Annotated in this window: 138 protein-coding genes, 1 tRNA gene, 1 pseudogene and 1 other annotated feature; of the genes and pseudogenes, 78 read left to right on the top strand and 62 right to left on the bottom strand. The window is 44.7% G+C overall.

Going from position 1 to position 163720, the window contains the following annotated elements; translation table 11 throughout:
- From oppB to R7Q47_RS12760, 5 genes are all read left to right on the top strand, one after another.
- On the top strand, positions 1-885 hold an 885-nt coding region (oppB, locus tag R7Q47_RS12780), incomplete at its 5' end, for an oligopeptide ABC transporter permease OppB (protein ID WP_318072996.1).
- Positions 886-900: 15 nt separating this feature from the next.
- Positions 901-1803, top strand: a complete 903-nt coding sequence (gene oppC, locus R7Q47_RS12775; RefSeq protein ID WP_017633861.1) for an oligopeptide ABC transporter permease OppC — start codon at positions 901-903, stop codon at positions 1801-1803.
- Between the two features lie 27 nt (positions 1804-1830).
- Positions 1831-2802, top strand: coding sequence for an ABC transporter ATP-binding protein (locus tag R7Q47_RS12770; protein WP_005380792.1), 972 nt, complete (start codon positions 1831-1833; stop codon positions 2800-2802).
- Positions 2781-3794, top strand: a complete 1014-nt coding sequence (gene oppF / locus R7Q47_RS12765) for a murein tripeptide/oligopeptide ABC transporter ATP binding protein OppF (protein WP_275124873.1) — start codon at positions 2781-2783, stop codon at positions 3792-3794. The genes R7Q47_RS12770 and oppF overlap by 22 nt, the downstream gene beginning before the upstream one ends.
- 167 nt (positions 3795-3961) lie before the next feature.
- Entirely contained in the window at positions 3962-4909 is a 948-nt protein-coding gene (locus R7Q47_RS12760; RefSeq protein ID WP_005387267.1) for a glutathione S-transferase family protein, read from the top strand.
- Between the two features lie 114 nt (positions 4910-5023).
- Here the strand turns inward: R7Q47_RS12760 and R7Q47_RS12755 are convergent, their stop codons facing one another.
- The 3 genes from R7Q47_RS12755 to R7Q47_RS12745 all read right to left on the bottom strand — a co-directional run bounded on the left by R7Q47_RS12755 (position 5024) and on the right by R7Q47_RS12745 (position 9265).
- Positions 5024-5446, bottom strand: a complete 423-nt coding sequence (locus tag R7Q47_RS12755) for a hypothetical protein (RefSeq protein ID WP_005380804.1) — start codon at positions 5444-5446, stop codon at positions 5024-5026.
- A gap of 341 nt (positions 5447-5787) precedes the next feature.
- The gene (pta, locus tag R7Q47_RS12750; RefSeq protein ID WP_005380805.1) at positions 5788-7932 is read right to left on the bottom strand and encodes a phosphate acetyltransferase; all 2145 of its coding nucleotides are present in this window, start codon (positions 7930-7932) and stop codon (positions 5788-5790) included.
- Positions 7933-8068: 136 nt separating this feature from the next.
- Positions 8069-9265, bottom strand: a complete 1197-nt coding sequence (locus tag R7Q47_RS12745; RefSeq protein WP_005380807.1) for an acetate kinase — start codon at positions 9263-9265, stop codon at positions 8069-8071.
- Between the two features lie 346 nt (positions 9266-9611).
- Here R7Q47_RS12745 and yfbV point away from each other — a divergent pair, with 346 nt between their 5' ends.
- The 6 genes from yfbV (at position 9612) to R7Q47_RS12715 (ending at position 16864) form a co-directional block, all read left to right on the top strand.
- Positions 9612-10064, top strand: a complete 453-nt coding sequence (yfbV, locus tag R7Q47_RS12740) for a terminus macrodomain insulation protein YfbV (protein WP_005380809.1) — start codon at positions 9612-9614, stop codon at positions 10062-10064.
- A gap of 330 nt (positions 10065-10394) precedes the next feature.
- On the top strand, positions 10395-11360 hold the full coding sequence (locus R7Q47_RS12735; RefSeq protein WP_017633858.1) for an ABC transporter substrate-binding protein: 966 nt from the start codon (positions 10395-10397) through the stop codon (positions 11358-11360).
- Positions 11361-11534: 174 nt separating this feature from the next.
- Positions 11535-12470: an ABC transporter permease gene (locus R7Q47_RS12730; RefSeq protein WP_012841584.1), complete on the top strand. Its 936-nt coding sequence runs from the start codon at positions 11535-11537 to the stop codon at positions 12468-12470.
- Positions 12467-13261, top strand: a complete 795-nt coding sequence (locus R7Q47_RS12725; RefSeq protein ID WP_042523106.1) for an ABC transporter ATP-binding protein — start codon at positions 12467-12469, stop codon at positions 13259-13261. Before R7Q47_RS12730 ends, R7Q47_RS12725 begins: the two co-directional genes overlap by 4 nt.
- 141 nt (positions 13262-13402) lie before the next feature.
- The gene (gene malZ / locus R7Q47_RS12720) at positions 13403-15229 is read left to right on the top strand and encodes a maltodextrin glucosidase (RefSeq protein ID WP_248486878.1); all 1827 of its coding nucleotides are present in this window, start codon (positions 13403-13405) and stop codon (positions 15227-15229) included.
- 174 nt (positions 15230-15403) lie between these two features.
- Positions 15404-16864, top strand: a complete 1461-nt coding sequence (locus R7Q47_RS12715; protein WP_005380815.1) for a sensor domain-containing diguanylate cyclase — start codon at positions 15404-15406, stop codon at positions 16862-16864.
- Positions 16865-16915: 51 nt separating this feature from the next.
- Here the strand turns inward: R7Q47_RS12715 and dusC are convergent, their stop codons facing one another.
- On the bottom strand, positions 16916-17875 hold the full coding sequence (dusC, locus tag R7Q47_RS12710; protein WP_005380816.1) for a tRNA dihydrouridine(16) synthase DusC: 960 nt from the start codon (positions 17873-17875) through the stop codon (positions 16916-16918).
- 170 nt (positions 17876-18045) lie between these two features.
- Between dusC and R7Q47_RS12705 the strand changes: the two genes are divergently transcribed.
- Positions 18046-18663 (top strand): YecA family protein, encoded by a 618-nt coding sequence (locus R7Q47_RS12705; protein WP_005380818.1) that lies wholly within the window; start codon positions 18046-18048, stop codon positions 18661-18663.
- A gap of 79 nt (positions 18664-18742) precedes the next feature.
- On the opposite strand, the gene dsbB is transcribed toward R7Q47_RS12705, so the two are convergent.
- Together dsbB and nhaB are read right to left on the bottom strand one after the other, a co-directional pair.
- Positions 18743-19279, bottom strand: coding sequence for a disulfide bond formation protein DsbB (gene dsbB / locus R7Q47_RS12700; protein ID WP_031779052.1), 537 nt, complete (start codon positions 19277-19279; stop codon positions 18743-18745).
- Between the two features lie 83 nt (positions 19280-19362).
- The gene (gene nhaB, locus R7Q47_RS12695) at positions 19363-20949 is read right to left on the bottom strand and encodes a Na(+)/H(+) antiporter NhaB (RefSeq protein WP_154205151.1); all 1587 of its coding nucleotides are present in this window, start codon (positions 20947-20949) and stop codon (positions 19363-19365) included.
- 639 nt (positions 20950-21588) lie between these two features.
- On the opposite strand from nhaB, the gene fadR reads away from it, so the two are divergent.
- Positions 21589-22428: a fatty acid metabolism transcriptional regulator FadR gene (gene fadR, locus R7Q47_RS12690; protein ID WP_005380824.1), complete on the top strand. Its 840-nt coding sequence runs from the start codon at positions 21589-21591 to the stop codon at positions 22426-22428.
- Between the two features lie 110 nt (positions 22429-22538).
- Here the strand turns inward: fadR and R7Q47_RS12685 are convergent, their stop codons facing one another.
- Both R7Q47_RS12685 and metG read right to left on the bottom strand, forming a co-directional pair.
- The gene (locus tag R7Q47_RS12685) at positions 22539-23348 is read right to left on the bottom strand and encodes a hypothetical protein (protein WP_154205152.1); all 810 of its coding nucleotides are present in this window, start codon (positions 23346-23348) and stop codon (positions 22539-22541) included.
- Between the two features lie 210 nt (positions 23349-23558).
- Positions 23559-25634 (bottom strand): methionine--tRNA ligase, encoded by a 2076-nt coding sequence (metG, locus tag R7Q47_RS12680; protein WP_005387290.1) that lies wholly within the window; start codon positions 25632-25634, stop codon positions 23559-23561.
- 162 nt (positions 25635-25796) lie between these two features.
- Here metG and apbC point away from each other — a divergent pair, with 162 nt between their 5' ends.
- The 3 genes from apbC (at position 25797) to R7Q47_RS12665 (ending at position 29971) form a co-directional block, all read left to right on the top strand.
- On the top strand, positions 25797-26873 hold the full coding sequence (apbC, locus tag R7Q47_RS12675; protein ID WP_054574796.1) for an iron-sulfur cluster carrier protein ApbC: 1077 nt from the start codon (positions 25797-25799) through the stop codon (positions 26871-26873).
- Positions 26874-27053: 180 nt separating this feature from the next.
- A complete protein-coding gene (gene udk / locus R7Q47_RS12670; protein WP_005380833.1) occupies positions 27054-27695 on the top strand; it encodes a uridine kinase in 642 nt (213 codons plus the stop codon).
- Between the two features lie 188 nt (positions 27696-27883).
- Positions 27884-29971: an AsmA family protein gene (locus R7Q47_RS12665; RefSeq protein ID WP_154205153.1), complete on the top strand. Its 2088-nt coding sequence runs from the start codon at positions 27884-27886 to the stop codon at positions 29969-29971.
- A gap of 62 nt (positions 29972-30033) precedes the next feature.
- Here R7Q47_RS12665 and cobO read toward each other — a convergent pair whose 3' ends face one another.
- A complete protein-coding gene (cobO, locus tag R7Q47_RS12660; RefSeq protein ID WP_005380837.1) occupies positions 30034-30639 on the bottom strand; it encodes a cob(I)yrinic acid a,c-diamide adenosyltransferase in 606 nt (201 codons plus the stop codon).
- Between the two features lie 117 nt (positions 30640-30756).
- Between cobO and R7Q47_RS12655 the strand changes: the two genes are divergently transcribed.
- Positions 30757-31206: a low molecular weight protein-tyrosine-phosphatase gene (locus R7Q47_RS12655; protein ID WP_031781115.1), complete on the top strand. Its 450-nt coding sequence runs from the start codon at positions 30757-30759 to the stop codon at positions 31204-31206.
- A 60-nt stretch (positions 31207-31266) separates the two neighbouring features.
- On the opposite strand, the gene R7Q47_RS12650 is transcribed toward R7Q47_RS12655, so the two are convergent.
- The gene (locus R7Q47_RS12650) at positions 31267-32826 is read right to left on the bottom strand and encodes a SulP family inorganic anion transporter (RefSeq protein WP_005396973.1); all 1560 of its coding nucleotides are present in this window, start codon (positions 32824-32826) and stop codon (positions 31267-31269) included.
- Between the two features lie 332 nt (positions 32827-33158).
- On the bottom strand, positions 33159-36242 hold the full coding sequence (gene rne, locus R7Q47_RS12645; protein ID WP_213897723.1) for a ribonuclease E: 3084 nt from the start codon (positions 36240-36242) through the stop codon (positions 33159-33161).
- Between the two features lie 639 nt (positions 36243-36881).
- Between rne and rluC the strand changes: the two genes are divergently transcribed.
- The gene (rluC, locus tag R7Q47_RS12640) at positions 36882-37826 is read left to right on the top strand and encodes a 23S rRNA pseudouridine(955/2504/2580) synthase RluC (RefSeq protein WP_021033985.1); all 945 of its coding nucleotides are present in this window, start codon (positions 36882-36884) and stop codon (positions 37824-37826) included.
- A gap of 58 nt (positions 37827-37884) precedes the next feature.
- On the opposite strand, the gene R7Q47_RS12635 is transcribed toward rluC, so the two are convergent.
- Positions 37885-38466 (bottom strand): Maf family protein, encoded by a 582-nt coding sequence (locus tag R7Q47_RS12635; RefSeq protein ID WP_005380845.1) that lies wholly within the window; start codon positions 38464-38466, stop codon positions 37885-37887.
- A 149-nt stretch (positions 38467-38615) separates the two neighbouring features.
- Here R7Q47_RS12635 and yceD point away from each other — a divergent pair, with 149 nt between their 5' ends.
- The 15 genes from yceD to R7Q47_RS12560 all read left to right on the top strand — a co-directional run bounded on the left by yceD (position 38616) and on the right by R7Q47_RS12560 (position 51764).
- Positions 38616-39140 carry a 23S rRNA accumulation protein YceD gene (gene yceD, locus R7Q47_RS12630; RefSeq protein ID WP_005387307.1) on the top strand — a complete coding sequence of 175 codons (525 nt, stop codon included), beginning with the start codon at positions 38616-38618 and terminating at the stop codon, positions 39138-39140.
- A gap of 59 nt (positions 39141-39199) precedes the next feature.
- Positions 39200-39370 (top strand): 50S ribosomal protein L32, encoded by a 171-nt coding sequence (gene rpmF, locus R7Q47_RS12625; protein ID WP_005396978.1) that lies wholly within the window; start codon positions 39200-39202, stop codon positions 39368-39370.
- A gap of 10 nt (positions 39371-39380) precedes the next feature.
- Entirely contained in the window at positions 39381-40406 is a 1026-nt protein-coding gene (gene plsX / locus R7Q47_RS12620) for a phosphate acyltransferase PlsX (protein ID WP_017633846.1), read from the top strand.
- A gap of 5 nt (positions 40407-40411) precedes the next feature.
- Positions 40412-41362 (top strand): beta-ketoacyl-ACP synthase III, encoded by a 951-nt coding sequence (locus tag R7Q47_RS12615; protein ID WP_017821385.1) that lies wholly within the window; start codon positions 40412-40414, stop codon positions 41360-41362.
- A gap of 75 nt (positions 41363-41437) precedes the next feature.
- Positions 41438-42361: an ACP S-malonyltransferase gene (gene fabD, locus R7Q47_RS12610; RefSeq protein ID WP_005387313.1), complete on the top strand. Its 924-nt coding sequence runs from the start codon at positions 41438-41440 to the stop codon at positions 42359-42361.
- Positions 42362-42406: 45 nt separating this feature from the next.
- A complete protein-coding gene (fabG, locus tag R7Q47_RS12605) occupies positions 42407-43141 on the top strand; it encodes a 3-oxoacyl-ACP reductase FabG (RefSeq protein WP_031781117.1) in 735 nt (244 codons plus the stop codon).
- Positions 43142-43387: 246 nt separating this feature from the next.
- Positions 43388-43621 carry an acyl carrier protein gene (gene acpP / locus R7Q47_RS12600; RefSeq protein WP_004406112.1) on the top strand — a complete coding sequence of 78 codons (234 nt, stop codon included), beginning with the start codon at positions 43388-43390 and terminating at the stop codon, positions 43619-43621.
- A gap of 93 nt (positions 43622-43714) precedes the next feature.
- Positions 43715-44965 (top strand): beta-ketoacyl-ACP synthase II, encoded by a 1251-nt coding sequence (gene fabF / locus R7Q47_RS12595; protein WP_033905745.1) that lies wholly within the window; start codon positions 43715-43717, stop codon positions 44963-44965.
- 107 nt (positions 44966-45072) lie between these two features.
- Complete coding sequence (pabC, locus tag R7Q47_RS12590) at positions 45073-45888, top strand: aminodeoxychorismate lyase (RefSeq protein ID WP_167415352.1); 816 nt, start codon at positions 45073-45075, stop codon at positions 45886-45888.
- Positions 45885-46901, top strand: coding sequence for an endolytic transglycosylase MltG (gene mltG, locus R7Q47_RS12585; protein ID WP_025767224.1), 1017 nt, complete (start codon positions 45885-45887; stop codon positions 46899-46901). The genes pabC and mltG overlap by 4 nt, the downstream gene beginning before the upstream one ends.
- Complete coding sequence (gene tmk / locus R7Q47_RS12580; protein ID WP_172563541.1) at positions 46898-47530, top strand: dTMP kinase; 633 nt, start codon at positions 46898-46900, stop codon at positions 47528-47530. The genes mltG and tmk overlap by 4 nt, the downstream gene beginning before the upstream one ends.
- A 24-nt stretch (positions 47531-47554) precedes the next feature.
- Positions 47555-48517, top strand: a complete 963-nt coding sequence (locus R7Q47_RS12575; RefSeq protein WP_213874800.1) for a DNA polymerase III subunit delta' — start codon at positions 47555-47557, stop codon at positions 48515-48517.
- Positions 48508-49275 (top strand): TatD family hydrolase, encoded by a 768-nt coding sequence (locus tag R7Q47_RS12570; RefSeq protein WP_005372957.1) that lies wholly within the window; start codon positions 48508-48510, stop codon positions 49273-49275. Before R7Q47_RS12575 ends, R7Q47_RS12570 begins: the two co-directional genes overlap by 10 nt.
- A gap of 444 nt (positions 49276-49719) precedes the next feature.
- Entirely contained in the window at positions 49720-51150 is a 1431-nt protein-coding gene (gene ptsG / locus R7Q47_RS12565) for a PTS glucose transporter subunit IIBC (RefSeq protein WP_005372959.1), read from the top strand.
- Positions 51151-51362: 212 nt separating this feature from the next.
- Entirely contained in the window at positions 51363-51764 is a 402-nt protein-coding gene (locus R7Q47_RS12560; RefSeq protein ID WP_005372960.1) for a hypothetical protein, read from the top strand.
- 69 nt (positions 51765-51833) lie between these two features.
- On the opposite strand, the gene R7Q47_RS12555 is transcribed toward R7Q47_RS12560, so the two are convergent.
- The 3 genes from R7Q47_RS12555 to R7Q47_RS12545 all read right to left on the bottom strand — a co-directional run bounded on the left by R7Q47_RS12555 (position 51834) and on the right by R7Q47_RS12545 (position 54552).
- The gene (locus R7Q47_RS12555) at positions 51834-51929 is read right to left on the bottom strand and encodes a MetS family NSS transporter small subunit (RefSeq protein ID WP_005372963.1); all 96 of its coding nucleotides are present in this window, start codon (positions 51927-51929) and stop codon (positions 51834-51836) included.
- On the bottom strand, positions 51926-53392 hold the full coding sequence (locus tag R7Q47_RS12550) for a sodium-dependent transporter (protein WP_054574792.1): 1467 nt from the start codon (positions 53390-53392) through the stop codon (positions 51926-51928). The genes R7Q47_RS12555 and R7Q47_RS12550 overlap by 4 nt, the downstream gene beginning before the upstream one ends.
- 569 nt (positions 53393-53961) lie before the next feature.
- A complete protein-coding gene (locus R7Q47_RS12545) occupies positions 53962-54552 on the bottom strand; it encodes an outer membrane protein (protein WP_053306612.1) in 591 nt (196 codons plus the stop codon).
- Between the two features lie 127 nt (positions 54553-54679).
- On the opposite strand from R7Q47_RS12545, the gene R7Q47_RS12540 reads away from it, so the two are divergent.
- Positions 54680-54772 (top strand): YnhF family membrane protein, encoded by a 93-nt coding sequence (locus R7Q47_RS12540; RefSeq protein WP_005372970.1) that lies wholly within the window; start codon positions 54680-54682, stop codon positions 54770-54772.
- Positions 54773-54816: 44 nt separating this feature from the next.
- Entirely contained in the window at positions 54817-55968 is a 1152-nt protein-coding gene (locus R7Q47_RS12535) for a patatin family protein (protein WP_318089090.1), read from the top strand.
- 108 nt (positions 55969-56076) lie between these two features.
- On the opposite strand, the gene pyk is transcribed toward R7Q47_RS12535, so the two are convergent.
- On the bottom strand, positions 56077-57519 hold the full coding sequence (pyk, locus tag R7Q47_RS12530; protein ID WP_318089088.1) for a pyruvate kinase: 1443 nt from the start codon (positions 57517-57519) through the stop codon (positions 56077-56079).
- A gap of 410 nt (positions 57520-57929) precedes the next feature.
- On the opposite strand from pyk, the gene R7Q47_RS12525 reads away from it, so the two are divergent.
- Together R7Q47_RS12525 and R7Q47_RS12520 are read left to right on the top strand one after the other, a co-directional pair.
- Complete coding sequence (locus R7Q47_RS12525) at positions 57930-59147, top strand: ROK family protein (RefSeq protein ID WP_005385828.1); 1218 nt, start codon at positions 57930-57932, stop codon at positions 59145-59147.
- A gap of 363 nt (positions 59148-59510) precedes the next feature.
- Positions 59511-60464 (top strand): chemotaxis protein CheV, encoded by a 954-nt coding sequence (locus R7Q47_RS12520; RefSeq protein ID WP_005372976.1) that lies wholly within the window; start codon positions 59511-59513, stop codon positions 60462-60464.
- A gap of 72 nt (positions 60465-60536) precedes the next feature.
- Here the strand turns inward: R7Q47_RS12520 and R7Q47_RS12515 are convergent, their stop codons facing one another.
- The 4 genes from R7Q47_RS12515 to R7Q47_RS12500 form a co-directional block, all read right to left on the bottom strand.
- Positions 60537-63611, bottom strand: a complete 3075-nt coding sequence (locus R7Q47_RS12515) for an error-prone DNA polymerase (protein WP_248486870.1) — start codon at positions 63609-63611, stop codon at positions 60537-60539.
- Positions 63612-63638: 27 nt separating this feature from the next.
- A complete protein-coding gene (locus tag R7Q47_RS12510; RefSeq protein ID WP_248486868.1) occupies positions 63639-65042 on the bottom strand; it encodes a Y-family DNA polymerase in 1404 nt (467 codons plus the stop codon).
- Positions 65043-65046: 4 nt separating this feature from the next.
- Complete coding sequence (gene imuA, locus R7Q47_RS12505) at positions 65047-65739, bottom strand: translesion DNA synthesis-associated protein ImuA (protein ID WP_017821660.1); 693 nt, start codon at positions 65737-65739, stop codon at positions 65047-65049.
- Between the two features lie 129 nt (positions 65740-65868).
- Entirely contained in the window at positions 65869-66615 is a 747-nt protein-coding gene (locus R7Q47_RS12500; protein WP_005372980.1) for a YciK family oxidoreductase, read from the bottom strand.
- Between the two features lie 253 nt (positions 66616-66868).
- Here R7Q47_RS12500 and sohB point away from each other — a divergent pair, with 253 nt between their 5' ends.
- The 8 genes from sohB (at position 66869) to R7Q47_RS12460 (ending at position 75979) form a co-directional block, all read left to right on the top strand.
- Positions 66869-67930, top strand: coding sequence for a protease SohB (sohB, locus tag R7Q47_RS12495; protein WP_213912335.1), 1062 nt, complete (start codon positions 66869-66871; stop codon positions 67928-67930).
- Positions 67931-68138: 208 nt separating this feature from the next.
- Entirely contained in the window at positions 68139-68819 is a 681-nt protein-coding gene (gene cmk, locus R7Q47_RS12490; RefSeq protein ID WP_053306696.1) for a (d)CMP kinase, read from the top strand.
- A 110-nt stretch (positions 68820-68929) separates the two neighbouring features.
- Positions 68930-70600 (top strand): 30S ribosomal protein S1, encoded by a 1671-nt coding sequence (gene rpsA, locus R7Q47_RS12485; protein WP_005385817.1) that lies wholly within the window; start codon positions 68930-68932, stop codon positions 70598-70600.
- A gap of 213 nt (positions 70601-70813) precedes the next feature.
- Complete coding sequence (gene ihfB, locus R7Q47_RS12480) at positions 70814-71095, top strand: integration host factor subunit beta (RefSeq protein WP_005385816.1); 282 nt, start codon at positions 70814-70816, stop codon at positions 71093-71095.
- Between the two features lie 269 nt (positions 71096-71364).
- Positions 71365-71661: a LapA family protein gene (locus R7Q47_RS12475; RefSeq protein ID WP_005376663.1), complete on the top strand. Its 297-nt coding sequence runs from the start codon at positions 71365-71367 to the stop codon at positions 71659-71661.
- An 18-nt stretch (positions 71662-71679) separates the two neighbouring features.
- The gene (lapB, locus tag R7Q47_RS12470; RefSeq protein ID WP_005376665.1) at positions 71680-72855 is read left to right on the top strand and encodes a lipopolysaccharide assembly protein LapB; all 1176 of its coding nucleotides are present in this window, start codon (positions 71680-71682) and stop codon (positions 72853-72855) included.
- Positions 72856-72939: 84 nt separating this feature from the next.
- Positions 72940-73641 carry an orotidine-5'-phosphate decarboxylase gene (gene pyrF, locus R7Q47_RS12465; protein WP_017821659.1) on the top strand — a complete coding sequence of 234 codons (702 nt, stop codon included), beginning with the start codon at positions 72940-72942 and terminating at the stop codon, positions 73639-73641.
- A 499-nt stretch (positions 73642-74140) separates the two neighbouring features.
- Entirely contained in the window at positions 74141-75979 is a 1839-nt protein-coding gene (locus R7Q47_RS12460) for an extracellular solute-binding protein (RefSeq protein ID WP_318089083.1), read from the top strand.
- 60 nt (positions 75980-76039) lie between these two features.
- Here the strand turns inward: R7Q47_RS12460 and R7Q47_RS12455 are convergent, their stop codons facing one another.
- The 10 genes from R7Q47_RS12455 to dsrO form a co-directional block, all read right to left on the bottom strand.
- Entirely contained in the window at positions 76040-76279 is a 240-nt protein-coding gene (locus R7Q47_RS12455; protein ID WP_005376679.1) for a hypothetical protein, read from the bottom strand.
- 206 nt (positions 76280-76485) lie between these two features.
- Positions 76486-77259 carry a hypothetical protein gene (locus R7Q47_RS12450; RefSeq protein ID WP_031778929.1) on the bottom strand — a complete coding sequence of 258 codons (774 nt, stop codon included), beginning with the start codon at positions 77257-77259 and terminating at the stop codon, positions 76486-76488.
- Positions 77260-77361: 102 nt separating this feature from the next.
- The gene (locus tag R7Q47_RS12445) at positions 77362-77940 is read right to left on the bottom strand and encodes a membrane integrity-associated transporter subunit PqiC (protein ID WP_017821657.1); all 579 of its coding nucleotides are present in this window, start codon (positions 77938-77940) and stop codon (positions 77362-77364) included.
- Positions 77940-79586, bottom strand: a complete 1647-nt coding sequence (pqiB, locus tag R7Q47_RS12440) for an intermembrane transport protein PqiB (RefSeq protein ID WP_017821656.1) — start codon at positions 79584-79586, stop codon at positions 77940-77942. The genes R7Q47_RS12445 and pqiB overlap by 1 nt, the downstream gene beginning before the upstream one ends.
- Positions 79579-80910, bottom strand: a complete 1332-nt coding sequence (locus R7Q47_RS12435; protein ID WP_213962771.1) for a paraquat-inducible protein A — start codon at positions 80908-80910, stop codon at positions 79579-79581. Before R7Q47_RS12435 ends, pqiB begins: the two co-directional genes overlap by 8 nt.
- A 303-nt stretch (positions 80911-81213) precedes the next feature.
- Positions 81214-82266 (bottom strand): c-type cytochrome, encoded by a 1053-nt coding sequence (locus R7Q47_RS12430; protein WP_248486866.1) that lies wholly within the window; start codon positions 82264-82266, stop codon positions 81214-81216.
- A gap of 8 nt (positions 82267-82274) precedes the next feature.
- A complete protein-coding gene (locus tag R7Q47_RS12425) occupies positions 82275-82838 on the bottom strand; it encodes a c-type cytochrome (RefSeq protein ID WP_395221151.1) in 564 nt (187 codons plus the stop codon).
- 277 nt (positions 82839-83115) lie between these two features.
- Positions 83116-86208: a tetrathionate reductase subunit A gene (locus R7Q47_RS12420; RefSeq protein WP_248486862.1), complete on the bottom strand. Its 3093-nt coding sequence runs from the start codon at positions 86206-86208 to the stop codon at positions 83116-83118.
- 17 nt (positions 86209-86225) lie between these two features.
- Positions 86226-87356 carry an NrfD/PsrC family molybdoenzyme membrane anchor subunit gene (gene nrfD, locus R7Q47_RS12415; RefSeq protein WP_154205163.1) on the bottom strand — a complete coding sequence of 377 codons (1131 nt, stop codon included), beginning with the start codon at positions 87354-87356 and terminating at the stop codon, positions 86226-86228.
- Positions 87353-88120, bottom strand: coding sequence for a sulfate reduction electron transfer complex DsrMKJOP subunit DsrO (gene dsrO, locus R7Q47_RS12410; protein WP_005376699.1), 768 nt, complete (start codon positions 88118-88120; stop codon positions 87353-87355). The genes nrfD and dsrO overlap by 4 nt, the downstream gene beginning before the upstream one ends.
- A gap of 178 nt (positions 88121-88298) precedes the next feature.
- Here dsrO and R7Q47_RS12405 point away from each other — a divergent pair, with 178 nt between their 5' ends.
- From R7Q47_RS12405 to R7Q47_RS12385, 5 genes are all read left to right on the top strand, one after another.
- Entirely contained in the window at positions 88299-90131 is a 1833-nt protein-coding gene (locus R7Q47_RS12405; protein WP_248486860.1) for a sensor histidine kinase, read from the top strand.
- Between the two features lie 25 nt (positions 90132-90156).
- Positions 90157-90759, top strand: a complete 603-nt coding sequence (locus tag R7Q47_RS12400) for a response regulator transcription factor (protein ID WP_025767241.1) — start codon at positions 90157-90159, stop codon at positions 90757-90759.
- 102 nt (positions 90760-90861) lie between these two features.
- On the top strand, positions 90862-91260 hold the full coding sequence (locus R7Q47_RS12395; protein WP_005376702.1) for a hypothetical protein: 399 nt from the start codon (positions 90862-90864) through the stop codon (positions 91258-91260).
- A gap of 64 nt (positions 91261-91324) precedes the next feature.
- Positions 91325-93436 (top strand): protein-disulfide reductase DsbD family protein, encoded by a 2112-nt coding sequence (locus R7Q47_RS12390; protein WP_248486858.1) that lies wholly within the window; start codon positions 91325-91327, stop codon positions 93434-93436.
- A complete protein-coding gene (locus tag R7Q47_RS12385) occupies positions 93433-93948 on the top strand; it encodes a protein disulfide oxidoreductase (RefSeq protein ID WP_213874789.1) in 516 nt (171 codons plus the stop codon). The genes R7Q47_RS12390 and R7Q47_RS12385 overlap by 4 nt, the downstream gene beginning before the upstream one ends.
- A 50-nt stretch (positions 93949-93998) precedes the next feature.
- On the opposite strand, the gene R7Q47_RS12380 is transcribed toward R7Q47_RS12385, so the two are convergent.
- On the bottom strand, positions 93999-94220 hold the full coding sequence (locus R7Q47_RS12380; RefSeq protein WP_025767245.1) for a hypothetical protein: 222 nt from the start codon (positions 94218-94220) through the stop codon (positions 93999-94001).
- Positions 94221-94645: 425 nt separating this feature from the next.
- Between R7Q47_RS12380 and R7Q47_RS12375 the strand changes: the two genes are divergently transcribed.
- The 7 genes from R7Q47_RS12375 (at position 94646) to R7Q47_RS12345 (ending at position 101765) form a co-directional block, all read left to right on the top strand.
- Positions 94646-95458, top strand: a complete 813-nt coding sequence (locus R7Q47_RS12375) for a TIGR02594 family protein (RefSeq protein WP_115386178.1) — start codon at positions 94646-94648, stop codon at positions 95456-95458.
- Positions 95459-95460: 2 nt separating this feature from the next.
- A complete protein-coding gene (locus tag R7Q47_RS12370) occupies positions 95461-95895 on the top strand; it encodes a hypothetical protein (protein ID WP_248486856.1) in 435 nt (144 codons plus the stop codon).
- A gap of 227 nt (positions 95896-96122) precedes the next feature.
- Positions 96123-97256 carry an efflux RND transporter periplasmic adaptor subunit gene (locus R7Q47_RS12365; RefSeq protein WP_005457947.1) on the top strand — a complete coding sequence of 378 codons (1134 nt, stop codon included), beginning with the start codon at positions 96123-96125 and terminating at the stop codon, positions 97254-97256.
- Complete coding sequence (locus R7Q47_RS12360; RefSeq protein ID WP_151514994.1) at positions 97249-98520, top strand: TolC family protein; 1272 nt, start codon at positions 97249-97251, stop codon at positions 98518-98520. The genes R7Q47_RS12365 and R7Q47_RS12360 overlap by 8 nt, the downstream gene beginning before the upstream one ends.
- Positions 98517-99731, top strand: a complete 1215-nt coding sequence (locus R7Q47_RS12355) for an ABC transporter permease (RefSeq protein WP_151514993.1) — start codon at positions 98517-98519, stop codon at positions 99729-99731. The genes R7Q47_RS12360 and R7Q47_RS12355 overlap by 4 nt, the downstream gene beginning before the upstream one ends.
- 2 nt (positions 99732-99733) lie before the next feature.
- Positions 99734-101017 (top strand): ABC transporter permease, encoded by a 1284-nt coding sequence (locus R7Q47_RS12350; RefSeq protein WP_318089075.1) that lies wholly within the window; start codon positions 99734-99736, stop codon positions 101015-101017.
- A 22-nt stretch (positions 101018-101039) separates the two neighbouring features.
- Positions 101040-101765: an ABC transporter ATP-binding protein gene (locus R7Q47_RS12345; protein WP_248487639.1), complete on the top strand. Its 726-nt coding sequence runs from the start codon at positions 101040-101042 to the stop codon at positions 101763-101765.
- A 44-nt stretch (positions 101766-101809) separates the two neighbouring features.
- Here the strand turns inward: R7Q47_RS12345 and R7Q47_RS12340 are convergent, their stop codons facing one another.
- On the bottom strand, positions 101810-102493 hold the full coding sequence (locus tag R7Q47_RS12340) for a topoisomerase I (protein WP_248486852.1): 684 nt from the start codon (positions 102491-102493) through the stop codon (positions 101810-101812).
- Positions 102494-102568: 75 nt separating this feature from the next.
- On the bottom strand, positions 102569-103486 hold the full coding sequence (locus R7Q47_RS12335; RefSeq protein ID WP_005376731.1) for a leukocidin family pore-forming toxin: 918 nt from the start codon (positions 103484-103486) through the stop codon (positions 102569-102571).
- A 1100-nt stretch (positions 103487-104586) separates the two neighbouring features.
- On the opposite strand from R7Q47_RS12335, the gene R7Q47_RS12330 reads away from it, so the two are divergent.
- Both R7Q47_RS12330 and R7Q47_RS12325 read left to right on the top strand, forming a co-directional pair.
- On the top strand, positions 104587-105561 hold the full coding sequence (locus R7Q47_RS12330; RefSeq protein ID WP_017636059.1) for a DUF1852 domain-containing protein: 975 nt from the start codon (positions 104587-104589) through the stop codon (positions 105559-105561).
- A 30-nt stretch (positions 105562-105591) separates the two neighbouring features.
- Entirely contained in the window at positions 105592-106620 is a 1029-nt protein-coding gene (locus R7Q47_RS12325) for a methionine synthase (protein ID WP_031780992.1), read from the top strand.
- Positions 106621-107437: 817 nt separating this feature from the next.
- Here R7Q47_RS12325 and R7Q47_RS12320 read toward each other — a convergent pair.
- Both R7Q47_RS12320 and R7Q47_RS12315 read right to left on the bottom strand, forming a co-directional pair.
- A complete protein-coding gene (locus R7Q47_RS12320) occupies positions 107438-108457 on the bottom strand; it encodes a DUF2955 domain-containing protein (RefSeq protein ID WP_248486850.1) in 1020 nt (339 codons plus the stop codon).
- Positions 108458-108466: 9 nt separating this feature from the next.
- A complete protein-coding gene (locus tag R7Q47_RS12315; protein ID WP_017448397.1) occupies positions 108467-109531 on the bottom strand; it encodes an HlyD family secretion protein in 1065 nt (354 codons plus the stop codon).
- A gap of 99 nt (positions 109532-109630) precedes the next feature.
- Here R7Q47_RS12315 and R7Q47_RS12310 point away from each other — a divergent pair, with 99 nt between their 5' ends.
- Positions 109631-110491 carry a LysR family transcriptional regulator gene (locus tag R7Q47_RS12310; RefSeq protein WP_064354154.1) on the top strand — a complete coding sequence of 287 codons (861 nt, stop codon included), beginning with the start codon at positions 109631-109633 and terminating at the stop codon, positions 110489-110491.
- Positions 110492-110641: 150 nt separating this feature from the next.
- Positions 110642-111184, top strand: coding sequence for an isochorismatase family protein (locus R7Q47_RS12305; protein ID WP_213903932.1), 543 nt, complete (start codon positions 110642-110644; stop codon positions 111182-111184).
- A gap of 39 nt (positions 111185-111223) precedes the next feature.
- Here R7Q47_RS12305 and R7Q47_RS12300 read toward each other — a convergent pair whose 3' ends face one another.
- A complete protein-coding gene (locus tag R7Q47_RS12300; RefSeq protein ID WP_213903931.1) occupies positions 111224-112120 on the bottom strand; it encodes a 1-aminocyclopropane-1-carboxylate deaminase/D-cysteine desulfhydrase in 897 nt (298 codons plus the stop codon).
- Between the two features lie 223 nt (positions 112121-112343).
- Between R7Q47_RS12300 and R7Q47_RS12295 the strand changes: the two genes are divergently transcribed.
- Positions 112344-113582 carry a leucine-rich repeat-containing protein kinase family protein gene (locus R7Q47_RS12295; protein WP_213903930.1) on the top strand — a complete coding sequence of 413 codons (1239 nt, stop codon included), beginning with the start codon at positions 112344-112346 and terminating at the stop codon, positions 113580-113582.
- Between the two features lie 96 nt (positions 113583-113678).
- Here R7Q47_RS12295 and R7Q47_RS12290 read toward each other — a convergent pair whose 3' ends face one another.
- Together R7Q47_RS12290 and R7Q47_RS12285 are read right to left on the bottom strand one after the other, a co-directional pair.
- Complete coding sequence (locus R7Q47_RS12290; RefSeq protein WP_041058243.1) at positions 113679-114977, bottom strand: sensor histidine kinase; 1299 nt, start codon at positions 114975-114977, stop codon at positions 113679-113681.
- Entirely contained in the window at positions 114974-115651 is a 678-nt protein-coding gene (locus R7Q47_RS12285; protein ID WP_005389368.1) for a response regulator transcription factor, read from the bottom strand. Before R7Q47_RS12285 ends, R7Q47_RS12290 begins: the two co-directional genes overlap by 4 nt.
- A gap of 152 nt (positions 115652-115803) precedes the next feature.
- Between R7Q47_RS12285 and R7Q47_RS12280 the strand changes: the two genes are divergently transcribed.
- From R7Q47_RS12280 to R7Q47_RS12270, 3 genes are read left to right on the top strand one after another with little or no spacing between them, the layout of a single operon-like run.
- Positions 115804-116844 carry a glycosyltransferase family 2 protein gene (locus R7Q47_RS12280; RefSeq protein WP_082240157.1) on the top strand — a complete coding sequence of 347 codons (1041 nt, stop codon included), beginning with the start codon at positions 115804-115806 and terminating at the stop codon, positions 116842-116844.
- 2 nt (positions 116845-116846) lie between these two features.
- Positions 116847-118253, top strand: coding sequence for an ArnT family glycosyltransferase (locus tag R7Q47_RS12275; protein ID WP_045412049.1), 1407 nt, complete (start codon positions 116847-116849; stop codon positions 118251-118253).
- Between the two features lie 4 nt (positions 118254-118257).
- Complete coding sequence (locus tag R7Q47_RS12270; protein WP_248486846.1) at positions 118258-118656, top strand: GtrA family protein; 399 nt, start codon at positions 118258-118260, stop codon at positions 118654-118656.
- 133 nt (positions 118657-118789) lie between these two features.
- On the opposite strand, the gene R7Q47_RS12265 is transcribed toward R7Q47_RS12270, so the two are convergent.
- The 3 genes from R7Q47_RS12265 to R7Q47_RS12255 form a co-directional block, all read right to left on the bottom strand.
- The gene (locus R7Q47_RS12265; RefSeq protein WP_213970700.1) at positions 118790-119734 is read right to left on the bottom strand and encodes a hypothetical protein; all 945 of its coding nucleotides are present in this window, start codon (positions 119732-119734) and stop codon (positions 118790-118792) included.
- Between the two features lie 3 nt (positions 119735-119737).
- Positions 119738-123235, bottom strand: coding sequence for a T6SS effector BTH_I2691 family protein (locus R7Q47_RS12260; protein ID WP_318089068.1), 3498 nt, complete (start codon positions 123233-123235; stop codon positions 119738-119740).
- 262 nt (positions 123236-123497) lie between these two features.
- Positions 123498-125831, bottom strand: coding sequence for a YgiQ family radical SAM protein (locus R7Q47_RS12255; RefSeq protein ID WP_248486837.1), 2334 nt, complete (start codon positions 125829-125831; stop codon positions 123498-123500).
- Positions 125832-126256: 425 nt separating this feature from the next.
- On the opposite strand from R7Q47_RS12255, the gene R7Q47_RS12250 reads away from it, so the two are divergent.
- The 3 genes from R7Q47_RS12250 to R7Q47_RS12240 all read left to right on the top strand — a co-directional run bounded on the left by R7Q47_RS12250 (position 126257) and on the right by R7Q47_RS12240 (position 129863).
- Entirely contained in the window at positions 126257-128713 is a 2457-nt protein-coding gene (locus R7Q47_RS12250) for an EAL domain-containing protein (protein WP_042522833.1), read from the top strand.
- A gap of 86 nt (positions 128714-128799) precedes the next feature.
- Entirely contained in the window at positions 128800-129510 is a 711-nt protein-coding gene (locus tag R7Q47_RS12245) for a hypothetical protein (protein ID WP_195723078.1), read from the top strand.
- Positions 129511-129662: 152 nt separating this feature from the next.
- Positions 129663-129863 carry a DUF4250 domain-containing protein gene (locus R7Q47_RS12240; protein ID WP_005376762.1) on the top strand — a complete coding sequence of 67 codons (201 nt, stop codon included), beginning with the start codon at positions 129663-129665 and terminating at the stop codon, positions 129861-129863.
- Between the two features lie 21 nt (positions 129864-129884).
- Here the strand turns inward: R7Q47_RS12240 and R7Q47_RS12235 are convergent, their stop codons facing one another.
- On the bottom strand, positions 129885-130796 hold the full coding sequence (locus R7Q47_RS12235; RefSeq protein WP_248486835.1) for a LysR substrate-binding domain-containing protein: 912 nt from the start codon (positions 130794-130796) through the stop codon (positions 129885-129887).
- 281 nt (positions 130797-131077) lie between these two features.
- On the opposite strand from R7Q47_RS12235, the gene metE reads away from it, so the two are divergent.
- Complete coding sequence (metE, locus tag R7Q47_RS12230) at positions 131078-133360, top strand: 5-methyltetrahydropteroyltriglutamate--homocysteine S-methyltransferase (RefSeq protein WP_248486833.1); 2283 nt, start codon at positions 131078-131080, stop codon at positions 133358-133360.
- Positions 133361-133493: 133 nt separating this feature from the next.
- Here metE and R7Q47_RS12225 read toward each other — a convergent pair whose 3' ends face one another.
- From R7Q47_RS12225 to R7Q47_RS12190, 8 genes and pseudogenes are all read right to left on the bottom strand, one after another.
- Positions 133494-133886, bottom strand: coding sequence for a GspS/AspS pilotin family protein (locus R7Q47_RS12225; RefSeq protein ID WP_005386726.1), 393 nt, complete (start codon positions 133884-133886; stop codon positions 133494-133496).
- A 3-nt stretch (positions 133887-133889) separates the two neighbouring features.
- Positions 133890-134186, bottom strand: coding sequence for a YciI family protein (locus R7Q47_RS12220; RefSeq protein ID WP_005376766.1), 297 nt, complete (start codon positions 134184-134186; stop codon positions 133890-133892).
- Positions 134187-134301: 115 nt separating this feature from the next.
- Entirely contained in the window at positions 134302-134697 is a 396-nt protein-coding gene (yciA, locus tag R7Q47_RS12215) for an acyl-CoA thioester hydrolase YciA (protein ID WP_005376768.1), read from the bottom strand.
- Positions 134698-134922: 225 nt separating this feature from the next.
- A pseudogene (locus R7Q47_RS12210) lies at positions 134923-135487 on the bottom strand (septation protein A).
- A 199-nt stretch (positions 135488-135686) separates the two neighbouring features.
- On the bottom strand, positions 135687-135929 hold the full coding sequence (locus tag R7Q47_RS12205) for a hypothetical protein (protein WP_005376770.1): 243 nt from the start codon (positions 135927-135929) through the stop codon (positions 135687-135689).
- 111 nt (positions 135930-136040) lie between these two features.
- Complete coding sequence (locus tag R7Q47_RS12200; RefSeq protein ID WP_318089062.1) at positions 136041-138581, bottom strand: response regulator; 2541 nt, start codon at positions 138579-138581, stop codon at positions 136041-136043.
- Positions 138574-139758, bottom strand: coding sequence for an acyl-homoserine-lactone synthase (locus tag R7Q47_RS12195; RefSeq protein WP_248486824.1), 1185 nt, complete (start codon positions 139756-139758; stop codon positions 138574-138576). The genes R7Q47_RS12200 and R7Q47_RS12195 overlap by 8 nt, the downstream gene beginning before the upstream one ends.
- A gap of 156 nt (positions 139759-139914) precedes the next feature.
- Positions 139915-141174 carry a dicarboxylate/amino acid:cation symporter gene (locus tag R7Q47_RS12190; RefSeq protein WP_005376774.1) on the bottom strand — a complete coding sequence of 420 codons (1260 nt, stop codon included), beginning with the start codon at positions 141172-141174 and terminating at the stop codon, positions 139915-139917.
- Positions 141175-141717: 543 nt separating this feature from the next.
- Here R7Q47_RS12190 and R7Q47_RS12185 point away from each other — a divergent pair.
- Positions 141718-143259, top strand: a complete 1542-nt coding sequence (locus tag R7Q47_RS12185; protein ID WP_213871704.1) for a long-chain-fatty-acid--CoA ligase — start codon at positions 141718-141720, stop codon at positions 143257-143259.
- 126 nt (positions 143260-143385) lie between these two features.
- On the opposite strand, the gene R7Q47_RS12180 is transcribed toward R7Q47_RS12185, so the two are convergent.
- From R7Q47_RS12180 to R7Q47_RS12145, 8 genes are all read right to left on the bottom strand, one after another.
- Positions 143386-144081 (bottom strand): Crp/Fnr family transcriptional regulator, encoded by a 696-nt coding sequence (locus tag R7Q47_RS12180; protein WP_213871703.1) that lies wholly within the window; start codon positions 144079-144081, stop codon positions 143386-143388.
- A gap of 196 nt (positions 144082-144277) precedes the next feature.
- A complete protein-coding gene (gene trpA, locus R7Q47_RS12175; RefSeq protein WP_005386769.1) occupies positions 144278-145084 on the bottom strand; it encodes a tryptophan synthase subunit alpha in 807 nt (268 codons plus the stop codon).
- On the bottom strand, positions 145084-146274 hold the full coding sequence (gene trpB, locus R7Q47_RS12170; protein WP_151514973.1) for a tryptophan synthase subunit beta: 1191 nt from the start codon (positions 146272-146274) through the stop codon (positions 145084-145086). Before trpB ends, trpA begins: the two co-directional genes overlap by 1 nt.
- A 64-nt stretch (positions 146275-146338) precedes the next feature.
- Positions 146339-147778, bottom strand: coding sequence for a bifunctional indole-3-glycerol-phosphate synthase TrpC/phosphoribosylanthranilate isomerase TrpF (trpCF, locus tag R7Q47_RS12165; protein ID WP_248486822.1), 1440 nt, complete (start codon positions 147776-147778; stop codon positions 146339-146341).
- A gap of 13 nt (positions 147779-147791) precedes the next feature.
- Positions 147792-148802 (bottom strand): anthranilate phosphoribosyltransferase, encoded by a 1011-nt coding sequence (gene trpD / locus R7Q47_RS12160; RefSeq protein ID WP_041058298.1) that lies wholly within the window; start codon positions 148800-148802, stop codon positions 147792-147794.
- A 37-nt stretch (positions 148803-148839) separates the two neighbouring features.
- Positions 148840-149448 (bottom strand): aminodeoxychorismate/anthranilate synthase component II, encoded by a 609-nt coding sequence (locus R7Q47_RS12155; RefSeq protein ID WP_248486812.1) that lies wholly within the window; start codon positions 149446-149448, stop codon positions 148840-148842.
- 16 nt (positions 149449-149464) lie between these two features.
- Positions 149465-151030: an anthranilate synthase component 1 gene (locus R7Q47_RS12150; RefSeq protein ID WP_025767265.1), complete on the bottom strand. Its 1566-nt coding sequence runs from the start codon at positions 151028-151030 to the stop codon at positions 149465-149467.
- Positions 151031-151156: 126 nt separating this feature from the next.
- Positions 151157-151260 (bottom strand) — a sequence feature (Trp leader region).
- Complete coding sequence (locus tag R7Q47_RS12145; RefSeq protein ID WP_005376787.1) at positions 151207-151332, bottom strand: trp operon leader peptide; 126 nt, start codon at positions 151330-151332, stop codon at positions 151207-151209. (Overlaps the previous feature by 54 nt.)
- Positions 151333-151427: 95 nt before the next feature.
- On the opposite strand from R7Q47_RS12145, the gene rnm reads away from it, so the two are divergent.
- Together rnm and R7Q47_RS12135 are read left to right on the top strand one after the other, a co-directional pair.
- Entirely contained in the window at positions 151428-152285 is an 858-nt protein-coding gene (gene rnm / locus R7Q47_RS12140; RefSeq protein WP_005386777.1) for an RNase RNM, read from the top strand.
- 59 nt (positions 152286-152344) lie between these two features.
- Entirely contained in the window at positions 152345-152965 is a 621-nt protein-coding gene (locus R7Q47_RS12135; protein ID WP_005376791.1) for an L-threonylcarbamoyladenylate synthase, read from the top strand.
- A 93-nt stretch (positions 152966-153058) separates the two neighbouring features.
- On the opposite strand, the gene R7Q47_RS12130 is transcribed toward R7Q47_RS12135, so the two are convergent.
- Positions 153059-153769, bottom strand: coding sequence for a calcium-binding protein (locus R7Q47_RS12130; RefSeq protein WP_005376796.1), 711 nt, complete (start codon positions 153767-153769; stop codon positions 153059-153061).
- A 565-nt stretch (positions 153770-154334) separates the two neighbouring features.
- On the opposite strand from R7Q47_RS12130, the gene rluB reads away from it, so the two are divergent.
- Positions 154335-155273, top strand: a complete 939-nt coding sequence (gene rluB, locus R7Q47_RS12125; RefSeq protein WP_054701249.1) for a 23S rRNA pseudouridine(2605) synthase RluB — start codon at positions 154335-154337, stop codon at positions 155271-155273.
- Positions 155274-155460: 187 nt separating this feature from the next.
- Here the strand turns inward: rluB and R7Q47_RS12120 are convergent, their stop codons facing one another.
- Together R7Q47_RS12120 and yeiP are read right to left on the bottom strand one after the other, a co-directional pair.
- Positions 155461-155781: an HI1450 family dsDNA-mimic protein gene (locus tag R7Q47_RS12120; protein WP_005376800.1), complete on the bottom strand. Its 321-nt coding sequence runs from the start codon at positions 155779-155781 to the stop codon at positions 155461-155463.
- A gap of 2 nt (positions 155782-155783) precedes the next feature.
- Entirely contained in the window at positions 155784-156350 is a 567-nt protein-coding gene (gene yeiP, locus R7Q47_RS12115) for an elongation factor P-like protein YeiP (RefSeq protein WP_005376801.1), read from the bottom strand.
- 194 nt (positions 156351-156544) lie between these two features.
- Between yeiP and R7Q47_RS12110 the strand changes: the two genes are divergently transcribed.
- Positions 156545-157312 carry a nucleotidyltransferase domain-containing protein gene (locus R7Q47_RS12110; RefSeq protein WP_213960497.1) on the top strand — a complete coding sequence of 256 codons (768 nt, stop codon included), beginning with the start codon at positions 156545-156547 and terminating at the stop codon, positions 157310-157312.
- Here the strand turns inward: R7Q47_RS12110 and R7Q47_RS12105 are convergent.
- On the bottom strand, positions 157309-159672 hold the full coding sequence (locus R7Q47_RS12105) for a DNA polymerase II (RefSeq protein WP_042522809.1): 2364 nt from the start codon (positions 159670-159672) through the stop codon (positions 157309-157311). The genes R7Q47_RS12110 and R7Q47_RS12105 overlap by 4 nt on opposite strands.
- A gap of 427 nt (positions 159673-160099) precedes the next feature.
- Here R7Q47_RS12105 and uvrY point away from each other — a divergent pair, with 427 nt between their 5' ends.
- The 4 genes from uvrY to R7Q47_RS12085 all read left to right on the top strand — a co-directional run bounded on the left by uvrY (position 160100) and on the right by R7Q47_RS12085 (position 163718).
- Positions 160100-160744, top strand: a complete 645-nt coding sequence (gene uvrY, locus R7Q47_RS12100) for a UvrY/SirA/GacA family response regulator transcription factor (protein WP_005386783.1) — start codon at positions 160100-160102, stop codon at positions 160742-160744.
- A gap of 1 nt (position 160745) precedes the next feature.
- Positions 160746-162578, top strand: coding sequence for an excinuclease ABC subunit UvrC (uvrC, locus tag R7Q47_RS12095; RefSeq protein ID WP_213970691.1), 1833 nt, complete (start codon positions 160746-160748; stop codon positions 162576-162578).
- 46 nt (positions 162579-162624) lie between these two features.
- A complete protein-coding gene (pgsA, locus tag R7Q47_RS12090; protein ID WP_005394805.1) occupies positions 162625-163182 on the top strand; it encodes a CDP-diacylglycerol--glycerol-3-phosphate 3-phosphatidyltransferase in 558 nt (185 codons plus the stop codon).
- 462 nt (positions 163183-163644) lie between these two features.
- A tRNA-Cys gene (locus R7Q47_RS12085) sits at positions 163645-163718 on the top strand.
- The last annotated feature ends 2 nt before the right edge of the window (positions 163719-163720 follow it).

Below are 163720 nucleotides of genomic sequence, written 5' to 3'. Positions count from 1 at the left end.
ATCCCAACAATGTTGGTTTTGATCACCGTATCTTTCTTTCTTATGCGCTTTGCACCGGGAAACCCTTTCTCGACAGAGCGTCCATTGCCACCCGAAGTAATGGCAAATATCGAAGCTAAATATGGCTTGGATAAACCTGTATTTGAACAATACACCACGTATTTGACCAATGTTATCCAAGGTGATTTCGGACCGTCATTTAAATACCTTGATTACTCAGTAAACGAGCTGATCGCGGTTGCCTTACCTGTTTCGGCTAAAGTGGGCTTCATCGCCTTTATCTTTACTTTGATAATGGGGGTTACCGTCGGTACCATTGCTGCGCTCAAGCAAAATACTTGGATTGATTACACCATTATGTCGACTGCGATGCTTGGTGTCGTAATGCCATCCTTTGTATTAGCGCCTGCGCTTATCTACATATTCTCGCTTCATTGGAATATCTTCCCTGCGGGCGGTTGGCAAGATGGTAGCTGGCAGTATTTAGTGCTTCCTGTTATTGGTATGTCGCTACTGTATGTTGCTACCTTTGCTCGTATCACACGTGGTTCGATGATCGAAACCCTAAACAGTAACTTTATTCGTACGGCACGTGCTAAAGGTCTAAGTTACCGTTATATCATTATCAAACACGCTCTTAAGCCGGCACTTCTCCCTGTTGTTTCTTACATGGGCCCAGCTTTCGTAGGTATCATCACCGGTTCCGTTGTTATCGAAACCATTTTTGGTCTGCCTGGTATTGGTAAACTATTCGTTAACGCTGCGTTTAACCGTGACTACTCGCTAGTAATGGGGGTAACCATTCTGATTGGTTTCCTATTCATTCTATTCAACGCGATTGTAGATATTTTACTTGCAATGATTGACCCGAAAATTCGCTACTAACAGGGACGTTTGGTTATGTTAACGAAAAAAGAAAACCTAGAAGCGATTGAGAAATTCTCCGAAAACTTGGAGATTGAAGGTCGCAGTCTTTGGCAAGATGCTCGTATCCGTTTCATGCGCAACAAAGCGGCGATGGTGAGCTTATTCCTTCTTGTTCTAATGACGTTGGCGGTTATTATCCTGCCAATGATCGCACCGTACACATTTGATGATACTGACTGGTACGCGATGCACGTTGCACCGAATGCTGACCATTGGTTTGGTACTGACAGCTTAGGCCGTGATTTATACGTGCGTACGCTAATTGGAGGTCGTATTTCGTTGATGGTAGGTGTTATGGGTGCATTTGTAGCGGTACTGATTGGTACGCTCTACGGCGCAGCATCTGGTTTCATCGGCGGTAAAGTTGACCGCGTAATGATGCGTATTCTAGAAATTTTATACGCGGTACCGTTTATGTTCCTGGTGATTGTACTGGTAACATTCTTCGGTCGTAACATCATGCTGATCTTCGTTGCGATTGGTGCTATCGCATGGCTAGATATGGCGCGTATCGTACGTGGCCAGACTCTTAGTCTACGTAGCAAGGAGTTTATCGAAGCGGCACATGTGTGTGGTGTAAGCAACTGGAAAATCATTACTCGTCATATCGTACCGAACGTACTGGGTATTGTAGCGGTATACTCTACGCTGCTTATCCCAAGTATGATTCTAACGGAATCATTCCTATCATTCCTTGGTCTTGGTGTTCAGGAACCAATGACAAGTTGGGGCGCTCTTCTACAAGAAGGTGCACAGACAATGGAAGTAGCAATCTGGCAGCTGGCATTCCCAGCAGTGTTCATGGTTGTGACGCTATTCTGCTTCAACTACGTTGGTGACGGCCTGCGCGATGCGCTGGATCCAAAAGACAGATAATTAAAAGATAAGATTAAGGAAGCAATGATGAGCTTATTAGATGTCAAAGATCTGCGCGTCGAATTCACCACGCAAGATGGTATCGTAACCGCAGTAAACGATTTGAACTTCTCTCTCAACCAAGGCGAAACCTTAGGTATCGTTGGAGAGTCGGGATCAGGTAAATCTCAAACCGTATTCGCAATCATGGGCCTTTTGGCTAAGAACGGTATTATTTCTGGTAGCGCAAAGTTTGAAGGCAAAGAAATCCTAAACTTACCAGAAAAAGAACTGAACAAAGTGCGTGCGGAACAGATCGCAATGATCTTCCAAGACCCAATGACATCACTGAACCCTTACATGAAAGTGAGTGATCAGTTGATGGAAGTGCTTATGCTGCACAAAGGCATGGGCAAAGCGGAAGCATTTGAAGAATCAGTACGCATGCTGGAAGCGGTAAAAATCCCTGAAGCGCGTAAGCGTATCACGATGTACCCGCATGAGTTTTCAGGCGGTATGCGTCAGCGTGTAATGATCGCGATGGCGTTGTTATGTCGTCCTAAACTGCTTATTGCCGATGAGCCAACAACAGCACTTGATGTGACGGTACAAGCACAGATCATGGACTTGTTGAATGAGCTGAAATCTGAGTTCAACACAGCGATCATCATGATCACGCACGACCTTGGTGTGGTTGCAGGTTCGTGTGACAAGGTGCTGGTGATGTATGCAGGCCGTACTATGGAGTACGGCAACGTAAACGAAATTTTCTACAATCCAAGCCATCCTTATGCGGAGGGGCTGCTGAAGGCGATTCCTCGCCTCGATACTGAGGGTGAAATTCTGCCGACCATTCCTGGTAATCCACCAAACTTGCTTCGTCTACCGCCGGGCTGCCCTTATCAAGAGCGCTGTCACCGTGTGATGGATCGTTGTAAGCGCGAGGCGCCAATTCTGACACCATTTGGTGATGGTCGTCAGCGTGCATGTTTTTCTGAATGGGAGGCTTGGAACAAATGAACGCAGTAGACAAAAAACTAATTCTGGACATTTCTGAGCTGAAAGTTCACTTCAGCATTGCCTCAAAGTCGGCATGGCCGTGGTCAAAGCCTTCGAGCCTGAAAGCGGTAGATGGCGTGAACGTTCGACTATACGAAGGGGAAACGCTTGGTGTAGTAGGTGAATCAGGTTGTGGTAAATCGACGTTTGCTCGTGCCATCATTGGTCTGGTTGAAGCTACTGACGGCCAAGTAGTTTGGTTGGGTCAAGACCTTACTAAAATGAAAAGCGTTCAGCGCCGTGAGACGCGTAAAGAAATTCAGATGATTTTCCAAGACCCATTGGCATCGCTGAATCCGCGTATGACTGTTGGTGATATCATTGCTGAACCTCTTGAGACATTCTATCCAGAACTGTCTAAGCAGGAAGTGAAAGATCGCGTTAAAGAGATGATGGCGAAAGTTGGCCTATTACCTAACGTGATTAACCGTTACCCACACGAGTTCTCGGGTGGTCAGTGTCAGCGTATCGGGATAGCGCGTGCGCTTATCCTTAAGCCTAAGATGATCATTTGTGACGAGCCAGTATCGGCGCTTGATGTATCTATTCAAGCTCAGGTGGTTAACCTACTTAAAGAGATTCAAAAAGAGTTAGGGCTTTCTCTGGTATTCATTGCGCATGACTTGTCTGTCGTTAAACACATTTCAGATCGCGTTTTAGTTATGTATTTAGGTAATGCCGTGGAACTTGGCGAGGCCGAGGCTCTGTTTGCTGAGCCTAAGCACCCATATACGCGTGCGCTGATGTCTGCGGTTCCGATCCCGGACCCGGATATTGAGCGCAATAAGAAAATCCAAATGCTAGAGGGTGATCTTCCTTCACCTATCAACCCACCGTCGGGTTGTGTATTCCGCACTCGTTGCCCACAAGCAACCGAAGAGTGTGCGAAGACAAAGCCAACCATTTTAGGTAATGACGTTCACGCGGTATCTTGTTTACACGTTAGTGTATAAATTCAGCCTGTGACGGGCTTAAGCGCGACACCTTCATCGGGTCGCGCTTTTTTTATGTGTCTGATTTATACATTCGAATTTCTTGAACATGATGTCCTAAGTTCGATGATTCTCTGTTTGATAGGAAACGCTAATATAGACACAAACAGAACGAGAGGAGAGCAATCATGGGTAAGTTGGTTGAAGGTGTTTGGCAAGATGTCTGGTATGACACAAAATCAAATGGTGGCAAATTTGTGCGCGAAGATGCCGGATTCCGTAACTGGGTTAAAAACGACCCTGATGCGGAGTTTACACCAGAGTCCGGTCGATACCATTTGTATGTCTCTCTTGCTTGTCCGTGGGCACATCGAACCCTCATTTTCCGCAAGCTGAAAGGTTTAGAACCACATATTGATGTCACGGTCGTTTGCCCTGATATGCTCAGCCAAGGTTGGCAAATGGGGCTTCCTGAGCCATTGTTTGGTCACACGCGCATGTATCAAATTTACACGCAGGCCAAACCCGATTACACGGGCCGCGTAACCGTGCCTGTACTTTGGGATAAAAAGACCAATACTATTGTGTCAAACGAGTCGTCAGAGATCATTCGCATGTTCAATTCGGAATTCAATGCGTTAACAGGGAATCACGACGACTACTATCCAGATCATCTAAAACATGTTATTGATGAGTGGAACGATTTTGTTTATCCAAATGTCAACAACGGAGTGTATCGTTGTGGCTTCGCGACTACACAAGAGGCGTATGAAGAAGCGTTTGATTCTTTGTTTAATGCGTTAGATAAAATCGATGCTCACTTAGCGACGCATCGTTACTTAGCAGGGAACACAATTACTGAGGCTGATTGGCGTTTGTTTACGACTCTTATTCGTTTTGATGCGGTGTATGTGGGGCATTTCAAGTGTAACAAGCAGCGCATCGCAGACTACGAAAATATACAAGGCTACTTAAAAGAGTTATATCAAGTCGAAGGCGTCGAAGAAACGACGGATTTCTATCACATTAAACGCCACTACTACTTCAGCCACACTGGGATTAATCCGACGCAAGTTGTACCAAAAGGGCCTGATTTAGACCTAAATACTCCTCATGGAAGAGAAAGGATTGGCTAGTTTGCTGCTTCCATCGCAAATGAAAAAGTACTTAACGGTTAGCAATGCCGTTAAGTACTTTTGTGTCATCTAAATACCGGGAGTAGGAAGTTTACTTTTTCATTCATCGCCACCTTACTTAGCGCGTACGATGTCCATCACTAGCTTTCCGTCCACTTTTACAGGACCGTCCTCTTTAGCGCCGAGCGTATACTCAAACACACCAGTCTTCATGCCACCTTTCTCTCCGTGGACCATTAACATCAGCATATCGCCTGATTCTACTGGTTCCATCAAAATTGCATTTACGTTTTCATTCTTTCCCATTTTTAACGGAGCGTAGCCGATAACAGGACCAGGCTTCATTGATTCGTCTGTTCGGTGGACAACCATCCACCCATTGTCATCAGCATGAGCCATTTCAGCGGTCACCGTTCCTCCGGACATATCTTGATCGACGCCTTTAATACTCGGGGCGGAAAAGCTGAATGAAGAAAAACTAATCAGAAACGCAGCTAAACCAAACTTTATCAGTGATGTATTGATGAAATCCTTCATATATATTCCTTAGCAGTCAATGAGTTTGTGCATTGCAGTAGCTTTTACGTATTTCCTAGCAAAAAAGTTTAGCTAAAACGTAAATAATGTCGATAAATTGAACAGGGACCGTGCTGCTTTGGAGCCAATGCATTTTTGGGAGTGGGTCAATCGGTGTAAGAACAAGCACGAGCAATGTCGATTAGGTATGGGGGCGATAGGGAGAAAAGCTTTGTGCACCAGTAATTATAGGTTGTGCAGTGATTGGTATAAAAAACAAATAAGTGTTCTGGCCAGCAATAGAAAAAGCCCTCGACGAATCGAGGGCTTTGTATCTATATCCAACTAGATGTCAGAAGCGATTATTTAGCTTCTTGGTCTGCTTGGATAGCTGTTAGAGCGATGGTGTACACGATGTCGTCTACTAGCGCGCCACGAGATAAGTCGTTTACAGGCTTGCGCATACCTTGCAGCATTGGACCGATAGATACTAGGTCTGCTGAACGTTGTACCGCTTTGTAAGTCGTGTTACCAGTGTTTAGGTCTGGGAACACGAATACTGTCGCTTTACCTGCAACTGGAGAGTTTGGTGCTTTAGAAGCAGCAACGTTTTCCATGATCGCAGCGTCGTACTGTAGAGGACCGTCGATGATAAGATCAGGACGTTTCTCTTGAGCCAGTTTTGTTGCTTCACGTACTTTATCAACGTCTGCACCCTTACCAGATTCACCAGTAGAGTAAGAGATCATTGCAACGCGTGGTTCGATACCGAATGCTGCTGCAGAGTCAGCAGATTGGATAGCGATTTCAGCAAGCTGTTCAGCTGTTGGATCTGGGTTGATCGCACAGTCACCGTATACCAGTACTTGATCAGGCAGAAGCATGAAGAATACTGAAGATACGATAGACGCGTTTGGTGCAGTCTTGATGATTTGGAACGGAGGAACGATAGTGTTCGCCGTAGTGTGAACAGCACCAGAAACTAGGCCGTCAACTTCGTCGTTCTCAAGCATCATTGTGCCTAGGAATACTGAATCTTGTAGCTTCTCACGAGCCACAACTTCAGTCATGCCTTTCGCACCGCGCAACTCAACTAGGCGAGCAACGTAGTTTTCACGAACAGCATCTGCATCGATGATGGTTACACCAGTACCTAGCTCAACGCCTTGTTGAGCCGCTACGCGACGGATTTCATCTGGGTTACCTAGAAGTACACAGTCTGCAATGCCGCGTTCAGCACAGATTGCCGCTGCTTTAACTGTGCGTGGTTCGTCACCTTCTGGAAGAACGATACGCTTACCTGCTTTACGAGCAAGTTCAGTTAGCTGGTAACGGAACGCTGGTGGGCTTAGACGACGAGACTTCTGAGTGCCTTCAGTCATAGACTCGATCCAGTTACCGTCGATGTGGCCAGCAACGTGTTCGTTGATGAACTCGATACGCTCTTTATCGTCTGCAGGTACTTCGATGCTGAAACTCTGTAGGTTTAGAGACGTTTGCCAAGTGTTACCTTGTGCTTTGAAGATAGGTAGACCAGTGTCGAATGCTGGTTTACATAGGCCTTCGATTTCGCTAGGGATATCGTAACCGCCAGTTAGCAGTACTGCACCAATATCCACACCGTTCATTGCAGCAAGAGAAGCAGCAACGATAACATCAGGACGGTCTGCAGAAGTAACAAGTAGAGAACCCGGTTTGAAGTGCTCAATCATGTTTGGCAGAGAACGTGCACAGAAAGTGATGCTCTTGATGCGACGAGTGTTGATGTCACCTTCGTTGATGATATCTGCTTTCAGGTGTTTAGCCATGTCGATTGCACGAGTCGCAATCAGATCAATGCTCCATGGCACACAACCTAGTACACGAATTGGAGAAGTGTTGAAAATTTCCATCACTTTCAATTCGTTTTGTTTCGCGCTGTCTGCATCGTCAAAGATTTCAGATAGGTCAGGGCGAGTACGGCCAGCTTCGTCAACAGGAGCGTTTAGCTTGTTGATGATAACACCAGAGATGTTTTTGTTTTTAGTGCCGCCGAAGTTAGAACATGCTACTTCGATACGCTCTTTCAGTTGCGCAGGGTTATCAGTACCTGGAGTCGCAACTAGCACGATTTCTGCACCAAGTGTTGCCGCGATTTCCGCGTTTACTTGGTTTGCAAATGGGTGCTTACGAGTAGGTACAAGACCTTCGATTAGCGTAACGTCTGCGTCTTTGTTGATTTGGTTGTAACGTTCAACAACGGTTTCTAGCAGCTCGTCCATGTTGTCGTTACCGATTAGGCTTTCAGCAACAGACATCGCCATTGGTTCACCGATCTTCATATCGCTGTTACGACCAACGATAGTTGAAGTCAGATCTGGCTGATCACCACCTGAACGTGGCTGACAGATTGGCTTGTAGAAAGAAACTTTAACGCCTTTACGCTCCATAGCGCGAAGAACACCCATGCTAACGCTTGTTAGGCCAACGCCTGCGCTAGTAGGGATAAGCATAATAGTACGAGACATTCGTAGAGTACCTTTAGCTATTTGGGGGATAAAAGCTCAACTCTTATTCCATGAAGCTCGAAGAATAGGAGTTGAGCCCCTAAGAAATTCGTTTGAATGAAAATCTGGCTAGCCGAGTGGCTAGCCAGGAATTCAATTAAAGACCTGTCAGGCGAGCAGTGTCTTCAGCGATGACTAGCTCTTCGTTAGTAGAGATAACCATTGCAGGGATACGGCTGTTTTCAGTCGTGATAACGCCTTCGCCGCCGAAGCGAGCTTTAAGGTTAGCTTCGCTATCTACTTCGATACCGAAGATGCCAAGACGGTTTAGAACCATTTCACGGATAGGGCCAGAGTTCTCGCCGATACCGCCAGTGAAAGTGATTGCGTCTAGACGGCCTTCCATTGAAGCAGTGTAGCCAGCAACGTATTTAGCTAGACGGTGGCAGAACACGTCCATTGCGCGTGTTGCTTCTTCTTTTTGACCGTAGTTGTCTTCAACGAAACGACAGTCAGAAGTCACTTCAGTTAGACCTTGAAGACCAGACTCTTTAGTTAGCATCGTGTTGATTTGATCAACAGAGTAACCTAGAGCGTCGTGTAGGTGGAAGACGATAGCAGGGTCGATGTCGCCACAGCGAGTACCCATTACCAGACCTTCAAGTGGAGTAAGACCCATAGAAGTGTCTACAGATTGACCGTTCTTGATCGCACATACAGATGCGCCGTTACCTAGGTGACAGTTGATGATGTTTACTTCTTCAACTGGTTTGTTTAGTAGGCCTGCAACTTCACGAGTGATGAACAAGTGAGAAGTACCGTGCATGCCGTAACGACGGATACCGTGTTCTTTGTATAGGTTGTATGGAAGAGCGTATAGGTAAGACTCTTCAGGCATAGTTTGGTGGAACGCAGTGTCAAATACAGCAACGTTTTTCAGCTCTGGGAAGTTTTTCTTAGCCGCTTCGATACCGATGATGTGAGCAGGGTTATGAAGAGGTGCAAATGTTGCAGCGTCTTGAATACCTTTTAGAACTTCATCAGTAATTAGTGCAGATTGAGTGAACTGCTCGCCGCCGTGAACGATACGGTGACCGATTGCGCCTAGGTTAGCTTTAAGCTCTGGCTTAGAAGCAAGAATAGTTTCTACCATAAACGCTAGTGCTTCTTCGTGAGCTGCACCATTGCCTAGTTGAGCTTCGTGCTTGCCATCAAGTTTCCACTTGATGCGAGCTTCAGGAAGGTGAAGACACTCAGCAAGACCTGACAAGTGCTCGTCGCCGTTCTCGGCATCAACAACGGCAAATTTAAGAGAAGAACTACCGCAGTTTAAAACTAAAACTAGCTTAGACATGTATGACTACCTGTTATTCGTCTGATAAAAAATCAGTTAAAGAATGAAAAATTAATCACAAGAATAGCCGATACCCAGAAGGCTGCGTACTAATCCTGGTCAAAAATTGTTCTAATTCCATATAAAGAAATAGTGATGAACCCTTCCATCACTATGATGCGATCCGTGCAGATAGATATCTCGGAGTTGCTTAAATTGTAAATAACAGCAACAATGAGATTGAGGGTCTGCAAAGGATAGCGATAATAAGCAATGATAACAAAAAAAATTTGAAAGAATATTAACTTTCATCAATTTTTTGTACCTTCAGTTGAAATGTTCAACTATTTTTTAGTGAGAGAGCGGTATGAGTAATAAAGTCGGATTGATCCATAGCCTGAAAGATGGCCAGAATTACATGGAGATCTGGCCGGTTCGTAAAGAGCTAAGCGCCATATTTCCGGAACAGCGTATCATTAAGGCGACTCGCTTTGGCATTAAAGTCATGCCGGCCGTTGCTGCGATCAGCGTACTCACTCAAATGGCATTCAACAATTACCACGCGTTACCTCAATCCATTGTTGTCGCCTTGTTTGCGATTAGCTTGCCACTTCAAGGCATTTGGTGGCTTGGTGCTCGATCCAACACGAAATTGCCGCCTTCTTTGGCCTCTTGGTATCGGGAGTTGCATCAAAAAATTGTGGAAACAGGTTTTGCATTAGAGCCTGTCAAAGCTCGCCCTCGTTACAAAGAGCTTGCGATCATACTGAACCGAGCGTTTCGCCAGCTCGATAAATCGTCATTAGAGCGTTGGTTCTAATTTAAATTGTTTGAAATGGAGTGTGCACTGGCCGCTCCATTTTTGATCCTGCCTCTATTACCTACTTTGACGGTCGTCGATGAAGCGAGCGAAGCTTTGTTTACCAAAGATTCTTTCCGGATGAAGAAGTCCCCCTGATCACAAATGTTGCTTTAGTGTTAAATCTTTCTTTTCTTTACTAAGACTTAGTAGTAATAATAAAAACAAGATGCGCAAGAAGTGCACAGTTATACGAACACAACAATACCGCCTTCAAACATTTGAATTCACGAGTCGATACACATATTGAAAGCTCGTGAAACAAGGACGAAGTCACATCAAGGAGTTATGATGAAAACGAAACGTTTATTAGCCACCGCCGTTCTATCTGCTACTGCTATTTTCTCTTCTACCAATGTACTGGCCGCCACTGCAACTGTCGCAGTTTCACAGATTGTCGAACACCCGGCGTTAGACGCGACGCGCCAAGGATTACTTGATGGTTTGAAAGCGAAAGGCTACGAAGAAGGCAAAAATCTAGAATTTGATTATAAGACCGCACAGGGTAATCCAGCGATTGCGGTGCAAATTGCCCGTCAGTACGTCGGCGAAAATCCTGATGTGTTAGTTGGCATCGCGACACCTTCGGCACAAGCTTTGGTGTCGGCTACTCGCTCTATTCCTGTTGTCTTTACTGCGGTAACAGATCCGGTTGGTGCGAAATTGGTTAAGTCGATGGAACAACCAGGCAAAAACGTAACTGGCCTGTCTGATCTTTCACCCGTTGCTCAGCATGTCGATCTGATCCAAGAAATTCTTCCTCAGGTGAAAAGCATCGGGGTTGTATTTAATCCCGGTGAAGCTAATGCCGTGACTTTAGTTGAATTACTAAAAGAAAGCGCAAAAGCAAAAGGCATACAAGTGGTTGAAGCGACCGCACTAAAAAGTGCTGATGTTCAGTCTGCGACTCAAGCGATTGCAGCGAAATCAGACATTCTTTACGCCCCAACAGACAATACAGTTGCAAGTGCGATTGAAGGGATGATTGTGGCAGCGAATCAAGCGAAGAAACCTGTATTTGGTGGCGCGACGTCGTATGTCGAAAAGGGTGCTATTGCAGGCTTAGGTTTTGACTACTACCAGGTTGGTGTACAAACCGCGGATTACGTGGCGGCGATTCTTGATGGTCAAGAACCAGGCAAGCTGGATGTAAAAGTCGCGACGGGCTCTGACCTTGTAATTAATGAAAGCGCAGCATCTAAGCTCGGTATCAAGCTGCCAAGTTCTGTGGTTGAACGTGCGACAAGCATGCAATAAGTAACGCTTTTTGGGGTTAAGCCTGTCACGTTGGTTGATAGAGGCTTGCCCCAAAACTGATACTCTCCGGGTTTCTCGTGTAAAGCATTCTGCTAGAGAAGAAGGGGAGTATACGTTAGAAGTCTTAAGTTCAGGTTGGTATTAGCCAGCCTGAGCATGCAGAAAGGAGCAGTTATGTCTGCATTTGCTTTTTTTGGTGCACTCGAAATTGGCTTGATTTATGGCCTAGTCGCTCTGGGTGTGTATCTTACGTTCCGTGTTCTCGATTTCCCCGATTTGAGTGTGGATGGCAGCTTTCCAATGGGAGCTGCGGTAGCTGCAACGGCGATTGTCGCAGGTATTAATCCTTGGCTTGCGACAATAATGGCGATGATAGCTGGTAGTATGACGGGGTGGGTAACCGCTTTTCTGGCTGTTCGGTGTGGTATTTTACACCTGTTAGCTTCCATTCTTACCATGATCGCTGCATTTTCAATTAATATTCGTATTATGGGCAAACCTAATATGGCGTTGCTTGGAGAGGATACGATTCTCACTCCGTTTGAAGCATTGGGCGATGCGATGTTTATTCGCCCTCTGGTTGTTGGGGTCTTAGTTCTTCTGTCCGCTTTCTTTGTCATTCGCCTGCTGAACAGCGACTTTGGTCTTGGTTTACGAGCCACGGGTGTGAATGCGCGTATGGTTTCTGCGCAAGGGGCGAGCACTGGCTTTTATACCTACTTTGGCTTGGCTTTATCCAACGGGTTTGTGGGATTCGCAGGCGCGTTGTTTGCACAAACGAACAGCTTTGCGGATGTGACCTCTGGCGTGGGCACCATTGTCGTTGGTTTGGCAGCTGTGATTTTGGGGCAGACCCTTATTCCCGGGCGCAAGATTTGGGTTGCGGTATTTGCGGTCATCATCGGTTCGGTACTTTATCGCCTTGCAGTGGCTTTCGCTTTGAGCTCTGGCATGTTTGGTTTACAAGCTTCAGACCTCAACCTGGTTACCGCAGTATTGGTGGCTGTGGCGCTTATTGCTCCAAAGCTAAAACAGAGCATGAGAGCGAAACAACGCGTTACTGATGCTAAACAAGCGGCATCAAAAAATGGTTCTGGGGAGGCATTATGATCGAACTAAATAACATTCAGGTCACGTTCAACCCAGGGACGATTTTGGAAAATCGTGCATTGAAAGGCGTCTCTTTAGAGGTTCCAGAGCATCAATTTCTTACCGTGATTGGTTCTAATGGCGCAGGAAAATCGACGTTGCTTGGTGCGGTGACAGGTGAGACGCCGATGATAGGTGGTCAGGTGATCATTGATGGTAAAGACGTCACCAAGCAGACGGTAGCCCAACGTGCGACGCAATGTGCCCGAGTGTTTCAAGATCCATTGGCCGGGACTTGTGGTGCACTGACGATAGAAGAGAACATGGCTCTAGCGCACATGCGTGGTAAAAAACGCAGCTGGGGGTTGGCGCTCTCTACTAAACGTCGCAAGCTGTTCCAAGAGCGAATTAGCATCCTCGGTCTTGGTTTAGAAGACCGCTTGGGCGATAGCATTGGGTTGCTGTCTGGTGGACAACGACAAGCCGTTAGCCTTGTGATGGCGACGTTATCGGAGAGTAAGTTGTTATTGCTTGATGAACACACGGCTGCGCTTGATCCTCGTATGGCGGCGTTTGTTATCGACTTAACTAAACGTATTGTCGATGAGTTCGATTTAACAGTGATGATGGTGACGCATTCGATGAAAGACGCATTAGCATGTGGCGATAGGACCGTAATGCTTCACCAAGGTGAAATTGTGCTTGATGTGGCTGGAGAGCAGCGCGCTAACATGCAAGTACCAGACTTGTTGGATATGTTCTCCAAAGTGCGTGGTGAAGAGCTGGCAGATGACAGTCTCTTGTTGAACTAAGCGGTATCCGACAAGTCACTACGCCTACTAAGTGTGGTCCTCCTTGGAAAAATTGGCTGATATGTCAACTCGCAGGGAGGATTTCTTGTCTCTAATTCTTCAATAACATAGTGGCATATCCGATGACGAGGAGTGCCCATAATGAACCTGCCATTTATTTTTCATAGTCAAACTATTGATGGTTTAGCTTTTAATGACGAGCAAGTTACAGTCAGACTGAAAACCGAGACATTGGATTTTGATTCCGTCTATGTGCGTATTGAGCCGGACAATGAAGAATATCTGGTCGACATGGCTCAAGTAGGAACGGCTGGTGAATTATTACTATGGGAGGCATCGTTTCGACCAAATCAAGATCGAGATGTCACACATTATGTGTTTAAGCTCCTCAAAGACGGACAACAATACTGGCTCGATGCTCGAGGCGTACAAAAGCGTATTCCACCCAAAGAGTTCCACTTTAAGTTGAATGTAGAGCATCAACCACCAAGCTGGGTCCAAGAGCAAGTTTTCTATCAAATCTTTCCTGACCGTTTTTCTGCTAGTAAAAGTGAGTCTGATATTCGTCACGCTTATGCTCAGTATGATTCTGCATCGATCGTCAAGGTGTGGGGAGATGCGGTAGGCTCTCACCAAAATACCGGGGCACGTGAATTCTTTGGCGGCGACCTCAAAGGTGTGGAGCAAAAGTTGGACTATCTTGAACAGCTCGGCGTTACTGCGCTTTATTTTAATCCGATCTTTTCTTCACCAAGTAATCATAAATACGACACCACCGATTACTTCACTGTTGACCCTATGTTCGGCACTAATGATCAGTTTGCTGAACTGTGTGAGAAAATCCGTGGTAAGAATATGAAGATTGTCTTAGACGCGGTGTTTAACCACACGTCAGTGCATCATCCTTGGTTTGATATCCAACAAAAAGGAGAAGGAGCGTATGGCAATCCGCAGTCAAAGTTCCGTGATTACTACTTTTTCGAAGGTGAAACCAATCACTACATTGGTTGGAAAGGCATTGGTAACTTACCGGTTCTGAACTTTGAAAATGAACAGGTGCGCGACTACATCTACCAAAGTGAAGATTCTGTCATCAAGTATTGGCTGAAGCCACCGTACTTGGTTGATGGCTGGCGGTTTGATGTAATCCATATGCTTGGCGAAGGAGACGGCGCGAAAAACAATGCTCATTATGTGGCAGCGTTTCGTCATGCAACTAAGTCAGTAAACCCGAATGCTTATGTGTTAGGTGAGCACTTTTTTGAAGCAACGCAGTGGTTGCAAGGTGATCAAGAGGATGGGGCGATGAACTACTACGGTTTTGCTCATCCAGTCCGAGCTTTTATCGCACGACAAGATATTATGTACGATCCAATCAACATTGATGGTTTGGAGTTTAAAGCATGGTTGGACGAAGCCAGAGCAAAAATCCCATTTTCTAATCAGCTATCGCAGCTAAATCAACTCGATAGTCACGATACTGCTCGGTTTATCACATTGGTTGATGGTGATAAGCGTAAAATGAACATCGCGCTAGCAATGCTTATGACTTACGTTGGCACGCCTTGTATTTACTATGGGAGTGAAGTCGGTCTAGAAGGAGGGCTAGACCCGGATAATCGTCGTTGTTTTCCTTGGAATGAAATTGAAAGTTCACAATGGCTATCGCTTTACCAACAATGGATCAAGATCCGTAAACAATGTAAGCCTTTAGAGTCGGGCTGTATTCAATGGCTTCATTGTACTAACAACCAGTTGGCGTACGCACGTGTACTGGGTCGTGAAGCAGTCGTTGTTATGATTAATCTCAGTGGTAATGAATGTTCAATCGATTTACCTATGTGGCAACTGGGCTTGGAGGTTAGCCAAGTTATATCGTTGTTAGATGACACAGAACAGGTTGATTATAAAGGTCATATCTCTGTCAATATGTCGGCACAGAGCTGCAAATTATGGCGACTAAAGTGACACCACACTCTATATTGATTAAACTCCTTTAATATATAAACGGTCTCAAACAGCGCGCACACATTTGTTTGGTCTCTTGTTATCTGGTGCTGCATTGCATGCGTCACCAGATAACGAGTATCAATTTAATAGCAGTCATAAGAGACTATTGACCTTTCATATGCATGGTACTCAATGGTAAACCAAAGGCGATTTAGCCTCTCATTTGTCATCTTTTTTCCTCTGGCGTTATTTGTAGTGGTTTTACTCGTGACAACGAAAAATTACTATGATGCGGTTAACCGCTATATCGATTCTGAGTATTCGCGTATCGAGCGTGCAATGTCTCGCGGTATTAAAGTACTCACGGCTTTAGATTACAGCTTCACCAACTATACCAATTACGCTAACCCACTGTTTGAAGAACATAATTCTTTAGTCAAAGAAGGGCTTTGTTATCTTTGGCCTATAGATGTGTTATTACTCGAAAGTGTTTATAGTGAAGGGTTACCTGCGGTTGACCTTGATTATATGATCGTAGGGGACGAAAGCTTATGTCAGCAAGGTTCAACGATTAACCAGTTAGCTGAACAAAAGGCGGGTTTTGCGCCGTCATTGTCATTTCTGCACGATATTGAATCGCACATTGTTGGAATTCATTACATTGACAAGCGCGGTTACGTTATCTCCTCACCCGATACCTACGCAAAAAATTTCACGAGAGAACTTTTGTCAACGCTAAAAGCCCGACCTTTTTGGCAAAAAACCGCGCAAGATAAAGTGAATATTACCTTGGCTGGACCAGGGCCAGTGTTGGACTCGATGGAAGGTCAAGTCATTAGTATGACGGTACCCGTCTATGAGAAAGGAGAACACCAAGGTGTTTTGTCTATTGATTTTGACATCAATACGCTCATGGCTTCGTCGCTAGGTCTTGTTGGTCAGTTTCATTTGGTTTCCAATTTACAATCCATTCCTTCAAACAGTACACGAATCAAACCAGTCGAATTAGAGCGATTGAGTGCGAATCACAGCATGTACTACGAGTACAACCTTTGGGATGAAGCTAAGAACCTAGCGGTTTTTGAAAAATACAGCCTTATTGTCGCACTATTTATTTACGTGCTGAGTACCGTCGTCTTGTTCTATGTGAATATGCATAGCGAGCGACGCTACTTTAAAGAACTGGCAGCAAGAGACCCAATGACCAGCTTATTGAATCGTCGAGGTATGCAAACCGTGTGGCGTAATAAGATGACAAAAAAACAGGTTGCTTTAGCAGTGTTCGATATTGATAACTTCAAGAAGATCAACGACACCTATGGTCATGATGTCGGTGATTCTGCAATTCAGCTTGTTGCAAAATGTATACGTGAAAATATTCGCCATACCGATGTTGCCTCAAGGTTTGGTGGCGAAGAGTTCGTTTTAGCGATTTATGACGAAGATTCAGAGGGCATTAAACTCATTTTAGACAGAGTAAAAAAGGCCATAGATGAGCGCTCGACACGCGTAACGAAAGAAGGCTTTACGATCTCTGGCGGTGTGGTGTTTAGTAAAGAGAGCCGAGTAGAAAACTTTGATGAATTGTTTAAAGCGGCGGATGAAAAGTTATATCAAGCCAAAAGTACCGGCAAAAATAAGATCTGTTACTAGGATTTAGATACAAAAAAGGACGAGATATTCGTCCTTTTTTGTGTTCGGGAGTTATGCAACCTGAGAGTTTAAGTCATCGCGGTAGCGTTGAATATGCTCAACAATTGGTGCGGCTTTGTTGAACGTTCTGATTTCTCTAAATAGGTCTTTTGCTTCAGGATAAGCTTGACGTAAGTAAGAGAACCATTGTTTTACGCGGTTTGGGTAATACAAGCCTTTATCGCCTTTCATCTCGAACTTGGAGTAATAGATGAGCAACTCAACCACCTCGGGCCATGACATTGGCTGGTGGTTATGTTTTACCATATTGCCTAAGTTAGGGATATTGAAAGCGCCTCGGCACACCATTAAAGAGCTAACGCCAGTCGTTTCAATGCAACGTTGACCGTCTTCATAATTCCAAATTTCACCATTCGCTATCAGTGGGATATCGAAACGTTCGCGAATTTGGTTGATGTAATCCCATTTTATCTCAGAAGCTTTATAACCACCTTGTTTAGTACGTGCGTGTACGGTCAGTTCATTTGCGCCAGCAGACTGAATGGCATCGACAATTTCAAAGCAATCTTCAGGGTTCTCCCAGCCAAGACGAATTTTTGCAGTTACGGGAATGGCTTCTGGAACGGCTTCTCGACAAGCTTTAACCACACGGTGAATGAGCTCTGGATGCTGGAGTAGCGCTGCTCCACCTTTACTTTTGTTGACCATTTTGGCTGGGCAACCAAAGTTTATATCAATACCTCTGGCGCCAAGGTTTGCCGCTTTAATTGCGTTCTCAGCCATCCAGTTCGGTTCTTGTCCCAACAATTGCACATGTACTGGCACACCAGATGCAGTCTGAGAACCTTGCAACAGCTCCGGGCATAAACGGTGAAATACATGATCGGGTAATAGCTGGTCGATTACGCGAACAAACTCCGTAACACACAGGTCATAGTCGTTTATCTCGGTCAGGATTTGGCGCATCAAATGATCTAAAACGCCTTCCATTGGGCCTAGTACAACTCGCATAGCTTGCCTAATACAGTTTGGTGGTAAAAAGGAGGGCGATTGTAGCGATGTAAGTTAAGTTTGTCATTAAAAGAGTCGAAGCGCCCAATGCAGTCAAACACACAACGTTAGGTTACGTGCTTTTGAGCTCTGAGGTATAATGCCGCCAAATTTATGGGAAACCAGATGTCATGCAATACACATTGATTGAAAAAGGTGAAGTTCACGTCGATGAATCTTGCCTATTTATCGAAGGCGCAGTGTTAGCTGCGAATCTGACGACAAAACCACTCGCTCCTGAAAAGTGGTTAGAGCCGCTATTAGGTGAGGGATTCAAAGCGATTCAACCAGCTGTGGAAGAGCAAATTCACAAGCAGCATAACCGAATTCAACGAAACGAATATTCCGTGCTAGAGCTAACAGGCAAAGAACCTGAACAACTTGCTGATTTTGCCGAAGGCTTTATGTCTGTTTGGCCAATGATTGAAGAACAGTGGCAAGACGTTGAGCTCAATGATGGATTACAGCGTATGCTGCAAGCATTACTGACCACTTTGATGCTGGCGATCGATGAGCCAGCAACGCAGCAACAGATGCGTGACGCAGGTATTGAAACGCCACCGGCCCTGACAGATTTAGTCGACCAGCTTGATTTAATGGTCGGTGAAGTCGCGCTGGGCGCGGATGAGTTGATGGTAGGCAATAAAGCTCAAAGCCTAAACCCATTCAAAGGTATCGGGCGCAATGATCCCTGTCCTTGTGAGAGCGGAAAAAAATTCAAGCAGTGCTGTGGTCAATCACGCGGCTAAAGCGAATCGCCGCGCTATCCACTTAACAAAAAGCCGACCAGATGGTCGGCTTTTTGTTAATTTTTACGCGTCAGTAGGATTAACGAATTGGATTAACGCGTTTTGCAGGGAAGAATTGTGCAATTACAATTAATGCCAAAGCGATTAAATTGCCTGCAAAAATTACTACTAACCATTGTGGCATTGATAAATCAAGGAGCTGCCACACAACCTTAGAGCAATCACCATATGCTTCAAACATCCAAGGAACCCACTGATTGAGCGGAGCCCAGCTGGGGAATGTGACGAATAAATCGCAAGTCGCGAATGGTGATGGATTAAACTGGTAGTCAACGTGCTGCATCGCAAGTAACAAACCCTTGTAAGCACTTAATCCCCAGCCTATCAAACCTAGCCAGCGGAAAATTGGGTTCTTGGGTGCCAATATACCAACCATTGCAGCGACGCCCACTCCCATCATCGCGACTCTTTCATAAATACACATGACACATGGTGCAAGCATCATGACGTGCTGAAAATAGAGGGCACATGCTTCAAAGAAAACGACAAATAGCAGAAGCAGTAGCCACGATAAACGTCCCTTTGAAAACTGGTTAAGTGAATTTAAAATAGTCACGTTTTTGTTCCTGTCTGAAATAGAAAAAGCTCTGAATACTCAGAGCTTTTTATCGTGGATAAGTTTCCTAATCAACTCAAATTTTAGTGACCACCGGATACTACGGGAGTCAGATCACCACTATGAGGTAAAATCCAACCAGCTTCGTAGAAAGAAGCTGTTGCAGGCTCTAGGAAGAACATGATTCCCATCAGACCGACAATCGCAAGAACGACGGTGTAAGGCAGCGCCATGATAACCATTCGACCGTAAGACAGACGAATTAATGGAGCGAGAGCCGATGTGAGTAAGAATAGGAATGCCGCTTGACCGTTTGGCGTTGCAACAGAAGGCAGGTTAGTACCAGTATTGATTGCCACCGCCAGTAAGTCGAACTGATCACGAGTAATGAGACCCTCAATGAGTGCAGTTTTTACTTCATTGATGTAAACCGTACCAACGAACACGTTATCCGACACCATAGATAATAAGCCATTCGCCACATAGAACAGAGCTAGCTGAGTACCTTTATCTTCAACGGCAAGCACCGCATCGATGACTGGTTTAAACAGCTCTTGGTCAATGATTACGGCAACGATCGAGAAAAATACTGCAAGCAGTGCAGTGAAGGGCAGGGCCTCTTCAAACGCTTTCCCCATGGAGTGCTCTTCAATGACACCAGTAAATGCGGTCGCTAATATGATCACAGAAAGGCCAATTAAGCCGACAGCCGCTAAGTGCAAAGCGAGTGCAACGATCAACCAAACCGCAATAAGACCTTGAACCCAGAGTTTTGCGACATCTTGATTTGTTCGCGTTTTACGCTCTTCACGGTCAAAATCGACGAGGATCTGACGAACGTTGTTAGGAAGCTTTGCGCCGTAGCCAAACACTTTAAGCTTTTCAACTAAAGCACAAGTGACGAGACCACAGAAAAATACAGGTAGTGTCACTGGAGACATACGGATTAGGAATTCACCAAATAACCAACCCGCTTGGTCTGCAATAATTAAGTTTTGAGGTTCACCAACCATCGTGGTTACGCCACCTAAGGCAGTACCTACACCAGCATGCATCAACAAAGAGCGCAAAAAGGCACGATAGTTTTCTAAGTCATCACGCGTTAGTTCAGTGATCGTGTCATCTTGTGTATGGTCATGGTCACCGATAGGGTTACCAGACGCTACTTTGTGATAGATAGAGTAAAAGCCGATCGCCACGCTGATAACAACGGCGATAACCGTCAAGGCATCCAAAAATGCAGACAAAAATGCCGCAGCAAAGCAGAACGCGAGTGATAGTAGGGTTTTAGAGCGAATGCCAAGTAAAATTTTGGTAAAAATGAACAGCAATAGCTGCTTCATGAAGTAGATGCCCGCAACCATAAATACCAGAAGTAGCAGTACTTCGATATTTGCTACTAATTCGTGCTTAACTTGCGCAGGGCTAGTCATGCCGATAGCAATGGCTTCAATAGCAAGTAAACCGCCAGGTTGTAATGGGTAGCATTTTAATGCCATTGCTAGCGTGAAAATAAATTCAGCGACCAACAACCATCCAGCTACAAATGGGTTTATTAGGAAGAATACAATCGGGTTAATTATTAAGAAGGCTATAATGGCAACTTTGTACCAATCAGGCGCTTTACCAAGGAAGTTCTTGATAAAAGCGTTTCCGAGCGATATCGGCATGATAATTCTCTTTATAACAAAATTATGAATAGACACTACAATAGTGCTTAAGTATCTGTTTGTTAGACTTATTAACTAGTCTTTAAAAACAATAACTTAGTAAAACAACAATCCTTTGTTTATTGTAGTCTTGCCAAGTTACTTCCCCTGAACTCAAGCACCGCTCACTTTCGACCGCAAACTCTACACTCAGGCATTTATTAGTCAATAACAAAACGTGATGCTACCGACTAAAATGACTTTTTAAATGTAATAACGCGATCAAAACGGCGTTACTATACCATGAAAGTCTTAAAAAAATCCTCTTGGATTTTAAATGACGGTCAGTGACGAGAAAAGGCAAATTAAGAAAGAATATTAACTGTGATATACAAAGTAATTTTTCATATTTTGAATATAAAAATGTGACACGGTTGTCTTTATTTCTCCGAGATTTGTGAGCTGTTTAATTAAATGAAAATTCATATTTTACTGCTTTCGCTCGCATGTTAGAGCCTCTTAAATTGTCACAACATATAGAGTATTAACTCTATGTTATGGAGTCGTTTCCACTATTGATCGTAAATTTTCTCAAACCGCTAAGTAGTGGTATGATGAGTACTATCGACCCTCAGAAATCAATATTGGATAAAAAGTAGAATGGTCATAAAGGCGAAAAGCCCTGCGGGATTCGCAGAAAAATATATTATCGAGAGCATTTGGAACGGCCGTTTTCCTCCAGGCTCAATTTTACCTGCTGAGCGCGAGCTGTCCGAACTGATTGGTGTTACTCGAACGACTTTAAGAGAGGTTCTTCAACGACTAGCCCGTGATGGCTGGCTGACTATCCAGCACGGCAAACCTACGAAAGTTAACCAATTTATGGAGACCTCTGGTCTGCATATTTTGGATACTTTAATGACGCTAGACGTTGATAATGCGACAAACATTGTAGAAGATCTGCTTGCGGCACGTACCAACATCAGTCCTATCTTTATGCGCTATGCATTTAAAGCGAACAAAGAGAGCTCTGAGCGTACAATTAAGAACGTAATCGAATCTTGTGAAGCTTTAATGAATGCGGCTTCCTGGGACGAATTCATCGCTTCTTCGCCGTATGCTGAAAAAGTTCTGCAGAATGTGAAAGAAGATAACGAGAAAGATGAAGCGAAGCGTCAAGAAATCTTGATTGCTAAAACGTTCAACTTTTACGATTATATGCTTTTCCAGCGCCTAGCATTCCATTCAGGAAATCAAATTTACGGTTTGATCTTTAATGGTTTGAAGAAGCTCTACGATCGTGTCGGTAGCTACTACTTCTCAAATCCAGCTTCTCGTGAGCTAGCTCTGAAGTTTTACCATCAATTGCTCGAAACTTGTGAAAGTGGCCAGCGTGAACAACTACCAGTGGTGATTCGTCATTATGGTATGGAAAGTGCGTTGATCTGGAACGAAATGAAAAAGCAATTACCAACGAACTTCACGGAAGACGACAGCTAAGCGCTGACAAGTTGAATAAACGAAAACCGCAGTGCCTTAGGCCTGCGGTTTTTTTGTTTTTATTTATAAGTCGGCGACGAACCAAGCACCAATAATAAGGCATGGAACGTTTATCCTGCTAGCGAGAGTCTGGGTAACGGTAGATATAATGACTCTACGACATCTGAAAGGACATGGTCGTAAGTATTGAAGATGGTCAATGACAAGTCCGATGTGACGCCATAAAGCTCTGCTTCTGTTAAGTCGACATGACTCCCTGTCACGTATTCATTTAGCGTCTGTATTGAGCGCGTGGAAGCAGGAGAGGTAATGCTAAGTGGAGCGATAACCGCTAGTTGGTTTAGCTTACGCATCATGACCGATGCATAATTTTTGAAACGTTCATTTCCGCCTTGCTCTCCTAAATCTTGAATGCTGATTCGCAACTGAGTCAGGGTCTCCAAGCTATCCATAATGTTTTGCCAGTTCATGTGATACTCATTATGCAAGTCATCTCTTTGCTCAACCGCTAGCCATGCGATGGTTACTTCATCCATCAAAAACAAGCAATGACGAATCAACTTACCATGCTCCATCTGGTTTCTTGCAACACTATGGTCATCCCATTGTTCAAGTAGTTTCCCTACTTTAATCTGTAATACGCGATACATGGGTTTGTTTTCAAACCGTGAGGTTTCGACTAAAAGATGAAGCTTGTTAGTCAGAGCATCATTAAGAGCGTCCAATTTTTGTTGATCGTTTTGTTGGAATTGAAGCGAGTAGTGAGTAGCAGCTCGGTGGTGTCTCAGAAGGTGAACAACATCTCGCAACAATGTTAACAGCTGATATTTGCGCGCATGTTGCTGCTCTCGTTTAGAAGATAAGTGATATATTCCAGCTAAAATAGCGATGGACAATAGTGTGGAAATCAAAACAAACATAACCAACTCCTTGTTAGTGTTTGGACCTAACAAGGAAGATTGCAGTTTTGATGCCACTAATTAAATTCTATTAAAACAGTAATTTAGGATTGTGATGGGAGAGGTGCTGTACAAGTTTGGTGCACAAATTCCCCAAAAGTGTGAATTCAGTCAAAAAAAGTCCCCGCTGAACTGGCGAGGACTTTTTAAATTTGATTGTAAAGCTACAACTTACATTACACGCATCCCTGGTTGAGCGCCTTCGTGTGGCTCAAGGATCCACAGGTCGCTACCACCAGGGCCTGCCGCTAGGATCATACCTTCAGACATACCAAACTTCATCTTACGAGGTTTTAGGTTTGCTACCATTACTGTTAGCTTGCCTTCTAGCTCTTCAGGTTTGTAAGCTGACTTGATGCCAGAGAATACCTGACGAGTTTCACCACCGATGTCCAATTGGAACTTAAGCAGTTTGTTGGCTTTTGGTACTTCTTCACAAGAGATGATGCGAGCGATACGCATATCTACTGCGGCAAAAGCATCGAACTCAATCTCTTCAGCGATTGGTTCTTTGTCTAGCTCGGTTTGGCTAGCCTTGTTCTTTTCCGCTTCAGCTTTCTCTTTCGCCGCCATTTCTGCCGCCGCATCTTCTTTAGACGCTTCGATCATCGCTTCAACATTCTTCGGATCGATACGGTTGAACAGTGCTTTGAACTTAGTGATCTCGTGGCCTGTTAGTGGAGCAGCGATGTTTTCCCAAGTTAGCTCTTGGTTTAGAAACGCTTCAGTACGCGCAGCTAGCGATGGCATTACTGGTTTCAGGTAAGTCATCAGTACGCGGAACAGGTTGATACCGACAGAACAGATGTCTTGTAGTTCCTGATCTTTGCCTTCTTCTTTTGCTACAACCCACGGTGCTTTTTCATCAACGTATTGGTTAGCTTTGTCTGCCAATGCCGTGATTTCACGGATTGCACGACCAAACTCACGCGTTTCGTAAAGCTCAGCGATACGGTCAGCAGCAGCAACAAATTCGTTGTAAAGTTCAGGCTCTGCAAAGTTGTCAGACAGTTTGCCTTCAAAACGTTTCGCGATGAAACCTGCGTTACGAGATGCCAGGTTAACGATCTTGTTAACAACGTCAGCGTTTACGCGCTGAGTGAAGTCTTCAAGGTTAAGATCTAGATCATCGATACGGCTGTTTAGCTTCGCAGCGTAGTAGTAACGTAGACACTCAGGGTCTAGGTGCTCTAGGTAAGTGCTTGCTTTTACGAACGTACCTTTAGACTTCGACATTTTCGCGCCGTTTACGGTTACGTAACCGTGTACGAATACGTTGTTAGGCTTGCGGAAGCCAGAACCTTCTAGCATTGCTGGCCAAAATAGGCTGTGGAAGTAAACGATGTCTTTACCGATGAAGTGGTACAGCTCTGCTGAGCTGTCTTTTTTCCAATACTCGTCGAAATCTAGGTCGTCGCGCTTGTCACATAGATTTTTGAAAGAGCCCATGTAGCCGATAGGCGCGTCTAGCCATACGTAGAAGAATTTGTTCTTCTCACCAGGGATCTCGAAGCCAAAGTATGGTGCATCACGTGAGATATCCCATTGCTGCAAACCAGATTCGAACCATTCTTGCATTTTGTTCGCTGTTTCAGCTTGTAGCGAGCCAGAGCGAGTCCACTCTTTTAGCATGCTTTCAAACTGAGGCAGGTCGAAGAAGAAGTGCTCTGAATCTTTCATTACTGGCGTCGCACCAGAAACCGCAGATTTAGGATTGATAAGTTCTGTTGGGCTGTAAGTCTCACCACAGTTGTCACAGTTGTCACCGTACTGGTCTTCAGACTTACATTTTGGACAGGTACCTTTTACGAAACGGTCCGGTAAGAACATCTCTTTTTCTGGATCGAACAGCTGAGAGATAGTGCGGCTAGAGATAAAGCCATTTTTCTTCAACTCAAGATAAATGTGTGACGCTAGCTCACGGTTCTCATCTGAGTGTGTGCTGTGGTAGTTATCAAAGCTGATATCAAATCCAGCGAAGTCTTTTTGGTGCTCTTCGCTAACTGCGGCAATCATTTCTTCAGGAGTAATACCCATCTGTTGCGCTTTAAGCATGATTGGCGTGCCGTGAGCATCGTCAGCACAGATGAAGTTTACAGTGTTGCCGCGTAGGCGTTGGTAACGAACCCAAATGTCCGCTTGGATATGCTCAAGCATATGACCAAGGTGGATCGAACCGTTAGCGTACGGAAGGGCACAAGTTACCAGCATTTTCCTTGACGGAAAGTTTTTTGGATCGTTTGCCATACTTAATATTCGCTTTTCTTGATAGGTATAAATAAATTTTGATGGATAATACTACCCCATGAACTGACTAACTCCAAGGTGTCAAACTGCGGAATGCCTTAGTTTTTTTGGGGTTCTGGTTGAGCCTGGACGGTGGTAGCATGACATCTAAAAGGAGGGCTTATGCATCAGTTCACTTCAAAACAAGATTTTTGTCACTGGTTTAACCAATTCCAACATCCACAGTTGGTGGAAAACTGGGCAGATATTCATGGCGCAATTTCGATTACGACACAGGGTTCTATTGATATAACGTTGCCATTCGCAAGTAATGAGCTTCAAACCGTACTGCATGACTGGATCAAACAGCAGCAAGCCTCGGGTAAAGTGGCTGAATTCCCATTTAATATTCGCCTTGGAGTTAAAGCTTTAGAAACTCAAGTGGCTAACTCGGTTAAGGGTGTTAAGAACATCGTTGCCGTCAGTTCTGCGAAAGGTGGCGTTGGTAAATCTACTACCGCAGTTAACTTAGCGTTGGCGATTGCTCAATCTGGGGCGAAAGTGGGATTGTTGGATGCAGATATCTATGGTCCGTCTGTACCTATGATGTTGGGGCAAGAAGATGCTAAACCAGAAGTTCGTGATGGCAAGTGGATGGAACCCATTTTTGCTCACGGCATCTATACTCATTCTATCGGTTATTTGGTGGATAAATCAGAAGCGGCGATATGGCGCGGTCCAATGGCTTCAAAAGCGTTGTCGCAGTTATTAACTGAAACAGATTGGCCAGATTTGGATTATTTGGTGATTGATATGCCGCCAGGTACGGGGGATATTCAATTGACTCTGTCACAACAAATTCCGGTAACAGGTAGCGTGCTAGTCACAACACCGCAAGATTTAGCCCTTGCCGATGCAAGGAAGGGAGCGGCAATGTTTAACAAAGTCCATGTCCCGGTTATTGGTGTTGTGGAAAACATGAGTTATCACATTTGTAGTCAATGTGGCGCGAAAGAGCATATTTTTGGTATGGGCGGAGCTGAAAAAATGTCGCAAGAATTTGGCTTAGCATTGTTAGGACAAATTCCGCTTCATATCTCTATGCGAGAAGATATTGACGCTGGCGTGCCAACGGTAGCAAGACGCCCAGAAAGTGAGCATGCAGGGTATTATAAGCAACTTGCCGATCGCGTATGTAGCACGATGTTTTGGCAAGGCAAAGCAAAACCAGATGCGATTAGCTTTACAATGGTGAACTAAGTTTACTATGCCTATTGGTTGATAATTGCACATTTTAACGTTTGCTCGGAGGTTAATCCTCTGAGCAGGCAGAAACTTATGACTAAACCCTAATTCCAACTAGTAACTATGGGGTGAACTCCCTATAATCAGGCAGTTTATCTTTTTATGTGACTAGAAATCATCATCGGGTGCAAACTAATGTCTGATAATAATCAATGCGTCATCGTAGGTATTGCTGGCGCTTCTGCTTCTGGAAAAAGTCTGATCGCGAGCACTATTTATAATGAGCTTCGCGCGAAAGTAGGCGATCATCAAATCGGTGTCATCACGGAAGATTGCTACTACAACGACCAAAGCCACCTAAGCATGGAAGAGCGAGTAAAGACGAACTACGATCACCCGAGTGCGTTGGACCACGACCTACTGTGTGAGCACCTAGAAAAATTGGTACGTGGTGAAGCAGTAGAAGTGCCTGAGTACAGCTACACTGAGCACACAAGAACAATTAACACCACCACAATGACACCTAAAAAGGTGATCATTCTAGAAGGTATCCTTCTTCTTACAGACCCTCGTCTTCGTGATTTGATGCATGCGACAGTATTTATGGACACACCGTTAGATATTTGCTTGCTTCGCCGTGTTAAGCGTGATGTGGAAGAACGAGGCCGAACTATGGAGTCTGTTCTTAAGCAATACCAACAAACAGTACGTCCGATGTTCATGCAGTTTATCGAACCTTCTAAGCAATATGCGGACATTATTGTTCCTCGCGGTGGTAAAAACCGTATCGCAATTGATGTATTAAAAGCTCACATTGCAAGACTTTTGAAAGCTTAAGCCTATAGACGGCTATATCGCTTTATTTTTAGGAGAAGAAGTGGCACCTTAAGTGCCACTTCTTTTTTTGTTTTTAAATTAGTCAGTTGCAGGTTAAAACCAGACACTTTTCACGCTTTTGTGGAACTGTCAGCGGTAAATGGAGTCTGCGCTTATAATTGTAAAAACACTCGAGCAAGGAAAAACAAATGAAGAAACTGCTCTTAATTCTAGCAATACCGATTGTGGTCATTTTGGTCGCAATTTTAGCGTTAACCATCTTCGTCAATCCGAATCAGTTTAAACCCCTTATTGTTGAGCAAGCGCAAAAGCAAACGGGATTAGAGTTGGTGATTGAAGGGGATATCAGTTGGCAATTTTTCCCATCGATTGGCTTTGAGTTGGGACATACAGAATTGCGAAATCCACAAGGCTTTAGTAAACCCAATTTATTCAAAGTTGATACCGTTGGTGTAGACATCTCTGTTATGCCACTTTTTAGTCAACAGCTTGAAATTGGAAACGTCACGCTTGATGGTGCTGAGTTCTACATTGAAACCAAGAAAGATGGCAGCAAGAATATTGATGCATTGACGAAAGCCCAAACACAACAAGCAGAACAAGAGAGCAATGCTGCGCCTACGCAAAATGGTGAAACGCAAACTTCTGGTTCTGATTGGAGTATTAATCTTGCTGGCGTTACGGTTTCTAACGGTTCATTAGAAATGCAGGATAAGCAAGCCGGTAGTTACACCAAACTCTATGATATTTCATTAAACCTTTCCGAATTCGCTTTTGACAACTGGACAACGGCTGATTTTGGCGTGAAGGGCGAAATGAACGACCAAAAGTTCACCGCGAAAGGTCAGGCAGACTTTAAGCTAGAAAAAGGTTTGGCAAACTACGCGCTAAAGAACATCAACTTTGATGCGACATACTCTGACCCTGCCAATAAAATTGAATCGGCAACGATCGGTTTAGACACGTTTGAATTCGATAAAGTAAATAGCCTGACTTATGCCATTAAGGGTGACGCTGGTGGTATGAAGTTAGATATGCAGGGTGCTGGTCAACTTAGCGTGGACAAGGCTATCAGCAAAGTACAGTTGGATAAGTTAACTCTTAAATCGACTTTTGAGGGTGATGCTTTACCTCAGTCCCCGATGAAAGTCGACATGGTGTCTGATCTGTCTTTCGACCTAACGAAAAACCATCTGAGTTTTGTTCTAGAGAAGTTAACAGCGAATGCTATCGCCCTAGATGGTAAGGCAGATGTGACACTCGGTGATATTCCTAAAGTACGCTTTGCTCTCCATAGCCCCAATATCGATCTTGATGAGTTCTTAGGGTTAGATAAGCAAGCTGCCGAAGGTAATAAGCCTGCTTCTGGTGGCGAGAGTGCTCCTGCCGGACCTGAGGTTGAGCCTGATTTGTCTGCGTTGAAAGCGTTAGATGTAAAGGGTGACATTACCATCGACAAATTCAAAGCGGCAAATGCGAAGATGGAAGCGGTAAAAACGAGCTTCACTGTAAATCGTGGCGTGTTTGAGCTTACATCATTTAGTTCGAAGTTGTACCAAGGCTCAATCTCAGCGACAGCGAAGTTAGATGCACGCCAATCACCAGCGACTTACAGTGTTAAAAAGTCAATCAAAGGCGTGAAAGTTCAACCGCTACTTATAGACGTTGCTGAGAACGACAAACTTGAAGGGACGGGTAACATTGATGTGAATGTTACAGGTAAGAGTCTCACGCCTACCGGTATCAAGAAGAATCTATCTGGTACGGTTGTTATCAATTTTGCTGACGGTGCGGTGAATGGCATCAACGTTGCTCAGTTGATTCGTGAAAACTATGCGAAATTTAAAGGGCAAAAAGTTGAAGGCACCAATGAAGCTAAGAAAACAGACTTCAGTGCTATGACGGCGACATTGAAACTCAACAAAGGTGTAGTATCAACGGATAATATGCAAGCTCAGTCTCCATTGCTACGTGTTCGTGGTAAAGGTACCGCAAACTACATCAATGAAACAGTCGACTTTACTATCAGCACGTCAGTTGTAGGCAGCCTAGAAGGCCAGGGCGGTAAAGATATAGATGAGCTGAAAGACATCACGATTCCAATCAATGTGTCTGGTAAGTGGGCAGAACCTAAATTCAAGCTCGTATTCGATGATGTTCTGAAGCAGAAAGCTCAAAAAGAAATCGATCGTGGCGTAGAGAAGCTGACGGACAAAATCAAAGACGAGAAAACCAAAGATGCGGTCGATGGTTTATTGAAGAATCTTTTCAACTAACCGTGCGTGAAAATCAAAAGGGTTGGCATTTTGCCAACCCTTTTTAAATTACTCTGCGAGTGTTACCAATCGACGCCTTTGAGGGCTTTTACGCCAGATTCAAATGCGTGCTTTACATTTTTCACTTCAGAAACGGTATCTGCCATTTCAATCAGGGTTCGATGTGCGCCACGCCCAGTAATAATAACCGACTGCATTTTAGGTCTGTTGCTTAGTGCTTCGACCACTTCGTCTAAGTCGATGTAGCCGTAGCTCACCATATAAGTTAGCTCGTCAAACAAGATGACATCGATAGAGTCGTCTTGCAGCATGCGTTTACATTCTTGCCATACGCCTTGCGCTGCTTCGGTATCAGCGGCTTTGTTTTGAGTTTCCCATGTAAAGCCGGTCGCCATTACTTGGAATTCAACGCCGAGTTTCTCAAGTAGGTTGCGCTCACCGTTGTCCCAAGTACCTTTAATAAACTGCGCGACAGCACAATTCAAACCATGACCCACTGCGCGTGCGATCGTACCGAATCCTGATGTCGATTTACCTTTACCATTTCCGGTAATGATCAGTAGCAGACCTTTTTCCTCTTGAGCAGCAGCGATTTTTGCGTCTACCTGTTCTTTGACTTTTTGTTGGCGAGCTTTATGGCGTGCTTCTTTATTTTCTTCGATAGACATAATACTTCCTCAATTCCTTTTCGTGCTGTGCCCAAGCTAATTTGGGTTCATTGATTTATCTCGCTATGATAGACCAACATATCGTGAAGAAAAACCACCGATAATTCAGGGAATAAAATGAAGAAAATACTTGTTGTTTGTATGGGAAACATTTGTCGGTCACCAACCGGAGAAGCAGTGTTAAGAGCGAAAGCTCAAAAGCTAGGCGTTGAAGTAGAGGTTGAGTCGGCAGGTACAATTGGCTACCACGCAGGAAACCGACCGGATTCAAGAGCGATGGCAGCAGGAAAGCAGCGAGGCTATTCTTTTAAAGGAATGCAAGCGCGCCAAGTCACCATTGATGACTTTGAAAAGTTTGACCTTATATTAGCCGCAGATAAAGCAAATTTGGCCGATTTATTGGATATTTGTCCGTTGAAGTATCGACACAAAGTATCGTTATTTTTAAGTCATTCTGAGTCAGTTTACGACGAAGTCCCGGACCCATATTATGGTGGGGAAGATGGCTTTGAACTGGTGCTTGATTTAATCGAAGAGGCATCAGACGCAATTTTGAAGAAGCTATAATCACCGTGCTTGAAGACAATAGAAAAAGGGATGAGCTCAGCTCATCCCTTTTTATTCGTGTTAACCCGCTAGTATGTCGGTTGCGACTTTGTAGCTTGGGTCTTCCTTCACGTTAATTTCAACCAAGCTGCCAGCTTTATCTAAAAGCTTGCGGCAATCTGGACTTAGGTGGCGAAGGTGTAGTGTTTTACCTTGAGAGTTGTAACGCTCTGCTAGCGTTTCAATCGCTTCAATTGCGGAGTGATCCGTCACGCGAGAGTCTGCAAAATCGACAATCACATCTTTTGGATCTTCAGGCGCGTTAAACAACTCCAAGAAGTTAGCGGCAGAACCAAAGAAAATAGGGCCGTGAATCTTGTACTCTTTTGAACCTTCCTCGTTTAAGCACGTGTCGGCATAGATGTGCTTAGCGTGTTGCCATGCAAACATTAATGCAGAAACGATAACACCAACCGCTACGGCAACAGCAAGGTCAGTAAGAACAGTAACAACGGTCACAAGAACAATAACGAAGAAGTCTTGCTTCGGTACGCGGCGTGCTAGCTTAAATGTTGCCCATTCGAATGTACCAATGACAACCATGAACATCACACCAACCAGAGCAGCGAGTGGGATCATTTCAATTAGCGAAGAAGCGAATAAGATAAACATCAATAGAGCGATAGCCGCAACGATACCAGATAGACGACCACGACCACCTGAGTTTACGTTGATCATCGACTGACCAATCATCGCACAACCACCCATCGCGCCAAACACAGAACACGTCATGTTTGCCATACCTTGACCGATACATTCGCGGTTAGATTGACCACGAGTATTCGTCATCTCATCTAAAACTGTCAGTGTTAGTAGAGATTCAATTAGACCAATGGCCGCGAGAATGATCGCGTATGGAAGAATGATTTGTAGTGTCTCTAGTGTAAATGGTACCGCAGGAATAGAGAAGGTTGGTAGTGAACCTGCGAGTGTTGCCGCTTCATCACCAGACATTGTACGCAGGAAGTCAACAACAGTTCGAGTTTCCAGATCCAAGCCAACCACTAAAGCCGTCACCGTTACGATCGCAACAAGTGAAGAGGGTACAGCTGTTGTGATTTTTGGTAGAAAGTGAATGATTGCCATAGTCAGCGCAACCAAACCAAGCATTAGCAGCATCTGGTCTTGTGGTAGCCAAGTGAGCATGCCGTTGATGTCTGGCGCTTTAAACTGACCCAACTGAGCTAGGAAGATAACAATAGCCAGACCGTTCACAAAACCGATCATCACAGGGTGAGGTACGATACGGATGAACTTACCCAATTTAAACATACCAGCGGCAATTTGAAGAATACCAGCGAGCATGATGGCTGCGAATAGGTACTGGACACCGTGAGTCGCGACAAGCGAAACCATTACGACTGCCATGGCACCTGTTGCACCAGAGATCATGCCGGGACGACCACCGAAAATGGAAGTAATAAGACCAACGATGAATGCAGCGTAAAGACCGACCATCGGATCTACGCCTGCGACGAACGCAAATGCGACAGCTTCAGGAACCAATGCTAGCGCAACGGTTAAGCCTGATAGCACATCATTTTTTACGGAGTGCTTAGAAAATTGGGGAAATTCGAACATGTTTGTTTTTAAGTTCTCTTTGCAATGAGTTAAACCCGACACATATTCGTATTTGCACAAGCCACTGAGTGGTTGATTTCTAATCAAACATTGCAGTGTAAACCGTAGTATTAAAAGAGCAGCATCAGAATGGTGTCGAAAACTTGAGTCGGCGCATGCTACCGAAAAGTGTGATTAAGTTCAAGAATGATACGAATAATGGCGTACAAATGTGATCACGAATTGGTATTTATATGAACAATTTATTGGGCAAATATGAAGATAAAAAAGGCTACCAGATGGTAGCCTTTAATTTATTTATGCCGTTAAGCAGTTGAACGTAATGATTTAGCCTAGTTAAAGTTAGGCTTTGTCATCTCTGCTGATGCGCGGTTTTTAGCCACTTGGCTACCCGCACCTTTAGCTTGGTAACGTTCGGTTTTGAACGGTGCTGCTGCAACCGTGATTTCGCGTAGCTCTTGAGGGCCAGGTGCTTTCGTCATCGGTGCGCTAGCGTTTAGCTTAGCCGCAACTTTAATGGCTTCGACTTTAGGCTCTGATTTAGCTACTGGCGCTTCGGCTGCAATCTCTTTTGCTGCTTCAACCACAGGCTCTTCAGCAGGTGCCGTTTCTACAATGGCATCAACCGGTTCAGCATGTTCAGTTACAGGAGTTTCAACGATAGGCTCTACCGAAGCTGTTTCTACTACTGCCGATTCAGTTTTTTCTGCGATTACTGCTTCCACAACAGGTGCTTCTACTACTGGAGCTTCCACTTTCGCTTCAACTGTTTCTTGAATCTTTGATTCAACAACTGGCGCTTCTGTTACAACAGGTTGCTCGCGGCGAATAATCACTTTACCCATAGCCATCTCTGGACAAGCAAAACCACCTTGCATTGTAGGTACTGCTGCTACTGTTTCTTCCTTAACTTGCTCTTCTTTCTTAGGTGCTGGTTTCGGAATGTAGCGTGGCATTACTTTACCCATAGCCATCTCAGGAGAAGCTACACCACCTTTACGCAGGCGGAACGGGTTAGGACGGCGATCGCGGCCACGGCGACGACGTTGGCCGCTTGCACGCAGGTGACGTGGCGAACGACGGTTACGACGTTGCTTAGACTCTGCTTGCTTGTTGTCTTGCTGTGCCTCTACCGCTGCTTCTGTTGGCTTTTCAACTTTAGTTTCAACCGTTTCTTGAGTCTTAACCGCTGTTTCTTCGGCATTCTTCTCAATCGCTTCTTGGTCTTTAACGCGTACAGACTTGTTCAATTTGCGACGTTGGCGGCGCTCTTTCACTTTTTCTGCTTTCGCATTTTGCTGTTTCGGTTTGCTCTCTTCTGGTTTTGTTTCAGTACGAGCTTCCGCTGCTAGCTGCAGACCTTTTTCCGCTACTTTTGCGTTTGCTTTTTGCTCTTGGGCTTTATCTGCCTGTTGAGCTTTAGGTTTACGCTTTTGGTTACGGTTTTGCGGTTTATTTGTTTGTTGTTGAGCTTCGTTTTGCTCATTAGCCTGTTCATCACGAGGCTTACGACGACGTCGGTTATCGCGATTATCACGATTATCACGATTATCACGATTATCGCGCTGGTTGTTATTGCGACGACGATCGTTGCGATCACGCTTGTTACGTCGATTATCGCGATTTGGTTTTTTCTCTTCCTGAGGTTTTTGTTCTTCTTTTGTTTCTTCAGAACCACCGAATAGGAAGCTACCAAGTGCTTTAAACAGACGGCTGAACAATCCAGGTTTCTCTTCTTGTTCAACGTTTTGTTCTTTCTTCTTCGCCTCAGGAGCTGGTTTAGCTGCTGGTGCAGGTGCGGTTTGAGACGGAGCAGCAAAGCCTTTAAGAACTGGCTCTTCAATTCGTTTTGGTTTTACGTCAACTTCCGCTGGCTCTTTACCTTCTGCTTCTTTCATCGCTTCCAGTTTCTTAGGAAGTAAGTAAGAAATCAGATCGAACTCTTCGCCTTCACGAACACGGATAACTTCAAAGTGCGGTGTTTCCATATCAGAGTTTGGAACTACCGTAATTTTCACTTCTTGAATGCGTTCGATATGGTTTACTGAACGACGTTTTTCGTTCAATAAGTAAGAGGCTATTGGCACAGGTACGACTGCAAGTACTTGTGCTGTGTTGTCTTTTAGCGCTTCCTCTTCAATTAAACGAAGTACAGAAAGTGCTAGAGATTCGTTGTCGCGAACGACACCAGTTCCGCTACAGCGAGGACAGATGTGGTGGCTTGCTTCTGCTAGAGAAGGGCTCAAGCGCTGGCGTGACATCTCCAACAAACCAAAGCGAGAAATACGACCGATTTGTACACGAGCGCGGTCAAGGCGAACGGCTTCACGTAGACGGTTTTCTACTTCTCGCTGGTGACGAACCGGGGTCATATCGATAAAGTCGATAACCACTAAGCCACCTAAGTCACGTAGACGTAATTGGCGAGCAATTTCGTCGGCTGCTTCTAGGTTCGTGTTTAGAGCTGTTTCTTCAATATCGCCGCCCTTGGTTGCACGAGCAGAGTTGATATCGATAGACGTTAGTGCTTCAGTCGGGTCAATAACAATAGAACCACCAGATGGCAGACGCACTTCACGTTGGAAAGCCGATTCAATTTGGCTTTCGATTTGGTAGTGGCTGAATAGTGGAACTTCGCCTTCATATTTCTTAACGCGGTTAAGGAAATCAGGGCGCACCAATTGAATGTGCTCTTTTGCACGTTCGTAGATGGTGTTGCTATCAATTAAGATTTCGCCAATATCACGACGCAAATAGTCACGGATTGCACGAACGATAACGTTACTTTCTTGGTGGATTAAGAATGGAGCAGGGTTAGAGTCCGCTGCACCTTTGATTGCACCCCAGTGGTTAAGTAGTACATTCAAATCCCACTCAAGTTCTTCAGCACTCTTGCCAACGCCAGCAGTACGTACGATTAGGCCCATGCCCTGAGGCAGTTCCAAAGTACTTAATGCGGCTTTTAGTTGAGTACGCTCGTCACCTTCGATTCGACGAGAAATACCGCCAGCACGAGGGTTGTTAGGCATCAGAACAAGGTAACTACCAGCAAGAGAAATGAAAGTAGTAAGAGCTGCGCCCTTGCTTCCACGTTCTTCTTTTTCCACTTGAACGATAACTTCTTGGCCTTCCGTTAGCACTTCTTTGATGCTTGGACGACCTTGGTAGGTGTAACCTTCAGGGAAATATTCGCGGGCAATTTCTTTGAGAGGGAGGAAACCGTGACGCTCGGCGCCGTAATCAACAAATGCGGCTTCTAAGCTTGGTTCGATACGTGTGATACGTCCTTTGTAGATATTCGCTTTTTTAGATTCATGACCTGGACTCTCGATATCAAGATCGAAAAGTCGCTGGCCATCAACCAGAGCGACACGCAACTCTTCTTTTTGAGTTGCGTTAATTAACATTCTTTTCATTGAAAATTCTCGTTGTCTTTTCTTTTATATCTTTCTTGTCGACTTGCCACTGTTTTTTCGCTCTTTCACGGTGCCTGATCCCATGGCTTGTATTTTGCAGCCTCCCGGCTGGAAGGGGATGCTCTCGGGCACTTCAGTCATCACAAGCCTCTTGTGGTTTCTGTTGGAAACGTAGACTTGTGACCCGCTATTTGGGCGGTAGGTACTCAACGTGAATATGCGAGGAGTAGGGTGGCAAGAGTGTTGAATTCGATGTGTCTCACGCCAATGCTGCACTCGACCTTCAACGATCTACTCACATTGCTTGAGGATAAATGATTGGTAATGAATAAAATGTAACCAAACCTTCCTTAGCAGCTGTGAACTATAGCAGTGCGCGTGGCTATCAGCAATCTGCTTTCACGCAAACGATAGAAAATTTGCCGCTAAACTCAAAATTTCTATTTTATAACTGGCTGTTTCATAAGCAATTGAGATGTGCAAACTGTTCAAGACAGAAAACAAATTGAGAACTTGATTGAGAGTTTTAATAATTTAAACAAAAGCTTGGCGAAATTTAGACCAGTATGTGCCACCGAGTGTTTCTTTTACGACAAGAATAATGTGAAGTCGCACGAAATTGAGTTTACAATACCGCCCATGAACGAAATAAGAACAAAAGTCCAGTTCGTCGATATCGACGAAGATATGGCGGGTCAGCGCATTGATAACTTTTTGCGCAACCAATTAAAAGACATTCCTAAAAGCATGATTTACCGAATTGTGCGTAAGGGCGAAGTGCGCGTAAATAAAAAGCGTATAAAAGCAGAGTACAAGTTAAAAGCAGGCGATCTCGTTCGTATTCCACCGGTGACCGTCGAGAAAAAAGATGACGATGTCGCACCAAGTACGAAACTTAACAAAGTCGCTGAGTTGGAAAATATGATTATCTTCGAAGATGATCATATGTTGATTCTAAACAAACCATCTGGCACCGCTGTGCATGGTGGCAGTGGTTTAAAGTTTGGTGCGATTGAAGCGCTTAGGGCTCTGCGTCCTCAAGCTCGCTTTCTTGAACTTGTGCATCGTATTGACCGTGATACTTCAGGGATTTTGCTGGTTGCTAAGAAGCGTTCTGCACTTCGTCACTTGCAAGCCCAGTTTCGTGAAAAGACAGTAAAGAAGTTTTACTTAGCTCTTGTCATGGGGCAATGGAAAAGCAGTTGTAAGGTTGTGAACGCGCCACTGCTCAAAAACGAAGTGAACAGTATTGTTCGTGTTAACCCTAATGGTAAGCCGTCAGAAACGCGTTTTAAGATTTTGGAAAAGTTCGAACAAGCTACATTGATTCAGGCGAGTCCGATTACTGGTCGAACTCACCAAATCCGAGTTCATACGCAATACACTGGTCACCCAATCGCTTGGGATGATCGCTACGGTGATCGCCGCTTTGATGCTTATACAGGTCAAGTTGGTTTAGATCGTTTGTTCCTACACGCGGCAAACATCAAGTTCCAACACCCATCAAATGATGAGTGGATGGAAATCAACGCACCGATGGAACCGAAACTAGAAAAAGTGTTGGCGGGTTTAAGAAACGCGTAACCATGTTTTCCTCGCGGATGCAAAAGGGAGCCACAGGCTCCCTTTTATCGTATTTGGGTTAAAGGACATCGAGTCCTTGAACATGCAACATATCAATCAAATCAATCAATGGTAGTCCGACAAGTGTGTTCGGGTCTTTACCAACTAATTTCGTAAACAAGCAAATTCCCATGCCTTCGCTTTTAAAGCTGCCTGCGCAGTAAAAAGGTTCTTCCCTGTCGACGTAGCGTTCGATTTGTTCAAGCGTTAAATCTCTAAAGTGCACCTCGAAAGAATCAAAGCCGACTTCTGTATGGTTTGTCACGGTGTTATGTACCGCAAGACCAGTATAGAAAGTGATGACTTTTCCACTTTGAGCCAAAAGTTGATTTATCGCATTATCTCTATTTAAAGGCTTGCCAACGATTTCACCATTAATGACACAAACTTGGTCACTGCCGATAACTAAACTTGCTTTATCCGTCTGGCAAGATATTGCTTTCTCTTGGGCCAGTCTCTGCACAAGTTCAGTTGGCGTTTCTTGGTCAAAAGGTGTTTCATCGCAATCAGGTGATAAACAAACGAATGGTAGTGAGAGCTTTTCAAGCAGTTGTTTACGAAAAGGGGAAGTTGAGGCTAAAACCAGTTGGTAATTTTTCATTTTGAATTACAATTCGTGGGAGCATTTCCAATAGGATAATCGATCAAAAATGATTCTGGCTAATGCTCTGTATGTTAAGCGTAAAAAAGTACAACTTTTTTGCCTTTTTCTTTGACTAATTTTGATTTGGAAGATAATATTCGCGCCCTATGCAAAAGGTAAAAATACCGCGAACGGTTGACCCAGCTAAAGCTGCACAGAAACGATTGGATTACGATGGCATCATCCAAGCTAGTCTTTTCAAGCGCTTAGTGGAAACAACTGAAGGCGTAAAACGCGACGCAGAAGTCTCATTGTCATTTGGGATGGATGAACAGCGACTCGTTGTTATCTCTGGTAAAGCTAACATCGAAGTCGATTTAGAGTGTCAGCGTTGTAATGAGGTATTCGCACATGAGTGCGAAGTTGAATTCCTTTCTACTCCTTACTACGGTGAGAAAACAGAACAGGAAGCACCAGAAATTTATGATTTGGTAGATCTAAATGAATATGGTGAATTAGACCTCATACAACTTGTTGAAGACGAGTTCATCTTAGCATTACCTCAAATTGCGATGCACGATGAAGCGGATTGTAGCGTTGATTCAAATAACATGGTTTTTGGTGAGATTCCTGAAGAAATTGAGGAAGAAAAACCGAATCCATTCGACGTTTTGAAAAGTCTGAAAAAGTAATAGGTGTGGTAGCCGATTCTTCTTCAGGTTTTTAACCCAATAGTATAGGAGTAGGGTCAATGGCCGTACAGAAAAACCGTAAAACTCGTTCTAAGCGCGGTATGCGTCGTTCACACGATGCGCTAACTACAGCTGCTCTATCTGTAGACGCGACTTCTGGTGAAACTCACCTACGCCACAACGTAACTGCTGAAGGTTACTACCGTGGTCAAAAGGTTATCAACAAGTAAGGTTGAACCTTTGCAAAGTATTACCGTTGCACTTGATGCAATGGGCGGGGATTTCGGTCCACGCGTAACAGTGCCTGCCGCCGTGCAGGCACTGTCTCATTTCCCAGAGCTAAAAGTGATTCTTATTGGTGATCAATCTCTGATCACGTCTCAATTATCTCAACTCGGTACCTCGACCAGTTCCCGCTTGACTATTCTTCACAGCGAGAAAGTTATCTCGAACTCAGAAAAACCTTCATTGGCGTTACGTAATAGCCAAAATAGTTCTATGCGTATGGCTATCGATTTGGTTTCTGAGCAGAAAGCGGATGCTTGTGTTAGTGGTGGCAACACCGGTGCATTAATGGCACTATCGCGTTTCATTCTTAAGTTACTTCCTGGCATTGAACGTCCTGCTTTAGTTTCCGCTTTACCGACGATTACCGGAAAGCGCACTTGGATGCTAGATCTGGGGGCGAATGTATCGTGCGATGCTGATAGCTTGTTCCAATTTGCTGTAATGGGCAGTGCATTAGCTGAAGAACACTTGGGTCGTCCTCCTCGCGTTGCTGTACTCAATATTGGCGCAGAAGAGATTAAAGGTAACGATTTAGTCAAACGTTGCGCAGAAATGCTTTCTCAGACCGATGCGATTAACTTTGTCGGTTATATTGAAGGTAATCAAATTTTGCATGATGTTGCGGACGTCATTGTTTGTGATGGATTTGTCGGCAACGTATGCTTAAAAGCCAGTGAGGGAACAGCTCAACTTTTTATCGAAAAAATTAAAACCAGCATAATGGCATCAACGATAAAGGGTTGGATAGCTAGAAAGTTGTTTTCTAGGCTGTTTAATGAACTAAAAACACTGAACCCCGACCAGTATAACGGCGCAAGTTTGCTAGGATTGCGCGGCATTGTCATAAAAAGCCATGGAAGTGCGGATGTATCTGCGATTGTCAATGCACTTGGCGAGGCAGTACACGAGGTCAAACGACAAGTACCAAGCCGTATTAGCGATCGTTTGGAAGCGGTTTTACTCGAGAGGCATTATTAGTCTTCATGTATAGCAAAATTTTAGGTACTGGCAGCTACCTGCCATCTCAGGTGCGTACAAACGCAGATCTAGAGAAAATGGTAGATACAAGTGATGAGTGGATCGTTGCTCGCACGGGTATTAAAGAGCGTCGAATTGCTGCAGAAAACGAAACTGTAGCAGACATGGCATTCTACGCAGCTGAAAACGCTATCGATATGGCGGGTATTGATAAAAACGATATCGACCTGATTATCGTAGCCACAACGAGCAGTAGCCATACTTTCCCTTCATCTGCGTGTCAGGTGCAGGCAAAGCTTGGCATTAAAGGTTGTCCAGCTTTTGACTTAGCCGCTGCTTGTTCTGGTTTTGTGTACGCATTATCTGTTGCAGACCAACATATCAAATCTGGTATGTGCAAAAACGTACTTGTGATTGGTTCAGATGCTTTGTCTAAAACGTGTGATCCGACAGACCGTTCAACCATCATCCTATTTGGTGATGGTGCCGGAGCCGTTGTCGTAGGCGCTAGCCAAGAGCCTGGCATTATCTCTACTCACATATACTCGGATGGTCAATTCGGAGAGCTTCTAAGCCTACCTGTACCTGTGCGGGGGCAAGATGCGGATAAATGGCTTCATATGGCTGGGAACGAAGTATTCAAAGTCGCTGTCACTCAGCTATCGAAACTAGTAAAAGATACGCTTGAAGCCAACAACATGCATAAGTCTGAACTAGACTGGCTAGTGCCGCACCAAGCGAACTACCGCATTATTTCAGCGACAGCGAAGAAACTTTCGATGTCACTAGACCAAGTCGTGATTACACTTGATAAACACGGCAACACATCAGCTGCTACTGTGCCAACAGCACTAGATGAAGCGGTACGTGATGGTCGTATTAAACGCGGTCAAACTCTGCTTCTTGAAGCGTTTGGCGGCGGATTCACTTGGGGCTCGGCCCTTGTGAAGTTCTAAGTTTCACAAGAATTCAAAATTTAAGGTGCACTTGGTGCATCTTATTTCTTTTTACTTTGCTTAAAGGAAAACAACATGAGCAAGTTTGCTATCGTATTTCCAGGTCAAGGTTCTCAAGCTGTAGGTATGCTTGCAGAACTAGGCGAACAATATGACGTAGTAAAACAAACATTTGCAGAAGCATCTGACGCACTAGGTTACGATCTATGGGCGCTTGTTCAAAATGGACCTGCAGAAGATTTAAACGAGACTTTCCGTACTCAACCAGCTTTGCTAGCTTCATCTGTTGCAATCTGGCGTGTATGGCAGGAACTTGGCTTAGAGCAACCAGCCAACCTAGCTGGTCACAGCCTAGGTGAGTACTCAGCACTTGTATGTGCGGGTGTTATTGACTTTAAAGAAGCCATCAAGCTGGTTGAATTACGTGGTCAACTTATGCAAGAAGCAGTACCAGCTGGTACTGGCGCAATGTACGCGATTATCGGTTTGGCTGATGATGCGATTGCAAAAGCGTGTGAAGACGCAGCGCAAGGCGAAGTGGTCTCTCCAGTAAACTTTAACTCGCCTGGCCAAGTCGTTATCGCTGGTAGCAAAGACGCAGTAGAGCGAGCTGGTGCGCTATGTAAAGAAGCTGGTGCGAAGCGTGCGCTTCCTCTTCCTGTTTCAGTACCTTCACACTGTGCACTTATGAAGCCAGCAGCGGAAAAACTTGCTGTAGCTCTTGAGTCTATCGAATTTAACTCACCACAGCTGCCAGTTATCAACAACGTTGATGTGGTTGCTGAGACAGATCCTGCAAAAATCAAAGATGCGCTTGTTCGTCAGCTACATAGCCCAGTTCGTTGGACTGAAACAGTTGAACTGATGCACGAACAAGGCGTAGAAAATCTTCTTGAGCTTGGCCCTGGTAAAGTTTTAACAGGTCTAACAAAACGTATCGTGAAAACGCTAACTGCAGCAGCAGTGAATGATATCGCATCGCTAGACGCTGCGAAGTAATCCATCAAGCGATAAATTTGCGATAAGAAAAGGAAACACAACATGATGAATCTAGAAGGTAAGATCGCGCTAGTTACCGGCGCAAGCCGTGGTATTGGCCGCGCGATCGCGGAACTTCTTGTCGAGCGAGGTGCTACGGTTATCGGTACTGCTACTTCTGAAAGTGGTGCGGCTGCTATCAGCGAGTATCTTGGTGATAACGGTAAAGGCTTAGCGCTTAACGTGACTGATGTCGAGTCTATCGAAGCGACATTAAAAACGATCAACGAAGAATTTGGTGTGATCGATATTCTGGTGAATAACGCTGGTATTACTCGTGACAACCTATTGATGCGCATGAAAGATGATGAGTGGAACGACATCATCGATACCAACCTAACGCCTATCTACCGCATGTCTAAAGCGGTTTTACGCGGTATGATGAAAAAACGTGCGGGTCGTATCATCAACGTAGGCTCTGTTGTTGGTACCATGGGTAATGCTGGTCAAACTAACTACGCAGCAGCGAAAGCGGGCGTGATTGGTTTTACTAAATCAATGGCTCGTGAAGTTGCGTCTCGTGGTGTAACAGTGAACACTGTTGCTCCTGGTTTCATCGAAACTGACATGACTAAGGCGCTAAATGATGACCAACGTGCGGCAACTTTGTCGAACGTGCCAGCAGGTCGTTTAGGTGACCCACGTGAAATTGCATCAGCAGTAGTTTTCCTTGCTTCTCCTGAAGCCGCGTACATTACTGGTGAAACTTTGCATGTAAATGGTGGCATGTACATGGTTTAATGCGACAGTTTATGCAAAATAAGCTATTTTACATTGTGAAAAATAGCCTATAGTTGCAGTTAACTGTCATGAACTTGTCATGCTTATGCGCAAGATTTGTGCATGATTTAAGTCAAAAATGTATTGAAATTCGGTTAAATTCGCTAATTTTGTGGTTTGACCAGCAAGGACCCCCTTGCAACTTTCAATAGTTCGAATAAACTACGGAATCATCGCATTAGGCGAAATCTGTAAAGGAAAAGAAAAATGAGCAACATCGAAGAACGCGTAAAGAAAATCATTGTTGAACAGCTAGGTGTAGACGAAGCAGAAGTTAAAAACGAAGCTTCTTTCGTTGACGATCTAGGTGCTGATTCTCTAGACACTGTAGAACTAGTTATGGCTCTAGAAGAGGAATTCGACACTGAGATTCCTGACGAAGAAGCTGAGAAGATCACTACTGTTCAAGCTGCAATCGACTACGTAAACAGCGCTCAGTAATTAGCTCTCCCAGGCGGTCTCCTAGACCGCCTGTGTTCTTTCTAACTTCTTCTATCCTCTCATAGAAATATTCAATTCCCGGAGAATTATATCGTGTCCAAGCGTCGTGTAGTTGTCACTGGCATGGGTATGTTGTCACCGGTAGGCAACACAGTAGAATCATCTTGGAAAGCCCTGCTAGAAGGTCAAAGTGGTATCGTAAATATCGAGCACTTTGATACTACGAACTTCTCAACTCGTTTTGCAGGTCTTGTTAAAGATTTCGATTGCACAGAGTACATGTCTAAAAAAGATGCTCGTAAGATGGACCTTTTCATCCAGTACGGCATTGCAGCGGGTATTCAAGCTCTTGATAACTCTGGCTTACAAATTACCGAAGAAAATGCGGCTCGAGTTGGTGTTGCTATCGGCTCAGGCATTGGCGGTCTTGACCTTATCGAAACTGGCCATACTGCATTAGTAGACAAAGGCCCTCGCAAAGTTAGCCCATTTTTTGTTCCTTCGACCATTGTAAACATGGTTGCAGGTAACCTATCTATCATGCGTGGTCTTCGTGGTCCAAATATCGCGATTTCTACCGCATGTACTACTGGCTTGCATAATATCGGCCATGCAGCACGTATGATTGCCTACGGCGATGCAGATGCGATGGTTGCTGGTGGTGCAGAAAAAGCTTCTACGCCTCTTGGCATGGCTGGCTTCGGTGCAGCTAAAGCGCTATCTACTCGTAATGACGAGCCTCAAAAAGCGTCTCGCCCATGGGATAAAGGCCGTGATGGTTTTGTTCTAGGTGATGGTGCTGGCATGATGGTGCTTGAAGAGTACGAACACGCGAAAGCACGTGGCGCGAAGATTTACGCAGAACTGGTTGGTTTTGGTATGTCTGGTGATGCTTACCACATGACATCTCCAAGCGAAGACGGCTCTGGTGGTGCACTTGCGATGGAAGCGGCGATGCGTGACGCTAACATCACAGGTACTCAAGTAGGTTATGTGAATGCTCACGGTACTTCTACTCCTGCTGGTGATGTTGCAGAAATCAAGGGCGTGAAACGTGCTCTTGGTGAAGAAGGTGCGAAGCAAGTTCTTGTGTCTTCAACTAAGTCTATGACGGGTCACCTATTAGGTGCTGCTGGCTCTGTTGAAGCAATTATCACGGTTATGTCTTTGGTTGACCAAATTGTTCCGCCAACCATTAACCTTGATGATCCAGAAGAAGGTCTAGACATCGACCTTGTGCCGCATACCGCGCGCAAAGTTGAAGGTATGGAGTACGCTATCTGTAACTCGTTTGGCTTTGGTGGTACAAACGGTTCTTTGATCTTCAAGAAGTTCGCTGAGTAACACTATCTAACCTAATTTAGATAAGCGAAACTTGTATTCTAACGGCTCGATGCTTAGCATTGAGCCGTTTTGTTTTATTTGTTGTCTGCTAATTTGAAGGTACGTGAATGTTTTGGGTAAATGGAGTTCCGCAAACGCATGTAGAGCTAGGTGATCGCTCATTCCAATACGGTGATGGAGGCTTTACCACCATCCTGACCCAAAATGGAGAGTTGGTTTACTGGCAAGAACATACTGAGCGCATGAGTGCTTGCCTTGACGCTTTGAAGATCTCTTCACCTGACTGGAAAGTTGTGCATGATTGGGCAAGCAAAGCGGTTTTATCTGACGCACGAGCGGGGGTGAAGATTCACGTTAGCCGCGGTATTGGCGGGCGAGGGTATAGCCCTAATGGGATTAAAGGCCCTATCGTGACGATTTCCAATTTTGCGTTTCCTTCTCATTATTCATCTTGGCAAGAACAAGGTGTGGACTTGGGCGTTTGTAATACTCGTCTAGGGATTCAACCTTTACTTGCGGGACATAAGCACAACAACCGTTTAGAGCAGATTCTCGCCAAGGCTGAAATCGACGATACCGAGTTTGCAGATGCAATAACGTTAAATGTGCAAAACCATGTCATTGAAACTACAATGGCCAACCTTTTTTGGGTTAAAGGTAATAAAGTATTTACGCCGGAGCTGACCTTATCAGGCGTTACGGGCGTAATGCGTCGTAAGGTGCTTGAGTTACTTAAAGTAAGTCATATTGAAGTCATCGAGGGGCGTTTTATACTTCCAGATTTGCTGAGTGCTGACGAGGCTTTCATGTGTAACTCAATATTAGGTGTCGCACCTATTCGCAGCATAGTGACATCGAACTCTAAGACTATATTTCCGATAGGAAAATTGACTCAACGACTGCAAGGGAATTTAACTACGTGATTAAAAAACTGTTGGCTTTTGTTGTGCTGATCGCAGTGATAGGCGCAGCAGCTGTTTTTTATATAATTTCACAGGCTAAACAATACGTTGAAAAGCCTATTCTATTGGAACAACCTCAGCTGTTTACTGTAGAAAGTGGTACAAGCTTTCATCATGTCATGCGCGCCTTAGTTGAAGATGAGGTGATTGAAACATCGGAGTACATCCGTTTAATTCCTCACTTATATCCAGAATTGTTGCAAGTGCGAGCGGGTACTTACCAACTTGAGCCTGGTATGTCACTTTCGCAAACATTGGAGCATCTGAATACTGGAAAAGAATACCAGTTTGCGATCACTTTTGTTGAAGGCAGCCGCTTTTCTGAATGGGTAGATCAACTAAAAAGTGCTCCTTATTTAAAGCATGATTTAACCGATCTTTCAGAAAAAGAAATGGCTGCGAAGCTCGGAATTGAGAGAGAAAAGCTAGAAGGGTTGTTTTTAGCAGAAACCTACCATTACACAGCGGGTGCGAGTGAAAGCCAGTTATTAAAACGAGCGCATCGAAAACTCAATAAAATACTGGATGCTAACTGGGAAGCTCGTCAAGAAAAGCTGCCATTACAGGACAAATATGAAGCCTTGATTCTCGCGTCTATCATCGAGAAAGAGACGGCTATTGATTCTGAGCGTGAGCGCGTCGCTTCTGTGTTTATCAACCGATTGAACAAACGCATGCGGTTACAAACTGATCCGACAGTTATTTATGGTATGGGTGACGCCTACGATGGCAACATTCGTAAGAAAGATTTGCGTACGCCGACACCATATAACACCTATACCATCAATGGTTTGCCACCAACACCGATTGCGATGGCTGGTGAAGCTTCCATTGAAGCGGCTTTGAATCCAGAAAGCAGCAACTATTTATATTTTGTAGCAAGTGGAAAGGGCGGACATGTATTTTCGAAATCCCTTGCTGAGCACAACCGTGCTGTTCGTGCCTATTTAAGAGAACTAAGAAAGAACAAATGATGAAAGCAAACTTTATTGTCGTTGAAGGCCTAGAAGGCGCGGGTAAAAGCACTGCGATTAAAACCGTTTTAGATACGCTAAAAGCGGCCGGTATTGAGGATATCGTAAATACCCGTGAGCCAGGAGGCACACCGCTAGCAGAAAAAATGCGTGCTCTGGTGAAAGAAGAGCACGAAGGCGAAGAACTTAAGGACATGACGGAGTTGCTTCTTCTGTACGCTGCACGCGTTCAGTTGGTTGAGAACGTGATCAAACCAGCTTTGGAAAACGGTCAGTGGGTGGTTGGTGACCGACACGATATGTCGTCGCAAGCTTATCAAGGTGGTGGCCGTCAGATTGACGCATCGTTAATGAAAAATCTCCGGGATACAACGCTTGGTGATTTTAAACCTGCTCTCACTCTCTATATGGATATTGACCCTCGTGTTGGGCTTGAGCGTGCGCGTGGGCGTGGTGAGTTAGATCGTATAGAGAAGATGGATATTAGTTTCTTCGAGCGTACACGTGAGCGTTATTTGGAGATTGCTCATGCCGATCCTTCCGTCGTTATCATTAACGCAGAACAGACGATTGAAGGCGTGTCGCGTGATATTCGGGACGCTCTAAACGAGTGGCTAGCTCGTCAATAAGTGAAACGTAAATTTAGGTGACTCATGTTAAATGATTATCCATGGCTACAGCCAATATGGGATAACCTCAAAGTAGGGTTAGAGTCGGACAGAATACCAGGTGCGCTTTTATTACAAAGCGAGCAGGGCTTGGGCATCGAAAAACTTATCGAGTTTTTTAGCCAAGCACTTCTTTGCCAAAATTACGCGAGTGAAGCATGCGGTTTTTGTCATAGCTGCCAGCTAAATCAATCTCAAAACCACCCTGATTTACACTGGATCAAGCCAGAGAAAGAAGGAAAGGCGATAACGGTGGACCAAATTCGCGCTTGTAACCGTCTTGCTCAGGAATCATCTCAGCTTAATGGTTACCGCCTATTTGTAATAGAACCGGCGGACTCTATGAACGAGTCGGCATCGAATGCGCTGTTAAAGACGCTAGAAGAGCCTGGGGAAAAGTGCTTGTTTTTGCTCGTTACCCACAATCAGGAGCGTCTGCTCCCAACGATTCGTAGCCGTTGCCAACACTGGGTTGTTGCGCCTCCGTCAGCGGAACAAGCAATGCAATGGATGCACGAACAAGGGGCGAAGCAAGTTCCTGCTTATGCCTTAAAACTGAATATGGGCTCTCCAATAAAAACATTGGATGCGTTAAATAATGGTGATCTCGAAGCTTACTTGGCTTTTGAACGCAGTTTTATTAAGGCAATGTCTTCTCCTGTTTCAGACGTTTCTGAGTGTGCTTCTTTAATCGCTAAACACTCAGAGCAATCACTAGACTGGGCATGGTATTTACTGACAGATGCTCAGAAAGCGCAGTTTGGTGTATCAGAAGCTCAAATGCTTCCGGGCGCGACAAAGTTTCAACCGGACAACTATAACGGTTTGTACTCATCAGCGAAGGCGCTGATGAACCTGAAAGCTCAGGTGCAAGCCTTTCCTGGCCTGAACCTTGAGCTACTATCAATGAATTGGTTAATTGAATCACGAGAGGCATTATGTTCGTAGATTCTCATTGTCATTTAGACAAATTGAATTACGACGATCTCCACATCAATGTGGAAGACGTTATTAACAAAGCTAAACAAGCAAACGTAACTGAGCTACTTTCTGTTGGAGTAACGCTGGATTCTTTCCCGAAAATGATGGAAATGATCGAGCCTTATGACAATGTTTATGCTTCGTGCGGTGTGCATCCACTTGATGTTGAAAGCGACTTTTCGATGGACGTATTGCGCCACCATGCGTCGAATGCAAAAGTCGTCGCTATTGGCGAAACGGGTTTAGATTATCATTACAAGCCCGAAACGGCCGCGTTACAGAAAGAGCGCTTTGAGCAACACGTTGATCTTGCAGTGGAGCTCAACAAACCTTTAATTATCCATACCAGAAACGCACGTGCGGATACTCTTGATATTTTGCGTAAGGGTGGGGCAGAGAAATGTGGTGGTGTTATCCACTGTTTTACAGAAGATCTTCCATTTGCTGAAGCTGCACTGGAGCTGGGGTTTTATATTTCTATCTCGGGGATTGTTACTTTCCGTCAAGCTACAGAGTTAAAAGAAGTGGTGAAGACTCTACCTTTAGAGAAGCTTCTTATTGAGACAGATTCTCCTTACTTGGCTCCTGTCCCTCATCGTGGCAAAGAGAATCAACCCGCTTATGTTGTCGAAGTCGCTTCTTATATTGCGCAACTCAAATCGTGCTCTCTTTCTGAAGTGGCACAAAAAACCACCGAAAACTTCCGAAATCTTTTTTTGCGATGAAAAAATAATAAGAGCATAAAAAAGGAGCTTAGGCTCCTTTTTTGTTGATAAAAACAACAGATACGCTCACGAGTTTAATGTTTACTAAAAATGTTGATTTAATAACATTCAAAAATCACAAATGTAATTTTGTTACTAAAAATAACATTGAGGCGTATTTTATTTACGCCTTAAAATTAATTATATAAATAATTAATTCTTTATAAAACAGTAATATAAGTGCAATGCAAACCTTTTCATCGGCTGTTTTTGGGTGTGATCCAAGACTTGTTTTGAAACTAAATTTCGTAACTGTGTGGAAAGTTTGAGGGTCATCAATATATATTTAGAGCCGGAAAATATAATGCAGTTGTGGTTACATTTTCATTGGGTGCTAACCTTTAGGCTACGGGGGTGTGCCGTTAGTGCCCAAATAATACTTATAAATTTATCAGGAGCATAAACATGTTTAAGAACCTTTTTGCTAACCTGCAAAAAGTTGGTAAGGCTCTGATGCTTCCAGTATCAGTTTTACCAGTTGCAGGTATTTTATTAGGTGTGGGTGCTGCCCATCTAAGCTTTATTCCAGAGATCGTTTCTAATCTTATGGAACAAGCTGGTGGTTCAGTATTCGGCCAAATGGCACTTCTATTTGCAGTAGGTGTAGCTCTAGGCTTCACTAACAACGACGGTGTTGCAGGTCTTGCAGCTATCGTTGGTTACGGCATCATGACGGCAACGCTAGGTGTAATGGCGGGCGTTATGGGTGTTGAGAAAATCGATACAGGTGTACTAGGTGGTATCCTTGTCGGTGGTGTGGCTGCTTGGGCATTCAACCGTTTCTTCAAAATCCAACTTCCAGAGTACCTTGGCTTCTTCGCTGGTAAGCGCGCAGTGCCAATCATCACTGGTTTTGCTGCGATCATCCTAGGTGTTATCCTTTCTGTTATCTGGCCACCAATTGGCGGTGCAATTTCTGCATTCTCTGATTGGGCTGCACACCAAAACCCACAGCTAGCATTCGGTATCTACGGTGTTGTTGAGCGTTCTCTAATCCCATTCGGTCTACACCACGTATGGAACGTACCGTTCTTCTTCGAAGCAGGTTCTTGTGTTAACGCTGCCGGTGAAGCTCAAAATGGTGTACTAACTTGTTACCTAGTTGCTGATGAAGCATCTCGTGCTGCTGGTAATGGCTTCGGTCAGCTAGCGGGTGGTTACATGTTCAAGATGTTCGGTCTACCAGCTGCAGCAATCGCAATTGCTCATTGTGCTAAACCAGAAAACCGTGCAAAAGTAATGGGTATCATGGCGTCAGCTGCACTGACTTCATTCCTAACTGGTATTACTGAGCCAATCGAATTCTCATTCCTATTCGTTGCTCCACTACTATACGGTATCCACGCTCTACTAGCTGGTTCTGCATACATCGTTTCGAACACTCTAGGCTTTGTACACGGTACTTCTTTCTCTCACGGTCTGATCGACTTCCTAGTTCTATCTGGTAACGCTCAGAAGATGGTGCTAATGATTGCCGTTGGTCTAGTTTACGCAGTAATTTACTACGTAGTGTTCCGTGGTGTAATCACAGCGCTTGACCTAAAAACACCTGGCCGTGAAGATGAAACGGAAAGTGCAGCTGTAACTTCTGGCTCTGATATGGGCGGTGAACTGGTTGCAGCGTTTGGCGGTAAAGCTAACATTACTGGTCTAGATGCATGTATCACACGTCTACGTGTAGCAGTTGCAGATACAGCAGCTGTTGACCAAGACAAGCTAAAACAACTAGGCGCTGCTGGTGTTGTAGTTGTAGCTGGTGGTGTACAGGCTATCTTCGGTACTAAGTCTGATAACCTAAAAACTGAAATGGATGAGTGGATTCGTAACCACGGTTAATCGCAGTCATTCATAGTAATGCATAAAAGGAGGCTTCGGCCTCCTTTTTTAGTTCCTATTTTATTAACTGACAGTTCCTTTTTAGTGTGATCCTAAACTCATCTTTACTTTTGTCAGCTTTTTCATACATCGAGCTTACCCATCGTTGACATATTGATATGCCATTATGTTTGAATAGCGAATAATGTTTTTTTGAATAATTGATAACGTGTATGAAGAACAAATTCATTTTAGTTTTGGGACTAGTTTCTAGTACGGCAATGGCGGCAAGCGAACCAACGGATCTATCAGTTGGTATGGCTGTCGATCAACAATTAAGTGTTGTTGTAGAGTTAGATAACAAATATCGTGGCATTATCGGAAACGATGGTATGGCGTTTGATTACATCGCTAAGCGTGGAACATTCGATCAAAACATGCCTGTGACTTGGTATGTCGGCGTTGGTGGCTGGTATGAATGGGATGACGAGTTTGGTGTGAGAGTACCACTTGGTGTGAACTGGGATTTATCACGCGGCTGGGACCTTTATGGCCAAATACACCCAGAGCTAGATCTTTACAAAGGTGCTGACTTGCAACTTGGCGGCGCCGTTGGCATCAAGTACAGTTTCTAGAATTGAACTAATGTATGTATAAAAAAACGCCGGTAACTACCGGCGTTTTTTTGTATGGAACTTAACGTTCTATTGTTTATCCATGGCTCGCTTAATGCAAACGGCAGCGCCGCCCCAAGTGATACCTAAACCAATAACCATCATAATAATTGCGCTGATTGTCATTTTGCTGTCTCCTTGCGGTTCACTGCGTTGATCACTAGACCAAAGATAAAGAGTGCGGCGATAAGTGCCCAGCCTAAAGTTAGATCATAGCCACCGTAGCCTTCAGTAGTTAGGGCGTATAGCTTGGTCGCTAAGATAATGGCGAGCATGATTGGTGTAACGAAGCGTAAGCAGATCTCGAACCATTGACCAACGGAGAAATCAGAGCGCTCGTTAACGTAATTACGTACTTCTGGCACGCGCTTCAATAGCCACGCCATCAAGACAATCTCAACCAGACCACCAACCATGATGCCAACGTTGTTTGCAAAGTGGTCTACTAGATCGAGTAGCAGCAGACCGCCATTGGTAGCAAACGCCATAGAGACAACGAAGCCAATACCAATCACAACATTTGCAGCTTTTTTACGGCTCCACTTCAGCTTGTCGATAATGGCTGAAGTTACGGCTTCCATAATTGAAATATGCGAACTTAGACCAGCAACCACCAGTGCAAAGAAGAACAGTGGACCAAGAATATATGGAGCAGGTAGTAGGTTAATTGCCGCAGGTAAAGTAACAAAAGCCAAGCCAACGCCTGCAGATACCACCTCTGTTAACGGCTTACCTTGCTCTTGAGCCATGTAACCCAATACTGAGAAGATCATGATGCCGGCTAGGATCGAGAAGCCACAGTTGATCAACACGGTCATAAACGCGTTATTCGTTATGTCCGACTTTTCTGGTAGGTAGCTAGAGTAAGCTAGCATGATGGCGAAGCCGATACTTAGCGTAAAGAAGATCTGACCATATGCCGCTGCCCATACTTTCACATCCCAAATTTTGCTGAAATCGGGTTCGAACATGTAGTTCACGCCATCTAGAGCTCCTGGCAAGAAAATCATACGTCCGATTAAGAAAATCACCATCAAGAATAGGATTGGCATCATAATTTTAGATGCTCGTTCAATTCCTGATTTCACGCCTTTGGCAATAGCGGTGTAAGTAATTGCCCAAGCAATTACCATGGATAAAGCAATCTTCCATTGAATACTGCCTAAGTCTGTTGGTGAGTTGTCACCTAGCTTTAGGTATTCACTAAAGAAAAATGCGTTGGTATCGGTTCCCCAACCTTGAGTAAACGACAACCCAAAGTAAGAAATCGACCAACCGATAACAGCCACATAGTAAACGGCAATAACTGCAGCCACACCAACTTGGAACCAACCAAGCCATTCAAATTTAGAATGAATTTTCGCAAGTGTTTTTGGTGCCGAGCCTCGGTATTTTTGTCCCATACTGAACTCAAGGATCATAAATGGAATACCGGCAGTGATCATGGCAAAAATGTAAGGAATAAAAAATGCGCCGCCACCGTTTTCATAGGCCATGTATGGGAAACGCCAAATGTTTCCCAAACCGATAGCAGACCCAACTGCTGCTAAGATGAATCCCGCCCGGGATCCCCATTGTTCTCGCTTCATATTTGACTCCTATAAGACTCCCTGAGGAATGAAGCTCTCTACGTAACACAGTAATAATTGCGCAAACAGTTGGAAGAAAGGACCGCTGTTATCCATCAGCTTTTCTATCCTTAATTCTAACTTTTTATAATTTTATAGAGCTATATTCTGGCTACTGTAAGAGAAAGTAGATTATTAATCTTAAAATTTTGATGTGTGTTTGATAAAACTGAAATATTTATCTGTTTTCACTGATCAGACTAACTTCTAATAATACTTAGCGCAATAGAATCTAAATGTTAATTCAGATGCGTTGTCTGGTTTTAATCTTGTTAAATTTGAGTTTGATTGTGGTTTTGTGTGGGTGGTTGGTTGTTTGTCTGGAATAAATAACTGGGATCTAATAATTGCTTTGGTGTTTAAGACTATTTTGATGAATTAGGGCGTACGGCTATCTTTTGTGCACCTATCTAGATGATGCTTCGTTACTTTGCCAAACAATGGTGTTTAGACGATGTCCTTTATCGGCTCTGTGCAGGACTCGTTCAGCGTTCTTTGTGACGAGCCCTACAGAGGAACATGCATAAAAATTAGAAGCGGAAACTAAAACCAACATTTGATTGGAATTGGTTCATCCAATCAGTATCGAACTTAATGATACAGTTTGAGCCGTCATTAGGTAGAGTACAGGCGCCAGATGTATCGTTATCAACGACCGTTCCTAACCATCTCAGTTGGGCTGTTAACGCAAAGTTCTTTGAAAATTCATATTCCAGCCCTGCAAAAGCGCTAGCCGAAAATCCGTATTTTTTGTCTACCCAATCCACATCGGCATAAGAAGCGCCCAAACCTACACCGATATAGGTTTGCCAATTTTCTGCGACAGGATAGTACATGCTGCTTTGGAAGTGCAGATAATGGATATCTGCCGAGTTGGACAGCTTTTCAAGTTCCGTCGATTGATTGGAGTAAAACAATCCGATCCTTCCTTTTTCTAAGGGAGTCTCGACTGAAAGAGCGTAATTCACTGCGGGGTCGAGATCGTATTTATTACCACTTTCATCCTCTACTTGGCCGCCTCCTGTATAGCCTATGTATGGTGTAACGATGATATTCGCTTGTGCATTGATAGCAGTACTCATCATCATGATTCCTACTAGCCAGCTGAGTTTTTGGTTCATGCCCTATCTCCTTATTATGACTAAGCTAATTGTGATGGGTTAGTCAAAATTGCGCGACTAAATTAAGCAAATCTTGAACATATTTCACACCGGTGTTATTAATTTGTTACATATTAAGGAGGTGTTTATGGAACACGATCTAAAATCCGCATTAATCATTGTGGTGACTGTTTTTGCAGTGCTTTTGTCATTTGGCATCATTGCTATTACAACAGCTTAAGATAACCACTTTTACCAAACGTTTTAACAAAATGGCGTGAGCCTATGATACGTAACAGCGGTATAATCACAGAAAGCCATGCAGAGCTTGATGTAAAAGTTTATGAGCACTTTAGGCATGGTAAAACTGCTTTAGTCACGCAAGGTGGAGGGCAGAGAGGGATTTTTACCGCTGGCGTTTTAGACGCCTTTTTACTTTCCAACTTCGATCCTTTCGATGAATTCTATGGCACCTCTTCCGGAGCACTTAACTTATGTTCTTACTTGTGTCGTCAACATGGCATGGGCAAAGCTTTTATTACCGAGCTGACAACGTCTCCTGAATTTTTTAATCTGTTTCGCTATATCCGAAAGCAGCAGTACTTAGGTTTAGAGTGGGCATTAGAACGGATTCAAGATTTCCCATACAAGCTTGACCTTGATTTAGGTCGTAGTGCATTGGGAAAACGAGGAGCGTTTGCTGCGGTAACGAATATAGAGACGCTATCAGATCAATATCTACCAATCTTGGATGACTCGTGGTTTAACACTATGCTAGCGACATGTGCGATTCCCAAGTTGTACCACGGACCTGTCGACGTAAATGGCAATAAGTTTGTTGATGGCGGCGTGTCTGCCTCTATCCCTGTTCAAGAAGCGTGGCGTCAGAATGCTCGCAACATTATTGTCATTCGCACAGAGCCGTTTTCAGAGATTGAAGCGAGAGCCCAAAGTGAAGTGGGGGATGTGCCTGTCGAATGGTATCGAGAGTCTATCAACTCAGTACAGCAATCATGGCAGCAAAAAGTGAATCAGTGGAAGCTGGATTGGGCGTCGTTCTTCCAACAAAAAATTAATGCAGCACATCAATCGAAGCTTGCAGGGAAAATGCTGTTAAATGGAGGTCGTTGGTTGTTCGGTGCCGATAACTTGTATCGTTTAAGTCATCTGATTGGTGAGAATTTTGATTCAGGTTTAGCCGACATGCTGATGATTCATTATCAAACATTTGAGCTCACTCAGGCCTTTATATCTGCTCCACCTGACGACACTTTTATTTTACAAGTTGCGCCTAAAGAGGGACTTCGTTCTTCTTCTTTGTTAAGTGACCAAGAGTCACTAGAGCATGACTATCAACTTGGGCTTCAAGCTGGGTTTAACCTAGTTCAACTCTATGACCAGCTGGATGTTGAAATTGATGGTAGAGAGAGTGCATAAACCTTCTTACGTTCACGATGTGCGCAATATACAAAGCATATAAATAAGGCTCCATTTTCGGAGCCTTATTTGCGGGTTCTTGTGGTTAACTCCGGTTAGGTATAACGACTACGCTTGTAGAATGCGCATGCAGTTGGTTGAGCCAACAACATCCATTACATCGCCTTGAGTAATAATGACTAAATCACCTTTGTGCAAGAACCCTTGCTCTTTAAGGCTAGTAATCGCTGCTTGAGCCGTTGGTAAACCCGCATCACTTTTTGACTCGAAATATACAGGTGTCACGCCTCGGTATAATGCTGCTCGATTTAGTGTTGATTCATTCCGTGATAAGGCAAATATTGGCAAGCCAGAGCTTAAGCGAGACATCATCAACGCAGTCCTGCCGGACTCAGTTAACGAGATCATCGCTTTAATTCCTTCCATGTGATTCGCAGAGTACATGGTTGCCATTGCGATGGTTTCTTCAGCGGTTTCGAAGGTTCTATCTAAGCGATAGGTTGATAGACTTGCCTCCGACATTTTTTCTGCCCCCACACATACTTCGGCCATGGATTTGACCGTTTCTACAGGATATTTACCTGCAGCGGTCTCTCCAGAAAGCATCACCGCGTCAGTGCCGTCTAGAACCGCATTGGCTACATCCATCACTTCAGCACGCGTTGGCATTGGGCTAGTAATCATGGATTCCATCATTTGTGTCGCAGTAATCACGATACGGTTTAAACTGCGTGCGCGGCGAATCAGTTTTTTCTGGATACCTATGAGCTCAGGGTCACCGATTTCTACACCAAGGTCACCACGTGCAACCATCACTACATCGGATGCGAGAATAATGGCGTCAATAGACTCATTGGTCGCGACGGTTTCTGCTCGTTCGACTTTAGCCACTAACATGGCTTCAAGGCCTGCATCTCTGGCTAAGCGTCGAGCGTAATGCATGTCTTCGCCGTTACGTGGGAATGAAATAGCAAGGTAGTCCACTTGAATTGCTGCGGCGGTAAGAATGTCGGCTTTATCTTTCTCTGTGAGCGCATCGGCTGACAATCCGCCGCCTTTTTTGTTGATCCCTTTATTGTTGGACAGTGGACCACCGACAATCACACGGGTATGAACTTTATTACCCTCTACTTTGGTAACTTGCAGCTGAACGCGTCCATCATCGAGTAATAAAATGTCATTTGGTGAAACATCTTGCGGTAGTTCTTTATAATCTAACCCTACAGATTCTTTATTGCCTTCACCTTTTGGTAAATCACTATCTAATGTGAATTTATCGCCCACATTCAAAATGACTTGGCCGTCTTTAAACGTTGATACACGGATTTTAGGGCCTTGTAAGTCACCAAGAATAGCAACCTGACGCCCAAGTCTTGCTGCAATGGTACGGACTTTGTTCGCACGTTGAATGTGGTCTTCACTGGTTCCATGTGAAAAATTCATACGGACAACGTTTGCACCGGCTTTGATGATCTCCTCAAGTATATTGTCCTTATCCGTTGAAGGACCCAGCGTAGTGACAATTTTTGTTCGTCTTAATTTGGAAGTCATAGATTCTCCGATGAATGTGTGTGTAAAGGTAACTTGAACTCTATCCTTACTTTACGCAATCGCTCTCAAGGTTAGCCTCGTTGCTGAGCCCACACCTTAAAGCTACTTGAATATAAGTATATGCACAGAATGTTTATATTAAGAGTAACCCCGGTAAAACAGACAGATATTCGACAGGCAATGGCCTTATTGATAAAAATGCGCTGCTTTAAAGGCACTACTTCATAATTTAGTGAATAAAAATAAGTTATTTTTCAAACAATTTAACAGGAGTAGATTCTTCGTTATTTGATTGAATACACAAACAAACAGGTTTATACGTGATGCTTGTCACGGGGATTTATTAATTCACTTCACAATTAGTTCGCAAAGTAAAAAAATTGTCCCGTTATAGAATTTCGGAGTGCAAGATGTACATGGCTCAACCGGGCCATATTGATCATATCAAACAGGTCAATGCTGGTCGTGTATATAAACTAATTGACCTAAAAGGTCCTATTTCTCGAATTGATTTGTCCAAGCAGAGTGAGCTTGCTCCTGCTAGTATCACCAAAATCACTCGAGAATTAATTGAAGCGCACTTGATTCATGAAACGACAGTACAAGAAGCGACGAGTCGTGGTCGACCTGCTGTCGGTTTGCAGGTCAATAATGAAGGCTGGCAATTTTTGTCAATGCGTTTGGGGCGAGGTTATTTAACCATTGCTTTGCATGAGTTAGGCGGTGATGTACTGATCGATACTAAAATCGAGATACACGAGCTTGATCAAGACGATGTGCTTGAGCGCCTGCTTTACGAAATTGATGAATTTTTTCAGACTTACGCGGATCAACTGGATCGGGTTACCAGTATTGCCCTTACGCTGCCTGGTCTCGTGAACTCAGAGCAAGGTGTCGTTTTGCAGATGCCTCATTACAATGTCGAAAATCTTGCTCTTGGACCAGAGATATACAAAGCAACAGGCTTGCCAGTTTTCATTGCCAATGACACGCGAGCTTGGGCATTAGCAGAAAAGCTTTTTGGTCATTCTCAAGATAATGACAACTCCGTTCTTATCTCTATCCACCACGGTTTAGGTGCGGGCATCATTCTGGATGGGCGCGTTTTGCAAGGTCGTCACGGTAACATTGGTGAACTCGGGCATATTCAAATTGACCCAAATGGAAAACGTTGTCATTGCGGCAATATTGGCTGTTTGGAAACCGTTGCCAGTTCTCAAGCCATTCGTGAAGAAGTCGTAAGACGAATCGCTGATGGCGAAGACTCTATTCTTGCTAAACAAGAAGAAATGAGTATTGAGAGCATTTGTGAAGCCGCTGCAAACGGTGATCCTTTGGCCGTCGATGTGATTGAAAAACTTGGACGCTACTTAGGCTCTGCAATTGCTATTGTGATCAACTTATTTAACCCTGAGAAAATCTTGATCGGTGGTGTGATTAACCAAGCAAAAGATGTGCTTTATCCTGCGGTTCGTCGCTGTATCGAAGAGCAGAGTTTACCTGTTTATCACCAAGATCTTGAGCTGGTGGAGTCTCGTTTCTATAAGCAAGCCACAATGCCTGGTGCCGCGTTGATTAAGCAAGCGTTGTACGATGGTCAACTATTGATGAAGGTTGTGGAAGGTTAAGTACTTTTTAACATGATGATGTGCCTAGCTGTTGAGACTGCATTTGTAGGTGATTTAGGGTGAGACTTAACGGCTCACCCTTTTTGATCGCCTATTACTAGAAAGGGAATTTGAGTTATGCTGCATTGCTATATCTGCGCCATTCATGTAATTTCCTAAAAAGCTCAAGTAAATAAACAAAATGGCTTTCAATGTGCTGCGTGACTTTGCGTCTGATACAAAGAGAAGTAATACGCTAAAACTGTTGTACTTTAAAGCTGTGCTCGAAAAGCCAAATATTTTAAGGTTATTTGGTTATATAACCTTGCTGTGTCTGTAATGATTTCGAGTAAAATAAGAATTATCCATAATTTAGGTAGTAGTATGTCCGGAGTGTTAAATACGGTTGACCAGCGTACAAACTTGGTTGGTGAAAATCGACTAGAGCTTCTGCTGTTCACTTTAAATAGTCGCCAATTATTTGCGATTAATGTGTTCAAAGTGAAAGAGGTCATCAAGCTTCCACCGTTAACCAAGCTCCCTGGATCGCACTACAATATTCGTGGGGTTGCTTCTCTACGAGGTGAAGCGGTACCAGTGATTGATTTACGAGGCGCAATTGGTTTTCCTGCTTTACGTGGTGAAGCGGAAGAAGAAAATTTGATCGTGACAGAGTACAACCGCACGGTGCAGGGCTTCTTAGTCGGTCCGGTTAAAAACATTATTAATACGGCATGGACTGAAATTCAGCCGCCTCCTTCTACGTCTGGTCGCTCGAATTACCTCACGGCTATCACGCAAATCAAAGAGGGGGATGCCTCTCAAATTGTCGAAATTATTGACGTTGAAAAAGTTTTAGCAGAGATCGTGCATTACGACGTGACTATTTCGGAGGACATTCTCGATCAAGAATTGGCCCAAGCAATGGTCGGGCGTAATGTTCTGATTGTAGATGATTCCTCTACAGCTCGTAATCAAGTTCGCGATACGCTTTCTCAATTGGGTATGAATATCATCGAGTGTCGTGACGGGCTAGAAGCGCTAACGGTTTTAAAACGTTGGTGTGATGAAGGTAAAGATGTAGAAAAAGAGCTGTTGATGATGATTACGGATGCTGAAATGCCTGAAATGGACGGTTATAAACTGACCCATGAAGTGCGCCAAGATCCACGTATGTCTAAGTTGTTTATCACATTGAACACTTCTCTGAGCGGTAGTTTTAATGAAGCCATGGTGCAAAAAGTAGGCTGTGATCGCTTTATATCTAAATTCCAACCGGATCTGCTGGTTGAAGTTGCTCAAGACCGATTACGCCAGATGCTTTCTAAAAGTGCATGATTAGATCTAGTGAAATCAGAGGGAGCGCACCTCTCTCTGTTTTTTAACATCTCTCTCCTTAATTCCTCTGTACTAATGGAAATCCCGAGATTTACTTTGTAGATTGTTCAAGTAGTGCGTGCAATCAATCAACTTACCAGCAATGACGTGCGTGACTTCTCCCTCTCTTTCAAGAATGCCTTTCACCATTAATACTTTAGCGCCTAAATACGCTTGCTTTTGGGCTCGTGCTGTCGCTTGCCAAACGACCACATTAATGTTGCCCGTGTCATCTTCTAACGTAAAAAATGTCACGCCAGCGGCGGTGCCTGGAGATTGTCTTCCTGTTACCACACCTACCACTGTGACCAGTGACTTATGCGGTTTCTCTGTCAGTTGCCTCATGCGGGTAAAGTGAGGGAGTTTGCCCGTTTCTTCTAATAATTTAATTGGATGGCGGCTAAAAGATAGTCCCGTGCTTGCGTAATCCTCAATTAAATTTTCATATTCAGAAGGTTGAGTCTGGTAGCTAACATTGGGTTCTTCGACCTTGTGAAACAATGGTAGGTCAGATAAGGAATCCATTGCTGCCCAGCGAGCGTTATAACGATTTCCCGATAAGGCCTGAAATGCATTGGCTGAAGCCAATAATTCAATGTCACTTCGGCTTCTTAATATCTGCTTTACTTCTTGAATCGATCGGTAACCATTAAGTGGTTTGCGCTCAATAAGCCTTTGTGCGCTTTCTGCGTTAAAGCCTTTCACCAAGCGAAAACCAAGTTGCACGCCGAGCCTGCCATTCGGACGTGAGACGAGATGATGTTGATATTTTGAATGATTGACGCACACCGGCAATACTTCGACGCCATGTCGGCGAGCATCTTGTACTAATTGCGATGGGCTATAAAATCCCATTGGTTGGCTGTTCAACAATGCAGTGTAAAATTCGGCTGGGTAATAATATTTTAACCATGCAGAACAATATGCCAGCACTGCGAAAGACGCTGAATGACTTTCAGGGAAGCCGTACTCACCAAAGCCGCAAATCTGATCGAAAATGCGCTCAGCAAACGCTAAGTCATAACCTCTCTCTTGCATACCATTGATCAGTTTTGGTCTGAATTTAGCGAGATCGCCATTCTTTTTCCATGATGCCATCGCTCGACGGAGTTGATCGGCCTCGCCGCCGCTAAACCCTGCGGCTACCATGGCTAGCTTGATGACTTGCTCTTGGAAAATAGGGACGCCCATAGTCCGCTCAAGAACGCTTTTTACTTCTTCCGATGGATAACTGACAGGCTCTTTGTGATCTCGTCGTTTTAAAAAAGGATGCACCATATCACCCTGAATAGGGCCTGGACGAACAATTGCAATTTGAATCACTAAGTCGTAATAACAAGCAGGCTTTAGGCGAGGAAGCATGCTCATTTGTGCACGAGATTCAATTTGGAATACGCCTATCGTGTCGGCTTTTTGGATCATGCGGTACACGTGTGGATCATCTTGTCGGCGAGTGATTTCGGAAATAGAGAGGGATCGCTGGTGATGTTTCTCGACCAGCTGAAAGCACTTTTTGATGGCGTTTAACATACCGAGTGCGAGTACATCGACTTTTAGTAGCTTCAAGCTTTCTAAATCGTCTTTATCCCATTGAATGATAGTGCGATCTTCCATCGAGGCATTTTCAACAGGTACCAACTCATATAAAGGGCCAGATGAAATTACAAAGCCACCTACGTGCTGAGATAAATGGCGTGGGAAGCCAATGATCTCGTTGACCAATTGGATGAACTGCTGCCCTTTGAGAGATTCTGGTTGTAAGCCCAGTTCAATAATTTGAGCTTGCCAGCCTTGGCTGCGATCTCGGCGATTAACGTTCTTAATGAAAAAATCCAATTGGGTCTCTTCAATCCCTAGTGCTTTACCGACTTCACGCACGGCACTTTTAAAGCGATAGCTGATCACTGTTGCAGCAAGTGCTGCACGCTCACGGCCATATTTTTTGTAAATATACTGGATAACTTCTTCACGGCGCTCGTGTTCAAAGTCCACATCAATATCCGGCGGTTCCTTACGTTCTTTACTGATAAATCGTTCGAATAAGACAGCGATTTGCCGAGGATCGACGGCGGTAATTTCCAGGCAATAACACACCACAGAGTTTGCAGCGGAACCCCGCCCTTGGTAAAGAATGTCTTGCTGTTTCGCGAACATTACGATGTCGTGAATAGTAAGGAAATAGTAGTGGTATTTCAGCTCTTGAATAAGCGCCAGTTCATTCTCGATGGTTTGATTGACTTCTGCTGGCACGCCTTCAGGAAAACGCAGCTTTTTACCGCGCTCGACCAACATACGTAAGTAAGAGTCGGGTGTATAACCATCTGGGATCAGCTCGGTAGGATATTCGTATTTTAAATCGGAGAGCTTAAACTCGCATAAATCGGCGATATAAGTGCTTTCTTCCAGCCATTCTGGTTTGTAAATCCGAATCAACTTTTTAAAAGGACGAAGCGCTCGCTCAGTATTCGAAATACGGTCAAAACCGAGTTTATCGACGCTACACCCATGCTTTATAGCAGTAAGTACATGTTGTAATGGCAAGCGTTCAACATCATGCATGAGAACGCCTCCGCAGGCAGTTATAGGTAATTGAAATTCATGTGCTAACTGCTCGCAGTGCGCAATGTATTCAGTATCGTTGTTACTCAAATGGCGCTGAATCGCTACCCACAAACGATTAGCGTGGTGTTGATTGAGCCAGCGCCCCCAATAGTGATCACTCTCTTGATGTGTGGGCAGCCACAATACCAAACAATGTCGAACCGACATCAAATCCCATTCGAATAGTTGATAGTTGCCTTTTTCACTGCGTCTTCTTGCGTTTGTGATGATACGACACAACTCGGCATAAGCCTTGCGACAAGGGCAAAGCAGTACGATTTGGCATTCATCATTTAACCAAAACATACTTCCAACGATTTGTTTGATATCGAGTTTATGTTGTTCGATGGTCGCATGGGCTTTGACAACGCCCGCGACTGAACATTCATCCGTTATAGCTAGAGCTTGATAGCGATAGAAAGCAGCTTGGAGTACCAGCTCTTCTGCATGAGAAGCCCCAGTCAAAAAAGAGAAGTTAGACTGACAAAATAGTTCCGCGTAACTCATAATGACCCAACAAAAATAACTGTCGATTTAACAAAAATAGCCATGAAGAAACCAGTGCTTGTGCTGATCGCGAAATATCCATAACCAGCGGCCTTGCTTGGTGTGTGCAATGTAGTAATCACGCATGATCTCATCACCATCCCACCACCCAGAAACTATTCGCTCAGGTCCGTGGACCAAAGAAACTTGCTCTTGCAATACAATGGGAGTCGGTAATTGCATTGCTGGGCGTAGTATGGATGGTATGGCGTGCCCCTTTTCATCCGGAGCATCAGCAGGGCGATACTGACTGGCCTTTTCTGGTCTAGGATCGCAAGCAATATTGGGTTTTAAAACAGCACTTTTTCCCAATTTAGCTTGCAGTAAAGAGAGCAGCTCTAAAGCATTCATGTTTCCTTTCTGCCCAGCAAAGAGATCGCGTGATGCACTAAGAGGCTCACCTTGACGGATGACTTTTAACGTTAGCCCTGTGACTGGGCCATTAAGCGAGAGTGATTCTAAGCTTAAACTCGCTAACTGTTGCCAACGCTGACATAGGTAATCACCTTGCGCAGAAGTGAGTTGAAGGTGTTGCTCTTGTTTCTCACGCTGGTGGAGTGCTAAACACAGTTCAAAAGCGACCTTATCTCTTAATTTAAGAAAGGTTTCGAGTTGACGAAGTAATTTGGCCAACGGCTTTTCAATCCACTGAACGTTTTCGATCTCAAACAACAGCTCTAAATAAACTTGGAAGGATTCGGTAGGGTGATAAAAGTCGACAGGGTGTTTAAACTGCCCAGTCAGTCGACCAACGTAGTTCACCAAATCGATATCAAAGCGTCGTGCGATGTCTTGCAATGGCAGTTCAAGCAGGTTTTGCAATGTGGTGACGCCTACACGTTGTAACTTCTCTACTGTAGCGCTTGATAAATCTGCCAGTGTTAACGGTAATGGTGATAGGACTTTTTGTATGGCAGATTTGTCTTCGCCGATGACGTTCGCTCCTGATAATGCCATCAATTTGGCAGCAAAAGGCGAAAAACCACATCCGAATTGAAAACTCAGTTTCAGCTCCGATAAGTGAGCTCTGACTTTATTCCAATAGTTTTCAAGCCCTTCATACAGAGCGAGCATTGGAGTAGCACGTAGTAAAATACCTTGGTTTGGCATCAACACAACGTCAGATGTGATCAAATACAGCCATTGAGCAATTTCTTGTAACTTGCTCCATTCGGTGTGCGGATGATAAGGATGCACTTGTAAATCTCGACACAAGGACGCAGCACTGCCTAAGCCCATACCAGGCTTAATGCCTTGTTGTTCGGCAATCTCGTTGTATTGAATAATCTGGCAACGTTGGCTTTCGACAATCACCACGGGTTGTTCTTGGTTATCACCAAAGAGTGCGTCTAGCTGCAGGCGAGGGAAGTGCAAGTAAATCCACAGAGCCATATCACTAACCTTGGTTCGCCAGTGGGAAATTGACCACAGTCGAGTGCACAGTTTCAGATGATGGTTTCACCAGTTGCGGATAATGGTGTTGGAAGCCGATACTAACGCTACCTCTATTCCAGCCTCCTTTCCTTTTCAGCACTTCAACATGAATCCCTTGCTCGTCGCCTTTCAGTTTTAAACTGAGTGACACAGGCAAAGACAAGCGGTTGATAGTATCTGTTTTAAGCATAAAGAGAGGGCAACTCCCTTGTTCACTTGCTACCTGTAAGCGTTTCACTTGATGTATTTCAAGCTCTTCTTGCCATAACAAAACATTACTGCATACCCCACTTTTCAGACATTGCTCTGCAGCCCAAAGAGCATCTTTGGGGTGAGTTGGAGTAACGACCCACACTTGGTTTATATCCAACCCGATGTAGTGTAAAAACAGAGAATTCACTAGCGCAGGTGGTTGAATAAATGCGGTCACACCATTGGTCTGAGTGGCTTTTAAATAGGGAGCGAGCAAACGCAATTCACCAATACTACCAATAGATTCCATCTCCACTACGCCATGAGGTGGAAAGCCTCCGCCGAGCAAATCATCTAATTCAGAAAAACCGGAACTAGTCTGCAACTGCTGAGGATCTGCTTTCGTTAAATTTGCTTGCCAAACAAGGTGTTGGCTTTTTAAGTTCTGAATAATATCTTGCATAATAAATACCTGTATATATATACAGTATATTTCTGTGGGAGAAAGTCGCAAGATTTTTATGAAGAGAGAAATGAAAAAAGGCAGCGTTTGCTGCCTTTTCAATCGATTATGTGAGGTAACCTGAATGAGTTATTTACGCTTCGGTTGAGCGTCGATGCACTGACCGTTCACATCGGTAACCGCAGGATCCATTAAGTGCAAATATAGCGGCATGATATCCAGTGGCGTTTTGAGAGTATTCGCATCTTCACCCGGATATGCTTTTTCACGCATGCGAGTACGAGTGGCACCAGGGTTAATTGCGTTAACGCGGATCGGTGTATCACTCAGCTCGTCAGCCAAAACTTGCATCATGCCTTCTACGGCAAATTTAGAGATAGCGTATGGCCCCCAGAATGCGCGGCCAGAGTGGCCGACGGTTGAAGAGGTAAAGATAATACGCCCAGCTTCTGATTTACGCATCACAGGCAGTAGTGCTTGAGTCATTAGCACTTCGGCTTTCACGTTGATCTGCATGATATCGTCGAAGTCTTCCTCTTTGATTTGATCAAATGGACACAGCGAACTCAAGACACCTGCGTTGTGTAATAGACCATCCAAGCGACCAAACTGTCCTTCGATTGTCTCTGCCATATCAATGTAATTCTGCTGAGTTGCACCCTTGAGATCCAATGGAATGATAGCAGCTTGTGGATAGCCAGCAGCTTCAATCTCATCATAGATAGATTCAAGGTTTTGCACATTTCTACCCAAGAGAATAACAGTTGCACCGTGCTCGGCATAAGAAAGCGCGGCTTGACGGCCGATGCCATTACCAGCGCCAGTAACAAGAATGACTTTACCTTTTAGAGCATCAGCTGAAACGGAGTAGTTCACGGCGATAAATCCTTATTATTGTAAGAGGGTCCATGATAGTTAATTGACGCTAAAAACGCCTGTTTCTCAATGGAAAATCTTGGTAATCGTGACAAGATGGTTACAATACACCAATTCATGTGTTATACCAATTCCAGAACTTTCGTTAGGTATGCTATCAATCAGAACAAGTGGTTACAAACCGCGCTGCCTTCTCGCTGATGTTTCTGCGTAACATACTAACGTCATCTGAAATGAGATAAAGGAGCTCTCGTTGGAATTTTTATTAGATTATGGTCTGTTTCTGGCCAAAATTATCACGGTGGTTGCTGCGATAATTGTTCTGCTCATTATTGCAAAATCGGCTGGTGGCAAATCGGGTGCGGCGAAAGGGGAGTTAGAGATTACCAACCTTTCAGAGCAACACAAACAATCTGTTGAGCAGTTAGAGCATCATTTGCATGACGATGCTTTCATCAAGGCTCGAGATAAAGCCGTCAAGAAAGAAGAAAAAGAGAAGAACAAATCTCGCGAGAAAGAAATCAAACAAGCGAGCAAAGACGGTTCATTAGATAGCAAGCGTGAACCACACCTATTTGTTCTTGATTTCAACGGTAGCATAGACGCAAAAGAAGTCGCGTCTCTACGTGAAGAAATCACCGCTATTTTGGCTGTCGCACGTGAAGGTGATGAAGTGTTACTTCGCTTAGAGTCTGGCGGTGGTATGGTTCATGGTTACGGCCTTGCCTCTTCTCAACTGGACCGAATCAAAGCTGCGGGTCTTCCTCTGACCATCTCTGTTGACAAAGTTGCGGCAAGTGGCGGTTACATGATGGCATGTGTAGCAGATAAAATTGTTTCTGCACCATTTGCAATTGTGGGTTCTATTGGCGTTATCGCACAGATTCCTAACTTCAACAAACTGTTGAAGAAACATGACATTGAGTACGAACAACTAACAGCGGGTGAATATAAACGCACGCTAACGATGTTCGGTGAGAATACCGATAAAGCGCGCGATAAGTTTAAGCAAGAACTTGAAGAAACACATGTCTTGTTTAAAGACTTCATCCGTGAGCGTCGTCCTAGTTTGGACCTAGACAAAGTAGCCACTGGGGAGCACTGGTTCGGTACACAAGCGAAAGAGCTTGGTTTGGTGGATGACATTGGTACATCTGATGATATCGTTGTTGCAGCATGCAAAGATAAAACTGTACTTTCTGTGCATTATGTACAAAAGAAAAAACTGGCCGACAAGCTAGCAGGTGTGGCGGGTAAAGTCGCTGATAGTGTGATTTTAAAGTTAGCTGAGCGTGGTCAAAAGCCGATTGTTTAATCGAGCTTAAGTTCATGACATTTAAAACGGCGAGGGCGGAAGCTCTCGCCGTTTTTGTTGAACTTTATGTTTATTGATGAATCCAATTACGCATTAGGTGTAATGCTTTACACGACATTTTTCCTCGCTCCAAAGACTGATTACCCGTATAATGTGCGCCTCGAAAACCGAGCAAATTGCTGAAAAGAAACTATTGGTGGAGAAGAACATGTCCTCTCAAACTCCGGTTGTAACCGTAGATGGACCTAGTGGTGCAGGTAAAGGCACTTTATGTATGTTGCTGGCGAAAAAGTTGGGTTTCCAACTCTTAGACTCTGGCGCAATTTATCGTGTACTTGCACTCGCTGCGATTCACCACGGTGTCGACACCGAGTCAGAAGATGCTCTTGTCCCACTAGCAACACACCTAGACGTTCAATTTATCGCGGAAGGTGACTTAGTTAAGGTCATTCTAGAAGGCGAAGACGTGTCAGGGGAGCTTCGCAAAGAAGAAACAGGTATGGCAGCATCTAAAGTTGCGGCTTTGCCACGTGTTCGTGAAGCATTACTACGTCGTCAGCGTGCATTTGAGACCGCTCCGGGTCTGGTTGCTGATGGTCGTGATATGGGCACAATTGTATTCCCGAGTGCGCAAGCAAAAATCTTCCTTGATGCGAGTGCTGAAGAGCGTGCAAATCGACGCCTTAAACAGTTGCAAGAGAAAGGGTTAGATGTTAGATTTGCTGACCTTTTAAGCGAGATCCAAGAGCGTGACGACCGAGATCGTAACCGCCCAGTGGCGCCATTACGCCCTGCTGAGGATGCGCTTGTGCTAGATTCTACGTCGATGAGTATCGACGAAGTAGTAGAAAAGGCACTACAATATATCGAATCGAAGCTAGCTGAGTAATAATACTCGACTAGGCTAAGAGCGTTGGTCGCAAGGATGATGACTGGCGAATTTAATAACCCCATGCGGTAGGATACCCGTGGAAGTTTAATTTATTGAAGATTAATTAAATGACTGAATCTTTTGCTCAACTCTTTGAAGAGTTTCTAAACGAAACAGAATTCCAACAAGGCAGCATCGTTAAAGGTACTGTAGTAGCTATCGAGAACGGTTTCGTTCTTGTTGACGCTGGTCTTAAGTCTGAATCTGCTATCCCTGCTGAACAGTTCAAGAACGCTGCTGGCGAACTTGAAGTAGAAGTTGGCGCTGAAGTAGACGTAGCTCTAGACGCTGTTGAAGATGGTTTCGGTGAAACTCAACTTTCTCGTGAGAAAGCTAAGCGTCACGAAGCTTGGATCGTACTTGAGAAAGCTTACGAAGAAGCTGAAACTGTTGTTGGTATCATCAACGGTAAAGTTAAAGGCGGTTTCACTGTTGAACTAAACGGTATCCGTGCTTTCCTTCCTGGCTCTCTAGTAGACGTACGTCCAATCCGCGACACTGCTCACCTAGAAAACAAAGAGCTAGAGTTCAAAGTTATCAAACTTGACCAAAAACGTAACAACGTAGTTGTTTCACGTCGTGCAGTTATCGAATCAGAGAACAGCGTTGAGCGTGACGAGCTTCTAGAAACTCTACAAGAAGGTTCTGAAGTTAAAGGTATCGTTAAGAACCTTACTGACTACGGTGCGTTCGTTGACCTAGGTGGCGTTGACGGTCTTCTACATATCACTGATATGGCTTGGAAGCGCGTTAAGCACCCATCTGAAATCGTTAACGTTGGTGACGAGATCCAAGTTAAAGTTCTTAAGTTCGACCGTGAGCGTACTCGCGTATCACTAGGTCTTAAGCAACTAGGCGAAGATCCATGGGTAGCAATCGCTAAGCGTTACCCAGAAGGTCACAAACTAACTGGTCGCGTAACTAACCTAACTGACTACGGCTGCTTCGTTGAAATCGAAGAAGGCGTTGAAGGTCTAGTTCACGTTTCAGAAATGGATTGGACTAACAAGAACATCCACCCTTCTAAAGTTGTTAATGTTGGCGACGAAGTTGAGGTTATGGTTCTTGAAATCGACGAAGAACGTCGTCGTATCTCTCTAGGTCTGAAACAGTGTAAAGCTAACCCATGGCAGTCATTCGCTGAAGCACAAGCTAAAGGCGACAAAGTTACTGGTAAGATCAAGTCTATCACTGACTTCGGTATCTTCATCGGTCTAGAAGGCGGCATCGACGGTCTAGTTCACCTATCTGACATTTCTTGGAATGTTGCTGGCGAAGAAGCTGTACGTGAGTACAAGAAAGGCGACGAGATCTCTGCAGTTGTTCTAGCAGTAGACGCTGAGCGTGAGCGCATCTCTCTAGGCATCAAGCAAATGGAAAATGACCCATTCAATGCTTACGTTGCTGACAACAAGAAAGGTGTTCTAGTTAACGCTACTGTAACTGCTGTTGACGCTAAAGGCGCTACTGTTGAAATCGCAGAAGGCGTTGAAGGTTACATCCGTGCTTCTGAAGTATCACGCGATCGCGTAGAAGATGCTTCTCTAATCCTAAGCGCTGGTGATGTTGTTGAAGCGAAGTTCACAGGTGTAGACCGTAAGAACCGCGTAATCAACCTATCTATCAAAGCTAAAGACGAAGCTGACGAGCAAGAAGCAATGGCATCTATCAACAAGCAAGATGACAATGCATTCGGTAACGCAATGGCTGACGCTTTCAAAGCTGCTAAAGGCGAATAATATACTCGCTTAAGCAAAAAAGGAGCCGCAAGGCTCCTTTTTTATATTTGGTCATATTTAAGTAGTAATACTAATGACAGTAAACTATCTTAATAAAAGGCATTTCTTCATTGCGCATTTTGCATAAAATTTGTCTAGAATTGTCAGCAAGTGTTTGTTGGAATTAGTATTACTTACTATAATAAGTGATAAAGATACTCAAAGAGGGCAACTATGACTAAGTCTGAACTGATTGAAAGACTCTGCGCTGAGCAAACACACTTATCAGCGAAAGAGGTAGAGGATGCTGTAAAAGATATTTTAGAGCACATGGCCTCTACACTAGAGAGCGGTGACCGTATCGAGATCCGTGGCTTTGGTAGTTTTTCTCTTCATTACCGCGAGCCTCGCGTAGGTCGTAACCCTAAAACGGGCGATAAAGTGGAATTGGAAGGTAAATACGTTCCACATTTCAAACCTGGTAAAGAACTTCGTGAGCGTGTAAATATTGGTTAATGCACTCTTATTAGTTTGAAAAAAGCGGCATACGTTTGTGTATGCCGCTTTTTTGTAATGTATCCAAGTTAGTCATACATCCAAGATCGTTTACTAATCTAATTGTGGATTCAGCTGTTTTCTATACCCAAATAACTTTAACTTCTAAGCATGTCTACAAACTAAGCATCTTGAGGTTACTTGGGTATAGATTATTGCTAATATACGTAGTCTGAAGAAGCATTTTCCTGCATAATCTTACCGACTTACTCCTAGAAGGGTGATGTAACATGAAAATTATAAAAATCGTTGCTGTTTTAGCTCTCTTTTTAATTGCATTGGCGTTAGGTTCCCAAAACCAAGAGCTCGTGACTTTTAACTATCTTCTAGCAAAAGGAGAGTTCCACTTATCTACGCTATTAGGTGTAGTATTTGTGGTTGGCTTTGCTTTAGCGTGGGTTATCTTTGGTAGCATCCAACTGAAAACTCAGCTACAGGTCCGTCGTTTAAAGAAAAAACTGAAAAAGTACGAACCAACTGAATCAAACAACGCTGCTGATAAGCCAGCCATTGAAAAACAGGCATAAGGATAAGGCTTAACTTTAATGCTTGAACTACTCTTCTTGTTGTTGCCTATAGCTGCTGCGTATGGCTGGTATATGGGGCATCGCAGCGCTCAGCAAGACAAGCAGAAGCAATCTCATCAAATCTCTCGTCAGTATATGACGGGTCTTAATCTGCTGCTCTCTGACCAATCAGATAAGGCTGTCGATCACTTTATTGAATTGCTCCAAGTTGATAACGAGACCATCGATACTCACCTTGCGTTGGGTAACCTGTTCCGGTCTCGTGGTGAAGTCGACCGCGCAATCAGAATTCACCAAAATCTTATTTCTCGTTCAGGCTTAACACTGGACCAAAAGAACCTCGCCCTTCAACAGTTAGCGAAAGACTACATGGTCTCAGGTTTTCTTGATCGTGCAGAGAAAATCTTCGAACAGTTAGTCGAAGAGCCAGATTACAAAGAGGCGGCTCTTCAACAATTAGTGACCATTTATCAGCAAACACGAGAATGGGAAAAGGCGATTTATTACGCGAACCAATTGGCTAAGTTAGGTAATAAACGCTCAAGGATGCGTGCAAATATTGCCCATTTTTGGTGTGAAATAGCCATGCTCGACCAAGCTGATGGGAATACTAATAAGGCAATACAGCATTTTAAAAAAGCGTTAGCGGAAGACCCGAAGTGTGTTCGAGCAAGTATTGCTTTGGGACGAATTTACCTAGAGTCTGAAGACTATAAGCACACCATCAAATATCTGACGGGGGTACTTGAGCAAGATAAAGACTTTATCAGTGATGTCTTGCCAACTATTGCAGAATGCTATCATCATCTGGGTCAGGAAGATGAACTTGTCGAGTTTCTGAGAGCTTGTATTGATAAGAAAGCAGGCGTATCAGCCGAGTTGATGTTGGCTCAATTAGTTGCTCATCACGAGAACGTTGGGGCTGCTCAAGAGTTACTGACGAAACAATTGCTGAAAAACCCAACCATGAAGGGCTTCTACCGTTTAATTGACTACCACATTGCAGAAGCAGAAGATGGTCGAGCGAAAGACAGCCTATCAACACTACAAGCGATGGTGGGTGAACAGTTAAAAGTGAAACCGCATTACCGATGCCGGAAGTGTGGATTTTCTACCCATTCCCTTTATTGGCATTGTCCGTCCTGTAAAGGATGGGGGACGATCAAGCCAATCCGCGGATTGGATGGTGAATAATTCTTAATGCAGCTGGCAGAGTTTCTGTCCGCTGCATTTTTTTAACTTTTTATTGAATAAGAACCAAAACAGTTAGGAGATGAAATGATCGACCAAAAAGTTATTGTCGCACTGGATTATGATAACCAAGCAGATGCACTTGCGTTTGTAGATAGAATTGATCCTGCGTCATGCCGACTAAAAGTTGGCAAGGAGATGTTTACGCTATTTGGTCCTGATTTTGTACGTGAACTCCATAAACGTGGTTTCTCTGTATTCCTAGATTTAAAATTTCACGATATTCCAAACACCTGCTCGAAAGCAGTTCGCGCTGCGGCTGAAATGGGTGTATGGATGGTGAACGTACACGCGAGCGGTGGTGAGCGTATGATGACGGCATCACGTGAAATTCTTGAACCATATGGTAAAGATCGTCCACTTCTTATCGGTGTAACGGTACTAACCAGTATGGAACAAAGTGATTTAGCTGGTATTGGTTTGAATGTTGCGCCTCAGGAGCAAGTTATTCGTCTAGCAACCTTGACCAAAAACGCAGGTTTAGATGGCGTGGTATGTTCAGCGCAAGAGTCCTCACTACTGAAGAGCGAACTAGGCCAAGAATTTAAATTAGTGACCCCTGGTATTCGACCTGCTGGTTCAGAACAAGGTGACCAACGCCGTATCATGACGCCAGTAGACGCTATCCAATCAGGTTCAGATTATCTTGTGATTGGTCGCCCTATCACTCAAGCGTCAAATCCTGCAGAAGTGCTGAAGTCGATCAATGAGAGCTTATCTAAAATGTAAGCACTGTCTCGATTGTATGGAGAAAAGTGAGGCTAAGATGCCTCACTTTTTATATCGAATGAAAATACTGATCGCGGTAAACAACCATTCCTTTTAACCAGCTATGTCTGATCATTTACTCGCTGTAACTGGTATATCGGGGCCAATTGAGATAAAGGTTCTGCGGTTTATTCTGAGTAAAGTAGGGCTTGGTACTATGCTGATCACACTTTTGTAACATAACTCACTGTGATGCCTCGAAAATGCAATCATGTGTTATTGATGGCTTGCGTTACAAATATCTAAAGAATACTATGGCGAAGATGCATTCACTGCGTTGTAAGGTCTAGGATGACCTAGTGAAACTCTTTGAAATTAATATAGAAGCTGGCAGGACGTCACTTCATATTACGTTCCTATTATTTCCTATCTGCGTATTTTAAATCGCAGCTTTCTGTGAGCTTTCACACGCTGTCTTCCTTGTTACGACCTTAGTGCGCAAACACAACAAGGAAGAAACATGACTAAAAAACTGCCATTTTCAGTACTAGCAACACTGACCGCTGCCAGTTTTCAACTGAGTGCGGCAGAATTGCCAGCTGATATCGAATGGATTTCAAACAACAACGAACCTCTATTTGCCTCTGAAGAAGCGGTACGAGGTGGCACCTATCGCACTTACATTCAGAGCTTTCCGCAAACATTACGAAGTGTTGGTCCAGATGCGAACTCAGGTTTGCGCCAATACTTAATGGATGGTTCACCAAAACTGGCTCAGCGTCATCCAAATACTGGCAAATGGATCCCTCAACTTGCTAAGTCATGGGCATTTGGAGAGGACAACAAAACCGTATTCTTTAAACTCGACGAAACGGCCGAGTGGTCAGATGGTGAAAAAATTACAGCAGATGATTACGTCTTTATGATGAAGTACTACACGTCAAAAGACATTATCGACCCGTGGTATAACGACTTCTTCACAAACGGTATTGTGAGTGTTGAAAAAATTGATGACTACACGATCAAAGTCAATCTTGCTGTAGCTCAAAGTCATGACTCACTTATGGTTATGATTAACATGCCAAGTAATGGTTTTCAGCCTCGTCCTGAACACTTCTTTGAAGGAGAAAAGGACGCAAATAACGATGGCATGCCTGATAACTTCGTCAGAAAGTTTAACTTTAAATCTGAGCCAACCGCAGCGCCTTACTACATTGATCAAGTGAAGAAAGGTAAGAGCGTGACATTCAAACATGTCGGTGAAGATTGGTGGGGATACAACAACCGCTACTATAAAAACCGTTATAACGTTGAAAAGGTTCGCATTAAGGTGATTCGCGATCCTGATATTGCCATGAAGCACTTTGAGAAAGGCAACTTAGACTACTTTGAGATGGTGCTACCAAGCTTTTGGCATGACAAAACCAATAGTGATGTGTACAAAAAAGGCTATATCCAAAAGTACTGGGGCTTTAACGAAGCACCGCAAGGAGCAGGTGGTCTTTGGATGAACACAGCGATGCCGATGTTGGATAACCTAGAAGTGCGTAAAGGTGTTATGGCAGCCACTGACTATGACGGCATGATTGAAAACATCATGCGTGGAGATTATTCACGTAAACCGCATGGACTCGGCTTTGGTCATGGCGAATACGATGATCCTAACAATACACCGCCAAAGTTTGATGCTGATGCGGCGGTTAAACACTTCGAAAAAGCGGGCTTTGACAAAGTGGGCGCAGATGGTATTCGTATTAACGACAAGGGCCAACGCTTGAGCTTTGCTATCACCTATGGATACAACTCTTGGACACCGCGTATTGCATACCTGAAAGAGCAAGCGAAACTTGCTGGTCTTGAGTTCACGTTAAATTTGGTGGATGGCTCATCTGCGTTTAAATACATTCTTGAGAAAAAGCATCAGCTAGCGTTTTTGAATATGGGCTCTGGTGAGATCCCTGCGTATTGGGAATACCTACACTCGGATAATGCAAATCGACCACAAACGAATGCTCACACCAACTACAGCAGCCCTGAGCTAGACAAGTTAATTGAAGCGTATGATTCTGAGTTTGATCAGGAGAAGCGTTACGACTTGTCGCATCAAATCCAAAACTATGTCAGCAAAGCGAACATCATCGTTCCTGGCTACATGGTGCCTTATTCTCGAGTTGCTCATTGGCGCTGGGTTAAAATTCCTAAAAACGGCATGACAAAAGCGACAGAATGGGTGCTTCATCCAATGGATATCGGTAATTTCTGGATTGATAACCAAGTAAAAGAAGAGACAGAAGAAGCGATGGACGAGGGTAAAACCTTCCCAGAATTAACGGTAATTGATGATCGTTACAAATTGTAAATCAGTAGTTTAGATAGAAAATGATAGCCCCGGTAATGAATTTTATCGGGGCTTTCTTTTTTACTTAATAAGGTAAGACGCTTCTAAAAGGTAGGTTTTTGCATCACCAAGCAAAGAGAACGCTTTATCGATGGTTTTAAATCGATCATCAAGCGAGTCGCTTGATATCAGCTGGCTGAATGTTTGCAACGAGAAAGCTTCGTTTGCTTTGAAGAACTGATGTACGTTTTCAAGCTGCACTTTATGAATATGCTCCACCTTATTTAGGGCGGTGGTTAAATCGGAAATGTTAATCGACATTGCTATTCGGGAACCTTATCAACAAGACCTATATGAGGTCATAGAGTGGGGTTTTATATTTTGTGACAGAGAGTAGCACCGAAGAGCAATTTATAGTCTGATGAAGATCAATTTGCCTTATTTAAGCATCTGTAACGTGGCACTAGACGTGTACCTAGAGTTGGTACAAGTTACAACGCTTGAATATAGGCTAGGGTTCAACCTAATCAAAAGTAAAAGCCAAGTCCGACTAAAAGCCCTTGAGAAGCCGTATCATATTCAAATACCTCTTCATTTTTGTAATCGACCCAGGTCGACTTGTAAGCTAAGTTGAGATCAGACCATTCGTTAAAGCTATAACGAACACCAGTTTGAATGGCATAAGTGAAGTGAGTATCGTTGCCAAGTCCGGCGTCGATGCTGGCATGAAATCGCCAGTTTTCGCTCAATTCATCAATGAGTCGCAAGCCAACTAAAAAATCGACCCAATCTTCTTGTAATGACAGTCTATCTTCTAGTACCCGGTTGTCATTACGATACAGCTTGCCGGTGATGTCATTGTCCCACCAACGTAATCCAAACATATAATCCAGTTTACCAAATGAATATTGTTCGCGTTGGAATGCCTTTGCTTCTAGAACACCTTGCCGTATTTCGATGTCCGCACGATAACGAGCGTTAGGCAGAGCGCCCTTGATATTATTAACATCACCACTTAAGTTCATGAAACTATAATCTATGTAGTAGCCCCACTTACTTTGGTAAATACTCTCGAATCGCAACATCGCCCCAATATCGAGGTGGTCTACGATGAACTTAGGATCGACATCCACCTCTGATGAAAAGCGACCAATACTGGTATCCCCGTGGATATTCAGTCCTAGCATGTACACTTCTATGCTATTTCGCCAACGAGATTCTTGTGTCTCGGCTGAGAGCGCTACTGATGTAGGTAATACAAGAATGAGTGAGGAGAGTGATAGCAGGTTACATGGTTTCATCCAATTTCCTTTTCGGCTTTTCGTCAGCTTTCAGCTTAGTAGAAGTCGCTACACTCTGCATAAAAAAGGGAAGCAACTTGCTTCCCTGTAATTAACATTGACTTAGAGTTGTTTGGCAATGTCTGAGGTTAGGCTTTCTAAGCCTATGGATAAAGCGTTGACGAGCGCTTCATAGCCCTCATCTTGAAGCGGCTGTGAGATTTGTATTGGCGCGCTGTTTTCTACCTTACCTTCGGCATTAATGAGTAACCATTCCCCCTCAATTTCGATATTACCTTTGTAGCTGCCATTAAATTTATTTAACGTAAGCTGGAGTTTGGCTTCACCGCTTTGATCCAACAGATTATTCATTTCAGTCGGCCAGTAATGACTTTGCTTGTGACGTAGTTCCGCGACGACTCTCTGAGTGATTTGCTCAGAAATACTGTGCGCCCATTGATTGTGCTTCGCCTGAATAACTTGGGTCTCAGAGGTTCGATAAACAATGCCATTATCATTCAAATAACTCGCCAATGTCACTGGACGAACAACTAAAGTTGGGCGCTGAGCGATATCAGAAGAGCTCAGCGTCACTGGTTCCGCCTTAGGTAGAAGGTACATAGCTCCTTTAGTTTGCGGAGCGCTACTGCAACCCGTTAGACCGACAAATAGCGCGATAGACAGAAAGAATACTCGTTTCATTAGTTTTTGCCTTTAACTGGTATTGGGTCACTGATTTCATCTTCTCCAAACACGAGAGAGTTTGGCTTTTCGTTTAGCTGTTTAAGTACGGGTTTAAACTCTGTCATCACGCTTTCTAATTCTTTTAGCGTGGCTTCCATTTCGCTGTACATGGTTGAGTTGGGCCCATAACCATCGAGTGTTTTTTGTAATTGCTGTAAGCTTTGGCGAATATCTGTTGGGATCTCTTGCGTCTCTTTTTGATTCAAAAGTTTATCAATACTGTCCGCCACGCGTTCTGCTGAAGCTAACGTTTTTTCGGACGTTTTTAACGTTGAATTGAGAGAGTCTAGTGTTTCTTCCATTGGTAAGTTATTAATCTTATTTAGGAAGTCGTTCACTTGGCGCTGAACCTGCGCAAAACCACCACGCATGGTTGGGAAAACATCTAAATCAGCAAACTTACTCGGTACGTAAGGCTCGTCGTTTGGATAGAAGTCGGCGTCAACATACAGTGCGCCTGTTAATAAGTTACCTGTTTTTAAAGTACCACGTAGGCCTTTAGCAAACTCACTCTTCAATTTATCTTTTAACATTGGTAAAGATTGGGATTGGAAATCGCCATAAACACGGCCGAGCTCGATACGTACCAATACAGGGATTTTTTTCGCAGAAAAGTTCTCTTCTGGGGTTGGAAGTCGCATTGGTACACGCATCACAGTACCAATTCTCAAGCCTCGATATTCGACAGGTGCCTTACGTTTAAGTCCTCGTACCGATTCATCAAAAAGCATAACGAATTCAATATAATCATCGTACATGCCTTCTCGAAGTTGTTTAATATCATCGTACAAGCGGAAGTTGACCATATTTTCAGTGAGCTGTTCACCGGATTCAAGACCTGGAACGGTATCGAAGGTAACACCACCCGTTAGCATGCTCTCTAATGAGCCAAACTTGACTTCGAACCCTTCAGCGTTGAGCTGTAAATCTACGCCAGAATTCAGCCAGAACTTGGTACGAGTGCGCACTAAGCTGTCATAAGGCTTGAAAATAAAGAGTTGGTATAACGCTTTGCGAGTGTCAACATCAAAGCTGGTTTTCTCTACACGACCAACCGTAAAGCCTTTATAAATGACGGGGTCACCAACGCCTAGCTTACCAGCCTCGCGGTGTGTTAACACAAGGCGTAACCCCTCTGCATCAGGAGAGGCCACTGGGGGAACATCTAAGACCGTAAAGCGCTCTTTCTCTATCTTAGATTTACCCGGTTGAAGTTGGATGTAAGCGCCAGAGAGCAAGGTCTCTAAACCTGAAACGCCATCACGGCCAATACGAGGCTTCACCACCCAAAACATGGTGTCATCTCGCAGCATGCGTTCTGCATCCTTGTTCATTTGTGCCTTAGCGATGATGTGATCGTAATTTTCACTGAGAGTGACTTCAGTAATCAGTCCGACTTTTACATTCAATGCTCGGATTTCGGTTTTGCCAACCTCAATCCCATCTGCGGTTGGCAGTTGGAGAGTAATTTGTGGGCCTGTACTGTTGATATATTGGAACAGCATCCACGCTCCCATGGCTAGCGCAAGGATCGGGACAATCCATATCGCAGAAATCTGCTTTTGCGGTTTTATTTGAGCGGTTACGTTGTTCTCATCACTCATATTTGGCTTTCTCGTTTAAGTTGTCAGAAATCGGCTCCTGCACTTCGTTTTGTGGCAATTGCCACAACAAACGTGAGTCAAATATCATTGCAGAAAGCATAGTAAAAATGACCACTGCCGCGAAAGAGAGCGCAGCAGGACCTGGATAAATCGCCATTAAGTTTTGCAGTTGAACCAGTGCAACTAAGATCGCGACGACGAAGATATCGATCATAGACCAACGACCAATAAACTCAGTTATGCGGTAGATCTTTAAGCGTGAAATACTCTCTTCGTGCGGAAGATATCGCGCTTTTTGCGCATTGTAATACAGCCACGCGAGTGCCAGCATTTTCGCCATTGGAATGAATACGCTAGCAAAGAAAATTACCATCGCAATAGGGTAAGAACCTAAATGCCAAAGCAATATTACCCCCTCCATGATAGTTGAACCTTCTGCATGTCCAAGGCTTACGGTGTACATCATAGGGTAGAGGTTTGCAGGGATATAGAAAATGATTGAAGCAAACAAAAGCGCCCAAGCTTTTTGTAAATTGTCTGCGGGGTTGTATTTGTGAATAGGGCTTTTACAACGAATGCAGTGTTGGTGTTTTTTAGCTTCAATAGGGTTGAGCTGGTGACACGTATGACAACCAATATGGTTGTGGTTATGGTGCGTATCACCCTCTTTTACATCAGATAGCTCGATAGCTGGAATAAAGTGCCCCCAGAGCCAGCTTTTGTCGACCATTGATATGCATTTGACTACCAGAACGGTATATACACAAAACGCCCAGAATGAAGTGCCCATGCCTATGTCTGCGAGGGAAGCTATTTTAATTAAGCTGACCAACACGCCAATCAAAAATACATCCACCATTAACCAGGGTTCGACTCGAAACAGAAGACGGCATAAAACTTTTGCCATTCGTTGCTGCTTTTTAGAGGGGGTATGTTTACGTGCTTTTAATGCTTCAAGGTGAAGAAAGAGAATGAGACCAACATAGATTGCAGGCAAAACGATAACTGTTGCGAGTAGCAGCACACCCAAAAGCACATTTTGAAACTCAGCCAGCATTTTGGCAGCGTGCAACAAGGTGATTTCTTGCGACAACCCTTGCACGCTGAACGACATAAAAGGGAAAGAAATGCTTAGCACTAACATGATCAAACATGCCGATGATATGGCGATCACGCTTTGGTAAGGCTTGGCATTCACTTTAGTCAGCGAATGCGAACATCGAGGACATTGTGCTTTTTGCCCCTGTTCGATATCGGGAATGCGAACAACAAGGCCGCACTCTTCGCATGAAATTAACTGACGGGAATTAGGTTGAATACTCATCGGGTAGGTTTTAGATTCATTTGCTTTAAGAATACTCTTTTTTCACTAGGCACGCTTGTTTTGATTCAGGAGTTTACGAGTTTCTTACTTCTGGCATTAGAGCATATGGGAGATCTAAGACATAAACGAAGTCGCGTTTGGTACAAGATTTTACGGCGAAGATGAGTATGTTGGAAGCCGAAAGTAATATGATGTTGCTTGTTTATTGGAGGGGGTAACTACTTGTTTTTAAGGGTAAGTAACCCTGCCCAGATAATCTGAGCAGGGAAAAAGAGCATTTTATTTAAGGTGCTTAGTTGTACTTTACTTGACCGTTCCGCTCTTAAAGGCATTGGAGCCGACTTGCGTACCGTTGAGCGTTTTGCCGTAATAGCCTTGGTGCTGGTGATATTTCTCCGAGTTTGCGGTGACATTGCCTTTGAATCGAGGATCTTGTGGGCGCTCATGGCTGTTAACGTATGCTGCGACATCCCAAGCTTCTTGCTCTGTCAGCTGGACACTTTTCCCAAGCGGCATGTTTTCGTAAATAAAATAGGCCGCTGTGTTAATCCGGTGCATACCTGCGCCCCAGTTATACGCATATTCGCCCCAAAGTGGTGGAATGTATGAGTGGCCGTTGGTGTCTTTGATGCCAGAACCGTCGGCGCGATGGCAAGTTTCACAGTTCTTTTCGTAGACCAGTGCGCCTCGCTCTATTGATGGTTCTTGCTCAGGGGCGTTGATTTTTGGGTAGCCACGCCCAGAGAGATTACCCCGCTTTTCAATTGGTAATGCTTGTGCGATGGCTTCGGGCAACGGGAAGTCTTTTGCTTTTCCACCAATTTGCAACGCTTTTGCGTCTAGCTCTGGAATGGGTTCATCCGCCATACCATGTTTGTCAAGCAAACCGCCCATCGCTAACCAGTAGGCGTAAGCACTAAGTGCAACAATTTCTGGCGAATCGTAAGCGGGCGCTTTACCGTTCATGGAATACTCGAAACAACCCTGGATACGGTCAGCATAGCTGTTTACGCGATCGTTTTTCTTACGATATGCCGGGTATGCCATGTAAGCTGCCCACAGTGGCGCAGCGTTTGCTTTTCGTCCTGCCTCCATATGGCAGTTCACACAGTTTTGTTCGTTGCCAACGTATTTTCCGCGCATTTGTTGTGAGTTAACAAAGAGCGAGTAACCGCGTTTTACTTGCTCACCAAATGCGGTGTTTGGGATTGTGCTGAGATCACGCGGTTTTAAGTATTCACCGTGCTTTTCTTTTTCTATCGCAGGTAGCTCTTTCTGGCGGTCCGGTAATGGAGCGTTAGCTAGTACGAGCGTAGAAATGAAAGGCAGTGCGAACAAAGAATAGAAACGTTTCATGACTGCTCCTAGTAACGTAATGAGGCAAAGTAGTAAGCAAGATTTTCGATCTCTTTGTCAGTGAGATTTTTTGCGATGGCCCCCATCATATTGAGCGGGTCACCACTGCGAGTGCCGTTTTTCCATGCCATCAATTGCGTTTTTAAGTAATCAGCATGTTGGCTTGCGAGGCGAGGGAACTTGTCGACGCCCATACCGCTGGCTCCATGACAAGTTGCGCAAGCTGGAATATTTCTATCCCAATCGCCTTGGAAAATTAATTTACGATACGGGTTACGAATATCAGCTTGGTCGCCGCGTTGTTCTGGATTCGTGAACTCATAGCTCGGGAGGTTAGCAAAGTACTCCATAACTTCCTTCCGATCTGCGGGATCGCTGAGTTCCTTCGCCATGCCTTGCATGACCACATTTTGGCGTTCGCCACTAAGGAATAGTTCGATTTGAGTGTTGAGATAATTCGCGTTTAAACCAGCGATCATCGGCGCGATATTTGGCTGTCCCATGCCATCTTGGCCGTGACAACCGCTACATACGCTGGCTTTTTCCGGAATAGACGAGGCGCTTGCGCCCATAGTGGTTGCTAACAAACAGGCCACCACCACTGGAAGAATTTTTGACATGCTGACTCACTTTAATTTTTATTAATATGTCTAAGTGCTACTTGGTAGTCACTTGGACAATATTGTCGGCCTTGTCAATAATGAAAGGTATTGTGGATTTCCACATATTTAATAAGTGTAAATGGCCGTATTTGTTTTTATTGGTTGTTCTATAAGCGATAAAAACAAAGTGGTGAAGAGCTGCACAAATCGGCAGCTCTAAGTGGTAGAGACGTCTTAACGTGCGGCGTTACGCTTTGCGGATTTTGGCCGGCAAGGACTGACGTGCCGCCGCGCCCACGACCCAATCCAACAACACGCCTTTGCCTTCTCGAGTAGGGTCAATTAAGCCAATGTCGTTAATATTGACGCCATCTTGGCTGCGCGTTTTTACGGGTTGTTGTTTATCGCCGATCCAGTGCGAGCGTTGTCCTAGCTCGGTATGACCAAACCCATGTTCAAATCCGAGTGTGCTAGGGCGAATTCCGCTGACTATCATCGCAAGTGCTTTGGTGCTTGCAGATGGTGTCTCGATAACAAACTCATCACCCGTTTTAATGCCTGCGCGCTCGGCATCGATTGGATGGATGTACACTGGGTTTACGCTTTTAATCGAGTTCAACCTTGGCGATAGGTTGGATACCGCACTGTGAATGTTGGATTTAAAGTTCGTTAGGCTGAAAGGCCATTCTGAGCTTGGGAACTGGTCTTCCATTGGTGTGCCATCGGCCAGTTTTTGTGGATGCCATGTTGGGCAACCCGTGTAGAAATCACCGGTCATGGTGTTTCTTGCGCTGCCGACACGTTCATTCCATATCGCGACAGGTCGTGTCCATTTGTGCTTCATTTGCTCACCTTGATACGCTTCGGTTGCATTTTCAAAACGTCCACCGCGAGCAAAAATAAACGCCACACGTTTCATCTCATCCGCTGTCAGCGTCTTCTGCATGGCTGGCATTAAACGCTCTAGGCCGGACCACGCAATGTCTTCTGCCGAAACTTCAGGCACCCCGCCTTTCACATAAGCCAAGTTTGCCGCGGAACGTAAGTAGAAATCTTCAGCTCTGTGGAGAGCGAGCCAATTCCCTTGCGCATCTTGAATCGCGTTGTCACCAAAGCCGCCTAGTTGCATTTTCTTGGCGACATCAATCAAAAAGTTTTCTAAGCAAATCGAGCGACCGTCGGCGGTTTTCTCTGTTCGTGCTTCCACTATCGGCCAACGAGCGGTGACGGTTTTCACCGGAACGTCGTGCCAAGGCGTTGCCATACCCCAGCTTTCGTAGGTGACCGTGTCCGGCACAATATAGTCCGACAATGCGGTGGTTTCGTTAATGAACGCATCAACAGACACAATCAAACCGAGCTGCTTTGGATCTTTAAGCTTGTCTTCCAGCAGCGCTTTCAAACCGGGTACACCATACATTGGGTTCGCCATGTGATTGATCCACGCTTTAACGCGGTATGGATACCCATCAATAGCCGCAGATAGGTGCTCTGTCAGCAGTGGCGCGGCAAACGGATACCAAGGCGCGCGAGTTGGATAAGGGGATTCACCAGCCTCAACGCGACGTTTGTATTCGCTGGTTTTATGGTAGGGGAATTTACTGCGCGACAAAAAGACGCCTTTCGGGCCGACTTTGCCAGCAAATTTGGTGAAGTCGTAACGAGGGCCCGCAGCGGAAGTTGGGTAGCCACCCGCTTTGGCCATCGCGCCGCCTTTCATATTTATGTTACCAATCAACGCATTGAGCATCATGATGGTAAACGAGTTATAGAACCCATTGGTGTGCATGTTGCCACCGTGGGTATCGACCACCGCTTTTGTTCCGTGACTGGTGAAGCGTTTTGCTAGTTCAACAATTTGTTCGACAGGGATTTCACATTGTTGGCTGTAGAACGCAAGGCTGTATTTGAACGCCTCTTCTTTGAGTCTATGTAGAGACGATTTTACGCGCACTTCGCCCGATGCAAGCGAAACCGTTTTATCGACAAACAGTGCCGCTTCCTCAGCTTGGGTATGAACACCAAATTCGCCGCTTTGCTCATCCACGATGACGTATGGGTCGGAGTCAGACAACGCTTCGCCCTCGAATGGCAGATTCAAGTCCGACGCGCGTAAAAACGTGCCGTTTCTCGGGTGCTGATTATCGCTTATCACGAGATGCGTAGCATTACACCAGTGCGCGGTGCCGGCTCGTTTCATCGCGTTTGCCCCCGGCTGCGCCAAGAAGGTTTTGTTGTAGCGTTGGTTTTCGATGATCCACTGGATCATGCCAAGCACGAGGGCAGAGTCGGTGCCCGGTTTGATTGGTATCCAGCGGTTGTTGTCACCGGCAGCCAAGCTCGATGAACCCGCAGGCAAACTTGGCGTGATGATGGAGTATTCCAAGCCACCTTCTGTTCGCGCATTGGCGAGTTGGCGCGCCTGACGCTTAAAAGGGTTGCCAGCTTGCGCAGGCGACATACCGATGAAGATGATGTATTCCGCATTATCAAAGTCTGGCTTCAAATGTGCGTTCTTATCTAAGTCGTTCATAAATGCGCCGCTGCCAGCACGAAATGCGTAGCCGCAGTAAGAGCCGTGATGCCCAAAGTTACGTGTACCATAGCTGTTGAACGCGAAGCGTTTAAATATGTCGTCTCGGCCTTCGTTGCCGGCGTTGGTCATTAACAGTTGGTTGGCTTTCGGCCCATATTCTGGGTTTTCAGGATCAACGGGCGTTGTTAAATCGCGAATGTCGCGTAAGCCATCAACATGGCCTTCACCAAATAAATCACCACCTTCTACGACTTCTTCTATCAATTGCTCGTAGCTGATCGGAATCCATTTTCCTTCGCCGCGTTTTCCAACTCGTTTCAGTGGCTGAGTAATGCGGTACGGGCTGTTGCGAATTTCTAACATCCCATTGCCACGTGCGCATGCTGTTGAACGACCGTCAAGGCCCGCTTCTCCTGCCAAACTTAAATAAGCATCTTTGACTGGCGTTTCGAACGGCATGTGTTGCTGATGAGAGAGTGGGTGATATGGGTTGCCAGTAATGCGCAAAATCTCGTCGCTGCGGTTATCAATGCGTACACGCAATCCGCACAGTGACCAACAACCAAAACACATCGATGGTGCAACGCGCTGATTTGGATTAGGGATTAGGTTGCCTTTGCTGTTGACCGTGTACTCTGGTTCAAGCGAGTTACCGTGGTGAATATCACGCGTTTTTTCTCCCGCAGTGCCTTCGAGCGCACCCTCGACCATGTGTTTGGTGGTGGTGGCGTAACCCGCAGCGAATGCGCCAAGCCCACCCACTGCAATGCCTGATTTCAAAAACTGACGGCGTTTGTTATCCATGATGAAATCCTCTTTGATTAGCGTTCAGTTAAGGTGAGTGATGAGGCTTTTACTTCGATCTTTTGTTTTGGCTGAACCAGCTCCGAACCGAGCAGTGCCAGTGCAAGCCATAATCCGAGCATGCCGATAATGCCTATCCAGCCATTTCCATCCATAGTGAGTTGGTATGGATACAGCCCTGCATCGAACTTGGCGATGGTTTGCACTTCCATGATGGTAAACCAGCGAATCAGCCATGCACTTGCCAGTGCGGCAGCAGACACAAAACTGAGCCCTATGACGTGACGAAATCTGGCTGATGCGGACTTTTTGGTATCGCGCAAGAAGATGAAAGCGAGCAAAACACAACCTAAAACGACAAAAGTGAGCAGGGCAATGTTGTGCATCCATTGTTCGCTAGAATAGAGCGAAAATGCGGAATTGTTGGATGCCCAAATCGGTAGCAGTATCAGCGTTAATACACCGCTGGTAACCACTGATTTTTTAAGTAAATTAGTATCGCCAGATGTCAGCGTCTTTGACTGACTAGGCAGCAAGAGCCAAATCAACAGAGAAAATCCGACCGCGCTCATAAACGCAGTGACAAACCAAAGAACCGGCGACGCGGGTTGGTGCCATAAAGAGCGCGATTTAACGACTGCAATTTCAGCGCCTGTGTAGACTGCAATGGTGATGCCTGATAGCACCGTGATAACAGATACCATAAGCATGACTCTACGAGAGAGCGCCCAGTCACCCAGTGACAGCTTTGAAATTAGAGGCAGTACTTTCCCTGGCTGATTACGTAAGTTGATCAGATCCTCGCGGAGATACAGCCATGCAGTCACTACCGCTAAACCTGAGAAAACAGGCAAGAAAAGCGACCCTAAAGACATCCATGACCACGGAGTGATGTGTGCGTAAAAATGCCATGCGCGTCCCGGCTGGTGAAGGTCGCCAGTTAACGCTAATGGCCCCACGATGGCGCCGATGGCCAGCGTCAGAACAAGCGCAGCGCGCAGTCTGTGACTGGTGTGTTTTTCAAATAATAGGGCGATTAGGAATAAAACAGCAGCCGCATAAGCCGAACCGATGTAGAAGAAATACTGCACCGCCCACGGGAGCCAAGCCATCGCTTGAGGTTGGACTAACACTTCGGTGATGTTCATGCGCGATCTCCTTGTGGGTCGTAAATAGCAGGTTGTCCGTCGATGTGGCTGGTGAAGCGTTCATCCATGCCGATGTAAAACACGTGAGGCTTGGTGCCTTCATTGGGTTTTAGCACTTTGATATCGTCTTGGTGCTTCGCAATTAAGCGGCGGACTTCACTTGATGGATCATTCAAATCACCAATTACACGTGCTCCGCCAACACAGGTTTCCACGCAGGCAGGCAATAGACCTTTTTCTAGACGGTGAGCACAGAAGGTACATTTATCTGCGGTGAGCGTGTCCTCATTGATAAAACGAGCATCATAAGGGCAAGCTTGTACACAGTACGCGCAGGCGACGCAGCGACTGTTATCCACCATGACAATACCATCTTCGCGCTGAAAGGTTGCTTGAACCGGACACACTGCCACGCAAGGTGGGTTGTCGCAGTGGTTACAAAGGCGCGGTAGCATAAAGGCTTTTGCTTCTCGCGTGGCTGTAGAGCCATCATCTAACGTAACTTCGTATTGCTTTACGGTGGTTCGGAATTGACCAATTGGCGCTTGGTTTTCAATGCTGCAACCTACGGTGCACGCTTGGCATCCGACACATTTACGCAAATCTATCACCATGGCATAACGCTTGCCGATTTGTCCTTTTCGGTCAGCGGACTGGTTATTTCGAATAATGTTTCCCGCAGTTGCCGTGCCAATGCCTGCGACTGGAATTAACGCGGCTCCGGCTGTGACCGCGCTGAGAAAGCGACGTTTGGTGGAATCCATAACTCACCTGCTTTTTTGTTGTATTTGAATTGACTGATTCCATTGTGAGAAATGCACTGCGAGGCTTATATTGTGGATTTCCACATACCCAGATCAAACTTGATCTAAAACAAATGTGGTTTAGGGAAGGTAGCTGTTATTCTTGTCGTACTCTCTTGACGGAACGATTCGACTCATCATGAAAAAAGCACTGTGGCTTCAGCTTTGGATTCTTTGCTTAGTTGCCTTTGCATCTTTGACTCAGGGCGCAGTTTCTGAACAAGCAGATCTGCAAGGAATGCAAGAGCAAAAAGCAGAGCAGCCACAGGCCAAGCAAAAAGTCGAAGTGGGCGTGTTAGCGATACGCGGCCATCTTTATGCTGAGCAGAGATGGCAACCGACCATTGATTGGCTCAATCAGCAAATTTCCGATGTGCATTTTGTCCTTCATCCCCTTAACTTGGATGAAATGGGCGAAGCGGTGAAGTTTCAGACCATGGATTTCATCTTAACCAACCCAGGTCAGGCAGTGCGATTGGGCAGGCAATACGCGCTGTCGTGGATGGCAACGCTAACCAGCAGAGCACCACAAAACTCGAATTACGGCATTGGTTCGGCGCTTGTGGTTCGAGCCAATTCAAGTTATCAAACGGTGCAAGATGTCTCAGGACGTCCCGTTGCAGCGGTATCAGAAAAAGCCTTTGGTGGTTATCTCACGATGCGCTATCAAATAGTCAAAATGGGTCTTAATCCAAACGATTTCTTTTCTGATGTCCGCTATCTTGGTTTTCCTATTGATGCCAACCTGTATCAATTACGTGATGGCAATGTGGAAGCGGCCGTTGTCCCTGCTTGTTTATTGGAACAGATGCTAAGTGAAGGGCTTTTACAACCGAGTAATTACCGAGTTTTAAATCAACAGCCGAACGAGCGTTCGTTATGCGCTGTTTCCACACCGCTTTATCCGAACTGGTCATTTGCCAAAACAGAGCGCGGCTCATCTCAGATTGCCAAACAGATTGCGCAAGTATTGTTAGCGATGCCACCTGAACACCCTGCGGTTATTGCGGCAGGCGCGTCAGGTTGGACGTCCCCCGTCAGCTTGCTGAGTATCGACAAACTGTATCAGGCGTTGGATCTCCATCCGTTGCAACAACCTTGGTGGAGTGAGGCTCTACGCTGGCTGCGTAGTCATCAAGAATGGGCATGGGCGCTGTTCATGTTTGTGATTGTGTTGAACGCGTACCACTTTTGGCTTGAGTATCGATTTAGCAAGAGTAAGCAAGCTTTGGAGCAGACATCGTTGCGATTAAAAGAGAAAAGTGAACAGTTAGAACATTCACAAAGGGTCGCGATTGTCGGAGAAATCGGCACTAGTCTTGCCCATGAACTCAATCAGCCACTGGCAGCCATTCGCAACTATAGTGAAGGCGGTTTACTTCGCTTGGCCAAAAAGCGCCCTCATGAAGATATTGTCCCTGTGCTTGAGAAAATACAGGGCCAAGTTGAAAGAGCCGATGCAATTATTCAGCGATTAAGAACGTTGATTCGCAAGCGCAGTGTCGACAAAACGTCGTGCGATCTTCAAGTACTCATTGATGACACGATTGAGTTACTCCATTTTCGAATGCAGAAGCAAAACATTTCTATTGTGGCCAGTACAGAAGGGAACATTCGTCCATTACTTGTCGATGCAGTTGGCGTACAACAGGTTTTAGTTAATGTGATCAGCAACGCGATTGATGCGTGTACTTTGTTCCAAGAGAAATATCACTCATCAGGTTATCAAGGTAAAATTGCCCTGCATTGCGATTACCAAATCAGTCAACTCTCTATTCGAGTGTTAGACAATGGTACAGGGTTGCAGCAAGAGAATCCGACTCAAGCGTTTGTGAGTAGCAAAGAAGAAGGGCTTGGGCTGGGGTTAGCCATTTGTCGCGATGTGATGGAAATGCATGGTGGCGAGTTTGTCATCAGCTCGATAGCACCACATGGTTGTTTGGTTGAGCTTGTGTTTCCATATCAAAACTAATCTGAACTAGGCATAGGAGCACTCAATGAGCAGCGGTGAAAAGCAGCTACCTGTTTTTGTAGTCGATGATGATGAATCGGTGCGTGACTCGCTCGCTTTTATGTTGGAAGAGCATGACTTCAACGTGACGACTTTTGCTGATGGGCAATCTTTTCTCGATAAAGTGAACATTCATCAGGCCGGATGCGTGATCCTTGATAGCCGAATGCCCAACCTTCGTGGCCAGCAAGTGCACCAAATTTTAAATCAAGCCAACAGCCCGCTAGCCGTTATTTATCTGACAGGGCATGGTGATGTTCCGATGGCGGTCGATGCATTGCAAGCTGGGGCGGTCAATTTCTTCCAAAAACCAGTCAAAGGCGATGAACTGGCACGAGCCATTTTGCAGGGACAGGCGCAGTCTGCCACAAACCTCGATATGGCAGCAGCTAAATCGGCTTATGAATCGCTCACACCTAGAGAAAAAGACATTTTACGTTTGATTATTGAAGGAAAGCGCAACATTCGTATTGCTGACGAACTTTGCATAGCAATGCGAACGGTTGAAGTACACCGAGCTAATCTATTGAAGAAGTTCTCGGCAAAAACCGTCGCAGAGTTGGCATATATTTATGGCAAGCTAGATTAAAGCTTACCGAGTGAAGCCTCTTAAGGCTATTTAGAGGATACAACTTGAGCTTTATGACGACTCGCGTATTATCTTCTTCGTTCTTACTTTATCTGAATTCTTATGAGTTTGTTGACTAAACGACATCACACGCCACATAAGCGGGCAAAATGGCTACTGGCGATTATTGGCTGGGTGGTCGTTGTGTGTCTGATGCAAAATTCAGGCTTTGCATCGTCATGCTCTATGAAATATGAGACGGAATCGCCCGCGGTTTCACTTGCTGATGAGCGTTCGAGCGTCAAGTCTATTGATACTAAAGAAACTAGCAAGTGCGAATTGTCTGAAAAGTTAATTCAGTTTTCTCAACATCAACTCGATGTATTTATTGTTGTTCTGTTTGTCGGTCTTTTTGCTTCGGCAATTTGGTTGTGCAGTGCCTATATTGGTGCGCAACATTGGACGGAACCGATAGGCCGTAAGTATCGAGTCCATCTGACTTTCTGTGTGTTCCGAGAATAAAAGCGTGCTTTCTGACCACTAGCGTCAGTTATTTAGCACCTTTGTCTTTTAACTAGGAATCACTATGAATCAAATTACTAAACTGACTCAGTTTGCGTCCATGTTTTTTATGACGCTTGCTTTGAGTTTGCTCTCTCTGAGTGTTTTAGCTCAAACTACTGATACAGGTTGGCTAACCAACCCACAACATCCTCCAGTGCAAACGCGCTTTGTGCTCACTGGTCAACAAGATCCGCAAGCCAAAACACTTACAGGTTATTTGGATGTCAAGTTAACCGGAGACTGGAAAACTTACTGGCGTTCACCTGGTGAGGGCGGCGTAGCACCATCTATTGATTGGCAAAATTCACAAAATTTATCCAAAGTGGATTGGCAATGGCCGCACCCACAAAAATTCGAACTATTAGGTATCGAGACTCTTGGGTATAAAGGCGATACTTTGTTCCCCATGACGCTGCACGTCGAAGACATGTCCAAACCTGTCACGATTGATGCGGTACTGACACTTTCTTCTTGTACGACGATTTGTGTGCTGACCGACTATCAAATTCAATTGACGTTCTTGCCTTCTGATCTAAAAGTCGATGAAGACGTGATGTTCAGTTACGCTCAAGCAGTGAGTAACGTGCCGCAGCCATCGCCGTTTATTGATGTTACTCAGGCGAGTTGGGATGCGAACCAATCGAAACTACAAATCAAGCTACAGAACAGTCAGGGTTGGCAACAACCACAAGTGCTGGTGGATGGCGTCGATGAAGCAACGCGAGACTATAGCTTCAAGCTTGAAGGAATGAATCAAGAAGGAAACATCGTCACCGCGAGCTATATCGTTGATACTTGGCTGGGCGATGTGGAGTTAGATGGTCAGTCGCTGTTTGTGACCATCAAAGACACCAATTTACTAGCAGAAGAAACCACTCAAGCAACTGCTGAGGCAATAGTTGAACCGTTGCCGAGCACGTCTCTAACGAGTGTTTTTCTATTCGCGTTGCTCGGCGGTTTAATTCTTAACATCATGCCTTGCGTTCTTCCGGTTTTGGGGATGAAGCTAAGTAGTATTGTTGCCGCTCAAGGTATCGAGCGTCGTCAAATTCGCGCTCAGTTTGTTGCCTCCTCACTTGGTATATTAACGTCGTTCTGGATTCTCGCTGGTTTTATTTTGGTGCTCAAGCTAACAGGTAATGCCATTGGTTGGGGCGTGCAATTTCAAAGCCCTTGGTTCTTAGGTTTGATGGTGTTGGTCACCAGTTTGTTTGGGGCCAATATGCTAGGGCTGTTTGAAATCCGTCTATCATCGGGTACCAATACATGGCTGGCCTCGAAAGGTGATAACTCCCTAGTTGGCCACTATGTTCAAGGTATGTTTGCCACATTGCTTGCGACGCCTTGCTCCGCGCCTTTTCTAGGAACGGCCGTGGCGTTTGCCTTGGGTGCCGACGTATTAACGTTATTTGCAACTTTTACAGCATTAGCATTGGGTATGGCACTGCCTTGGATCTTAGTCGCTGTGTTTCCAAATATCGCGCTGAAACTACCAAAGCCTGGCTCGTGGATGAATGTCGTTAAAATCGTGTTTGGCATAATGATGCTGGCGACTAGCATTTGGCTACTTTCATTAATGGCAAATCATGTACCGATGTTATGGATTGCACTTATCGCTGTGGTTGCTTTTGTTGTAATGATGGCAAGAGTTAAGAAAGTGTATGGTGAGAAAGCGCTTGCTGTATCCGGAACTGCGTCATTAGTGTTGATAGCTGGTGGCCTGTTACTTGGTAGTGTCACTGCCGACCAATGGGCGACACCGCTTCCTGAGGACTTAGCGTGGCAGAAGCTTTCTAACTCGGCGATTGAAGATCACGTCAATAATGGGCGAGTGGTGTTTGTGGATGTCACTGCGGATTGGTGTGTCACGTGTAAAGCGAACAAGATCGGTGTGATCTGGCAAGATCCTGTCTACTCATTGCTGCAAAGCCCTAATGTAGCGACGTTAAAAGGGGATTGGACACATCCGGACGGCTCGGTAACTGACTTTTTACGAGCTCATGGGCGTTACGGTGTGCCGTTTAACATCGTCTATGGCCCGGCAGCGCCACAAGGTATCCCGTTACCTGTGATTCTGACTGATGATGTTGTTTTAAGCGCAGTGAAACAAGCGAGTGGAGGATCCATTCAATGAGTTCGACAAAGCAGCGTAGAACATTCCGATATTGGCTCGTTCAAATCGTACAGATGGTGCTCATTGTCACCGTCATTTCCATCGTGATGGATTGGTATCGCACCAAAGATATTCCTAAACAGGAGGCACCACCATTGAGCTCCGTATTGAGCGATGGTGAATATTTCGATGCAATCGCGCAAAGTCATGAACAACCTGTCGTTGTTTATTTTTGGGCGACTTGGTGTCCCGCGTGTAAATTTGTAAGCCCAAGCGTGAGCTGGCTGAGTGATGACTATGCCGTAGTTGGTGTTTCTAGCTCTTCAGGGCCAAATGAGCGTGTGGCGCAGTTTATGCGGGCAAAAGAATATCGTTTTGAAAACATAAACGATCCTTCAAGCGATATTATGCGCGAATGGAAAATTAGCGTGACCCCAACCATTTATGTTTTAAGAAATGGTGAAATTTCCTCCGTCACAACTGGCGTTACTACTCCTATAGGAATATTAGCGAGAATTTGGTTAGCTCGATAACGCAATAAAAATCCGATATTCAAAAATATTGAGTATCGGATTTTTTCTTTTTATTTTCTCGCTCTAACGGGAATAATAATGTGTGCGTATGGCATACCATTCCACATCACGTATGGGCCATCATAACTTGAACCGATGGGTAGATAGTCGAGCAACACTTGGTCTAGGGTAATAATCATCATGTGTGGTTCTTCCACAATCCATTGGTTATCGTCCGTTATTCCTTCTGAAAATGGGTCGGTGTTATTGGCGCCGCCATCACCCGCTAACATGCCAAAAAGTACAATTAACTGAAATGAAATTAGTTAAATAGTCAGATTAATAAATTAAAGCTCAATTTAATAAAAATTAAAGTTTGATAAATTTAATTATAGAGTGCCCTTAAAAAGGAAGTGTTATTTAAATTTAAAATAGTAATTGATAGTTTTACTATGTTAATTTAATTGTTTATTTATAAACATTTTTTCGTCTATTAATACGCATGGTTTAAAACATCTGGGCTGTCCTGCTTTGAAGCGTGACCAAAAGATGATAAATAGGTGTTTTTAGTGATATGAGCTGAGTTTATTTGTAATCTATATTTTCAACACCTAATTCCCTTCGTATGGCTAATCGTATAAAACAACATTTTATCTTTATTGTTGTCACGCTAAAGCGTACTTTCTTAATTATATGATTAGTTATAAAGGTAACGAGAATGGGATTAAAAATCCGTGGCTCTGTTGGTATAAATGGCACTAATTCGAAAAATGATGTGAAAGCAGTTCAACAATTTTTAAATGATAACCAAAAGAGAATAGGTTTTACCCGACTGTTGGTTGTTGATGGCTCGTTAGGGCGGAGTCCTCATTTGTCGAAAACAGTAGAGGCAATAAAAGTGTGTCAGCGTAAGCTACTTTATATGGTAAAGCCAGATGGTCGGATCGATGTAAATGGTAGAACTCATCGTAAGCTCAATGGATTACCATCCTATAGTTCAGTGAAAAATGATCCTCATGATGCTCAAAAACTAGTAACCAAAGTGCCTTGGATGAAAACAGCGTTGGGAGAAATTGGACAAAAAGAAGTTTCAGGCACTAAGGCCAATCCAAGGATTTTAGAGTATTTTACAGCATCTAAGTTCTGGGGCACTGATGACTCTGGAGGTCAAAATGCTTGGTGTGGTTCGTTTGCCGCTTGGGTTTTTAAACAACACGGAATCACTCCAGTAAAAGAAGCTTATCGAGCAAAGGAGTGGAAGGGTTTTGGTAAAAACATCTCAGAGCCTATACATGGAGCTCTAGGGATTAAATCGAGAAAAGGTGGTGGGCATGTTGCTTTTGTCGTGGGAAAGAGCCCTGATGGTAGGCATTTGTACATGTTAGGAGGAAACCAAAGCAACCAAGTCAATATAGCAAAGTACTCTATTGATGTCTGGGACAAGTTCGTAGTACCGAGTAACTACGATGAAACAAAAGGTACTTTACCTATATATACAAAAGGCTCTGCCTTAGCAGGAACGGAAAGTTAAATATGAAGAAATTTATAAGTTTGCTAGGCTGTGTGAGCTTATCAGCTTGTGCTTCACAGGGAGTGTACTCTCAGAATGAGGTACTCAAAGATGCGATATTTCAAACGCCCTATTCTGCAGTGGTGAAAATTACAGGTTTTGAAAAGTTTGCTGAACACGAGGAAGATGTTCTCTTTAAAGTTCAAGCAGAAGTGATTCAGAAACTTCGTGGAGACGTTGGGTCTGAGATTACTTTCAGTATGTATGGCGAGCTAGGAGATGAGCCCAATATACACGATGATCCTGTCATTCTCACACTATGTCGTGATAAAGATACATATTATTGGCCTGGAACGGGGGCTGAGTTTGGGGCTAATCAAGAGAACATATTAAACGCTCAAGAAACAGCCGCTCACTTGGATACAGAACAGCGCCATTTTGCACATTGTTCAGAATGAAATTGATAGCGGTTGAAACGAGCGGTTACAGAGCTTGTTAGTCGCCATCGTAGATAGCGTCTTTGCTGAATGATTCGTCGAGGTTTTTTGGTCTTTGATTGTCAGAGCCGACTGACAAAACCATACCAACTGTGACAACCAAACCGCTATTAAAGCAGGATATTATTCCTTCAACTTTGTGTTTTAGGAGTAGTCATTAGACTACCCAATAATTGTTGGAATAAATAATGACGAAACGTTGGCTTGTCTCCGCTGTGAGCATTGCGCTGCTCGGCGGTGGTACGTATTTCTATCTCCAATCTGCTGCTCAACCAGAATTGCTGCCTACATTGATTGTGGAAAAAGGCACGATTGAAAAACAAGCTGTGGCTGTTGGTAAAATTGTCCCTGCACACTCTGTGTCTATCAAGTCACAAATCGACGGTATCGTCGGTGAAGTGTACGCGAAAGTTGGTGAAAAGGTGAAGCAAGGCCAGCCGCTGATCAAAGTGCGTCCAAACCCAACACCCCAAGCATTAACGGATGCATCGGCAGAGCTCATGCGTAGCGAAGCCGATCTGGAATCCGCCAAACAAAAACTGTCCAACTTAGAAAGCTTGGTCAAGCAGGACATTATTCCAAGTAACTACGACGAATACGTAAGTGCGCGCTCGGCAGTCAAATCTGCGCAAGCGGACGTATTGCAAAAGCGCCAGAATCTCGAACTCATCCGCAGTGGTGAGGCGTCTATCGGCGATGCACGTTTAACGTCGACGATCTACGCGCCAATTGATGGCACGGTACTCAACCAGAAAGTTGAGGTCGGAGAGCCGATCATCTCGACTCAATCAAGCCAAGCCGCGACTGAAATGATGTCATTGGCCGACATGAACAGTCTGATTTTTAAAGGTAGCGTCAGTGAGCATGATGCTGCGCAGTTGTCTCCGGGAATGCCCGTTATGTTGACGGTTGCGCCTTATCCTGATGTGGCGATTTCTGGTGTGCTAACCAAAGTGGCGATTCAATCTGAGAACCTTAACTCACCAGAGGGCAATGCTTCGGCAAAAAGTTTTGATAACGGTTTTGAGGTTGAAGTGGGAGAACTCAAGATCCCACAAGATGTGTTGCTTCGTTCTGGTTTTTCATCGACGGCTCAAATCATTCTGAAGAAGTCTGAAAACGTGCTCACTCTACCGGAGCGCGCTCTGCAATTTGATGGTGACGCACCGAATGTTCTGATCCCCGACAGCTCAGAACAAGGGTTTCATAAACAACCTGTGAAACTCGGTCTGTCAGATGGCATCAATGTCGAAGTGCTTGACGGCGTGGAGCTTGATGAAGAGGTTATCGACAACAGCATGATGGGAGCGGCGCATGGTTAAGCTGCAACGATCAACAATCGCCTTTGCATTGTTGGCTGCCACGCTCAGTTTGCCGACCTACGCAATTTCTATTGAACAAGCTTGGCAACAAGCAAAGCAGAACGATCCTAATTACGAAAAAGCGAAAATCGGTGTCCAGCTTGGCGAGGTTGGCGTACAGAGTAGCCGCAGTGCGTTATTGCCGGGTTTAAGTGCCAGTGCGTCAGCGGATTGGAATGAGTCCTCAAGCCATTCCAACAGTTACGGCGCGACCTTATCTCAAACTATTTGGGATAGCAGTTTGTGGTCGGAACTGGATCAAGCGAATGCCAATTATCTCAAAGCACAGTTAGAGCTATCTCAATCGCATAACGAGCTTGCGCAGAAGTTGCTCACCGCTTACCTAGATGTGGCAAGCGCACAGGGCGACCTCAAATTGGCGCAGTCCAAGCTGGAGGAGGGGAAGGAACTTCTCAACATCATTGAGAAACGCTATCGAGCAGGCAAAGTGAAGTCGGTTGATGTTGAAGAGATGCGAGCGAATCAAGTCTCTGAGCAAGCAAGTATCCTCAATGCAAAAGCCGATCTCGAAGTGAAAAAAGCAGAGCTTGCGGCGTTAATCAATCAAATGCCGGAGAGTGTCGACCAAATTCGAACGGATTCTTTGATTCAGCCGCCGATGCTGGTGGACTCTCAGGAGCAATGGCTAAAACTGGCGAAAGACAGCAGTCCAGAGCTGTTGGTGGCGGCGCAGATGGTGAAAGCGAGCGAGTTCGCGAAAGATTCAGCTAAAGGTGGATACTACCCGACCGTCAAAGGCAGTGTGGGCTACAGCGATGGTGACAATCGTTCAAACGGCGAGTTTAACGCTGGGATTAGTTTGAGTTTGCCGATTGACCTCAATGGTGCAGTGCGAGCGAAAGTGGACGAAGCATCGTTGAACATTTTAAGCGCCAAACAAGATATGCGTAGAGTGGAAATTGATATTCATAAACGAGTTATTCAGCAGTTTACTCAGGTCGATATCAACTGGAATCAAGTTTTGATAGCGAACGAGCTGGTTGAGTCGCGCGCCAGAGTGTTGCAAAGCAAAGAGAAACTTTACGACGCTGGCCTGCTTGAAGTGTCGGAAGTTATCAGTGCACACAACAGCTTGTTTGAGGCGAAAAACAGTCTGCAAACCAACTTGTACAGCTACTGGCGTAAGAGAATCGGCTTACTGCAAACCGCAGGGAAACTCGATGACGATACCATGGCGTTGATCTCTCGAGCTTTTCATTCATGAGCAGTCTATTGCAACAAACTTGGCAAACGTTGATGGCGCACCGCATGAAGAGCGTGCTGGCCATTATCGCGATTGCTTGGGGCGTGATCTCTGTGGTGGTGTTAATCGCACTTGGCGAAGGCTTTTATCGCCATCAGACCCAGTCGTTTTCCTTTATGATCAACAATGTGCAAGTGGTGTTTCCGTCGAGTACCAGTAAACCGTGGCAAGGGTTACCTTCAAGACGACAAATTGATATTCCACAAGAAAAAGTCGACATGATCAAACAGTCGGGCTTCGTGCAACAGGCGTCGAGCGTTTACGCCAAATGGGATGCGAATATCACCAATCTCAAAGGACAGAACTTATCGAGTACGGTCAGCGGTATTGATACGTCTTACTTTCCTTTAATGCAACGCAAGCTGCAATCCGGTTCGAGAAACCTGTCACCAAGTGATATGAAAAACCACACTCGCGTGGCAGTGTTAGGCGATCAAATTGCGCAAATGGGCGGAATCCAAATCGGGGATAGGCTCAAAGTCAACGGCATTCCGTTTGTGGTGATTGGGATAACCGTTGGTGAGGACATTGGCATTTCATTCGGCGATAGCCGCACGGTTTTCATTCCTCAAACAACGTACCGCGATTTGTGGGATGCGAAACCTTGGATGGTATTGATGAAGCCGAGAGATGGGATGGATGCACCGTCGTTTCGACCAAATATCGTGAACTTTTTCGCCAAGCAGCTTCATTTTGACCCAAGTGATAAAGATGCGGTCGAATTACCCGATTTTAGTGAAGGTGCGGCGGTCATCAGTGGAATTTTACGTGGCATTCAGATTTTTCTCGGAGCGAGCGGCGCGATGACCATGGCGGTCGGTGCGCTTGGCGTTGCCAACATCATGTTTTTATCTGTTACGGAGCGCACGCGTGAAATCGGTGTGCGTTTGGCGATCGGGGCGACTCAAAAATCCATACTCAGTCAGTTTATTCTTGAAGGGCTTATTTTGGTAGCTGTGGGCACGGCATTAGGTCTGATGTTTTCGTATGCCGTGGTGTCTGTCCTAAGCAGCATGGCATTACCGGAATGGATTGGTTTACCTGTGATCACGCCAGATTCCATTGCTTGGTCTTTACTTGTGACGCTTATCTTGGCATTGATGGCGTCGTATTTCCCAGCAAGGCGAGCATCGCGTCTCACGCCAGTCATTGCTTTGAGTGCGAGGGCCTAGTCATGTTGTTACCGATGAGACAAATTTTCCAAGAAATGGCTGCAGAAAAGCTGAGATTGGGTTTGACCATTCTGGCTGTAGCGTGGGCGACCCTCTGTATCGCTGCTATGTTGGCGGTAGGTGAGGGTATTCGTCAGGGCGTATTGAAAACCGCACAAAATGGTAACGGCAACTTGATTTATTTGACCGGAGGGATGGCCACCGTCGACCACGGTGCTTTTCACCAAGGTAAATTTCTGACATTAAAAATGGACGATTCAGAGGTCGTTCGAGCGTTACCCGATGTAAAAAGTGTTGCGCCAACTGCGAAGTGGAAAGAGCGCATCACCGTTGGTGATAGAAACTCGTGGCAAGAGCCGTTAGCGGTCACGAGCGAGTTTCAATCCATGACCAATTTGGTGCCGATGGCGGGGGGGCGATGGTTAAATCCACTCGATCAAAAAGAGACGCGCAAAGTCGTTGTACTGGGTTATGAACTGGCAGCCGACTTATTCAACCCGAATGAGGACTTTAGTTGGTTTGCGACAGTCACATTGCAAGTCAACCCTGTGGGGAAAAAGGTAAAAATCGGCAATGAGCAGTTCACCGTTGTGGGCGTATTGGAGAAAAACAGCGCCCAAATAGAACTGGGGGATCTTATCAACTATTCCAGCTTTGTGCCGTTAGCGACGTGGAAGCGATTTCATGTCAACGGTGAAATTGGTGGCATCAATGTGCAGCCACAAGCAAATGTAGACCGAGAAGCCTTAGCAAAGACGATCAGGCAAGTGATTGCCCGTAAACACGGGGCAAGTGTCAGTGATGAACAGGTCGTCCAAGTCGATGATATGTTCCTTAAGCAAAAGAGTATGCAGCAGTTTCTGATAGGTTTGCAGAGTTTCCTTGGCATTATCGGCTTCGTGACGTTAGCTGTTGCTGGCGTTGGCATCGCCAATGTGATGTATGCCACCGTAAAGCGATCTACGCGTGATATCGGTGTGCGCATGGCAGTCGGTGCAACCCCATCGGCTATTCGCATGCACTATTTAGTACAGTCTTTATTGACAATGATGATGGGGGGGGCGTTTGGGTTAGCCGTGACATACGCGCTGGTGTCTGCCATCAGTTCCATTCCTTTAGAGGGCAATGCCTTTTATGAACAACTGGGTAAACCTGTCCCTGAGTTGTCGTGGGTCGTTGTCGCGATTGTCATCCTCACCTTAGTGATAATTGGTGTGGCATCTGCATGGTTACCTGCAAACCGAGCCGCAAAAGTCAGCCCATTGGAGGCGCTACAAAGTGAATAACAACAATAACTCTGGAGAGAACATGTCGAACAAGCCGCTTGTTGAGCTGACTAACATCTGTAAATACTACTCAAGCGGGGAGGCGGAAGTTCGCGCGCTCGACGGCGTTGACTTAACCATTAATCAAGGCGAGTTTCTTTCGATTCTTGGCCCGTCCGGTTCAGGCAAATCAACGTTGATGAACATGCTCGGCTGTTTAGATAAGCCCACCGATGGCGAGTACCAACTTGGCGGCCAAAACGTCGCAAGTTTAAGTGCGAATGAGCTGGCTGGCATTCGTAACCAAAAGATCGGATTTGTCTTCCAAAGCTTTAACTTATTGGAATACGCGACGGCGCTTGATAACGTGGCACTGCCGTTGGTTTACTCTGGTATCAAAGCCAAAGAACGTCGCCAGCGCGCAGCTAAATTGCTAGAGCAAGTCGGGCTAGGGGATCGTTTAGACCATAAACCAAACCAGCTTTCTGGTGGTCAAAAGCAGAGAGTTGCGATTGCAAGAGCCTTGGTCAACGACCCGCAAATCATCCTAGCTGACGAGCCAACTGGCGCGCTCGATTCAAAATCTGGTGCTGAGATCGAAGCTCTGTTCAACCAACTCCACGCCGAAGGCAGAACATTGATCATCGTGACTCACGATAACGCTCTGGCAGAGCGCACTAAACGCGTCATCACCATCAAAGACGGCAAGGTAATTTCGGATAGAGTGCCGGTAAGTAGGGAGAAATGGCTTTTCTTAATTGAGAACTGAGTTTTAAGGGAAATAGCGATACAGAGGCTATCTCCCTTTACTTTTTATTCGCGATGTTCGTTTTGTCTCTCTTTTATCAAGTCATGCTTTTGTTCTTTAAGTAGAGTGATTGCGAGCTTAGTGTCCTCAATCAATTTACTGTTATCGTTGAGATCGTTGCTCTTCAAAGGCAAAACTAGATAATGAATGCTGCCATCTGCGTTCTGTACTCCGGTAGCGATGATGACATCACCTTCAGACGCCGTACCAAAATACTCTGATACGACTTTGGTTTCGCTGACACCGTAGCTATCCAAATAGGATGACTCCGTATTGTCAAACAAGATAGGAACCCCTTGCTTAGCTAATGTTCGCAATTGTTTTTGCTTTTGCTCGTCGAATGGATAGTCGGTCGTACTGATGTAACTTACCTGTTCAGCTTCAATAAAATCGTACAGTTCATTGCTCAGTTCATTTAATGGGGCAGATATCCAAGGTGTAGCTGGAATGAGGTCGGAAGTATCATCATTGCCACTTTGTGGTGTTGGAGTGGTAACCACCTTTTGAGCAGCATCGCTCTCAGGAGGCGTTACACTTATTGTAGCAGCGTCTTCTGTCTTGATTTGCTCGTCAAGGCTTGCAACAGGTTCGGTCTGGGCATTCTTGTTATTTGAATTAATCAGAAATATGGCGAGTACTGCACCAAGTGCCAGCACCGATCCAGTCAAGAGTTTTTTGTTACTTGTCATGTGTCATGTCTTACCGTTTATTTCATTAGTAAATACGGCGGCCACTTATTTATTCCGTGGCCGCAGGCTAATAAGTTAGTGGTAGAGATCGTCATTCCAAGAGATAGTTACGGCTCGGCTAGTCTCTGTCCATTGACTGCTATCACGATTTTTCTTCCAGGTATTTTCTGGAGTGGTATACCAGCTACACCAGTCGCGACCAAAGTAGTAATTGGTTTTTCGCCAACCAGCAACCAGCTTGACCTCTGATGTATCTAGGCCATCTTGAATGTCATTTTTTCTATATACGACGCCGACTTGTGGTTTAAAATCTGAACGCATAACGACAGGTAACTCATTGTAATCAATCAAATTACCCATGTCACAACTGGTCCAACGATACAATAACCAGTCTTTAGCTGGCGTATTATGGCGGATAGTCTTGTTTTCAATTAACCAATTAATGCTTTCGTTAGCTTGGTTAAAATCGGCAACCGTTTGAAACTCTGGCTGGTCGTACGTTACACGGTTGCTCCAGGAGATTCCCCCACTAATATTTGGAGAAGTAGAAGCACTGAATCCAAGGTTAAAATCTAGCGACTCACTGACAGATGCCGTTGCAATGGTGTTTTCTGGAGCATGGCTCATGTGGCGTAAAGGGGCGCCATTTAAATAGCTCAGTGCCAGCTTAAAAGCCGTTGGAACGGTGTAACGGTAATCTCCCCCAGTGGCAAAACCATAGATTTGTTCTTTGTTTGGAACATTAGTCATGTCGAAGCCAGAGCCGCCATTTAGGATCAACTTAGCTTCTTTAGCGCCATTTGGTAGTAAAGATTGGTTCCAGACATTTTCTAAAGAATAAATTAAGCGGATTTTTTTCGAGCGTGCATCACCATCATCAAGCTGAAGCAACGTCGAAGTGTAAGATTTTAATGTATCTTCAGCATGTGCTGGTGCTAAAGAACCAAGTAAAGCGAGTGCGATAATACTCGCGGAAAGATGCTGTTTTTCCATTATTGTTTCCTATTAGTCAGCCCATAAAGACTTTTGTTTTAAACTATCTTGATGGGCACTTTATAATTATGGACAGGTTATAAATTCAAGCTCAATAAATGAGCGGTGAAATAGTGCATCTTGTTTTTTATTAAAAAAAGAAAAAGGATAGATTCGTGGGATTAATGTCTCATAGTTTTTAAATTCACCTCTCAACTATAATAAATAAGAATTTGGTTATTAAGTCTTGCCTTTTTAAGTTATTGCTTAATTTTAATTTTCTAATGTTATATTGAGATTTTTTATTGATAAAAGTAAATTTTATAAATGTTAGCCATGTTGTTTTTAGGGTTTTTGTTATACCAAACTAAGTAAAGTATCGTTATGTGGTTATCTCGGGTTTATGGGTTTAATTCAAATTAAAACAGTGGTTTATGTTTTTTTTGTTATTGGTTTTTTAGAACTTAATGTAATAGTTGAGTGATAAAGTCCGTCAATGAAGTTGTCATGTTCGTGTATGAAGTTATATGTGCTTTACAGCAGGAAATTAAACTTTACGTTTAAGATGGTAAAGATAGAAAAAGAAATAAATAAGATAATTAAATAATCATGTTTCCGAGAATATAAATGTAACGTACTTCTAATTAAACGAATGCTTGAATAAACGATGGAGTGTGAAAAGTACTATTTAAGTTACGCTGTCCTATATTCCAGTTGGCGTATTGTTTATACAATGCGTTTTCTCGGCTTAAAACTGGTTTACGTACTGCTCATCCCTTATCAGTTTCTTAATTACACATATTGGCAATATGCTCGCCAAGTTACGTGTATTGGTGTCAATGAAAAACAGTATCTACGATAGCTCTCTCAGGGTTGGAACTGCCACTATGAATTTCCTTCATGTTCAATGTGAAACAATACCAATATTACTCAACTCGTGAAGCAAGTATAAAAAAGGACTGCTCTGGTGTTAGGCACTGCGACGGTCGTTTTTTGTACGAACCGTTCGTCGTAAGTGCTGTGCAACCTAACGATTGGGAAAACCAAAAAACAAAAAATGTCCCCATGCACAGAGTTAGGAAAAGTCTGCTTTATCTAAGGAAATAGGATACCAACTCACGATGAATAACGATTTCACATTTGCTATCAAAAGCATTCGCTTTGATGAGAATTACCAACCATCAGACAACACGCGAATCACTACCAACTTTGCTAATCTGGCTCGCGGAAACTACCGCCGAGAGAATCTGCGCAATGCGCTCCGAATGATCGACAATCGTTTTAATGCGTTGGCATATTGGGATAACGCGCAAGGTGACCGCTACTCCGTTGAACTTGAAATCATCTCCGTTGATATGGATATCCAGGGTAGTGGCGAAGCCTTCCCATCGATTGAAGTGCTCAAAACTAACATTGTTGATCACAACACTAACGAGCGCATCGAAGGCATTGTGGGCAATAACTTCTCTTCATACGTTCGTGATTACGACTTTAGCGTTTTGCTGTTGGACCACAACAAAAACCAGCCACAGTTCAGCATCCCAGCGAACTTCGGTGATTTGCATGGCAAACTGTTCAAAGCTTTCGTTAATTCTGAGTCTTATAAACAGCATTTCAAAAAGCTGCCAGTGATTTGTCTGAGTGTATCGGACAACAAGGTATATCGACGCACCGAAAACCAACATCCTGTTTTGGGCTTTGAATATCAGCCGAACGAATCTTCGTTGACGGAGCAATACTTCAAAAAGATGGGCTTACAGGTGCGCTACTTTATGCCGCCAAACAGTGTTGCACCATTGGCATTCTACTTCTTCGGTGACTTGTTGAACGATTATTCAAACCTAGAGCTTATCAGCACGATAAGCACGATGGAGACATTCCAGAAGATTTACCGACCTGAGATTTACAATGCCAACGCGGTTGCCGGTAATTGCTACCAGCCAAACTTAAAAAACCTAGACCACTCGCTAACTCAAATCGTTTACGACCGAGAAGAGCGCAGCCAACTGGCGATTGAACAAGGGAAATTTGCCGAGGAGCATTTCATCAAACCTTATCAATCTGTGCTTGAACAATGGTCTGCAAACTACGCGTAACCGACAACGAGAATCTAGAAAGGAATGACGATGAAAACACTATTACCGACTTCAACGGCTGGCAGCTTGCCGAAACCTTCTTGGCTAGCGGAACCAGAAAAACTTTGGTCACCGTGGAAACTACAAGGTGAAGAACTGATTGATGGCAAACGCGATGCGCTACGTGTCGCTTTGCAAGAACAAGAACTGGCAGGCGTTGATATCGTCAGTGATGGCGAGCAAACTCGCCAACATTTTGTGACGACCTTTATTGAGCATTTAAGCGGCGTAGATTTTGAAAACCGTAAAACGGTGACCATTCGCAACCGTTATGAAGCAAGTGTTCCGACGGTGGTTGGCCCAGTAAGCCGCACAAAGCCCGTGTTTGTTGAAGATGCCAAGTTCTTACGTCAGCAAACTAAGCAACCTATAAAGTGGGCGCTGCCAGGCCCTATGACGATGATCGACACACTATATGATGATCATTACGGTAGCCGTGAAAAGCTGGCTTGGGAATTTGCAAAGATCCTCAACCAAGAAGCGAAAGAGCTTGAAGCGGCAGGTGTCGATATCATTCAGTTTGATGAGCCTGCGTTCAATGTGTTCTTCGATGATGTGAACGAGTGGGGTATTGCATGTTTAGAGCGTGCGATTGAAGGGCTGAAATGTGAAACTGCAGTGCACATCTGCTATGGCTACGGCATCAAAGCGAACACAGATTGGAAGCAAACGCTAGGCACTGAATGGCGACAATACGAAGAAGTATTCCCTAAATTGCAGCAGTCAAATATCGATATTATCTCGCTTGAGTGTCATAACTCACGAGTGCCTATTGAGTTACTTGAGTTGATTCGTGGTAAGAAAGTGATGGTTGGTGCGATTGACGTTGCTACCAACGAAATTGAAACACCAGAAGAAGTGGCGAACACACTGCGAGAGGCGTTGAAGTACGTTGATGCCGACAAGCTTTACCCATGTACCAACTGCGGTATGGCGCCTTTGTCTCGTGAAGTATCGACCGCTAAGCTCAATGCGTTAAGTGCGGGTGCGGAGATCATTCGTAAAGAGTTGGTGGGTTGATATTAATACTTAGGCTCCGCACCATGAACTAAAGTTAGAGTCATTCCAGCGAGTTTAAACGAGGCTAGGAGTCTGATTACAGCTCGCTAGGAAATAGCGATAACTCTCGCACTTCAAAGCACTCGGTGGGTAGATCCTGAATCACGTTCGTCCCTCGCTGTTCAGGATGACGGATGTTGGAAAATGCATTGCTCGCCACAACCCCAGGTATTGGAGCAGTTCCAAGATAGGGTCATTCCAGCGAGTCTAGACGAGACTAGGAATCGGGTTACTGCTCGCTAGGAAATGACGATAACTTTCGCACTTCAAAGCACTCGGTGGGTAGCTCCTGAATCACGCTCGTCCCTCGTTGTTCAGGATGACGGATGTTGGAAGATACATTGCTCGTCACCCACCAGGTATTAGAGCAGCTCCAAGGTAGGGTCATTCCAGCGAGTCTAGACGAGACTAGGAACCGGGTTACAGCTCGCTAGGAAATGGCGATAACTTTCGTACTTCAAAGCACGTGGTTAGTAGGTCCTGAATCACGCTCGTCCCTCGCTGTTCAGGATGACGGATGTTGGAAGATACATTGCTCGCCACAACCCTAGGTATTGGATCTGCTCCAAGAGAGGGTCATTCCAGCGAGTCTAGACGAGACTAGGAATCTACTAACAACTCACTGGAAAATGGCGATAACCTCAGAACTTCACAGCACTCGGTGAGTAGATCCTGAACCACGCTCGTTCCTCGATGTTCAGGGTGACCGTTTTAAATAAAAATGCCGCTCACAGTAAAGTGAGCGGCATACATTTCCCGTTTCCAGCCTCGGCCAGGTTTAATTCAACTCCACGTTCTTCATCTCAGGATGCTTTAGCAACATCACACGAATCCAGTGATGCACCACCCACATCACCATTGCGGTGAGCAGAACCGCGACGAAAATCGAGCTGAAACGGTACAAGATCGAAAAGAACGCGTCTTTTTGTTCTGGCACCAATGAGGTCGTCAGCGGAACCGATAGGGCAGACATGGCAGAAAACGCGATAGCCGCTTTAATTTGCCCCTTGGTGAGCCACAAGCAGAATGGCCCCATCGCAATGGTAAAGGCGAGCCAAAAGAGTAGCCCATGCCCATACCAACTGCCCAATATCAGCTGAACAGCCATCCCTGCGATGCAGCCTAGTGCGGTGCCGATGATGCGAATTTTTGCCATGGCGAGCGAGCCCGCTAAAGTCATTGGGGTTAGGATGATCAAAATGGAAGCTTGTGCGGATAGCGAGTCATATAAGTCTGCTACTTGGAATACGATAAATGCCGCCATCGCCAATACCCAACCCATGGCAACTTGGCTGATGTAGTCAATATCGCTTTTCACTGGGGTCGACATCTCAATGTGCTCGGTGGGGGACTTTGGCTCAGGGAAGAACCAATACGCGAATGCGCAAACAAAAATATTGCTGAACGCCATCACCCACATGTTGACATTGAACTCTTCAATATCCATGAAGTTATAGCTGGCAAAATTCAACACAATTGAACCCACTAACAGCCCCATGTAACCAAACAAATAGGTTTTCTGGTTCATCATTGCAATGCACTTGAACAGCATCATGATTCCGACGGCTACGGTCATTAATGTTGGATGAAACTGCAAGTATTCCAGCAAAAATGTGGCTTGTATGGTTGTCCACACCGCAGAGAAAAACACGATCAATAAAGCCGAAAGATTAAAGTTGTCCATTCTGCCCAATATAAACAGCGGCATCATGATGGCAAAAAATCCGTAAGACCAACCGAAGATCATGCTTAGCGCGAGCCCTAAAGAGCAGCCGAACCAAATTCGTAAGGTTTTCATTGTCGCCGCCTAGTAAATGAAGTGGAACCAGCTTGCGAGGTGAATCTGTGCTTGCGCCATCCACTGCCAGAAAATGCTGTTGTCTGGGTATAAAACAATGGTAGCGCGAGAGCCGACAAACAGTGCTGGTGGTAACTCTTCGCTGCTGGTTAGGTTCACTCGTGTACGCTGTGCATCACGTACCCAGCGGTTGTTCACTTCTACTTTGGTTAGTGCGCCATTAGGCGTTTGTTGTGCGGCTGCTACACCGTAATCGCGGCTAGCTAAATCAAAGTCGTACACTGAACCTGGGTTGGCATCAAATGTGACCAAGGCGTGGAAAGTCTTGTCTACGTTCGCGACGGATTTTTCACGAAAATCAGCGGCTACCCAAAGTGATCCTGTTGGTACAAATGTCAGCAATGGCATGTTGGTGTTTGCCATCGTGCCAACTTCTAGTTGCAGGTTGGTCACGACACCATCACTGGGAGCGAGTACCGCGGTATTTGCCAAATCAAGTTGCGCCTTTTCGATGCCATTTTTGGCAATTCGAACGGCAGTGCTTTGACCTTTTTGATCGCCTAATTGCGCCTCAATGACTTTTAAGTTTTGTCGTTCCGCTTTAAGCGCTGCACGTGATACCTGATTTTGGGCAAAGGCATTATCGAGTGTCGATTGAGAGATGACTTTCTGCTTCGATAACGTCAGTAAGCGGTTGTATTCGCGGTGTGCATTATCAAATGTCGCTTGTGCGCGGGCAATATTGGCAAGAGCGGCTTCGCGTTGAGAATACAGTGTTGCTTCTTTTTCATAAGCGGATTGCAGAGACAGCTCCGCCTGTTCAAGTGCTATCTTGTATTTACGATCATCAATCGTAAACAACACATCGCCTTTTTGAACGGACTGGTTATTCTCGATGAGAACGTCGGTCACTTTACCAGATACCTCGGGTGCGACTTGGACAACGTATCCTTGCACTCGTCCTTCGGTCGTTAAGGGGGCGTGGCGGTCAGCAATGATAATGTACAAAAATAGTACGATGAACAGGACAATCAAAGTTCGCATCCAGTGTTTGAATTTTTGGTCAGCCGTCATTACAAGTTCCATTAAACATATTGGATAGCGGATTATAGAGAAGTCACTCACAATTCAGTAGAATGATAATACGAACATAAATGACCTAAAAATAGGACAATGAACGTTAATTTTGATGATATTTACCTATTCACTCAGACGGTGGTTCACGGCGGTATAAGTGCAGCGGCAGAGGCGAATCAACTACAACGCTCAAAAGTGAGTCGTCGTCTGCAAGAATTAGAGAAATCGCTCGGGGTACAGCTTTTGATCCGCACAACACGCAGCATTGAGTTGACGGAGCACGGGAAACGCTTGTTTGAGTTGGTGGGGCAGCCTATTGACCATATTCAGCAAGGTTTAAATGCCATGCACGAATATCAACAAGAGCTGACGGGCAAGGTGCGTTTAGCCATTCCTTCCGCATTGATGAGCTCTGCCGCGTTTAACGCGATCATCACCGAGTACACAACGCGGTATCCGGATATTTCGGTCGAGATTGAAAACCATCAAGAGAGTGTCGATCTCAAGCGTCAATCGTTTGATTTGCAGCTTCTTCCGAGCGTGGTCAAAGTCACCGATGACAGCTATGTGCAGTTCAGTCTTTTGCCTTATCGTAGTCACTTTGTTGCGTCAAAAGCCTATCTAGAATCGCATCCGCCAGTAAAAACGGTGGAAGATCTTAAGCAGCATCGCCTTTTAACTAATCGTTACAATGCTGATTTGCTCGATTCAGATCTGCATGTGGCGTTGCGCTCGGACGACCTCAACTTGCTGCGCTCGATGGCGATAGCAGGAAACGGCATCGCGTTTATTCCACAAATTCATTCCAAGCCTGCATTGCGAGATGGTTTGTTGGTCGAGGTGCTGCCTCAATTTGCGCATCCGAAGCAGCATCTTACTCTGATTTATCCCTCGGCCTTATTTCTGCCCAATAAAGTCAAAGCCTTGATTGAACTAATTCGAGAGAAATTTAAATAGTCAGTTCAAACCACCCTTACCTAAGGGCAAATGTGTGAGCGAAGGTCATCTTTCTAGGTTTTAGTGCTCTAGCATGAAAGGATTCTGATACATTAACTTTTGCTCAACTTGTTGAGTATGGTTTGTGGTCGCACAAGATAGGAGATGGAAATGTTATCGAAAGGAAACACGGGCCTGATTGTGGTGGATGTTCAGGGCAAACTCGCTACATTAATGCATGAAAGTGACGCTCTGATTGAAAATATCACGAAACTGGTAAAGGGCGCCAAAGCACTAGATTTGCCTATTCTGTGGCTAGAACAGAATCCAGAAAAATTGGGCCCAACCGCGGAGCCGATTCGTGAAGTGCTAGAAAGCACACATTTACCTATTACCAAGTACACGTTTGATGGTTGTAAAGAGGCGACGTTTAAGGTCGCGGTGGAGAACGCGAAAGTTGATGCCTGGTTGGTTTGCGGTATTGAATCCCACATTTGCGTCTATCAAACCGCGGTTTCTCTGCGTCAGTCCGGTTATCGCGTTGAATTAGTCACAGATTGTGTATCTTCCCGAACCGCTGCCAATAAAGCGCTCGCTCTTGCGAAGTTAACCGCAAACGGTGTGGTGCTCACTGGGTTAGAAATGTGTTTGTATGAAATGGTCGAAGATTGCCGAGTACCTGAATTCAAAGAAATTCTGGCGCTCATCAAATAGTGGAATCACTGTAATCAGCAACAACTTTATTTGAACACGCTATTCAAATTCTCGTTGATATCTTGGTAACATCGACTCGTTGCCAAGTAACCCGCCTTGGTGAATGTAAATCACCGTTTTATCTGTGTTCTCTTCGAACCAAGGTGTTAGGCATTGCCACATATACGGGTCGTATAACAGGTCAAATTCGAGGTCGGTTTGCTCAAAGAGTGCTTTCCATGTGATGTAATCTTCTTCGTACAAGCGACCAAAATGGTGTTTGTTACGGATGGTTAAAATGGTTGGGTGGCTGTTTTCACAGAGCTGGTTGAACTGCTCAGTTAAGTAATCTGCATCGCCTACGCAAGGGCAAGTTAGCACTTCTATGCCGTGTGGGCTTAAATGTTTATGAAGATATAAAGCGGTCGTGCCAGTGCCTGATGGCAGGGCGACGGTAAACTGTTCTTTACCTCTCAATCGCGTCCAATCAAGAATTTCTCGTGCTAACTGTTTGATGCCAGCTTCAGCGAGGTGGGAACGTCCACCTTCTGGAATAAGCAATGTCGACTCATCTAATCTTCGTACCTGGTGGATGTATTCACTAGGGTGGAGTTCGCTACCGATGTCTTGCATGGCGGTGATTTTCATACCCAAATCGAGAGCGCCGCGATAGTTTCCGATGGGGGAGCTTTTTAGCCAAGATGGAATGTGATGAACATAAAACTCAAATGCCCAACCTTTAATCTGGGCGAGAGCCGCTAGCGAGTACATGGCATTAGATTGAGCGGAGCCAAAGCTTATTAACGTGGTGATGTCGCTGTTCTGCGTTTCCATCAACGCCATAAACTTACGTGCCTTGTTCCCAGAAAAGTGAGAATGCAGCATGTCATCACGCTTAAGGAAAAACGTATGACCGTTGAAGTTGTGTTGAGTTATCGGGCTTTCAGAGAGTTTCATGCTACTGCTGACGTGTCCAACCACGCGACCTTGCCGTTAAAAAGGGCGCGTAGTGTAACGCCATTAAACCCAGATAAAAAGTCTGGGTTTCAGTACAACCATTTCGGTTATTCCTGATGTTTTGGCCGCTTTGGTTTCAGGGGATTCAATTCCATGGCTCGCCTTTCTGTCTCAAGCCAAGTAGACTACGCCGCTTATTTCAACTCAATCAGAAGGCTTGGTTTTGCAAACTCTAGAACAATTAAAAACAGGACAATTAGTAGGAACGAAACAACTGAAGTTGGCGGAAGGGCTAACTGAGTTTCCTATGGAAATTTTAGAGCTTGCAGAAACGCTTGAAGTGTTAGATTTATCTGGTAACGCACTGTCAGATTTGCCACAAGAACTGGAACAGCTGACCAAGCTAAAAATCATCTTTGCTTCCAACAACCAGTTCACCCATCTGCCAGAGGTCTTGGGTAAATTGCCAAACCTTGAGATGGTTGGGTTTAAAACCAACAAGATTAAAGTGGTGAGTGAAGCCTCACTACCAACTCAGTTACGTTGGTTGATTCTGACCGACAACGAGATTGAAGTTCTGCCAAACAGTCTGGGTGAAAGACCACGCCTAAGAAAGCTTGCATTGGCGGGCAATCGCATCAAACAACTGCCAAACAGCATGGAAAACTTGGTCAATTTAGAATTGATTCGTTTATCTGCGAACCAGTTAGAGCACTTCCCGGATGTGTTGATGAAGCTGCCTAAATTGGCATGGTTTGCTTTCGCAGGTAACCCATTCTGCAAACACCCATCTTCGTTAGACAGTGTGCCGAAAGTGACGACAAACAGTTACTCGCTTAATCATGTTCTTGGCCAAGGTGCGAGTGGTGTGATTTCTCATGCTAACTGGACTGACGCTCAATATGACTTCCCGAACGAAGTGGCGGTGAAAGTGTTCAAGGGCGAAGTGACCAGTGACGGTTACCCACATGATGAACTTGAAGCATGTTTACAAGCCGGGCATCACAACAACTTGGTGAAATCCATAGCGCAAGTAGACGATGGTAATGAGCTTGCTTTGGTGATGGAGCTGATCCCAAACAGTTACTACAACTTAGGTTTACCGCCAACGTTGGAAACCTGTACCCGAGATACGTTCCCACAAGGGTTTACGCTGACGGTCGAGCAAGTGAATTCTATCGTTGAGCAAGTGGTGGATGTGTTTAATCACCTGCACGACAACAAGGTGTGCCATGGTGATTTGTATGCGCACAATACTTTGGTGAATGAGCAAGGTGAGATGATCTTCGGCGACTTTGGCGCGGCAAGCATTTACGGCTATTTATCGGACGAGCAGCAAGCGGCAATCCGAACCATTGAATCGAGAGCGTTGAAGTTCTTTATCGAAGATATGTTTTCTGTGTGTGAGGCGTCGGAGTCGGCATCGCAAGCATTCAATCGACTAGCAGCACTTGCAGCATAAGATTTCATACAATTGAAATTAGAAAGAGGTATCGAATTGCTCGTTTTAATACTGAGCAAAGTCGATACCTCTCAATTGAATTAGGCGCTGGGGAAGTTACTCTGAGCAAGCCTCTTGATGCTCTGACGCAAGATCAATTACTGCCTCACAACCACCTTCTGGATGTGTACCAATCTTAAATTGCCAGCCATAGCGTTGGCACAAATCGTCCACAATCATCAAACCTAATCCGTGCCCATCAGAATGTGGAATGGTCGAAAAGCCTTCACCTTCATCGCGCACCGAGATGGTGTTTTCATCCATATTGATATGAATTGATCCCGAAGGTGTCGCAGCGATGCCGTTGCGAATCAGGTTGCCAAGAATAATGGTCAACACGGCATTGGTCGCGCGCGTTCTAGGGTTGCCGTCGATCTGTACATCAAAGCTGAGTGCTTTCTCATCCGCCTGAGCTTGGCTTTGGAAGATGATTTGGTTGAGTTCTTCTTCGGTGATGCTGCGCACTGGTGAATCATCTGCATTACGCTCGTAACGCACTAAGCCGAGTAGGGCATCTACCATGGTCGACATCTGCTGCGTTGCATCTTGAATTCGGTTCACTTGGCGGGTTTGGAAATCCGTGTTCGCACTTCTCGCCAGTAAGCTGCTTGAGCCTTTCATCACGGTTAATGGTGTACGCAGTTCATGGCTTGCGTATCGTGCAAAGGCCTGCTCGCGCTTGATGACTTGGTTGATTTTGTGGCGGTACTCATTCAACTCATCCGCAAGGGTTTGGAACTCTTTGGCCGAGCCCTCAGGCACACTAAAAGTTTGCGTGGCATCTCCTTGGTGATGGTCGAGTTGGGTTTTAAGCGCATTGACGGGTTCAATCAAGCGCTGTGATAAGCGCAGCAGCAGACTGCCAAACAGGAACACCAGCACGGCGACAATGGACAGCACCATAGCAACGACGAGAATGAATTCCTCTGAGGTGATCTCTATTTCATCAATCAAGGAAACCAGAATAACGGGATGTTCAACGCCTTTGTAGGTGTAGGTGCTCATGTAAACCATGCGCGAGTATTCACCGTCTTCTACTTCATCAAGAAAGTGCTTTTGACCAATCAGGTATTTTTGGTAGCGCTCGGCAACCAGTGAGATGTCGTTGTAAGCGGTGGTGAGCAGATCAAGCTGAATACTGCCTTGCTCTGGGTGGGACTGGAAATGTTCAATCGCTTCTTTTTTGTCGACCATAATACGACGCTCGCCCACGCGGTCTTCAGACCAAAGCAGGGAGCCGGTAATCAACAAAAAGCAGAAGATGCCAATCACGACCGACACAAAAGAGAAAAACAGAGCGAGTCGCCCTGTCATACTTTGTGTGCTTTGCGTGCTAGCCAGTAAGCGATTGATCATGCACCAGTCTCCAAGCGGAAGCCAACTTTCGGTACGGTGATAAGCACATGCTGTTCAAATGGCTTATCAAGTTGGTTGCGAAGTTGGTAAATGTGGCTGCGCAGAACGTCGTTGTTCGGCTCGTTCTCTTGCCAAAGTTGGAAGGCGATTTCTTCACGTGTTACTACGTCTGGCGCGCTTTTCACAAGCATTTCCAGAATGGTGTAAGTGGTGGGGTTTAGCGCCAGCAGTTTATCTTGGCGGTAAGCTTTACGCGTTTTTTGGTCGATAGAGACTTCGCCGTATTCCAACTTACTCGACGCGACAGTACCACGGTAACGTCGGATCAGCGCCATCATACGCGCTTCTAGAATATCCAAGTCGAAAGGTTTGGTCAGATAGTCATCCGCACCGTGTTGGAAGCCTTTGAGCATATCGTCACGGCTATCAAGTGCAGTCAGCATAAGCACTGGTGTGTTGTTGCCCGCGTCGCGAAGTTTATTACACATGGTCAGGCCATCCATGCGTGGCAGCATGAGGTCGAGCAAGATGATGTCGAAGGTGTTTTCCATCGCCAGTTTCAAGCCGAGCTCGCCGTTGTCTGCATAATCGAGTTCCATACCTGCACACTCAAAATAATCGAACAGCATGCCTGCGATTTCTCGATTATCTTCGACTAAAAGTACGCGTTTCATGTATTTCTCTCCAAGTGGGCGGGTTTTCGAAAATAAGACTTCGTCTTAACCGAACATTATTCACTAAGAACGTGAAAAAGATGTCAACAACATCTCTTTCACATTGATGTTTGTAGACTGGATTCATTCATCGGATTTAGTGGAAGAGTAGCATGTCAACCTTCAACATTCACGCTGCAACCTTTTCAAAGGTGAGCCAACACACTGAGCCTAAAACAGTTTTGTCTGTTGTGGTGCCATTCTTTAACGAGCAAGAAGTCTTGTCTGAATTTCATCGTCGTTTAGCCGCCGTTTTGGATGAAATGCCAGAACGCTGCGAAATCGTCTATGTGGACGACGGCAGCAAAGACGACAGCCTAATGATCGCGCAAAACTTTTCTCAATCTTCTAGCGACGTTCGTTGTATTGCACTAAGCCGTAACTTCGGCAAAGAGTCCGCCATGAGTGCGGGGCTGGAACACTGTCAAGGTGAAGCGGTGATCGTGATTGATGCTGACTTGCAAGACCCGCCGGAGTTGATCCCGCAAATGGTATCAAAATGGCGTGAAGGGTATGACGTAGTGAACATGCAGCGCAGTGAACGCCACGGTGAAACTTGGTTCAAACGCTTCTCGGCCGCTTGCTTTTACAAAGTGCTTAATAGCATGGCGAAATTGGATGTGCCGGAGAACGTGGGCGATTTCCGTCTACTGAGCGCAAAAGTGGTTAAACACATCAATGCGTTGCCAGAGCGTAACCGATACATGAAAGGCATTTTCTCTTGGCCGGGTTTCAAGCAAGTGACGGTTCAATTTGAGCGTGACGCTCGTTTCTGTGGTGAAACCAAATGGAACTACCTCAAGCTGATTGGCCTTGCAATGGACGGCATCACCTCGTTTTCCATTCGTCCTTTGCGTTTAGCGACACTTGCCGGTGCATTGGTGGCGTTCAGTGCCTTTATCTATGGCGCATTCATAGTGATGAAAACTGTTGTGTTTGGTGAGCCTGTCACTGGCTACCCATCCATGATGGTCGTCCAACTTGCCTTGGGCGGTGTGCAACTGCTGTCGATTGGCCTTTTGGGCGAATACATTGGCCGCATTTTTGTCGAGACCAAGCAACGTCCTCTTTATCTTGTTCAGTCTGTTTACGAGCAGCCTGCAAAACATCAATCCATCCAAACCATGAAGTTTAAATTGGGAGAAACCGCGTAATCATGAGTATTAATAAAACCCATCTGTGGTTGTTGTTGGCGTTTGCTCTTTTACTCCGTCTTATTTCACTTGCCGCTTACCCTTTGATGGACACCACGGAAGCCCGCTACGGCGAAATGGCGCGCTTAATGGTGGAAACCGGCAATTGGCTTACCCCACAGTTTGATTACGGCGTGCCTTTCTGGGGGAAGCCCCCCCTGTTCACTTGGATGAGTGCTTACGGCATTGAGCTGTTTGGATTGAATGAATTTGCAGTGCGCGCGCCTCATTGGTTAGCGGGTGTTGCGACGATTGTTTTTGTTGCTTTCATGGCGCATCGCGCTGGCTTTAATGCAGTCATCGCAGCGTTGGTACTGGCGACGTGTGGCATCTTTTCAATTGCGGCGGGTGCGGTGATGACAGACATGGCACTGACGTTGGCAATGACGATGGCGATGGTTGGTTTTTACTATTGCTGGCTCGGCAAAGACAAACACAGCCGACTGTGGGGTTACCTCGGTTTCTTTGGCTTGGCTTGCGGGCTGTTAGCGAAAGGTCCAGTGGCGATCGTGATCATGGGCATCGCAGTATTTCCTTGGCTCGTGATTCAGCATGGTTTCTTTGGTGCCTTCAAAGCCTTGTGGCAGCGTTTTCCAATTGTATCGGGGTTGGCGCTCATGCTGGCGATTGCTCTACCTTGGTACATAATGGCTGAAATGGCGACGCCTGGATTTATTGATTACTTCATTGTTGGCGAGCACTTTAAGCGTTTTGTTGTCAGCGGTTGGGAAGGGGACCTGTATGGTTCTGCTCATGATCAACCACGTGGGATGATCTGGGTATTCTGGCTACAGTCGGCTGCGCCTTGGTCAATTGTATTGCCTATCTTGGCATGGAAACGTCGTAAGGTACTCAAAGCCATTGAAACCGATCATCAAGGTTTATTTAGCTTCCTGATGTGTTGGCTGATTTCTCCAATGATCTTGTTCACCATGGCTGGGAATATTTTGCCTGCTTACGTGCTACCGGGTGTGCCTGCATTAGGTATCTTGATTGCGATGCTGGTGGATAAACACGATTTCAAATGGCTGACCGGAACGGCAGCGGTGTTGCCAGCCCTGCTTATGATTGCGATGTTGGTTTTGAATATGGGCAAAGCAGATAGTCGCAGCGACCGCATAATCTTCGCGCAAATTAATGACAACGCTCCGGTCTTTTATATTGGTAAGCGCCCGTTCTCAGGCCAGTTCTATAGTCATGGTCAGGCGAAAAAGCTTGAAGACAAGAATGACTTAAACAATCTGAAGAAATTCCACCTGATTGGTAAATCGCAGCAAGTGGATAGCATGATTCATGAAAATGCGTTGAGTTGTACCAATGAGTTCACAGCAAAATCGAAACGCTCACTCTACACTTGTGTGGTTGGGTAACGGAATGCGCAAATTAACAAAGTTTGCTTCGTTAACAAGGTTTGCTCTGGTAGGTGGTGTCGGCTTTATGGTCGACACCCTTATCTTTTCTGTGTTGTTCCATTGGTTTGGTCTGGAGCTGATGCTGGCTCGTGGGATAGCATTTTTGTTTGCAGCAACCACGACTTGGCTTGGCAATCGCTGGCTGACTTTCTCTCAAGCAGAAAAAACCAACCCTTTCGCTCAATGGCAAAAATTTATGGCGAGTGCCTGTATCAGTGCTTTGCCGAACTTTATTGTGTTCAAAGGCGTAACGCTCGCGCTAGGAACGCAAGGAGTGATGGTCTATTTGGCTTTGAGCTTAGGCATATTGGCAGGCATGGTGAGCAATTATTTGCTCAGTGCAAAATGGGTGTTTAGTTGAGGATAGAAAGGTTCGGGCTTACTATCCTATCCTCGAGTTAAAAATTCGTTATTTGAACCAATTTTTCTTTTTGTACATCAGAGTAAACCTAAAGCTTTTCATGGGGTATGTAAAAAGGTAAATAAGCCAAGGTTTATACCTTGGCTGCCGTTAGTTCAGATTTTGATTGTTCGATTTCAAACTCGGTTTGCCACTTGCCGTTGTAAAGATACTTACACTCTGGGAGTGGCGCTTTCGCATCCCTTAAATCAAACACTTCATTGGTAGGGTATTCTCGATAATAAGCGGGAGTCGTAAAAAGTCTAGGTTCAGGCTTCGCTTCAAACAGATTTTTATGATCATTGACCTCTTTACAATCCAGTTTGTAGACCTCTGACAGTTGCGTGACCATGGATTCTAATTCCGCTTCATTTTTAAAGAAAATGTAACAATAAAATCGTCCCTGTGAGCGAAAAGTAATCTCCTGAGCAGTATCTTGGTATTCGCACCTGTCATACTTAAAAAAGAACTTAATTACTTTCCTTTTCTTATTATAATCAGCAAAGAGCCAGTCTTCACGTTCTCCGACCCTCACTTCTGTTGGTTCATCAGGCTGACGTTTAAGCATTTTAAAGGAGACTAATATAAAAGCACCAGCGCCTGCTAACGCCATCGGGCCAACCACCGCAACCATCACCACACACACCACAGCACCTATCCAGCCAACGGCTTGCGTGGCGGTATTCACCCAGTTAGGCATGTTGCGACGTTTCTTCATCACAAAGCCTTTGTCAGAAAAAATATAGTCATAGCGATAGTCGAGGCCAATCGTAAGGTAAAAGGCTCCAGACACCATCACCGACAAAATAAAAGAAAAAATAGTTACGTCAACCGTGTCACTCGTGTGTATAAACAAAGTTAATAGGAATGGGGCGATCACAAATGGAAGCGCAAAAAGTTTAAAGTAATAGCGAAATGGTTCCTCTACATCATACTTATGCCATGTTCTGACGTTATCGCCTGCGAGTATTTCTTGCTCTTGTGCCTCTTGATAAACTGCCAACTCTTCTGGGGTGATGTAAAATGGTGAATATGCCAAGGGTTACTCCTTAAAACCTAATGTGCCAACAGCGGGGGTAAGTGATTTTTTAATGATGTTTTGTTTGGTATTGTCTGAAATCAAGCGATAAGTTGCACTCTGTTTTACGCTATTTTGGAACCAATACTCACGCTTTGATGGCGCATCATCTTCTGCATCGTACTCCACTTGCATGGCAAGGTAATGGTCTGCTTCTTTAATTGGCAATGTTACCTTGTACACAACCAATTCGGCGCTAGTTTGGTCTTGAGTTTGTAGCGTGACTAAATCTGCGTTTTGATGCCACGAGCCTGACATCAAATCATCTTTTGTTGCCTTGGTGTTGGTACTCAATGTAATACCATTCGTTGCAGCGCGCCGTGGCAGTTGAATATGCACTTCCAAACCGATTAACTCACGATGTGTGTAACCTGGGTAGGCCTGTATTTTTTCAACAGGTTGATGGTATACCGTAGGCTGTTGAATAATAGATTGTAAGTCAAACAGCGCTTGCTGCACCAATGCTGAATTATGCTTCTCTCTCTCGGGCAAGCTCGAAGATTGGCTCCACTGAGTGCGAGCTGGGTGATAACCCCAAGGCAGTTTATCTAACCATTTTTGGAAATCATCTTGTTTCAGTTTATTCAACTTATAATTGATGGCTAAGTATGTAACTGTAAGAATAACTAAAGCTGCCGTTACCGGGCCACCAAAAAGCAAGTTAGTCGAAAAAGTACCAGTAGAGGCTCCTAAGAACTGAAACGCACCAATCGCACCAGTTAAACCAAGTGTTACGGTATTTGCTAAATATAATTTGCTTTCGAGGCCATAAACGTTATCGATACTCTGCCAAGAACGGTAAGCCTCAATACCTGAAGCTAGCGCTCCTAAAGCCCCTGTGATTGCGAGCCATTTATGGAATACCTTTAAGTCATCAAGGATCAAGTTTTCAAAACCTTCGACATTTTGATTCACTAACTCTTTTAAGACTTTGTATGAATGAGCTCTTAATTTGGGATCACCCTTCACATTCTCCCATAATTTACCCGTACGAATCCCCGTCCAAGCGTTAGCTGTATAAAAAAGCTTTTGTTGGATATCCAAAAATTCATCTGAGGATGTTAACCCTGTGTCTTGGATACTGCTCATGGCATCACCAAGCGCGATGCAGTTAAATACTAATGCCAGAAAGCCTAGACCACCGGCATTCTCGAACAGTTTATTCAAATCATTGAGCTTATTCATCACGATCCGCGTTCTAAGCTCGATGGTTCTTTGAGGTAGATCATCAGGTAACTCAATGTACTGCGGGTACTCCAATGTAGCTACAGCGAGAGCCTTCTTAATAGTCTTTTTATTTTTTAAAGCTGTTGTGTATTTAGAGTCAGCTTTGCGGTTATTTTTCTGGAAGTCAGCAATGATTGCATCGTTTTTTTCGAGCTTAATCAGATAATCATTTACGCGTGTTTTCCATTTTTTAAAATCGTGAGCGTAACCTTCTTTTATTGTTACGGGCATATTGTGTGCCATATGTTCTGCAATAACGGCAAATAAATAATAGCTATGACGGTTCAGAGGTTTAGCGAAAACAGGCATCAGCGAAATTGATACTTGTGAGGTCATGCTAACACCAAACTCTACAACGCCTTTTGCAAGCGCACCTATTGCAGATTTAAAAATAATATCCAGCTCTTGGAAACCTTTGGCGATATCTTTGAGAAAGGCTGTTTCCGCAGTGTTTGGGTTGGAAACAAAGTCCATGATCTTAGAGTACATATTCACGCGGTTGCTGGTATCAGATATCTGGTCCATCAACTGATTATCAGGATCAGGATTTTCTGAGACGATCGACTGTTCATCAAGCGCCTCTGTAATATTCTTCTCCATCACTTTAAATAAACTACGACTAAACCCAGAGGCATAGAGAGCAAGTAAACTGGTTGGTTTCTCCCATTGGCTTTCAGCCCATTGGCGGTCTTCTTCTTGTATCACCAAAGTAAATGACTCAACCGCTTGCTTGTGTAGTTGATACAAGCTGTACTGCGTGTCTTCGCTGTATAGGTCGAAGGTTCTTTCGAGATGATGCGGCGTTAAGGACTCCATTACTGCGATAAAGTCGCGTTTGACCGAAACCACTTGGGCTAGCATGGTTTCTTTTTGTTCTGACAGCTCTTGCATCTCGCTCAGCATTTGCTTCCAGTTGAGCTGCTGACGCCAGCGTTCAGTCGCTATCCATTGTTCGTATTTACCAAAACGGCTCGCAGAAATTCGATATTTGTCCTGTATCGTTTTAGCAATGTCACTTTGGGTATGTTGGTGTGATTCAATCGCTCCAGCGGAAAATTTAGCAGGATAGCCGGACTGAACTGAGCTTTTGTTCTGCTCTGCCAAATTAAGTTGGTGAGAGGAGTCATAATAGTCAGCCATGTCGGTATAAAACGACAGCTCTTCGCCGTTACGCTTAACGCTAGCTGGCATGTCTATCTCGTCACTTGCTCCAAACATACACAGTTGCATGGCGGTCTGCATCAAGTTCCACTGGTTTGAAAACTGGTCAGTGAAAAGGCGGTAAGGGCTTGCGGCACCAACAAAATGGAGTGACATATCTTGAATGTCTGCGGCGTAATCTTTTATCGCGACGAAGTAGCCTGATTCTTCTTCTGGAATCGCAGAGGTTAAATCGCTTTCGACTGCTACAGGTTTAAAGACAGAACCATCTTCATCTGCTTTGGTGGCGATGCCAGAATCCGCAAAGCGACCATCATCGACGGCAGAAGATTCAATATCAGCGACTTGGGTTAACTTATCTATTGGTGCAATGTTGTGCTGATTCTCGTTTGAGGACAGAACAATGGTTTGCATGCGATCGATATGATTACTCGGATTGTTAAGTACGCGCATGAACGTGTGCCATGTCCACCGGTGCTCAGAGAAGCAAATCGATAGTACGCTTCCGTTGACGTAAGTAAGGAAGGGCTTTGCATCTTGTGGTGTCCCACGCTGCTCTGATTTTGGGCTTTCTGATTCTCCCAACTTATAGAGCGTGAATTGCGTTCCTTTGATTTCGTATTCGTCTAAGCTTTTGTTGATTGCATCATAGACATACAGCCAACCGTCGCGCAGTTGACGCAGGGTGTAACCAACGGTATTGAGTTTGGCTGGGCCTTGGCCTTTCCATTCTTCAGGCAAACCAAAAGGTTGTGTCTCTTCTGTTTCTAGCTGATCGATGGCATAGCGGACTGGGATAAAGTGCGCAGGTGATGCTTCCGTTGCTTCTTTCTCAGTTTTTAAATTTAGAGGCTCTGGTTCAGACGGCGGTGGCGGATCGATTTTTTTTGTTTCTCCCTCCCAAAACATACTGCGCTCTGGGGGTGAGCCAGCAAGATCATCGGATTCCGTGGTTGGAACGATATTCAGCGATTTCAGTGTACCATCGCTTTCAAATGCCTGAACGGCCTCCTCATAGGTATAGCTGTTGTCATACCAGAACATAGAAGTTTTTGGGGGAAGTGGATTATTCATCGTTAGCCCATGTTTAAGAGTTTTATTCTATTACGCAAATATCGCACCAAAATAAAGCAATTAAAAATCAATGAGTTAGATTTTTATGGTTTTGCTTCAATCAAATAATTGTTTGTTTTTCCAATAAGTTGTTTGGTGTTTACCATTTTTTGTATTGATTGAATCAAAGTTTGAGTTATTAGTGATGCCTCAATGAGCCGACAAAACAAAAGGGCTCCAGAGTTAACTCTGGAGCCCTTTCTAGTATTTAAGCTCTAAATAATTAGCGACGCTTTGGTTTACGTTGACCAGCTGGTTTGCCTTGTCCTTGTGGGCGACTTTGGCCTTGCGGCTTGCTACCTGCCGGGCGGTTTGCACCGTTGCCGCTAGGACGTTGGCCGTTGCTTGCAGGGCGTTGACCACCTGTAGCTTTGCCAGAACCGTTACGGTTACCAGATGGTTTACCATCTTTTGAACCGCCTTCAGAGCGTTTGTTCAAATGACCACCGAAGCCTGGTTGGTTTTTGGTATGTTTGGTTGCAAAGCGGTTTGCCCCGTGACGACCAGATTTACGACGTTGCGCAGGTGTTTGTGCTTCAATGTCTTCTGCAGGAACGAGACAGCCTTGTTTGTCACCAATCAAATGTTTTTTACCCATACTGACTAGGGCTTCGCGGATCATTGGCCAGTTTGCTGGATCGTGATAACGCAACAGCGCTTTATGCAGGCGACGTTGACGTTCACCTTTTGCTACAGGTACATCTTCACGTTTTTTGTACTTCACGCGTTTCAGAGGGTTTGTCTCTGAGTAGTACATCGACGTTGCGTTACACATTGGCGAAGGGTAGAAGTTTTGTACTTGGTCACATTCGAAGTTGTTCTTTTTCAGCCACAGAGCAAGGTTCAGCATGTCTTCGTCTTCTGTGCCTGGGTGCGCAGAGATAAAATAAGGGATTAAGTACTGCTTCTTGCCTGCTTCTGCACTGTATTTCTCGAACATCTCTTTAAAGCGATCGTATGTACCCATGCCTGGCTTCATCATTAGATCAAGAGGACCTTTCTCTGTATGTTCCGGTGCAATCTTCAAGTAACCGCCCACGTGGTGAGTCACGAGCTCTTTCACGTATTCTGGTGATTCAATCGCAAGGTCGTAACGTACGCCAGATGCAACCATCACTTTCTTCACGCCTTCAACTTTACGCGCTTCGCGGTATAAATCGATCGTGTGTTTGTGGTCTGTGTTTAGCTTGTTACAGATGCCCGGGAATACACAAGAAGGACGACGACAGTTCGCTTCCGCTTTTGGATCTTTACAGCCCAGGCGGTACATGTTTGCGGTCGGGCCACCAAGATCGGAAATTGTGCCAGTAAAGCCCGGAACTTTGTCGCGAATTTCTTCAATCTCGTTGATGATAGATTCTTTCGAGCGGTTTTGAATGATTCGACCTTCATGCTCGGTAATCGAACAGAAAGAACAGCCACCAAAGCAACCACGCATGATGTTCACAGACGTCTTGATCATGTCGTACGCAGGAATTTTTGCTTTGCCGTACATAGGATGAGGAACACGCGCGTAAGGCAGGCCAAACACAAAGTCCATCTCTTCGGTCGTCAATGGAATTGGAGCTTGGTTTACCCAAAGTTCACGATCACCATGGCTTTGAAGTAACGCTCGACCAGAGTACGGGTTCGTTTCTAAATGCAATACACGGCTTGCATGTGCATAAAGAATGCGATCGTTTCTTAGCTTTTCAAACGAAGGTAAACGGACCGCAGTCGTCGCAGCATCGTGGCGTGATGGGCGAATCGTGATTGGTTGTGCAACTGGCTCGTCTTTTTTAGTTTCACACTGAGTTTCTACTTCGTATGGGTTCTTTGGTACGAACGCTTCTTTACGAGGTTTTTCAATGCGAGAAGAATCAATAACCGTGTAGCCTTCTGGCGCCGCTGGCAAGTTCACGGCAGTACCACGAATATTGGTCATGGTGCTGATATCTTCGCCGTTTGCGATGCGATGTGCTACTTCGACAAGTGCGCGCTCTGCGTTACCAAAAAGTAGGATGTCTGCTTTTGCATCAAACAGTACTGAACGACGAACTTTATCTGACCAGTAATCGTAGTGTGCCACACGGCGTAGGCTGGCTTCGATACCACCTAAAACAATAGGTACTTCTTTGTAAGCCTCACGACAACGTTGAGAGTATACCAACGTTGCGCGGTCTGGGCGTTTACCACCTTCGTTATTTGGTGTGTACGCGTCATCGTGACGAAGCTTTTTATCCGCTGTGTAACGGTTGATCATGGAGTCCATGTTACCCGCAGTGATCCCGAAGAACAGATTTGGCTTACCAAGTTGCATGAACGCATCTTTATTTTGCCATTCTGGTTGAGCAATGATACCGACACGGAAACCTTGTGCTTCTAGCAGGCGGCCAATGATAGCCATACCAAAGCTTGGGTGATCCACATAAGCGTCACCGGTTACAATGATAATGTCACAGCTATCCCATCCTAGGGCATCCATTTCTTTGCGACTGGTCGGCAAGAAAGGTGCCGTACCAAAACACTCTGCCCAGTATTTTTTGTACTCATGAATAGGAGTGATGTTATTGGTCATATTTTGCTCTCTGTTCCAGGGAGCGCGAATTATAGCGATTTGATTATCAGGTATCTATAACAAACTCATCTATTCAAGCTTAGTTCATCGAGTTTTATTTGGTTTGTAAAAATATCAATGCTCTATCGGCGATTTTCTGTCTAATTTCACCTTGAAAGCCTCATGGTTATAGATCGGTTCATGAAAAATGTCGCAATCTTAATACAAAGCATAAGCAATGGTGTGCTTATGTGGGGTAAAGCCTATAATCAAATTAGTGCATATTAAATGCAAAAGGCTGAGCTGCTCTGGAAATAGTTCTAAGTCGATAGGCTTATCGTTGACACAATCCATCTATAAAGAGGATCGGCAGGTCCCAACTGGAATGTCGCGAATTGACTGTGAATTTTGAGCCTTGGGCTAATTACAAAAAAAGGGGCTAGGGTATGAGTGAATCTACGACAACAGTGCATCCAAAAATGCAAACGACTTCCAGTCTAACTCCTGTTATAGAGTGGTCTTACGATATTGATACTCGCGAGTTCGAATGTGATCAGCAAGGAATGGCAAAGGCATTTGGGATAAGTACGCCAGTAACTAGCCTAAATAACTTGTTTGATCATATGCTGATGGGGCAACAAGAAACGCTAAAACAACGAATTCTAGAAGTGGAACTCTTTGGCGGACGGGGGCGGTTTTCTTGTTGCATGATGCTAAAAAACGTTAACTTAGTGCACGTTACTATTAGTTTTGAAAGGCTCAATAAGCGCATTATCCAAGGCACTATCATTCCGCAATTAACAATCACTGGTTGCGAGGAGTTAGCGAAAATTCTCGAAACGATTTTTGATTTGCCAAATGTAGGCGTTTTAGTTGCCGATGAAGATACGCGCATCTTAGGTTGTAACCGTGCCTTTGAGTTACAAATGGGCTATCAAAACCGAGATCTGGTTGGGCTTAAAACTCATATATTCAGTACCTCTCACCATAGCCAAGCGTTTTATGATCAGCTGTGGCAGCAAATTAATGATGAAGGATGTTGGTGTGGTAACTTGCTGAGCAAAACAGCAAACGGTAGCAACCAAGCTCATCATCTTTGTATTTACCGACTTACGTTTCACTCTGGACGAATTCTTTATCTCGGATTTTCTACGGATATTTCTGCTTCGTTGTTGTGGATGAAAAATCGTTGTGAACAACAGCATGATTGGGCTGCCTTTTTACCGACGAGGAAAGAATTTGAACTCCAATTAGCTACCTTAGCGAATGAAAGCAGAAATAAAGAACTCAACATTGTTATGACACTCAGACCCAAGTTTTCGGAGAGATACTTGCTTGAACAGCAATTAGGTTTTGCAGATTTTATTATGCGAAGTCGCTACACCAGTATTGCGGGGCAGTTATCTCGGGACGTGTTTGTCGTATGCTTGCAGACCCCTCATTGTCAATGGTTGAGCCCGGTTCGTTTGATCCAAATTGCCATGAAAGGATTCTTTAATGAGCTTAGAAATGAAATGGGCACAAAAATGCATGCCACTATCGTTAAAGGCCAAACTGGTGTGTCAATCCTTGGCTATGATACGAACCGACCAAGACAAGCGCTAGCACATGCAGCGCAAGCGATGTTGTCCTCTATTTCCGGTGAAGGCAGCTATTTCAACTTTTACGACAGTGAACTTCACTCTGAATTAGTGAAGCGCCAACATCTCGAGGCGTTTTTGGAGGCGCAAATAGAGAGTGGACTAGTGGACGTTTACTTTCAACCGATCATCGACGTTCAAACCGGAAGAGTGGTTAAGTTCGAGGCCCTCGCACGCTTCTATGATGAAAATGATGCGTATTGTACGCAGAAGATGATCGCTATTATTGAAGATCTAGAACTCATAGCGGCACTTGATGATGTAGTCTGCCAAGCTGCGTTGAAGCACTTTCCGCGCTTACAAGAAATTTATGGCGAGGAAGTGGGCGTGACCATCAATCGCTCCCTCAATACGAAATTGGATTCTCTTCAGATCCTTCAGCGGTCGCATGATTTGATTAAAGCCAGTGGTGTAGACCCTAAGCGAGTAACTATCGAGCTAACAGAAACCGCGTATTTTGAACAAGATGAGGAGCATACTCGAGCTCTAGAGGAAGTGCGGAAAGAGGGCATTGAGATCGCGATTGATGACTTCGGTACTGGGTATTCTTCTTTTTCTTATCTAGAAAAAGGGCAGTTTGATTTACTGAAAATAGACCGAAAATTCATCAAGAACATTCATAAAGGGAGCACCAGCTATAACATTGTGAAAATGGTCACCGAGCTTGCACAGCAAATGAATGTAAAAGTGGTTGCTGAAGGCGTGGAATCTAAGCAAGAACTTCAAGTATTGGCAGAAATCGGTGTCGATTACATGCAGGGCTTTCTATTTTCTGCTGCCGTGCCTGTCGATTTGATGGATAAAGCGGACAGTTATGAGCATCTGTTCTCTGACATCGCGATTGAGTCCAAGCAAAGTGATGTGTTGCAATCTTTGAGCCATGAACAAGTCAGGTCTATGGACCCTGGAGAACCGCTCTCCTTGGCAGTTGAGTACATGAATTTGAATCCAAGCTTGCCTTTAGTTGTTCTCAATGAAAATCGTTGTGTTGGGTTAATTACGAAAGAGACGGTGAATTTACACCTAACGCCCTCGATGGGCACAGAGCGAGAAACTGAACGAGAAAGCAGAATTTGGAAACGTCCTGTTAATCAGATAATGAGCACCGAATTTGTGTTGGTTGATGAGGATTTACCTGTCTCTGTTATTCGAGAGTTGGTGAAAACCGGCATTCGTTTCCCTTGGGTATTGTGTAATACCAAAGAAGAGTACCGTGGAGTTTTAACGCAGGAAGACGCGTTGAAGTATCTTGCTTCTCTGTGAATAAAATTGTCTTACCGTTTTAGCTCATTTGGGGGCCGACTTTCGGTGGTTTGGCGATAGTTGATTTGATATTATCGCCCCCCAAAATGACTTTTGAGCGTGCATTCAACATGATTCAACAATTGCTGGTTACTTTCCCTCCGATGCTATTTGGCGCACAAGCGCTACTGACTTTGCTTCTAATCAAGGGCGATATTTGTCCTGGTCAGCGAGGACGTCTTCATAAAATGTTGCCAGCAGTAGCTGTATTGTGGCTCGCTGTTGCGTCACTTCGCATTGAAGCATTTATGATCGTGTTTGCTATTTTCTACTTCTATTCTCAGGTTCAAACCAAGAAAACGCGTGAAAAAGGGCCACTATGGGCGATGCATTTAGCGAATGGTTTGGCCTTTGCGTATGTGAGTATTCAAGTATTTGAGCAATCAAGCTGGCCAGCATCGATAGCGATGGCGCTAATGATATTTTTCCTTGGGGCGTCATTTTCTCAATTGCTGCTTACGATAGCTCGCAGCAGATTACAGGCATTTCACCGTATTTTACCAGTTACGGGCATTGTGTCTGGAATGCTATTAGTCATCGCAACGTTGTTTGCTTCTTACCAGTTAAATGAAGCTGCACTGAACGCTGCAACACAGCCAATCTTGCTGTCTTTAGCTATGCTAATTTCTTCAATTATTGTGTGGTGTTGGCATATTTTTACGCATAAGAAACCAGAAAAGGTGCAACTGAGCGTTGCCTTGTTTCTAGCACTCGCGTCGATGACGAGCCTGCAAGATTTATTCTCTCTCGCGGCTTAACCTCTATTCTAAAGACAAAGCTAGACGGCTTATATCCAAGTGCTTTCTTGGTGCTTGGGTATAAGGTGATCACGTTTTAGATCGCACTCACTTTAAATTCGCGTGATTACTACTACGCTTGTTTATATACCTTGTCGAAGAGGAGAGTCGCGATGGATTTAAGCAATGTAGGTAATCTGGACAGCACTATTTTGCTAGGTATCGTCAACGAAAAGCTACGTTTAGAGTGCGACAGTTTTGACGAGTTAGTATCAGTGTATGAGATGGATGTAGAGTCTGTAGTCGGCAAGCTTGATATGCTCGGTTATCAGTACGATCCATTGACTAACCAATTTAAAGCATATCAACGCTAAGCCTTTCATAACCCAAATATTTTAAGCCACCTTGATTCCGTCAAGGTGGCTTTTACATTGTAGCCTCGCGGTTGCGAAAAAAGCTTGTAAGTAACGCTTCTCTCTCTCTGAGTGACGCGTTGCTGCAAACAAGCGACGCCATAAGCCTTGGCCGAAAGGTTTACTGGTAATAAGACCTTGGCGAGAAAATTCAGAAATCGCCCAATTGGGTAGTGCCGCCACCCCTAATCCAGCAGAGACCATCTGAACTAACATGAGAGTATTGTCGGCTTGCTTCCATTTCGCAGGTTCTATTCCTGCTGGCTGAAGAAAGTGTTTTACGACGTCTAGCCTCTGTTTTTGAACAGGATAAGAGAGCATGGTTTGATCTGCGAGATCTTGCGGATCAATAATTTCTTTTTCCGCCAATGGGTGGTTGGTTGCGGTAATTAAACGCATTTCAAAGTCGAATAGAGGCTCGTAGTGGACTTCAGATCGAGGTTGGATATCGGAAGTAATAACAAGATCGAGTTCGCCTGCCAATAAAGCTGGGAGTGGTTCAAAGCCAAAACCAGAGGAAAAGTCCAATGTTACGCTAGGCCAAGCAAGTTGGTACTCCCTAAGTGCAGGCATTAGCCATTGGAAGCAAGAGTGACATTCAATGGCCATATGTAATCGGCCATTGACGTCTTCTTTCAAGCTCGCTATATCATTTTCTGCTCTTGCGAGTTTCGGAAGGATATCTTCTGCAAGACGCAATAGGATTTCTCCCTCTGAAGTGAACTTCACCGGACGAGTCTTTCTCAGGAACAGTTGCCCTCCAATTCGCGCCTCCAAATCTTTGATCTGATGAGACAGTGCCGACTGAGTGAGATGCAAAGCGGTCGCTGTCGCCGTTAGAGAGCCAGTGTCTCGAAGCGAAGTGAGTGTCCGCAAATGTTTTAGCTCTATCATGAATTCCTTTCATCCTTTGTTGCTCGCTATGAACAGAATAGCAATCGTGTAAATAACTTAACGACAAAAAATGGATATGTAAACGTCTAGACGTCTATTTGTTGTTTTTATTTGCGAATCATGTCGCTTCATGATGAATTTTTTTAATAAACAAGTTGAATAAATGGACGTTGTTCTAATATCAGATGAGAGCGATAGTTTAGCCATCCAGACATCTTATTATTTACCGAAAGATGCTCTGACCCAAACAAATTGAACAAAATTGAGAAAGGAATAGGGACATGGCGACAACGACTCACATACTAGGTTATCCACGCATTGGTGAAAAAAGAGAATTAAAATTCGCTCAGGAGAAATACTGGCGAGGAGAAATTGATCAAGCTGAGCTTAAAAAGGTTGGGGCAGATCTACGCGCCAAAAACTGGCAAACACAAACGGATGCTGGTCTGAGTTTTGCCACCGCTGGCGACTTCGCTTGGTACGATCATGTACTGACGACCACGTTGCTATTGGGTCATGTGCCAAAGCGTCACGCTGATGGTTTCCCTAACCTGGATACGTTGTTTAAAGTGGGTCGCGGTCAATCTCTGGCGGGTTGCAGCTGTGCGGGCGCTGCGGCATCGGATATGACCAAATGGTTCAACACAAACTACCATTACATTGTCCCTGAATTCAGCAAGGACGATACGTTTGAAGTGAGCTGGCCGCAACTGTTTGAAGAAGTCAACGAAGCGCTTCAAGCTGGCCACCAAGTGAAGCCTGTTTTGCTTGGCCCAGTCAGTTACCTTTACTTGGGTAAAGAGGTCGAAGAAGGGTTTGACCGCTTAACCCTGCTACCACGCTTACTTACTGCTTACCAAGCTATTTTGGCAAAGCTAGCAAGTCAAGGTGTTGAGTGGGTTCAGATTGATGAGCCAATTTTGTCACTGGAGCTAGAAAGCAAATGGGCTGATTCGTTTAAGCTGGCCTACCAAGTGATTCGAAGCGATGTAAAAGTGCTGCTAACGACGTACTTTGACTCCGTAAGCGATACGCTAGATAAAATTGTAGAGCTACCGGTGGATGGTTTGCATATCGATTTATCTGCCGTCCCTCAGCAGCTTGACGATGTGGTTGCCAAGTTACCGGAGGGGTGGGTGCTTTCTGCTGGCGTTGTGAATGGTCGTAACGTGTGGCGTTCGGATTTAAGTGCCCAACTCGAGCGTCTACAGCCAGTCAAAGAGAAACTGGGCGACAAACTTTGGGTTGCCAGTTCATGTTCTCTTCTACATAGCCCGGTTGATCTGGAACAGGAAACAGAACTCAGTGAGGAAGTGAAAAGCTGGTTTGCGTTCGCAAAACAAAAAGTAACAGAAGTCGCCTTGCTTGGCCGCGCACTCGATGGTGATCAAGATGCGATTCTCGCTTGTGATACCTACAGCCAGCCAATCAAAGCACGTAAAACGGCAACGCATGTGAATAAGCCACAAGTTCAAGCACGTTTAAACAGTATTACTGCGTCACTTGCCGAGCGCAGCGCACCTTACGCGGAGCGTGCTGCGCATCAAGCTGAAGTATTGGGCTTGCCTCTGTTGCCAACAACGACAATCGGCTCTTTTCCTCAAACGGGTGAAATCCGGGTGCAGCGCAGCGCTTATCGTACAGGTCAATTATCTGAGTCTGAATATATCCAAGCACTTAAAGGACATATTGCTGACGCAGTAAAACGTCAAGAGGCGCTCGACCTAGATGTGCTAGTTCATGGTGAAGCAGAGCGTAACGACATGGTGGAATACTTCGCTGAGAACTTGGCGGGTTTTCAAACGACCAAATTTGGTTGGGTACAGAGTTATGGTTCTCGCTGTGTGAAACCTGCCATTGTAGTTGCTGACATTGAACGTGAAAAACCGATCACAGTTGAATGGTCGACGTACGCACAATCGCTAACCAGCAAACAGATGAAAGGCATGTTGACTGGACCAGTAACGATTTTATGTTGGACGTTCCCACGTGAAGACATCACACGTCAAGAAATTGCGCAGCAACTTGCTTTGGCACTACGTGATGAGGTGTCTGACCTGCAAGATGCAGGCATCAATATCATTCAAATTGACGAGCCAGCCATTCGAGAAGGTTTACCACTCAAAAAACGCGATCACAAAGCGTACTTAGAATGGGCCGTAAATGCGTTTAAGGTCTCTGCGGCAAGTGCAAAACCAGAAACTCAGATTCACACTCATATGTGTTACAGCGAGTTCAATGAAATCATTGATTCGGTTGCGGCACTCGATGCGGACGTCATTACCATTGAAACATCTCGCTCAAATATGGAGCTGCTGAAAGCATTTGAAGAGTTCAATTACCCGAACGAAATTGGCCCTGGTGTTTATGACATTCACTCACCAAACATTCCTACGGAAGAATGGATTGAAGGTTTAATCAAGAAAGCGGCAGAAAAAATTCCGGCTCAACGTTTGTGGGTAAACCCAGATTGTGGTCTGAAAACACGAAACTGGAAGGAGACAGAAGCCGCATTGGCAAATCTGGTTTCAGCGGCGAAGAAGCTCCGTGCTGAGCTGGCGTAACACATCGTTACAGCAAATAAAAACGGAGACTGTGGTCTCCGTTTTTCTATTCTTAATTGTTAACTTTCGTTTTCAGATTATCCAATAATAGCGAATCATCGTCTCATGCCGAAAGCAACAAAAATTACTGTAGCTACTTCACCTGAGTACAAGTCTGTGCGGAAACCAACTCATCTGCCATCAACTGACCGCGAGAATTACGTACCTTAATACGATACATCAAGCCCATATCAATTTGCTTGCGAACTTCTGGGTTGCTGCAATAGGTATAGATACTGGTATTCAGTACTTGATTTAACGGCTTTGCACCGAGTGCGCCATCGTTATAAATCATCATCATCTCTACAACATTTTTGTTGGATGAGACACGCATTATTTGCAGTGGACCGTACTCTAAAGGGAGGCCCGCAGACAAAACTCCTGCTCGGTTTGATGCCATAAGCTCAAGTTGTCGCTGATTATCATCGGTTGATGAACAGCCAGCCAGAGCACCAAATACCAAGAAAAGACACAGTAATTTTTTCATAAATTAAAACACTTTTTTGAACGGTTTCACGATTACATTATCGTAAACACCAGCCGCTACGTAAGGATCGGCTTCTGCCCACGCTTTAGCATCCTCTAGCGAGGCGAATTCAGCGATGACAGTTGAGCCCGTAAATCCAGCTTCTCCAGGATTGTCAGAATCTATCGCAGGCATCGGACCAGCTGTAAGAAGGCGACCTTCGTCTTGTAACTTTTGTAAGCGATCCAAGTGTTGTGGGCGAACGCTCATGCGTTTTTCCAACGAGTTCTCAACGTCCTGTGAAAAGATGACATACCACATAGCATAGTTCCTTAATTGGTAGGGTAAAGTGTTAATTTAACGCCTTTTTTGTGTCTCTCACAAGTGAACAACAGAAAATGTGAGATCCTTTCTAACTGTTAGCGTTGTAGGTTGACTAATTCTGAACCGGACGTGGTTTACCTTCACTGTCAATGGCTACGTAGTTGAAGGTCGCATCACAAACCATGAAGCGTTCGCCAACACCGTGAGCTTTGACGGGTTTGACCCATACTTCCAAATCGACACTCATGGATGTGCGGCCGATCTTAGTGCATTCGCCGTAGCAGCATACGACATCGCCCACACCAACAGGTTTTTTGAACGTAATGCTTGATACCGAAACGGTGACAACGCGACCACAAGAGATCTCTTTTGCCAGAATCGCGCCCGCTAAGTCGAGCTGAGACATTATCCAACCGCCAAAAATATCGCCATTGGCGTTTGTATCTGCAGGCATTGCAAGGGTACGAAGCAGCATTTGACCTTTCGGAGAGCTAATTTCTTGACTCATTGTGACATCCTAAATCTTAAAGGCGCTCAAACTAAGCGCCAACATAGTAAATACCTAGAACCAAAGGTCCTTAAAAAACCGCAGATACCGGACCAGAGAAAGTTGGTTTACAGCAGCAAGAATGGTCTGAAAACGGTACGTTGTTTGAGCGGTTTACTGATACATGGAGCAAAACAGCGACCCTAAGGTCGCTGTGAAGTCGCGGATTATAGCAAAACTGAGTTTTTAATCATCAGTGGACACATCGGATGAGTTATTTTTTTTGTTCTTTTGGCATGTGTTTATAAATGTAAAAGCCAGTCGCAATCATGTAGGCAAATGTCGCGATCAACATTCCAAATACTTTGAAGTTAACCCAAACATCCAACGGCAATTCGTAAGCAATATAAATGTTTAAGCCAGCGAAGAATGAGAAGAAGCCAACCCAAGCCCAGTTAATCTTTGCCCAAACAGCGTCAGGTAACGTAATTTCCTTGCCTAGCATTCCTTTGATAGCTGATTTTCCCAATGCGTGGCTCACTGCTAAGCCAATCGCCAGAATCGCGTAAATGATGGTGACTTTCCACTTTATAAAATTGTCGTCGTGGAAGAAAAGGGTCATGCCGCCGAAGATAGTGACGATAACGAATGTTATTAGTTGCATCTTTTCGACTTTCTTATACAGCGCGTAGGTGACGACAAGCTGAATGGCTGTTGCTACGATCAGTGCACCTGTCGCCACGTAGATGTCGTACAGCTTGTATAAAGCGAAGAAAATGATGAGTGGTATAAAGTCTAGGATCTGCTTCATGATGGCAAAATCTACCTAATTATTGAATTGAAGACAGTCTAACGGAATCTGACAAGATGTGAATACTGAGGAAGTTAAGGTAAGAATAGTAACGCTTAGTATATCGTATAGACCGCAAGATTCTTCCATGTCGAAACAGCATATGGAAGGAATAAAAATTGCCGCGATGAGGCGGCAATAAAGTTGAGAGTTTTAAACCTTAAGCAACACGTTGATATTGGGAAATAAGCGTTTTTACATCTTCTAAATAGCCTTCCCGTAGTAAGTTATCGACCGTTGCTTCTAGCTCTTCGAGAGACATCGTGAAGCAAGTGGATTTACCAGTCATCAGGCTCAGATATTGATGATACTCTTCTTCTGTATAGTGGCCTAAGCGATCAAGTAACAGTGTTTTGATTCCATGATGAATCAAGCCGTAGTATGTATGTCGATGAAGTAACATGGCGATCTCCTTATCAAGCTCATACGCTACTCATTTGCAGCCTGCTTGACCTTCTGGATAATTCGATTTACTCCAATAATGCACATCTAGTGCCAATTCTATATTTGCAAATTAAAAAGTGTTGGAAGGTGCAAAATTCTCGTTCTGTAGCCATCTTTGGATGACGACTTGAAGTGCATTTAACGTGGTGGGCTTTTCGAGTCTGTCATCCATGAGTTTCGAAATTAGCTCCAACTCTCTAGCTCCAGACTCACCAGATAAGGCAATGATTGGAACGGAGGATGTGATTTGCTTAATCCGTTGGCTTGCGTCAAATCCATTCATTACCGGCATTTGGACATCCATAAGAACGAGATCAATCTTGTGTGAGTGGAATAGTTCTACCGCAGAGGCTCCATTATTTGCTTGTAAGCTGTTGACTCCCAATCTTTTTAAATACATCTGTACCAAGGTGCGTTGCACCTCTTTGTCATCAACAATGAGCACTGTTGGTGCATCTTTACATACTTGTACGTGTTGAGCTGAATGATTTTCAGAATGTGATGGAGTTGCTTTCCAGCTATCAAAGTCCGGTGCTCTCAATGTCTCTGGTTTTGGTGCGTTTGGTACGACTGGGAAATACAAGTAGAATTCTGTGAACTCGTTCAATTCAGACTGGCACTCTATTCGTCCTCCGAAGGAGCGCATAACACGTTGGCAATAGCCCAAACCTAAGCCACTGCCTCCGCTTTTTTGATACGAGAAAAAGTCATCAAATATCTTGTGTAAGATACTGCTATCTATACCTGGCCCACTATCTCGGAAGATCAGAATGTTTTCGTAAGCCCCCGTCTGGGTACGAATCTCAATTTGACTGTCGGGATAAGAATCAAAATAGTAGATAGCGTTACGAATCAAATTGAAAATGACAAAGTTAAACAGGGTCTCATTTAACTTCGCGACAAAATCGTGTGCCTGTGGCAGGTTAATTCTCTCTATTATTTGATCGTTTTCAAAACCATAACGGCTTAGTGCTTGGTCGATGGATTTATGTATGGAAGTGAGAGCTAAAGGCTCATGCTCTGGTGAACTGTCGCTAACTTCTCGTAAAATAATATCGATAAGTTGTCGACCGCGTTGTATAGCGGCTTCACCTTTATCAATTTCTCTTTTTAGCGTATCCAGTGAGGCGTTTGACTCTATATGCTGTTTTAAAGCTTCAAATTGTAATTGTACTTGAGCGAGAGGGTTACGCATTTCATGTGCAATGGAGTTAGCCAGCGCACGGCTTTGGCGTACCTTTCTATCGGCTTCAATGGTGCTCTGGATGCGAACTAATAACGTTTGCAGAGCTGAGATTTCTTCATTAGAAAACAGCTTATTATCTATTTTATGTGAAGAAATCAGCAAGTGAGTAACAGACTTTCCACGACCGAAGAGAGGCATAACGAGCGCAGTATTGCTTGAGCGCATACGCTCGTAGAGCTTTCTCATAGACCCTTTAGAAGAGGAGGCATAATCAATTTCTTCAGACAACTCATCAAGCACGAGAACTGACTTGCTTGACGGCAGGTACTCTTCGTAAAACGTTTCTGTGTAATTGCTAGTGACTAGCTGTAGCTTGTTGTTTGGTATGTTAAGTAACGATGCCAACTGACGCATAGCATCATCTATTGAGCGTTTAAACTCTTCCTCTAACCCAAGGATTTGCTGAACGGGAGTGTGTCGTTTCCCATAAATAAAATACGAAGCGAAACGACTGACTCGCTTAAAAAGCAAGTGCCAAGTGATACCGATAAGCGCACATAAAGGTACCGCAACAAGCCATTGGTTATCTTCAGAGATAGGAATAAATATCGCCCCTAGCGGCAGAACAAAAATGGCGCAGACTAAGAGCGCGCTTACCGTTAAGTACGTGAGATATTTAGCGCTGTAGAAGCGAGAGGTAAGTAGGGCATAGCCCACAAACAACATTTCGCTGATTGAAAGTGCTGGTGGTAACCAAGTTAGGGAGAAGTCGCCAAGGAAATACGTCATTCCAAGGTGTATCACTGCCGTAGATAACATGAATACCAAAATGCCAGCGATCATATAGTTGCTTTTTGCTAGCGTGAGCTTGCTGCTGTTAGCGCGCATGGCAATCAAGTTAAGCAGCGTTAGTACCACGAAAGCTAGCAAACTAATGAAAAAATATGAGGTATGTGGGCCAAATTCAATGACGAACTGGCTTGGACCACTAATGGTGACATTTTCGACAGTAAGATTCGGCACTAAGTTGATGTACAGTGAATACGTTGCTAGTGCGACAAAGACGACTTTTTGCCAGACTTTGACCGCTGTTTTTTTAACATCTGCGGTTAACTGGCAAGAAAAATAGAATGCAAACGCAAAGGCGAAAAAAGACGCTAAGTTCGCTAACTTAGCCATAAAAATACCACCAACAGAGCCTAATTCTGGCAATAAATCGGTATGGAAATAGGCGTTGCTGCTTATCCAAACAATGATACAGCTGGAATAAGCGATGTAAGGCGCGTGATGCGAGCCTAAGATTGATTCACTCTTCTGTTTTAGGCGATAGCAGTAATACAGTAGCCAAGCGAATACTATTAGTACAGTCGCGTACAATGCCATTGCTTTTGGGTAAAAGAGACCGTGCAAATGAACATCAAGCATGCTCATTCACCTTTTTATCCATTCTTTTTTTTCGTACGCAATGTTTGTAGTCGCGAAATTGTATGTCTTGAAATGCTTCAACCATCATACCTAAATTCCAGAAACCGCGGTATGTCTTGGTACCGTCACCGTTAATGTCGCGGTATCCTGAGTGAAAGTAGGCACTTAAATCAATAGATTGATAGAAATTTAACATAAATACTTGCTCAATAATGGTAAAGCCGAGCTTATAGCCTGTTTTATAAAGCTCACTCATCATTGTTTTTTGCGCCAGATACAAAAAATACAGCTTTTGTTGGATGTTGCCTCCCACCGTAAGGCGCAGCACTTCGCAAACCGCTTCAGTGTTCTTTACACGAGATTGAAACTGAGCATCAAACTCAATAAGAGTGTGCTCATGAGTTAGAGCACGACACTCCAAAATACCCAGTTGATTGAGAACACTGTACCCATGATTAGGAAAGCAAAACTGCCATTGTTCGTTACTAAACTGTGGTGAGTAACTGAGCCAGTTATTTCGTTGATGCCAGCTTTGCACTAAAGCGGAGGAGACCATGATTGGTGAAGATGACGATTTGAGCAAGAGCGCAAAGTGCTGCCCTTTTTGCGAGAGTGATAAAAGAGGCAAGATTTCAAACCATTGTTCAGTTTGGACGAAAAGCTCAAGATTACTCAGTGTGATCGCTTCGGAAATCGGTATTAACGCTGCATGATTTGGCAGCATTACCTCAAGATCGCAATCTGCGATATCTTCAATTAACACGCTAGTATAGCTGTGGTCGTCAAACGGAAGCGGAGTAGGAATCGCAGCTTCGTTTGAAGGATATTTTTGCTTGATTGCTTCGATCTCGCATTGACACCAGAAAACCATCCAATGCGGGTAACAATCTGCGGTAAGTTGTTCAAGTAAACGAATCTCTTCGGAGAAACCTGTCGGATACTGTTGCACTAAATCTCGATAATCCATTAACTCAAATAGTGCAGAAAGACTTTTTGATGCGTGTTTAGGAAAGAGAGATTTAAGCAGTTTTATTCGATACAGAGCAACCTGTTGAAAAAGAGCATCTCGTTTTTGTTTCGTTAGGGTAAGAATAACTGAGTCAACCAGTGCCTGCTGCTTTGATTCGATCGGCAAATTTGTTTTGGTGAGATAGTCCAAAGATTGCTCAAGACTCATGATATAACCTAGCTCTAACGTTTTGTTATATTTTGTAATGGTTTATATCATTTTGAAAAATTTATGCCATCGGTTTCTATTTGTATAGTTACGTAATGCAAGAAAAGACAAAAAAACCGCTCATTATGAGCGGTTTTTGGTCTATTCAAGAAAGGGTTAGGCTTCTTGCTTTTTTAGCTCAGCTTCTGCCGTTTCTTCTTCAATTAGCGCATCAACGATAACTGCACATGCAGCATCACCTGTGATGTTCAGTGCTGTACGAATCATATCGAAAATACGGTCAAGAGCGAATAGCAGCGGTAGACCTTCAATTGGAATGCCAGCGGCAAGAAGCACGGCAACCACTAGGAAAGAAGGGCCAGGAACACCCGCTTGACCAACCGCACCCAATGTAGACGTTACGATAATTGCAATGTAAGCGCCCATGCCTAGATCGATATTGAACAGTTGAGCAAAGAAGATAGCAACCAAGCCATAGTAAATCGCATTACCTGACATGTTGATCGTTGCGCCTAGAGGCAGAACAAATGATGCAGTTGAATTTTTTACGCCCAGCTCTTTTTCACAGGTGTCCATTGTAACAGGCAGTGTTGCCATAGAAGACGCTGTTGAAAGCGCAACTGCTTGCGGTTTCTTCATTGAAGACAGGAATTTCTTCGCAGATGTCTTCGTGAAAACATGCACCATTGCTGGGTAAACAACGAAACCGAAGATTAGGATGGCGGCAACGTAAACAACGAACAGTTTAAACACCACCATTAGCGCACCAAAACCGAACGTACCGACGGCTTCTGCCATCAGACCAAATACACCGATAGGTGCAATGATCATTACTTTGTTGATCATCCAAACCATTGCGTCAACGATGCAGTTAACACCATTGATGATTGGTTCACGACGCTCTTTTGCTTGCTTAGAAATCGCAATACCAAAGAACATACAGAAAACGAGGATCTGTAGGATGTTTGCTTCATTTAGTGATTGGAAAACGTTGGTTGGGATCATACCAGTGATGGTTGCCCAGAAAGTAGGTAGTTCACCTTTTGAAGCGTATTCTGCTGAGAACATGCCTTCGACGCCAGAGACGTCGATACCCATGCCTGGTTGGAATACTTCACCCATAAATAGTGCAAGCGCAACGGCTAGGGCGGATGTTAAACCAAAATAACCTAGAGTGACGATACCAACTTTACCTGCTGACTGGCTGTTCCCAAGACCAGCGGCGCCAGAAATCAAGGCTACAGCGACCAAAGGAATAACCAACATTTTGATTAAGTTGATAAAGATAGCACCTAAAGGAGCGAACACTGTCGCATCATGACCCATCATGGCACCAACGGCTGTGCCCACGATCATGGCGATTACGACTTGTACGCCAATGTTGTTTAGCAAACTCTTTTCTTTTAACACTTCCATAACCTCTGTGCTAATAAAATGTAAAATCCTAAAATTACCCACTAACCATAAATGGATTTACGGATAATTATCTCGCCTTGCTTTTTACACTTATCGTTTACAATTGGCAATATGCAGCAAGGTATTATTGATGGATTAATCGATATTTTATTGACGAACGATAAAGTTTTGTTCAATAGCAAACGTTTGCTATTGATTTTTCTTATAAGGGTTACGCTTGGGATTGTTCAAGTTTATTTTTCTTTATTTGTTTTCTTTTTGTTAATTTTAACCGCTTTTGTATTTGCTATTGCAGTCAGAGTTTTTAGTGACTTGGGGTGATATTTATAACAATTCATCTCTTTCAAGCTCACACTTTTATTAATTTGCCTTCTGAAATGTTAATTGCTTTACATTCTTAGTCCTGATTGCGTTGTAAACATAATGTTAAATGGTAATGACTGGTGAGAATCAAATGCTGACGATCCAGTGTTAAGGATAACTTGCTTAGTTAATGCTCCTGAGCTGATTAGACGAGAAAGACAAGTAAGAGGTGAAGAGACTATGATGAATCTTGCTGCTGCGTTACAAAGAAATGCTGCGAGTAAACCAGATAAAACGGCGTTGATATGTGGCGCTGAAAAGATAAATTATGCGCAGTTTAATGCGATCGCCGGCAAGATCGCAGCGTCTTTAATCAATAAAGGCGTAAAGCCAGGTGACCGCGTTGCGATTTCATGCCCAAACATTCCTTTTTTCGCGTTTGTTTATTATGCAATACAAAAAGCTGGCGCGGTTGCAGTCCCATTAAATGTGCTTTTGAAAGCGCGAGAAATTAAGTATCACTTAGAAGATTCAAAAGCGAAGTTTTATTTCTGCTTTGAAGGGACGAAAGAACTGCCAATGGCAAAAGAGGGCGTCAAAGCCTTTGAACAAGTCGATACATGCGAAGGCATAGTCGTACTGACTCAATCTCAAGATGAAAGCTATTGGAATGGTGTAATAACTCTCAATGCGTTTATAGCCGATGTCCAACCGTTGCCGGATTATATACCGCGTAATGCGGATGATACTTGTGTGATTTTGTATACATCAGGGACGACAGGCTTACCAAAAGGCGCTGAGCTGACTCAGCAGAACATCATAATGAACGCTCTGGTGGCACAAAACATTATGGGCAGCCAGGCCGATGATATTCACTTAGTAACTTTGCCTTTATTTCATACATTTGGTCAAACCGTCCACTTAAATGCTAGTGTTTTGGGCGGGGCAACATTGGTGTTAGTGCCTAGGTTTGAGCCTAAACATGTTCTTGAGCTGGTGGAAAAACATAGGGTGACGATATTTGCTGGTGTGCCAACGATGTACATCGGTCTGCTTCATGTGCAGCATCAATTTGATACCTCGTCATTGCGTGTTGCAGTAAGCGGTGGTGCGCCATTACCAACCGAAATCTTTCGAACCTTTGAAGAAACATTTAATGTGCCGATCTTAGAAGGATACGGGTTGTCGGAGACAAGTCCTATTGCATGTTTTAATCATTTAGATCAGGAGCGAATACCAGGCTCGGTAGGTCAACCGGTTCAAGGCGTCGAAGTAAGAGTTATCGACATTGAAGGCAATGCACTACCGATAGGCGAAGAAGGTGAGATTGTTGTGCGTGGTCATAATGTTATGAAGGGATATCTTGACCGCCCAGAAGTTACTGAATCTGCGCTACAAAATGGTTGGTTCCATACTGGTGATGTGGGCCGCTTTGACAGTTCAGGTAATTTATTTATTGTCGATAGAATGAAAGATCTGATCATTCGAGGTGGATTTAATGTTTATCCCAGAGAAATTGAAGAAGTTTTCATGACTCATCCTGCAGTTTCAATGGTAGCGGTGATAGGGATTCCAAATGAAGAGTATGGCGAAGAGATAAAAGCCTACGTTGTACTTAAACCAAAAGAATACATTGACGCCGATTCATTACAAAAGTGGGGTAAAGAGCAATTAGCCTCGTTTAAATATCCTCGTTATGTCGAAATTCGTGAACACCTCCCGATGAGTGCGACAGGAAAGATTTTGAAACGTGAGTTGAAATCTGAATTGAATATAGCTTAGTCAATTCAATGGTTTTTGTGTCACAGCGCCACTTGCCTAAGTGCAAATGGTGTTGTGCTCTTGACCAATTAGATGCATAAGGTTTTTAGCTATCGTTAGACAATACTTACCGTTTGTTGAATGGATCTATTGCTCGAGTTCTTTAAAGTATTCTTCTAAGCGTTTCGGATTGGTAATGGTTACTGAGCCATAGTTTAGCTCTAGCATCCCAATACTTTCTAATCGTTTTAGTATCTTGTGTACGCTCTGACGAGTTAGCCCCATCATGTTAGCGATATGTTCTCTTGTTACCCTGACAACGCATGGTCGAGTATCGATCGCTTGATTAAGTTGGTATTCAGCAAGTAGCAGCAACCTTTTGGCGACTCGTTCTTCAATTCCTCTAATCGCGTCATCTTCGATAACAGAAATAGCAGACCACAAGCGGCGGCTAAGTAAGTCGAGTATAGTGGGGTAACTTTGAGGGTATTTGGCGAGTAATTGGCGAAATTTATCTCCAGGAAGCTCCATTACAGTCACGTCAGAATGCGCGGTCGCACCAAAAATACGAGGCATGCCGGGAGAAAAAACATTGTCTCCAAACCAGCCACCAGCTTCGAAAATCATCAGTGTGACTTCTTTGCCTTTTGAACTAATTGAGTTCACTCTCACTGCACCTTGAGCTATGATCATAAGAGAAGATTGAAGCGCACCTTTATTGCAAATCAGTGCTTTTTCGTCGAAGCAGCGAACCTTAGTCATTTGCGCTGCTTCACTAAGCCCTTTATCTGGCAGCCCTGATAGTACAGGACATTTGGCTAGCAGTGTTTTGACTTCTTCCATGTAGCAACCTTACTGCACATTGCTTTATTGAGTTAGTTAAGTGACCCAAGCTTAACACTCTTTGAGTGCTCTGCTTGAGATAGATTTGGAAAGTGCGGGCGTTGAACAAAAAATGACGTGGTATAAACGCGATAGTAAGAAAACGCCCACTAAACATAATGTTAAGCGGGCGTTGTTGTGTCATATCAAACTGAAATTATTTTTGAGTGGCAGCTTTCATTGCAGAAACGAATTCACCTAGCTTGTCGAGCATAATTTGTGGCTGATCAACGTTCGCTTCAATGATTTTGACCACGGCTGAACCAGAAATTGCACCAGCGGCGCCAGATTCTAGTGCTTGTTTCACCTGTGCAGGCTCTGAGATGCCAAAACCAAGTAGTGCTGGTGGCGCATCAAATTGGTTCAGTCTATCCAGCATATGACCTACAGGCATGTTTGCTTTGGTTTCTGCGCCAGTAACGCCTGCACGAGATAGTAGGTAAGTGTAGCCGCCACCTAACTCTGATACTTGCTTCAGTGTTTCGTCACTTGCCGTTGGTGGTGCGATGAAGATCGGGTGAATACCAAACTTCTCTGCAGCAGCAACGAACTCGGCACTTTCATTAGTTGGTACGTCTGCAATCAAAACAGAATCGATGCCTGCTTTTGCACAACGCTCATAGAAGTTTTCGATACCACGAGAGTAAACAAGGTTCGCGTACATCAGAAGACCAATAGGTAGCTCTGGGTACTTAGCTCGGATCTTACCAATTTGTTCGAAGCAGATATCCGGTGTTGCGCCTGAATCTAGCGCACGAATGTTAGCGCCTTGGATGGTCGGGCCATCCGCAAGAGGATCTGAAAATGGAATACCAAGTTCAAGTGCATCTGCGCCAGACTCGACCAGTGTTTCCATGATTTTGTAAGACTGCTCGGCGTTTGGATCGCAAACCGTTACGAACGGTACAAATGCGCCTTGGTTCTTTTCGTTTAGGCGCGTAAACATCTTCTCATAACGGCTCATTAGATTGCTCCTTTTTCTTCTAAGATGGTGTGTACGGTGAAGATGTCTTTGTCACCACGACCTGATAGGTTAACGACTAATAATTGTTCTTTCTCTGGGTTCTCACGAGCCATACGCAGTGCATGAGCCAGTGCGTGAGAAGATTCAAGAGCAGGGATGATGCCTTCATGGCGTGCAATCTCTTGGAATGCTTCTAGTGCTTCATCGTCTGTCACGTTGTCGTATTCAGCACGGCCAATTGCGTTTAGGTGTGCGTGTTGTGGGCCAACTGAAGGGAAATCAAGGCCAGCAGATACCGAGTAAGACTCTTCTACTTGACCGTTTGGATCTTGCATCAATGGCGCTTTCATACCGAAGAAGATGCCTGTTTTACCATGCTTAAGTGGGGCGCCGTGCTGGTCAGTATCGATACCTTTACCTGCTGGCTCAACACCAATTAGGCGAACGCTTTCTTCTTCGATGAAGTCAGCAAACATACCAATCGCGTTTGAACCACCGCCCACACATGCGATAACCGCATCAGGAAGACGACCTTCACGTGCCAAAATCTGATTCTTCGTTTCTTCACCAATCATGCGTTGGAAGTCACGCACGATGGTTGGGAATGGGTGAGGACCTGCCGCTGTACCTAGTAGGTAGTGCGCGTCTTCATAAGTTGCAGACCAGTCGCGCAGCGCTTCGTTACATGCATCTTTAAGTGTCGCTGAACCCGAGTGGACAGGAATGACTTCTGCGCCCATTAGCTTCATACGGAATACGTTCGGGCTTTGACGCTCAACGTCTTTTGCACCCATGTAAACGCGGCACTTAAGGCCAAGTAGTGCACACGCTAGTGCGGTTGCAACACCGTGTTGGCCTGCGCCTGTTTCTGCGATGATTTCGTTTTTACCCATGCGTTTCGCAAGCAGCGCTTGACCTAACACTTGGTTGGTCTTGTGCGCGCCACCGTGAAGTAGGTCTTCACGTTTTAGGTACAGTTTGGTTTTCGTACCTTTGGTTAGGTTACGAGTTAGAGTCAAAGCCGTTGGGCGGCCCGCATACTCTTGCAGAAGGGTCATAAATTCACTACGGAATTCTGGATCTTCTTGCGCGTCGATAAACGCTTGCTCTAGTTGCTCCAATGCTGGAACTAGAATTTGCGGAACGTACTGACCGCCGTATTCGCCAAAGTAGGCATTCAGTTTTGCCATCGTTATATTCCTTCTCGTATTTTTCGCTACGAATAGCTTTAAATTTTTTAGCTGATATCCAGCTTTAGTAGTTGCGAATGGCGCTGAATGCCGCAAGCAACTTCTGTGAATCTTTTTTGCCTGGTGCGCTTTCTACACCAGAGTTTAAATCTAATCCCAAGCAACCTAGTGTCGCTGCTTGTTGAGCATTTTCTGGCGACAGTCCGCCCGCTAGCATAATTTGACTTGGGTCGCCGATCAGTGACCAGTCGAACACTTGTCCGGTTCCACCTGTTTGAGTGCCAACTTGCGCATCTAATAGGTGACGGTCAATGTTGTCCGAAAGCAGTTCTGGCTTCGCATCTGTCACACCGTAAGCTTTCCAGATTTCAACACATGCTGGTAGCTCTGCTTTTAGCTGATTAACGTAAGCTTGGTCTTCTTGACCGTGCAGCTGCACTGCTTTTAAACCCAAAGAGGTCACGACAGAAGCAACAAAATCGATATCGTGATTTTGGAAAACGCCAACGTAATTCAGTGGAGCACCGCTCATGGTTAAGCGAGCACCTTCAAGGTCAACCGCACGCTTCGACTTCTCGACAAAAATCAGGCCACCAAATACTGCGCCAGATTGATACGCTTTTGCTGCGTCATCTGGATGCGTTAAGCCACACACTTTGTTTTCGCCTAACGTCACTTTACGTACTGCAAGTTCAAGGTTGTCTTCCGCCATCAGCGAACTACCAATCAAGAAGCCGTCTGCGTATTCCGCTAAATCACGAACTTGTTGATGCGTATAAATGCCAGACTCTGAAATCACGGTTGCGTTTGGTGCTAATTCGCGAATTGTCGGTGCCAGTTCTTTAGTACGATTCAAATCAGTACTTAGGTCGCGAAGGTTACGGTTATTAATGCCGATAACGCGTGCGCCTAGCTTAACTGCACGATGAAGCTCTTCTTCGTTGCTCACTTCGGTCAGGATGCCCATGTTCAGGCTGTGTGCTGCTTCTTCTAGCGCTTTGTACTCTTCATCATTGAGGACAGACAGCATTAGCAAGACAGCATCAGCACTGTAATGACGTGCTAGGTAAACTTGGTAGGTATCTACCATGAAGTCTTTGCACAGAACCGGTTGTTTGACTTGACCACGCACTTGAGGAAGAAAGTCAAAGTTACCTTGGAAGTACTTCTCGTCTGTTAGGACTGAAATTGCATCTGCGTGGTTGTTGTAAACCGATGCAATGTAATCCAAGTCGAAGTGATCACGAATCAAACCTTTAGAAGGAGATGCCTTCTTACATTCGGTGATGAATGCCGTCTTTTCGCCACTCAGAGCATCGTAGAAGCTGCGGTCCGATGGAAGCAAATCAGACTGAAATGTGCTTAGCGGTTGAGACACCTTACGGTCTGCTACCCACTGATATTTGTCGCGGACAATTTTCGCCAGTACTTCTGCCATTTCTGCTTCTTTCTTAGAAACGTGTTCAGACAGGTTGTCAGCTTGCTGAGTGTTGAAGTCAGTCATCTTCTTCAATTCCTTAAGCGTGTGCGGCAAGTTGTTGTACCAATTGGTACGCCTTGCCTGAATTCATTGCCTCAATCGCTTGTTGCGTGTTGGCTTTTAAATCTTCGTGGCCGAATAGACGCATTAGCAGAGCAACGTTTACTGCCACTGCGCCCAATTGCGCGTCTGTACCTTTACCCGTCAGAATGTTGGTAATGATCGCTTTGTTTTCTTCAGGATCGCCACCTTTGATCGCTTCTAGCGGGTGCGCTTCTAGACCGAAGTCTGCAGGCGTTAGTTTGTATTCTGTGATCTTACCGTCTTTGATCTCGGCAACGGTTGTTTCACCGTGAATTGCTACTTCGTCCAAGCCACTGCCGTGTACTACAGCTGCGCGCTTCATACCCATTTGTAGCATGGTTTCTGCGATAGGACGAACCAGTTCTTCACTGTAAACGCCCATCAATTCGATGTTTGGACGAGCAGGGTTAATCAGTGGGCCAAGAATGTTAAAGATAGTGCGTGTTTTCATGGTTTGACGCACTGGCATCGCATGTCGCACACCACCGTGGTACTGAGGTGCAAATAGGAAAGCAACACCGATATTGTCTACCGCTTTGCGCGTATCGTCTGCGCTCATAGCTAGGTTGATACCAAATGAATCAAGAAGGTCAGAAGAACCCGATTTGCTCGAAACGCTGCGGTTACCGTGTTTCGCTACTTTTAGACCACATGCTGCAGCAACAAACGCCGCAGTGGTTGAAATATTGATGGTGTTGTGACCGTCGCCGCCAGTACCTACGATATCTGCGAAATCGTAATCTGGGCGAGGGAATGGGTTTGCGTTTGCCAGCAGTGCTTTCGCTGCGCCTGCAATTTCGTCCGGTGTCTCGCCTTTGATTTTTAGTGCAGTCAGTGCTGATGCCATTAAAATTGGGTCTAGTTCCCCACGGATAATGATGTCGAATAGCTGTTGGCTCTCTTCCTGAGTAAGCGATTCTTGCTCGTACAGTTTGGTAATAATAGGGTTGATGATTGCTTCCATATTTCCTCTCCTAAATTTCTTATGTGCCAAGTGCTTTTTAAGCAGTGAGTGGGTTCGCTGAAGTTTGTTCTTCTAGTGCCCATTCAATGGCATTGGCCAACAGTGTTGCTCCGTAGGTCGTCATAATAGATTCCGGGTGGAACTGGAACCCGCAAACTTTATCTTCTTCATGTACAACAGACATTACCAAGTCATCCACTTCTGCTGTGATGGTTAGGTTCTCAGGAACCTTGGTCGCAACCAGCGAGTGGTAACGTGCAATCGCAAGTGGTGATGGTAGGTTTTGGTAAATCGCATGGTTTTGGTGCTCCATCATAGAGACCTTACCGTGAATGATTTCGCCCGCGCCTGCAACGGTGCCACCGTACGCTTCAACAATCGCTTGGTGACCAAGACAAATACCGATCATCGGCACTTTGCCTTTCATGCGTTGGATAAGCTCCGGCATTGAGCCTGCCTCTGACGGTGCGCCTGGGCCTGGTGAGAGCAGGACCACTGGGTTTTCAAGCTCGTTTACCGCTTGTTCAATGGTTTCTGCTGGGATGTTGTTTCGGTAAATCTTGACTGAGTGACCTAGGGAGCGGAATTGATCCACAAGGTTGTAGGTGAACGAGTCAAAGTTGTCGATAAAAATGATATTAGCCATCTCTGAACCCTATTCCTTATTGTGACTTATGCGCTGCTTGGATAGCAGAGATTACCGCTTGTGCTTTGCCGCGCGTTTCGTCTGCTTCCGCTTGCGGGTCAGAGTCGAACACCACGCCAGCACCAGCTTGAACTTGAGCAATGCCGTTCTCAACGTACGCTGAGCGGATCACGATACAAGTATCTAATGTTCCTTCGCCGGTAAGGTAGCCCACAGCACCGCCGTAGCTACCGCGTCGTGCGCCTTCTACGTCGCGAATCAACTGCATTGCACGAATCTTTGGTGCACCAGTGAGCGTGCCCATGTTCATACATGCTTGGTATGCGTGCAGCGCGTCTAGGTCTTCACGCAGTTGACCAACCACACGAGATACCAAGTGCATTACGTGGCTGTAGCGGTCGACTTTTAGTAGGTCAGCTACGTGGCGGGTGCCAGCTTGAGCAATACGAGCAACGTCGTTACGTGCTAAGTCAACCAACATCATGTGCTCTGCGTTTTCTTTCATGTCGGTACGCAGTTCAAGTTCGATGCGGCTATCTAGGTCGAAATCAATCTCGCCGTTAGGGCGCTTACCGCGGCGACGAGTGCCTGCGATTGGGTAGATTTCAATTTGGTTGGTATCGGTTTCATACTTAAGCGCGCTTTCTGGTGATGCGCCAAACAGAGTGAACAGCTCATCTTGCATGTAGAACATGTAAGGGCTTGGGTTACTTTGTTTCAGTTCTTTATAAGCCGCCAGTGGAGAAGGACAAGGTAGAGTGAATCTACGAGACGGTACAACTTGGAATACATCGCCTTTCACTACGAACTCTTTTAAGTCGCGAACGGTTTGGCAGAAGTCTGCATCAGACACGCTAGGTTCTACCGTTACATCTGTTATTTGCTCTGCACTCGGCAACAGTTTTGGCGCTGCACACTGGGCGCTAATTTCTGCAATACGAGTCTCTAACGCTGTTTTCTCTGAACCATCAACAAACAACGTCGCTTGAAGCTGGCAAGATTCCGTTTGATGGTCGACAACAAGTAGTGTTTCCGCGACGTAGAAAACGTAATCTGGACACTGATTTGTTGCTTCGGCATTACCAAGCGGCTCGAAGTTTGCGACTAAGTCGTAGGCAAACAGACCACCAAGGAAAATCGCGTGTTTGTCTTGCTGTGAAATATCAAAACTATGCTGAACTAAACGCAGCGCATCGAAAGAAGAAGCTTCACGTAGTCGAGAGTCTTCATCTAACGTGTCGCATGGCTGGTTAAACTCCAAAGTTAGCGTTTCGCCATCGAACTTGCTCTCAACGTCACCGCGGATGTTCTGATTTAGGTGAGACAGTAGGTTTTTACCGTTATTGGTCAAGGCGTGCATGCTAACGGTATGGCCGAAGCAAACAATGCGAACCGCTGAATCTACGATCAGCAGGGATTTTAAATTTTGCTTTGAATCGATCTCAGCAGATTCCAGCAATAGGCTGTCAGTTTTGTTCTCACATAGTGTGTGGAACAAGCGAGTCGGGTCTTGAGTATAAGGGACGGAAGCCGTTAGCACTTCAAGCTGTCCAAGTTTCTTAATTTCAATGGCCTTGTTCACAAGACCTCCTTGTGGCTGTTTAAATCTTCCTGCCGTACATAGTCGCATAAAGCAAACGTTCTCCCAATCTAGAGTTGGCTATATTCGATTAATGTTTAGGCAGTTGAATGTGAAATGAGCAACAAAACAAAAAAGCCCGCTTAAGTAGCGGGCTTTACAACGTTTGGTTCTATAAACTAGAAGTATACGTTTGCCCACCAAGAACTAGTCCAAGTGCGCCACCAAGCAAGATCTGATGAGTTTGCCTTATTAAGACAAACCGCAACTTTCGCTTTTTGGTTTTGGTTAAATTCTTGTAACATGGTGAACCTTAAATTACGTACTTTGTATTTGTGTACTAGTTAACTAGTGCGAGAGTAAAAAGTCAACCCCAAAACGGCATTAAAACGATAAAAATATGAGAATTGATTTACATAGTCACACCACTGCATCGGACGGTCGGTTAGAACCTAAAGATTTAGTGGAAAGGGCGCTGAGTTTTGATATCGAGGTTTTGGCGATCACTGATCACGATACGGTTGACGGTTTGGCGTTAGCTAAGCAATACGTTCAAGATAATAATTTGCCGATAAAAATCATCAATGGCATTGAGATATCGACCGTCTGGCAAAACAAAGACATTCATATTGTCGGCCTGAATATTGATCCGGAAAATGAACAATTATCTGCCCTCATAGAACAGCAGAAGCAGCATCGCATAACACGATCTGAGTTAATTGCAGAGCGACTACAAAAAGCAACTCGAGTAGGTGTGCTTGAAGAGGTAAGGCAAATCGCCGGTGATGCTCCAGTGACAAGAGCGCATTTCGCGAAATGGTTGGTAGATAATGGTTACGCAAAAACCATGCAAATGGTGTTTAAAAAATACCTAACGCGTAATAACCCAGGTTATGTACCACCGAATTGGTGTTCGATGAAGGATGCGGTTGATGCTATCCATGCGGCTGGTGGAATGGCGGTATTAGCGCATCCTGGCAGATATAAGTTGACAGCGAAGTGGATTAAGCGTCTTCTAGCAGCGTTTGTCGAAGCAGGTGGTGATGCGATGGAAGTTGCACAGCCACAGCAAGCGCAACAAGAAAGGCGCAACTTGGCTGATTATGCTATACAATACAAACTATTAGCCTCTCAAGGCAGTGATTTTCACTACCCATCACCGTGGATGGAGCTAGGAAGGAACCTATGGTTGCCTGCTGGCGTCGAACCAGTTTGGAAAGATTGGGGAATAGATCCTTCGTTGAATAATACTCAGTAATACGAAGTCGAGAACCCATAAAAATATAGAGCCGAGAGGCTCGATAATGAGGAATTACAATGAGCCAGTTTTTTTACGTTCACCCAGAAAACCCACAGGCTCGCTTGATTAATCAAGCAGTAGCAATCATTCGTAACGGCGGCGTTGTGGTTTACCCTACTGATTCAGGGTACGCACTTGGCTGTCAGTTGGAGAACAAACAGGCACTGGAACGAATCTGTCAGATTCGTCGTCTGGATGATAAGCATAACTTTACTTTACTGTGTCGTGATTTGTCGGAGCTTTCTCTCTATGCGCGAGTGGATAACTCTGCATTCCGACTGCTGAAAAATAACACACCAGGTCCTTACACCTTCATCTTCAAAGGCACAAAAGAGGTGCCGCGTCGTTTGATGAATGCAAAACGTAAGACCATCGGTATCCGTGTTCCAGACAATCAAATTGCCTTGGACTTGTTGGAAGCATTAGGTGAGCCGATGATGTCTACGTCGTTGATTCTACCTGGCAGTGACGTAACAGAATCTGATCCAGAGGATATTCGCGATAAACTAGAACATGCGGTTGATGTGATTCTTAATGGCGGTTACTTAGGTGAACAACCTACGACTGTAATTGACTTTAGCGAAGGTGAACCTGTTGTGGTTCGTTTGGGATCTGGTGACCCTGCACCATTCGAATAGTAGACGCACACCACCGTCAAACAAAATAGGAGGCATCGCGCCTCCTATTTTAGTTGTCATATCGAATATCTCATTGAACTTAACTGATTGAGGTTAAGCGAAATCGAAAATGTCGATACCATTTTGTTCTGCATAGTTGATGTATGCAGAGCTCACACCGTTTAGTGTCACTTCAACATTGTATTCATCACTTGAGAATACTGCCCAGCCACATTCATTGTAAGATAAAGTCAGATCATCCGCTGAATCCAAGAACGTATCTCGAATGCCATCGTTATCAGTGTCTCGGCCCATATCAAAGACAAGTTTGTCATGGAAAATATTAAAATCGACAATGTCGGCTTTAACATCAATATCGTTGGAAGACACTGGCTGATCAGGTACACCAATAGCCAGGCGGTTTGTAAGCACGAAGGTGTCGTCTCCACAGCCACCGCTCAGTACTGATTCACCATCACCAACAACGAGCGTGTCGTTACCCCAGCCACCACTCAAGTAGTTGTTGCCTGAATAATCAAAAATTGTGTCGTCGCCGCAGCCACCAAAGAGTTTGTCGTTTCCTAATCCGCCGGATAGGAAATCGTTTCCAAAGCCGCCAGAAACAAAGTCGTTACCTCGGCCACCAAGCAAGGTATCATCTCCCCAGCCACCGAAGACAATATCATTACCTCCGTATCCTACAAACTTATCATCACCACAGAAGCCGAAGAAGATATCGGTTGTTTCAGAGCCTTTTGTGCCTGTCATATCGTCATCTTGAGATGTCCCAAAAATCCAATTTAGGTCGAGATTTAGCATAGACATTGTTCTATTCCTTTTTGTCTGATTTATGCCAATCGCCGAGAGTGCAGAGCGAACCTAGAGAGTCAGAGTACACGATAGCATTAGTGTTATTTTTGATGTGAACTAATGACTTAAAGACAATTTTTGTCTTGTTACCCACGACCTTGTTTTGCTATGAGCGCTCATTGTCTGCGGTGATTGGTATTACTTAGCAGCAAACAGGGACGGCTTATTCTTCGTTGCTTTCCAGCAATACGAACAGTAAACACACCCCAAGTGGTTATTGTTGTAACCCTGACAATTTTATCAGGTACCGCGTGGTTAAAGTGGTTCAGGAAGACCGATATTAGTGGGATTCTCGTTGAGCAATGCCTGCATTAAGTAGTAAAAAAGTTGCAGAATAGGACAAATATTTCGGTCATTTTTGAAGTGAATTTTGGTGTGGAGAATGGCGCCGATTTAGCTTACATTAACTAAGAAAGTTACGTATAATGTCCGACCGAAAAATCCCACTGAAATGGGTAAATAGCAAAATGCAGACCAATCCTGGTCTAGACGTCTGTGAAGACGACACATAGGTAGATAAATGAGCGAAAAGTTACAAAAAGTATTAGCACGTGCTGGTCACGGTTCTCGTCGTGAGATTGAATCGTTAATTAAATCTGGTCGCGTTAGCGTGAACGGTGTAGTCGCTAAGCTTGGTGAAAGACTTGAAGACGAGAGCAGCGTAGTTCGTATCGATGGTCACATTGTCTCTGCAAAGATTCAAGAAGAAGTGATTTGTCGTGTACTTGCGTACTACAAACCTGAGGGTGAACTGTGTACTCGTCACGATCCAGAAGGTCGTCGTACTGTTTTTGATCGTCTGCCAAAAATTCGTGGCTCTCGTTGGATTTCAGTTGGTCGTCTGGATGCGAACACTTCTGGTCTTCTACTTTTCACAACGGATGGTGAACTGGCGAACCGCTTAATGCACCCAAGCCGCCAAGTTGAACGTGAATACCTAGTACGTGTGTTCGGTGAAGTAACTGAACAGAAAGTTCGTAATCTAGTCAAAGGTGTTGAACTGGAAGACGGTTTAGCTCGCTTTGAAGATGTTGTTTACGCGGGTGGTGAAGGCATGAACCACACGTTTTACGTTGTTATCAACGAAGGTCGTAACCGCGAAGTTCGTCGACTATGGGAATCGCAAGAGTGTACCGTTAGCCGTCTGAAACGTGTTCGTTACGGCGACATCTTCTTAGACAAGAAACTGCCTCGTGGCGGTTGGATGGAGCTTGACCTGAAAGAAGTAAACTACTTGCGTGAGCTTGTAGAGCTTCGTCCAGAGAAAGAAACCATGCTTGATCTGAACAAAGACAACACGTCACGCAAACGTGAGCGTGCACGCAGCCAAAAAATTCGTCGCGCAGTTAAGCGCCATGAAGAGCGTGTTAACACGCCAAAAGGCCGCAGCAACAACCCTTCTCGTCGTAAGCCGAAGAAGGCTGCTGGTGACCAAGGCGCACGTAACAAGCATCGTTAATCGATAGCAAAACATCAGAAAGGCTTGCCAATTCGGCAAGCCTTTTTCTTATCTGTTACATAACAAAAGGATCTAAAGCCGATATAGAGCAGGGTGCTTTGGATAAACAAATATCTCAGCTAAACAAAAACAACAGATAAAAAAATACCAGCACTAGGCTGGTATTTTTGTTCATGATGAAGAAACGTTAATCGCGTTTCCAAAGCATATGGCAGAACTTATGTTCAGGGTCTCGGCTGATTAGCATACGAGCAAATACGTCATCAAGAACGTCATTTTCCTCATTTACTAGGCCGATACGAACCTCTGCATATACTTCTTTGTCGATCTCGAAGCCAACATGTTCAACCCAGTCATCACCGGTTTCAACAAGTTCTGCGGCACCACGATCTTCAAATTGCGCAGTAAACAGAATCACGTCAGCAGGCTCTAGGTTATCCGGAGCCATCTCAAGGAAAATGTCGTACGCTGCGTCGATGACGTCGTCGTAAGAAATCAAATCAGACATGCTTATGCTCGGCTCATGTATTTACGTTCAGCTGTGTTAATGATAACACGGTCACCAGTTGCAATGTACTCAGGAACCTGGATGACAAGACCTGAAGCGAAGCGTGCTGGCTTAGTGCGAGCAGATGCAGAAGCACCTTTGATTGAAGGGTCAGTTTCTTCAATCACTAGCTCAACAGAAGATGGTAGTTCAATACCCACTGCAGCACCGTTAACAAGGATAATGTGGATACCTTGTGTATCTTCGTTGATGAACAGCATGTCGTCTTCAACTTCATTGTGCTTGAATGTGTATTGTGAGTAGTCTTCGTTATCCATGAAGATGTGCTCATCGCCGTCAGCGTATGAGTACACAACTGCACGTTTGTTCATTTCTACCGTTTCAACAACGTCATCAGACTTGTAACGTTCATCTACACGTGCGCCCGTGTTTAGATCTGTACAACGCATTTTGTAGATTTTAGCGCCGCCACGACCGCCAGGAGTCGTTACTTCGATGTCTTTAACGAGAAGAGTTTTACCATTAGACTCGATTGCGAAGCCTTTTTTGATTTCACTTGCCTTTGGCATTGTATATTCCTATTCATACTTATTAAGCAAAACTCGGTGATTATAGCGCTAAGTTAGCCGCCTAGCATTAAAATTCATTGCAGAAATTTGTTGTTACTCCCATGACTAAACACCTGAATGGACTTGATTCAGTGAGTCGGCTAAGAGAACATATAGTCCAACTTCTTGAACCATCTGAGAACACGTTTTAAGTCATGTCTCTGCCTGTTATCGATCCTAAACAACCATTTCAACCAGAGTTTGCGTCTTTAATTAGGGAAGTCACCGCTTGTCTCAAAGGTGGACTGGGGCAAAACTTACACAGCGTTTATGTATACGGTAGTGTTGCTCGCAAAACAGCGATCGTTGGGAAGTCGAACTTAGACTTGGTTGTCGTTACTCAATCATCCTTTGAGCACAATCGCGCGACTTTGCTCAACACAATTAAGTGGCGTGCGCAGCAGAGTTACCCTCACGTTAATGGTGTATCGGTCCGTACAGCCTTAGTGAGCGAAGTGGCTAATTTAGATAGTATTTTTACTTGGGGCTTTATGCTTAAGCATTGCTGTGTCTGTGTTTATGGTGATGATCTAGCAGACTGCTTCGGTGATTACGTCCCAAGTTGGGAAATTGCTAAGCACTGGAATATGGATGTGGAAGATTGGATTACGGTGTATCGCAAAAAAATCGTACAAGCGAAGACGATAGAAGAGCAGGTGGCCGCCCAGCGAGTGATTGCTAAAAAGTTACTAAGAGCGTCATACTCTTTGGTGATGTATCGAGATAAACGTTGGTTTGATGACCCTATACAATGTGGCAAGGTATTCTTAACTTATCATCCTGAAAAGCAGCTTGAGATCGAGCGGCTAGAAATTTTACTTTCTGGCCGGGGTATTCCCAAGCGTTCTGTTATCGGGCTAATTGATGCGTTTGGTGATTGGTTAGTCAAACAGTACCAGAAAACAGAGTTTCGTATCGGCTAAAACAACCCCATTTGTGGCGCTGAAAGCCTGTCAAAATCCGTCCCAATGAAAGGGAGAATCGCATCTGCAACGGGTTTGAGTTGTTTATCAATGTAATGTTGATAATCAATCGGGCTATTGAGGTACTCATAAGGTTCAGGGCCGTTCACGGTAATAATGTATTCAATTCGCCCTTTGTTTTGATACTGTAATGGGCGGCCAAGCTTGGCATTTATCTCATCGGCTAAACGAGCTGCACGCACTTGTGGCGGGACGTTCTTCTGATACTCATGCAGTTTTCTTCGCAGTCGCTTTTGATACACCAACTGTTCATCAAATTCACCGTTGTTAGTTTTCTCAACCATCTCTCGGACATAGTCGCTTGGATCTTCACCATGGAAAATCATGCTATAGAGTGTATTTTGAAATTTCTGTGCTAACGAGGTCCAGTCAGTACGGGCACTTTCTAACCCTTTAAATACAATCCGTTCTTGCTCTCCTTCACCGATTAAACCCGCATAGCGCTTTTTCGAGCCAGTTTCTGCGCCACGAATCGTTGGCATAAGGAATCTGCGATAATGGGTTTCATACTCGATTTCCAACATAGATGTTAGGTTGTACTCAGAACGCAGGTGTTCTTGCCACCAAGAGTTGATGTAATCAACTAATTGATTTCCAACAGCGTCAGCTTCTACTTGACTGTATGGTCGATTCAACGACACGAATGTGGAATCCGTATCGCCGTAAATCACTTGATATCCTTGCTCCTCAATCAGCACCTTAGTTTGCTTCATGATTTCATGTCCGCGCATGGTAATACTAGAAGCTAACCGAGTATCAAAGAAACGACATCCCGATGAGCCCAGTACGCCATAAAAGGAGTTCATGATGATTTTGATTGCCTGAGAAAAAGCTTTTTCATTGTTCTTCTTTGCAACATCACGTGCTGCCCAAAGCTTTTCAATCATTTCTGGTAAAAAGTGTTTCGTACGATGGAACTGCCCACCGCGAAAGCCAGGTACAGCCTGATTTTCTTCTTTTCCAATATCGAGCAATAACCCCTCAACTAAACCCATAGGATCAATCAAGAAAGAGCGAATAATCGATGGATATAGACTCTTAAAATCCAATACTAAAACAGAATCATATAGGTTAGGGATGGAGTCCATCACGTAACCGCCGGGGCTCGCAATCCAATTTTCTGGGTGTAGGTTCGGGGCAACATAGCCTGCGCGGTGTATTTGCGGCATGTATAAGTTAGTGAATGCCGCTACCGAGCCACCGACACGATCCAGTTCTACACCAGTGAGGCGAGAGCGTTCAATTGCAAAGTCGAGCAGGTGAGTGTGATTGAAAATCTTGTTCACCAACACGCAGTCTTGTAAGTTATATTTAGCCAGCGATGGTTTGTCGGAGCGGTACATACGATTGATTTCATCCATACGGTCATGAACGTTGTGGATTTCTTTCCCTTCCCCCAAGAGTTCTTGAGATACAGACTCTAATGACCAAGACCGAAAGTGATAAGTCGCCGTTTTTAACGTATCGATACCGTCCATTACAACTCGCCCGGGAATGGAAATAAACCCTTGTTGGCTTTGAGATGAACTTCTGAAAAAGCTGGCTTGGTCTGCTCTACCAAGCATTAGCTTCATGTTGTGCCATTCTGCTCGTTTGTGTAGTAGACGAAAGTCAAAATCAATGACGTTCCAACCGACAATGACATCGGGGTCGAATTGTTTAAACCAAACGATGAGTGCTTCTAGAAGCGCTTTTTCATCCTTAACCCATTGTATCGGTGTCTCCGAAGGTTCTGGTTCTCCGATCATGATAACGCGGGAATCCATGACGCTGTCTAATCCGATTGAGTAAAGAATGCCTTTCTCAGAGCATTCTAGATCTAGCGAGACAACGTTTAACTTCGGCTCATATTGCCCCGAACGGCATTTTGCGCTCTGGACGCGTTGGTAGCCATTGGTGCGAGTCACATTGCCTGTAAACTCGATACTGCCTTTGATAAAACGCTCCATTAGGTAGCGATCGGCGAGGCGAATATCACTTTCATACGTAGTGATATCTTTTTGAGCGAATGTGTCTTTGAGTGCGAGAGCGTCTCTGGTTACATTGGTATAGCAGGCAGCAAGAGGCGTATGTTCAAACGTTTTGAGATCCAAAAGGCGGATGTCGACGAATATGTTTTTTTCTCGTGCGAGTGTCTTTGCTTGCTCTGAGTGTTTCTGAGCGATGAAAAATACTGGCTTCTCACCATTAATAAGTAACTGAGTAGGACCTGCTTCTGTCGAAAGCCACAACTCGATTTGAGTTTGACCTTTGATGTCTCGTGCCTGTCGAGTAAGCAGAAAGCCTTGTTGGATATTCAAATGTGAGAAACCTTAGAAAACTTGAAGAACGTTAGTTTAACACTAAGAACTGTAAAAATAACCAGTAAAGAAAGCGTCTCAAATTTTTGCTGGAATTAGTGATTACAAGTTAGTCTTTGGTGCAAGAGGGACAGTGTCATTTTAAGTTATAGCGTGTTTCTCTGGGCAATATGAAACCTAGTTACTTGATTTATTGTACTTAATGTTGTTAATTGTCTTTTCTTAGATTTCGGTTCTGCTCATCACGCTCTAAAATAATAGAGTGGTTTATGAATAAGTTCTTGCTAAAGTTTGCGTTTCAGCACATATTCATAGAAAGCAATTTTTTGTCGATTACGTTAGTATATAGGCAGTCATACTGATATCCACATTTAACAAATAATGGTTATGTGGGTGCAGAACCAATACAAAGTGTGGAGATACAAGTTTGATAAATGTTTTCCTTGTAGATGATCACGAGCTGGTTCGCACAGGGATACGACGTATTATTGAAGACGTCCGTGGAATGAACGTAGCAGGAGAAGCTGACAGCGGTGAAGATGCAGTAAAATGGTGTCGCAGTAATCATGCTGACGTCGTTTTAATGGACATGAACATGCCAGGAATTGGCGGCTTGGAAGCCACTAAAAAAATTCTTCGCGTGAATCCTGATGTGAAAATCATCGTACTTACCGTTCATACAGAAAACCCGTTTCCAACCAAGGTGATGCAGGCAGGTGCGTCTGGTTATTTAACCAAAGGTGCTGGCCCTGACGAAATGGTGAATGCGATTCGTGTAGTTAATAGTGGGCAGCGTTACATCTCGCCAGAGATTGCGCAGCAGATGGCATTGAGTCAATTTTCTCCAGCCTCTGAGAACCCTTTTAAAGACTTATCCGAACGTGAATTGCAGATCATGCTTATGATCACCAAAGGCCAAAAGGTAACGGATATTTCTGAGCAACTTAATTTAAGTCCAAAGACAGTCAACAGCTATCGCTACCGACTCTTTAGTAAATTGGACATTAATGGTGACGTTGAGTTAACTCACTTAGCGATTCGCCACGGAATGCTGGACACCGAGACCCTTTAGCGTGAATCCTCCTTTCGATTCGGCTTCCTTTCTCAAGACAGTAACTCATCAGCCCGGCGTTTACAGAATGTACAACGCCGAAGCTGTTGTAATCTACGTAGGTAAAGCCAAAGACCTTAAAAAGCGCCTTTCAAGCTACTTTCGAAAAAAAGTAGACAGTGAGAAAACTCGCGCGCTTGTCAGTAATATCGCCAAAATAGACGTCACGGTGACTCACACTGAGACAGAAGCGCTGATCCTAGAGCATAACTACATCAAGCAGTATTTGCCGAAATACAATGTGTTGCTGCGAGATGATAAGTCTTACCCTTATATCTTTATTAGCGGTCATAAGCACCCACGGCTTTCTATCCACCGTGGCGCCAAGAAGCGCAAAGGTGAATATTTTGGCCCCTACCCAGATTCTGGTGCAGTAAGAGAAACATTGCATTTGCTGCAAAAGATATTTCCTGTGCGCCAGTGTGAAGACACTGTCTATTCCAACCGAACGCGCCCATGTTTGATGTACCAAATTGGTCGTTGTGCAGGACCATGCGTTAATACCATCATTTCTGATGAAGAATATGCAGAGTTGGTTGGCTTTGTGCGCATGTTTTTGCAAGGCAAAGATCAGCAAGTACTCAAACAGTTGATTGAGAAAATGGAAGATGCCAGTCAGCAGTTGCGCTTTGAAGATGCCGCTAAATTTCGCGATCAAATCCAAGCGATTAGACGTGTTCAAGAGCAGCAGTACGTCTCAGAAGACAGCATGGATGATATGGATGTACTCGGGTTTGCTCAGGAGAATGGTATCGCGTGTATCCATATCCTGATGATACGCCAAGGTAAATTGCTTGGTAGCCGTAGCCATTTTCCGAAAATCCCACAAAATACAAGCCAGCAGGAAGTGTTCGATAGTTTTCTGACTCAATACTATTTGAGCCATAACGAAGCACGTACAATTCCTTCTCGTATTATTTTGAATCAAGAGTTGGCAGAAGATATTGCGCCAATACAGAAAGCGTTAAGTGAAGTGGCAGGCCGTAAGGTTCATTTTCATACGTCGCCAACTGGCTCCCGAGCAAGGTATCTCAAGCTTTCGAACACGAATGCACTAACGGCGATTACCACCAAAATCAATCACAAGATGACGATTAATCAGCGTTTTCATGCGCTTCGCGAAACATTGGAGTTGGAGTCTATAGCTCGAATGGAGTGTTTTGATATCTCCCATACTATGGGGGAAAGTACGATTGCATCTTGTGTGGTGTTCAACAGTGAAGGGCCCGTTAAACAGGAATACCGTCGTTACAATATCACAGGCATTACGGGTGGCGATGACTACGCAGCGATGGGACAGGCATTAGAGCGCCGTTATTCGAAGCAATTGGACGTAGAGAAAATTCCCGACATCATCTTTATCGATGGCGGTAAAGGTCAGTTAAATCGTGCGCATGACATCATTTCGCAGTACTGGGGGGATTGGCCAAAGCGTCCTATCATGATTGGTATTGCAAAAGGCGTTACTCGCAAACCAGGTTTAGAAACGCTGATTACAGTCGATGGGGACGAGTTTCATTTACCAAGCGATGCTCCTGCGCTGCATCTTATTCAACATATTCGTGATGAAAGCCATAACCATGCTATAGCGGGGCACCGTGCTAAGCGAGGTAAAACCAGACGTACGAGTGCACTCGAAGGGATTGAGGGAATCGGCCCTAAACGACGTCAGGCGTTACTCAAGTACATGGGTGGGTTACAAGAACTTAAACGTGCAAGTGTCGAAGAAATCGCCAAAGTACCGGGAATAAGTCACTCTTTAGCAGAAATTATTTTCCAAGCATTGAAACAATAAGGAAAATCGCGCAACATTAAGCCGCAATGTGTAAGAGAATAATAAAATGCGTTTGAATATCCCGAACATTCTGTCTCTTCTTAGACTGTTCCTAATCCCTGTTTTTGTGGTTGTCTTTTATCTACCTTATTCATGGGCACCGTTTGCAGCAGCAATGGTGTTTTGGGTAGCGGGTTTTACTGACTGGCTTGACGGCATGTTGGCCCGTAAACTTGGCCAAACTTCTCGTTTTGGCGCGTTTATTGATCCTGTCGCTGATAAAGTGCTAGTGGCAACGGCATTGATTCTAATCACGGAACATTATCATTCAATTTGGGTGACCATTCCTGCGGTAACGATGATTGCGCGAGAAATCATTATCTCAGCATTGCGAGAATGGATGGCTGAAATCGGTAAGCGAGCGAGTGTTGCGGTATCTTGGGTTGGCAAAGTAAAAACTGTCTCGCAAATGTTCGCCTTATGGGTGTTGATATGGCGTTACGATGAATGGATGGTTTGGCTAGGCTTTGCGGCCTTGTATGTGGCAACTTTCTTGACATATTGGTCAATGATTCAATATTTAGCTGCTGCGAAAGACGATCTGTTGAATGAAGAGCACCATTAAATTCTGATGTTAGAAAGCAGGCTTAGTAGCCTGCTTTTTTGTATCTAAGGCAATCTACAGCATTTTTTGCTTCTCTCGCTTTTCAATGCTTGTTAACGGCCATGCTTGCAATTTGTATCTGGGGCTTTTGCTTCGATAGAGTTCCATTTGTGATCTAAGTCTTGTTTTTGTCCTTGGAGAGTCTTAGAGAGGCGAGTCTTCTGATTATTAATACTTCAATGCACGCAACGCACTGCCAGCAGTGTAAGGCGTAGCCAAAGTTTTATGATAAACAAGTGTATTTAAGCGATTTTTAGTATTAAAACTAAGCAATCCATCGTCTTTCGCACAAATTCTAGTCAAACGATTTAAAAAAATAAAAATAGTGTTGACTCGATCGCTCGAATCCGTAGAATGCATCCCGTACCCAAGAGAGCACGGCTCGAAAGGGTGATGAAAAAGCTTAGCTTTATTCACAAATGAGGCGCCTTGGCAGAGTGGCTATGCAGCGGATTGCAAATCCGTGGACCTCGGTTCGACTCCGGGAGGCGCCTCCATT

Source organism: Vibrio sp. Vb0349, from assembly GCF_033338975.1.
The sequence above is the reverse complement of the archived record's forward strand: the minus strand, read 5'-3'. Positions and strand labels throughout refer to the sequence as shown.

Bases quoted from the DNA above. Each gene is read 5' to 3' on its own strand.
- oppC (WP_017633861.1), top strand. From the start codon at position 901: ATGTTAACGAAAAAAGAAAACCTAGAAGCGATTGAGAAATTCTCCGAA.
- R7Q47_RS12770 (WP_005380792.1), top strand. From the start codon at position 1,831: ATGAGCTTATTAGATGTCAAAGATCTGCGCGTCGAATTCACCACGCAA.
- oppF (WP_275124873.1), top strand. From the start codon at position 2,781: ATGGGAGGCTTGGAACAAATGAACGCAGTAGACAAAAAACTAATTCTG.
- R7Q47_RS12760 (WP_005387267.1), top strand. From the start codon at position 3,962: ATGGGTAAGTTGGTTGAAGGTGTTTGGCAAGATGTCTGGTATGACACA.
- R7Q47_RS12755 (WP_005380804.1), bottom strand. From the start codon at position 5,446: ATGAAGGATTTCATCAATACATCACTGATAAAGTTTGGTTTAGCTGCG.
- pta (WP_005380805.1), bottom strand. From the start codon at position 7,932: ATGTCTCGTACTATTATGCTTATCCCTACTAGCGCAGGCGTTGGCCTA.
- R7Q47_RS12745 (WP_005380807.1), bottom strand. From the start codon at position 9,265: ATGTCTAAGCTAGTTTTAGTTTTAAACTGCGGTAGTTCTTCTCTTAAA.
- yfbV (WP_005380809.1), top strand. From the start codon at position 9,612: ATGAGTAATAAAGTCGGATTGATCCATAGCCTGAAAGATGGCCAGAAT.
- R7Q47_RS12735 (WP_017633858.1), top strand. From the start codon at position 10,395: ATGAAAACGAAACGTTTATTAGCCACCGCCGTTCTATCTGCTACTGCT.
- R7Q47_RS12730 (WP_012841584.1), top strand. From the start codon at position 11,535: ATGTCTGCATTTGCTTTTTTTGGTGCACTCGAAATTGGCTTGATTTAT.
- R7Q47_RS12725 (WP_042523106.1), top strand. From the start codon at position 12,467: ATGATCGAACTAAATAACATTCAGGTCACGTTCAACCCAGGGACGATT.
- malZ (WP_248486878.1), top strand. From the start codon at position 13,403: ATGAACCTGCCATTTATTTTTCATAGTCAAACTATTGATGGTTTAGCT.
- R7Q47_RS12715 (WP_005380815.1), top strand. From the start codon at position 15,404: ATGGTAAACCAAAGGCGATTTAGCCTCTCATTTGTCATCTTTTTTCCT.
- dusC (WP_005380816.1), bottom strand. From the start codon at position 17,875: ATGCGAGTTGTACTAGGCCCAATGGAAGGCGTTTTAGATCATTTGATG.
- R7Q47_RS12705 (WP_005380818.1), top strand. From the start codon at position 18,046: ATGCAATACACATTGATTGAAAAAGGTGAAGTTCACGTCGATGAATCT.
- nhaB (WP_154205151.1), bottom strand. From the start codon at position 20,949: ATGCCGATATCGCTCGGAAACGCTTTTATCAAGAACTTCCTTGGTAAA.
- fadR (WP_005380824.1), top strand. From the start codon at position 21,589: ATGGTCATAAAGGCGAAAAGCCCTGCGGGATTCGCAGAAAAATATATT.
- R7Q47_RS12685 (WP_154205152.1), bottom strand. From the start codon at position 23,348: ATGTTTGTTTTGATTTCCACACTATTGTCCATCGCTATTTTAGCTGGA.
- metG (WP_005387290.1), bottom strand. From the start codon at position 25,634: ATGGCAAACGATCCAAAAAACTTTCCGTCAAGGAAAATGCTGGTAACT.
- apbC (WP_054574796.1), top strand. From the start codon at position 25,797: ATGCATCAGTTCACTTCAAAACAAGATTTTTGTCACTGGTTTAACCAA.
- udk (WP_005380833.1), top strand. From the start codon at position 27,054: ATGTCTGATAATAATCAATGCGTCATCGTAGGTATTGCTGGCGCTTCT.
- R7Q47_RS12665 (WP_154205153.1), top strand. From the start codon at position 27,884: ATGAAGAAACTGCTCTTAATTCTAGCAATACCGATTGTGGTCATTTTG.
- cobO (WP_005380837.1), bottom strand. From the start codon at position 30,639: ATGTCTATCGAAGAAAATAAAGAAGCACGCCATAAAGCTCGCCAACAA.
- R7Q47_RS12655 (WP_031781115.1), top strand. From the start codon at position 30,757: ATGAAGAAAATACTTGTTGTTTGTATGGGAAACATTTGTCGGTCACCA.
- R7Q47_RS12650 (WP_005396973.1), bottom strand. From the start codon at position 32,826: ATGTTCGAATTTCCCCAATTTTCTAAGCACTCCGTAAAAAATGATGTG.
- rne (WP_213897723.1), bottom strand. From the start codon at position 36,242: ATGAAAAGAATGTTAATTAACGCAACTCAAAAAGAAGAGTTGCGTGTC.
- rluC (WP_021033985.1), top strand. From the start codon at position 36,882: ATGAACGAAATAAGAACAAAAGTCCAGTTCGTCGATATCGACGAAGAT.
- R7Q47_RS12635 (WP_005380845.1), bottom strand. From the start codon at position 38,466: ATGAAAAATTACCAACTGGTTTTAGCCTCAACTTCCCCTTTTCGTAAA.
- yceD (WP_005387307.1), top strand. From the start codon at position 38,616: ATGCAAAAGGTAAAAATACCGCGAACGGTTGACCCAGCTAAAGCTGCA.
- rpmF (WP_005396978.1), top strand. From the start codon at position 39,200: ATGGCCGTACAGAAAAACCGTAAAACTCGTTCTAAGCGCGGTATGCGT.
- R7Q47_RS12615 (WP_017821385.1), top strand. From the start codon at position 40,412: ATGTATAGCAAAATTTTAGGTACTGGCAGCTACCTGCCATCTCAGGTG.
- fabD (WP_005387313.1), top strand. From the start codon at position 41,438: ATGAGCAAGTTTGCTATCGTATTTCCAGGTCAAGGTTCTCAAGCTGTA.
- fabG (WP_031781117.1), top strand. From the start codon at position 42,407: ATGAATCTAGAAGGTAAGATCGCGCTAGTTACCGGCGCAAGCCGTGGT.
- acpP (WP_004406112.1), top strand. From the start codon at position 43,388: ATGAGCAACATCGAAGAACGCGTAAAGAAAATCATTGTTGAACAGCTA.
- pabC (WP_167415352.1), top strand. From the start codon at position 45,073: ATGTTTTGGGTAAATGGAGTTCCGCAAACGCATGTAGAGCTAGGTGAT.
- tmk (WP_172563541.1), top strand. From the start codon at position 46,898: ATGATGAAAGCAAACTTTATTGTCGTTGAAGGCCTAGAAGGCGCGGGT.
- R7Q47_RS12575 (WP_213874800.1), top strand. From the start codon at position 47,555: ATGTTAAATGATTATCCATGGCTACAGCCAATATGGGATAACCTCAAA.
- R7Q47_RS12570 (WP_005372957.1), top strand. From the start codon at position 48,508: ATGTTCGTAGATTCTCATTGTCATTTAGACAAATTGAATTACGACGAT.
- ptsG (WP_005372959.1), top strand. From the start codon at position 49,720: ATGTTTAAGAACCTTTTTGCTAACCTGCAAAAAGTTGGTAAGGCTCTG.
- R7Q47_RS12560 (WP_005372960.1), top strand. From the start codon at position 51,363: ATGAAGAACAAATTCATTTTAGTTTTGGGACTAGTTTCTAGTACGGCA.
- R7Q47_RS12555 (WP_005372963.1), bottom strand. From the start codon at position 51,929: ATGACAATCAGCGCAATTATTATGATGGTTATTGGTTTAGGTATCACT.
- R7Q47_RS12550 (WP_054574792.1), bottom strand. From the start codon at position 53,392: ATGAAGCGAGAACAATGGGGATCCCGGGCGGGATTCATCTTAGCAGCA.
- R7Q47_RS12545 (WP_053306612.1), bottom strand. From the start codon at position 54,552: ATGAACCAAAAACTCAGCTGGCTAGTAGGAATCATGATGATGAGTACT.
- R7Q47_RS12540 (WP_005372970.1), top strand. From the start codon at position 54,680: ATGGAACACGATCTAAAATCCGCATTAATCATTGTGGTGACTGTTTTT.
- R7Q47_RS12535 (WP_318089090.1), top strand. From the start codon at position 54,817: ATGATACGTAACAGCGGTATAATCACAGAAAGCCATGCAGAGCTTGAT.
- pyk (WP_318089088.1), bottom strand. From the start codon at position 57,519: ATGACTTCCAAATTAAGACGAACAAAAATTGTCACTACGCTGGGTCCT.
- R7Q47_RS12525 (WP_005385828.1), top strand. From the start codon at position 57,930: ATGTACATGGCTCAACCGGGCCATATTGATCATATCAAACAGGTCAAT.
- R7Q47_RS12520 (WP_005372976.1), top strand. From the start codon at position 59,511: ATGTCCGGAGTGTTAAATACGGTTGACCAGCGTACAAACTTGGTTGGT.
- R7Q47_RS12515 (WP_248486870.1), bottom strand. From the start codon at position 63,611: ATGAGTTACGCGGAACTATTTTGTCAGTCTAACTTCTCTTTTTTGACT.
- R7Q47_RS12510 (WP_248486868.1), bottom strand. From the start codon at position 65,042: ATGGCTCTGTGGATTTACTTGCACTTCCCTCGCCTGCAGCTAGACGCA.
- imuA (WP_017821660.1), bottom strand. From the start codon at position 65,739: ATGCAAGATATTATTCAGAACTTAAAAAGCCAACACCTTGTTTGGCAA.
- cmk (WP_053306696.1), top strand. From the start codon at position 68,139: ATGTCCTCTCAAACTCCGGTTGTAACCGTAGATGGACCTAGTGGTGCA.
- rpsA (WP_005385817.1), top strand. From the start codon at position 68,930: ATGACTGAATCTTTTGCTCAACTCTTTGAAGAGTTTCTAAACGAAACA.
- ihfB (WP_005385816.1), top strand. From the start codon at position 70,814: ATGACTAAGTCTGAACTGATTGAAAGACTCTGCGCTGAGCAAACACAC.
- R7Q47_RS12475 (WP_005376663.1), top strand. From the start codon at position 71,365: ATGAAAATTATAAAAATCGTTGCTGTTTTAGCTCTCTTTTTAATTGCA.
- lapB (WP_005376665.1), top strand. From the start codon at position 71,680: ATGCTTGAACTACTCTTCTTGTTGTTGCCTATAGCTGCTGCGTATGGC.
- pyrF (WP_017821659.1), top strand. From the start codon at position 72,940: ATGATCGACCAAAAAGTTATTGTCGCACTGGATTATGATAACCAAGCA.
- R7Q47_RS12460 (WP_318089083.1), top strand. From the start codon at position 74,141: ATGACTAAAAAACTGCCATTTTCAGTACTAGCAACACTGACCGCTGCC.
- R7Q47_RS12455 (WP_005376679.1), bottom strand. From the start codon at position 76,279: ATGTCGATTAACATTTCCGATTTAACCACCGCCCTAAATAAGGTGGAG.
- R7Q47_RS12450 (WP_031778929.1), bottom strand. From the start codon at position 77,259: ATGAAACCATGTAACCTGCTATCACTCTCCTCACTCATTCTTGTATTA.
- R7Q47_RS12445 (WP_017821657.1), bottom strand. From the start codon at position 77,940: ATGAAACGAGTATTCTTTCTGTCTATCGCGCTATTTGTCGGTCTAACG.
- pqiB (WP_017821656.1), bottom strand. From the start codon at position 79,586: ATGAGTGATGAGAACAACGTAACCGCTCAAATAAAACCGCAAAAGCAG.
- R7Q47_RS12435 (WP_213962771.1), bottom strand. From the start codon at position 80,910: ATGAGTATTCAACCTAATTCCCGTCAGTTAATTTCATGCGAAGAGTGC.
- R7Q47_RS12430 (WP_248486866.1), bottom strand. From the start codon at position 82,266: ATGAAACGTTTCTATTCTTTGTTCGCACTGCCTTTCATTTCTACGCTC.
- R7Q47_RS12425 (WP_395221151.1), bottom strand. From the start codon at position 82,838: ATGGGCGCAAGCGCCTCGTCTATTCCGGAAAAAGCCAGCGTATGTAGC.
- R7Q47_RS12420 (WP_248486862.1), bottom strand. From the start codon at position 86,208: ATGGATAACAAACGCCGTCAGTTTTTGAAATCAGGCATTGCAGTGGGT.
- nrfD (WP_154205163.1), bottom strand. From the start codon at position 87,356: ATGAACATCACCGAAGTGTTAGTCCAACCTCAAGCGATGGCTTGGCTC.
- dsrO (WP_005376699.1), bottom strand. From the start codon at position 88,120: ATGGATTCCACCAAACGTCGCTTTCTCAGCGCGGTCACAGCCGGAGCC.
- R7Q47_RS12405 (WP_248486860.1), top strand. From the start codon at position 88,299: ATGAAAAAAGCACTGTGGCTTCAGCTTTGGATTCTTTGCTTAGTTGCC.
- R7Q47_RS12400 (WP_025767241.1), top strand. From the start codon at position 90,157: ATGAGCAGCGGTGAAAAGCAGCTACCTGTTTTTGTAGTCGATGATGAT.
- R7Q47_RS12395 (WP_005376702.1), top strand. From the start codon at position 90,862: ATGAGTTTGTTGACTAAACGACATCACACGCCACATAAGCGGGCAAAA.
- R7Q47_RS12390 (WP_248486858.1), top strand. From the start codon at position 91,325: ATGAATCAAATTACTAAACTGACTCAGTTTGCGTCCATGTTTTTTATG.
- R7Q47_RS12385 (WP_213874789.1), top strand. From the start codon at position 93,433: ATGAGTTCGACAAAGCAGCGTAGAACATTCCGATATTGGCTCGTTCAA.
- R7Q47_RS12380 (WP_025767245.1), bottom strand. From the start codon at position 94,220: ATGTTAGCGGGTGATGGCGGCGCCAATAACACCGACCCATTTTCAGAA.
- R7Q47_RS12375 (WP_115386178.1), top strand. From the start codon at position 94,646: ATGGGATTAAAAATCCGTGGCTCTGTTGGTATAAATGGCACTAATTCG.
- R7Q47_RS12370 (WP_248486856.1), top strand. From the start codon at position 95,461: ATGAAGAAATTTATAAGTTTGCTAGGCTGTGTGAGCTTATCAGCTTGT.
- R7Q47_RS12365 (WP_005457947.1), top strand. From the start codon at position 96,123: ATGACGAAACGTTGGCTTGTCTCCGCTGTGAGCATTGCGCTGCTCGGC.
- R7Q47_RS12360 (WP_151514994.1), top strand. From the start codon at position 97,249: ATGGTTAAGCTGCAACGATCAACAATCGCCTTTGCATTGTTGGCTGCC.
- R7Q47_RS12355 (WP_151514993.1), top strand. From the start codon at position 98,517: ATGAGCAGTCTATTGCAACAAACTTGGCAAACGTTGATGGCGCACCGC.
- R7Q47_RS12350 (WP_318089075.1), top strand. From the start codon at position 99,734: ATGTTGTTACCGATGAGACAAATTTTCCAAGAAATGGCTGCAGAAAAG.
- R7Q47_RS12345 (WP_248487639.1), top strand. From the start codon at position 101,040: ATGTCGAACAAGCCGCTTGTTGAGCTGACTAACATCTGTAAATACTAC.
- R7Q47_RS12340 (WP_248486852.1), bottom strand. From the start codon at position 102,493: ATGACAAGTAACAAAAAACTCTTGACTGGATCGGTGCTGGCACTTGGT.
- R7Q47_RS12335 (WP_005376731.1), bottom strand. From the start codon at position 103,486: ATGGAAAAACAGCATCTTTCCGCGAGTATTATCGCACTCGCTTTACTT.
- R7Q47_RS12330 (WP_017636059.1), top strand. From the start codon at position 104,587: ATGAATAACGATTTCACATTTGCTATCAAAAGCATTCGCTTTGATGAG.
- R7Q47_RS12325 (WP_031780992.1), top strand. From the start codon at position 105,592: ATGAAAACACTATTACCGACTTCAACGGCTGGCAGCTTGCCGAAACCT.
- R7Q47_RS12320 (WP_248486850.1), bottom strand. From the start codon at position 108,457: ATGAAAACCTTACGAATTTGGTTCGGCTGCTCTTTAGGGCTCGCGCTA.
- R7Q47_RS12315 (WP_017448397.1), bottom strand. From the start codon at position 109,531: ATGACGGCTGACCAAAAATTCAAACACTGGATGCGAACTTTGATTGTC.
- R7Q47_RS12310 (WP_064354154.1), top strand. From the start codon at position 109,631: ATGAACGTTAATTTTGATGATATTTACCTATTCACTCAGACGGTGGTT.
- R7Q47_RS12305 (WP_213903932.1), top strand. From the start codon at position 110,642: ATGTTATCGAAAGGAAACACGGGCCTGATTGTGGTGGATGTTCAGGGC.
- R7Q47_RS12300 (WP_213903931.1), bottom strand. From the start codon at position 112,120: ATGAAACTCTCTGAAAGCCCGATAACTCAACACAACTTCAACGGTCAT.
- R7Q47_RS12290 (WP_041058243.1), bottom strand. From the start codon at position 114,977: ATGATCAATCGCTTACTGGCTAGCACGCAAAGCACACAAAGTATGACA.
- R7Q47_RS12285 (WP_005389368.1), bottom strand. From the start codon at position 115,651: ATGAAACGCGTACTTTTAGTCGAAGATAATCGAGAAATCGCAGGCATG.
- R7Q47_RS12280 (WP_082240157.1), top strand. From the start codon at position 115,804: ATGTCAACCTTCAACATTCACGCTGCAACCTTTTCAAAGGTGAGCCAA.
- R7Q47_RS12275 (WP_045412049.1), top strand. From the start codon at position 116,847: ATGAGTATTAATAAAACCCATCTGTGGTTGTTGTTGGCGTTTGCTCTT.
- R7Q47_RS12270 (WP_248486846.1), top strand. From the start codon at position 118,258: ATGCGCAAATTAACAAAGTTTGCTTCGTTAACAAGGTTTGCTCTGGTA.
- R7Q47_RS12260 (WP_318089068.1), bottom strand. From the start codon at position 123,235: ATGAATAATCCACTTCCCCCAAAAACTTCTATGTTCTGGTATGACAAC.
- R7Q47_RS12255 (WP_248486837.1), bottom strand. From the start codon at position 125,831: ATGACCAATAACATCACTCCTATTCATGAGTACAAAAAATACTGGGCA.
- R7Q47_RS12250 (WP_042522833.1), top strand. From the start codon at position 126,257: ATGAGTGAATCTACGACAACAGTGCATCCAAAAATGCAAACGACTTCC.
- R7Q47_RS12245 (WP_195723078.1), top strand. From the start codon at position 128,800: ATGACTTTTGAGCGTGCATTCAACATGATTCAACAATTGCTGGTTACT.
- R7Q47_RS12240 (WP_005376762.1), top strand. From the start codon at position 129,663: ATGGATTTAAGCAATGTAGGTAATCTGGACAGCACTATTTTGCTAGGT.
- R7Q47_RS12235 (WP_248486835.1), bottom strand. From the start codon at position 130,796: ATGATAGAGCTAAAACATTTGCGGACACTCACTTCGCTTCGAGACACT.
- metE (WP_248486833.1), top strand. From the start codon at position 131,078: ATGGCGACAACGACTCACATACTAGGTTATCCACGCATTGGTGAAAAA.
- R7Q47_RS12225 (WP_005386726.1), bottom strand. From the start codon at position 133,886: ATGAAAAAATTACTGTGTCTTTTCTTGGTATTTGGTGCTCTGGCTGGC.
- R7Q47_RS12220 (WP_005376766.1), bottom strand. From the start codon at position 134,186: ATGTGGTATGTCATCTTTTCACAGGACGTTGAGAACTCGTTGGAAAAA.
- yciA (WP_005376768.1), bottom strand. From the start codon at position 134,697: ATGAGTCAAGAAATTAGCTCTCCGAAAGGTCAAATGCTGCTTCGTACC.
- R7Q47_RS12205 (WP_005376770.1), bottom strand. From the start codon at position 135,929: ATGTTACTTCATCGACATACATACTACGGCTTGATTCATCATGGAATC.
- R7Q47_RS12200 (WP_318089062.1), bottom strand. From the start codon at position 138,581: ATGCTTGATGTTCATTTGCACGGTCTCTTTTACCCAAAAGCAATGGCA.
- R7Q47_RS12195 (WP_248486824.1), bottom strand. From the start codon at position 139,758: ATGAGTCTTGAGCAATCTTTGGACTATCTCACCAAAACAAATTTGCCG.
- R7Q47_RS12190 (WP_005376774.1), bottom strand. From the start codon at position 141,174: ATGGAAGTGTTAAAAGAAAAGAGTTTGCTAAACAACATTGGCGTACAA.
- R7Q47_RS12185 (WP_213871704.1), top strand. From the start codon at position 141,718: ATGATGAATCTTGCTGCTGCGTTACAAAGAAATGCTGCGAGTAAACCA.
- R7Q47_RS12180 (WP_213871703.1), bottom strand. From the start codon at position 144,081: ATGGAAGAAGTCAAAACACTGCTAGCCAAATGTCCTGTACTATCAGGG.
- trpA (WP_005386769.1), bottom strand. From the start codon at position 145,084: ATGAGCCGTTATGAGAAGATGTTTACGCGCCTAAACGAAAAGAACCAA.
- trpB (WP_151514973.1), bottom strand. From the start codon at position 146,274: ATGGCAAAACTGAATGCCTACTTTGGCGAATACGGCGGTCAGTACGTT.
- trpCF (WP_248486822.1), bottom strand. From the start codon at position 147,778: ATGACTGACTTCAACACTCAGCAAGCTGACAACCTGTCTGAACACGTT.
- trpD (WP_041058298.1), bottom strand. From the start codon at position 148,802: ATGGAAGCAATCATCAACCCTATTATTACCAAACTGTACGAGCAAGAA.
- R7Q47_RS12155 (WP_248486812.1), bottom strand. From the start codon at position 149,448: ATGGCTAATATCATTTTTATCGACAACTTTGACTCGTTCACCTACAAC.
- R7Q47_RS12145 (WP_005376787.1), bottom strand. From the start codon at position 151,332: ATGTTACAAGAATTTAACCAAAACCAAAAAGCGAAAGTTGCGGTTTGT.
- rnm (WP_005386777.1), top strand. From the start codon at position 151,428: ATGAGAATTGATTTACATAGTCACACCACTGCATCGGACGGTCGGTTA.
- R7Q47_RS12135 (WP_005376791.1), top strand. From the start codon at position 152,345: ATGAGCCAGTTTTTTTACGTTCACCCAGAAAACCCACAGGCTCGCTTG.
- R7Q47_RS12130 (WP_005376796.1), bottom strand. From the start codon at position 153,769: ATGTCTATGCTAAATCTCGACCTAAATTGGATTTTTGGGACATCTCAA.
- rluB (WP_054701249.1), top strand. From the start codon at position 154,335: ATGAGCGAAAAGTTACAAAAAGTATTAGCACGTGCTGGTCACGGTTCT.
- R7Q47_RS12120 (WP_005376800.1), bottom strand. From the start codon at position 155,781: ATGTCTGATTTGATTTCTTACGACGACGTCATCGACGCAGCGTACGAC.
- yeiP (WP_005376801.1), bottom strand. From the start codon at position 156,350: ATGCCAAAGGCAAGTGAAATCAAAAAAGGCTTCGCAATCGAGTCTAAT.
- R7Q47_RS12110 (WP_213960497.1), top strand. From the start codon at position 156,545: ATGTCTCTGCCTGTTATCGATCCTAAACAACCATTTCAACCAGAGTTT.
- pgsA (WP_005394805.1), top strand. From the start codon at position 162,625: ATGCGTTTGAATATCCCGAACATTCTGTCTCTTCTTAGACTGTTCCTA.